Origin of the sequence: Caballeronia sp. BCC1704 (assembly GCF_902833455.1) — a bacterium.
Lineage (GTDB): Bacteria > Pseudomonadota > Gammaproteobacteria > Burkholderiales > Burkholderiaceae > Caballeronia.
The window spans coordinates 1647292-1877977 of record NZ_CADFFT010000001.1 but is presented as its reverse complement, the minus strand read 5'-3'; the positions used below and the strand labels follow the sequence as shown (position 1 = coordinate 1877977).

General features: G+C 64.2%; 211 protein-coding genes, 5 tRNA genes and 1 pseudogene (1 of these 217 cut by a window edge). 89 read left to right on the top strand and 128 right to left on the bottom strand.

The window, feature by feature from the left end; genetic code table 11:
• On the top strand, positions 1–924 hold the 3' portion of the coding sequence (locus HWX53_RS08780) for a hypothetical protein (protein ID WP_175940364.1). The gene continues 168 nt to the left of window position 1, outside the view; only the last 924 of its 1092 coding nucleotides appear in the window; its start codon lies off the left edge, out of view; it ends in the stop codon at positions 922–924.
• 881 nt (positions 925–1805) lie between these two features.
• On the opposite strand, the gene HWX53_RS08775 is transcribed toward HWX53_RS08780, so the two are convergent.
• From HWX53_RS08775 to HWX53_RS08765, 3 genes are all read right to left on the bottom strand, one after another.
• Positions 1806–2495 carry a methyltransferase domain-containing protein gene (locus tag HWX53_RS08775; RefSeq protein WP_244140017.1) on the bottom strand — a complete coding sequence of 230 codons (690 nt, stop codon included), beginning with the start codon at positions 2493–2495 and terminating at the stop codon, positions 1806–1808.
• Between the two features lie 196 nt (positions 2496–2691).
• Positions 2692–3342 carry a hypothetical protein gene (locus tag HWX53_RS08770; RefSeq protein ID WP_175940363.1) on the bottom strand — a complete coding sequence of 217 codons (651 nt, stop codon included), beginning with the start codon at positions 3340–3342 and terminating at the stop codon, positions 2692–2694.
• A 22-nt stretch (positions 3343–3364) separates the two neighbouring features.
• Positions 3365–4759: a selenium-binding family protein gene (locus HWX53_RS08765; protein ID WP_175940362.1), complete on the bottom strand. Its 1395-nt coding sequence runs from the start codon at positions 4757–4759 to the stop codon at positions 3365–3367.
• A 153-nt stretch (positions 4760–4912) separates the two neighbouring features.
• Between HWX53_RS08765 and HWX53_RS08760 the strand changes: the two genes are divergently transcribed.
• Both HWX53_RS08760 and HWX53_RS08755 read left to right on the top strand, forming a co-directional pair.
• Positions 4913–5740 (top strand): DMT family transporter, encoded by an 828-nt coding sequence (locus HWX53_RS08760; RefSeq protein WP_175940361.1) that lies wholly within the window; start codon positions 4913–4915, stop codon positions 5738–5740.
• Positions 5741–5812: 72 nt separating this feature from the next.
• Positions 5813–5971, top strand: coding sequence for a hypothetical protein (locus HWX53_RS08755; RefSeq protein ID WP_175940360.1), 159 nt, complete (start codon positions 5813–5815; stop codon positions 5969–5971).
• A gap of 62 nt (positions 5972–6033) precedes the next feature.
• Here HWX53_RS08755 and HWX53_RS08750 read toward each other — a convergent pair whose 3' ends face one another.
• Entirely contained in the window at positions 6034–6351 is a 318-nt protein-coding gene (locus tag HWX53_RS08750) for a hypothetical protein (protein WP_175940359.1), read from the bottom strand.
• Between the two features lie 166 nt (positions 6352–6517).
• On the opposite strand from HWX53_RS08750, the gene HWX53_RS08745 reads away from it, so the two are divergent.
• A complete protein-coding gene (locus HWX53_RS08745) occupies positions 6518–7429 on the top strand; it encodes a recombination-associated protein RdgC (protein ID WP_175940358.1) in 912 nt (303 codons plus the stop codon).
• Positions 7430–7456: 27 nt separating this feature from the next.
• Here the strand turns inward: HWX53_RS08745 and HWX53_RS08740 are convergent, their stop codons facing one another.
• The 5 genes from HWX53_RS08740 to HWX53_RS08720 form a co-directional block, all read right to left on the bottom strand.
• The gene (locus HWX53_RS08740) at positions 7457–8509 is read right to left on the bottom strand and encodes a GGDEF domain-containing protein (RefSeq protein WP_175940656.1); all 1053 of its coding nucleotides are present in this window, start codon (positions 8507–8509) and stop codon (positions 7457–7459) included.
• 79 nt (positions 8510–8588) lie between these two features.
• A complete protein-coding gene (locus HWX53_RS08735; protein WP_175940357.1) occupies positions 8589–9329 on the bottom strand; it encodes a hypothetical protein in 741 nt (246 codons plus the stop codon).
• Positions 9330–9812: 483 nt separating this feature from the next.
• Entirely contained in the window at positions 9813–10679 is an 867-nt protein-coding gene (locus HWX53_RS08730) for a DMT family transporter (protein ID WP_175940356.1), read from the bottom strand.
• A gap of 92 nt (positions 10680–10771) precedes the next feature.
• Entirely contained in the window at positions 10772–11683 is a 912-nt protein-coding gene (locus HWX53_RS08725) for a YihY/virulence factor BrkB family protein (RefSeq protein ID WP_175940355.1), read from the bottom strand.
• Positions 11684–11786: 103 nt separating this feature from the next.
• The gene (locus tag HWX53_RS08720) at positions 11787–11990 is read right to left on the bottom strand and encodes a hypothetical protein (protein ID WP_175940354.1); all 204 of its coding nucleotides are present in this window, start codon (positions 11988–11990) and stop codon (positions 11787–11789) included.
• Between the two features lie 207 nt (positions 11991–12197).
• Between HWX53_RS08720 and HWX53_RS08715 the strand changes: the two genes are divergently transcribed.
• Positions 12198–13676 carry an NCS1 family nucleobase:cation symporter-1 gene (locus HWX53_RS08715; protein ID WP_175940353.1) on the top strand — a complete coding sequence of 493 codons (1479 nt, stop codon included), beginning with the start codon at positions 12198–12200 and terminating at the stop codon, positions 13674–13676.
• Positions 13677–13690: 14 nt separating this feature from the next.
• On the opposite strand, the gene HWX53_RS08710 is transcribed toward HWX53_RS08715, so the two are convergent.
• The 3 genes from HWX53_RS08710 to HWX53_RS08700 form a co-directional block, all read right to left on the bottom strand.
• Positions 13691–13885, bottom strand: coding sequence for a hypothetical protein (locus HWX53_RS08710; protein ID WP_175940352.1), 195 nt, complete (start codon positions 13883–13885; stop codon positions 13691–13693).
• 77 nt (positions 13886–13962) lie between these two features.
• Positions 13963–14163, bottom strand: a complete 201-nt coding sequence (locus HWX53_RS08705; RefSeq protein ID WP_175940351.1) for a hypothetical protein — start codon at positions 14161–14163, stop codon at positions 13963–13965.
• A 134-nt stretch (positions 14164–14297) separates the two neighbouring features.
• Positions 14298–14726 carry a hypothetical protein gene (locus HWX53_RS08700; protein ID WP_241269861.1) on the bottom strand — a complete coding sequence of 143 codons (429 nt, stop codon included), beginning with the start codon at positions 14724–14726 and terminating at the stop codon, positions 14298–14300.
• A gap of 83 nt (positions 14727–14809) precedes the next feature.
• Here HWX53_RS08700 and tehA point away from each other — a divergent pair, with 83 nt between their 5' ends.
• Positions 14810–15817, top strand: a complete 1008-nt coding sequence (gene tehA, locus HWX53_RS08695; RefSeq protein WP_175940350.1) for a dicarboxylate transporter/tellurite-resistance protein TehA — start codon at positions 14810–14812, stop codon at positions 15815–15817.
• 1225 nt (positions 15818–17042) lie between these two features.
• Here tehA and HWX53_RS08690 read toward each other — a convergent pair.
• Positions 17043–17960: a LysR family transcriptional regulator gene (locus HWX53_RS08690; protein WP_175940349.1), complete on the bottom strand. Its 918-nt coding sequence runs from the start codon at positions 17958–17960 to the stop codon at positions 17043–17045.
• A gap of 201 nt (positions 17961–18161) precedes the next feature.
• Between HWX53_RS08690 and HWX53_RS08685 the strand changes: the two genes are divergently transcribed.
• The 3 genes from HWX53_RS08685 to HWX53_RS08675 all read left to right on the top strand — a co-directional run bounded on the left by HWX53_RS08685 (position 18162) and on the right by HWX53_RS08675 (position 19696).
• Positions 18162–18542 carry a hypothetical protein gene (locus HWX53_RS08685; RefSeq protein WP_175940348.1) on the top strand — a complete coding sequence of 127 codons (381 nt, stop codon included), beginning with the start codon at positions 18162–18164 and terminating at the stop codon, positions 18540–18542.
• A gap of 25 nt (positions 18543–18567) precedes the next feature.
• Positions 18568–18810, top strand: a complete 243-nt coding sequence (locus HWX53_RS08680) for a hypothetical protein (protein WP_175940347.1) — start codon at positions 18568–18570, stop codon at positions 18808–18810.
• A gap of 352 nt (positions 18811–19162) precedes the next feature.
• Entirely contained in the window at positions 19163–19696 is a 534-nt protein-coding gene (locus HWX53_RS08675) for a cupin domain-containing protein (RefSeq protein WP_175940346.1), read from the top strand.
• A 21-nt stretch (positions 19697–19717) separates the two neighbouring features.
• Here the strand turns inward: HWX53_RS08675 and HWX53_RS08670 are convergent, their stop codons facing one another.
• On the bottom strand, positions 19718–20659 hold the full coding sequence (locus tag HWX53_RS08670; protein ID WP_175940345.1) for a DMT family transporter: 942 nt from the start codon (positions 20657–20659) through the stop codon (positions 19718–19720).
• A 314-nt stretch (positions 20660–20973) separates the two neighbouring features.
• Between HWX53_RS08670 and HWX53_RS08665 the strand changes: the two genes are divergently transcribed.
• Positions 20974–21459, top strand: a complete 486-nt coding sequence (locus HWX53_RS08665; protein WP_175940344.1) for a DUF883 family protein — start codon at positions 20974–20976, stop codon at positions 21457–21459.
• Positions 21460–22107: 648 nt separating this feature from the next.
• Here HWX53_RS08665 and HWX53_RS08660 read toward each other — a convergent pair.
• Complete coding sequence (locus HWX53_RS08660) at positions 22108–22377, bottom strand: DUF1488 domain-containing protein (RefSeq protein WP_175940343.1); 270 nt, start codon at positions 22375–22377, stop codon at positions 22108–22110.
• A 202-nt stretch (positions 22378–22579) separates the two neighbouring features.
• The gene (locus HWX53_RS08655; RefSeq protein WP_175940342.1) at positions 22580–22804 is read right to left on the bottom strand and encodes a zinc ribbon domain-containing protein; all 225 of its coding nucleotides are present in this window, start codon (positions 22802–22804) and stop codon (positions 22580–22582) included.
• 154 nt (positions 22805–22958) lie between these two features.
• On the opposite strand from HWX53_RS08655, the gene HWX53_RS08650 reads away from it, so the two are divergent.
• The gene (locus HWX53_RS08650; RefSeq protein WP_175940341.1) at positions 22959–23504 is read left to right on the top strand and encodes a DUF4142 domain-containing protein; all 546 of its coding nucleotides are present in this window, start codon (positions 22959–22961) and stop codon (positions 23502–23504) included.
• A gap of 79 nt (positions 23505–23583) precedes the next feature.
• On the opposite strand, the gene HWX53_RS08645 is transcribed toward HWX53_RS08650, so the two are convergent.
• On the bottom strand, positions 23584–24285 hold the full coding sequence (locus tag HWX53_RS08645) for a carbonic anhydrase (RefSeq protein ID WP_175940340.1): 702 nt from the start codon (positions 24283–24285) through the stop codon (positions 23584–23586).
• 227 nt (positions 24286–24512) lie between these two features.
• Here HWX53_RS08645 and HWX53_RS08640 point away from each other — a divergent pair, with 227 nt between their 5' ends.
• The gene (locus tag HWX53_RS08640) at positions 24513–27110 is read left to right on the top strand and encodes a tetratricopeptide repeat protein (RefSeq protein WP_175940339.1); all 2598 of its coding nucleotides are present in this window, start codon (positions 24513–24515) and stop codon (positions 27108–27110) included.
• Between the two features lie 5 nt (positions 27111–27115).
• Here HWX53_RS08640 and HWX53_RS08635 read toward each other — a convergent pair whose 3' ends face one another.
• Positions 27116–27892 carry a hypothetical protein gene (locus HWX53_RS08635; RefSeq protein WP_175940338.1) on the bottom strand — a complete coding sequence of 259 codons (777 nt, stop codon included), beginning with the start codon at positions 27890–27892 and terminating at the stop codon, positions 27116–27118.
• Between the two features lie 656 nt (positions 27893–28548).
• Here HWX53_RS08635 and HWX53_RS08630 point away from each other — a divergent pair.
• From HWX53_RS08630 to HWX53_RS08620, 3 genes are all read left to right on the top strand, one after another.
• Positions 28549–29886, top strand: a complete 1338-nt coding sequence (locus HWX53_RS08630; RefSeq protein WP_244140016.1) for a hypothetical protein — start codon at positions 28549–28551, stop codon at positions 29884–29886.
• A gap of 67 nt (positions 29887–29953) precedes the next feature.
• A complete protein-coding gene (locus HWX53_RS08625) occupies positions 29954–31198 on the top strand; it encodes a cellulase family glycosylhydrolase (protein ID WP_244140057.1) in 1245 nt (414 codons plus the stop codon).
• A gap of 124 nt (positions 31199–31322) precedes the next feature.
• On the top strand, positions 31323–33665 hold the full coding sequence (locus HWX53_RS08620; protein WP_175940336.1) for a GNVR domain-containing protein: 2343 nt from the start codon (positions 31323–31325) through the stop codon (positions 33663–33665).
• A 6-nt stretch (positions 33666–33671) separates the two neighbouring features.
• Here the strand turns inward: HWX53_RS08620 and HWX53_RS08615 are convergent, their stop codons facing one another.
• The 3 genes from HWX53_RS08615 to HWX53_RS08605 all read right to left on the bottom strand — a co-directional run bounded on the left by HWX53_RS08615 (position 33672) and on the right by HWX53_RS08605 (position 36210).
• The gene (locus tag HWX53_RS08615) at positions 33672–35051 is read right to left on the bottom strand and encodes a glycosyltransferase family 9 protein (protein WP_175940335.1); all 1380 of its coding nucleotides are present in this window, start codon (positions 35049–35051) and stop codon (positions 33672–33674) included.
• Positions 35052–35266: 215 nt separating this feature from the next.
• Entirely contained in the window at positions 35267–35755 is a 489-nt protein-coding gene (locus tag HWX53_RS08610) for a response regulator transcription factor (RefSeq protein WP_175940334.1), read from the bottom strand.
• 281 nt (positions 35756–36036) lie between these two features.
• Positions 36037–36210, bottom strand: coding sequence for a hypothetical protein (locus HWX53_RS08605; protein ID WP_175940333.1), 174 nt, complete (start codon positions 36208–36210; stop codon positions 36037–36039).
• A gap of 107 nt (positions 36211–36317) precedes the next feature.
• Here HWX53_RS08605 and HWX53_RS08600 point away from each other — a divergent pair, with 107 nt between their 5' ends.
• Complete coding sequence (locus tag HWX53_RS08600) at positions 36318–36473, top strand: hypothetical protein (RefSeq protein WP_175940332.1); 156 nt, start codon at positions 36318–36320, stop codon at positions 36471–36473.
• A gap of 111 nt (positions 36474–36584) precedes the next feature.
• On the opposite strand, the gene HWX53_RS08595 is transcribed toward HWX53_RS08600, so the two are convergent.
• The 3 genes from HWX53_RS08595 to HWX53_RS08585 all read right to left on the bottom strand — a co-directional run bounded on the left by HWX53_RS08595 (position 36585) and on the right by HWX53_RS08585 (position 38692).
• A complete protein-coding gene (locus tag HWX53_RS08595) occupies positions 36585–37874 on the bottom strand; it encodes an RNA polymerase sigma factor (RefSeq protein ID WP_175940331.1) in 1290 nt (429 codons plus the stop codon).
• Positions 37871–38269 (bottom strand): VOC family protein, encoded by a 399-nt coding sequence (locus tag HWX53_RS08590; RefSeq protein WP_175940654.1) that lies wholly within the window; start codon positions 38267–38269, stop codon positions 37871–37873. The genes HWX53_RS08595 and HWX53_RS08590 overlap by 4 nt, the downstream gene beginning before the upstream one ends.
• 69 nt (positions 38270–38338) lie before the next feature.
• Positions 38339–38692, bottom strand: a complete 354-nt coding sequence (locus HWX53_RS08585) for a YciI family protein (RefSeq protein ID WP_175940330.1) — start codon at positions 38690–38692, stop codon at positions 38339–38341.
• A gap of 422 nt (positions 38693–39114) precedes the next feature.
• On the opposite strand from HWX53_RS08585, the gene HWX53_RS08580 reads away from it, so the two are divergent.
• Positions 39115–41043 carry a hypothetical protein gene (locus HWX53_RS08580; protein WP_175940653.1) on the top strand — a complete coding sequence of 643 codons (1929 nt, stop codon included), beginning with the start codon at positions 39115–39117 and terminating at the stop codon, positions 41041–41043.
• Between the two features lie 272 nt (positions 41044–41315).
• Positions 41316–41693 carry a DUF2917 domain-containing protein gene (locus HWX53_RS08575; protein ID WP_175940329.1) on the top strand — a complete coding sequence of 126 codons (378 nt, stop codon included), beginning with the start codon at positions 41316–41318 and terminating at the stop codon, positions 41691–41693.
• 10 nt (positions 41694–41703) lie between these two features.
• On the opposite strand, the gene HWX53_RS08570 is transcribed toward HWX53_RS08575, so the two are convergent.
• Both HWX53_RS08570 and HWX53_RS08565 read right to left on the bottom strand, forming a co-directional pair.
• Complete coding sequence (locus HWX53_RS08570; RefSeq protein WP_241269891.1) at positions 41704–43293, bottom strand: tannase/feruloyl esterase family alpha/beta hydrolase; 1590 nt, start codon at positions 43291–43293, stop codon at positions 41704–41706.
• Between the two features lie 204 nt (positions 43294–43497).
• The gene (locus tag HWX53_RS08565; RefSeq protein WP_175940327.1) at positions 43498–44358 is read right to left on the bottom strand and encodes a LysR family transcriptional regulator; all 861 of its coding nucleotides are present in this window, start codon (positions 44356–44358) and stop codon (positions 43498–43500) included.
• 132 nt (positions 44359–44490) lie between these two features.
• Here HWX53_RS08565 and HWX53_RS08560 point away from each other — a divergent pair, with 132 nt between their 5' ends.
• A complete protein-coding gene (locus HWX53_RS08560) occupies positions 44491–45876 on the top strand; it encodes a DHA2 family efflux MFS transporter permease subunit (protein ID WP_175940326.1) in 1386 nt (461 codons plus the stop codon).
• Positions 45877–45946: 70 nt separating this feature from the next.
• The gene (locus HWX53_RS08555; protein ID WP_175940325.1) at positions 45947–46942 is read left to right on the top strand and encodes an aldo/keto reductase; all 996 of its coding nucleotides are present in this window, start codon (positions 45947–45949) and stop codon (positions 46940–46942) included.
• Between the two features lie 25 nt (positions 46943–46967).
• On the opposite strand, the gene rarD is transcribed toward HWX53_RS08555, so the two are convergent.
• Positions 46968–47846 (bottom strand): EamA family transporter RarD, encoded by an 879-nt coding sequence (gene rarD, locus HWX53_RS08550; RefSeq protein WP_175940324.1) that lies wholly within the window; start codon positions 47844–47846, stop codon positions 46968–46970.
• A 227-nt stretch (positions 47847–48073) separates the two neighbouring features.
• Here rarD and HWX53_RS08545 point away from each other — a divergent pair, with 227 nt between their 5' ends.
• Positions 48074–49129 carry an AI-2E family transporter gene (locus HWX53_RS08545; protein WP_175940323.1) on the top strand — a complete coding sequence of 352 codons (1056 nt, stop codon included), beginning with the start codon at positions 48074–48076 and terminating at the stop codon, positions 49127–49129.
• 54 nt (positions 49130–49183) lie between these two features.
• Here HWX53_RS08545 and HWX53_RS08540 read toward each other — a convergent pair whose 3' ends face one another.
• The 11 genes from HWX53_RS08540 to HWX53_RS08490 form a co-directional block, all read right to left on the bottom strand.
• A complete protein-coding gene (locus HWX53_RS08540; protein ID WP_175940322.1) occupies positions 49184–50836 on the bottom strand; it encodes a SpoVR family protein in 1653 nt (550 codons plus the stop codon).
• Positions 50833–52098: a YeaH/YhbH family protein gene (locus HWX53_RS08535; RefSeq protein ID WP_175940321.1), complete on the bottom strand. Its 1266-nt coding sequence runs from the start codon at positions 52096–52098 to the stop codon at positions 50833–50835. The genes HWX53_RS08540 and HWX53_RS08535 overlap by 4 nt, the downstream gene beginning before the upstream one ends.
• 171 nt (positions 52099–52269) lie before the next feature.
• Complete coding sequence (locus tag HWX53_RS08530; RefSeq protein ID WP_159836168.1) at positions 52270–54192, bottom strand: PrkA family serine protein kinase; 1923 nt, start codon at positions 54190–54192, stop codon at positions 52270–52272.
• 325 nt (positions 54193–54517) lie between these two features.
• A complete protein-coding gene (locus HWX53_RS08525; RefSeq protein ID WP_175940320.1) occupies positions 54518–55279 on the bottom strand; it encodes a hydratase in 762 nt (253 codons plus the stop codon).
• Between the two features lie 128 nt (positions 55280–55407).
• On the bottom strand, positions 55408–57099 hold the full coding sequence (locus tag HWX53_RS08520) for a methyl-accepting chemotaxis protein (protein ID WP_175940319.1): 1692 nt from the start codon (positions 57097–57099) through the stop codon (positions 55408–55410).
• A gap of 189 nt (positions 57100–57288) precedes the next feature.
• Positions 57289–58233: a ribokinase gene (rbsK, locus tag HWX53_RS08515; protein ID WP_175940318.1), complete on the bottom strand. Its 945-nt coding sequence runs from the start codon at positions 58231–58233 to the stop codon at positions 57289–57291.
• A 43-nt stretch (positions 58234–58276) separates the two neighbouring features.
• The gene (locus tag HWX53_RS08510; protein WP_175940317.1) at positions 58277–59326 is read right to left on the bottom strand and encodes a LacI family DNA-binding transcriptional regulator; all 1050 of its coding nucleotides are present in this window, start codon (positions 59324–59326) and stop codon (positions 58277–58279) included.
• A gap of 223 nt (positions 59327–59549) precedes the next feature.
• Complete coding sequence (locus tag HWX53_RS08505) at positions 59550–60557, bottom strand: ABC transporter permease (RefSeq protein ID WP_175940316.1); 1008 nt, start codon at positions 60555–60557, stop codon at positions 59550–59552.
• A complete protein-coding gene (locus HWX53_RS08500) occupies positions 60558–62162 on the bottom strand; it encodes a sugar ABC transporter ATP-binding protein (RefSeq protein WP_175940652.1) in 1605 nt (534 codons plus the stop codon). It abuts the gene before it with no gap.
• Positions 62163–62339: 177 nt separating this feature from the next.
• Positions 62340–63302 carry a sugar ABC transporter substrate-binding protein gene (locus HWX53_RS08495; RefSeq protein WP_175940315.1) on the bottom strand — a complete coding sequence of 321 codons (963 nt, stop codon included), beginning with the start codon at positions 63300–63302 and terminating at the stop codon, positions 62340–62342.
• A 196-nt stretch (positions 63303–63498) separates the two neighbouring features.
• Positions 63499–63780: a hypothetical protein gene (locus HWX53_RS08490; protein WP_175940314.1), complete on the bottom strand. Its 282-nt coding sequence runs from the start codon at positions 63778–63780 to the stop codon at positions 63499–63501.
• A gap of 227 nt (positions 63781–64007) precedes the next feature.
• Here HWX53_RS08490 and HWX53_RS08485 point away from each other — a divergent pair, with 227 nt between their 5' ends.
• The 3 genes from HWX53_RS08485 (at position 64008) to HWX53_RS08475 (ending at position 65895) form a co-directional block, all read left to right on the top strand.
• Complete coding sequence (locus HWX53_RS08485; RefSeq protein WP_175940313.1) at positions 64008–64313, top strand: PsiF family protein; 306 nt, start codon at positions 64008–64010, stop codon at positions 64311–64313.
• 224 nt (positions 64314–64537) lie between these two features.
• Positions 64538–65008, top strand: a complete 471-nt coding sequence (locus HWX53_RS08480) for a hypothetical protein (RefSeq protein WP_175940312.1) — start codon at positions 64538–64540, stop codon at positions 65006–65008.
• 296 nt (positions 65009–65304) lie between these two features.
• Positions 65305–65895: a YSC84-related protein gene (locus tag HWX53_RS08475; RefSeq protein WP_175940651.1), complete on the top strand. Its 591-nt coding sequence runs from the start codon at positions 65305–65307 to the stop codon at positions 65893–65895.
• A 111-nt stretch (positions 65896–66006) separates the two neighbouring features.
• Here the strand turns inward: HWX53_RS08475 and HWX53_RS08470 are convergent, their stop codons facing one another.
• From HWX53_RS08470 to mltG, 9 genes are all read right to left on the bottom strand, one after another.
• Positions 66007–67074 (bottom strand): glycosyltransferase family 4 protein, encoded by a 1068-nt coding sequence (locus HWX53_RS08470; protein WP_175940311.1) that lies wholly within the window; start codon positions 67072–67074, stop codon positions 66007–66009.
• Between the two features lie 242 nt (positions 67075–67316).
• Positions 67317–68702, bottom strand: a complete 1386-nt coding sequence (gene otsA, locus HWX53_RS08465; protein ID WP_175940310.1) for an alpha,alpha-trehalose-phosphate synthase (UDP-forming) — start codon at positions 68700–68702, stop codon at positions 67317–67319.
• Positions 68703–68832: 130 nt separating this feature from the next.
• Positions 68833–69189 carry a Rap1a/Tai family immunity protein gene (locus HWX53_RS08460; protein WP_175940309.1) on the bottom strand — a complete coding sequence of 119 codons (357 nt, stop codon included), beginning with the start codon at positions 69187–69189 and terminating at the stop codon, positions 68833–68835.
• Positions 69190–69274: 85 nt separating this feature from the next.
• Positions 69275–70036 (bottom strand): ankyrin repeat domain-containing protein, encoded by a 762-nt coding sequence (locus tag HWX53_RS08455; RefSeq protein ID WP_175940308.1) that lies wholly within the window; start codon positions 70034–70036, stop codon positions 69275–69277.
• A 55-nt stretch (positions 70037–70091) separates the two neighbouring features.
• The gene (locus HWX53_RS08450; RefSeq protein WP_175940307.1) at positions 70092–70880 is read right to left on the bottom strand and encodes a TatD family hydrolase; all 789 of its coding nucleotides are present in this window, start codon (positions 70878–70880) and stop codon (positions 70092–70094) included.
• Positions 70881–70907: 27 nt separating this feature from the next.
• Entirely contained in the window at positions 70908–71435 is a 528-nt protein-coding gene (locus HWX53_RS08445) for a GNAT family N-acetyltransferase (RefSeq protein WP_175940306.1), read from the bottom strand.
• Positions 71436–71465: 30 nt separating this feature from the next.
• On the bottom strand, positions 71466–72503 hold the full coding sequence (locus HWX53_RS08440) for a DNA polymerase III subunit delta' (protein ID WP_175940305.1): 1038 nt from the start codon (positions 72501–72503) through the stop codon (positions 71466–71468).
• Between the two features lie 17 nt (positions 72504–72520).
• Positions 72521–73141, bottom strand: a complete 621-nt coding sequence (gene tmk, locus HWX53_RS08435) for a dTMP kinase (RefSeq protein WP_175940304.1) — start codon at positions 73139–73141, stop codon at positions 72521–72523.
• Positions 73141–74151: an endolytic transglycosylase MltG gene (mltG, locus tag HWX53_RS08430; RefSeq protein ID WP_175940303.1), complete on the bottom strand. Its 1011-nt coding sequence runs from the start codon at positions 74149–74151 to the stop codon at positions 73141–73143. The genes tmk and mltG overlap by 1 nt, the downstream gene beginning before the upstream one ends.
• Before the next feature lie 252 nt (positions 74152–74403).
• Between mltG and HWX53_RS08425 the strand changes: the two genes are divergently transcribed.
• From HWX53_RS08425 to HWX53_RS08415, 3 genes are all read left to right on the top strand, one after another.
• Entirely contained in the window at positions 74404–74736 is a 333-nt protein-coding gene (locus HWX53_RS08425; protein ID WP_175940302.1) for a hypothetical protein, read from the top strand.
• A 658-nt stretch (positions 74737–75394) separates the two neighbouring features.
• Positions 75395–76381, top strand: a complete 987-nt coding sequence (locus HWX53_RS08420; protein WP_175940301.1) for a folate-binding protein YgfZ — start codon at positions 75395–75397, stop codon at positions 76379–76381.
• A 6-nt stretch (positions 76382–76387) separates the two neighbouring features.
• Complete coding sequence (locus tag HWX53_RS08415) at positions 76388–77206, top strand: NRDE family protein (RefSeq protein ID WP_175940300.1); 819 nt, start codon at positions 76388–76390, stop codon at positions 77204–77206.
• A gap of 581 nt (positions 77207–77787) precedes the next feature.
• Here HWX53_RS08415 and HWX53_RS08410 read toward each other — a convergent pair.
• From HWX53_RS08410 to HWX53_RS08375, 8 genes are all read right to left on the bottom strand, one after another.
• A complete protein-coding gene (locus tag HWX53_RS08410) occupies positions 77788–78744 on the bottom strand; it encodes an alpha/beta hydrolase (protein WP_175940299.1) in 957 nt (318 codons plus the stop codon).
• 2 nt (positions 78745–78746) lie between these two features.
• Entirely contained in the window at positions 78747–79616 is an 870-nt protein-coding gene (locus HWX53_RS08405) for an SDR family oxidoreductase (RefSeq protein WP_175940298.1), read from the bottom strand.
• Between the two features lie 19 nt (positions 79617–79635).
• Entirely contained in the window at positions 79636–80640 is a 1005-nt protein-coding gene (locus tag HWX53_RS08400) for an NADP-dependent oxidoreductase (protein WP_175940297.1), read from the bottom strand.
• A 14-nt stretch (positions 80641–80654) separates the two neighbouring features.
• The gene (locus HWX53_RS08395; RefSeq protein ID WP_175940296.1) at positions 80655–81140 is read right to left on the bottom strand and encodes a PaaI family thioesterase; all 486 of its coding nucleotides are present in this window, start codon (positions 81138–81140) and stop codon (positions 80655–80657) included.
• Positions 81141–81145: 5 nt separating this feature from the next.
• On the bottom strand, positions 81146–81448 hold the full coding sequence (locus HWX53_RS08390; RefSeq protein ID WP_175940295.1) for a Dabb family protein: 303 nt from the start codon (positions 81446–81448) through the stop codon (positions 81146–81148).
• 57 nt (positions 81449–81505) lie between these two features.
• Positions 81506–82138 carry a bifunctional nicotinamidase/pyrazinamidase gene (gene pncA, locus HWX53_RS08385; protein WP_175940294.1) on the bottom strand — a complete coding sequence of 211 codons (633 nt, stop codon included), beginning with the start codon at positions 82136–82138 and terminating at the stop codon, positions 81506–81508.
• A 7-nt stretch (positions 82139–82145) separates the two neighbouring features.
• Positions 82146–84230, bottom strand: coding sequence for a 3-hydroxyacyl-CoA dehydrogenase NAD-binding domain-containing protein (locus HWX53_RS08380; protein WP_175940293.1), 2085 nt, complete (start codon positions 84228–84230; stop codon positions 82146–82148).
• A 126-nt stretch (positions 84231–84356) separates the two neighbouring features.
• A complete protein-coding gene (locus tag HWX53_RS08375) occupies positions 84357–86015 on the bottom strand; it encodes a 3-(methylthio)propionyl-CoA ligase (protein ID WP_175940292.1) in 1659 nt (552 codons plus the stop codon).
• 190 nt (positions 86016–86205) lie between these two features.
• On the opposite strand from HWX53_RS08375, the gene HWX53_RS08370 reads away from it, so the two are divergent.
• From HWX53_RS08370 to HWX53_RS08350, 5 genes are all read left to right on the top strand, one after another.
• Positions 86206–87729 carry a protein adenylyltransferase SelO gene (locus HWX53_RS08370; protein ID WP_244140056.1) on the top strand — a complete coding sequence of 508 codons (1524 nt, stop codon included), beginning with the start codon at positions 86206–86208 and terminating at the stop codon, positions 87727–87729.
• 43 nt (positions 87730–87772) lie between these two features.
• Entirely contained in the window at positions 87773–88195 is a 423-nt protein-coding gene (gene msrB, locus HWX53_RS08365; protein ID WP_175940290.1) for a peptide-methionine (R)-S-oxide reductase MsrB, read from the top strand.
• A gap of 140 nt (positions 88196–88335) precedes the next feature.
• On the top strand, positions 88336–88872 hold the full coding sequence (locus tag HWX53_RS08360; protein WP_175940289.1) for a septation protein A: 537 nt from the start codon (positions 88336–88338) through the stop codon (positions 88870–88872).
• Between the two features lie 17 nt (positions 88873–88889).
• Positions 88890–89183, top strand: a complete 294-nt coding sequence (locus HWX53_RS08355; RefSeq protein ID WP_175940650.1) for a BolA family protein — start codon at positions 88890–88892, stop codon at positions 89181–89183.
• An 82-nt stretch (positions 89184–89265) separates the two neighbouring features.
• Entirely contained in the window at positions 89266–90048 is a 783-nt protein-coding gene (locus HWX53_RS08350) for a peptidylprolyl isomerase (RefSeq protein ID WP_175940288.1), read from the top strand.
• A 138-nt stretch (positions 90049–90186) separates the two neighbouring features.
• Here HWX53_RS08350 and purL read toward each other — a convergent pair whose 3' ends face one another.
• Positions 90187–94224: a phosphoribosylformylglycinamidine synthase gene (gene purL, locus HWX53_RS08345; protein WP_175940287.1), complete on the bottom strand. Its 4038-nt coding sequence runs from the start codon at positions 94222–94224 to the stop codon at positions 90187–90189.
• A 390-nt stretch (positions 94225–94614) separates the two neighbouring features.
• Here purL and HWX53_RS08340 point away from each other — a divergent pair, with 390 nt between their 5' ends.
• The 3 genes from HWX53_RS08340 to pgi all read left to right on the top strand — a co-directional run bounded on the left by HWX53_RS08340 (position 94615) and on the right by pgi (position 99390).
• Positions 94615–95907, top strand: coding sequence for an FAD-dependent oxidoreductase (locus HWX53_RS08340; RefSeq protein WP_175940286.1), 1293 nt, complete (start codon positions 94615–94617; stop codon positions 95905–95907).
• A gap of 110 nt (positions 95908–96017) precedes the next feature.
• The gene (locus HWX53_RS08335) at positions 96018–97571 is read left to right on the top strand and encodes an NAD(P)H-hydrate dehydratase (RefSeq protein WP_175940285.1); all 1554 of its coding nucleotides are present in this window, start codon (positions 96018–96020) and stop codon (positions 97569–97571) included.
• Positions 97572–97767: 196 nt separating this feature from the next.
• Positions 97768–99390, top strand: coding sequence for a glucose-6-phosphate isomerase (pgi, locus tag HWX53_RS08330; protein WP_175940284.1), 1623 nt, complete (start codon positions 97768–97770; stop codon positions 99388–99390).
• A 52-nt stretch (positions 99391–99442) separates the two neighbouring features.
• Here the strand turns inward: pgi and HWX53_RS08325 are convergent, their stop codons facing one another.
• A complete protein-coding gene (locus HWX53_RS08325) occupies positions 99443–100144 on the bottom strand; it encodes an ABC transporter ATP-binding protein (protein ID WP_175940283.1) in 702 nt (233 codons plus the stop codon).
• 58 nt (positions 100145–100202) lie between these two features.
• Between HWX53_RS08325 and HWX53_RS08320 the strand changes: the two genes are divergently transcribed.
• On the top strand, positions 100203–100820 hold the full coding sequence (locus tag HWX53_RS08320; RefSeq protein WP_244140055.1) for an arylesterase: 618 nt from the start codon (positions 100203–100205) through the stop codon (positions 100818–100820).
• A gap of 116 nt (positions 100821–100936) precedes the next feature.
• Positions 100937–101278 (top strand): hypothetical protein, encoded by a 342-nt coding sequence (locus tag HWX53_RS08315; RefSeq protein WP_175940281.1) that lies wholly within the window; start codon positions 100937–100939, stop codon positions 101276–101278.
• 121 nt (positions 101279–101399) lie between these two features.
• On the opposite strand, the gene HWX53_RS08310 is transcribed toward HWX53_RS08315, so the two are convergent.
• The 8 genes from HWX53_RS08310 to tig all read right to left on the bottom strand — a co-directional run bounded on the left by HWX53_RS08310 (position 101400) and on the right by tig (position 110512).
• Positions 101400–103325: a SurA N-terminal domain-containing protein gene (locus HWX53_RS08310; protein WP_175940649.1), complete on the bottom strand. Its 1926-nt coding sequence runs from the start codon at positions 103323–103325 to the stop codon at positions 101400–101402.
• A gap of 243 nt (positions 103326–103568) precedes the next feature.
• Positions 103569–103645, bottom strand: a tRNA-Asp gene (locus tag HWX53_RS08305).
• A gap of 42 nt (positions 103646–103687) precedes the next feature.
• Positions 103688–103763, bottom strand: a tRNA-Val gene (locus HWX53_RS08300).
• Positions 103764–103822: 59 nt separating this feature from the next.
• On the bottom strand, positions 103823–104095 hold the full coding sequence (locus tag HWX53_RS08295; protein WP_175940280.1) for an HU family DNA-binding protein: 273 nt from the start codon (positions 104093–104095) through the stop codon (positions 103823–103825).
• A gap of 225 nt (positions 104096–104320) precedes the next feature.
• Positions 104321–106744 (bottom strand): endopeptidase La, encoded by a 2424-nt coding sequence (gene lon, locus HWX53_RS08290; RefSeq protein ID WP_175940279.1) that lies wholly within the window; start codon positions 106742–106744, stop codon positions 104321–104323.
• Between the two features lie 187 nt (positions 106745–106931).
• The gene (gene clpX, locus HWX53_RS08285; RefSeq protein WP_106855990.1) at positions 106932–108203 is read right to left on the bottom strand and encodes an ATP-dependent Clp protease ATP-binding subunit ClpX; all 1272 of its coding nucleotides are present in this window, start codon (positions 108201–108203) and stop codon (positions 106932–106934) included.
• A 170-nt stretch (positions 108204–108373) separates the two neighbouring features.
• Positions 108374–109027 carry an ATP-dependent Clp endopeptidase proteolytic subunit ClpP gene (gene clpP / locus HWX53_RS08280; RefSeq protein ID WP_014191278.1) on the bottom strand — a complete coding sequence of 218 codons (654 nt, stop codon included), beginning with the start codon at positions 109025–109027 and terminating at the stop codon, positions 108374–108376.
• 138 nt (positions 109028–109165) lie between these two features.
• Positions 109166–110512, bottom strand: coding sequence for a trigger factor (gene tig, locus HWX53_RS08275; RefSeq protein ID WP_175940278.1), 1347 nt, complete (start codon positions 110510–110512; stop codon positions 109166–109168).
• Between the two features lie 440 nt (positions 110513–110952).
• Here tig and HWX53_RS08270 point away from each other — a divergent pair, with 440 nt between their 5' ends.
• Positions 110953–112104: a glycerate kinase gene (locus tag HWX53_RS08270; protein WP_175940277.1), complete on the top strand. Its 1152-nt coding sequence runs from the start codon at positions 110953–110955 to the stop codon at positions 112102–112104.
• 886 nt (positions 112105–112990) lie between these two features.
• Here HWX53_RS08270 and HWX53_RS08265 read toward each other — a convergent pair.
• From HWX53_RS08265 to HWX53_RS08255, 3 genes are all read right to left on the bottom strand, one after another.
• Positions 112991–114406, bottom strand: a complete 1416-nt coding sequence (locus HWX53_RS08265; RefSeq protein WP_175940276.1) for a PepSY domain-containing protein — start codon at positions 114404–114406, stop codon at positions 112991–112993.
• Between the two features lie 41 nt (positions 114407–114447).
• Positions 114448–116790: a TonB-dependent receptor gene (locus HWX53_RS08260; protein ID WP_175940275.1), complete on the bottom strand. Its 2343-nt coding sequence runs from the start codon at positions 116788–116790 to the stop codon at positions 114448–114450.
• 98 nt (positions 116791–116888) lie between these two features.
• A complete protein-coding gene (locus HWX53_RS08255) occupies positions 116889–117314 on the bottom strand; it encodes a DUF2946 domain-containing protein (RefSeq protein WP_175940274.1) in 426 nt (141 codons plus the stop codon).
• 253 nt (positions 117315–117567) lie between these two features.
• On the opposite strand from HWX53_RS08255, the gene HWX53_RS08250 reads away from it, so the two are divergent.
• Positions 117568–117654: transfer RNA gene (locus HWX53_RS08250), tRNA-Leu, on the top strand.
• Positions 117655–117681: 27 nt separating this feature from the next.
• Here HWX53_RS08250 and HWX53_RS08245 read toward each other — a convergent pair.
• Entirely contained in the window at positions 117682–118068 is a 387-nt protein-coding gene (locus HWX53_RS08245; protein WP_175940273.1) for a hypothetical protein, read from the bottom strand.
• Between the two features lie 217 nt (positions 118069–118285).
• Here HWX53_RS08245 and HWX53_RS08240 point away from each other — a divergent pair, with 217 nt between their 5' ends.
• Complete coding sequence (locus HWX53_RS08240) at positions 118286–119128, top strand: squalene/phytoene synthase family protein (protein WP_175940272.1); 843 nt, start codon at positions 118286–118288, stop codon at positions 119126–119128.
• A gap of 148 nt (positions 119129–119276) precedes the next feature.
• Here the strand turns inward: HWX53_RS08240 and HWX53_RS08235 are convergent, their stop codons facing one another.
• Both HWX53_RS08235 and HWX53_RS08230 read right to left on the bottom strand, forming a co-directional pair.
• Positions 119277–120227: a DUF1501 domain-containing protein gene (locus HWX53_RS08235; protein WP_175940271.1), complete on the bottom strand. Its 951-nt coding sequence runs from the start codon at positions 120225–120227 to the stop codon at positions 119277–119279.
• A gap of 20 nt (positions 120228–120247) precedes the next feature.
• On the bottom strand, positions 120248–120676 hold the full coding sequence (locus HWX53_RS08230; RefSeq protein WP_244140015.1) for a hypothetical protein: 429 nt from the start codon (positions 120674–120676) through the stop codon (positions 120248–120250).
• A gap of 218 nt (positions 120677–120894) precedes the next feature.
• On the opposite strand from HWX53_RS08230, the gene ompR reads away from it, so the two are divergent.
• From ompR to HWX53_RS08210, 4 genes are all read left to right on the top strand, one after another.
• A complete protein-coding gene (gene ompR / locus HWX53_RS08225; protein WP_008349770.1) occupies positions 120895–121620 on the top strand; it encodes a two-component system response regulator OmpR in 726 nt (241 codons plus the stop codon).
• A gap of 84 nt (positions 121621–121704) precedes the next feature.
• Entirely contained in the window at positions 121705–123075 is a 1371-nt protein-coding gene (locus tag HWX53_RS08220; RefSeq protein WP_175940270.1) for an ATP-binding protein, read from the top strand.
• Positions 123076–123288: 213 nt separating this feature from the next.
• Positions 123289–123837 carry a peroxiredoxin gene (locus HWX53_RS08215; protein ID WP_175940269.1) on the top strand — a complete coding sequence of 183 codons (549 nt, stop codon included), beginning with the start codon at positions 123289–123291 and terminating at the stop codon, positions 123835–123837.
• A 97-nt stretch (positions 123838–123934) separates the two neighbouring features.
• A complete protein-coding gene (locus HWX53_RS08210) occupies positions 123935–124459 on the top strand; it encodes a carboxymuconolactone decarboxylase family protein (RefSeq protein ID WP_175940268.1) in 525 nt (174 codons plus the stop codon).
• Positions 124460–124502: 43 nt separating this feature from the next.
• On the opposite strand, the gene ispF is transcribed toward HWX53_RS08210, so the two are convergent.
• Positions 124503–124994 (bottom strand): 2-C-methyl-D-erythritol 2,4-cyclodiphosphate synthase, encoded by a 492-nt coding sequence (ispF, locus tag HWX53_RS08205; RefSeq protein ID WP_175940267.1) that lies wholly within the window; start codon positions 124992–124994, stop codon positions 124503–124505.
• 34 nt (positions 124995–125028) lie between these two features.
• Positions 125029–125688: a 2-C-methyl-D-erythritol 4-phosphate cytidylyltransferase gene (gene ispD, locus HWX53_RS08200; RefSeq protein ID WP_244140014.1), complete on the bottom strand. Its 660-nt coding sequence runs from the start codon at positions 125686–125688 to the stop codon at positions 125029–125031.
• Between the two features lie 203 nt (positions 125689–125891).
• Here ispD and mfd point away from each other — a divergent pair, with 203 nt between their 5' ends.
• From mfd to HWX53_RS08185, 3 genes are all read left to right on the top strand, one after another.
• The gene (gene mfd / locus HWX53_RS08195) at positions 125892–129368 is read left to right on the top strand and encodes a transcription-repair coupling factor (RefSeq protein ID WP_175940265.1); all 3477 of its coding nucleotides are present in this window, start codon (positions 125892–125894) and stop codon (positions 129366–129368) included.
• A gap of 137 nt (positions 129369–129505) precedes the next feature.
• On the top strand, positions 129506–130747 hold the full coding sequence (gene argE, locus HWX53_RS08190; RefSeq protein ID WP_175940264.1) for an acetylornithine deacetylase: 1242 nt from the start codon (positions 129506–129508) through the stop codon (positions 130745–130747).
• A gap of 28 nt (positions 130748–130775) precedes the next feature.
• Positions 130776–131780: a threonine/serine dehydratase gene (locus HWX53_RS08185; RefSeq protein WP_175940263.1), complete on the top strand. Its 1005-nt coding sequence runs from the start codon at positions 130776–130778 to the stop codon at positions 131778–131780.
• A gap of 52 nt (positions 131781–131832) precedes the next feature.
• Here HWX53_RS08185 and HWX53_RS08180 read toward each other — a convergent pair whose 3' ends face one another.
• From HWX53_RS08180 to HWX53_RS08165, 4 genes are all read right to left on the bottom strand, one after another.
• Positions 131833–132651 (bottom strand): ABC transporter permease subunit, encoded by an 819-nt coding sequence (locus tag HWX53_RS08180; protein ID WP_175940647.1) that lies wholly within the window; start codon positions 132649–132651, stop codon positions 131833–131835.
• Positions 132651–133559 carry an ABC transporter permease subunit gene (locus HWX53_RS08175; RefSeq protein ID WP_175940262.1) on the bottom strand — a complete coding sequence of 303 codons (909 nt, stop codon included), beginning with the start codon at positions 133557–133559 and terminating at the stop codon, positions 132651–132653. Before HWX53_RS08175 ends, HWX53_RS08180 begins: the two co-directional genes overlap by 1 nt.
• Positions 133556–134728 (bottom strand): polyamine ABC transporter ATP-binding protein, encoded by a 1173-nt coding sequence (potA, locus tag HWX53_RS08170; RefSeq protein WP_175940261.1) that lies wholly within the window; start codon positions 134726–134728, stop codon positions 133556–133558. The genes HWX53_RS08175 and potA overlap by 4 nt, the downstream gene beginning before the upstream one ends.
• A 121-nt stretch (positions 134729–134849) precedes the next feature.
• Positions 134850–135905, bottom strand: a complete 1056-nt coding sequence (locus HWX53_RS08165) for a polyamine ABC transporter substrate-binding protein (protein ID WP_175940646.1) — start codon at positions 135903–135905, stop codon at positions 134850–134852.
• A 574-nt stretch (positions 135906–136479) separates the two neighbouring features.
• Here HWX53_RS08165 and HWX53_RS08160 point away from each other — a divergent pair.
• The 3 genes from HWX53_RS08160 (at position 136480) to HWX53_RS08150 (ending at position 139472) form a co-directional block, all read left to right on the top strand.
• Complete coding sequence (locus HWX53_RS08160; protein WP_175940260.1) at positions 136480–137811, top strand: Nramp family divalent metal transporter; 1332 nt, start codon at positions 136480–136482, stop codon at positions 137809–137811.
• Between the two features lie 223 nt (positions 137812–138034).
• Positions 138035–139246 carry a phospholipase A gene (locus HWX53_RS08155; RefSeq protein WP_241269888.1) on the top strand — a complete coding sequence of 404 codons (1212 nt, stop codon included), beginning with the start codon at positions 138035–138037 and terminating at the stop codon, positions 139244–139246.
• 22 nt (positions 139247–139268) lie between these two features.
• Positions 139269–139472, top strand: a complete 204-nt coding sequence (locus tag HWX53_RS08150; protein ID WP_159836099.1) for a DUF1289 domain-containing protein — start codon at positions 139269–139271, stop codon at positions 139470–139472.
• A gap of 96 nt (positions 139473–139568) precedes the next feature.
• On the opposite strand, the gene HWX53_RS08145 is transcribed toward HWX53_RS08150, so the two are convergent.
• The 4 genes from HWX53_RS08145 to HWX53_RS08130 form a co-directional block, all read right to left on the bottom strand.
• On the bottom strand, positions 139569–141161 hold the full coding sequence (locus HWX53_RS08145) for an ABC-F family ATPase (RefSeq protein WP_175940258.1): 1593 nt from the start codon (positions 141159–141161) through the stop codon (positions 139569–139571).
• Between the two features lie 205 nt (positions 141162–141366).
• Positions 141367–142812: a threonine synthase gene (thrC, locus tag HWX53_RS08140; protein WP_175940257.1), complete on the bottom strand. Its 1446-nt coding sequence runs from the start codon at positions 142810–142812 to the stop codon at positions 141367–141369.
• Between the two features lie 15 nt (positions 142813–142827).
• The gene (locus tag HWX53_RS08135; RefSeq protein ID WP_175940256.1) at positions 142828–144144 is read right to left on the bottom strand and encodes a homoserine dehydrogenase; all 1317 of its coding nucleotides are present in this window, start codon (positions 144142–144144) and stop codon (positions 142828–142830) included.
• 26 nt (positions 144145–144170) lie between these two features.
• The gene (locus HWX53_RS08130; RefSeq protein ID WP_175940255.1) at positions 144171–145409 is read right to left on the bottom strand and encodes a pyridoxal phosphate-dependent aminotransferase; all 1239 of its coding nucleotides are present in this window, start codon (positions 145407–145409) and stop codon (positions 144171–144173) included.
• Between the two features lie 497 nt (positions 145410–145906).
• On the opposite strand from HWX53_RS08130, the gene HWX53_RS08125 reads away from it, so the two are divergent.
• The 12 genes and pseudogenes from HWX53_RS08125 (at position 145907) to HWX53_RS08070 (ending at position 159733) form a co-directional block, all read left to right on the top strand.
• Entirely contained in the window at positions 145907–146281 is a 375-nt protein-coding gene (locus tag HWX53_RS08125) for an Mth938-like domain-containing protein (RefSeq protein WP_175940254.1), read from the top strand.
• Positions 146282–146594: 313 nt separating this feature from the next.
• Positions 146595–148268, top strand: a complete 1674-nt coding sequence (locus HWX53_RS08120) for a glycosyltransferase family 39 protein (protein ID WP_175940253.1) — start codon at positions 146595–146597, stop codon at positions 148266–148268.
• Between the two features lie 85 nt (positions 148269–148353).
• The gene (locus HWX53_RS08115; protein ID WP_175940252.1) at positions 148354–148725 is read left to right on the top strand and encodes an SMR family transporter; all 372 of its coding nucleotides are present in this window, start codon (positions 148354–148356) and stop codon (positions 148723–148725) included.
• Positions 148726–148762: 37 nt separating this feature from the next.
• On the top strand, positions 148763–149920 hold the full coding sequence (locus HWX53_RS08110; RefSeq protein WP_175940251.1) for a DegT/DnrJ/EryC1/StrS aminotransferase family protein: 1158 nt from the start codon (positions 148763–148765) through the stop codon (positions 149918–149920).
• Between the two features lie 16 nt (positions 149921–149936).
• Positions 149937–150980 carry a glycosyltransferase gene (locus HWX53_RS08105; protein WP_175940250.1) on the top strand — a complete coding sequence of 348 codons (1044 nt, stop codon included), beginning with the start codon at positions 149937–149939 and terminating at the stop codon, positions 150978–150980.
• On the top strand, positions 150977–151963 hold the full coding sequence (locus tag HWX53_RS08100; protein ID WP_175940249.1) for a formyltransferase: 987 nt from the start codon (positions 150977–150979) through the stop codon (positions 151961–151963). Before HWX53_RS08105 ends, HWX53_RS08100 begins: the two co-directional genes overlap by 4 nt.
• Entirely contained in the window at positions 151960–153006 is a 1047-nt protein-coding gene (locus HWX53_RS08095; protein ID WP_175940248.1) for a bifunctional UDP-4-keto-pentose/UDP-xylose synthase, read from the top strand. Before HWX53_RS08100 ends, HWX53_RS08095 begins: the two co-directional genes overlap by 4 nt.
• Positions 153007–153015: 9 nt before the next feature.
• Positions 153016–153912 carry a polysaccharide deacetylase family protein gene (locus tag HWX53_RS08090; RefSeq protein ID WP_175940247.1) on the top strand — a complete coding sequence of 299 codons (897 nt, stop codon included), beginning with the start codon at positions 153016–153018 and terminating at the stop codon, positions 153910–153912.
• A 59-nt stretch (positions 153913–153971) separates the two neighbouring features.
• The gene (locus HWX53_RS08085; RefSeq protein WP_175940246.1) at positions 153972–154433 is read left to right on the top strand and encodes a peroxiredoxin; all 462 of its coding nucleotides are present in this window, start codon (positions 153972–153974) and stop codon (positions 154431–154433) included.
• A gap of 381 nt (positions 154434–154814) precedes the next feature.
• Entirely contained in the window at positions 154815–156689 is a 1875-nt protein-coding gene (locus HWX53_RS08080) for a PhoH family protein (RefSeq protein ID WP_175940245.1), read from the top strand.
• Positions 156690–156889: 200 nt separating this feature from the next.
• Positions 156890–158068, top strand: a pseudogene (locus HWX53_RS08075) (NlpC/P60 family protein); the annotation flags it as partial.
• Between the two features lie 858 nt (positions 158069–158926).
• Positions 158927–159733 carry an SDR family oxidoreductase gene (locus HWX53_RS08070; RefSeq protein WP_175940244.1) on the top strand — a complete coding sequence of 269 codons (807 nt, stop codon included), beginning with the start codon at positions 158927–158929 and terminating at the stop codon, positions 159731–159733.
• Between the two features lie 49 nt (positions 159734–159782).
• On the opposite strand, the gene HWX53_RS08065 is transcribed toward HWX53_RS08070, so the two are convergent.
• The 8 genes from HWX53_RS08065 to HWX53_RS08030 form a co-directional block, all read right to left on the bottom strand.
• Positions 159783–160793 carry an inorganic phosphate transporter gene (locus HWX53_RS08065; RefSeq protein ID WP_175940243.1) on the bottom strand — a complete coding sequence of 337 codons (1011 nt, stop codon included), beginning with the start codon at positions 160791–160793 and terminating at the stop codon, positions 159783–159785.
• A gap of 102 nt (positions 160794–160895) precedes the next feature.
• Complete coding sequence (locus HWX53_RS08060; RefSeq protein WP_175940242.1) at positions 160896–161522, bottom strand: DUF47 domain-containing protein; 627 nt, start codon at positions 161520–161522, stop codon at positions 160896–160898.
• Positions 161523–161660: 138 nt separating this feature from the next.
• Positions 161661–163049 carry a replicative DNA helicase gene (locus HWX53_RS08055; RefSeq protein ID WP_175940241.1) on the bottom strand — a complete coding sequence of 463 codons (1389 nt, stop codon included), beginning with the start codon at positions 163047–163049 and terminating at the stop codon, positions 161661–161663.
• Positions 163050–163171: 122 nt separating this feature from the next.
• A complete protein-coding gene (gene rplI / locus HWX53_RS08050) occupies positions 163172–163627 on the bottom strand; it encodes a 50S ribosomal protein L9 (protein WP_175940240.1) in 456 nt (151 codons plus the stop codon).
• Positions 163628–163655: 28 nt separating this feature from the next.
• Positions 163656–163931, bottom strand: a complete 276-nt coding sequence (gene rpsR, locus HWX53_RS08045; RefSeq protein WP_007000150.1) for a 30S ribosomal protein S18 — start codon at positions 163929–163931, stop codon at positions 163656–163658.
• 2 nt (positions 163932–163933) lie between these two features.
• Entirely contained in the window at positions 163934–164233 is a 300-nt protein-coding gene (gene priB / locus HWX53_RS08040; protein WP_159836079.1) for a primosomal replication protein N, read from the bottom strand.
• A gap of 45 nt (positions 164234–164278) precedes the next feature.
• Positions 164279–164650, bottom strand: a complete 372-nt coding sequence (rpsF, locus tag HWX53_RS08035) for a 30S ribosomal protein S6 (protein ID WP_061117413.1) — start codon at positions 164648–164650, stop codon at positions 164279–164281.
• Positions 164651–164792: 142 nt separating this feature from the next.
• Positions 164793–165755 carry a LysR family transcriptional regulator gene (locus HWX53_RS08030; RefSeq protein WP_175940239.1) on the bottom strand — a complete coding sequence of 321 codons (963 nt, stop codon included), beginning with the start codon at positions 165753–165755 and terminating at the stop codon, positions 164793–164795.
• 171 nt (positions 165756–165926) lie between these two features.
• Here HWX53_RS08030 and gcl point away from each other — a divergent pair, with 171 nt between their 5' ends.
• Genes gcl through HWX53_RS08015 form a run of 3 tightly spaced genes read left to right on the top strand, consistent with a single transcriptional unit; the run spans position 165927 to position 169484 of the window.
• Entirely contained in the window at positions 165927–167702 is a 1776-nt protein-coding gene (gene gcl / locus HWX53_RS08025; protein WP_175940238.1) for a glyoxylate carboligase, read from the top strand.
• A 44-nt stretch (positions 167703–167746) separates the two neighbouring features.
• Positions 167747–168547 (top strand): hydroxypyruvate isomerase, encoded by an 801-nt coding sequence (gene hyi, locus HWX53_RS08020; protein ID WP_175940237.1) that lies wholly within the window; start codon positions 167747–167749, stop codon positions 168545–168547.
• Between the two features lie 28 nt (positions 168548–168575).
• Positions 168576–169484, top strand: a complete 909-nt coding sequence (locus HWX53_RS08015) for a 2-hydroxy-3-oxopropionate reductase (RefSeq protein WP_175940236.1) — start codon at positions 168576–168578, stop codon at positions 169482–169484.
• 163 nt (positions 169485–169647) lie between these two features.
• Here HWX53_RS08015 and HWX53_RS08010 read toward each other — a convergent pair whose 3' ends face one another.
• The 6 genes from HWX53_RS08010 to HWX53_RS07985 form a co-directional block, all read right to left on the bottom strand.
• Positions 169648–170649, bottom strand: a complete 1002-nt coding sequence (locus HWX53_RS08010; RefSeq protein WP_175940235.1) for an asparaginase — start codon at positions 170647–170649, stop codon at positions 169648–169650.
• A 33-nt stretch (positions 170650–170682) separates the two neighbouring features.
• On the bottom strand, positions 170683–171609 hold the full coding sequence (locus HWX53_RS08005; protein WP_175940234.1) for a CysB family HTH-type transcriptional regulator: 927 nt from the start codon (positions 171607–171609) through the stop codon (positions 170683–170685).
• Positions 171610–171648: 39 nt separating this feature from the next.
• Positions 171649–172719 (bottom strand): sulfate ABC transporter ATP-binding protein, encoded by a 1071-nt coding sequence (locus HWX53_RS08000; protein WP_175940233.1) that lies wholly within the window; start codon positions 172717–172719, stop codon positions 171649–171651.
• Positions 172720–172734: 15 nt separating this feature from the next.
• Entirely contained in the window at positions 172735–173637 is a 903-nt protein-coding gene (gene cysW / locus HWX53_RS07995) for a sulfate ABC transporter permease subunit CysW (RefSeq protein ID WP_175940232.1), read from the bottom strand.
• On the bottom strand, positions 173634–174527 hold the full coding sequence (cysT, locus tag HWX53_RS07990; RefSeq protein WP_175940231.1) for a sulfate ABC transporter permease subunit CysT: 894 nt from the start codon (positions 174525–174527) through the stop codon (positions 173634–173636). The genes cysW and cysT overlap by 4 nt, the downstream gene beginning before the upstream one ends.
• A gap of 105 nt (positions 174528–174632) precedes the next feature.
• Positions 174633–175679, bottom strand: a complete 1047-nt coding sequence (locus tag HWX53_RS07985; protein ID WP_175940230.1) for a sulfate ABC transporter substrate-binding protein — start codon at positions 175677–175679, stop codon at positions 174633–174635.
• 248 nt (positions 175680–175927) lie between these two features.
• Between HWX53_RS07985 and lexA the strand changes: the two genes are divergently transcribed.
• From lexA to HWX53_RS07970, 3 genes are all read left to right on the top strand, one after another.
• Positions 175928–176596, top strand: a complete 669-nt coding sequence (lexA, locus tag HWX53_RS07980; protein WP_175940229.1) for a transcriptional repressor LexA — start codon at positions 175928–175930, stop codon at positions 176594–176596.
• 140 nt (positions 176597–176736) lie between these two features.
• Positions 176737–177072 (top strand): hypothetical protein, encoded by a 336-nt coding sequence (locus HWX53_RS07975; protein WP_175940645.1) that lies wholly within the window; start codon positions 176737–176739, stop codon positions 177070–177072.
• Positions 177073–177152: 80 nt separating this feature from the next.
• Positions 177153–177734 (top strand): DUF2939 domain-containing protein, encoded by a 582-nt coding sequence (locus HWX53_RS07970; protein ID WP_175940228.1) that lies wholly within the window; start codon positions 177153–177155, stop codon positions 177732–177734.
• Positions 177735–177758: 24 nt separating this feature from the next.
• On the opposite strand, the gene HWX53_RS07965 is transcribed toward HWX53_RS07970, so the two are convergent.
• On the bottom strand, positions 177759–178268 hold the full coding sequence (locus tag HWX53_RS07965; protein ID WP_175940227.1) for a universal stress protein: 510 nt from the start codon (positions 178266–178268) through the stop codon (positions 177759–177761).
• Positions 178269–178564: 296 nt separating this feature from the next.
• Between HWX53_RS07965 and nodI the strand changes: the two genes are divergently transcribed.
• Together nodI and HWX53_RS07955 are read left to right on the top strand one after the other, a co-directional pair.
• On the top strand, positions 178565–179518 hold the full coding sequence (nodI, locus tag HWX53_RS07960; protein WP_175940226.1) for a nodulation factor ABC transporter ATP-binding protein NodI: 954 nt from the start codon (positions 178565–178567) through the stop codon (positions 179516–179518).
• 5 nt (positions 179519–179523) lie between these two features.
• Positions 179524–180372: an ABC transporter permease gene (locus HWX53_RS07955; RefSeq protein ID WP_175940225.1), complete on the top strand. Its 849-nt coding sequence runs from the start codon at positions 179524–179526 to the stop codon at positions 180370–180372.
• A gap of 53 nt (positions 180373–180425) precedes the next feature.
• Here HWX53_RS07955 and gnd read toward each other — a convergent pair whose 3' ends face one another.
• From gnd to HWX53_RS07940, 3 genes are all read right to left on the bottom strand, one after another.
• Positions 180426–181427, bottom strand: coding sequence for a phosphogluconate dehydrogenase (NAD(+)-dependent, decarboxylating) (gnd, locus tag HWX53_RS07950; protein WP_241269886.1), 1002 nt, complete (start codon positions 181425–181427; stop codon positions 180426–180428).
• On the bottom strand, positions 181412–183502 hold the full coding sequence (gene tkt / locus HWX53_RS07945) for a transketolase (protein WP_175940223.1): 2091 nt from the start codon (positions 183500–183502) through the stop codon (positions 181412–181414). The genes gnd and tkt overlap by 16 nt, the downstream gene beginning before the upstream one ends.
• 337 nt (positions 183503–183839) lie before the next feature.
• Positions 183840–184892 (bottom strand): NADP(H)-dependent aldo-keto reductase, encoded by a 1053-nt coding sequence (locus HWX53_RS07940; protein ID WP_175940222.1) that lies wholly within the window; start codon positions 184890–184892, stop codon positions 183840–183842.
• A 202-nt stretch (positions 184893–185094) separates the two neighbouring features.
• On the opposite strand from HWX53_RS07940, the gene HWX53_RS07935 reads away from it, so the two are divergent.
• Together HWX53_RS07935 and HWX53_RS07930 are read left to right on the top strand one after the other, a co-directional pair.
• A complete protein-coding gene (locus tag HWX53_RS07935) occupies positions 185095–186543 on the top strand; it encodes an MFS transporter (RefSeq protein WP_175940221.1) in 1449 nt (482 codons plus the stop codon).
• 311 nt (positions 186544–186854) lie between these two features.
• Positions 186855–187052, top strand: a complete 198-nt coding sequence (locus HWX53_RS07930; RefSeq protein ID WP_175940220.1) for a hypothetical protein — start codon at positions 186855–186857, stop codon at positions 187050–187052.
• A 14-nt stretch (positions 187053–187066) separates the two neighbouring features.
• On the opposite strand, the gene HWX53_RS07925 is transcribed toward HWX53_RS07930, so the two are convergent.
• The 6 genes from HWX53_RS07925 to dusA form a co-directional block, all read right to left on the bottom strand.
• On the bottom strand, positions 187067–187426 hold the full coding sequence (locus HWX53_RS07925) for a hypothetical protein (protein WP_175940219.1): 360 nt from the start codon (positions 187424–187426) through the stop codon (positions 187067–187069).
• 28 nt (positions 187427–187454) lie between these two features.
• Positions 187455–187658 (bottom strand): hypothetical protein, encoded by a 204-nt coding sequence (locus HWX53_RS07920; protein WP_175940218.1) that lies wholly within the window; start codon positions 187656–187658, stop codon positions 187455–187457.
• A 33-nt stretch (positions 187659–187691) separates the two neighbouring features.
• The gene (locus tag HWX53_RS07915) at positions 187692–188081 is read right to left on the bottom strand and encodes a DUF5594 family protein (RefSeq protein WP_175940217.1); all 390 of its coding nucleotides are present in this window, start codon (positions 188079–188081) and stop codon (positions 187692–187694) included.
• Positions 188082–188102: 21 nt separating this feature from the next.
• Positions 188103–188405, bottom strand: a complete 303-nt coding sequence (locus HWX53_RS07910; protein ID WP_175940216.1) for a hypothetical protein — start codon at positions 188403–188405, stop codon at positions 188103–188105.
• Between the two features lie 151 nt (positions 188406–188556).
• A tRNA-His gene (locus HWX53_RS07905) sits at positions 188557–188632 on the bottom strand.
• A 127-nt stretch (positions 188633–188759) separates the two neighbouring features.
• Complete coding sequence (dusA, locus tag HWX53_RS07900; RefSeq protein ID WP_175940215.1) at positions 188760–189764, bottom strand: tRNA dihydrouridine(20/20a) synthase DusA; 1005 nt, start codon at positions 189762–189764, stop codon at positions 188760–188762.
• A 143-nt stretch (positions 189765–189907) separates the two neighbouring features.
• Here dusA and HWX53_RS07895 point away from each other — a divergent pair, with 143 nt between their 5' ends.
• Positions 189908–190165 (top strand): hypothetical protein, encoded by a 258-nt coding sequence (locus tag HWX53_RS07895; RefSeq protein ID WP_175940214.1) that lies wholly within the window; start codon positions 189908–189910, stop codon positions 190163–190165.
• A 93-nt stretch (positions 190166–190258) separates the two neighbouring features.
• Positions 190259–190684, top strand: a complete 426-nt coding sequence (locus HWX53_RS07890; protein WP_175940213.1) for a hypothetical protein — start codon at positions 190259–190261, stop codon at positions 190682–190684.
• A gap of 33 nt (positions 190685–190717) precedes the next feature.
• Here the strand turns inward: HWX53_RS07890 and HWX53_RS07885 are convergent, their stop codons facing one another.
• From HWX53_RS07885 to HWX53_RS07860, 6 genes are all read right to left on the bottom strand, one after another.
• The gene (locus HWX53_RS07885; protein WP_175940212.1) at positions 190718–191830 is read right to left on the bottom strand and encodes an enoyl-CoA hydratase/isomerase family protein; all 1113 of its coding nucleotides are present in this window, start codon (positions 191828–191830) and stop codon (positions 190718–190720) included.
• Between the two features lie 39 nt (positions 191831–191869).
• Positions 191870–192499 (bottom strand): TetR/AcrR family transcriptional regulator, encoded by a 630-nt coding sequence (locus HWX53_RS07880; RefSeq protein ID WP_241269855.1) that lies wholly within the window; start codon positions 192497–192499, stop codon positions 191870–191872.
• Between the two features lie 73 nt (positions 192500–192572).
• The gene (locus HWX53_RS07875) at positions 192573–192761 is read right to left on the bottom strand and encodes a hypothetical protein (protein WP_175940211.1); all 189 of its coding nucleotides are present in this window, start codon (positions 192759–192761) and stop codon (positions 192573–192575) included.
• A gap of 200 nt (positions 192762–192961) precedes the next feature.
• Positions 192962–193249 carry a DUF1488 domain-containing protein gene (locus HWX53_RS07870; protein WP_175940210.1) on the bottom strand — a complete coding sequence of 96 codons (288 nt, stop codon included), beginning with the start codon at positions 193247–193249 and terminating at the stop codon, positions 192962–192964.
• Positions 193250–193425: 176 nt separating this feature from the next.
• Positions 193426–193785: a hypothetical protein gene (locus HWX53_RS07865; protein WP_244140054.1), complete on the bottom strand. Its 360-nt coding sequence runs from the start codon at positions 193783–193785 to the stop codon at positions 193426–193428.
• A complete protein-coding gene (locus HWX53_RS07860) occupies positions 193785–194057 on the bottom strand; it encodes a hypothetical protein (protein ID WP_175940208.1) in 273 nt (90 codons plus the stop codon). The genes HWX53_RS07865 and HWX53_RS07860 overlap by 1 nt, the downstream gene beginning before the upstream one ends.
• 298 nt (positions 194058–194355) lie before the next feature.
• Between HWX53_RS07860 and HWX53_RS07855 the strand changes: the two genes are divergently transcribed.
• A complete protein-coding gene (locus HWX53_RS07855) occupies positions 194356–194703 on the top strand; it encodes a hypothetical protein (protein WP_241269854.1) in 348 nt (115 codons plus the stop codon).
• A gap of 46 nt (positions 194704–194749) precedes the next feature.
• Here the strand turns inward: HWX53_RS07855 and HWX53_RS07850 are convergent, their stop codons facing one another.
• A complete protein-coding gene (locus HWX53_RS07850; RefSeq protein ID WP_175940206.1) occupies positions 194750–195247 on the bottom strand; it encodes a heme-degrading domain-containing protein in 498 nt (165 codons plus the stop codon).
• 302 nt (positions 195248–195549) lie between these two features.
• On the opposite strand from HWX53_RS07850, the gene HWX53_RS07845 reads away from it, so the two are divergent.
• A complete protein-coding gene (locus HWX53_RS07845) occupies positions 195550–195798 on the top strand; it encodes a hypothetical protein (protein WP_175940205.1) in 249 nt (82 codons plus the stop codon).
• Here HWX53_RS07845 and tssF read toward each other — a convergent pair.
• The 9 genes from tssF to HWX53_RS27450 form a co-directional block, all read right to left on the bottom strand.
• Complete coding sequence (tssF, locus tag HWX53_RS07840) at positions 195770–197629, bottom strand: type VI secretion system baseplate subunit TssF (protein WP_175940204.1); 1860 nt, start codon at positions 197627–197629, stop codon at positions 195770–195772. The genes HWX53_RS07845 and tssF overlap by 29 nt on opposite strands.
• Positions 197626–201180, bottom strand: coding sequence for an ImcF-related family protein (locus HWX53_RS07835; protein WP_175940203.1), 3555 nt, complete (start codon positions 201178–201180; stop codon positions 197626–197628). Before HWX53_RS07835 ends, tssF begins: the two co-directional genes overlap by 4 nt.
• Positions 201146–202462 carry a hypothetical protein gene (locus HWX53_RS07830; RefSeq protein ID WP_175940202.1) on the bottom strand — a complete coding sequence of 439 codons (1317 nt, stop codon included), beginning with the start codon at positions 202460–202462 and terminating at the stop codon, positions 201146–201148. The genes HWX53_RS07835 and HWX53_RS07830 overlap by 35 nt, the downstream gene beginning before the upstream one ends.
• Before the next feature lie 3 nt (positions 202463–202465).
• The gene (locus HWX53_RS07825; protein WP_175940201.1) at positions 202466–202723 is read right to left on the bottom strand and encodes a PAAR domain-containing protein; all 258 of its coding nucleotides are present in this window, start codon (positions 202721–202723) and stop codon (positions 202466–202468) included.
• 17 nt (positions 202724–202740) lie between these two features.
• On the bottom strand, positions 202741–203289 hold the full coding sequence (locus HWX53_RS07820; RefSeq protein ID WP_175940200.1) for a hypothetical protein: 549 nt from the start codon (positions 203287–203289) through the stop codon (positions 202741–202743).
• Positions 203290–203550: 261 nt separating this feature from the next.
• On the bottom strand, positions 203551–203937 hold the full coding sequence (locus tag HWX53_RS07815) for a hypothetical protein (RefSeq protein ID WP_175940199.1): 387 nt from the start codon (positions 203935–203937) through the stop codon (positions 203551–203553).
• Positions 203938–204653: 716 nt separating this feature from the next.
• A complete protein-coding gene (locus HWX53_RS07810; RefSeq protein ID WP_175940198.1) occupies positions 204654–207053 on the bottom strand; it encodes a M23 family metallopeptidase in 2400 nt (799 codons plus the stop codon).
• Between the two features lie 3 nt (positions 207054–207056).
• Positions 207057–209426: a type VI secretion system tip protein VgrG gene (locus HWX53_RS07805; protein WP_175940197.1), complete on the bottom strand. Its 2370-nt coding sequence runs from the start codon at positions 209424–209426 to the stop codon at positions 207057–207059.
• A 98-nt stretch (positions 209427–209524) separates the two neighbouring features.
• Positions 209525–209809 (bottom strand): hypothetical protein, encoded by a 285-nt coding sequence (locus HWX53_RS27450; protein ID WP_208454778.1) that lies wholly within the window; start codon positions 209807–209809, stop codon positions 209525–209527.
• A 382-nt stretch (positions 209810–210191) separates the two neighbouring features.
• On the opposite strand from HWX53_RS27450, the gene HWX53_RS07795 reads away from it, so the two are divergent.
• Together HWX53_RS07795 and HWX53_RS07790 are read left to right on the top strand one after the other, a co-directional pair.
• Entirely contained in the window at positions 210192–210566 is a 375-nt protein-coding gene (locus tag HWX53_RS07795) for a recombinase family protein (protein ID WP_175940195.1), read from the top strand.
• A 46-nt stretch (positions 210567–210612) separates the two neighbouring features.
• Entirely contained in the window at positions 210613–210870 is a 258-nt protein-coding gene (locus HWX53_RS07790; protein ID WP_175940194.1) for a hypothetical protein, read from the top strand.
• A gap of 214 nt (positions 210871–211084) precedes the next feature.
• Here the strand turns inward: HWX53_RS07790 and HWX53_RS07785 are convergent.
• Positions 211085–211161 (bottom strand) — tRNA-Met (locus tag HWX53_RS07785).
• A 206-nt stretch (positions 211162–211367) separates the two neighbouring features.
• Here HWX53_RS07785 and HWX53_RS07780 point away from each other — a divergent pair.
• The 3 genes from HWX53_RS07780 to HWX53_RS07770 all read left to right on the top strand — a co-directional run bounded on the left by HWX53_RS07780 (position 211368) and on the right by HWX53_RS07770 (position 212658).
• Positions 211368–211754: a DUF2946 domain-containing protein gene (locus HWX53_RS07780; protein ID WP_208454777.1), complete on the top strand. Its 387-nt coding sequence runs from the start codon at positions 211368–211370 to the stop codon at positions 211752–211754.
• 84 nt (positions 211755–211838) lie between these two features.
• Positions 211839–212201: a copper resistance protein CopC gene (locus tag HWX53_RS07775; protein WP_175940192.1), complete on the top strand. Its 363-nt coding sequence runs from the start codon at positions 211839–211841 to the stop codon at positions 212199–212201.
• A 7-nt stretch (positions 212202–212208) separates the two neighbouring features.
• A complete protein-coding gene (locus tag HWX53_RS07770; protein WP_175940191.1) occupies positions 212209–212658 on the top strand; it encodes a copper chaperone PCu(A)C in 450 nt (149 codons plus the stop codon).
• A gap of 63 nt (positions 212659–212721) precedes the next feature.
• On the opposite strand, the gene HWX53_RS07765 is transcribed toward HWX53_RS07770, so the two are convergent.
• On the bottom strand, positions 212722–215265 hold the full coding sequence (locus HWX53_RS07765; protein ID WP_175940190.1) for a penicillin-binding protein 1A: 2544 nt from the start codon (positions 215263–215265) through the stop codon (positions 212722–212724).
• Between the two features lie 556 nt (positions 215266–215821).
• Here HWX53_RS07765 and HWX53_RS27590 point away from each other — a divergent pair.
• The 3 genes from HWX53_RS27590 to HWX53_RS07750 all read left to right on the top strand — a co-directional run bounded on the left by HWX53_RS27590 (position 215822) and on the right by HWX53_RS07750 (position 218509).
• Positions 215822–216241: a hypothetical protein gene (locus HWX53_RS27590; protein WP_241269853.1), complete on the top strand. Its 420-nt coding sequence runs from the start codon at positions 215822–215824 to the stop codon at positions 216239–216241.
• 225 nt (positions 216242–216466) lie between these two features.
• Positions 216467–217147 carry a PspA/IM30 family protein gene (locus HWX53_RS07755; RefSeq protein ID WP_175940189.1) on the top strand — a complete coding sequence of 227 codons (681 nt, stop codon included), beginning with the start codon at positions 216467–216469 and terminating at the stop codon, positions 217145–217147.
• A 123-nt stretch (positions 217148–217270) separates the two neighbouring features.
• Positions 217271–218509, top strand: a complete 1239-nt coding sequence (locus HWX53_RS07750) for a tetratricopeptide repeat protein (protein WP_175940188.1) — start codon at positions 217271–217273, stop codon at positions 218507–218509.
• A gap of 321 nt (positions 218510–218830) precedes the next feature.
• Here HWX53_RS07750 and glgX read toward each other — a convergent pair whose 3' ends face one another.
• Positions 218831–221044, bottom strand: a complete 2214-nt coding sequence (glgX, locus tag HWX53_RS07745) for a glycogen debranching protein GlgX (RefSeq protein ID WP_175940187.1) — start codon at positions 221042–221044, stop codon at positions 218831–218833.
• Between the two features lie 205 nt (positions 221045–221249).
• Between glgX and HWX53_RS07740 the strand changes: the two genes are divergently transcribed.
• The 4 genes from HWX53_RS07740 (at position 221250) to HWX53_RS07725 (ending at position 224403) form a co-directional block, all read left to right on the top strand.
• Positions 221250–222635, top strand: coding sequence for a DUF2252 domain-containing protein (locus tag HWX53_RS07740; RefSeq protein WP_175940186.1), 1386 nt, complete (start codon positions 221250–221252; stop codon positions 222633–222635).
• Positions 222636–222820: 185 nt separating this feature from the next.
• Positions 222821–223264 carry a large conductance mechanosensitive channel protein MscL gene (gene mscL, locus HWX53_RS07735; protein WP_175940185.1) on the top strand — a complete coding sequence of 148 codons (444 nt, stop codon included), beginning with the start codon at positions 222821–222823 and terminating at the stop codon, positions 223262–223264.
• Between the two features lie 330 nt (positions 223265–223594).
• A complete protein-coding gene (locus HWX53_RS07730) occupies positions 223595–224086 on the top strand; it encodes a hypothetical protein (protein ID WP_175940184.1) in 492 nt (163 codons plus the stop codon).
• Between the two features lie 107 nt (positions 224087–224193).
• On the top strand, positions 224194–224403 hold the full coding sequence (locus HWX53_RS07725; protein WP_175940183.1) for a dodecin: 210 nt from the start codon (positions 224194–224196) through the stop codon (positions 224401–224403).
• A gap of 81 nt (positions 224404–224484) precedes the next feature.
• Here the strand turns inward: HWX53_RS07725 and HWX53_RS07720 are convergent, their stop codons facing one another.
• The 4 genes from HWX53_RS07720 to HWX53_RS07705 all read right to left on the bottom strand — a co-directional run bounded on the left by HWX53_RS07720 (position 224485) and on the right by HWX53_RS07705 (position 229391).
• Positions 224485–225570 (bottom strand): BMP family ABC transporter substrate-binding protein, encoded by a 1086-nt coding sequence (locus HWX53_RS07720; protein WP_175940182.1) that lies wholly within the window; start codon positions 225568–225570, stop codon positions 224485–224487.
• A 188-nt stretch (positions 225571–225758) separates the two neighbouring features.
• Positions 225759–226688 (bottom strand): ABC transporter permease, encoded by a 930-nt coding sequence (locus HWX53_RS07715; RefSeq protein WP_175940181.1) that lies wholly within the window; start codon positions 226686–226688, stop codon positions 225759–225761.
• 22 nt (positions 226689–226710) lie between these two features.
• Positions 226711–227817, bottom strand: a complete 1107-nt coding sequence (locus tag HWX53_RS07710) for an ABC transporter permease (protein ID WP_175940180.1) — start codon at positions 227815–227817, stop codon at positions 226711–226713.
• Positions 227818–227819: 2 nt separating this feature from the next.
• The gene (locus HWX53_RS07705; protein ID WP_175940179.1) at positions 227820–229391 is read right to left on the bottom strand and encodes an ABC transporter ATP-binding protein; all 1572 of its coding nucleotides are present in this window, start codon (positions 229389–229391) and stop codon (positions 227820–227822) included.
• Between the two features lie 270 nt (positions 229392–229661).
• Here HWX53_RS07705 and HWX53_RS07700 point away from each other — a divergent pair, with 270 nt between their 5' ends.
• On the top strand, positions 229662–230594 hold the full coding sequence (locus HWX53_RS07700) for a LysR substrate-binding domain-containing protein (protein ID WP_175940178.1): 933 nt from the start codon (positions 229662–229664) through the stop codon (positions 230592–230594).
• Positions 230595–230686: the final 92 nt, after the last annotated feature.

Genomic DNA, 230686 nt, shown 5'->3' with positions numbered 1-230686 from the left:
GCTGCCATCGTCGGACTGCGTTTCGCCGATGCGCCATCGTTTCTCACGGTGAGCAGCATCATCGCCGCGTATACGTTCGATGCAACGGGCGGCGCAATTTTGAATGCCGGATCCGGCGCGCAGCCGAACTACGCGCAGGCCTCGGGCAGCGTGTCGTATTCCAATCACCCGACCTTCACCTTCACTCCGACGACCGGCGACGCGTACGCCAGTGCGTACATTCGCCCGCTCTCGCCGACGCTCGTGTTGCCGCTCGCGGAAAGCGGCATCCCTGTCGACCTGTTGCTGCGCATTACCGCGCAATCCATCGCGGGCCTGCAGAATGGCAATGCGCTCGGCGGTCCCAATGCGTCGGGCGCGCCGGAGTTCTTCCTGTTGCTTCAGGCGCTGCGCCGGCTGCAACTTGCCGGCGAATTGAATGTGGAAACGCGCGACCAAGATCATCAGCCGCGCATTTTCATGACGCTCGGCGCGACGCGCAGCGGCGCGAACAAGCAGACCGTCGACGACCTGGCGCTCGTGCGCAGGCTCTTGCATCTTTCGCCGAAGATGAAGACCTACGAGATCGTGTACGGGCAGTCGGCTGATCACGATCGCATTCCGATGGTCACGCGCTCGGTGCTCGGCATCCTCACCGATTTGGGCGCGCAGATTCCGGTGCCGGATGCGCAGGTCGGCAGCGGAGCGACGAAGCCGACGATCGGGCTCATCGGCGGCGAAACGCGTCCGACGATCGTCGTCAAAGTCGGCGAGAAAGCGCCGCCGGACGCCTATGTGAGCGTGCTTTACGACAAGTCGAACTACTGGATAGACCGCGCCGACTTCGACTCGAAATACGCATTCACCGTGGTACAGAACCTGATGGCGCTCGGAGAAGTGACGGATACGGCGAAGGCACCGGTCGTCACGATTCCGGCGAACTGATGCGCGGCATTTCGCATGCGACGTGTTGCATGCAGAATGCCGGCCGCAGTCTGTGCGCGGTTGCATAGCCTGTCGTTCGCATTCAGCCGCAGCGACGCGCGGGTCGAAGCGTTGCTTTTCGAAGGCGCCGCTAACCTTGAAGCGGACGCGGGCGGGAAAGCTCCGCGACGCGGGCGGCGGCTTACCTCAGCCTCACCCGCGCGCCCCGCATTTGGGTGCGGCGGGTTGCATGCAGGATGCCGGCCGCAGCCTTTCCGTATACGCAGACGCTGACGCTCGCGTTGAGCCGCAGCGACGCGCGTCGGCTGCATGCCTCTATCTAAATCGCGCGTCCCGCATTTTGCGTGCGTCGTGTTGCATGCAGAATGCCGGCCGCAGCCCTTCCGCACACGCATACACATACGCCCGCGTCTGGCCGCAGCGACGCGCGGGTCGAAGCGTTGCTTTCCTAAAGGCACCGCTATTCTGGAAGCGGAAGCGGAAGCGGAAGCGGAAGCGGAAGCGGAAGCAAAGCTCCGCGACGCGCGTTGGCCGCATGCCTTAACCTCGCCCGCACCCCGCATTTCGCATGCGGCGCGTTGCATGCAGAATGCCGGCCGCCTGTCCTCGCGCGCGTGTGAAGCCGCCGCTCCTCGAGCAGCGACCCGTGCCTGCACGCGTCGCTTTCTGAAAGGAGTCGTCAGCACCAACGCGCACGCGGGCAAAAAAAGCGCGTCGACGCGTGTTCCCCGCAACCTGAACCTTCGAAACGCGCGCGGCAGTTCGAGACATCGCAGTTCCAAAGTACTGCGCCCAGTGTGCATGACTGCCTTCCACTGACGCACACCCTTGTCGAACGCCCGGTCGGCCGCCGAACCAACGCAACCAGCAACCAACCACCCTCAACCCCGCCCACGCGCCCGGCAAACCATAAAGTACTGCGAACTAACCCACCAAGGCGCGTGCGGCACTGGACTCTTATGCACTGCATCCAAGACGAAGCGCTCGCTCACGAGCTTGCGAAGCTCGCGGAAATCGAACCCCTTATGCGTCGTCCGCGGGTTCGCCGGCCGGCTCACGCGCATGCCAATCATCGACTTGAGCAATTCGGCAGGCGTGTATTCGGACTTGAGCGTGCGGCTGCGGATCATCCAGTTCGACACTTTCGGCGCAATCGCGAGTCCGTACATGATCGGCACTGAAATGACGAGCGCGCCGTCCGGCTTCAGGATTCGCGCGGCGTCATCGAGCAGCGCGTCCACTTCGCGGGGATAAAGATGCTCGCAGACCTCGAAGGCCGTCAACACGTCCACGCTATGCGATGCAACCGTGTCCAGCGACTCCGCATACTTCACTTCGGCAAATGCGGGCGCCATGAACTTGTCATGGCCGATCAACGTGACGTCCCGTCGCGACTCGCCGAGCGTATGCAGAAAAAGGCCCGGTCCCGCGCCGAAGTCCACCACGGTTCCGCGTGCGGGGCATAGACCGGTGACGAGCTCGGTCGCCATGGTCATGCGCGCGCGATGGGCGAAGCGCGCGAGCGGATTGATCGAATTGACGGTTTGTTCTTCGTACGAGATTTCGCGCATGACAGAGTCCCCGTTGTTATGACTTTTATCGGACCGGCCAGGTCCGTATCTTGGCGCAGCACAGCGTTTTTTATTCGTCGTTTTCGGCGATATTGCCGGGACGCGCGTCCTCGTGCAATCGGCGGCGGTAGGCGTTAGACGCCGAACTTCTGCCGCCGCCCGCCATCGCGGTGGGCTGCGAAAATCGGCATCCACGCTACACCCAGAGCCAGATCCCGCATGCGATCAGCGCCACACTCCAGAGCCAGTCGACGTTGACCCAGCCCGTGCGCAGGAACGCGAGGCCAGTACGCTCGTGCAGCGACATGGCGGCCAGCGCAATGACCGCGATCACAACGAGCATCGCCACGGTATGCACCGACAGCGCGAGCGCTCCGGCTTCGAACGCAGCCGCCGAGGACGTGCCCGCCGCGCCTGCATTTGCACCCCCGCCCCCGCACAGCGGCAGCAGGGCGGGCACGAGCATCAAGCCCGCGCCATGCGCGCTGGACATCACGAATGACCATAGCGCGAGACCCGCGAGGCCGGTCCGCATGCCCACCGTCGGCCGTCCGCGATGTCCGCGCCACGCACGCCATGCGCCCCAGCCGATCAGACACACGCCAGAACCGCGCGCAAGCGTCTCATGATCCACCACCGAGCCGAGCGTCAGCACGCCCGCGAGCACGAGCGCAACCGACGCCGCATGCCCGAGCGCAATCGGCACGAGCGACACCAGCACCACGCGCCTGCTATGCGCATAGAGACCGAGTGCGAGCGCGAAGAGCCATCCCATCGCGGGATTCACGCCATGAAACGCGCCGAGGCCCGCCGCCGTGAGCCAGAGCGAGGGCGGGGCGGCATTCATGTGATGACGTCCGACGTGAGCATCAAGGATAACAATAGGAGTCCGAAGAACAATCGCCGCCTTGCAGCCGGATCTGATGCGGGCGGTGTCCCTTCGGCCAGTCGATGAAGAACTTTTCGTCGATGGAGAGGCCGCCGTTTGGATCGGCGTCGAGCTTGACCATCCATCCGTCGATGCCTTCGGGGTAGAACTGCGCATCGACCGCGCCGTAGAGCGAGTTGGTGAAATACACGCGTCGTCCGTCGCGGCTGACTTCGACCATCTGTGGCCCGCCGTTGAGCGAACCGTTCTTCGCGCCCGCATGCGTCGCGCGCGCGACCACGCCGCCGATGCGGACCTTGCCCGTGAGTTTCGGCGCGAAGGGGTCGGAGACATCGTATTGCAGCATGTCGCCCGTGCCCCAGCATGACACGTAGAGGAAGCGGTCATCCATCGAGAGATCGATATCGGACACGAGCGGCGGCACCGCGCCGAAGCCCTGCAAGAGCGGGGGCAGCACCGAGGCATCGGCGGGCTCAGCCGGAATATCGATCACTTTCTTCACCGCCCACTTGTCCTTGTCGCGATACCACGTCCAGATCGACGAAGACAGGTCCTTCAGGCTAATCACGCAATTGACGAAGCCATACGCCTTGGTCGGATCGTGGGCGGGCCGCAGTTCGAAGACGAGTTGATACTCGTCGCCGAAGTCGATCTCCTGTAGATGCTTTCGCTTCGTGAAGTCCCAGAAATGCAGCTTGCGCCCGTACTTCGCGCCGAGCAGCAGTTCCGGCACGAGGCCCTCTTCGAAGGTGTCGGGCGTGCCCCATTCGCTCGTGACCATCGTGTCGTAGCCGAGATGCCACCAGCCGTCGTAGGCCAGTTGCTGCGGTCCGCGATCCACTTCCCAGCGGCCCAGTGGATCGAAGCTCTGTTGATCGAGCAGCAGCACGCCGCCGGGCGCCTTGCCTTCGGCGTTGCCGAGCGCGGTGACATAGATGCCGCCCGGTCCGCAATGAACCGTATGCGGGCGCGTATAGCCCGTTTTCTCGGCAAGTTCTTCGGGCTCGATCGTCTTGACGATGACCGGCTTCGTCGGGTCAGGCTTCGTATCGACGATATGAATCCGCGACGAGCGCAGTCCCGGCACGACGAGATAGCGCCGCTCCATATGCGGATGCGGCGCGTTCGGGCACAGACACGACGAGCACGCGTTCCAGCCGAAGTGATGCAGTTCGTCGCCGGCGTCGGGCATCGCCAGTTCGCCGACGATCTGCGCATAGCTCGATGAATCCGGGTCCACATCGACGACGGCGAGCTTGTCCGGACTCTTGCGCTCGGGATCGAACGTCGCAACGTAGGCGAGCGTTTCGCGGGGCGCCTTCGCAGCAAGACGCGGGGAAGGGTAGAAGCTCGGGTCGGGTTTCCATGTCGCCATGTCGTGTCTCCCTCATGCGGTCCTCTGCACTATAGGACATGGTTAGAGCGCATGCGGCGGCTCGCATATAAGGGATTGCGCAATACAAAGCTGTCGCGTCGCAATCCCGTCTGGCTTAGACTGGGCACTTCTCAAAAGAGGACGGTTCCACGGATGTTCAGCTACGTAGGCGGCTGCGTGCTCTTCGCCGCACTTTTACACGCGACCTGGAACGCGATGCTGCACGGCAACGCGGACCGCTTCCTCTCCATGACGTGGATGAGCCTTTGCATCGGCATCGTGTCCGTCGTGGCCATTCCGTTCTTGCCGCTGCCCGCGAGCGGCGCATGGCCGTGCATCGTGGCGTCGGGGCTCGTGCATATCGGCTATAACATGGCGCTCGTGCGCGCCTATCAGGGCGGCGACCTCGGCGCGACGTATCCCATCGCGCGCGGTTCTTCGCCGATGCTCGTCGCACTCGGCGCGGCATTCTTCGCGCGCGAGCATCCGGGCGCGCTTCCCGTGGTGGGTATCGTGATGGTGTCGGCGGGCATCGTATGGCTCGCGTTGCAGCGCGGCAATCTGTCGGGAAAGGGCGCGTTGGCCGCGTTCGTCACGGGCGCGACCATTGCCGTCTACACCGTGATCGACGGCATCGGCGTGCGGGCTTCGGGGCACGCGCTCTCCTATACGGCGTGGATGTTCGCGTTCTATCTGCTGATGCTGCCGCTTTTCGTCGCGCTGCGAGGGCGGCATGCGTTGCGCGCGCCCGCCGCCGCCGTCGCGCAGAACGTGGCCGGCGGGCTCGTGTCGGTGGCCGCATACGGCATCGTCATCTGGGCGATGCAGTTCGGCGCGATGGGCGCCGTCTCCGCTCTGCGCGAAACCAGCGTCGTGTTCGCGGCGCTCATCGGGCGCATCTTCCTCGGCGAGCAACTGACCGCGCGACGCCTGCTGGCCTGTTGCGTGATCGCGGCGGGCGCGGTGTGCATCGGCGCATGAGATTCGCGTGTCTTGCAGCGACGCCAGCACCTACAATAAAAGCGTTGCCCCTCGAGCCCGAAGGAGGTTGCGATGACCGAGCCGATGATCAGCTTGATGGTGGGAGTCGTCGTGGTGTTATGCGCCATCGTGATTCTCGTGATGCATCACAAACATCCGAACATTCATCCGCCGAAAGCGCGCTGGCTGGACACGCATCCGCCGCGAGACTGGACGCATCGCAGGCACTGAACGAGCGTGCGGACGCGAACGGCGCCGGTCCACGCCGGCGCTTCTCGGGTCAACCATGCATATCAACGCCGCGGGCCTTTCATCGCTTCGGCTTCCATTGCCGCGTGCCATTCCTCGCTGCTTTCGATCGGGTCCATGACATCGTCGATGAAAGCCGAAGCCCGTTCGGCCACCGCGCGGGCGTCATCGTCCGCGACTTCATCCAGCGCGCTTTCTTCGTCGGGCGGCTCCAGCATGTCGCGCAGCATCGCGCGCAATTCGGGTGTATTCCACGGCTCGCCGCGCTGCTTTTTCTTCTTGATGTAGTGTCTGACTTCGGCGTCCTGCTCAGGCGTGAGCGGTAGGCCGCGGAACGTGCGGTTCGCGTCTAGATCGATCATTCCAACCTCCTCGCCCGATGCACGCGTGCGATCGAGCGCCCTCAGTGTAGCCCCGTTTCTGCCGATGGATGCGCCGCGTCGCTCTGCATGAAGCCGGCGGCTCGCGCCACGCCGCATGCGTCGTATAGAATGGCCCGCTTTTCCGAACAACATCGAAAGCGCCGCCATGTGGTTCAAGAATCTTCAGCTTCACCGTCTTCCCGTTCACTGGACCGTCACGCCCGATCAGATGCAGAAGTGGCTCGCGCCGCTTGCTTTCAGCGATGCATCGAGCATCGAAAACGAGCGGCGCGGCTGGGTCTCGCCACGCGGCGACGATGCGCTCGTCTACACCGTGAATCGCCAGATGCTGCTCACGTACCGCGCGGAGAAAAAGCTCTTGCCCGCGTCGGTAGTCACGCAATTCACGAAGGAACGCGCGCTGGAACTCGAAGAGCAGCAGGGCTTCAAGCCGGGCCGCAAGCAGATGCGCGAACTGAAGGAGCAGGTGACCGATGAACTGCTGCCGCGCGCGTTCAGCATTCGCCGCGATACGCGCGTGTGGATCGACCCGGTGCACGGCTGGCTCGCCATCGATGCGGCATCGGCCACGCTCGCCGACGACATCATCGGCTTGCTGGTGAAGTCGGTCACGGACTTGCCGCTCGCCAGCGTGCGCGTCGCGCGCTCGGCTGTTTCGGCGATGACGGAATGGCTGCTGACGGGCGACGCGCCCGTGGGCTTCACGCTCGATCGCGACACGGAACTGCGTTCGGCGGGCGAGGGCAATGCGACCGTGCGCTACGTCGGTCACGCGCTGGAAGCGGAGGACATGCGCCGCCATATCGAAGCCGGCAAGCAGTGCATGCGTCTTGCGATGACCTGGGACGACCGCGTGTCGTTCGTGCTCACGCCGTCGCTCACGCTCAAGCGCGTGAGCCCGCTCGACGTCATCAAGGAAGCAGCCGATCCCACCGCCGCGAACGACGACGAACGCTTCGAATCGGACTTCCTGCTGATGACGGGCGAGCTCGCGCGCCTTTTCGCGGCGCTGACCGAAGCGCTCGGCGGCGAAGAAGACTTGCGCGCGGCGGCCTGACGCGGGCGATCGCCCAGCAAAGCGGAGTTATGAGGCCGCCGACGCGAACGCGTAGCCGTTCTTGCCGTTGCGCTTGACGGCGTACATGGTTTCGTCGGCGGTCGCGACGAGCCGCCAGTAATCGGTCACGCGATCCGGAAAGCTCGCGATGCCGATGCTCGCGCGCACGAGCGACAAGCCCATGCGCGTGTCCGTTTCCGCGACGCAATGGATGATGCGTTGCGCAATGGCCGCCAGTTCCAGATCGCTCGAAAACTCTCTGACCAGCACCGCGAATTCGTCGCCGCCGATGCGCGCGACGATATCGCTGTTGCGCACGGTCTGCCGGAAACGCCGCGACACGGCGATCAGGAATTCATCGCCGATGCGGTGGCCGAGCGTGTCGTTGACGCGCTTGAAGCCGTCGAGATCGATATACAGCACGGCGATGCGCTTCGCCTGCGAACCGTCGGCGAGCGCTTCCGCCGATTCCTCCAGCGCCGCGAAGAGCTTGCGGCGATTGGGCAGATCGGTCATCGCGTCGTGCAGCGACGCATGCTCGAATTCGCTGGAGATGCCGACGAGCTGCCGATTGCGTTTTGCATACATGCCGAGCGCCGTGATGAGCACGCCGAACACGACCGCCGTTAATGCAATCAACGTGTGCGACACGCTGACGATGCGCGCGCGCACGTCGCTGCTCGCGCGATCGCGTTGCTCGCGCCAGTAGGCGTCGGCGGAATCGAGCGCGGCGCTCGCCTGATTGAAGTCCGCCGCCGCGGATAGCGCGGAGGGCGGCAACGCGGGCGCGGGCGTGGGACTCGACGCGATCAGCGCGTGCAGGCTCGCGAGCCGAGCCGCCCACTCGATGCGCGCCTCGCGGTATGCGGCACGATGCTGCGCGTCGGTGGCGGACGCGTCCTTCAGCGCGATCGACGAAGCGCGCGCCGCGTCCGCGCGCTCGACGGCCTGAAGCACGAGCCCGACGTATTCCTGCTCGAGCTGCGCGGAGAAGATGCCGCGCACCTGATACGCGAGAAACAGCAGGCCGATCAGAAGACACAGCAGCGCGGCGGCGGCCATCGGCGCCGGGCCAGGCATGCGCAGCCGCCCGGCCTGCGCGCGGGCTTCGTCGAACACACGCGCGGCGCGCGCCGCCAGCGCCTGCGTCGCGCCGTTCTCACGGACGGGAATATTCCTCTCGCTGGCCGGATGTGGCATTGCGTCGATAGCTCACTCGATGAAAGAACGCGCCCACGCGGGCAAAAAGTCCCGGCTCGGCCTTGGCGCGCGACGCTCGATGCCGGGCCTCTTTCGCCTGCGCCGTGCGCACCGCCTGGCCGCTTGCGCCGCGATTAGGGCGATTCGCCGCGACCGTCTGCGACGCAGGAGTCGCCGCCGTTCGCGATGGCGACGCCGCATCTTGCGCTGCGCCGGCGACGGTCGCGGCCGTGGCCACCGGCGCGACCGCGACGGGTCCGAGGCTCGTCGTGCCGGATGTGTCGGCGGGCGGGTTGTCGGCGAGTGCCGTGGTGTCCGCGTGCGCCGCGACGAGGCTCGTGGTGGGCGGTGGTGCCTGCACGACGCCCGACGACAGCGTTTGCGCGGGCGGTCCGGCCGCGATCACCGGCTGGTCGATGCCGAGCGTGCGGCGCGCGCTCGCCATCGCTTCCGTATAGACGCGCTGGTCGTGGTTGAACCACATGCTGTAGGCGACCGTGCCGAGCACGCCGATGCCGAGCGCGCTCGCCGACGCCATCCAGAGCGCGAGCCGCCCGAAGCGCAGGGGGGCGCGCGGCGCGTCGAGATCGTCGTCGAAGTCGGGCGCGGTCTCGGACGCGGCTAGCGGTACGGAAGGATCGTTCGCTGGCGTCGCGACGCCAGCGAACGGCTCTTCGGGTAGTTCAGCGTGGTGAGGCATGGCTGCGCTCTCCAGAACATGTACATCAGCGGCGGACACCGACCGCGCGCGTGCTCGTGCGCGGGTCGCCGCAGGAAGCCGGATGAGGCGCGTAAGCGAAGCGGACGTGAGCCCTTACGCTGCGCGCGTCATTCGAAATGAATAATCAAACTGAAAAAGCGTGCGGCCGATCTCGACGGCGTTGCCCCGAGCGTGGCTCATCGGGAAGCGGAGAACCGGCCGTTCCGCCTGCAACGATGTAAGGCTTGCCGCAGGCCGGCAAAATCTGCCAATCGCCAGTAGCCACTGTGTTGCGCGACGCGCGCTGCCGGCCGCAAGCCGCACTGCGCATGACGCTGCCGCACGTGACCGCGCGAATACCGAATACTACCGTAGCATCGAGTAGGCCAGCCGACCGCAATCGCCATTCCTCAGATCAGCGAGGCTTCGCTTGGTTGCCTTGCGCACAGACCGAAGCGGCGAATGCATGCAGCGCCGCTCATTCTAACGTTTTCGGCGACTGGCGATGACGAGCGCGATACCGCCGAGAATCGCCACCGAACTGACGACGAGGCGGACACTGAGCGCCTCGCCGAGCAGCGCGACGCCGCCTCCTGCCGCAAGCACCGGCACGCTCAGTTGCACGGTCGCGGCGGTCGCGGGTTCGAGCTTCTTCAGTGCCGCATACCAGATGATGTATCCGAGTCCCGACGTCAGCGCGCCCGAGGCCAGCGCATAGCCGAAGCCGGCGGCGTCGAACGTCGCGTGCCGGTAAGCGAGCGCGAAAACCGCCGCCGCGATGGGAAACGCGCGCAGGAAATTGCCGGCGGTCGCGGCGGTCGGATCAGCGAGACCGCGGCCTCTTAGCGAATACACGCCCCAGCCGACACCCGCGACGACCATCAGCGCCGATGACAAAGGCTGCGGTGCGGCCAGTCCCGGCAGCACGAGCCAGACAAGGCCGGCGAGCGCGAGCGTCAGGCCGAGCCATTGACGCGCGGTAAGCCGTTCGCCGCGAAAGAGACCGTAGCCGATCATCGTCGCCTGCACCGCGCCGAAGAGCAGCAGCGCGCCCGCGCCGGCCGACAGCGCGACATAGGCATAGGAGAAGGCGACCGCATAGAGCGTGAGCATCGCGGCCGACGCCCAGCTTCCGGCGCGCCGCGCATGGCCGCCGCGCGCCGCGAGAATCAGCCACAGCACGAGCGCCGCCGACGCGATGCGCACGAACGTGAACGTCGCGGCATCGATGCTGGTGCCCTTCAGCGCCAGGCGACACAGCAGCGAATTGCCGGCGAACGCGAGCATCGCGAGCGCGGCGAGCGTGGCGGTGCGCGCTGGCGACGACGCATCGGGATAGGCTTCGTCCATCGAAAGTCCCGGCGATGGCAACGCGCCCAATGTATTCCAACCGTGCCGCGCGGGCATCGCGCGGTGCGTCAGTCGGTGTGTCAGTCGGCGTGTCAGTCGGTGCGAAAGGCGGGCGGCTTCTCCGGCTGCGGCAAGCCGAAACGCTCGAACTCCGAGATCACCTGCGCGCCGAAGAGCAGCAGCGTCGCGAGCGCTTCGAGGCTGAAGAGCACGACGATCGACGTCGTGAGCGACCCGTACACCACGCTCACCTGCGAAAGCGTCGCGAAGTACCAGACGAGCACGTGGCGCGTGATTTCCCAGAGCAGGGCGGCGGTGATGCTGCCGAGCAGCGCGAGCCTGAACGAGGGCCGGCCCACCGGCATCACGAGATAGATGGACGTCAGCACGAACACCTCGCCCGCCACGCCGAGCAGATACAGCAGCAGCCGCGACGCGCCCTTGAGCGAGACTTCGAAGCCGAGCAGGGTGACGCTGTTATCGCCCATTGCCTGAAGGCCGTTCGACACCAGCGTGACGATCAGCATGCCCACGCCGAGAAAGAGGATGTAGCAGTACGGCAGCAGCGCGGACCAGAGAAAGTGGCGCCGTCGAATGGCGACGCGGTGCACGAAGATGACCGACATCGCGTTTTCCAGCACCGTGAAGGCGAGCGAGCTGAAGAAGATCATCGTGACGAGAAGCAGCCAGCCGATCACCGCGCGATGCGTCAGAAAATTGGCGAGCTCGCGCACGATGGCGCGCGCCTGTCCCGGCACGAGCCATTCCAGCAGATGCGCGAGCGTGTCCAGCAACTCCTGCTGACCGACGAACTTCGACAGCACGATCACGATGAGAATCAGGAGCGGCACGATGGAAAGCAGCGCGTAATACGCCACCGCGCCGGCGAGCAGCATGCCCTGATTCGCGCGGAACGCCTTCACCGTCCGCGTGAGAAATCCGAGCGGATGGCGCGCGACGCTTTTGATCTGTGGCCCGAGCACGGGGCCGAGAATCTTCGACATGGAACCTCCGCGGCGCGTGTGCGGCCCTCGCACGATGGCCAGCCCCATGTTCAGGGCGACGGGACGACAAGCCGCCAAGCAACTTGCACGCCCGAAGCGCGGTTTATCCCGCGCGATGCGCCTTCGTGCGGCGTGCGGCGGCTTGCTGCGCGGCTTCTTCGAACGCGATGTCGAGCAGCGCATCGACGTCCTGTGCCGGCAGATCGGCCGCGTCGATGCGGCGCAACCGGCAGATGAGCGCGAGGGCTTCGGCGGCGGCGGCGAAGGCGAGATTCACATCGCGGGCGGGAAGGCGTTTTTTTCTCATGCCCCGCATATCGGCAAGCGCGCCGTTTTACTTTAATCTCTCTGTAACGGCGGGCGCGCGCCCGTCGTGGCCGGGCCCGCGCGCTTTCTCCCCGGATCTGGCGATTCGCATCTCCATCGCAGTTTCATTTGTCGGCCGTTTGCGTGGCAGGCAACGCTACCCAACGTTGCTCAACGCGGCTCGACGCTTTGAACAGAGGGGACGATCATGCCAGCTTCGCACGTCGCGAATACCTCCGCTCTCGGTCCGGGCGCCGATGTCGACGTCGCCGACGCCGACGAGCGCCTCTACAACCACGACCTCGCGCCCGTGCCGCGAGCGCGGCGGACATGGACCGGCTACAGCATCTTCGCGATGTGGATGTCGGACGTGCACAGCGTCGGCGGCTACACCTTCGCGGCGAGCCTCTTTCTGCTCGGGCTCTCGGGCTGGCAGGTCCTGCTTGCGATGACCATCGGCATTCTGGTGGTCTATGTGCTGATGAACTGGGTCGGCAAGCCGAGCCTCGTGCACGGCATTCCATTCCCCGTGATGGCGCGCGTCTCGATGGGCGTGATGGGCGCGAACCTCGCCGCGCTGATTCGCGGCGTCGTGGGCATTGTCTGGTATGGCGTGCAGACGTACTTCGCGTCGAAGGCGGTGGCCACGCTGCTCTTGCTCTTCGTGCCGTCGGCCGTGGCGTTGCGCGATTCGAGCTTTCTGCGGCTCGACATGCTCGGCTGGGTCAGCTTTCTCTTCATGTGGCTGCTGCAACTCGTGATCTTTCAGCGTGGCATGGAGATCATCCGCAAGTTCATCGACTTTTGCGGGCCGGCGGTGTACGTCGTGATGTTCTTTCTGATGGGATGGATTCTGTATCGCGCGGGGCTCGGCAGCCTCAACCTCACGCTCTCGGGAAAGGTGCTGCCGGGCGACGAGCAACTGCACGCGATGGTGAACGCCATTCTGCTCGTCGTGAGCTATTTCGCCGCACTGCTGCTGAATTTCGGGGACTTCTCGCGCTTTGCGAAGAGCGAGCGACAGATGAAGATCGGCAATTTCCTGGGCCTGCCGTTCAACTTCATTGCGTTCGCCATCATCACCGTGATCGTCACGGCGGGCAGCGAGAAAGTATTCGGCGCGATGATCATGGACCCGGTCGAGATCGTCTCGCGCATCGACAACAAGCTCGCGGTGGCGGTCGGCAGCATTACGTTCGTGATCGCGACGATGGGCATCAATATCGTCGCGAACTTCGTATCGCCGGCCTACGACATCGCCAATCTGTTCCCGAAGCACGTGGACTTCAAGAAGGGCGGACTGATCGCGTCGGTGCTCGCGGTAGTCGTGTGTCCGTGGATCTTCGTCGATAGCCCGAAGGCGATCACGATTTTCGTGTCGGTGTTCGGCGCGGTCCTCGCGCCGCTCTATGGCGTGATGATCGCCGACTATTACCTCGTGAAGCGTCAGCACGTGAACGCCGCCGAGCTGTACACCATGCAGCCCGGCTCGCGCTTCTACTACGACGGCGGCTGGAACAAGGTCGGGCTCGCGGCGCTGATCGTGTCCGGCGTGATCTCGGTCGGCTGGGAACTGTCGACGCAACTGCTCAAGGCGCTGCCCGCGAACAACCTCGGCTGGCTGATCGGCGCGGTGGCGGGGGCGTTGCTTTATATCGTCTTCATGCGTGTTGCGCGGCGTACTTGATGCGAACGGCGCGCTTACTCGACATCGCCAAGGCGCTGCAGGCCGATGACGTGAATGTTGCCGTGCCGCTCATGTTTGCCGACAGAGTTCGAGTGCTTGCGCGCGGGCTGGAGGCAGCGTTGCTCGGCGTACTTGATGCGAACGGCGCGCTTACTCGACATCGCCAAGGCGCAGCAGGCCGATGACGTGAATGTTGCCGTGCCGCTCATGTTTGCCGACAGAGTTCGAGTGCTTGCGCGTGGGCTGGAGGCAGCGTTGCGCGGCGTACTTGATGCGAACGGCGAGTTCACTCGACATCACCAAGGCGCAGCAGGCCGATGACGTGAATGTTGCCGTGCCGCTCATGTTTGCCGAAAGAGTTCGAGTGCTTGCGCGTGAGCTGGAGGCAGCGTTGCTCGGCGTACTTGACGCGAACGGCGCGCTTACTCGACATCGCCAAGGCGCTGCAGGCCGACGACGTGAATGTCGCCGTGCTGCACATGTTCATCGACAGAGTTCGAGTGCTTGCGCGCGAGCCGGAGGCAGCGGCCCGCTGCCATCGTGAGTCCTTGCTCCAACGAGCCCCCGTCATGCCGGACGTCCTCATATGGCCGTCGTCGCTGCGGTGACTTTCGCCCTGAATCACTTTAGCCAGCGGCGGACATCCTGTTCCCAGTCGGGTTGTCCGCAATTCGGCGGATTCTCCGGACCCAGCACGGTGATGTAACCCTGCGTCTTCATGCACGCCTCATAGGCGCGAACCTGCGCGCACCGGCCGGGGCCCGCCTTGCGCGACGAGGCCTTGCAGGTGTCCATCGCGCGGTCCATGCCGCTGAAGTCCGCTTTGACGGATTCGCTGGCAGGCGGCGGATTCCCGCCTGCCGAGAATTCGACGGGACCGGTGCAGGCGGCAAGCGCGAGCGGGACCAGGGTGACGAGCGTGCGTGCAATGCGATATGCCATCGTGCCGTTTCCTCGCGAGAATGATGGGGTGAATGTTACGCGCAGTTTGGGGCCGCGCAGCATCGCGAGTCTGAGACGATCGAGCAGCCGAACGAGACGTTGCGACATTCGCGCCGCCGGCCCTCGCCACTAAGCTTTCCAACGACGAAGCACGCAACCGCGCGCTTCTGTCATCCGAAAAGGAGAAAGCAATGGACAAGAATCAACCGGCTACTCGTCCCGGCTCGATGCCGGTGGCGTTCTTCGGCATCGCAGTGGGCGCGCTGGCGCTGGCCGGTGCGTGGCGCGCGGCTGCTCGCGTGTGGCATGTTCCGCACGCCGTGCCGGACTTGCTGACGGCGGGCGCGCTCGTCGTATGGATCGCGCTTCTCGTCGCTTATGGCCGCAAGTGGCTGAGTCAGCGCGACGAGGCCGTCGCGGAAATGCGGCATCCGGTGCAGTCGTCGTTTGCGGCGCTCGTTCCCGTATCGACGATGCTCGCCGCCCAAGCGGTGCAAGCCGTATCGCGCGAACTCGCGGTCGGGCTGTTCGTCGTTGGCGTCGCGAGCCAGCTCGCGCTCGGGGCGTTCCTGCACGGGCGCTTCTGGCAAGGCGGCCGCAAGCCCGACCTGACGACTCCGGCGATGTATCTGCCGACTGTCGCGCCGAGCTTCGTCGCGGGCACGGGAGCCGCGGCTTTTGGCTGGACGCAGATCGGCGCGTTGTTCTTCGGCGCGGGCGTGTTTTCGTGGCTCGCGATCGAATCGATTTTGCTTCATCGCGCCGCCGTGCACGAGCCGCTCGCCGATGCGCTGCGCCCGACGCTCGGCATCCAGCTCGCGCCGCCGGTGGTGGGAGGCGTGTCGTATCTCACGATCACGCACGGGGTGCCGGATGTCTTCGCGTACATGCTGCTCGGCTACGGCCTCTATCAGGCTTTGATTTTGACGCGCCTCGTGCCGTGGATCCGTCAGCGCGCGTTTGCGCCTTCGTACTGGGCGTTCAGCTTCGGCGTGGCCGCGTTGCCGACGATGGCCATCCGCATGCTCGAGCGCGGCGCGCAGGGTCCGGTGGAATGGATCGCGCTGGCTTCGTTTATCGTGGCGAACGTGGTGATCGCGGGGCTGATTGCTGGAACGGTGCGGGCGGGTTTGCAAGGGCGGCTGGTGCCGGTGGTTCCGGTAGTGCCGGTGCAGGCGACGCAGGCGACGCAGGCGTGACGTGGGCGGGCGGCGGTTGTCGGCGGTGGGAAGTTGGTGGAGGGCTTCTTTGTGGGGAGTGAGTTGTTCGAAGTGGCGAGGGCGAACGCGAAACGGGAAAGGTCGAAGGCATGCTAAATGCCGAATGCAGAATTCCAAAAGCCAATCGCGAGAAGCAGAGCCGTTAAGCGCACCGATAAACGCCGCCCGCTACGCCCAGCCTCGCGCACCCTCAATCCATAGGCTCGGTCGCGGGTTGGCGCCGGCCGTTTCCGTTGGAGTGAACTGATCTAATAGGGGCGGCAAACCCCGGAAAGCGAAGGTCAATGGCATGCAGAATGCCGCATGCCGAATGCGAAAGGCTAAAGGCGAGAAGTCAGAACCCGTTAGAGGGCAAACAGCAATCGACGCCCGCTGAGTCCGGCTTTGTGCACCCCAACCCATAGGCGTCAGTGCAGGGGTAATGTCGGAACTCGGCGTTGCGAGCGAACTACCCAACAAGGGGCGATGGTCCCCAAGGGGCAAGGCAAAGGCAGGCGAAATGGCGATGATGAACGTCGATTGGTGGATGGCAGCAAACGCCGCCCGCCACGCCCATCTTCCTGCGCGCTGAAATACTTCATTGGCGGGCTGCTGTCGGAAGTCTGCGTTGGAGGGAACTGATCGAAGAGGGGCGGCAAACGCCAAAAGGCAAGGGTCGAAAGCACGCCGAATGGAATGCGAAATCCCGAATGCCAAACGCCACACGCGAGAAGCCAGACCGCTTCAGGGCAACTGGCAAGCGCCGCTCGCCACGCCCAGCTTCGCGCCGCCTCGAATCGTCGGGCTTCAGTGGTGAGATGACGTCGGCGGCCAGTGTTGGGACCGAACTGATCGAAGAGTGCGGCGAACGCCGAAGCGCAACGGTCAACGGCAGGCGGAAAGCAGAATTCAGAATGCCGAATGCAAACGCCCAACGTCCAACGTCCAACGCAAAACGCCGAACGCGAGAGGCAGACCCGTTATGGGCAACGAGCAACCGCCGCCCGCCACGGCGAGCTTCGCGCAGCCTCAACTCATCGGGCGTCAGTGGCGGGCTGACGTCGGCGGAATCCGTTGAGAGTGACCTGACCGAAAAGGGACAGCGAACGTCAAAGGGCAAAGCCACGCAGAATGCATAATTCCGAATGCAGAATGCCAAACGCCAACCACCAGACCAGTCGCACGCACGAACAAAGCCCCCCCATCACCCCCGACTCCCCGCACCTCACCCCATCTGCTCCGCCAGCGTCCCCTCGACGAATTCCTTCAAGAACGCCACCCATGTCTTGATCTTTGCATCGAGATACTGCCGCGACGCATACATCGCGTAAATCGTCATGGTTTGCAGTTCCCACTCGGGAAGCACGCGCACGAGTTCTCCGCTTCTAATGGACGGCAGCGCGGACAGCGCAGGGAGCGGCGCAATGCCGAAGCCATCCGCGACCGCGAAGGCGAGCGCATCGGCCGAATTCACCCGCAGGCGCCCCGGCGGAAGATCCACCTCGGCGCGTCCGCGCGGGCCCTCGAACGCCCAGCGATCGACCGGAAAAAACGTGGTGACGAGTTGCAGGCAAGCATGCTTCGCCAGATCGTCGATATCGCGCGGCACGCCCGCCCGCTCCAGATAACGCGGCGACGCGCACAGCACGCTCGGCATCGAGCAGATGCGGGTCGAGACGAGCGCCGAGTCCGGCAGCGCCGACGTCGTGACCTGCACGAAGACGTCGTAGCCTTCGTCGAGCATGTCGGGCACGTTCTGCGACAACGTCAGCTCCACGCGAACCTGCGGATGCGCTTCCAGATAGCGCGTGAGGGCGGGCACCACATAGTGATGCCCGAACGTGATCGGCGCATGCATGCGCAGCACGCCGCTCGGCAGCACGCGGGCGTCGCCGGCTTCGGCTTCGGACAGATCGACAAGCTCGATCACTTCCTTGCATCGCGCGAGATAGCGGTTGCCGGCATCCGTCAGCGCGACGCGCCGCGTCGTGCGATTCAGAAGCCGCGTGCGCAAGTGCGTCTCGAGATCGGTGATGGCCCGCGATGCCTGCGCCGTGGTGATGTCCAGCTGTTGTGCCGCCGCCGTGAAGCTCGACGCTTCCGCCACGCGCGCAAAAATCCGCATGCTTCGCAACAGGTCCATTCGCTCGCAACCCTTTTTGACGAAGCCCGCACTATCCCACCGGCCGCCCGAGCGCGCAACCGCTTGCGACGGTCGATACGGCGCAGACCGACCGTTCGTTTCACCGTTCACATCTGTTACAGGCGTTGTAACGCAAGGCCCGACGCGCCCGCCTAACATGCCGTCATGGCCGTGCTGCGGCCGTCAGAGGTAGAGGACAACATGAACGTCAAAACAACTATCGGACTGGGAATCGCCGTATGCGCCGCGCTCGCGTGCGAGGCGGCATTTGCGGGAGTGAGCATCGGGGTCAATCTGGGCGTGCCGGTCGCGCCGGTCTATGCCGCGCCCGCGCCGGTGTACGCCGAGCCGCAACCCGTGTACGCGCCGCCGCCGGTCTATGTCGAGCAGCCTGCGCCGCCGCCTGTCGCGTATCAGCCCGCGCCGCCGCCTGTCGTGTACCAGCCCGCGCCCGTGATGGTCGCGCCCGCGCCGGCTATCGTCGTCGGCTGGCACGGCGACCATTACTGGGACGGCTACCGCTATTGGGACCGGCGCGACTGGTACGCGCATCACGGCGGCTATGGTCATCGCCACTGGTGAGACCGGACGTCGGGGAGCCCACATCATGAAAAAACACACTAACACCACCCCGCGCAGGCGCGTGCCGCGTCTGGCGATCGTCTCCGCGACGCTCGCGCTCGCGGCGGCACTAAGCGGCTGCGTCTATGCGCCGCCCTATGCCTATGCGCCCACGCCGGCTTACGGCTATGCGCCCGCATACGGCTACGGTTATGCGCCGGCGTACTACGCGCCGTCGGTATCGGTCGGGGTTGGCTTCGGCGGATACGGACACTGGCACGGGCGCTAATTCCGGCGAGCCGGCGAGGCGTGGAATCGCGATGAGCATCGGTCGCCGTCGTCTTCGGTGGATACGGACACTGGCACGGCCGCTAATCTTAGCGAGCCGGCGACGCGTGGAAACGCGATGAATATCGCTCGGCGTCGTCTTCGGCGGATATGGACACTGGACGGCCGCTAATCTCCGCGAGCCGGCGACGTGTGGAAACGCGGTTAATACGGGCCGGCGTCGGCTTCGCCGATACGAGACTGGCACAGCCGCTAATCCCCACAAGCCGGCCATCCGTAGAAACGCGCTGAACCGCGCCTAGTGACAGGAACACCCGTTGCTGCGACGCTCCCGATTTCACGGAGAAACGCATATGGCCGAGCACACCGAAACCGAGCAGGCGGCCGACGCCCGCTGCGAGTCGTTCATGCTCGCGGCGAACGGCTGGGTGCCGAACAACGCGCGCCTGCCGGTACTCGTCTGGCACGGCGCGATCGATCCTCAGGACCGCGACTGCGGCAGCCGCTTCGAGGCGCTCTTCGCGCAAAACGGCTGGCCGCCGCAATGGCGCGACAGCGTCTTCGACTATCACCATTTCCATTCGACGGCGCATGAGGCGCTCGGCGTCGCCTCGGGGGAAGCCGAACTCATCATCGGCGGACCGAACGGACGCGTGATCCCCCTGCGCGCGGGCGATGCCCTGATTCTGCCCGCCGGCACCGGGCATTGCCTGCTGACGAGCGGAGGCCGCTTTCAGGTGATCGGCGCTTACCCGCCGGACCAGCAGTGGGACATTCGCCGCGACGCGCTATCCGACGACGAGCGGCGCGCGATGGAAGCCCTGCCGTTTCCGAGAAGCGATCCGGTCGGCGGAGAAGGCGGACCGCTCACACGCTTGTGGCGATAAGCGGCGCATGACGCGCGGCGTTCACTGTTTCGCGCACGCCGCGCGGCGCTCGCGCACGAGCGGCACGCGCTTGACGACGCCCGTCGCGAGCGCAGTGCCCGCCAGCACGACGGCGCAAGCCGCCGCCATGCCCGCCGACACGCGCTCGGCAAGAAAGAGCGCGCCCCACAGAATCCCGAAAATCGGAATCACGAAGGTGACGGTGATCGCCCGCGCGGGTCCTGCGACCGCGATCAGGTGGAAGAACACCATGTAAGCCACGCCCGTGCACGCGATGCCGAGGCCGAGCACCGCGCCCCACGCGCTGAGCGACACCGTGCCCGCCGGCCACGCGACGAGCGCGAACGGAAGCAGCACGAGCGTCGCTGCGCTCATCGTGCCGGCTGCCACGGTCAGCGAATCGACACCTGTCAGATACCGCTTCGTGTAACTGGCCGCGATGCCGTAGCAGAGCGTCGCGGCCAGCGCGGCGAGGGCCGCGAGCGCCGTCGTCATCGGCGCGATCGCGGGCGTCGTGGCGTCGTGAACGAACATCTGATCCCACACGAGCGCCATCACCCCGGCAAAGCCGATGGCCAGTCCCGCCACACGCAGGCGGCTCAACCGATCGCCGAGCCACAGATAGGCGACGAGCGCGCCCCAGAGCGGCGTCGTCGCGTTGATCACAGACGTGACGCCGGCGGTCAACGTCAATTCAGCATAGGCGAAGAGACAGAACGGCGCGGCGGAGTTGAAGACGCCGACCACGAAAAGCGGCCACGCGCGCTCGCGCATGGTCGCGAACGCCTCGCGCGGCGAGCCCCGCAGCATCAACACGATAAGGAGAAAGGCAGCGCCGATGCCCACGCGCAGCGCCATCAGCGGCGCGACGCCGAGATCGGTCACGCCCACGCGGATGAACAGAAAGGAGCCGCCCCACAGCGCGGCGAGCAGGAGCAACTGAGCTAGATTGACGGGATTCATGACGGGCTTCGCTGGAAAGTGGATGAAGCCATCGTAGCGGCGCGCAATCGCGCGATGCTTCGCTGCGGCCTGAAACGAAAGATGCGCGAGCCGACGGCTTCGTCCGATGGAGGAGCATCGTAGGCGCGCGGCCGGGCGTCGGCAAACGAGCATTTCTCACCGGTATGTGAAGTAAATTGCGATTCCTCGCGCGCATCGTGCGTCTCGCCTATGCCGTATGGACGAGTGGCGTGCGTCGGTCGTCGGTGCGACTCTTGCTGACAGGACGACGAACGGATCACGCAGTGCCTTCAACCACGCGAAAGGAGAGCGCCATGGAGAACGTCAACGCCAATGCCAACGCTAAACAGAATGCTGCGTCATCGACCGGCGAACCGGCTGTGTCGCGCAAGGCCGTGGAGCGCGCGATGGACGCCGCACTCGGGCCCGGCATGGAGCAGAGCGGCGAGAGCAACGCGTCGGCGCACGCACCCGGCGCCGCGCAACAGCCCGCGCGCAATGCCCCGTATCCCGCGCCCTATCATGCGCACGGCAGCGTGCTGGAAGGCGGCGACAGTCCCGCCGTGCTCGCGCAGCCCGCGTCGGCCTCGTCACAAGGGCAGGGCAGTCCGTTGCGGCCCGAGCGTCTGTCGGCGGGCCGCCGCGCGCAGCGCGTCATCTCGGGGGCGCAGGATGTCGCCGTGGCACGTTACCGGCTCGTCACGGAAGGCACCGACGACTTCGTGCACGACAACCCGTGGAAGTCCATCGCGATGGCGGCGATAGGCGGGCTGATCGTCGGGCTGCTGATCGCGCGATAGTGCGGCGCTGTGGCGGTGGGCTTCGTCTTGGCTCGAAGCGATGAACGGCGCGGCACTCACCGCCACGCCGGACGCGTATGGACGCAGCGACGAACGAAGTTTGCGCCAGCCGCGAACTGTGAACGCCACGGAAGGCGACTTCGCTAAGACAGTCGCTCCGCGTACTGATTGCGCATTCCAAAGCGAACTTAGCCGGTTGTCCCGCGCTGACGCTCGCCATGCGCGGTTTCGAAACGGCGCCGAGCGGCGATGCCGAGGCTGCTGTCGGGCTCGCGTCGTCTTGGCGGTCGCAGGCGCTTTTCGTGGACACGCGCATTGGCGCGACGGACGGCGGAGGCGGCAGGCGACGGAACGTCATCCGCAGCCGCTTGAGCGCTTTGCGCGGGAACCACAGCACGAGGGACATGCGGCACAGCACGAACCGCTGCTGATAGGCGCTCGCCACGGACGAAGGCATTGGTCCGCGCGACGCATTTCAGGAAGCCTGCTACGACGGAGTCTGTCGCAAGCCTTCGCCGGTCTATGAATCGTGGACGCGTTGTCGCGTTTCTCGCGCGCTGAAGCTCTGCCGCGAGCGACGGCGGCGCCGTAGCGTCGACGCTGCCGTCCATTGAATCAATCCGTCCGGCGGCGTCGATGTGTGAATGTTCAGGCCGTCTTCTTGAAGTCGTTGGTTTCGAGTTCCACCGACTGACCGCCATTGCGCTCGAGCGCCCGGCGCGCCGCTTCCTCGATCTGCAAACGTCCGCCTTCGAACGCGCTCAAGATTGCGTGCGACGAGGTTCCGCTGTTACCGAAGTGGTCGTTGAGCGCGTCGAGGGACACGCTGCACCAGACTTCGCGGCCGTCCACCGACGCCTCGAATGCGACACGCGCTGCCGCTACCACATGACGCCGCCCGCTGAACTCTATCGTCATCCTGATCACCTCCTGTTGTTCGTTTGAGTTAAACGTTGGGAAAAAAGGAAAAGTGGAAAGGCTTGATACACGCTGACCGTCGCGCTTCGGACGAAGTGGCCGGATGCCGGCGTGATGCCGGGGCCGCATTCATCATACGCCGCGCGGCGCGTTCGCAGCAGAATGCAACGCGTATGCCTGGCCGCGGTCGGCGAGGACCGTTTCAGCAGCAGAGGCAGCCGCCGCGATGCCGCATGCCGTAGCTGCCGACGTCGTCGCTTTGAGGCGCGGAACTGCCGCTGCTGCTCCCGACGGATGGCGCGCCTACGGTCACGCGAACGGCCGTCGCGCCGCACGTCGGGCAGGCGGCGGGGTCGTCGCGTTCGGAGATGCGGCGGACTGCTTCGAATGCGCCGCATTCGGAGCACGCGTAGTCGTAGACAGGCATGGCGTCTCGGTAAAGGGAACGGAAGAAGAGAAAGTGTAGCAAGACAGCATAAGAGAAACGCAGCAAGCGCTATTCCGGATGATCGAGCCGCGCCGGTCCGCGTGGCATCGCCATTGCTAACGAAGGGGAGCTATCACCGCCAAAGGAGGCATCAATGAAACGCAATGCAGTTCTGCTCACCGCGCTGGCATCGGCGCTATTCGCCGCCGCGCCGGCAGTCACGCTCGCGCAGACGCAGGCGGCCAGCACCACGATGGCCAACGACTTGCCTTCGCCTGACAAGGAATTCGTGCAGGCCGCGTCGAAGTCCAGTTCGACCGAGATCGACGCCAGCAAGCTCGCGACCAAGCAATCGCAAGACAAGGATGTGAAGAGCTTCGCCCATCACATGATGGTCGATCACACGAAGCTCACCATGCAATTGAAGATGGCCGCGCCGCACGGCATCGCCGTGCCCAAGGACAATTCGGACACGACCGTGCTCGACTCGCTGAAGGGGTTGAAGGGCAAGGAGTTCGACACCGCCTATATCCAGAAGGTCGGCGTGCAAGGGCACCAGGAAGCGGTCGAAGCCTTCAAGAAGGAAGCAGAAGGCGGGCAGAACGCGGATCTGAAGAAGGCCGCGCAAAAGGCATTGCCGACCATCGAGCAACACCTGAAGATGGCGCAGGACCTCGCATCGAAGAAGGGCGTGCAGTAAGCACCGCACCGACTGCACCGCAACGGCCGGCGCGGCGTCTCCGCCGCGCCGCCTTTCCTTGCGGCACTTCGTGCTCCTGTCAGCGCGAGCCGCTGTGCAGGAGCCGTTCGCGTGCCTGCGGAATCGACTCGAACGCGCCGGCGCTTTCATCGAACACGGACACTTCGCCCTGTCCGATGTCGTAGACCCAGCCCTGCACCTGTAGCTTGCCGAGCGCGAGCCGCCCGGCCACCGCCGGGTGCGTGCGCAGATGCGTGAGCTGGAGGCGGATGTTTTCTTCGACCATCGCCTGCACGACGCGATTTTCGTCCAGTTTCCTCGTCATCACGACACTGCGCGCAGCCTCCGCGTTGCGCAGCCACGCGTGGACCGTCGGCATTTCATCGGCAATGGTGGCGCCCGACGCGAGGCCCTTCATGGCGCCGCAATCCGAGTGGCCGCAGATGACGATCTGGCGCACGTTCAACGCCAGCACCGCGAATTCCACGACGGCCGAAACGCCTCCGAGCATTTCCCCATAAGCCGGCACGATATTGCCGATGTTGCGGCACACGAAAAGTTCGCCCGGGTGCGTCTGGGTAATCATCTCGGGCGACACGCGCGAATCGGCGCACGTGATGAAAAGCGTGTGCGGCGCCTGCTGATGCGCAAGGCTCTTGAAAAGCGCCTCGCGGTCGGGAAAGACGAAGCGGCTGAAATCTTCGGCGCCCTGCAGCAGGTAAAGCAGATCGGGGTTATCGGCGCCTTTGCGCTCTTCGTTCATCGTCAATTTGTCGGACATGGGACCTCTTTGTTTTACAGACCGGCGCGCATCACGCGCCGCAACCGAGAGCTTGCGGGGTTTTGAGATGATCTGCAAGCGGCACCGACATGCGCGCCCGTGCTGCGGCGTCTATGCGCCGCGTTTCGGTTTTTGCGCGACTTTATAGTTCTTGACGAATTCGTGCCGGACCTCTGTTAGTTTTACGCTCCAAAAATCCCCAAACAGTGGTTCCGCGCGTTTCGCTCATGGTTTTCGACCCGAATCTCTATCACACGGCAGCGGCACATTATTCGAACGGAGACTTCGAGGCGGCGCTGCATGTGCTGCAGCCCATGCTCCAGGATGCGGCAGCCGACGCGGAAGTCCTGAATCTGGCGGCGGTCTGCTGCTATCGACTCGACCGTCCGGACGACGCGGAAGCGCACTGGCGCCGCGTCATCGATGCACATCCGGAGCATGCCGGAAGCTACGGTAATCTCGCCAATCTGTTGATGGCGCAGGGCCGGCTCGCGGATGCCGAGTCGGTCTACCGCAAGGCCGTCGCCCTTCGCCCGGATTTCGCGCAAGCCCATTACAACCTCGGCAATCTGCTGCGCGCGTGCAATCGCGCCGGCGAAGCGGAAGCCTGTTTTCGTGAGGCGCTGCGCCTCTGCCCGGATTTGGCCGAAGCGCATTACAACCTCGCAAGCCTGCTGAAAGACGGTGGACGCCTGGCGGAAGCCGAAGCCGCTTACCGCCGCGCCGTCGCGGTGCGTCCCGACTACGCCGAAGCCTTCAATAATCTCGGCAATCTGCTGCGCGAGCAGGGCCGCCTCAGAGAGGCGCGGACCGCACTCAGGCGCGCGGTGGCGCTGCGTCCGACCTTCGACATTGCGTATCAGAATCTGGGGCTGGTGCTTCAGCAAATGGGTCAGTTCGCGTGGGCGCAGGCGTTCCACCGGCGCGCGACACAACTGACGCCTGATTATGTCGAGGCGCACTGCAGTCTCGGCGATGCGCTCTTCGCGACCCGGCGCGTGGCGGAAGCGACGGCCGCGTTCGAAGCGGCGCTCGCTATTCGGCCGGACTGCACGCAGGCGCTCATGGGTCTCGCGCGTGCGCGGCGTGAGACCGGCGGCATCGAGCAAGCCGAGCGCATCTATCGCGAGGTGCTCGCCATGCAGCCGGACCACGGGGACGCTCGCGCGGGCCTCGCTCAAATGCTGCACGAAGCGGGCCGCGTGAAAGAAGCGGAAGCGGCGTATCGCGTGGTCATCGCGCAAAATCCCGGCAACTTGGACCTGCACTACAACCTCGGCGTGCTGCTTGCGGGCGAGCATCGCCTGCCTGAAGCTGAAGCCGCCTATCGCCGCGCGATCGCGCTGCGTCCGGACTGCTCAGATGCCTACACGAACCTGGGCCGCGTCGTGCGGGACATGAACCGGCTGCCGGAGGCGGAGGCCATTCTGAGGCAATCGATCGCGATCGCGCCGCATTCCGCCGAGGCTCATAACAACCTCGCGACCGTGCTCAAGGACATGAGCCGGATGGATGACGCCATCGAAGCCTTTCGCCGCGCCGTTGCCTGCGCGCCCGGCAACGAATGCGTGCATCGCAACCTCAACTACGCGCTGACCTATTACGCCGAAGACTCCAGGACCATCCTCGACGAATGCCTGCGCTTCGCTGCCCAGCACGAAGCCCCATTGCTTGAACGCGCCGTGACGTATGCGAATGACCGGTCGGCGTCGCGGCGGCTCAGAATCGGCTATGTCGCGCCGGACTTCCGTATGCATTGCCAGTCGATGTTCACGGCGCCCGTTTTCGCAGAGCACGACCATGCATCGTTCGAGATTTTCATCTACGCGAGCGTGGAGCATCCGGACGCGGTGACCGATCTGTTTCGCGGCATGGCCGATGTCTGGCGCGACGTCCATGCGCTCGACGACGAAGCGCTCGCGCAACTCATCCGCGATGACCGCATCGACGTGCTCGTGGATCTCACCATGCACATGGCGGGCGGGCGTCCGCTTCTGTTCGCGCGGCGGTCCGCGCCGGTGCAGGCGCAGTGGCTCGCGTATCCGGGCACGACGGGCAGCCGCGCGATCGGCTACCGACTCACCGACCCGTGGATCGATCCGCCCGGTCAGCCGGGCGTCGCCGAGCGCTACAGCGAGCGCTCGCTCTGGCTGCCGGAGACCTTCTGGTGCTTCGATCCGCGCGTCGCGATGGACGATGGGGCCGCCACGCCCGAGGTCGGCCCGTTGCCCGCCGAACGCAACGGCTATATAACATTCGGATGCCTAAATAATCCGTTCAAGGCGTCGGAGCGCACGCTTCGCATGTGGGCCGCCGTGCTGGCGGCGACGCCCGGCGCGCGTTTCGTTCTGCTCGCGGAGCGGGGCGCGCGCGAACGCTTCACCGCGCGTCTGAGCGCGTTGGGCGTGGACATGTCGCGCGTGGCGTACGTCGGCTATCAGAAGCGCAGCGCGTACCTCGACACCTACAATGCCATCGACATCGGCCTGGACACCTTCCCGTACAACGGTCACACGACCACGCTCGACGCGCTGTGGATGGGCGTGCCGGTGCCGTCGCGCGCGGGCGAGACCGCTTGCAGCCGCGCGGGACTGAGTCTGCTCATGAACCTCGGCTTGTCCGAACTGGTTGCGCATGACGACGCGGCGTACGTCGATATCGTCACGCGCCTTGCCGGCGATATCGCGCGTCTCGCCGGACTGCGCGCATCGCTGCGTCCTCGCCTAGAACAGGCGCCGATGATGAACCCCCCGCGATTCACGCGCAATCTGGAAGACGCCTATCGCACGATGTGGCGCGAGTGGTGCGCCACGAGCGCCGACTGAACCGCTTAGAAGGCGTCGAGTCCGGTGGCGGTTTCCACGGGACGCACCGCGTCCGTCGGCACGGCTGTCGCATGGCGGCGCAGGCGGTTGATCGCTGACAGTCCCAGCGACAAGCCCGGATCGAGATAGTGAATGATGAGGCTGCGGCGCTCGCCCGCGAGCACATCGAGATTGCAGTGCTGCATCAGGAATCCGTTGAACACGTACACATCGCCCGCGAAGCCTCGAATGCGCGAGCACAGGCCGCGCTCGAGATGCCGCTCCGTGCGCGCCGCGCGAAGCGGGAAGGGCAGGCCGCGCTCGCCCCACTGCACGCTCTTGCGCAAGAGGTTGTCGCGGCGTCGCGGAATGCCGCGCGTTCTCGGATAGACGACGAGGTCGCCGCTCTTTTGCGGATCGCTCGCCGTCTTCAAGACGATCACGAGCGTGAGCACGTGCGAGTCGAAGTGGCGGCAATGGCTGCCCGCCGTCGTCGTGCTGCTTCCGATGCGAAGACCGAACCACGGTCCGACCGTCGCATTGACCTGCATGTTCGACTGAAGCCAGTCGGATGCGGCGCGCACGGCTTCGTTCTCCAGCGCCTTGAAGGCGGGAAGGTCGCGCAAGGTGTGCACGACGTCCTTCGCGCTGCCGAAAAACTGCTCGTGATGTCGCGTGGCTTCATAGGCCACATCCAGCTTGCGGTTGATGGCGGCGAGCGTCGCCTCAGGCACGACGGATTCGAACACCGCAATGCTGCCCTTCGATGCCTGCGTCAACGCGGCACGGTCTTGTGCGTTCATATGCGCTCTCGGAGATGACGTGAAAAGACGGCGATTCGTTGCGGGCGCGAGATTCATCGGGGGCCGCGTGGCGCGGGCCGTGTAGGCAAGAGCGTGGCGTTGCCGATGACGCGTGCGGCATTGCGGGCGTGCGTGTTGGTCTGACTCATGGCGAGCCTCTTTGAATTATTCGATGCGTTCGATACCGCGACCCCGCGCGTCCGGCCCCGACCGCCTTCCGGCGCGCATTTCTTTCCGGCTGTTTGGTACGCAATCCTACGCGTCACCATTCGTACCGATATGACTCAAATGTACGACGTCACGCGCGTTTGCGACACAGCGCGATGACAAGGACAAACCCGTAGCGGTACGACAATAAGCCGGCTTATGTTCGGTAACGATCTCAGAGAACGTTTCGGGATCCGCTATCCGCGCCTGTGGATTGCAACTTATGAGCGCAAGCCGACATAGCAAACGTGAGCGTCGGCTAGCGCCCGGATCGAGCGTGCGTAGGCGCACGGAGGGGCGGCGGCGGCGCCGGTAAGTTTGCGACAACGGGGGCGGGCCTGGCCGGGTCCGTCGCGCTGGAAGCACAGCGCATACAACAAGAGGCGATCGGCGGCGACATGAGCAACATGGGCGACCAACGATCCCCGGCGACATGCGACGGTGAAACAATGGAAAGGGCATCGCTCGAAGACAAACTGTGGGTCGCGACGTTTCTCGCCGCCGTGGGAAGCGACGTGCTCTCGGGCGTCGTGCGCTATTACACGTCGATGGCCGGCGTGCCTCAGGCCGCGTATCTTCCCAAAGTCGTCATGGTCGCGTGGGTGTTGTTCACGCTCATCAAGCGCCCGAAGGCGAGCCACGCGCTCATTGCGCTCTATATGCTCGCGCAGTCGTGCGTATCGCTCTCGCATGGCGTCGTGCCGCAAGCCGTCGCGTTCTGGGTGTGGACGGTGACGCCGATGCTCTTCGCCCTCACGGCGCCGCGCGGCGCGCTGGCGCTGCTCAACGCGCGCGCCGCGACGACGGGCTTCGTCGTGCTCGCCGCGCTTTGCGGCATCGGCATTCTCGCGAACACGTTCATGACGCTGCCGTGGGTCGGCACGAGCGTGTCGGTGGGCGGCCATAATGTGCGTGTCGCGGTGTCCTCCTATGTCGGGATTGCGTCGCGGCTGTCGGGCTTCGGCCGCGACAGCGCGTCGACGGGGCTCATGGCCGGTCTGCTCACCACGTGGCTTCTTATGCGGACCGACAATCGCTGGTTGCAGTGCGCGTTGCTCGCGGCAGCGGGCGCGGCCATTCACGCCACCACCAACAAGACGGCGCCCGTGGCGCTCGCGCTTGTCGTCGGTGCGCACTGCCTTTTATCCACGATAACGATGAAGCGCGCCTGTCTGTGGGCGGCTGCCTTCGCCATCGGCTTTCCGCTCGCGTCGTTCATCGCGGCCTCGGCATTCAATCTCTCCGGCACGGGCTACATGACGCTCGCATCGTTTCAGGACCGCATGTTCAATACATGGCCGATCCTGATAGAAGGACTCCTGAAGAATAATCGGATATGGCTCGGGCTGGGTCCGGGAGGCTTCGGCTCGGCGTCCACCTACTATGAGAGCGCGTTCGGCTTCAATGTGGCCTATGCGGACAACACGGTGCTGTATGCGCTCGCGAGCTTCGGCATGTTCGGCGCAGTGGCGCTCATCGGCTTTTTCGTGCGCGTGATGTTGAGGGCACAGCCCGACGACAGACCGTCCTGGGCGATGCTTCTTTATCTGCTGTTCGCGTGCGCGACGACCGATATCTGCGAATCGATCGGCTGTCTGTTGTTCCTCGGCATCACGCTCGCGTATCTGCGTCAGAGCGGGCTCGTTACGCAGCCGCGCGTGTGGCGCATGCCGGTGCCGTCGTCCGCGATGCAATGGCGCGCCCGCATGCCGGCGATGCATGCGATGCCGTCGGTCAAGAGCGAGCCGATGCTCGAATCGGCGCGCGACGGACTGCGGAGCCTCTGACATGATCCGCAAGAAAAGCATCGCCCGGCACATCGCGGTAGCGTGCGTCGTGGCCGCCTGCATCACGATGCTGCCCGCATCCGCCACGCCCGATGTGGCGCTCGACGGCTCGGCGGTGTCGCTCGAGCGCGCTTATGTCGCGTTGCCGTCGTTTGCCGCTTCGCGGGCAAATACGGGCGTCGCCATTCATCAGATCGGCGATACGCAACTCCTCGACGCCGTGAAGGACGTCGGCTTTTCGTTCGTGCGCACCGACCTCTTCTGGGAGGCGGTGCAGGCGCCGGACGGCTGGCACTTCGGCGAATTCGACGGTCTCGTGAACAACCTGAAGGCGCGCGGTCTCGGCGCGCTTTTCATCCTCGGCTACAAGCATTACGCGTATAGCCCGGACCAGCCGCCGACGTCCGCGCCGCAACTGGCCGCGTTTCAGACGTACACGCATCAGGCGGCATACCGCTATCGCAATGCGCCGGTACGCTTCGAGGTATGGAACGAAGAGGATCATAAGGACTACTGGTTAGCCACGCCATCGCCGACCGCGTATCGGGCGTTGCTTCAGACCGCGGTGAAAGCGGCACGAGCCGCGAATCCCAGCGTGGTCATTGCGACCGGTGGCGTGCAGCAGGTCGATCGCGACTTTATACGCGCGGTGGGCGATATCAGCGCGACGCAAACGGGGCCGGACGCCGTGAGCGTCCATCCGTACCGGCAGCAAGAACCGGAGACCGTGCTCGGCGATTATCGCGCGTTGCGCGAGGACCTCTCGACGTATGCAAGGCGTCCGCAAGTGTGGGCCACCGAATGGTCATACCCGAGCGTCGGCTATCACTATGTAGCCGATATCGGCAATGGTCATGCGAGCGAAGCGCGCGCGAGACAGGCCAACTATGCGGTGCGATTGCTGTTGATGAACTGGATCGCGCAAGTGGGACTGACGTCCTACTACGACATGCGCAACGACGGCAACGATCCGAAGGAGATGGAACATAACTTCGGCCTGCTGGATGCGCAGAACGGAAAGCTCCCGGCGTATCGAGCGGTGAAGCATCTGTTCGCGTTCACGGCGGATGCGAAGAACGCGCGGTATTTCATCGACGAGAAGGAGCAGTACATCGTGCTCAAGTTCGACGATGCGCTGGCAACGAAATACGTGGTCTGGTGCTACGGCGCCGGCAACGTGGTAAATCTGGATGTCTCGCGTCTGCCTGCGGGCGCGCGGATCACGGATCTGTATGGCGTCGCGCGAGGCGGGCAGAAGGTGCTCGCCGTGACGGAAGCGCAAGGGCCGGTCTTCGTGACTGTGCCTTCATAGCGGTTCGCTGTACGTATCAGCAGGCACATGCGAGGGAATGCGCCTGCGTGGAAATGCACTGACGTCCTGGGTCTTTTACTTTTCTTAGGGATATAACATGCTTTCATATAATATGCGCCCGGCCATGACGCCAGTTCCGCAACGCGGCGACGGTCTCGTCGACCTATGGCGCAGCGTGGTGCGCCATAAGACCTTGCTGGGCGCAGTCACCGGCACATGCTGCGCGGCCGGTGTGCTGTATGTGCTGCTCGCCACGCCGCAATATCGCGCCGAAGCGCTGTTGCGCGTGCAAAGCAAGGCGGGCACGTCGATCAGCGCGCTCTCCGACGTCTCCGGCTCGATGGCCGCCGACGCCTCCGCGAACGACGAGAGCGACGTCCTCACGTCGCGCTCCGTGGTGAGCGCGGCTATCGCGCAGACGGGCGCGGAAACCGTCGTCGAGACGAAGAGCCACTTTCCTTTGATCGGTAGCTATCTGGCGTCGCGCCACGCGAGCGACAACGAACTCGCGCCATCGCTCTTCGGCCTCGATGACTATGCATGGGGGGGCGAGCGCCTGAAGCCCGGCGTGTTCACGGTTCCCGAGTCCGCTTACAAGGCGAAGTTCCGCGTGGTCGCGGGACCAGCGGGACGATGGACGCTCTACGACAAGGACGACAGGCAGCTCGCGCAAGGGCGCGTCGGCGAGACGGTGCCGTTTCAGGTCAGTACGCCGGAAGGGCAGGCGCCCGGCGAACTGCGCATCGACACGTTGCGCGCGCGCCCGGGCATCAGCTTCGAACTGCGCAAGTACTCGCAGCAGATGACGTTCGACAACGTGATTGCGCGGCTGCGCACGTCGATTCCGCCGCGCGAATCGTCGTTGCGCGACCCGTCGCTCATTCACTTGAGCTATCAGGCGGAATCGCCGCTGCTCGCGCAGGCCATGGTCAACGCGATCATCAAGACGTATCAGCAGCGCGACGTCGAACGCCGTGCCGCGCAGGCGCAGACGAGCCTCGACTTCCTGAAGCAGCGCCTGCCCGCGCTGAAGCAGGATCTCGAAACGGCCGAGCGACGCCTCAATGCGTTCCGCACGCAAACGGGCACGGTCGACATGGCGCAGCAGAACACGGCGCTCATCACGCGCATGAGCCGGCTGGAAGAGCAGCAGACCACGCTGCAACTCGCCCTCGATGCCGCGCAGCATCGCTACAAGCCCGACAACGAGAACTATCAGAGCGCGCTCACGCAGTTGAATCAGGTGAAGCGCGAGATTGCCGATACGTCGAAGATCGCGGCGAATCTGCCGACCGTGCAGCGGCAATACGTCGAACTCGCGCGAGATGTCGCCGTCACGACGCAGCTTTACACGAGCGTGCTGACCAATGCGCAACAACTGGAAGTGGCGGCAGCGAGCACGCCGCCCGGTGTCGCGGTGGTGGATTGGGCCGTCGCGCCCGAGAAGCAGTCGTGGCCGCGCGCGTGGATCGTGCTGCTCGGCTCCATCTTCGGCGGCCTCTTTATCAGCACCGTTTCGATCTATCTGATCGCGTTGAATCGACGGGAACTTCGTAGTCCAGAAGAAATCGACCAGTTTTCGCAGTTGCCGCGTCTTGCCGTGATCGCGCGTTCGACGGCGCAACTGCGCCAGGACGTGCGCGCGCTGACGCACAACGCCGCGCCCGCGAAGCTGCTCGCCATGACCAGTCCGACTGACCCAAGCATCGAGGCGTTGCGCTCGTTGCGCAACAGCGTCCGCGCGATGCTGAGCGGCGCGCCGGTGCCGATGGTTCATGCGGGACTCGGCGGCGGACTCAACTCGCTGAACCCGATGAACGGGATGCCTTTCGGCACGACCACGACGATGATGAATTCGCGCTACGTCGCCAGCGCCGACGATCGTCACGGCAAGGTGATCCTCTTCACCGGCCCGACGCAGGGCGTGGGCAAGAGCTTCGTTTCGTCGAACTTCGCGTATCTGCTGGCGGAAACGCGTGCGTCCGTGTTGCTGATCGACGCGGACATGCGGCAGGGCCGTCTGCGTCATCTCGTCGATGGACGCACCGGGCCCGGTCTCGCTGAAGTACTGGAAGGCTCCGCGCACGTGGATGAAGCGATCGTCTCGCTCGGCGGCGGTCTCTCGATGATGGACGCGGGCGCGTTCTATCCCGAGAATCCCGCGGAACTGCTGGGGCGTCCGGCGTTCCAGGAGACGCTGTCGATGCTGCGCGACATCTACGATTACGTCGTCATCGACTCGCCGCCGGTGCTTCCGGTCAGCGACGCGCTCTCCATCGCCATGCACGATTGCGATCTCGTGCTGCTGGTGTCGCGGGCGGACCGGACGGGCGCGCGGCAACTGGAAGAGACCTTGCGCCGCCTTGAAAACGTCGGCGCGAAAGTGGGCGGCCACGTGTTCAACGGCTTCGCGCCCGGTCGCTACGGCGCGCGCGAGGAGTACGGCTTCAGGGCAGTCGCGCGCTGAGCGCGGCTAGCGTGCGTCGGCATTGAGCAGTCGCTGCAACGTGCCGACCACGTCGCCCCACGCGCCCAGCTCCCGCGCCCGGACGAGCCGCACGTTCGGGTACCAGGCCGTCGTGGCGCCTTCGCGCTCGTAGCGCCATTCGGCGACGTGGTTCAGAAAGAGATAGGTGCGCTTGCCGAGCGCGCCGGCGAAATGCGTGAGTCCGCCGTCATTGCCGATGAACGCATCCAGCCGATCGATCAGCGCCGCACACTGACCGAGCGTCATGTCGAGATCGAGCGTCGTGAAGCGGTCGAGATCATTGGAGCGCGGGTCGTTCAGCCAGCGGCGGCGTTCGAAGCCGCGCTGCATGACAACCCAGTAGACGTCGCTCTGCGTATCGAACAGGGGGTCGAGGTCGGGCAGGGTGAGGCTGCGGCTCGCGAAGTTGTTCGCCGATTCGCACGATGACCAGAACACGCCGACGCAGCGCCGGCCGCGCGCGCGATGCCAGATGCGGTCGATGACGGCATCGACGCTCGCGGGGTTCGCCGGTTCGACGTACCGGTGCGACGGCGCGTGGCCGAGCACCGGGAAAAGGGCGGTGAACAGCGTGAACGGGTCCGTCCACATCGCGCCGTCGCCCGTTGGCCTCGTGAAGCCGGCGGCTTCCATCGCCCGGACGTAGTCGGCGCGATCGGCTTCCGGCGTCGCCACGCGGAAGAGGTCGGCGTCGTAGTCGACGGCGACGCCCATCGCCTGCAATGCGCCGATATAACGCGCCCAGTTCACCAGATCGCCGAAGCCCGACGCGATGAGGCGCACGGACATGCGCGCGGGCAGGGCGCGCTGACCGGTCCAGTAGCCTTCGCGGTTGACATGCGGGAAAAGCACGCGCCGCGCGTCGTCGGACGACCAGTACTGATGCATCGCCTCGACGCCATGCTCGATGCCGTGAAGCCGCATGCGGCTGCGCGCCTGATGATGACCGAGCACGAAGGCGGAATGCTCGTCGATGCCGTCAGGCCTCAGTTCCAGTACGCGGTTGTCTTCGCCGAGATAATGCCATCCGTACACGCGCCATAGAAAAGCGGCGATTTCCGGCGTCGACGCTTTCTGCGCGAACGATTCGATTCCCGCGAGCGCGACTTCTTTCAGGCCGAGATGTGCGGCGACGTCGCACATGCAATGGACGTGAAAAGCGAAAGAATCGGACAGACGCGTAAGCATGAAACAAATATCGAGCGCCTGAAGAAACTGTCCCGCGCGAAGATGCACGATTGCGCGCCAATGCCAATATTCGGCCGTGTTGCCGTCCACCGCGCGCCGTTCGTCGAGAAAGCGCGCGCATGACTCGACATCGCCGGCGTAGAGTTTCGGATAAAGGTCATCGTATTGTTCGAGCATGCTGTCGTGTCGTGGGTGGTGCGCGAAAGTGGGCTTGAGCCCGGACGCAAGCGCTAATTACGCGACTATGGCACGATGCCCCTGAAGGTTTCGCTGGATGAACGAATCGTCGAAGAAATTTGACGATTAAGCGCGCGTGCTTGTCAGTATAGGTCGCGGTTTCGGTGTCGGCGAGTAGGGCGCAGACTGTATTAATGCTGGGCGCCATGCCGACGCTAAAACGCGTAAAGCTCCGGCACGCGTTCGCCCAGTTTGCGCGCCTGGTACATCAGGCGGTGAGTTCTCGGCGATAATACGTTGACTTCTCCTTTCAGCAGGCGGCTCACGATCTGCACCACATCCTGTAATTCGTCGGCTTTATGGGCGACGCTCAGCCGGTCCAGATGCGACATTTTCTCCAGGATCTGCGGATCCGTTACGGTGGTATGAAGAAGAATGGAAACGTGAGAATACCGATTACTGAAATTCGCGAGTGAATCGATATTGCCGAAGTCGACATCGTGCTGAACGAATGTTGGATCGAGAATAAGAAGATCGACTTCGCTGCAATGGAGCCGGTCCATTAACTCTATCTTGCACGACGCTATTCCAACGAGTACCGAAAGAGCGCTTTCATCCAGAAGCAGTTGCAGGCCTGCCGCGATCATTGGAGTGCTGTCCGCGATAAGCACCCGACGCAAAGCCTTTCCTCGTTTCATCCTCATGCCCCAAATCGATCAAAGGTGTGCCGCATAAGAACGAGGATAACGCGGAAACGCCGTTTCCAGGATTGATTTTCATGCATGTTGCTGCGAATGTTTTTACTGAGGATTTTCTGATTAGATTCTGATGCCTTCGGGAAATGCTCTCGGACGTGAAGCAGGCAGTTCCCCCCAAACATTGAGGGCGGTTTCAACCGTCGCACCGCAGTCAATATCGCGCGCAACATGAAACCCGGCCGCGCCGATTATCGGCGCGTACCGTTCACGCGGTATAGAAAGCGGCATCAGCGGTCGTCCGGACGCGGAACACCTGCGGGACTCGGCGGGTCGCGCAAATCAGCATCGGCTTGCGGCGGTGCCGGCGGATTTTCGGGCTGCGCGGGTCCCAGATCGGTCAGGCCCTTCGAATCGACAGGGTTTTGCGGCGGGTTATCGCTTGAGTGGTTGGGCGCGGACATGTTGGGCTCCGTTTGTCGAACACGTCGACACGCGCAGCAACGCGCATTCCGCGATCAGGCACTGCCGATGCTTGATCTCGACAGCAACCTCAACAACGGAGACGATCATGAGCATTCCGCAAAACGAACCGGGAACGGATGTCGTCGATACGGACAAAGCGGCGCAGCCGGCGCCGCAGTCCGATAATCAGCCCGCCGATATGCCGCTGACCGAAGCCGACGACGGCAATACGCGCACGCCGGCGGCTCCTACGCAGGAGTGACAAGCAGTTGAGCATAGAGCGACGGCTCGGGTGCGTTGCCGAGCCGTTTCTAAGCAGTTACGAAACGTCGCTAATTTATCTTATGTCAAATGTGATAGACGCCGCGACGACTTAACCGATCTCCCGACTCCGCTTCAACAAAAACTCCCGCTCCCGCGCGTTCTTCGCCAGCCCCGCCGCCCGCATGAACTCGTCGCGCGCCTCATCCACGCGACCGAGCCGCGCCAGCAAATCTGCGCGCACGCCGGGCAGCCAGTGATAATTCTTCAACGCGGCAGCATCCCGTAACCGGTCGACGATTACGAGCGCCGCCTCCGGCCCCGACGCCATGCTCACCGCGACCGCGCGGTTGAGCTCGACCACCGGCGTCGGCGCCACCTCCATCAGCGCATCGTAAAGCGCGACGATCATCGCCCAGTCGGTCTCGGCGGCGCTCGGCGCGCGCGCGTGGCATGCCGCCAACTCCGCCTGCAACGCATACACGCCGCGCGCGCCGCCCAACGCCGCCGCGCGCCGCAGCGCCGCCAGACCGCGCTGGATCAGCAACGGATCCCAGCGGCTGCGATCCTGATCCGGCAGCAGCACCGGGCGGCCGTCGCGGTCCACCCGCGCCTTCGTCCGCGATGCCTGAATCTCCATCAGCGCGACGAGCCCATGCACCTCGCTCTCATGCGGCATCAATTCCGCGAGAATGCGGCCGAGCCGCAGCGCTTCGTCGCAGAGCGCGGGCCGCATCCAGTCATCACCGGCTGTGGCCGAGTAACCTTCGTTGAAGATGAGATAGATGACTTCTAGCACCGATGCCAGCCGCGCCGCGCGCTCGCCGGCCTTCGGCACCTCGAACGGCACGCGCGCCGCCGACAGCGTGCGCTTCGCCCGCACGATGCGCTGCGCGATGGTCGGCTCCGGCGCAAGAAACGCCCGCGCGATTTCGTCCGTCGTGAGGCCGCCCAGCAGCCGCAGCGTCAGCGCGACGCGCGCATCCAGCGACAGCACCGGATGGCACGCCGTGAACACGAGCCGCAGCAGATCGTCGCCGATGTCGTCGTTGCGGGCGGCATCGAGGGACTCGACGAAATCGGGCGTGATGTGCCGCTCCTGCGCATCCAGATCGCGGCCGAGTTCCTCGTGCTTGCGCGCGTGCAGCGCGTGCTGACGCAGACGGTCGAGCGCCCGGTTCTTCGCTGTCGTCATGAGCCACGCTCCCGGTTTCTCGGGCACGCCTTCGCGGCTCCAGTGCTCGAGCGCCGCGACGAACGCGTCCTGCGCCAGCTCTTCCGCGAGCGCGACGTCATGCACGACGCGCGCCACGCTCGCAATCACTTTCGCCGATTCGATGCGCCACACCGCCTCGATGGTTCGCCGCGTCGCTGCTTCGTGTTCGTCCGACGACGCGCTCACGCTGCTTCCGGCTCCATATGCACCAGTTCCCAGGTATGGCCGTCGAGGTCCTCGAACGCGTGACCGTACATGGACCCGTGGTCCTGCGGCGCGCGCGGCGTGCGCCCGCCCGCAACCACGGCCTTGGCGATGAGTTCGTCCACTTCCGCCCTGCTCTCGCACGACAGGCACAGGAGCGCCTCGACGCTTTCACGCGCATCGACGAGCGTCTTGTCGGTGAACGTCTTGAAAAACGTTTCGGTGAGCAGCATCGCGTAGATGTTCTCGCCGATGACGAGGCACGCGGCGGCGTCGTTCGTGAATGCCGGGTTGAAGTGAAAGCCGAGCGCCTTGAAAAACGTCATCGATTGCTGAAGGTCGCGAACCGCCAGGTTCACGAAGATCTGCTTGTGCATGGCGTGATGCTCCGTTTTCATGGGATGTCCTTCGAACGACGATCGAAGCACGCGGAAATCGACACCGCGTCACAGATAGCACGGCCCGAGCTTGCGGACCTCCACCGTGCACCATGCCGCCGCCGGGCACTCGGCGGCAATCGCCACCGCTTCGGCGTGCGTCTCGCAATCGAGCAGGAAGAAGCCGCCGATCATTTCCTTCGCTTCCGCGAACGGCCCGTCGATGACCCGCGCGTCGCCTTTTACCGTGGAGACGCGCGACGCGTCCGCGAGCGACGTCAGCGATTCGCACGCGCGCAAGACGCCGCGCGCCTTCAGTGTGTCGGCGAATTCGACCATCTGCCGATACGCCTCCCGCCCTTCCTCGGCCGTGCGCTGCGCGCGCTGTCCGACGGGTTCCACGATGAGCAACAGAAAAGCCACGGCGGTCTCCTTTCGTGAAGTCATGTGCCGACAAAGTTAAACCGGCATCGCGCGGACGGCAACCGTCCAGCGCCTCAGCAATTCATCTGAGGATACAAGTTAATTGTCGTACGTTACAAGACGTTACGAGCTGTTACGTGCCATTGTCTGAATTATCCCGTAGTATTTGCCTCCGTCGGACGGTAAGCGGATTGCCCAGAAGCAATTTATACCGCCGGTGTCGCATGCCCTCAGTAGAGCGTCGCGCGGCGGTGGCCACCGCTGTACGTCCGCTCATCCATCACGACGGCGCATTCGTTCGCTTCTTCGACATCCGGCCCGAAGCCGGGAGAGGCGAATACGTCGGTTCCCTGCCCGTCCCGAACCCGATGCCGAAGGCGTCGCCGGTCGCCTGCGCGCGTCCGGTCCATGCATATGAATCCATGAAGAAGAATACTTTCCTGCTTTCGACGCTCGTTCTCGCTCTCGCCGGTTGTGGCGGCAGCGACGACGCCTCCTCGCCCGCCTCCGTCGCGAACGCGGCCAACGCAACGGCCGACGGCTCCACGGCGGCCGACCCGACTGCGGTCGCCAAGGCGGCGAGCGCGCAATCGATGACCTGCGGCGCGCCCTCGGCATCGGCGGCATCGGGCGGCAGCGGACAGATCACGGCGGACACGCCGAGCAGCGACGGCTCGCGCATGTTCCCCGCCGGCACGAAATTCCAGGTGGCGATCACGACGCGCGCGGCTTCAGCCGACACGCTCAAATGGACCATCGCCGACGCGCTCGGCAAGACGGTCGCGAGCGGCAGCTTCCCGGCGCCCGCCGCGGCCACGAAGATGACGCTCACGTGCTCCTCGACGCTCGCCGGCTATTTCGCAGTCTCCGCGACGCTCGCCAATCACGGCGGACAGGTTCAGACGGCCGGCACGCGCCCGAACGGCATCGCCACCTTCGGCGTGATTCCGGATCTCGGCGGCGTGATTCCCGCCGTCACGTACGCGAAGCAGGAACAGCATCGCTTCGGCATGCAGGGCTTCAACGGCAACGGCACGATGCTTGCCGCGCTCGGCATCTCATCGACCATCGACGACCGCCAGATGTCCGTGATGGAGCCGAACGGCCGCTTTGCCTTCAACCCGAACGCGAACAATCTCGACCCGTTCTATACGTCCGGCAAGATCATGCGCCTCGTCCGTCTTGACGGCATTCCCGGCGGCGCGAGCATGCACGGCCTGAGCCCCGACTACAGCTACATCCCGAACGACCTGAACTACTACGCGAACTACATGGGCCGCGTCGGACAGGAAACCGAGGCGATCCGCGCGCGCTACTACCCGACCATGTCGGCGAACTACTATCAGGTGACGTGGGAGCCGTACATCCTGTGGAAGGACACGGACGTGAACTTCGTCGCACTCTACAAGGCGGCGTATCAGGGCCTGCATTCAAAGGACCCGCACGCGGTCGTCATGGGTCCGGCCGAGCCGTTCCCGTCGCTTACCACCGACCGCCTGAAGCGCCTCGCACCGCTCGGCCTCGCGCAGTATCTCGACGGCATCGCGACGCACGGTTACTACGATGCGGGCACGTCGCCGTCGCATCCGCCGGAGCGCCATCACACGGACGCGAATGCCGCCGATGCCGCGAACTCGCTGCTCAACGAGATGCGCAACCTGCGCGCGGAAATGGCGAAGGACTACAAGCCGAACATGAAGCTCTTCGTGACCGAGACGGGCATCAGCTATGACATCGGCGCGAACTACGGTCCGAATTATCCGACGCCGAACATTCTGTTCGCGCATGGCGCGGTCGTCGCGCGCGCGCACATCATCCTGCTCGGCGAAGGCGCGGATCAGACCTACGTGTTCTTCGGGCCGGACTTCCCCGGCGAGCCGGGCTACGGCACGTTCTTCGATCTGGATCATGCGCAGGCCGCGTTCGGCACGACGAACATCAGCCCGAAGCCGGCCGCGATGGAAGTCGCCGCGATGACGCGCGTGCTCGACGGCACCACCACGCTCGGCCCCGTGAACAACCTGCCCTCCGGCGTGTACGCCTACGCGTTCCAGCAACTCGGCAACGGCAAGGTCATCACCGCGCTCTGGACGCACAACAACGCGGTGTGGCCGGCTTCGAACGGCGCATTCAGCACGACCTACAGCACTGCCTACAAGCTCAATGTCGATGCCGCCGGCACGAGCGGCACGGTGAAACTGATCGACGCGATGGGCAACGTGTCGAGCGCGCCGTACACGAACGGCGTGGTGACGCTCACGCTCACCGAGTCGCCGCAGTACGTCGTTTCGACCAACGCGGATGTCGCGAAGAAGAACGCGACGAAGCCGCAGGGTTACACGGGCATGTGACCTCAGCGCCGTAGAAACGCGAACGCGCCGCTATCTCGATATTGACAGCGCCGCGCGTTCGCGTCGATACTGCGTTCATGCACGCAATCCTTTCCCTCGCCATCGCCGCGATTAAAAACCCAGTGAACGCCATCATCGGCGGGTCATCGGGAGAACGCGTGCGCTAGCGAGACAGGCAAGCAAGTCGATTCCGAAGGCCCCGCCGCAAGACGGGGCCTTTTTGTTTGATGCGTGCCTGGCCTTCCGTCTTCGGCTCAAATAAGGAGAGCAAGATGGAAGAGCTGTCGCAAGTGCTGGAAGGACGTGGCGCGCGCCACGGTGTCGCCTCGGGCAAGCTGCATGCGTCGGGCGCGCGCGTGGTCGTGTATGTCGAAGTGCTGCCGCATCAGACGGTCTCGTGGCGGCTTGCGCGCGATGCCGAATTGCGCGCGGATGCCTCGATATGGCTCACGCGTCATGAGGACCCCTACGATTACTGGCTCAAGCCGGGCGATGTCGTGCGGCTTGCGCGCGGCGAACGCGTGTGGCTGTCGTCGGAGTCGGAGCGCGCGGTTGAGGTGTCGCTGACATCGTATCGCGCGAAGCACGTTCGGCCCGCGTGGGCGCGCATTCTTGCCCGCTTCGTGCCGCGCGCCGTGAACGCGCTCTGATGGCGGCCGCCTACGGTGCCGTGCAGCGGAAGCTCGCGGCCACGTTCACTCGTCCCTTGCCGAGATAGCGCGGATAGCCGGGGTATCGGCAGATGGGACGCGTGCGTCCGTTGGTGGCCGGCGCTATATCCGTGCCGATGAGCGTCTCCGGCGCGACGCCGTTCGTCACCCACTCGTCGAGCGCGCCGAGTTCGTCCCATGCGGGAATGAACACGCCGTTGCCGTGCTGGAAGCCGGGCACCATGTAAAGCCGCATGAACGAATCGACGGTTTCCTGCCCATATCGCTCGACGAGCCCGCGATAGAACGCGATGGTCTGGTTCGGGCTGATCACTTCGTCGGCGAGGCCGTGCATGGCGACGAGCTTGCCGCCGTGCGCGATGAACGCCGAGAAATCCGGGTTCATCGCGCCGACCGTATAGGCGAGCGTGACGAGCCGCTGCCGGTAGCGGCCGGGGTTGTCGATATCGAACGAGAGTCCGCTCACCGCCGCGTCGCGCGTGACGAAGTGGCGGATATACGCGTCGCCCTGCGCGAAGAGATAGCCGTTCGCGGCGAACGTCGGCGGGTTCACGAGCGTGGGCGAATCGCCGAGGCCGAGCATGCCGGAGAAGTCCACGCCCTGAAACACGTTGTAGCCGGGATAGGTCGCGACGCCATAAGCGAGGGGATAGCGCATCGAAAGACCGTCGCGCAGCAGTTCCAGCGTGTCGAGTTGCGCATCGGAGAGACAACTGTCACGCAGCGAAGGACGCTGGCCGTTCGCGCAGCGCAATGACGCGATGATCTGCGGTTCCAGTTGCCGGCACCCTTCGACATTGCCGACGATGCCGTCCGCGAGACCGTCGAGCCGGTCGCATTCGTGGATCACCGTCTCGTACACGCGCCGTTGCTGCGCGAGCCCGACGAAGCCGCCCGGCTTCGCGTACGACGCCTGCCCCACTTTCACGCCGAGCAACCGCACGCCCGAGAAGTTGATGGCGGGCGCGTTGGCGATCACGCCGTCATAGTCGTTCGGGAACCGCTCGATGACCGTGAAGCCTTCGCGCCCGCCCGTCGAGCCGCCCGCGAAGTAGATCTTGTCGGGCAAGCGCCCGTAGCCCATTTCGATCAGCGCGAGCGCGACATCGCGCGTTTTCTTCAGATGCGCGAAGCCGAAGTTGACGATGGCTTCGTCGTTGACCGCGAAATCCGCGCGTCCCGAATTGCCGACGTGCCCCGAGTCCGAGCCGAAGGTCGCGTAGCCGCGCGCGAGCGGCGTCGAATCGGGCGCGAAGGGCATCGGCTCGGTGCCGGACACGAGCACGCCGTTGTAGCCGCCGCCGCCCATCTGCAGCGCGCGACCGTTCCAGTGGCTCGGCAGGTTCACTTCGAAGCGGATGTCCGGCGTCGTCTCCTGAATCGCGCGGATGATGCCCGTCACGCGGCAATACTCGCCGTTGCGATTGCCCGGCGCGGCCGCCTTGACCGCCGACGCCGTGACGATCAGCGCGCCGCGCGTCGGCAAGCCGATGATCGACGCGAGCACCGTCTTGCCGGCGAGGTCGTCGCAGTGCTTGGTGACGTACGCGGCGGCGTGCGCGCACGAAAGCGGCAGCAGCGCGAGCGCGGCGGCGAGCAATGCCCAGCACGCGCGGCGCGAGGCATCGGCGAGAAAAAGACGGCGGAGAGAAAGCACGGGCTGGAGTGGATACTTCAATGGCCGCTCAATATATAAGAAGCGTTTCGGGTTAGCCATTCGGGGCCGCCGCCCGGCGTTGCGGCGGCACGACGTGATTGATCCGCCCAAAGCACGCCGCATTCCCTACTCCCCGTCCCACTCCCCGCGCAGATCGCTCGTCTCCAGAAGCTGGAGCAGCGTCTCCGCCGGCCGGCTCAGATGCTTCGCGCCGAACGCGATGAACTCCACTTCGGGCAACTCCGGCAACTCCGCCCGATTGACCGGCGGCGCGAGCCCGCGGCCCGCCAGAAAGTGCGAGCGCACCGTGAGGCCTAGCCCGCCGCGCGCCGCCGCGATGCAGCCCGCGTGGCTGCTGCTCGTGCAGACCATTTGCCAGCGCGCACCGGTCATCGCGAGGGAATCGAGCACCACGGCGCGCGTGACGCTCGGCTCGGCGACGAGAATCAGCGGCAACGGCAGCGTCGTATCGACGACGGTCCCCGGCTTCGCGAGCCATTCCAGCCGCCCGCTGAAAAGCCGCGTGCCGCGCGCATCGCCGAGACGCCGCTTGCCGACGGCAAGATCCAGTTCGCCCGCGTCGAGCAGTTGATACAGCCGCCCGGTCATGCCGATGGTGATTTCCAGTTCCACGTCCGGATGCGTGTCGCGAAACGCGGCGAGCACGCTCGGCAGCGGTCCGAGCGCGAGATCGTCGGATGAGCCGAGCCGCACCCGTCCGCGCAGTCGAGGCGAGCGGAACTGCGATTCGGCGTGCGACATCGCTTCCAGAATGACGCGGGCGTGGACGAGCATCGCTTCACCGTCGGCGGTCAGCGCGAGCGAGTGCGTGTCGCGCAGGAAAAGCCGCCGGCCCACGCTCTCCTCCAGGCGCCGGATATGCTCCGATACGCTGGATTGGCGCAAGCCGAGTTGCCGCCCGGCTTCGGTGAAACTGTGCGACGCGGCCACCGTCGCGAAGGTGTTCAGCCAGAGCGGATTGAGCATGCGAGATTGTCATCGCCAAAGCCGATTACAGTCAATGCGGTTAGCGGTCTTCCCGATAACGCCCGCAGTCACTAAGATTTCACAGATGCGCTGAAAACGGTTCCAGCGCGACGCCCAGCTCTCCTCTCCCTCATGACCAGACAGTCCTCGCACACGGCGCTTTTGTGGATCGTCGCCGTGGGCTTCTTCATGCAGGCGCTCGACACGACGATCGTCAACACGGCGCTGCCTTCCATCGCGCGGGACTTGCACGCCGCGCCGCTCGCCATGCAGTCGATCGTCGTCGCCTACACGCTCACGATGGCGCTCCTCACGCCCGCCTCCGGCTGGCTCGCTGACCGCTTCGGCACGCGGCGCGTGTACTTCGTGTCGATCAGCGTGTTCGTCGTCGGATCGCTCGCCTGCGCGGGCGCGCATTCGCTCAATCAGCTCGTCTTTGCGCGCGTGCTGCAAGGCATCGGCGGCTCGATGCTGCTGCCGATCGGCCGCCTCGCGGTGTTGCGCGCCGTCAGCGGCGAAGCCTACGTCTCCGCGCTCGCGATGATTTCCGTCGCCGGACAAGTCGGCCCGATTCTCGGCCCGACGCTCGGCGGATGGTTCGTCCAGTCGTTCACATGGCACTGGATCTTTCTGATCAACGTGCCGATCGGCGCGGCTGGCCTCTATGCGGTCCAGCGTTTCCTGCCCCACGACACGCTGCACGACGCGCCGCCCTTCGACTTCATCGGCTGCGGCTTGCTCTCGCTGTGCATGGTCGCGTTTTCGCTCGCGCTCGATCCTCCGGTGCAGACGCATCGCGGCGCGCTGTCGGCGGCCCTCTTCACGCTCGCGGCGATATCCGCGTTCGCCTACATTCCGTATGCGCGCCACCGGCGCAATCCGCTCTTCAAGCTCGCGCTTTTTCGTGAACCGAACTTCAGCGTCGGCCTGATCGGCAATCTGCTGTGCCGCATCGGGTCGAGCGCGGTGCCGTTTCTGCTGCCGCTCATGATGCAACTGGAACTCGGCTATAGCCCGCTGCATTCCGGGCTCATGATGCTGCCCATCGCGATTGCGGGCACCGTCTCGAAGCGCTGGATCGCGCGGCTCGTCAAGCGGTACGGCTACGACACGTTCCTGTTGGTGAACACGGCGCTGGTCGGCGCGTCGATCGTCGCCTTCGCGGCTTTTTCGCCGTCATTGCCGCTTTTCGCCGAAATCGTGATTCTCGCGATCTTCGGCGCATGCAACTCGATGCAGTTCGCCGCGATGAACAGCGTCACGCTCAAGGGTTTGTCGAAGCAGGACGCGGGCAGCGGCAACAGCCTGTTCTCGATGGTGCAGATGCTCGCCATCGGGCTCGGCGTGTCGATCGGTGGCTCGCTCGTGCAGGTCTTCGAGGGACACTTCGGGTCGGCGTCGCTCGGCTTCAAACTGAGCTTCGCGTGCATGGGCGTGGTCACGTTGCTCTCGGGCGCGGTGTTCCGCCGGCTCGATTCCGCGCCGCGCACGTCCGCGCCGACGCCCGCCGCACGATAAGCAGGCGCGCACGGTACGGGCTATCCTGCCCGTTGCCGCACGCCTTCTTCCCTTCTTCTGGAGCGCAACCGTGCAATACCGCAAATTCGGCAGCACCGGACTCACCGTTTCGCGTCTCACCCTCGGCACGATGACTTTTGGTCTGCAGACCGACGAGAACGTGTCGCGCAGCATCATGGATCGCGCGAGCGAGGCAGGCGTCAATTTCATCGATACCGCCGATGTGTATCCGCTCGGCGGCACGCACGATATCGTCGGCCGCACGGAAGAGATCGTCGGGCGATGGCTTGCGGGCAAGCGCGACCAGTTCATCCTCGCGACGAAGGCCGTCGGCGTGATGGGTCCGCTCGACTGGAACAAGGGCGCGTCGCGCAAGCACCTGCTCGATGCCATCGACGCGTCGCTCAGGCGCCTGAACACCGATTACGTCGATCTGTATCAGCTGCATATGGACGACCGCGACACGCCGCTCGACGAAACGCTCGAGGCGCTCGACGTGATCGTGCGGCACGGCAAGGCGCGTTATATCGGTGTGTCGAATTTTCTGGCGTACCGGCTCGCGCGGGCGCTCGGCCGCGCCGACGTGCTGCGGACCGCCCGCTTCGTCTCGGTGCAGCCGCGCTACAACCTGCTCTTCCGGCAGATCGAGCGCGAGTTGCTGCCGCTTTCGACCGAAGAAGGGCTCGCCGTGATTCCGTACAACCCGCTCGCGGGCGGCCTGCTGACGGGTAAGCACAAGCACGGCGCGGCGCCTTCCGAGGGCCGCTTCACCGCGACCGTCGGAAAGGCGGGCGAGATGTATCAGGAGCGTTACTGGCACGAGCGCGAGTTTCAGACCATCGAGAAGCTGAAAGAAATCGTCGCGCCGACCGGGCGTTCTCTTGCGAGCACGTCGCTCGCGTGGGTGCTGGAAAATCCCGCGGTGACGTCGGCGATCATCGGCGCGAGCCGCCCGGAGCAACTCGACGATACGCTCGCTGCCGTCGATCAACCGCTCGATCCGGACATCAAGGCGAAGCTCGACGATGCGACCGTCGAATACCGTTGGGGCGATGCATCGCGCTGAACGGCGCTGACCGGCATCGGTCGGCTCAGGCTGCCCGCGCTCGCCGCGCGGAATAGACGCCTTCGAGCGAATACAGCGCGAGCGCGGCCCAGATGGCGCCGTAGCCGATCAGCTGATCGTGCCCGAACGCCTCCTGATAAATCGCCACGCCGATCAGCAGTTGCAGCGACGGCGTGATGTATTGAATGAGCCCGAGCATGGACAGCGGAATGCGCCGCGCGCCGGCGGCAAACAGCAGAAGCGGCACGGCGGTCACCGGTCCGGCCGCCGCGAGCAGCAGCTTCACGCTGATGGTCGCGTGCGCGAAGCCGCTTCCTCCGTGCGAGCCGAGCACGAAGAGATAGAGCAGCGCGACCGGACACAGCAGCATGGTTTCGAGCGTCAGGCCTTCGAGCGCGCCGAGCGAGGCGGTCTTGCGCAGCAGGCCATAGCCGCCGAACGTGAGCGCAAGCGCGAAGCTGATCCAGGGCGGCGCGCCGTTCACCCATGTAAGCCACGCGACGCCCAGCGCCGCCACGATAACGGCAAGCCACTGCACCGGCCGCAGGCGTTCGTGCAGGAACGCCATGCCGAACAGCACGTTGACGAGCGGATTGATGAAATAGCCGAGACTCGCCTCAACGATGCGCCCCGCGTTCACCGCCCAGATATAGATGCCCCAGTTCGCGGAGAGCAGCACCGCGCTCGCCGCGAAGCGCGCGAGCAGCCGCTTGTCGCGCAGCACGGGCACGAGCCATTGCCATTGACGGCGCGCGGTCAGCACGATCAGCAGGAAGAGCATCGACCACGCCATGCGGTGCGCGAGCATTTCGATCGCGCCGATCGAATGCAGTGCCTTGAAGTAGATCGGGAAAAGACCCCAGATGGCAAAAGCCGCGAATGCGTAGACGACGCCTGGATTCATGGTTCGATGCGTGACGCAGATGTAAGCCGTTCCGGACGTGGCCGGAAGCCGTCTGCAAGAAATGGAAGCCGGATTTTAGTCGATGCGGACCACCGAACCGCGCATCTCGCGAACGTCAGGCGAGCTTCGTGCTCGTAGCGTGCGTGAAAGCTCGCCGACAGCGCGTGCTAGCATGGCCCGCTAACCCTCGCCCTGCCCGCTTTTTTTGCCTTTTCCCGTCCCCGCTAATGAACAACAACCAGTCCGTTCACCAGAACTTTTTCCATATCCTGCTGTTCGTCGTGACCGTCGCGCTCGGCTGGGTGCTGCTGCCGTTCTTCGGCGCGATCTTCTGGGGCGCGATACTCGCGCTGCTTTTTCAGCCCATGCAGCGCTGGCTCACGGTGCGCTTCGGCAAGCGCCGCAACCTCGCCGCGTTGACGACGCTCGCGGCCGCGATTCTCATCGTCATCATTCCGGTGTCGGTGGTGGCGGTGACGCTCGTGCAGGAAGTCGCGCTCGTCTATACGCGCATCAAGAGCGGCGATCTGAACTTCGGCATGTACTTTCAGCATGTGCTTCATGCGCTGCCGGCGTCGGTGCAGCAACTGCTCGGGCGTTACGGCCTCGACGACATCGGCGGCGTGCAAAGCAAGCTGATGGAAGGCGCCTCGCGCATCAGCCAGTTCGCGGCGGCGCAGGCGCTGCTCATCGGTCAGAACACGTTCCAGTTCATCGTGAGCTTCGGCGTGATGCTCTATCTCGTGTTTTTCCTGCTGCGCGATGGCGGCGAGATCGGGCGACGCATCCGCCGCGCGCTTCCACTCGATCCGGCGCCGAAGCAGCATCTGATCGCGAAGTTCACGACCGTCGTGCGCGCGACGGTCAAGGGCAACATCGCGGTGGCCGCCGTGCAGGGCTTTCTCGGTGGGCTGATCTTCTGGATTCTCGGCATCAACGGCTCCTTGCTCTGGGGCGTGCTGATGGCGTTTCTGTCCCTCTTGCCGGCGGTGGGCGCGGCGCTCGTCTGGGCGCCGGCCGCGCTCTACTTTTTCATGACCGGCGAGATCTGGCGCGGGCTGGTGCTGGTGGCGTTCTGCGTCGTCGTGATCGGGCTCGTGGATAACGTGCTGCGCCCGATTCTCGTCGGCAAGGACACGAAGATGCCCGACTGGGTCGTGCTCATCTCGACGCTCGGCGGCATGGCGTTGTTCGGTATCAACGGCTTCGTGATCGGGCCGCTCGTGGCCGCATTGTTCATGGCGAGCTGGGATATCTTTTCGCAGGATGAGGACGGGCAGTAGGCAAGAAAAATGGCTCCGCGAAGGAGCCATTTTTTCATTGCACACTAGTCTCGATCAGCGCGAATTCGGCGCCGTATACCGGCAGTCGAAGCGCTTCCTCACCGTGCCGTTTTCATCGACGCTTTCCAGATACACATCGAACTGCCACAAGCGCGCCATGTGCTTGAGCACTTCGTCGCTGTCGTTCGACAGATGGCGATTGTCGGTCATGAAGTGACGCAGCGTGAGACTGCGGTCGCCGCGCGTGTTCACCGAATACACCTGAATGTTCGGCTCGCGATGATGAATGTCGTACTGCCGCGACAGCGCCTGCCGCACATAGCGATAGCCGCTTTCATCGTGAATGGCCGAGACTTCGAGCGCGTCGCGCATGTCGTCGTCGAGGATCGAGAAAAGGCGCATCTCGCGGATCAAATGCGGCGACAGATACTGCGCGATAAAGCTCTCGTCCTTGAAGTTGCGCATCGCGTAGTGCAGCGATTCCAGCCAGTCGCTGCCCGCGAGGTCGGGGAACCACTCGCGGTCTTCGTCCGTCGGGTTCTCGCAGATGCGGCGAATGTCGCTCATCATCGAAAAGCCGAGCGCATACGGGTTGATGCCGCTGTAATACGGCTTCGTCACCGGCGGCTGATAGACCACGTTCGAATGCGAGTGCAGGAACTCCATCATGAAGCCGTCTTCTAGCCGGCCTTCGTTGTAGAGCGTGTTCAGCAGCGTGTAGTGCCAGAACGTGGCCCAGCCTTCGTTCATGACCTGCGTCTGCCGCTGCGGATAGAAATACTGTCCGACCTTGCGCACGATGCGAATGACTTCGCGCTCCCAAGGTTCCAGGAGCGGCGCGTTCTTTTCAGCGAAATACAGCAGGTTCTCCTGCGGCTCCGGCGGATAGCGGCTTTCGATTTCCTCGGCCGACGGCGCCTTTTTGTTCGGCAGCGTGCGCCACAGTTCATTCACCTGCGATTGCAGATACGCCTCGCGCTCGCGGCGCATCGCGGCTTCTTTCGCGAGCGACAGCTTTTGCGGACGCTTGTAGCGGTCCACGCCGTAGTTCATCAGCGCGTGGCACGAGTCGAGCAGTTCCTCGACGCGATCCAGCCCGTGACGCTCCTCGCATTCCGCGATGTAATTCTTCGCGTACACGAGGTAATCGATGATCGCGTGCGCGTCCGTCCACAGCCGGAACAGATAGTTGCCCTTGAAGAAGGAGTTATGCCCGTAAGCGGCATGCGCGATGACGAGCGCCTGCATCGTCATCGTGTTCTCTTCCATCAGATACGCGATGCACGGATTCGAGTTGATGACGATCTCATACGCGAGGCCCATCTGCCCGCGCCGGTAGCTCTTTTCCGTCGAGAGAAAGTGCTTGCCGAACGACCAGTGCCGATAGTTCACCGGCATACCGACGGACGCATACGCATCCATCATCTGCTCGGCGCTGATGATTTCGAGCTGGATCGGATACACGTCGAGCCCGTAGCGATTCGCGACGCGCGATATTTCGGCGTCGTACTCCTCGATCAGCTCGACGCTCCAGTCCGATGGGCATGGCAGCGGCCGCCGTTTTTCTGCAACGTTCATGCTTACCTCGTGCGTCGTGGCGGACGCATTGCGTTGCCCCGCTTCCGGTCCGAGTTTCGACGGCGCACGATCGTCCGTGCCGTCGAGATGATATCCACGCGTTTCGTTGTTCACGTGCCTCGTCGTCATGCGGCCGCCTGTTGTTTTTCGAAGAGTTCGCGGAACACCGGATAAATGTCCGAGGCCGAATCGACCTTCTTCATCGCCAGTTCAGGCGCGCCGGCCGCAAGTTGAGCATACTCCAACCACAGGTTCTGCTCTTCTGGCGCGACTTGAATATACGCAAAATACCGCACCTTCGGCAGGATGTCCTCCGCGAGGAGCTTGCGGCACTTCGGGGAATCGTCGGTCCAGTTGTCGCCGTCCGATGCCTGTGCGCCGTAAATGTTCCATTCAGTCGGCGAGTAGCGCTCGTCCATGATCTTCTTCATGAGTTCGAGCGCGCTCGACACCACCGTGCCGCCGCTTTCCGTCGAATGAAAGAACGTGTCTTCATCGACTTCTTCGGCGCGCGTATGATGACGGATGAACACGACCTCGATCTTCTCGTAGTTCCGCTGGAGGAAGAGATACAGCAGGATGAAGAAACGCTTCGAGAGATCCTTGCGCTGCTCGTCCATGGAACCGGACACGTCCATCAGGCAGAACATCACCGCCTTGCTGGAAGGCGTGGGCTGCTTGACGCGATTGATGTAGCGCAGATCGAACGGATCGATGAACGGAATGCGTGTGATCCGTCCCTGCATGATGACGATATCCGCTTCCAGCCGCGCGATGTCGTCCGGATTGCCGTCCTCTTCCTTCAGTTGTTCGAGCTGGCGTTCCATCTCGCGCAATTGCGCCGACAGCGGCCAGCCGAGCGCGATGCGCCGGCCGAGCGCGCTGCGCAGCGAGCGCACCACGTCGATGTTATTCGGCGTGCCTTCCGCCGCCCAGCCCGCGCGCACGTTCTTCCACGTCGGCACGGCCAGCAACTGCGTCTTGACGAGGCGCGGCAGTTCGAGATCGTCGAAGAAGTACTGCATGAATTCTTCGCGCGACAGTTCGAAAACGAAATCGTCCTGGCCTTCGCCCTCGTTGCTCGCGCTCTTGCCGCCGCCGCCCGAGCCGCCTTGCGGACGCGGAATCTTGTCGCCGCGCACGTAATCGGCGTTGCCCGGATGCACGTATTCACGCTTGCCGCCCGGACCATGCCGGAACGACGGCTCCGCGATGTCCTTCTTCGGAATCGTGATGCTCTGCGTGCTTTGAATGTCTTTGATGCTGCGATCGCGCACCGCGTCGGAAACGGCGCGGCGAATATAGTTCTTGACGCGTCGCAGGAAGCGTTCGCGGTTCGCGATGCTCTTGTTCTTGCCGGCTAACCTGCGGTCGATGATTTGGTGCAGCACATCCAGTCTCCCGCAAAAATGGCGAGTGTGCGAGGCGCCGCATGTTTGCGCCGCAAGCCGGCGCCTCTCGCTCGCAATCTGCCCGCTTGGCCATCCGGATGCAAGCATCGAACCCGGACGGCGCGGACCTGCACTGCTTTTACTGCTACTCGACTACGCCGCGGCGTGTGCTTAAGACGACTTGCGCACGCGCAGATACCAGTCGCACAACAAGCGCACCTGCTTCGGCGTATAACCCTTCGCGACCATGCGATTCACGAAGTCCTCGTGCTTGCGCTGCTCTTCGGCCGATCCCTTCGCATTGAAGGAGATGACCGGCAACAGTTCCTCCGTGTTCGAGAACATCTTCTTCTCGATCACGACGCGCAGCTTCTCGTAGCTGATCCACGCGGGATTCTTGCCGCCGTTGTTCGCACGCGCGCGCAGCACGAAATTCACGATCTCGTTGCGGAAGTCCTTCGGGTTGCTGATGCCCGCGGGCTTCTCGATCTTCTCCAGCTCCGCGTTGAGCGCGGCGCGGTCGAAGCTCTCGCCGGTGTCGTGATCGCGGAACTCCTGATCCTGAATCCAGAAGTCCGCATACGTCACATAGCGATCGAAGATGTTTTGTCCATACTCCGAATACGATTCCAGATAAGCCGTCTGAATCTCCTTCCCGATGAACTCGGCGTAGCGCGAAGCCAGTACGTCCTTGATGAACGACAGGTACTTCTGCTCCGTCTCCGGCGGGAACTGCTCGCGCTCGATCTGCTGTTCGAGCACGTACATGAGATGCACCGGGTTAGCCGCGACCTCGGTCGAATCGAAGTTGAACACGCGCGACAAAATCTTGAACGCGAAACGCGTGGACACGCCCGTCATGCCTTCGTCGACACCCGCGAAATCGCGATACTCCTGATACGACTTCGCTTTGGGATCGGTGTCCTTCAGGTTCTCGCCGTCGTAGACCTGCATCTTCGAGAAGAGGCTCGAATTCTCCGGCTCGTGCAAACGCGTGAGCACGGCCATCTGCGCCATCATCTTGAGCGTGCCGGGCGCGCACACCGCTTCCGCAAGCGAAGAATTGCGCAAGAGCTTCTCGTAGATCTTCACCTCTTCGCTATAGCGCAGGCAGTACGGCACCTTCACCACGAAGATACGATCGAGCAGCGCCTCGTTGTTCTTGTTGTTGCGGAAAGCCTTCCATTCCGATTCGTTCGAGTGCGCGAGAATCACGCCGTCGAATGGAATGGCGCCGAACCCTTCCGTGCCTTTGAAGTTGCCTTCCTGCGTGGCGGTCAAGAGCGGATGCAGCACCTTGATCGGCGCCTTGAACATTTCGACGAATTCGAGCAAGCCCTGATTCGCAAGGCACAGGCCGCCGGAATAGCTGTAAGCATCGGCGTCATCCTGCGAGTACGTTTCAAGCTTGCGAATGTCCACCTTGCCGACGAGCGAGGAGATGTCCTGATTGTTCTCGTCGCCCGGCTCCGTCTTCGCGATGCCGATTTGCCGAAGGATCGACGGATAGCGGCGCACGACGCGGAACTTGCGGATATCGCCGTTGTATTCGTGCAGGCGCTTCACAGCCCACGGCGAAAGAATGCTCTTCAGGTAACGGCGCGGAATGCCGTACTGTTCCTCGAGCACGGGACCGTCTTCGTCGTAATCGAAAAGACCGAGCGGCGATTCGTTCACGGGCGAGCCCTTGAGCGAATAGAACGGTACGCGCTCCATGAGTTGCTTGAGCCGTTCTGCAATGGACGACTTGCCGCCGCCCACCGGACCGAGCAGATACAGGATCTGCTTTTTCTCTTCAAGACCCTGCGCGGCGTGCCTGAAATACGACACGACGTTCTCGATCACTTCCTCCATTCCGTAGAACTCGCGGAACGCCGGATACACCTTGATGACCTTGTTTGCAAACACACGCGATAAACGCGGATCGAGGCGAGTGTCGACCATTTCGGGTTCCCCGATGGCCGTCAGCATGCGTTCGCCCGCTGTTGCATATGTGGCAGGATCTTCCTTGCAGAGCGCGAGATACTCTTCGAGCGAGAATTCCTCCTCGCGCGTTTTTTCGAAGCGGGTCGCGAAACTGCTGTAGATATCCATGCTACCTCCTCGCCGAAGTCAGAAAGCCTTGGTCGTCTCAACGCGCGTTATCGAAACGACATCGCTTGAATTCATCCTAAACCCTTTCGAATTTTTTTTCACGCACTAGCTTGGATGATTTGCTTAGAAGCTGCTCGGAACAATCACTAGCTTGGTAGGTTATTTTCGTTCACCTACAATCCTCAGTCCCAAGATGTTCTTCGTATCTGCGCTCGCCTGTCATGCAGCGTGCGCTCTGCGTGCGCTTCGGCATGTTCGCTGCGCCGCGCACGCTTCATCGCTACACCGCGACCTTCCGCCAAAGCATTCTTGCGAGCGCATGTCGTCACGTCAGCACGAGTTCCAGTTCCCCGATGCGATCAATCGAGCCGTGCACCATGGCCGGTCCTTCCACGCGATAAGCGCCTGTGTATGAGCCCGTCGTGATAGTCCAGAAAGGCTCGACCGTTAAACCCATGCGCGAACAATGGTTGACGAGCCAGGGCAGCAATTCGCGAGGATCGCCCGCCGGATTGCCGAGGGTAGCCGGAGCAATCCCCACGCCATCGAGCGTGAGTTCGAGCCGTGGCGCAAGAAAATCGAAGCCCGGCGCGACGACCCCGTAAGGTTCCATGCCGCTCGTGATGAGCGCGCCGTTGTTCTGCGAGTCCGCAAGCTGCGCGAGCGGATCGAGATTGGGCCACTGCGCGAAACGGCTATCGACCACTTCGAGCGCGACTGCAATGCCGCCGATCGCGGCGAGCACTTCGGCGCGCGTGTAAGGATCGTTCTTCGGGGGCAACGCATACGCGAAGCGAAAGGCAATCTCCAGTTCCACGAGCACGCGAAAGAAGCCTTCGAAAGGAAGGCGCGCGGGCGAGACATAGACACATTCGGCATCGATAGGCGCGCCCGCCGCGAGCGCATCGGGCGCGCGCGCGCCGATCTTCCATGCGCCAATGCGCGCGTGGCTGTCGCGCAGGACTTCGTGCTGGATGGCGTAAGCGGTAGGCGCGTCGGCGGGGAGATCGGGCGGCTCCAGCGTGTCAATCAGTCGATGCTGACGCCGGGCCGCGACGAGCTTGGCGGCAAGTGTCGATCCGGTCATGTCGATCCCCTCGTGTGAATGGACGCGCAGTGTCGTCAGTGTACGGGTTACCGGACCGGAGGTGCTTCACGTTGCCCGCTTGATGCGATGTCCTGCGTACGCGCACTCCGGGCGACGGCATCAAAACGTCAGAACGTCTCCCAGTCGCCGCCCGCCGTCGACAGCGCGGCGGGCTTCGCGCTCGCCGCAGGCTTCACAGCGGGCGCGGGCGGCGCGACGCGCTTCGGCTTCGTGGATACGGTCGCCGGCACTTGCAAGGAAGCAGCAGCAAGCCCCGCGCCTTCAGTCACTTGAAACACTGCGACCGCCTGACGCAGGCGCGCGGCCTGATCTTCGAGCGACTGCGCGGCCGCCGCCGCTTCTTCCACGAGCGCCGCGTTTTGCTGCGTGACTTCGTCCATCTGCGTGACGGCGCGCGACACCTGCTCGATGCCGGTCGTCTGCTCGGCCGATGCCGCCGCGATCTCGCCCATGATGTCGGTCACGCGTTGCACCGCGCCGATGATCTCGTTCATCGTGCGGCCCGCTTCGTCCACGAGCGTGGTGCCCGACTGCACGCGCGCGACCGAAGTGTCGATCAACTCCTTGATTTCCTTGGCCGCCGTCGACGAACGCTGCGCGAGATTGCGCACTTCGCCTGCCACGACTGCGAAGCCGCGCCCTTCTTCGCCCGCGCGCGCCGCTTCGACGGCCGCGTTGAGCGCGAGGATGTTGGTCTGGAACGCAATGCCTTCGATGATCGTGATGATGTCCGCTATCTTGGCCGAGCTGCGGCTGATTTCGCCCATCGTATCGACCACTTGCGTGACGACGGCGCTGCCCTTGCCCGCGATCTCGGACGCGTTGGCGGCGAGCGTGCTGGCCTGACGCGCGTTATCCGCGTTCTGGCGCACCGTGCTCGTCAGTTCCTCCATGCTCGACGCCGTTTCCTGCAACGCGGACGCCTGTTCCTCCGTGCGCGACGAGAGATCGGTATTGCCTGCCGCGATCTGCTGCGTGGCCGACGCGATCGATTCGCTGCCCGAGCGGACCGTGCGAACCGTCGTCAGCAGGCTCGCGCGCATCTTCGCGAGGCCTTCGAGCAGCAGGCCCATTTCGTCGCGCGAGGTCACGACCACGTCGCGGCGCAGATCGCCGGCGGCGATGGCTTCGAAATGCGTGAGCGCGGCTTCGAGCGGCCGCGCGATGGCGCGCCGCAACGCGACCCACGCGAACGCCGCCGCCGCGAGGCCGAGCGCGATGGCCGAAAGACTCAGCGCGCGGAACCACGTATAGCGGCTCTGCGCGTCTTCGTAGCTCTTCTTCGAGGCGTCGGTGAGAAACGCGCGCAGCGCGTCGTTCGCGTTGGCGAGTTCGTTGTAGGCGGCCTGCATCGCCTTGGCCGCCTCGATCATGCCCGCGCGGTCGTCCGCCGTGACGGCCGCGAGTCCCTTGTCGACGGCGCGTTGAAGCGCGAGCCGCTTGTCCTGCGACGCATCCGCCAGACGCCGCTCGTCGGGCGTCTGCGGCAGCGACATGTAGTTCTTCCAGAAGGCGTCGGCGCGCTCGCGCATCATGCGCGAACGCTCGATGGTCGCGCTCACCTCGGACGTGCCGGCGAGCAGCGCCGCGCGGTCGAACACGAGCCGTTCGCGCGCCGCATACATTTCGCTGTTGCCGACCGCGATGGCGCCCGGCATCTGCACCGAGTACGTGTCGAGGAAAGCCTCGTTCGTGCGGCCCATGCCCGCGAGTCCCAGTGCGCCGATGCCGATGAGCAGCGCGCCGAGAAACGCCATCGACATGCCGATGCGTGCCTTGATCGTCAAAGCCTTTTTCATGGATGTGTCCCTGATGCCGGTTCGAATGTGCGCGGGCGTCGTGACGCATAGAGCCGCGATCGGGCGGCGCGCGTTTGCGCAGCCGCTTTCGATATAAACGGCATGAGGGCAGCGGGACTTGAGAAGGTTCTTTCCCTGATAGGGAAAACGACGCGTTGCGCGCGCCGTTATTCAGCGCATGTTGAAAACTTATGCTGCGATTTCGCTGCGGCGCGGAATGGACGGCTGCGCGCCCTCGCGCGTGACGGCGAGCGCGGCGGCGCGCTGACCGAAGGCGATCGCGTCTGCGACGGCGCTGCCGCGCGCCAGTTCCGCCGCGAATCCGCCGATGAACGTATCGCCCGCGGCGGTCGTGTCGACGGCCTCGACTTTCGGCGACGGCAGATGCTGGCCGTCGCTGTCGTCGCCGAGCAGCGCGAACACGCCCTGCGCGCCGAGCGTGATGATCACGTTGCGCGCGCCCTTCTCCTTGAGCATGCGGGCGGCGCGGCGCGCATCGTCGGGCGTCGCGATGGCGATACCCGAAAGCGTCGCGGCTTCCAGTTCGTTCGGAATCAGATAGTCGATAAGCGCAAACCAGTCGGCGGGCAGCGTGCTCGCCGCGGGCGCGGGATTGAGAATCGTCGTGCGGCCGAGCCGGCGGCCCGCGGCCAGCGCCGCGCGCACGGTCTCCGGCGGCGTTTCGAGCTGGCAGACGATGACATCGGCGCGTGCGAGCAGTGCTTCTTGTTCGTCGATGACCGCGGGCGTGACCTGCGCGTTGCTCCCCGCGACGATGACGATCGCATTCTGGCTCGCGTCGTCCACGATGATGAGCGCGACGCCCGTCGGCGCGTGGGCGCTCGTCGCAAGCGCCGCGCAGTCGATCCCTTCCGCTTCGAGGCCCGCGCGCAGCGTCGCGCCGTTCGCGTCGCCGCCGACGCAGCCGATCATCGCGACCTGCGCGCCGAGACGCGCGGCCGCCACCGCCTGATTCGCGCCCTTGCCGCCCGGCGCCTGCACGAAAGCGGAGCCGGCGAGCGTTTCGCCGGGCTTCGGCAGGCGCGGCGCGCGCGCGACGAGGTCCATGTTGAGACTGCCGACCACCACCACGCGCCCGCGCGCGCCTGCTTCACTTGTTGCGTTGTCGCTCATCGCGATGAAATCCTGCTCCGTTGTTGTCCTGCGTTAATCCGCGTTATTCCGATCTGGCGTCTGCCACGGCGCCGCTCTCGGCGCCATGCGACTCGGGCACGACCGCCGTGGATTCGCGCAGCACGAGACGCGGCGGGACGACGCGGCGGCGCGTCGTGCCGCCGAGCTTGCCGACGATGCGCTCGATCAGCGTCTGCGCGGCCATCTCGCCGAGCGCGCGCACCGAATGGCCGACCGTCGAGAGCGCAGGATACGTGTAGCGCGACAACTCGACATCGTCGAAGCCGATGATCGAGCAATCGTCCGGCACGCGAATCTTGCGCTCGGCCGCCGCCCGCAGCGCGCCGATGCCCATCATGTCGTTGCACGCGAAGATCGCGGTCGGCTTCATCGCGTCGAAGAGTTGCGAGGCCGCCGCATAGCCGCCCGTCGCGGAAAAGTCGCTCTGGACGATCGCGTTCGGCTCGATCTCGACGCCGCGCTCGGCCATCGCGCGGATAAAGCCGTGCAGGCGCATGGCGCTCACCGCCGTCGCGACCGGGCCGGTAATGCAGCCGATCTCCGAATGCCCCGTTTGCAGCAAATGCTTCGTCGCGATATACGCGCCTTTTTCGTGGTCGATCTGGACGAGGTCCGCCGAGACGCCCTCGATGTTGCGGTCCACGATGACGAGCGGCTCACGCGCGCCCGCGAGACATTGCGCGAGCACCGCGTCCTCGCCCGCCGATGCGATCACGAGGCCGTCGATGCGCTTTTCCTGCAAGACGCGCAGATAGTTGCGCTGCTTGGCGGGATCGTCGTCCGAGTTGCAGAAGAAGACGCAGTAGCCGTTTTTCGCGCAGCCGTCCTCGACCCCGCGCGCCAGTTCGGCGAAGTACGGATTCGTCGCGTTCGGCACAAGCAGCCCGATGGTCGCCGTGGACTTCGCCTTGAGCGAGCGCGCCACGGCCGACGGCACGTAGTCCAGCTCGCGGATCGCGCGCTCGACCTTCGCCCGCACATCGGCCGATACCGGCCTCGAATTGTTCACTACGTGGGACACCGTCGTAAACGACACCCCAGCAATGGCTGCCACGTCCTTGATCGTCGCCATACATCGTCCTTCGCTTATGCTTTGGTCCAACTTCTTTTATTGACCGGAAACGTCCTCTCGCGCGGCCCTCCCGCGCCCGGCCGTTTTCCTTCCGCTCACCGCTCTTGACGTTGTCTAGACGTTGAACGGACTGCCCGGTCATCTCTATTTGACTGCACTTACGTTTAACGTCGCCGCCCACCCCGTTGCGAAGCGCCGACGTGCTGCCTGCTGCCCTGCTACATCATCCGCGCCTGCGCCGGCTCCGGTACGTATCCAGCACCACCGCGACCACGATCACCGCGCCCGTGATGATGCGCTTGGTCGGCTCGTTCGCGCCGATCTGCGCGAGCCCCGCCGCCAGCACCGAGATGATGAGAACGCCGAAAAACGTGCTGATGACCGAGCCGCGCCCGCCCATCAGACTCGTTCCGCCGATCACCACCGCCGCGATCACCTGAAGCTCCACGCCCGCGCCCGCGTTCGGATCCGCGGCTTCGAGACGAGAAATCTGGAACAGCGCGGCCAGTCCGGACAGCGCGCCCATCAGCGCGAACACGATGACCTTGTACGGCCGCGGATCGACACCCGCGAGCCGCACCGCTTCCTCGTTCGTGCCGATGCCTACCAGATAACGGCCGAAAATCGTCCGGGTCAAGACCCAATGCGCAAGAATCATCACCGCGACCGCAATCAGGAACGCCGGCGAGATGCCGAACGCGATCGGATTCGACAGAAAATCGAACGCATCGCCGATATACGCGGTGCGCGAGTTCGTCATCTGATACGCGAGCCCGCGCGCCGCTTCCAGCACGCCGAGCGACACGATGAACGACGGAATGCGCCACGCCACCGTGACGAGTCCCGTGACCGTGCCCGTCAGCGCGGCGGCGGCGAGCCCGATGAGCGCCGCCGGAAGCGCGGGCCAGTGCCACTTCAGCGCGGCCACGCTCACCACCGACGCGCCGAGCGCAAGGACCGAGCCCACCGACAAGTCGATGCCCGCGATGATCAGCACGAACGTCATGCCGACCGACATCACGACGAGATCCGGTATCTGGTTCGCGATCGTGCTGAACGTGTCGTACGTCAGAAAGTGGGAACTCAGCACGGAGAAAAGCGCGATCATCGCGGCGAGCGCGCCGGCCAGCCCCAGATAATTGGAGAAGCCCAGGCGCGTGCCCGCGCCCTTCGCGTTCTTGCCGCTTTTAGGCGCATCGGCTGGCAGATTCGCTTCGGTCTGTCCGGTCATTCAATGCTCCAGCAAATTGTCTTGTTCGGGCGGCTTCGCGTCGGGCGCGAGCGGCTCGTGGAGAATCGCCTCGCGCTTCGCGTAGCCCGCGAAAGCCGCCGCGAGCAACGCATCCTGCGTCCAGTTCGCGCGCTCGAACACGCCGGTCATGCGCCCGGCCGACATCACGCCGATCCGGTCGCAGATCAGCATCAGTTCGCGCAGATCGCTCGACACGACCACGAGCGCGCGGCCTTCGCGGGCGAGCGCGCCCATGAGCCCGTATATGTCGAACTTCGCGCCGACGTCGATGCCGCGCGTCGGTTCGTCGAAAAGCAGCACGGTGCAGTCGCGGGCGAGCCAGCGGCCGATCACCACTTTCTGCTGATTGCCGCCCGAAAGCTCGGACACCGCCTGCGCCGGCCCCGACGTGCGGATGCGCATGGCGTCGATCTGGCGCTCGGCGAGCGCGGCTTCGCGGCGCGTGTCGATCACGCCGTGACGCGCCACCGCGCCGACGTTGCCGAGTGAAACGTTCGCGGCGATGGGCAGGCCGAGCAGCAGGCCCTCGCCCTTGCGGTCCTCCGTGATGAGCGCGATGCCGTTTTTCACCGCGTCCGACGGCGACTGGATGTTCACCGGGCGCAGTGATTCGCCGCCGCGCGAGACGGACACCGTGCCGGCGTCCGCGCGATCCGCGCCGTAGATCAGGCGCATGAGTTCCGTGCGCCCCGCGCCGATCAGCCCGCTGATGCCGAAAATCTCGCCCGCGCGCACTTCGAAGGACACGTCGCGCACGGCCGGGGCGCGCGTCATGCCGTCTACTTTCAGCGCGACGCCGCCCAGCTTGCGCTCGCCGAGATCGATGCGTTCGCCCAGTTCACGGCCCACCATCAGCGTGACGAGCTGGTCGCTCTTCAGCGCGCTCATCGGCCCGACGTGCACGAGGCGGCCGTCGCGCAGCACGGCCGCGCGCTCCGCGATGCGCCTCAGTTCTTCCAGCCGATGCGAGATATAGACGAGCGCCACGCCGCGCGCCTTGAGCCGCGCGATCTGCTCGAAAAGGAGATCGACTTCGCGTGCGGTGAGCATCGCGGTGGGTTCGTCGAGAATCAGCACGCGGCAATCGCCGATCAGATTGCGCGCGATTTCGACCATCTGCTGATGCCCGATGCCGAGATGGCCCACGGGCGTCTCCGGGTCGATCGCATCGAGCCCGACTTGCGCCATCGCGTGCCGCGCGTCCTCGGCGAGCCGCTTGCGGTCGATCCAGCCGATTTTCAGGCGCCCTTTCTGCGGCAGGCGGTTGAGGAACAGGTTCTCCGCGACCGAAAGCGTCGGCAGCAGGTTCAGCTCCTGCATGACCATGCGCACGCCGAGCGATTCGGCTTCGGTGCGGCTTTGCGGCGCGTACGGCTGGCCCGCGAGCGTCATGGTGCCCGTGCTCGGATTCGTAAGCCCGCCGATGATCTTCGACAGCGTGCTCTTGCCCGCGCCGTTCTCGCCGGTCAACGCGAGCACCTCGCCCGGCGAGAGTCCGAGCGATACGTCGGCCAGCACCGGCTCGACATAGGTCTTGCCGATTCCCGTGACGGTCAGCACGCTCGCGTCGTGCGCGTCTTTCATCATGGCGTAAGGTCGCTCAAGGCGGTCGGTGCATCCTCGGCAAAGTTGTGCATGCGTTGCGGCGGGACGGCGGCCGGCGCGCTCCGCCGCCATCCGTCCACCGCGCTCGTCCGTCTTAACGGCATGATGGCCGCGAACTTGAGGACGAACGGTTCGCGGCGCAACGCTGGCTGCGCTTTACTTCATCACGAGATCGACGGGCGTTTCCACCACGGTCGAGAGCTCCGACTGCTTCTTGTGCCCGGCAATGGCCTTGAGCGCCACGTCGATGCCGAACACGGCCTGCTTCGCCGCGTATTGATCCGCGGTGGCGAGCACGCGGCCGTCCTTCAGCATCGGCTTGATGGCGTTGATGTTGTCGTACCCGACCACCTGCACCTTGCCGGCCTTGCCCGCCGCGCGCACCGCCGACACCGCGCCGATGGCCATGTTGTCGTTGCCGCATAAGAGCGCCTTGACGTTCGGGTTCGCGTTGAGAATCTGCGACGCGACGGCGTTGCCCTTGTCGATTTCCCAGTCGCCCGACTGGAGCGCGACCACCTTCATGCCGGCCGCGTCCATCGCGTCCTTGAAACCGGCCGTGCGCTGCTGCGCGTTGGTGGTCGTCGAGACGCCTTCGATGATGCCGACTTCGTCGCCCTTCTTCAGGTGCTTGGCGAGATAGTCGCCGACCTGGCGCGCGCCCTTGCGGTTGTCCGGGCCGACGAACGGCACGTTCAGGTCCTTCGACTTGAGCACGTCCTGGTCGAGCCGGTTGTCGATATTCACCACGATGATGCCCGCGTCCGCCGCCTTCTTGATGACCGGCACGAGCGCCTTCGAATCCGCCGGCGCGATGACGAGCGCATCGACCTTCGAGACGATCATCTGCTCGACGATGCGGATCTGCGCGGCCGTATCGGTTTCGTCCTTGATGCCGTTGGTGATGAGCTCGAACTTGTCGGCGTTGTGCTGCTGGTAGTCTTTCGCGCCGTTTTCCATCGTGAGGAAGAACTCGTTGGCGAGCGACTTCATCACGAGCGCGACCTTCGGCTTGCCGGCGCTCTGCGCGAACGCGGGCGATGCGGCGAAAGGCAGCGCGCTGCACGCAACGAGCGCGACGGCGGCTGACAGGACGCGACGGCGAATGGCTGACTTCATGCGGTTCTCCTCCGGTGTTTTGATTGGTGTTGTTTGCAGTTGTCTTGCATGTCACGCGAAACGTGGGCGGTTCAACGTTTGCCGCCGTCGATTCTCGTTCGTGGGAGGCGCGCGGTCAATCGGGCTAACGTGCACTGGGCGCTTCGGACGCACGCGCAATGTGGTCTCGCGCGCGTTCGAAGCCAGCCGCAGCCGCTCAGAGATCGGCGACGGACTGGCCCTCGATCTCGTTGTCGATGATCTTGCGGCCATAGTCGATGCCGGCGCGCGTCGCATCGATCGGGCTCTCGAACGGCTCCTGCTCCGGCACGCCGAACATGGCGGAGCGGCCGCTCTCCCCGGCCGCGTCGCGTGAAATGGTCACGAAGATGTCGAAGTGGCGCGGGCCGTCGTCCGGCTCGTCACGCTCTTTCGCGCGTCGCATGGCCTGCACGTGGATGGCGAAGCCCTTGTAGTGATCGGCGAGCGGTGTGGACATGAAGCGGCTCCTGTCGTGGATCGCGAGAACGCGTCGTTGCGTGAAGGATCACTGCGTCCGCTCGCCGGCGAAAGCGCGTTGCAAGGCGCGGCGCGCGGTCAAAAGAATCAACCTCGAGACTTAACCTTATCGCACACTCAGTTGAAACCTGCTTTGCCATAATGCGCGGGCGAGACGTCGAAACTCGCTTATTCAAGAAGAATCGTCAATTACTCAGGGAGCGTTACATGACCATCCGAGCTACTGCCCTTATCGTTGTTTTGAGTCTTACGCTGGGCACGCATACGGCTTTCGCGGCCAATAGCCAGCAGTCGAAGATGAGCGACTGCAACAAGCAGGCAGGCAACAAAAAGGGCGACGACCGCAAGGCATTCATGAAGAGTTGCCTGTCCGCGACGCCCGCCGCGGCCTCCGCCGCCTCCGCGCCGATGACCCAGCAGCAGCGCATGACTGCGTGCAACAGCCAGGCATCCGGCAAGAAGGGCGACGACCGCAAGGCGTTCATGAAGAGTTGTCTCAGCACCAAGGGCTGATCGCGGCGCGGGCCGCATCGTCTGATTCGCGCCGCGTCGATCGCGTGCGGCGCGGGCTGCCTCCCCTTGCCGTCCGTAGATATTGCACTGCACCCAAGCAAGTGTTTCGCACCGCCGTCTTTTTCTCATAAGATGGCGCGAAGGCGGCCCCTCACGAATACAAGAAACACGCCATCGGCCGCCGCTCGTCTAGCGTGGCGACAAGCCTCGCATGGAGGCAACGGATGGCATGGAAATACAAGAACCGCTGGTTCCGCCGGTGGCTCGTGACGATCACCTTCTGGGCTGTGCCCGTGATGATCGTCGCGGTCAACGAGGTGCGCGAGGAAATGGCCTACAACACGGTCGATCTTCAAAAGGCGCTCTCGACCTGGGAACTCACCGATGCCCAGCGGTCCGCCGGTGCCGCCGCCCGTTGTCACGGCGCGCCGGACGAAGCGCGCGCAGCCGGCTGCCCCGCCGACGTTCTCCAAGCCAACGCCCGCCGCCATCAGGAAGCGCTCGATGAATACGCGCATCGCAAGGCCACCCTCGCCGACTATCTGTGGCATGCCTTCATCGGCTATTGGGTCGTGCCAGCGGCTTTTCTTCTTGCCGTCGGCATCGTGATCGGCGGAATCAAGCGCGCATTGCGGCGACCGTCGCGCGCGCCGGAGCCCGTTCCTCCGACCAAAGTAAAAACGACGAGCCACTGACGCAGGCGACCCGGGTACGGTCGTTGCTACTCGCTACGCGGCGTTGCCGCCGTCACCGTGACCGGTGCGGTGAAATTAATGCAGGGCTTCAGGCAGCGGGGCGGGCGAAATAGCCGGCCATTCGCCGTCGTCAAATCGACGACGCGCGGATGCGACGCAGGGCTTGCGCGGCATGCGCGGAACGCGGTATCTGTGTCCGGTGCGAGCGTCGCGTTGTTGCGTCGCTGTGCTATAACTTGGCGTGCCTCACCCTCCCGCACTATGGGGTTTCCTAAATTCCACGATGGAGAACAATGATGCAAAGACGAAACTTCATGCTCAAGACGACGGCCGTGTTGGCGCTGGGAGGCCTCGCGCTTGCCGGTTGCACGACGAATTCGAATACCGGCGCTGAAAAGGCCGCCGGCAGCGCGGACGATCGCCGCAGCATCGACGCGGACGTCGACAGCACCATCCAGCGGCTCTATGCGACGGTTCCCGGCTCGCGCGAACTGGTCGCGAAGTCGCGCGGCGTGCTCGTGTTCCCGTCCGTGATTCAGGCAGGCTTCATCGTCGGCGCGCAGTACGGCAAGGGCTCGCTGCGCGTGGGTGGCAGCACGGTCGGCTACTACAGCACGACGTCCGGCTCCTTCGGCTTGCAAGCGGGCGCGCAGTCGAAGTCGATCATCTTCCTCTTCATGACGCAGGACGCGCTCGACAAATTCCGCAATTCGGACGGCTGGTCGGCAGGCGCCGATGCATCCGTGGCGCTCGTCAAGATGGGCGCGAACGGCGCGGTCGACACGACCACCGCCACCAACCCGGTCGAAGCGTTCGTGCTGACGAACGCGGGCCTGATGGCCGACGTGTCGCTCCAGGGCACGAAGGTGACGCGCCTAAAGATGTAAGGCGGCGCGCGCCGTCTCACGGTCCCGGCGGAAAGCATGACCGCCGTGCGGCGCGACTCGAGGTCGCGTCGCACGGCGGTTTTTTCGTTTTCGTTCTGGCGGTTCGAGGACTCAGGTCGCCGCGCGATCGATCAGCTTGAAGCGCGAGCGCTTTTGCGCGCGCACCACGGCCTGATACGCGTCGAGATATTGCCGCGCCATGCGGTGCGACGTGAAGCGCTCCTCGAAGCGCCTGCGCACGCCCGCCCGCGAGAGCGTATGCAGCCGGTTCACCGCCGCCACCGCGCCGATCTCGTCTTCCACGATAAAGCCCGACACGCCCTCGTCCACCACTTCCGGCACCGCGCCGCGATTGAACGCGATAACGGGCGTGCCGCAGGCCATCGCCTCGATCATCGCGAGTCCGAACGGCTCGGGCCAGTCGACCGGGAAAACCAGCGCGTGCGCGCCCGAAAGGAAGTCCGCCTTCTGCGCATCGTTGATCTCGCCGATGAATTCGACGTAGGGCAACTCCAGCAGCGGCGCGATTTCGCGCTCGAAGTATTCGTGATCGGCTGCATCGACTTTGGCCGCGATCTTAATCGGCAAGCCGCAGCGCCCCGCGATGCGAATGGCCGTATCGACGCGCTTTTCCGGCGAGATGCGCCCGAGGAACGCCAGATACTTCTGCTCGACGGGCTGCGGCACATAACGCGTCTCCGGCAGGCCGTGATAGACCGTCGAGACCCACTTCGCCTGCGGCAACGGATGGCGCTGCGAATCGGAGATCGAGATCACGGGCGCGGTGTTGAACGTGTCGAAAACCGGCTGCTGCTCGGGCAAGTCGAGCCGCCCGTGCAAGGTCGTGACGAACGGCGTGTCCTGCCGGTTGAAGAGCGAGAAGGAGTAATAGTCCATGTGGAAATGCAGGACGTCGAACTCCTCGGCGCGGCGGCGCACCAGTTCCATCAGCAGCATGTGCGGCGCGATGCGGTCGCGAATCGCCGGGTCGAGGCGCAGCGCGCGCGGCCAGACGGCTTCGAGCTTCGCCGTGGTTTGCGAGTCGCCGGTGGCGAACAGCGTCACATCGTGGCCAAGCTCGACGAGCGCCTCCGTGAGATACGACACGACGCGCTCCGTGCCGCCGTAGAGCTTGGGCGGGACCGACTCGGTCAACGGGGCAATTTGGGCAATCCTCATCGTTCTCGTCTCCATGCGAACTTCGACGTGCGAGCGTGTGCTCGTGTTCTCAATGCGTCGCGCGAGACTGAGTATGACAGCAGACTGTCAGCCGGCTAACGAGGGTTTCCCTCGATCGTTGGATGCGGCAAGCCGGCCCGCCGCGCGACGATTCATTATCGACGGCGACGCGGCGCGAACCGGCGTTCTCTTGCACTTTCATCGCTCTGTTACAGGCCGGAAACAACCGTTTCGCGCGCCTGTTACTTGCGTCGCACGCCGCGAAGGTCGGCCAGGAAATCGTCGCGCCAGACGCCGAGATTGTGCTTGCGCAGCGCCGCCATGTTGGTCTGGTAACGCTGCTGGCGCTCGGCGAGCGGCATGGCGAGCGAACGGGCGAGCGCGTCGCTCATGCCGACGACATCGTGCGGATTCACCATCACCGCGCCCGTCATTTCGCCCGCCGCGCCCGCGAATTGCGAGAGCACGAGCACGCCGGGATCGTCCGGATTCTGCGCGGCGACGTATTCCTTCGCGACGAGATTCATGCCGTCGCGCAGCGGAGTCACGAGCCCGATCTGCGATTCGCGGAACAGCGACATCAGCTTCCAGCGGTCATAGCGCTGGTTCAAATAGCGGATCGGCGTGTAATCGAGGCCGGAATAGCGCCCGTTGATGCGCCCTGCTTCGTATTCGAGGTTCTGGCGGATCTGCTGATACGTTTCGACGTCCGAGCGCGTGGGCGGCGCGATCTGCACGAGCGTGACGTTGCCGCGCCATTCGGGCGATTTCTCCAGAAAATGCTCGAACGCGCGAAACCGTTCGACGAGCCCTTTCGAATAATCCAGCCGGTCGACGCTCATGATGAGCTTGCGGCCTTCGAGACTCTGCTTCAGGTCCATCACGTCCTGCCGCGCCTCGCCGCGCTGCGCCTGTTCCGCGATCTCGTCGGGGAATACGCCGATGCGGTACACGCCCGTCTTCAGCTTGCGCCCGAACGCCTCGACGTGGCCGTCCTCCGTCGCGGTGCCGTGCGCGTGCCGCACGATGTAGTCGTGAAAGGCGGTCTGATCGCCTTCGGTCTGGAAGCCGACCACGTCGTAGCAGCACAACGACCGCACCAGTTCCTCATGCGGCGGAATGTTGAGCAGAATCTGCGGCGATGGAAACGGAATATGCAGAAAGAAGCCGATGCGGTTCGTGATGCCCGCGCTGCGCAGCGCCTCGGCGAACGGAATCAGGTGATAGTCGTGGACCCAGATGACGTCGTCCGGCTCCAGCAGCTTGATGAGCTTGTGGGCGAGCCACGAATTCACGCGGCGATAGCCGGCATATTCGTCGCGGTCGTAGACGGCGAGATCGTTGCGATAGTGGAAAACGGGCCACAGCATCGCGTTCGAGAAGCCGCGGTAGTACTGGTCGTAGTCCTTCTTCGGCAGGCCGACGGTGGCGAACGTCACGGCGCCGTCCTGCACGAGCGTCGGCCCCTGATTCGCGACGCTCTCGCTCACGACGTCCCCGCTCCAGCCGAACCAGACGCCGCCGCTGTCCTTCAGCGCGCCGAACACGCCGACGGCGAGGCCGCCGGCAGAGCCCTTGGTTTCGGTCGGCGTGGCGACCCGGTTGGATACGACGACGAGACGGCTCATAGGCTTTCCTCTTGCGTTTTTTGTGTGATGTGCGGAAATCGCTGTCCGACGTTCGACCAGCAAACGGCGTGCGGGTTTCCGCGCCGCGTCCGATCACCCGAGCCGCTGCAAGAGGCGCGTCGGCGCGCGTTCAGCGTTCCGCCTTGCAGGGAAACGCCTTGCCGAGGCCGAGCGAAACCATCGTCGTGGCGTTGAAGTTCGCCTTGTCGGGGTTGTCCGCGATGTACTTGCGCACCGCGTCCGTCAGTTGCTGCGGCTTCACGTCGGCCGGCAGGCAGAAGTACTGGCCGACTTGCGGCCCCGTGGTGCCGCCGATAGCTTCGATCGTGTTGTACACGCCGTCGGCCGCGCCTTCGATATAGGCGGCACACGCGGTACGCGAGTTCGGGTCGGTCTTGATGCAGAGCTTGTTGAGATCGTTGCCGGTGAATGCGAACGCGCACACGGGCGTCGCAAGAACACAGGCGATGGCGAATTCCCGCAGCATGGTCTTCCTTGTCTGTTGAGCGGCGGCGTATTGGGGCGAGGCGGCCGCGCCTGACCGCGCTCGCCCGGTTTCGAGCGTAGCAGTGTTATTTTGACCCATTTGCGCCGCTTTGAGCAGCGCCGCCTTGCATGGCGTCGAGGCGCGCCTGCAAACCTTCCGCGACGTCCTTCTCGTTGTACTTGCGGGCGAAATCCACCGCCGTCATGCCGATCTGGTTCTTCACGCGCAAATCGGCGCCCTGATCGAGCAGCAGTTTGCACGTCGACAGATGGCCGCCGCGCGCCGCCATCATCAGCGGCGTCGTGCCGTTCGGCGATCCGGCGTCGATGTAGGCGGAGTGGTCGAGCAGAATCTTCACGATGTCGTCGTGGCCGTTGGTCGCCGCGTAATGCAGCGGCGTCCAGCCCTTCTTGTTCACTTCGGCGTCCTTCGCGATCAGCAGATTTACGAACGTCGCGTCGCCGTTGAGCGCGGCGAGCATCATCGCGTTCTCGCCGGCGGAATCGAGCTTTTCGAGGTCCGTGTTCGGGTTGTCGGCGAGCAGCTGGCCGACCTTGTCCGACTTCTCGCGCGCGGCGATGACGAGCAGCGGCGCGCCGGTGTTGTCGACCGTATTCGGGTCGGCGCCCTGCGCGAGCTGCTTCTTGACCTCGGACACGTCGTCGAACTTCACTGCCTTGATGAGCGAGTCCACGGAAGCGGCCCAGACCGGTTGCGCGAACGCACACGCGGCGATGAGCGCGCCCGCGAAAAGCCCGCGCACCGCCGCGCGCCTGCCGCCGCGCGTGGCGGGCTGCGAGCGTGCATTCGTGGCGGACTGAGTGGAAACCATCGGGGAATTGTTCATAGTGGACCTTCGAATTGCCATGAAACGATGAATCGCGCCGCTTGCCTGACCATGCTCAGGCAGCCGCGCGCGCGATCTTGAAAAGCCGGAAGAAGTTGTCGGTGGTCGCTTGCGCCACCGCTTCGTCCGTCTGCTCGCGCAGCTGCGCGATGAAACGTCCGACATAACTCACGTACGCAGGTTCATTCGGCTTGCCGCGATACGGCACCGGCGCCAGATACGGCGAGTCGGTTTCGATCAGCAGCCGGTCAAGCGGCACGCGCCGCGCGACGTCCTGCACGTCCGTCGCCTTCTTGAACGTGACGATGCCGGAGAGCGAGATAAAGAAGTTCTGCGCGAGCGCCGCTTCCGCTACGTCCCACGGCTCGGTGAAGCAGTGCATCACGCCGCCCGGCACGCTCGCGCGCTCCTCTTCCATGATGCGCAGCGTGTCTTCCGACGACGACCGCGTGTGGATGATGAGCGGCTTGCCCGTCGCGTGCGCGGCGCGGATGTGCGTGCGAAACCGCTCGCGCTGCCATTCCATGTCGGCGATGCTGCGGCCTTCCAGCCGATAGTAGTCGAGTCCCGTCTCGCCGATCGCGCAGACTTTCGGGTGCGCCGCCAGTTCGACCAGTTCCGCGACGCTCGGCTCTTTCGCGTCCTCGTGGTCTGGATGAACGCCGACCGACGCATAGACGTTCTCGCATCTCTCGGCGATATCGAGCACCGAGGGCAGCGTCTCCAGATCCACCGACACGCACAGCGCATGCGTGACCGCATGCGCGCGCATCTTGTCGAGCACGTCCGGCAGCCGGTCGGCCAAGCCTTCGAAATTGATGTGACAGTGCGAATCGACGAACATCCCGTGCTCCTTGCTACTGTTTTTGATTCAGGCCGCAGCCGTCGTGGCTTTGCGCGCGTCGTCCAGCCGCAAGCCGAGAATGACGAGATCGCGTTCCACGCCGTCCAGCACCGCGACGCGCGGCAGCGTGCCCCACGCTTCGAAGCCGAAGCTCGCGAAAAGCCTCATGCTCGGCTCGTTATGGCCGAAGACGAAGCCGAGCACCGTATCGACTTGTAGCGACGGCGCCTTATCCAGTGCTTCGCGCAGCAGTTGCTTGCCGAGCCCCTTGCCGCGCGCGCGCTCGTCCAGATAGATGCTCACTTCGACGGTGCGCACATACGCCGGCCGGCCGTAGAAATCCGAGAAACTCAGCCACGCGATCACGGCGCCGCCCTCTTCGACCACCCACAGCGGCCGCGCGTTCGGGCCGTGCGAATGGAACCACGCGAGACGGCTTTCGACGCTGACCGGATCGAGGTCCGCGGTCACTTGCCGCGAGGCGATCGTCGAATTGTAGATGGCGACGATGGCGGGCAGGTCGTCGAGGGTGGCGTCGCGATACGTGAGACTCATGAGCGATGGCGTTGGAAACGAAGCAAGAATTCAGGCGGTGAAAATCCCGCGATACGCGAGAAACAGTTCTTCGAAGACGAGCCGCGCGTTCAGCGGATGGTTCTCCACGGCGCGCTGACGTGTGACGGCCTTGATGCAGCGGGCGAGCGCGGCAGGATCGGCGGCTTGCGCGCAGCGCGCGAGCGCCTTGCCCGCGCCCGGGAAATAACGCGGCCGGCCGGCGGTGCGCTGCGCGAGCACGTCGTAGAGCCAGCGTTGCAGCCAGCCGAGGACCATCGGCACGGGCAGCTTCTGCAGGTTTTCGCCGCACGCGAACGCATCGCAGTTCGGGCCTGCGGCGAGTTGCGCGAGCGTGAAATCGCGTAGCGCGCGGTTTTCGTCGTGCGCGAGCGACAGCGCGGCGAGCGGCGCGCCGCCCGCTTCGGCGAGCAGGCTCGCGGCATCCTCCACGCCTTGCGAGGCGAGCCACGCGCGCGCGGCGTTGGCGTCGGGCAGGCTCATCGGCCATTGCCGGCAGCGGCTGATGATCGTCGGCAACAGCCGGTCGATCCTCGCCGACACGAGCAGAAACACGACGCCCGAAGGCGGCTCTTCGAGCGTTTTAAGAAGCGCATTCGACGCCGCCACATTGAGCGCCTCGGCCGGATACAGCAGCACCACGCGCAAGCCTCCGCGATGCGAGCCGAGGCTGCAAAAGTCCAGCAGCGCGCGCACCTGCTCGATCTTGATTTCCTTGCTGGGCGCGCGCGTTTTTTTGCCTTCGCCGTCGTCGGCTTTGTCGGCGGATGCGTCATCTGCGCCCGACGGTCCGGCGAGCGCGGCAAGCGCCTCGGGCAGCACGGCGCGGTAGTCCGGGTGATTGCCTTGCGAGAACCACAGGCACGCGGGACACGTGCCGCACGGCTCGCCGTTGGGGACGGGCGTCTCGCACAAGAGCCCCTGCGCGAGATGCTGCGCGAACGCGAGCTTGCCGATGCCCGCCTCTCCGTGCAGCAACAGCGCATGCGGCCAGTGCGCGCGCAGTTGCTGGAGGCGTTGCCAGTCGTCGGTTTGCCAGGGGTAGATCATCTTTTTGTGTCGTAGTCTCAAAGGCCCGCGATCACGTCTTTCAGACGCTCGCGGATCGCGTCGATCGGCTGAGTCGAATCGACGATGACGAAACGCTCCGGCGATTCCGCCGCGCGACGCAGATATTCGGCGCGCGTGCGCTCGAAGAACGCGTCCGACTCGCTTTCGAACTTGTCCGGCGCGCGCGCGGCCGAGCGGCGGTCGCTCGCGGTCTCGGTCGGGACGTCGAAAAGCACCGTCAGATCCGGATGGAAACCGCCCTGCACCCACCGCTCCAGCGCCTCCAGCTTGTCGCGCGGCAGGCCGCGCCCGCCGCCCTGATACGCGTAGGTCGCGTCCGAGAAGCGGTCGGACAGCACCCAGTCGCCGCGCGCGAGCGCCGGCTCGATGACCTGCGCGAGATGCTCGCGGCGCGCGGCGAACATGAGGAGCGCCTCGGTTTCGAGGTCCATCGGCTGATTCAGCAGAATGCCGCGCAGCGTTTCGCCGAGCGCGGTGCCGCCGGGTTCCCGCGTCATGACGACATGGTGGCCGCCCGCCGCGATTTTCTCTTCGAGTTGCTGGCGAAACCAGTCGAGATGCGTGGTCTTGCCCGCGCCGTCGATGCCTTCGAACGTGATGAAAGTGCCGCGCGCCATCATTGACCCCGGATGTACTTGTCGACGGCCCTGTTGTGGTCGCCCAGATTGTCGGAAAAGATGCTGCTGCCGTCGCCGCGCGCCACGAAATACAGCGCGCTGCTCGGGGCGGGGTTCAGCGTGGCGCTGAGCGCGGCCACGCCCGGCAGCGCGATCGGCGTCGGCGGCAGGCCCATGCGGGTGTAGGTATTGTACGGAGTGTCCGTCTGCAGATCCTTTTTCTTCAGATGGCCCTCATAGGTCGAGCCGAGCCCGTAGATCACGCTCGGGTCCGTCTGGAGCGGCATGCCGATGCGCAGCCGGTTCGCGAACACCGCCGCCACGAGCGGCCGGTCGGAGGCGCGCCCCGTCTCCTTCTCGACGATCGACGCCATGATGAGCGCCTCGTACGGCGTCTTGTACGGCAGGTTCGGCGCGCGCGTCGCCCACGCTTCGGCGAGGCGCTTTTGCATCGTGCGATACGCCCGCTTGTAGACGGCGAGATCGCTCGTGCCCTTGTCGAAGAGATAGGTGTCCGGGAAGAACAGGCCCTCGGCGGAGGCTTTGTCCACTTCCGTTGCGCCGATGGCTTTCAGCAAGTCGATGTCGCTCATGCCGGCCGTGTCGTGCGTGAGCGCGGGATTGCCGTCCAACTCACTCCGCATTTTCTGCAGCGTCCATCCTTCGATGACGGTCGCAACGTATTCGTTCACGTCGCCGCGCGCGATTTTCTGCAGCACCTCATACGGCGTGATGCCGCTCTTGAACGCGTAGTTGCCGGATTTGAGCTGCGCGGACAGGCCGAGCACGCGCGTCATCAGCACGAACAGCTCGGGCTCGACAGGCACGCCGCCGCGATTGAGCTGGGCGCTCACGCTGCGCAGACTGCTGTGCGGCTTGATGGTGACATCGAGTTCGGCGGGCGAAAGCGCCATCGGCCGATTGGCCCAGTAATAGACGCCGCCCGCGACGGCCGCTGCGAGTATCGCGACGAGCAGCGCGGCCACGACGCATTTCTTCAGGAAAGACACGACGAATAGAGGCAGTAATGGAGTGATGACGGAGAGGTGCGCGCCGATCGGGTCAGCGTGCGACTCCCCTTTTGCAGCCGTTCGGCCGATTTCGACCCGTATTGTATAGATGCGGCCACGCTTCGGTCAGAGCGGAGGGGTGGCTGGATGCGAACGACCGGGCGAACGCGGCACGGCACTTGCGACTCATTCAATTAAGCAGGCGATGAGCGTCTGCCTCGATTTTGGAGAACGACCAAGGAGGAAGAGATCATGAGCAAGGCAATGAGCACATTGATCGCGGCTGTCGCCGCGCTGACGCTGTCGGGCGGCGCGTTCGCGCAGGCGGGCGGCGGCGGCTCGGCGGGCGGTTCCAACGGCGGTTCGACGGGCAGCACGGCGAGCCCGGCGAATCAGGTCAACCAAGGCAACGGCGCGACGGGCGGCTACGGCTCGCCGGGCGCGACCGGCTCCGCCAGCGGCATGTCTGGGGGCGCGCCGAACTCGGGTCTGCCGAGCGCCACGAACGGCACTACCACTACGGCACCTGCGACGAGCAATAACACGCTTGCGACGCCTAGTGTGAGGTCGCCGGCTGGGCAGTGAGGGCTTCACCTGGGCGGACGAAGACGGCAGTGTGGCGCGGATGACCGCGCCACGTCTAAGCAAGCGGAAGCCTGAGAGTCGCTTGAGCCGCTGCTGCCGCTTCCCGCACTTTCGACGCTACGGCGGGTGAACGCCCGCCGTAGCGTCTGATTCAGCAGCTGAACATAACGAACAACCGCGAGCAAGCGCATGCGAACGGGCAGGCGGCCGTCGCGGCACGGGCGCAGTCGGCCGTCTCAACTAGCGGCCCCAATCCGCGACGGCACGCGCGGTCGATTGCCACGAAACGCACGGACTGCGAAGCGTGTTCGGCGCATCTTTGCGCCCGCCCCGCCTGCCCGCTCACTCAACGCGAAGGAAGCGCGACGGTCTCCGCAGAGGCTCAACGCATCGGCCGATTCCACGAGGCCCCGACTGGCCGCGCATCCGAGGCGACTCTCGTGCCACTCAGCAGACATGCGTCTGCCAACGCGAACGCGATAGCCGTGCGCCGTGATGCCACGGCAGCTTGGGCCATCAGACCCTGACCGCGAAGCCTGAAGTTACGCCGCGCCGCCAGCGCGCGAAAACACGCCCCGCCCAACCCCCATATAATGACTTGCCACCTGCGCGGGGCCGGATCGACCGGCCGCGCCTTTCGCATCGACACATCGTCCCTATGAATTCCCAGACCAGTTCCCTCGCCGCCGCCGATTTCGAAGCCGTCAGGACCGCGGGCGTCCACATGCCGCTCACGCAGTTCGGCGTGATCGACGTGAAAGGCGATGACGCCGTCGCGTTCCTGCATAACCAGTTGACCAACGACGTCCAGCATCTCGACGCCTCCACCGCGCGCCTCGCGGGCTATTGCTCGGCCAAGGGCCGCCTGCTCGGCTCGTTCCTCATGTGGCGCACAGCCGACGCCGTGCGTCTCCTGATCTCGCACGACATTCAGGCGCCCGTGCAAAAGCGCCTCTCCATGTTCGTGCTGCGCGCGAAAGCCAAGCTCTCCGACGCGACGCCCGAAGTCGCGGCCGTCGGTTTCGCGGGCGATGTGCGCGCGGCGCTCTCCGGCATCTTCGACGCGCTGCCCGATGGCATCCACGTCAAGGTGGAAGGTCCGCACGGCGCGCTGATCCGCGTGCCGGATGCCGCGGGCCGTCCGCGCTTTCTGTGGGTCGGCACGAAAGCCGATATCGAGGCGCACTTGCCGGAACTCGACGAAAAGCTGCGGCGCGGGCCCGCCGAACTGTGGGACTGGCTCGACATTCACGCGGGCGAGCCGCGCATCACGCAGCCGACCGTCGAGCAATTCGTCCCGCAGATGGTCAACTTCGACGTGCTGGGTGGCGTCAACTTCAAGAAAGGCTGTTATCCGGGTCAGGAAGTGGTGGCGCGCAGTCAGTATCGCGGGACCATCAAGCGGCGCACGGCGCTCGCGCACGGCGAAACGGCCGCGCCCGGCGCGGCGCTCTTTCATTCGGACGATCCCGGTCAGCCGTGCGGCATGGTCGTGAATGCCGCGCCAGCCGAAGGCGGCGGCGTCGATTGTCTCGTCGAAATCAAGCTCGCGGCGCTCGATAACGGCTCGGTGCACGTCGGTGCCGTCGATGGCCCGCGCCTCGACTTTCTGCCGCTGCCGTATGCGTTTCCGTCCGACGTCTGATCAGCCATGTGCCTGATCGTATTCGACTGGCAGCCCGACGCGCGTTCCAACGACGGTCGCCCGCTGCTGACGCTCGCCGCGAACCGCGACGAGTTCTTCCGCCGCGAGGCCGAGCCGATGCACTGGTGGACCGATGCGCCCGGCGTGTTGGCCGGCCGCGATCTGACGGGCGGCGGCACGTGGCTCGGCGTGAGCCGCGACGGCCGCTTCGCCGCGCTGACGAACTATCGCGCGCCGAGCGAAATGCGCCCGGATGCGCCCACCCGCGGCACGCTTGTGAGCGCGTTCCTCGCGGGCGAGCGCGAAGCGCCGCTCGATTATCTGCGGCGCGTGGCCGAGCAAGGTCATCGCTATAACGGCTTCAATCTGCTATGCGGCGATTTTGCGCGACGCGAGCTCGGCTGGTACGGCAATCGCGCCGACGCGCCGCCCGCGCTGCTCGAAGCCGGCGTGCACGGTCTCTCGAACAGCCTTCTGAATACGCCATGGCCGAAGCTCGTCGCGCAGCGGCAGGCGCTCGCCGATCTGATTCATGCCGGCGAGCATCCGGCGCTCGACGTTCTTATCGACACGCTGCGCGACCCGCGTATCGCTGATGACGAACATTTGCCGTCCACCGGAATTTCGATCGAGCGGGAGCGCGTGCTGTCGGCGGCGTTCATCGAGACGCCCGAATACGGCACGCGCAGCACGACCGCGCTGCGGGTGCTGCCTCGCTTGGGTGGCCTTTCGCTCACGATCAAAGAGCGAAGCGATGATGATGGTTCGCATCGGGTCGTCAGACCGGGGAATGTCGAGCGGGCGTTTTCGTTCGACGTTGCGTGAGTGTGGCTTTCGGGGTCCGCAGCGTGTCTGCGTTCGCCGCTTCCGATACCGAACGCCTCATCGCGGCGCTGACGGACGGCTCGCATCGTCGAGTTGGGGGGACGCGCAAAAGTGCTGCGCCTGAGCTGTCGAACGCGCCTCTCACCGCCGCTACCGCATACGCGTGCGCCTGCGCCTGCGCCTGCGCCACTTACGGCACGAAGCCGGCCATTTTGATGAACTCGTGGACCATGCGCGGCGCTGACGGACGGCTCGAGTGCCGCGCCTCAGCTCTCAAACGCGCCCTTCAGCGCCGCTACCGCATCCGCATGCGCCGGCGCTACTTCCGGCACGAAGCCGTCATCTTGAAGACGCGTGGATCAGGCGCGGCGCTGACGGACGGCCCGCATGGTCGAGTTGGGGGACGTTCGAAAGTGCCCCGCCTCAGCTCTCGCACGCACTCTTCAGCGCCACTACCGCATCCGCGTGCGCCTGCGCCGCTTCCGGCACTAAGCCGCCATCTTCAAGAACCCGTGGATCACGCGCGGCGCTGACGCACGCCCCGCATCATCGAGTTGGCAAGAGTTCGAAAGCGCCGCGCTTTAGCTCTCGAACGCCCCCTTCAACGCCGCCACCGCATCCACATGCGCCTGCGCCACTTCCGGCACGAAGCCGCCCATCTTGAAGAACTCGTGGATCATGCCTTCGTAGCGCGCGAGCGTCACCGGCACGCCCGCGGCCGCGAGCTTCGCCGCATACGCGATGTCTTCGTCGTAGAGCGGATCATGGTCCGCCGCCGCGATCCACGCCGGCGCCACGCCCACGAAATCCGGCTGGCCGCCCGCTGCATCGAGCGGGGCGAAGCGCCAGTCGTCGCGGTCGCGGTCGTCGCGCAGATAGTGGGCGAAAAACCATTGAATCGTCTCGCCCGACAGCAGATAGCCCTCGGCCAGCCGCGCATGCGATTCGCTTTGCTGCCGCGCGCTCGTGCCCGGATAGATCAGCAGTTGCAGCCGCAACGCGATGCCCGCGTCGCGCGCGAGCACCGCGCAGACGGTGGCGAGCGTGCCGCCCGCGCTGTCGCCGCCGATGGCGAGCCGCGCCGGATCGATGCCGAGCATCGGCGCTTCGCGCGCGAGCCATTGCAGCGCGTCGAACGCGTCGTTCACGGCGACCGGGAATTTGTGCTCCGGCGCGAGCCGGTAATCGACCGATACCACCGCGCAGCGCGCGTCGTGCGCGAACTTGCGGCAGAGCGCGTCGTGCGTCGCGATGCTGCCTACCGTAAAGCCGCCGCCATGCAGATACAGCAGCGCGGGCGCGGGCTCGGCCCAACTCGGCGCGGCGGGATGATAAACGCGTACGCCGATCTCGGCGCCATCGCGCATGGCGATGCGCATGTCTTCGACGCTATAAAGCGGCAAGGGCGCGATATCGAGAATCGGCGCGCTCATTGCATACGCGGCGCGCGCCTCGTCGGGCGTAAGCGTGTGATACGGCGGACGGTTCGCGCGCGCGACCATGTCGAGAATCTGCGCGATCTTGGGATTGAGCGGCATCGTCACGCGTCCCGCTTCGTTTCGCCCCTGACCGACATCGGATCGCTCGGGTTGCGCAGTTGCGCGATATCGTCGAGCCGCAGGCGAATCGACGCCATGATGCCCGGATGCGTGATCACGTAGAAACGGCCATCGCGGACCGCATCGAACGTCATCTCGGCGATGTCGCGCGCCGAGAGCCGCCCGCTTTCCACCGCGCGCGCCAATTGCCGCGCGGCCATTTTCTGCGATGCGGTGAGCGGCGCGTCGTTGGCCAGCGCGTCGGGCCGGGAGCGCTCGGCGTTTGCAATGCCGGTCGGCACGAACGCTGGGCACAAGAGCGACACGCCGATGGACGCGCCCGCGAGCCGCAGATCGTGATACAGCGTCTCGGTAAGCGCCACGACCGCGTGCTTCGATGCGTTGTAGACGCCCATCGCGGGTGCGGCGAGCATGCCCGCCACCGACGCCGTGTTCACGATATGCGCCGGCTCCGCCTGCTTCAGCATGATCGACGTGAACGCGCGCACGCCGTTCGCCACGCCCATCACGTTCACGCCGAAGACCCACTGCCAGTCTTTCGCGCTGTTCTCCCAGACGAAGCCGCCCGCGCCCACGCCTGCGTTGTTGAAGAGCAAATGCACGCCGCCGTATGCGTCGAGCGCGGCCTGAGCGAGCGCATCGACTTGAGCCGCATCGGAGACGTCCGTGCGCACGCCGAGCGCATCGCCGCCTTGCGCGCGCACGGCGTCGACGGTGGCGGCGAGCGCGGCGTCGTCGATATCGGCGAGCACGAGCTTCATGCCGAGCGACGCCGCCTTGTACGCGAACTCGCGGCCGAACCCGCTGCCCGCGCCGGTGATGACGGCGACCTTGCCTTCGAAACGATCCACGCGGATTCCTCTGCTGTCGTTAAATCAGCTTGACGAGTTGCTTGCCGAAGTTCTTGCCGCGCAACAGGCCAAGGAACGCTTCCGGCGCGCTTTCGATGCCTTCTGCAATCGTCTCGCGATACTTGAGCTTTCCGCTCGCGACCGCAGCGCCCAGTTCGTTCAACGCCTGCGGCCACACGTCCATGTGCTCGCTGACGATGAACCCTTGCAGCTTCAGCCGCTGCGTGAGCAAAAGCGCGGGCGCTTTCATCGGCAAGGGCTTGCCGTCGTAGCCGGAAATCATGCCGCACAGCGCGATGCGTCCGAACGCGTTCATGCGCGCGAGCACCGCGTCGAGCACTTCGCCGCCGACGTTTTCGAAGTAGCCGTCGACGCCGTTCGGCGCGGCCGCCTTCAGATCGTCGCGCAGATTGCCTGCTTTGTAGTCGACGCAGGCGTCGAAGCCGAGCGTCTCCACCACATAGCGGCACTTCTCCTCGCCGCCCGCGATGCCGACCGCGCGGCAGCCCGCCGCTTTCGCGAGTTGCCCGACCACGCTGCCGACCGCCCCGCTCGCCGCCGATACGACGACCGTCTCGCCCGCCTTCGGCTCGATGATGCGGTTCAGGCCGTACCACGCCGTCACGCCCGGCATGCCGACCGGCCCGAGATAAGCTGAAAGCGGCACGTGCGTCGTATCGACGATTTGCATGCCTTTGCCATCGGACGTGCCGTGTTCCTGCCAGCCGAACATGCCGACGACCTTGTCGCCCGGCTTGAACGCCGGATTGCGCGATTCGATCACTTCGCCCACTGTTCCGCCGATCATCACTTCGTTGAGCGGTTGCGGCGGCGCGTACGACTTCGTGTCGTTCATCCGTCCGCGCATGTACGGATCGAGCGAGAGATAGTGATTGCGCACGCGCACCTGACCCTCGCCGAGCGGCGCGAGCGGCGTTTCGACCAGCCGAAAGTTGTCCGCCGACGCTTCGCCTTGCGGACGCGAAACGAGCAGTATCTGACGATTGATGTTGGCGTTTGCCATAAGGAGTCTCCTGATCAGGCGTCGCTCGGTCCGGGCGTGGCCGCCGGGTCCGAACGCAGTTTCTGACGCACGACGTCGCGGCCCACCGCGAGCCGCTTCATGTACTTGAACGTGCCGAGCGCCTTCGCGACGAAGTGCCCTTCGCTGTCGCGGATTTCGCCTTCGCAGTAGGCCATCGTCGTGGAGCGATGCAGCACGCGGCCGTAGCCGCGCAACTCGCCGCGTCCTGGCTGCATGAAGTTCACCTTCATCTCGACGGTGACGACGCCGACGCCATCGCCCGCGACACTGCGCGCCGCAATGGCGAGCGCCGCGTCGAGCAAGGTCATCGTGACGCCGCCATGCGCGATGCCCCACGTGTTCAGATGCGCTTCGCTGAGCGGCAGGCGCACTTCGCCTTCGCCATCGACGGCTTTCACGAGCTGCACGCCGAGCGCGTCGATGAACGGGCTTTCGATTGCGATGGCCTGGTTCGCGGGCTGTTTTTGCGTATCGGTCATCGCGATCACACTTCGTAGTCGAGGCATTGACGCGCTTCGCGAACCGCCGCCACGAAGTCCTTCACCGCGAGATGCTTCGGGTGAACCTGGTACGCGTGCAGCGAGGCCGTGTCGTCGAAGTCCGAGACGAGCACCACGTCATACGTGCAGTCGAAGCCCGGCTGCGCGATGCCGACCTCGAAGTGTCCCTGCCCTTTTACGAGGCTGCGACAGGTTTCGAGCTTGGTCTTCAGCTTCTGCGCGTTCTCCGCGCGATTCGCGCCCTCGGCGAACTCCTTCAGCTTCCACATGACGATGTGACGTAGCACGGCGGCTCCTGTAATGCGAATGAACGAACGAAGCGCCAAGCGTAGCAAAAATCGCGATCAGTCTTGTCGCAGCAAATCGTCCGACCGTACCCGCGCGACGCCCGCCGCGCGCATGTCGGACCACGCGCGGTCGAGCGAGCCGTTCAGGTCGATGGCGCGGCACGCGTCTTCTATCACGCTCGCTTCGAAGCCCGCGGCGCGCGCATCGAGCGCGGACCACGCGACGCAGTAATCGGTGGCGAGTCCCGCGAGCCATACGCGCTTCGCGCCAACTTCGCGCAGATAGCCGGCGAGTCCGGTCGGCGTCGTGCGATCCGCCTCGACGAAGGCCGAATAGCTGTCGACGCGCTCGTGATGTCCCTTGCGCACGATCAGCCGCGCATGCGGCACATCGAGGTCGCGATGCAGCGCCGCGCCCTGCGTGCCCTGCACGCAATGCGGCGTCCAGAGCACCTGTTCGCCATAAGGCATCGCGATGGTTTCGAACGGCGCGCGTCCCGCGTGATTCGCCGCGAACGACACATGCGACGCCGGATGCCAGTCCTGCGTCAGCACCACATGCGAGAACGCCTTCGCGAGCCGGTTGATGACGGGCACCACTTCATCGCCCCGCGCGACCGCGAGCGCGCCGCCGGGCATGAAGTCGTACTGCGCGTCGACGACAAGGAGCACTTCTTCCGCTGATTTCATTCGGCACTCATGCATTGAAGCGGCCGTTGCTCGCCGCCAGTTCGATGATGCGCGCAGCCGGCTGCCACGCTTCGCCGTTGCGTTGCGCGGCGTACTTGCGCATGGCGCGCTCGACGTTCGGCAGGCCGAGCGTGTCGGCATAAAACATCGGCCCGCCGCGCCATAGCGGAAAGCCGTAACCCGTCAGATACACGATGTCGATATCCGATGCCTTCGCCGCGATGCCTTCTTCGAGAATCTTCGCGCCCTCGTTAACGAGCGACAGCACGAGCCGCTCGACGATCTCGTCGTCGCTTATGTCCCGCCGCGCGATGCCCTGTTCCTTCGAATACGCGACGATCATCTCAATCACTGCCTGCGACGGCTTCGCCTCGCGGGAGCCGGCTTCGTAGTCGTACCAGCCCGCGCCGGTCTTCTGTCCGAAGCGGCCCGTCTCGCACAGCCTGTCCGCGACGCCGGAATAGCGCATCTCCGGCTGCTCGCGATAGCGCCGTTTGCGAATCGCCCAGCCGATGTCGTTGCCCGCCAGATCGCTCATGCGAAACGGACCCATAGCAAAGCCGAAGGTTTCGATGGCGCGGTCGATTTGCGCCGGCAGCGCGCCTTCTTCGAGCATGAAAAGCGCCTGCCGCAGATATTGCTCGACCATGCGATTGCCGATAAAGCCGTCGCACACGCGCGCCACGACCGCCGTCTTGCCGATCTTTCGCCCGAGCTGCATGACGGTCGCGAGCACGTCTTTGTCGGTCTTTGCGCCGCGCACCACTTCGAGCAGCTTCATGACGTTGGCCGGACTGAAGAAGTGCATGCCGATCACATCGCCGGGACGCTGCGTGAATGCGGCGATCTTGTCGAGATCGAGTGTCGACGTATTCGACGCGAGGATCGCGCCCGGCTTCGCAATCACGTCCAGTTGGCGGAAGACTTGCGCCTTCACGTCGAAGTCTTCGAACACGGCTTCGACGATCAGATCGGCTTGCGCGAGATCGGCGTAGTCGAGCGTCGGATGCACGAGTTGCATGCGCGCTTCGAGCTGTTCTTGCGTGAGCTTGCCCTTCTTCACCTGCGCTTCGTAGTTGCGCCGCACGGTGGCGAGGCCGCGATCGAGCGCGTCCTGTTTCGTTTCCAGCAGCACGACCGGCAAGCCCGCGTTGATGAAGTTCATCGCGATGCCGCCGCCCATCGTTCCCGCGCCGATCACGCCGATGCGTTCGATTTTCCGGACCGGCGTGTTCGAGGGCACGTCGGCGATCTTGCTCGCCGCGCGCTCCGCGAAGAACGCATGCCGCAGCGCGCGGCTCTCAGGCGTCTGCACGAGAAAGAGAAAGCACTCGCGCTCGAAGGCGAGCCCGCGATCGAAGCCTTCCTTCGCGCCCATCTCGATGGCATCGATGCACTTGTGAGGCGCGGGAAAGTGCCTGGCTTTCTCAGCAATCGCATGACGCGCGGACTCGAAGCAGCGCGCGGCGTCAGCATGTGCGATCGGGCGATCGCGCACTTTCGGATGCGGACCGCCTCGTTCGGCCATGCGCCGCGCGAAGCCGACGGCGGCATCGAGCAAATCGCCTTGCGCCATGTCGTCGAAGAGCGCCGTGTCGGCGAGCTTTTCGGAGCGCACCGGCGTGCCGGACACGATCATGTCGAGCGCCCGTTCGAGTCCGACGACGCGCGGCAGACGCTGCGTGCCGCCCGCGCCCGGCAACAGGCCGAGCTTCACTTCGGGCAGCGCGATCTGCGCGCCCGGCAATGCGACTCGGTAGTGCGCCCCGAGCGCGAGTTCCAGCCCGCCGCCCATCGCGACCGCGTGGATCGCCGCGACGACCGGCTTCTCGCTGCCTTCGACGGCCCTGATGACGGTCGCGAGCGTCGGCTCCTGCGTTGCCTTCGGCGTATTGAATTCGATGATGTCCGCGCCGCCCGAGAACGCCTTGCCCGCGCCGATCAGCACGATCGCGCACACCGACGCATCGCTGCGTGCCCGCTCGATGCCCTCGACGATGCCAAGCCGCGTCGAATGTCCGAGCCCGTTGACCGGCGGGTTGTCGAGCGTGATGACGGCGACACCTTCGCGGATCGTATAGTCGACTGCCATGGATGCTCCCTCTCGCGTGATGGCTCATTGTGGGCGATCGGGCAAGAATATACAAAGGCGAACGACCGTGCAATTCGGCTGTGCCCGCATGCGATTCAAGCGGGCACGCGCTGCGGCGCAGGCGTATCAGACCGCCTTTTCTTCCGCGACCGGCAGCACATGCTCGCGGTACTGCTCGCGCAGCCGCACCTTCTGCAGCTTGCCCGTGGCGGTATGCGGCAACTCGTCGGCGAACACGACGTCGTCCGGGATCCACCACTTCGCGACCTTGCCTTCGTAGTACGCGAGCAATTCGTCGCGCGTGAGCGTCGCGCCCGGGCGCAGCACGGCGACGATCATCGGCCGCTCGGTCCACTTTGGATGCGAACACGCGATGCACGCGGCCTCCGCCACTTGCGGATGCGACATCGCGATGTTCTCCAGATCGATCGAACTGATCCATTCGCCGCCCGACTTGATCACGTCCTTGCTGCGGTCGGTGATGTGCATGAAGCCGTCGGCGTCGATGGTCGCGACGTCGCCGGTCGGGAACCAGCCGTCGACGAGCGGGGATTCGTCGCGGCGGTAATAGCGGTCGATGACCCACGGCCCGCGCACGTAGAGATCGCCGAACGACTGGCCGTCCCACGGCAGTTCGCGGCCGTCGTCGCCGACCACTTTCATGTCCACGCCGAAAAGCGCATGGCCCTGCTTCTCGCGCGATGCGCGCTGCTCCTCCGGCGAGCGCTGCTTCTGGCGGAACGACAGGCGCGCGAGCGTGCCGAGCGGCGACATCTCCGTCATGCCCCATGCGTGAATCACTTCGACGCCGTATTCTTCTTCGAACGTGCGCAGCATCGCGGGCGGACACGCAGAGCCGCCTATCACGGTGCGCTTGAGCGTCGTGAAGCGCTTGTCCGCCTGCTTCATATAATTCAGGAGTCCGAGCCAAACCGTCGGCACGCCCGCCGAATACGTGACGCCTTCCGCTTCCATCAGTTCATAGAGCGACTTGCCGTCGAGGTCTTTGCCCGGAAACACGAGCTTCGCGCCGACGAGCGGCCCGGCGTGCGGAATGCCCCAGGCATTGACGTGAAACATCGGCACGACGGGAAGAATGGCATCGCTCGACGAAGCGCCCATCGCATCGGGCAGCGCGGCGGCGTACGCATGCAGCACGGTCGAGCGATGCGAATACAGCGCGCCCTTCGGATTGCCTGTCGTGCCCGACGTGTAGCAGAGAAACGAGGCCTGCCGTTCGTCCAGCACCGGCCACTCGAAGACGCCGTCCTGTGGCGCGATGAGGCTTTCATAGCTCATCACCGGCACGCTCATGTCGCCGAGATGTTCGGCGATGCACGACGCATCGCCGAGCGCGATCCAGCCCTTCACATTCGGACAATACGGCGCGATGCGTTCGACGAGCGGCCCGAACGTCATGTCGAAGAAGACGTATGAATCGTCGGCGTGATCGATGATGAACGCGATCTGATCCGGAAAGAGCCGCGGATTGATGGTGTGGCACACGGCGCCCATGCCGCTCACGCCGTAATAGCACTCCAGATGCCGATAGCCGTTCCACGCGAGCGTGCCGATGCGCTCGCCCTGCCCGACGCCGAGCGCGGCGAGCGCCTGAGCGAGTTGCTTCGCGCGCTTCTCGCAATCGCGATACGTGTAGCGATGAATGTCGCCCTCGATGCGCTTCGACACGATCTCCGTATCGCCGAAGTGGCGCGCCGCATGCGAGAGCAATGACGACGCGAGCAGCGGAATGTCCATCATCTGACCGTAAAGCGGCGACGCCATGTGTGAAGTCCTCGACGAGTGGATGGTCCGAAGATGGTCCGACAGCTGCCCGAGTGCCGCCCTGCAGGCCCGCGGGCGCGGAATTACAATATCGTTTAACTCAGAGGCGCTCAACATGTCGTTTTCCCCAAGCAATGCCGTGCGCGCAACGACCGGCGCAGCCGATGAACGCGATTTCTACGCGCAGTCGATGCAAGAAGTTGCCGAGTCGATCCAGAGCAACCGTCCCGGCTCGTTCGCCTCGCTCGGTCCCGCGTTTCTCACCCGCCTTCCCGCCACACCTGTTCCCGATCCGTACGTCGTCGCCGTGTCGCGCGAGGCGGCCGAACTGCTCGGCTTCGACGCGCGCATCGCAGAGGAAGAACCGGCGGCGTTCGCCGCGTACTTCGCGGGCAATCCCACGCGTGAATGGCCGCCCGAGGCGCTGCCCTATGCCGCGGTCTACTCGGGGCATCAGTTCGGCGTGTGGGCCGGTCAATTGGGCGATGGCCGCGCGCTCACGCTCGGCGAAGTCGAGCGCGCCGGCGCGCGTCTCGAAGTGCAGCTGAAAGGCGCGGGCCGCACGCCGTATTCGCGCATGGGCGATGGCCGCGCGGTGCTGCGCTCGTCCATTCGCGAATTTCTGTGCTCGGAGGCGATGCATCATCTCGGCATTCCGACGACGCGCGCGCTCGGCGTCATCGGTTCGGACTTGCCGGTGCGCCGGGAGACCATCGAGACGGCGGCGATCGCCACGCGCATCGCGCCGAGCTTCGTGCGCTTCGGCAACTTCGAGCACTTCTATGCGAACGAGCGCGTGGACGATCTGAAGACGCTGGCCGATCACGTCATCGAGCGCTTTTATCCGCAGTGCCGCGACGCCGACGATCCGTATCTCGCGCTGCTCGATGAAGTCGTGCGACGCACGGCGGAACTCATGGCGCAATGGCAAGGCGTGGGCTTCTGCCACGGCGTGATGAATACCGACAACATGTCGATTCTCGGCCTTACCATCGACTATGGTCCGTTCGGCTTCATGGACGGCTTCAACGCGCATCACATCTGCAATCACTCGGACACGCAAGGCCGCTATTCGTATAGCCGGCAGCCGCAAGTCGGGTACTGGAACCTGTTCTGTCTCGCGCAGGCGCTTGTGCCACTCTTCGGCGCGAAGCTGCCGGAAGAAGGCCGCGCGGAACGCGTGGTCGAGGAAGCGCAGAAGGTGCTCGAGCGCTACAAGACGTACTTCGCGCCCGCGCTGGAAGACAAGATGCGCGCAAAGCTGGGTCTGGAAACCGCGCGCGAAGGCGACGACAAGCTCGCCAACGGCCTGCTGGAAATCATGCATTCGAATCGCGCGGACTTCACGCTGACGTTCCGCAATCTGTCGAAGCTCGCAAAAGCGGATGCATCCGGCGACGCGCCCGTGCGCGATCTCTTTCTCGATCGCGCGGCCTTCGACGCCTGGGCGGTGCAGTATCGCGAGCGGCTCGCGCACGAATCGCGCGACGACGCGGCCCGCGCCGCGGCGATGAATCGCGTGAATCCGAAGTTCGTGCTGCGCAATCATCTCGCCGAGCAAGCCATCCGGCAGGCGAGCGAGAAAGATTTCTCGGAAGTCGCGCGCCTGCTCGACGTGCTGCGCCGCCCGTTCGACGAGCAATCCGAAAACGAGGCTTACGCCGGCCTGCCGCCGGACTGGGCGAGCGATCTGGAAGTGAGTTGTTCTTCCTGAGCCCGCCCCCAACTACACAGCCCAGAGCAACGAAAGGAAGACCATGAACCGAGACGACACCCCCGGCGCCACCGAGCATCCGCTGCAGAAGGACGACGCGGTCTATCGCCGTGAACTCAACGAGATGCAATATCAGGTCACGCGCCACGCGGCGACCGAACGCCCGTTCACCGGCGAGTACTGGGATCACTTCGAGCGCGGCGTGTATGACTGCGTGTGTTGCGGCACGCCGCTCTTCGAATCCGACACCAAGTTCGACGCCGGCTGCGGCTGGCCGAGCTACTTCAAGCCGATCAACGGCGAAGTGATCCAGGAAAAGACCGACCGCTCGCACGGCATGCTGCGCATCGAAGTGCAGTGCAAGAACTGCGGCGCGCATCTCGGCCATGTGTTCGAGGACGGCCCCGCGCCCACCGGCCTGCGGTATTGCATCAATTCGGCTGCGCTACAATTCGAACCCAAGTAACCGGGCTCAGCCTTGAACGGACACGGGCCTAGCACACTCGCTCGTGGCCGACGCCCGACCCGCGCCCGCTCTTTCGAGCGGGCGTTCGTTTAGCGTCATCGCGCCCCGCATCGCACCATTCGCCTCATTTCCGGACGCCAATGAAATTCCTGTTCGATCTGTTTCCGATCATCCTCTTTTTCGTCGCTTTCAAGATATGGGGCATCTATACGGCGACGGCCGTGGCGATCGCGGCGACGCTCGTGCAGATCGCGTGGGTCGCGTTCCGGCACCGCAAGGTCGATCCGATGTTGTGGGTGAGCCTCGGCGTCGTCGTCGTGTTCGGCGGCGCGACGCTCGTGCTGCATAACGACACGTTCATCAAGTGGAAGCCCACTGCCCTTTACTGGCTGTTCGCGTTCGCGCTGATCGTCGCGCAAGTCGGCTTCAGGAAGAACCTGATCGAAGCGATGATGGGCAAGCAGATCGTGCTGCCGCATCGCGTATGGGGACAGCTGAATATCGCGTGGGCGGTGTTCTTCGCGCTGCTCGGCATCGTGAATCTCTTCGTCGCCTATCACTTCACCACCGACCAGTGGGTCAACTTCAAGCTCTTCGGCGCGACCGGCTGTCTCGTGCTGTTCATCGTCGCGCAGAGTTTCTGGCTTGCGAAGTATATGAAGGAGGACAACCAGTGACCGCTCCGTTCGATTTCATGGCCGCAAGCGCGCAGGACAAGATCGCGCATCTCGAAGCGCGCCTGAACGCCGCGCTCGATCCGCAGTCCGTCCATATCGAGGACGACAGCGCCGCGCACGCGGGCCACACCGGCGCGGCGTCGGGCAGTCACTACACGGTGACGATCGTCGCGGAACGCTTTGCCGGCAAGGCGCGCGTGGCGCGGCACCGGCTGGTGTATGATGCGCTGGCCGAAGAAATGCGGCGCGGCGTGCACGCGCTCGCCATCCGGGCTTATACGCCGCAAGAGTTCGCAGAACAATTCGAATAAATCGCGGTTCGGCCCGATCTCGCTAAGCCCGCCTTTGAAGGCGTCTGTTTGTTCAGTCTGTTCGTTCAGTTAGGAACCTCCGATGACTTTGAAAAAAACCCGTGTCTGGGTGTTGCTGGCTGCGTTCGCGGCGGCTCCCGCGTTCGCGCAGAACATCGCCGTCGTGAACGGCACGCCGATTCCCACGGCGCGCGCCGATGCGCTCGTGAAGCAACTCGTCCAGCAGGGTCAGCAGGATTCGCCGCAACTGCAACAGGCCGTGCGCGAAGAACTGATCAACCGTGAAATCCTGATGCAGGAAGCCGCCCGCGAAGGCGTGGCCAACCGCCCGGACGTGAAGGCGCAACTGGCCGTCGCGCAGCAGACCGTCGTGCTGCGCGCGATGATCGAAGACTACCTCGCGAAGAACAAGCCGACCGACGCCGAGATCAAGGCGCGTTACGACCAGCTCGTGAAGCAGCAAGGCGGCGGCAAGGAACTGCATCTGCATCACATCCTCGTCGAGAACGAAGCGCAGGCCAAAGACCTGATCGCGAAGATCAAGGGCGGCGCGAGCTTCGAAGACCTCGCAAAGCAGTATTCGAAGGATCCGGGATCGGGCAAGAACGGCGGTGATCTCGACTGGTCGTCGCCGTCGGCGTACGTGCCGGAATTCGGCGCAGCGGCCGAAAAGCTGAAGAAGGGCGAAGTCACGGCCGCGCCGGTCAAGACGCAGTTCGGCTGGCACATCATCCGTTTGGACGACAGCCGCGACATCGCGCCGCCGCCGTTCGATCAGGTCAAGGCGCAGATCGCGCAGCAGATGCAGCAGGAGAAGCTGCAGGCGTTCGAAGAGGATCTGCGCAAGAAGGCGGTCATCAAGTAATCGCCCTTCTCACGCGAATCCGCGCATTAGACAACAAAGCCGCCCTCGGGCGGCTTTGTTTCTTCTGAAACGGCGGAACCCAAAAGAAAACGCCCCGGCAGCCGAAGCTCCGGGGCGTTGCTTTACGCTTACGCGCGATCAGCCGAGGAAGCGCCGCGCGTTCTGGAACGCGCGCAGCCACGGGCTCGCGTCGGTGGTCCATTCGGCGGGCGTCCAGCTCATCTGCACATTGCGATGCACGCGCTCCATGTGCGGCATCAGCACCGTGAAGCGGCCGTCGGGCGTCGTGACGGATGTGATGCCCTGCGGCGATCCGTTCGGGTTGAACGGATACTGCTCCGTCGCGTTGCCGCGATGATCGACGTAACGCATCGCGACGAGCGCGCTCGCGGCATCGCCGTGTTGCGAGAAGTCCGCGAAGCCTTCGCCGTGCGCGACCGCCACCGGAATGCGCGAGCCTTCCATGCCGGCGAAGAAGATGGACGGCGAGCTCTGCACTTCCACCAGCGAGAAGCGCGCCTCGAACTGCTCGGACTTGTTGCGCGTGAACTTCGGCCAGCTTTCCGCGCCCGGGATGATCGACGCGAGGCTCGACATCATCTGGCAGCCATTGCAGATGCCGAGCGCGAACGTGTCCTGACGCGCGAAGAATGCCGCGAACATGTCCGCGAGGCGCGGATTGAAGCGGATGGTCTTCGCCCAGCCCTCGCCCGCGCCGAGCACGTCGCCATACGAGAAGCCGCCGCACGCCACCGCGCCCGCGAAATCGGCGAGCGTCGCGCGGCCTTCGAGCAGGTCGCTCATGTGCACGTCGTGCGCGTCGAAGCCGGCGCGGTCGAACGCGTAAGCCGTCTCCAGATGCGAGTTCACGCCCTGCTCGCGCAGAATCGCCACGCGCGGGCGCTTGTTCGTCGCGATAAACGGCGCGGCCACGTCTTCCGCCGGATCGAACGTGAGCACCGGCGAAAGGCCCGGATCGCTCGCGTCGAGCAGCGCGTCGTATTCGGCGTCCGCGCAGGCCGGGTTGTCACGCAGACGCGCGATGCGCCAGCTCACCTCGCTCCATGCGCGATGCAGTTCGACGCGCGGCGCATCGAAGATCTTCTTCGCGTCGCGATAAATCTCGACGGCATCGCGCTCGTTCGGCTTGCCGATCACATGCGAGCACGCCGACAAACCGTGTTCGCGCAGCGCGGCGAGCACCGCGTCGCGGTCCGCTGCGCGCACCTGCACGACCGCGCCCAGTTCCTCGGCGAAGAGTGCGCGAACGGTGCGGTCGTCGCGGCGGCCGCTCGTCTGCTTCGCCCAGTCCTTGGCGTCGCCGTAGTCGGATTCGTGCTCGGCGTCGAGCGTCAGCATGTCCACGTTCAGCGACACGCCCACGTGCCCGGCGAATGCCATCTCGCAGACCGTCGCCCAGAGACCGCCGTCGGAGCGGTCGTGGTACGCGAGCAGCTTGCCGTCTGCATTGAGCGACTGAATGGCGGCGAAGAAGCGCTTCAGGTCTTCGGCGTCGTCCACGTCGGGCACGGCGTCGCCGACCTGCTGCGTGACTTGCGCGAGAATGCTGCCGCCGAGGCGATTGCGCCCGCGCCCGAGATCGATCGCGATGAGCACGGTGTTCGTATCGGCGACGAGCTGCGGCGTCAGATGCCGGCGCACGTCTTGGACCGGCGCGAACGCCGAGATGATGAGCGACACCGGCGACACCACTTCCTTCTGAGCGCCGCGCGCGTCCTGCCATTTGGTGCGCATCGACAGCGAATCCTTGCCGACCGGAATGCTGATGCCGAGCGCCGGACACAGTTCCATGCCGATGGCCTTCACCGTCGCATAGAGCGCGGCGTCTTCGCCCGGACTGCCGCACGCGGCCATCCAGTTGGCGGAGAGCTTCAGTTTGTTCAACGATTCGATCGGCGCGGACGCGATGTTGGTCACCGCTTCGCCGACGGCCATGCGGCCGGAAGCCGGCGCGTCGATGACGGCGAGCGGCGTGCGCTCGGCCATCGTCATGGCTTCGCCGCGAAAGCCCGCGTAGTCCATCGTCGTGATCGCGCAGTCGGCGACGGGCACCTGCCACGGACCCACGAACTGGTCGCGCGCGGTCGTGCCGCCCACCGAGCGGTCGCCGATGGTGATCAGGAACGACTTGCTCGCCACCGTCGGATGCTTCAGCACGTCGAGCGCGACTTCCGATAGCGCGAGGCCGGTGACATCGACCGGCTCGAACTGCGCGCGCTCGCGCTTCACGTCGCGATGCATCTTCGGCGGCTTGCCGAGCAGCACGTCCATCGGCATGTCGACGGGCTGCTGGCCTTCATTCTCGTCGTCGATCAGCTTCAGTTGACGCTCCTCCGTCGCGACGCCGACGACCGCGACCGGGCAACGCTCGCGCGCGCAGATGGCTTCGAACGCGGGCAGATCGGCGGGCGCGATGGCCAGCACGTAACGCTCTTGCGCCTCGTTTGACCAGATTTCGCGCGGCGACAGGCCGCTTTCTTCGAGTTGCACCTTGCGCAGTTCAAAGCGCGCGCCCTTGCCCGCGCCGTCGACGAGTTCGGGGAACGCATTCGAGATGCCGCCCGCGCCGACGTCGTGAATCGACAGAATCGGGTTGCGCTCGCCCATCTGCCAGCACGCATTGATGACTTCCTGCGCCCGGCGCTGGATTTCGGGATTGCCGCGCTGCACGGAATCGAAGTCGAGCTCGGCGGTGTTCGCGCCCGTGGCCATCGACGAAGCCGCGCCGCCGCCCATGCCGATGCGCATGCCCGGTCCGCCGATCTGGATCAGGAGCGTGCCGGCCGGCAAGTCGTGCTTGTGCGTGTGCTGGTCCGAGATATTGCCGATGCCGCCCGCGATCATGATCGGCTTGTGATAGCCGCGCACCCGGCCGCCGACGTTCTGCTCGTAGGCGCGGAAGTAGCCGCCGAGATTCGGCCGGCCGAATTCGTTGTTGAACGCAGCCGCGCCGATCGGGCCGTCGATCATGATCTGCAACGGCGAAGCGATGCGGTTCGGGCGGCCATACGGCTCGTGCGTGTCGGCGGGATTGCGCGCGGACGGCGGCGTGGCGCTGTCGCGGGCGTTTTCCCACTTTTGACGGGCATCGGGCAAGTCCAGATTCGACACCGTGAAGCCCGCAAGACCTGCTTTCGGACGCGCGCCGCGGCCGGTCGCGCCCTCGTCGCGGATTTCGCCGCCCGAGCCCGTCGCCGCGCCCGCGAACGGGGAGATGGCGGTCGGGTGATTGTGCGTCTCGACCTTCATCAGCGTGTGCGTCAGCTCGACGTGGCGCTCGTAATGCTCGCTCTCGCCGCGCGGGAACCAGCGTTCCGCCACGCCGCCCCGCATGATCGCCGAGTTGTCCGAATACGCGACGACTGTCCCTTCGTGATTCAGCTTCTCGGTGTTGCGGATCATCTGGAAGAGCGACATGTCCTGCTTCTCGCCGTCGATGGTCCACTCACCGTTGAAAATCTTGTGGCGGCAGTGCTCGCTGTTGGCCTGCGCGAACATCATCAATTCGACATCGGTCGGATTGCGCCCGAGGCTCTGGAACGCGTTCACCAGATAATCGATCTCGTCATCCGCCAGCGCGAGGCCCAGTTCGACGTTCGCCGCTTCCAGCGCCGAGCGCCCGGTGCCGATGATATCGACCGTCTGCAGCGGCTTCGCGGGCAGTTCATCGAAGAGATGCAGCGCCTGATCGCGCGATGCCGCGACGCTTTCCGTCATGCGATCGTGCAGCGCGGCCGCGACCTGCGCGCGCGCCTCGTCCGACAACGCCTTCTTGCCGCCGAGCAGCCCGCTTTTCATGACGACCGAATACTCGACGCCGCGCTCGATGCGCCGCACCTGCGCCAGACCGCAGTGATGCGCGATGTCGGTCGCCTTGCTCGCCCACGGCGACACCGTGCCGAAGCGCGGCACGACGAGGAACGTCTCGACATGGCCGCGCTCTTTCTGGTCCGCGAACGGCGTGCCGTAGTGCATCAGCGCGTGGATGCGGTTCGTGTCCTCGTCGCTGAGCGGCTCGGACGCGTTGACGAAATGCAGGAATTGTCCGCGCACGCCGACGATGTTGGCGTCGATGCGGGCGAGCGTTTCGAGAAGACGAGCCTGACGGAAATCGGAGAGGGCCGAAGCGCCGGGGAAACACGAGAAATGGGCCATTGTGACGGTGCGTCGATGACGTCTGTGAGCCGCTCGATGGCACTCGGCGCGCCGAGTGCGGGAAAGCGGCGTGAGGCGGAGTGAAGACCGCGATTATAACCCGGATACATCTCGAAATCGGCCGCGCCCGGCCGGGCAGTGCCGTCGCGGTGGCGCCTGTCGTCCTGAAATTCTGAGGCTCGGTCGCGCGGCTGAGTGACACGCTTTTTGACACAGTAGCGGTTCCCGAACGGCCGTCCCTGGACGGCGCATTTGGCGCTATCATGGCGCGCTTTCTTCGGGCGCGGCATGCCGCCGCGCCTGCCGTCTTACCGTCAGGACACGCGGCTCGCCGGGCGCTCGATGCGCCGCGCCGCGCGTGCGTTCTCCCGCCCTCGGGCACAAAAAATCATGGATGTCATCGTCATCGGCGGAGGAATCGCCGGCATCGCCACCGCTTATCAGTTGCACGCGGCCGGGCATCGCGTCTCTGTGATCGAGCGCCACGCGACCGTCGCGCAAGGCGCGACGTACGGCCAGGGCGGCGCGCTTCTGCCCTCGCCGCTCGACGTCTGGTTCGGGCCGACATTCATGGCGTCGAGCCGCGCGAAGCAGAGCGGCATGATCGTGAAAACCGGCTTCGACGGCGCCGCGCGCGATTTTCTCAAGCGACTCGGCGAGTTGCGCGATCCACAGGCGTTCGCGGCGCAGTACGCGCGCTTGCAGCCGCTCGTCGAACTGTCGCGGCGCGCGCTTGCCGATATCGAAACGCGCTTCGAGCTCGACTACGAGCAGCGCGTCGGCATGCTGCACGTTTTCCGGCACGCCCGCGAACTCGACGACGCGCAACCGGCCATCGAACTTCTGAAGAGCTTCGGCGTGCCGCACCGGCCGCTCGCGCCGGACGAATGCGTGCGGGCGGAGCCCTCCGTGCCGGACGATCCCGCGTTCGCAGGCGGCGTTCTGCTTCCCGAAGAACGCACCGCCAACTGCCCGCTTTTCACGAAGCAACTCAAGCAATTGCTGGAAGAAGCCGGCGTCGAGTTCCGCATGAATTGCGAAGTGGCGTCGCTGCGGCTCGAGGACCGGCGCGCTGCGGTCGAACTTGCTCGCTCGAAGGACGACAAGAGGCGCCATGCCGACGCCGAAGTCATATCCGCCGATGCGGTCGTCGTCGCGGCGGGCGCGGATACGCCCGCGCTCGTCGGCGGCTTTCGCTCCACGCCTTCGCTGTATCCGCTGCGCGTGCATACGCTGACCGCGCCCGTCGCCTACGAGGAACGCGCGCCGCATATCACGGTGATCGATTCGGTGAAGCGCATCACGATGTCGCGGGTGCATCAGCGGCTGCGCGTCGGCGGCGCGGGCGTTTTCCAGAGCTTCGCGAAGGCCGACAAACCCGCGCGCGCCGGGCTCGCGCGCCGCGCCTTCGACGTGCTCGGCCAAGGCACGCACGACTGGATTCCGGGCGCCGCGCGGGTATCGGCTGCGCGTTCGTGGGACGGCTTGCGGCTGCTTTCGGCGGACGGGCTGCCGGTCGTCGGCGCGACGCGGCATCCGCGTCTTTTCGTCAACGCGGCGCACGGCCCAGCGGGCTGGGGCCTCGCGTGCGGGTCTGCTAAAGTGGTCGCGGATCTCGTCTCCGGTGTCGCGACCGATCTTCCCGCCGAGACGCTCGCGGCCATCGGCGTCGAACGCTTTTGACGCGCTTCTGATGTGCTTCGAGGCGCAAGTCGCCCGCCCGCGCGGCGTGGCATGAAGGGTGCGAGCCGGAACGCTTCTGCCTTCTTTGCCGACCCTTGGTTCGCGCCACCATGATTGCATCCGCTTCCTACTTCACGCCCGACGACGACGCGCTCCCGCTCTTCACGCTCGCGGAGCTGCGCAGTCTCGAAGCGCGAGCCGGCGCCGCGCTGCCGCCGCACACGCTGATGGCCCGCGCGGGCGCGGCCGCCGCGCAGTATCTGCTCGATGCCCTCTCCCGCGATCCCGACGCCCGCGCGTTGCCCGTGTGGATCGCGGCCGGCCCCGGCAACAACGGCGGCGATGCGCTCGTTGTCGCCGAGCATCTGCGCCGCGCGGGCGTGGCCGTCGAGGTTTGCATGCCGGTCGCGGTCAAGCCCGACGACGCCCGCTGGGCACTCGGTGCCGCGCAGGCGGCCGGCGTGCCGATCAAGAGCGACCCGCCCGCTTCCTTCGACGGTTTCGGCTGGCTCGTCGACGGCATGTTCGGCATCGGACTCACGCGCCCGCTCGATGGCGTCTTCGCGACGCTGGCCGCGCGCATGTCGCGTCGCGCTCAGCAATCCGGCCGCGTGCTCGCGCTCGATGTGCCGAGCGGCCTCGACAGCGATACCGGCGCGCCCGTCGGCGGCGGCGAGGCGCTCTGCGCGAACACGACGATCACCTTCATCGGCGCGAAGCCGGGTCTCATCACCGCGCTCGGCCGCGATCTCTGCGGCACGCTGCACGTCGCGACGCTGGACGTGGAGCCGCCCGCCGCGCCCGCGATCGTGCTCAACGCGACGTCGCTTTTCCGGGCGAGCCTGCCGCCGCGCGACTTCGCGACCAACAAGGGCACGTTCGGCACGCTGGCCGTCGTGGGCGGCGACACGGGCATGTGCGGCGCGCCGATTCTCGCGGCGCGCATGGCGCTCTACGCGGGCGCGGGCAAGGTCCACGTCGCGTTTCTGGGCGAAGGCGGCCCGCCCTACGACCCGCCGCATCCCGAGCTGATGCTGCATCACGTCGACGGCTTCGCGCTCGACAAGACGGATGCGCTCGCCATCGGCTGCGGCATGGGCAAGACGGATCGCGCGAAGCGCGTGCTCGCCGATGTCCTCAAGCTAGACATGCCCAAGCTCCTCGATGCGGACGCGCTCAATCTCGTCGCGACTGACGACGCGCTCGCGGGCGAAGTCGCGGCGCGCGGCCGCGCGGGCGATCCGTGCGTGCTGACGCCTCATCCGCTGGAGGCCGCGCGGCTTCTGCAATCCGACGCGAAAGCCGTGCAGGCGGATCGCATTGCCGCAGCGCGCCAGCTTTCGGCGCGCTACGCAGCTGTCGTCGTGCTGAAAGGATCGGGCACCGTGATCGCGTCGCCGGATGGCCGCGTCGCCGTGAATCCGACCGGCAACGCGGGACTCGCCACAGGCGGCACCGGCGACGTGCTCGGCGGCCTGATCGGCGCATTGCTCGCGCAAAAGCTGCCGCAGTACGAAGCGGCGCTCGCGGGCGTCTATCTGCACGGACTGGCCGCGCAGTCGCTGACCGGTCGCGGCATCGGACCGGCCGGGCTCACGGCGGGCGAACTCGCGCCCGAGGTACGCAGTCTCATCAACCGCCTGTTTTATCCGCCGAACGGCTAACGCCGCGGCGCGTGTGACGGCTTGCAAGCATCCATTCACGCATCGTCGCTATACTCCCTTTGATTCGTTGCTTCGATTCGGGCATCCGCGGCGGCACGCACCGCGTTCACGAACCTTCGATGGTCGCAGTACGCAGCCTCGGCAAACCGCATCCGCACGGACGTTTCCCACTGTCACTCTGGACTATCAGACCGCTATGACGCTCAAATCGCACCCTGCCTGGTCGGCGCTCCAATCGCACTACGATGCCATCTCCGGCGAGCGCCTGCGCGACTGGTTCGCGCCGCAAAACGACACGGCGCCGACGCGCGCCGAGCGCCTGACGTTCGAAGGCGGCGGCCTCACGATCGATTTCTCGAAGAACCGCATCACCGACGCCACGCTCGAACTGCTCGTCCAGCTCGCCGAAGAAGCCGGCGTCACGAAGCGCCGCGACGCGATGTTCGCCGGCGAAACCGTGAACGTCACCGAAGGCCGCGCCGCGCTGCACACGGCGCTGCGCGCGCAGTCGCCCGATGCGCCGTTCCACGAACAGGTGCAGAAAGAAAAAGCGAAGATGGCCGCGTTCGCCGACAAAGTCCGCGGCGGTTCGTGGACCGGCTATACCGGCAAGCGCATTCGCCATGTGGTGAACATCGGCATCGGCGGCTCGGACCTCGGGCCGAAGATGGTCGTGCACGCGCTGCATCATCTCGCGTCGAAGGAACTGGACACGCACTTCGTCTCCAACGTCGACGGCGCCGATCTCTATAGCGTGCTGCAACAGATCGACGCGGAAGAGACGCTCGCCATCGTCGTCTCGAAGACCTTCACCACGCTCGAAACCATGACCAACGCGCACTCCATGCGCGACTGGTTCCTGAAACAAGGCTGTCCGGAAGACCAGCTGTCGAAGCACTTCGTCGGCGTGTCGGCGAATACGGCCGAGGTCGTGAAGTTCGGCATCGCGAAGGAGAACGTCTTCGAGATGTGGGACTGGGTCGGCGGGCGCTATTCGCTGTGGTCGGCGGTCGGACTGTCGATCATGCTGTCGGTCGGCCCGCAGAACTTCGAAGCGCTGCTGCAAGGCGCCGACGCGATGGATCAGCATTTCCGCACCGCGCCGCTCGCGCAGAACCTGCCAGTGCTGATGGGCATGATCGGCATCTGGTATCGCAACTTCTTCGGCTCGCAAAGCGATCTCGTCGCGCCGTATTCACAGGCGCTGGAGTATTTGCCGTCGTATCTTCAGCAACTGGAGATGGAAAGCAACGGCAAGTCCGCGACGCTCGACGGCGGCATGGTCGACTACCCGACCGCCGCGGTGATCTGGGGCGAGCCCGGCACGAACGGCCAGCACGCGTTCTTCCAGATGCTGCATCAAGGGCCGACCATCATCCCGATCGACTTCATCGCGCTGCTGACGCCGGAACACCCGCTCGTCGATCATCACGCGAAGCTGCTTGCGAACTGTTTTGCGCAGAGCGAAGCGCTGATGCTCGGCCGCACGCTCGAAGAAGCGAAGAAGGTCGCCGGTCCGGGCAAGGAAGAACTCGCGACGCACCTGAGCTTCCCCGGCAACCGGCCGACGACGACCATCCTGCTCGACGCGCTCACCCCGCAGTCGCTCGGCGCGCTGATCGCGCTTTACGAGCACAAGGTGCTGGTGCAGGGAACCGTGTGGGACATCAATTCGTTCGACCAGTGGGGCGTCGAATTGGGCAAGATTCTGGGCAAGGTCGTCGAGGCGGATATCACGGCAGCGAGCGTGGACCCGGCCAAGCACGATTCGTCGACGTCCGCGTTGATCGAACGCGCGCGCAAGGCGCTCAAGCGCTAAATTGCCGTTTGTGCAGACGCCCGCATCTTCGCCGATGCGGGCGTTTTCGTGTCTAGACGGCGAGCCCGTTGACGAGCCGCCCCGCTTCGATCGTCACCGTCGCGTCGCAGCGTTGCGCGAGTTCCGTGTCGTGCGTGACGAGCACGAGCGTCGCGCCGTTGCGCGCATTCATCTCGAACATCAGGTCGATGATTGCGTAGCCGGTCGCGGCGTCGAGGCTGCCCGTGGGTTCGTCGGCGAAAAGAATGGCGGGATGCGTGACGAAGGCGCGCGCGAGCGCAACCCGCTGTTGTTCGCCGCCCGAAAGCAGCTTTGGGTAATGCCCGGTCCGTTGCGAGAGACCGACCTGATCGAGCAGCGAGCGCGCGCGCTGCGCGATCTGGTCATGCGGCATCTCGGCGCGCAGTTCGAGCGGCAGCATGACGTTTTCGAGCGCGGTCAGATGCGGCATCAACTGGAACGACTGGAACACGAAACCGACCGCGCCGCTTCTGAGCGCGGCGCGCTCGTCTTCGTTCAGTGCCGACAGGTCCTTGCCGAGCAGGCGAACCGAGCCGTCGCTCGCGCTGTCCAATCCCGCGAGCAAGCCGAGCAACGTCGACTTGCCCGATCCCGATGCGCCGACGATCGCCACGCTGCTACCCTTCGCGATGGACAGGTCGATGTTGTCCAGAATCGTCAGCTCGCCCGTGGCGTCCTTCACCCGTTTGCTCAATCCCCGAACTTCGATGACCGGCTCAGTATTGTTTTGCATGGACACCTTGAATAAGAACTGGAGCGCGCGCGGCTTCGTGAAGGCTGCGATCGCGAGCATGATGTTGTCAGCGGCCGCTTTCTCGAATGCTGAAGCTGCCGACGCGCAAATGAAGCCCGCCATCGTCGTGCTGGGCGACAGTCTTTCGGCGGAATATGGCCTGCCGCGCGATACCGGCTGGGTCGCGCTGCTGCGCGAGCGGCTGGTTAAAGAGCGTCTCGATTATAGCGTCGCCAATTCGAGCATCAGCGGCGACACGACGAGCGGCGGACGCGCCCGGCTCACTGCCGTGCTCACGCGCATCAAGCCGTCGGTCGTCATCGTCGAACTCGGCGCCAACGATGCGCTGCGCGGCGTGCCACTCGCGACCACGGAGGCGAACCTTCGCGGCATCGTCGACGCGTCGCAGGCGGCGCACGCGAAAGTGCTGCTCATCGGCATGTACGTGCCGCCCAACTACGGCCCGGACTATTCGCAAAAGTTCCACGCGGTGTATGAGCGCATCGCCAAGGACAAGCACGTCGCGCTCGTGCCGTTCCTGCTCGCCGGCATCGAAGACAAGCCATCGATGTTTCAGTCCGACCAGATTCATCCGACGGCTCAGGCGCAACCCTTGCTATTGAACAACGTCTGGCCGACGTTGAAACCCTTGCTGGGCGCGAGCGCTTCGCAGTAGCGGAACACAAGCGCAGTAGCGGCGGGAATAACGCGGAACGCGGCCAGGATTCAATCATCAGACTCGCGTCACTCTTATAACCCGCTCGACATCGAGCGACTCTACAAGGAGGTCACGTGAAACATATCCCCTTGCTCGCATTGACCGTTGCGATCTCTGCCTGTGCCGCACAGCCGCCTGCCGGCGTGCAGCAAGTCGGTACGAGCCAGAAGGCGCCGAAGGTGGTCGCGCAATGCATCTCCCAGCAGTGGGCGACGAAGTCGCAGCAGCAAGTGATTTCGCAAGACACGCTCGCGAACGATCAGGCCGTCGACGTGTTCGTTCCGGGCCAGCAGCCGCCTAACGGCGCGGCGGCCGTGGTGCGTCCGTCGTGGTCCGGCTCGGGTACGTGGGTCGGCTTCCGCGCCTCGGGCGCAGCCGGCAGCGACGCGACCGGCGACATTCAAGGCTGCCTGTAAGTCCGCGTTCGCTCTGTGATGTGCCGAGACATCGCAGGCGGCTGATTCGCGGATGACGGCCAAGACAAAGCCCCCGCTCCTTCCGGACGCGGGGGCTTTTTCGTTAGCGACGCTTGAGATGCTACTCGTTCGCGGACGGCGCAGGCGCCGCGCTGAGCTTGACCTTCGAGCGCGCCTTCAGTGAGTCGATATAGGCTTCCATTTCGGCCTGCCCGTACACCTGCGCGATCTGCTGCTGCGCGCCCGCGAGTCGGTCCGCTGCGACCGGAGCGGCCTTCTCGATCCCGTTCACGCGATAAATGGCGTAGCCGTCCGCGCCCAGATCGACGCCCACATACGCCGGCAGTTTCGAGGCGTCCGCCTTGAAAATCGCCGCGAGCGCGGCAGGCGGCAAGCCTTGCGCGTCGTTGCGCGAGACCGTGACGGCCGACGTGAAGCCCTCCGCCGACTTCGACTTCTGCAGTTCCGCGAGCTTCGCCTCGCCTTCCTTGTGCGCGAGCGCCGCAGCCTGTTCCGCGACGACCCTCGTGCGCACGGCGTCCTTGACGGCGTCGAACGCGGGCACCGTCGGCGCCTTGTAGTCGGTCACGCGCGCCGCGATCAGCGTGTTGTTGCCCACGTCGATCGCCTGCGTGTTGTAGTGCTGCTTCACCGAATCCGGCGCGAACACGGCCGCGAGGAACTTCGCGTTGTTGAGCGGATTGTCCGGCGGCAACTGCGGATTCGGCTTCGGTCCGACCGTGGCGGTCTGGATCGTCAGCTTGTACTTGTCGGCGGCGGGCTGAAGCGACTTCTCTTTCTCGTAGACGAGGTCCGTGAAGCCCTGCGCACTGTCCGCGAAGCCCTTCGAGCCCTGCTGCGCGGCGTAGTCCTTCGCGACGGCGTCCTTTACTTCCTCGAACGGCTTCGTCGCGGCGGGCTTCACATCCGTCGCCTGAATGATGTGATAGCCGAAGTCCGATTCGACGATGTTGCTGACCTCGCCCTTTTTCAGGCTGAATGCGGCGTCGTCGAATGCCTTGCCGCCCGCGATCTGGCCGGGCGCGAAGTAACCGAGATCGCCGCCCTTTTCGGCCGAGCCCTGGTCATCCGAATTCTTCTTGGCGATATCCGCGAACTGGTCCGGATGCGCCTTCACTTGTGCGAGCAGCGCTTCGGCCTTCTGCTTCGCCTTGGCTTTGTCGGCGGCGCTGGCGTCCTTCGGCGCGTTGATCAGAATGTGGCTCGCGCGCACTTCGCCCTGCGTGCGGTAACGCTGGATGTTGTCGTCGTAGAACTTCTTGAGGTCGGCGTCGCTCGGCTTCGATGCCGCCGCGAGCGCGGCCGGCGACAGCACGAGATACTGGATCGTCGCGGTCTCGGGCGTCGCGAATGCGTTGCGATGTGCGTCGTAGTAAGCATGCAGTTGCGCGTCGGTCGGCTGGACCTTCGCGGTGTAGTCCGCGCTGCGCAGCGACAGCCCTTGCACCGATCGGCGCTGTTCGGCCAGTTCCGTCAGGTTCTGCGCAAGCGACTTCGACGTGAACGCGCTCTGCTGAATGCTCGACGGAATCTGATCGTTCGCTATCGTGTAGCGCATGCGTTCGTCGTATTGCGCGGGCGTCATGCCCTGCATGGCGAGAAGCTGCTTGTAACGGTCGAGGTCGATGGTGCCGTCCGGCTTGCGCAACGACGCAATGCCCGGATCGGACAGCAGCGCGCGGCGCACGGCGTCGTCCGAAGCCGTGAGATGCAAGCGCTGAGTTTCGTCGGCCATGACGCGTTGCTGCACGAGGCTGTTCACCATCGCGCTGCGCGTCTCGGGCGAATCGAACATTTTGGGATCGAACTGCGCGCCGAGCATGGCGCGGGCGCGGTCGACCTGCTGCCGGAAGGCGCTTTCGTATTCGGCGCGGGTGATCTTGTGACCGTTCACGCTGGCGACGTAAGCGCTTTCGTCGAAGAAGTTGCTGAAGCCCTGAATCCCGACGATACCCAGTCCGGGCACGATGATGAGAATCAGCAGGGCCATCATCAGGCGCTGGTGGTTGCGGAAGAAGTCGAGCATGCGTTGCGCTGCGAGGTTAGACAAAACGCTCGATATTACAACAGCGGGAGGGGAAAAGGCGAAAGCCGGCGGCGTTTTCCGCTTTTTGATGCTGTGATCTTTCGTTTGATCGACGCGTGATGTCCCATCCTCGCCCGAATCGTTGCGCCAACTGCAACTTGAGAATAATTAGGATACTTAACGAGACGCGGCCAAAATAAAAATCCCGCAAGCCGTGAAGCTTGCGGGATTTCCGGTCGTTCTTGGCGGAGCGGACGGGACTCGAACCCGCGACCCCCGGCGTGACAGGCCGGTATTCTAACCGACTGAACTACCGCTCCTGGGTGCTGCTACTGCATCAATGTACTGCGTGCCGCTGGAAGTGGTGGGTGCTGAGAGGCTCGAACTCCCGACCTACGCCTTGTAAGGGCGCCGCTCTACCAACTGAGCTAAGCACCCGGATTTCTGTTCGCCTGGAACAGAAGAACCGGTGAATTGCACCGTTCCCAGCGAGTCAGCTAGTTTAGCGCATCCTTCAGGGCTTTACCAGCGCGGAACTTGGGAATTTTTGCCGCTTCGATGGTGATCGCCGCGCCCGTGCGCGGATCGCGACCGGTGCGGGCGACGCGCTCGCCTACCGCGAAGGTGCCGAAGCCGACGAGCGTCACTGAATCGCCCTTTTCCAGCGTCGCCCGCACGCCGTCGATGACCGCTTCGAGCGCTCGCCCGGCCGTTGCCTTGGATATATCGGCTTGCTGCGCGATATGGTCGATCAGTTCCGTCTTGTTCATTGTTTCCCCAAATCTGTAATGGCACGTTGTAATCGATTTTTCGGTCCGCCGTCATTCGCGAACCGCATCGCGCCTGAGCCGATGCGCGGCCATTAAACGCAGCCGAAACTGCCGTGTCAACGAGGGTTGCGCCCGATTGGAACGCGTGCTCGGGCGACTTAGAAGCGGCAGCCGAAAAAAAACCCGCGGACGAAGCCGCGGGTTTCGATTGATGCCTTGAGACGCTCAGTGTTTCACGACGTCGCCCGTAGCGGGCTGGTCTTTCTGCGCTTCCGCTGCCACCGGGGTCGCTTTCGCTTCCTCCTCCGGCAACGGTTCGGGCAGACGTTCCAGCGCCAGTTCCAGCACGCGGTCGATCCAGCGAACCGGCACGATCTCGATGGCGTTCTTCACGTTGTCGGGGATGTCGGCCAGATCCTTCGTGTTCTCTTCCGGGATCAGCACGAGCTTGATGCCGCCGCGATGCGCCGCGAGCAGCTTCTCCTTCAACCCGCCGATCGGCAGCACTTCGCCGCGCAGCGTGATTTCGCCGGTCATCGCCACGTCCGCGCGCACCGGAATGCCGGTCAGCACGGACACGAGCGCCGTCGTCATCGCGATACCGGCGGACGGACCGTCCTTCGGCGTCGCGCCTTCCGGCACGTGGATGTGGATGTCCTTCTTCTCGAACGACTCATCCGTGATGCCGAGACGCCGCGAGCGCGAGCGCACGACCGAGCGCGCCGCCTCGACGGATTCCTTCATCACGTCGCCGAGCGAACCGGTGCGGATCACGCCGCCCTTGCCCGGCATGACCGCCGCTTCGATCGTGAGCAGATCGCCGCCCACTTCCGTCCACGCGAGACCCGTCACCTGACCGATCTGGTTTTCCTTCGCGGCCAGACCGAAGTCGTACTTGCGCACGCCGAGGAACGTGTCGAGGTTCGAACCGTCCACCTTCACCGCGCCTTCCGCCTTCTTCAGGAGCAGCATCTTCACGACCTTGCGGCAGATCTTCGACACTTCACGCTCGAGCGAACGCACGCCCGCTTCACGCGTGTAGTAGCGAATGATGTCGCGGATGGCTTGTTCCGCTACCTCGATCTCGCCTTCCTTCAGGCCGTTGTTGCGCTTTTGCTTCGGCAGCAGGTAACGCTGCGCGATGCTGACCTTCTCGTCCTCGGTGTAACCCGAGAGGCGAATCACTTCCATCCGGTCGAGCAGCGGCGGCGGAATGTTCAGCGAGTTCGACGTCGCGACGAACATCACGTCCGACAGGTCGAAGTCCACTTCGATGTAGTGGTCCGCGAACGTATGGTTCTGTTCCGGATCCAGCACTTCGAGCAGCGCGGAAGCCGGATCGCCGCGGAAATCCATGCCCATCTTGTCGACTTCGTCGAGCAGGAAAAGCGGATTGCGCACGCCGACCTTCGCCAGACTTTGCAAAATCTTGCCCGGCATCGAGCCGATGTACGTGCGACGGTGGCCGCGAATCTCGGACTCGTCATGCACGCCGCCGAGCGCCATGCGCACGAACTTGCGATTCGTCGCGCGGGCGATGGACTGCCCAAGCGAGGTCTTGCCGACGCCCGGAGGCCCGACGAGGCACAGGATCGGCGCTTTCACCTTCTCGACGCGTTGCTGAACCGCGAGATATTCGAGAATGCGTTCCTTGACCTTTTCGAGGCCGAAGTGGTCTTCGTCGAGCACGCGTTCCGCGTTCGAGAGGTCGTTGTTGACCTTGCTCTTCTTGCGCCACGGCAAGCCGATCAGCGTGTCGATGTAGTTGCGCACGACGGTCGCTTCAGCGGACATCGGCGACATCAGCTTCAGCTTCTTGAGCTCGGCGTCGGCCTTCTTCTTGGCTTCCTTCGGCATGCGCGCGGCGGCGATGCGCTTCTCGAGTTCTTCGAGATCCGCGCCTTCTTCGCCTTCGCCCAGTTCCTTCTGGATGGCCTTGACCTGTTCGTTCAGGTAGTACTCGCGCTGGCTCTTTTCCATCTGACGCTTCACGCGCCCACGGATGCGCTTCTCGACCTGCAGAATGTCGATTTCAGCTTCGAGCTGCGCAAGCAGGTGCTCCAGCCGCTCGATGACCGGGAACATCTCGAGGATGTGCTGCTTCTGGTCGAGCTTGAGCGGCAGATGCGCGGCGATGGTGTCAGCGAGACGACCCGCCTCGTCGATACCCGACAGCGAGGTCAGGATCTCCGGCGGAATCTTCTTGTTGAGCTTCACGTACTGATCGAACTGCGAGACGATCGCGCGGCGCAGGGCTTCAGTCTCGGCGCTGTCGGCGTGGTCCGGTTCGAGCGGCATCACGTCGCAGGAGAACTGGGTTTCCTGCTCTTCGATCGAGAGCGTCTTCGCGCGCTGCAAGCCTTCGACGAGCACTTTCACGGTGCCGTCCGGCAGCTTCAGCATTTGCAGGATGTTGGCGACACATCCCACTTCGTACATGTCTTTTTCGGTCGGCTCATCTTTCGCCGCCGTTTTCTGGGCGACGAGCATGATGTGCTTGCCGCCTTCCATCGCGGCTTCGAGTGCCTTGATCGACTTGGGCCGCCCAACGAAGAGCGGAATCACCATGTGCGGGAACACGACTACGTCGCGCAGCGGGAGCAGCGGCAACGTGATGCGTTCCTGCGGGAGGAGTTGGGTTCCTGACATTTCATTTCCCCATTAATGGAATCGGTTCGTTCGTAAGTAAGGCCGTTAAGAGCTATTGCAAGCCTTTATCGGAAGGGAAAAGTCGGTAGTCCAAGTTCGTCAGTAACGTCCACAAGATAAACCGAAAAATAAAAACAAAGGCCGTTCACGTCGCCATGAACGGCCTCTCGCCGACACACAGCCCGATTTAGTTCGACCCTGCTACTTTCGGTGCGTCTTCGTAGATGAGCAACGGTTTGCCGTCGCCGTCGATGGTGTTGTCATCGACGATCACCTTCGACACGCCCTTCATCGTCGGCAGTTCGTACATCACGTCGAGCAACGCCTGTTCCAGAATCGAGCGCAGCCCGCGCGCGCCGGTCTTGCGGCGAATCGCCTTTTGCGCGATGGCCTGCAGCGCGGCCGGACGAATCTCCAGTTCCACGCGTTCCATGGCGAAGAGCTTGTGATACTGCTTCACCAGCGCGTTCTTCGGCTCGATGAGAATCTTCACGAGCGCGGCTTCGTCCAGCTTGCCGAGCGTCGCCACGACGGGCAGACGGCCGATCAGCTCAGGAATCAGGCCGAACTTGATCAGATCTTCCGGTTCGACTTCGCGCAGCACTTCGCCCGCGTCGCGATCCTGCTTGCTCTTCACGCTCGCGCCAAAACCGATGCCGGTCTTTTCCGTGCGGTCCGTGATGACCTTCTCCAGACCGTCGAACGCGCCGCCACAGATGAACAGAATGTTCGTCGTATCGACCTGGATGAAGTCCTGGTTCGGATGCTTGCGCCCGCCCTGCGGCGGCACCGATGCCATGGTGCCTTCCACGAGCTTCAGCAGCGCCTGCTGCACGCCCTCGCCCGACACGTCGCGCGTGATGGACGGGTTGTCCGACTTGCGGCTGATCTTGTCGATTTCATCGATATAGACGATGCCGCGCTGCGCCTTGTCGACTTCGTAGTTGCAGTTCTGCAGCAGCTTCTGAATGATGTTCTCGACGTCTTCGCCGACGTAACCCGCTTCGGTGAGCGTGGTGGCGTCCGCGATCACGAACGGCACGTTCAGCATGCGCGCGAGCGTCTGCGCGAGCAGCGTCTTGCCGGAGCCGGTCGGCCCGATCAGCAGGATGTTGCTCTTCGACAGCTCGATGTCGTCCTTCTTGTCGAGGTGCTTGAGCCGCTTGTAATGGTTGTACACGGCCACCGCGAGAATCTTCTTCGCGCGTTCCTGGCCGATCACGTACTGATTCAGGATGTCGCTGATTTCCTGCGGGCTCGGCAGGTCGGACTTGGTCAGCCCGGCCTCTTCCGCCGCGCCGGCCGCTTCATCGCGAATGATCTCGTTGCACAGGTCGATACATTCATCGCAGATGAACACCGACGGGCCGGCAATGAGCTTCTTCACCTCATGCTGGCTCTTTCCGCAGAACGAGCAGTACAGCAGCTTTTCGCTGCTGGAACCTTTTTTGTCCGCCATAAATGTGTAAGCCTCCGGACACTCTTGTTACATGATACGCCCTTCGATCCGGCCACGCAGATTCGACTCCGCGCGCCTGCCACGAAGGGCGTTTTGGCGTTGCGCCGCATGCGCCATCCGCATTGCCCAGCCCTGTTTCCGGGGCCGGCGCGGCGCCGCTCCGGACGCCTTCAGGGACGCTTGTGCAGCACCTGGTCGACGATGCCGTAGGCTTGCGCGTCGTCGCCCGACATGAAATTGTCGCGATCCGTGTCGCGCGCGATGCGCTCGACCGGCTGACCCGTGTGATGCGACAGCAACTGGTTCAGACGCTCCTTCAGGTACAGGATTTCCCGCGCCTGAATTTCGATGTCCGACGCCTGGCCGCGCGCGCCGCCGAGCGGCTGGTGAATCATCACGCGGGCGTTGGGCAGCGCGACGCGCTTGCCCTTCGCGCCCGACGCCAGCAGGAACGCGCCCATGCTGGCAGCAAGCCCCATGCACAGCGTGGAGACGTCCGGCTTCACGAACTGCATGGTGTCGTAGATCGCCATGCCGGCCGAAACCGAACCGCCCGGGCTGTTGATGTACAGGCTGATGTCCTTGTCGGGATTCTCGCTTTCGAGGAACAGCAGCTGGGCGACGACGAGATTCGCCGACTGGTCGTTGACCTCGCCGACGAGGAACACCACGCGCTCCTTGAGGAGCCGGGAATAGATGTCGTAGGCACGTTCGCCACGGCCGCTCGTTTCCACGACCATCGGGACGAGGCCGAGCGCCTGGGCTTCGAAGTCCCGCGGAGCGTGGGACGCCAACGTATCGAGCAATTCAGCGCGAAAGGTCATGCAATTTCCTTGTTCGGAATAGGGATACTGATCGACGAAGGAACATCCAAAAGAACGGCACGTGCATGCACAACTTTAATGCAAAAAAGGCGTGCGGGCCGCCCTCCGACGACCCCGCACGCCCCTTGGCTTTCCGCGTCAGGCTTGCGCCGTTGCGCTGGCCAGTTCCTCGAAGCTAACTTCCTTGTCGGTCACCTTGGCCTTGCCGAGCACGAATTCGACGACGTTGCTTTCCACGACGTACGCTTCCATTTCGGCGAGGCGCTGCTGGTTCGAATAATACCAGCGGACGACTTCCTTCGGGTCTTCGTAGCTTTTCGCGAATTCGTCCACTTCAGCGCGGATCTGTTCGGGCTTCGCCTGCAGGTCGTTCGCCTTCACCAGCTCGGCCAGCACGAGGCCCAGCTTGACGCGGCGCTCGGCCTGCTCGGCGAACATTTCCGCCGGAATCGGCGCGTCCGCTGCGTTCGGCACGCCGCGCTGCTGTAGGTCCTGACGGGCCATTTCCACCAGACGCTGCTGGTCCTGCTCGATCAGCGCCTTCGGCACGTCCAGCTCCGAAATCTTCAGGAGCGCGTCCATGACCTGGTTCTTCACGATCTGCTGCGTGCGGCGCTTGGCTTCGCGTTCCAAGTTGTCCTTGATCTCGGCGCGCATCTTCGTGAGATCGCCGTCTTCGATGCCCAGCGACTTCGCGAATTCCGCGTCCACTGCGGGCATATGGGGCCATTCGACCTTTTTCACAGTGATCGTGAATTGCGCCGTCTTGCCCGCCACTTCCTTGCCGTGGTAGTCCTCGGGGAACTTCAGGTCGAATTCGCGCGTTTCGCCGACCTTCAGGCCGGTCGCCGCTTGTTCGAACTCGGGCAGCATGCGGCCTTCGCCGAGCACGAACGCGAAGTCCTGTGCGCTGCCGCCTTCGAATTCCACGCCGTCCAGCTTGCCGACGAAGTCGAGCGTCACGCGGTCGCCGTTCTGCGCCGCCGTGTCCGCGCCGCCGTCGCCGTGCTCGCCGCCTTCGCCGCGCGGGTGGAAATGCACGCGCTGCTTGCGCAGGATTTCCAGCGTGCGGTCGACTTCGGCTTCCGAAATGGTGGTGACGGTGCGCTCGATTTCAGCGGTGGCGACATCGCCCAGCTTCACTTCCGGGTAGACCTCGAAGGTCGCGTCGAACGCGTACGCGTCGGCGGCCGGCTCGGCCTTCGGCGCGAAGCTCGGCTGGCCCGCGACGCGCAGGTTTTCCGCGCGCGTGACATCGAAGAACTCTTTGCCGACCTTGTCGCTCAGCACTTCGGCCTCGACCTGGCCGCCGTACTGCTGCGTCACCATCTTGAGCGGCACCTTGCCCGGGCGGAAGCCCGGCATGCGCACGTTCTTGGCCAACTGACGGATGCGCGAATCCACTTCCCTCTGCACCGAGTCTTTCGGCAGGGAAATGGTCAGGCGGCGTTCGAGCTTGCCGAGGTTTTCAACTACGTTAGCCATGGCTTCAATCGTCCTAGAGTAATTCGGTGTTCGTTCGGTGGTCGGTTCTTCCGCGGTTCTAAAGGCGCGGGTCCGGTGAGCTTGCCGGCGCTCGCCACTTCGACGCCCGATTCGCGAAAGCGCACGTCATGCGCGTTTCGAAGACGCCCGGACCGTCGCCGAGCGAGTCAGCCAACAGAGCCCAGCATTTTAGCAAACAAATCAGGCCGGCCTGCTTGCGCGAACGCGCATGAAGCGTTTCGCGGGGTTTTTGGCGGATTTAGGGCGCGGATACGGCGTAAATCCCCGTTTTCCGGACGGTCGCGGCCGCGCACAATTCCCGCTATCGCAGCCGCGCTATTTTGCCGGACAAAGCGCGCTGCTAAGCTTGCCGCGCGTCGTTGACCCAATCTGCGCGCAGTTGTTCGACGCCGCGCCTCAAACAGAACATTCGAGACACCATGCCTACTACGTCCGCCACGCCCGCTCCCGTTGTCGTCATCGCGCCCGATTCGTTCAAGGGATCGCTCTCCGCGCAAGGCGTCGCGAACGCGATCGCGGAAGGCATCAGGCGGGCGCGGCCCGACGCGCAAATCCGCATTCGCCCGATGGCCGATGGCGGCGAAGGCACCCTCGACGCGATGCTCGCGGCCGGCGGCGAGCGCCGCATGCTCAACGTGCGCGGCGCGGCGGCGGCACGCCGCGACGCCGCGACGGGCCTGCTCGCCGACGGCAGCGCGATGATCGAGACGGCGGAGGTCGTCGGCATCACGGACCCGGACGGCATGGCCGTGCCCGTTACCGAACGCAGCACGCTCGGCATGGGCGAGGCGATCCGCGCGCTCTTCGACTCCGGCGCGCGCCGGTTCTTCGTCGCGCTCGGCGGCAGCAGCACGAACGACGGCGGCGCCGGGCTGCTCGTCGGCCTCGGCGTGAAGCTCTTCGACGCCGACGGCAACGAACTCGCGCCGGTGCCGTCGTCGCTGGCGAGAATCGCGCGGGTCGACGCATCGGGGCTCGACCCGCGCGTGAAGGAAGCGGAGTTCGTCGGCATGTCGGACGTCGATAATCCGCTCACCGGCGAGCACGGCGCGACCGCCGTCTTCGGGCCGCAGAAGGGCGTGACGCCCGAGCAGATCGCTACCATCGACGCCGCCCTCGCCCATTTCGCGGACCGGCTCGAACCGGCTATGGGTCTCGTGAAACGAAATGAGCCGGGCGCCGGCGCGGCGGGCGGTCTCGGCTTCGCGCTGCACATGCTGGGCGCGCGCTTCGAGACCGGCGCGGAAGTCGTCGCGCGTGAAATCGGTCTCGACGCGGCGCTGGAAGGCGCGAACTGGCTGATCACGGGCGAAGGCCGCTCCGACGTGCAGACCCTGCATGGCAAAGCGCCCTTCATCGCGTGCAAGCATGCGCGGGCGTCGGGGGTGCCGGCGTCGCTGCTCTCCGGCGCGATCGATCCGGCCGCGCTGCCGCGCCTCTCGGAATTCTTCAGCGGATGCTTCTCGCCCGCGCCCGGCCCGATCACGCTCGATGTCGCCATTCGCGACGCCGCGCGTCTGCTCGCCAATGAAGCGGAGCAACTGACGCGCTTGAAATTCGGCGTCGCGTGAGAAAGGGGCGGCGCTAGATTTGCGCCTGTGACCGCGCCGGGTTCTCGCCCGCGCCCGGCCCGATCACGCTCGGTGTCGCCACTCGCGACGCCGCGCGTCTGCTCGCCAACGAAGCGGAGCAACTGACGCGCTTGATGTTCGGCGTCGCATCAGAAAGGGGCGGCGCTAGATTTGCGCCTGTGACCGCTCCCCGATTCTCGCCCGCACCCCGGCCCAATCACGCTGGATGTCGCGATTCGCGACGCCGCGCCTCTGCTCGCCAACGAAGCGGAGCAACTGACGCGCTTGAAGTTCGGCGTCGCATCAGAAAGGGGCGGCGCTAGATCTGCGCCTACGAGACCGCGCCCCGATTCTCGTCCACGCCCGGGCCTATCACGCTCGGTGTCGCCACTCGCGACGCCGCGCGTCTGCTCGCCAACGAAGCGGAGCAACTGACGCGCTTGATGTTCGGCGTCGCATCAGAAAGGGGCGGCGCTAGATTTGCGCCTGTGACTGCGCCGGGTTCTCGCCCGCGCCCGGCCCGATCACGCTCGATGTCGCCATTCGCGACGCCGCGCGTCTGCTCGCTAACGAAGCGGAGCAACTGACGCGCTTGATGTTCGGCGTCGCATGAGAATGGGGCGGCGCTAGATCTGCGCTTACGACCGCGCCCCGATTCTCGCCCGCGCCCGGGCCTATCACGCTCGATGTCGCCATTCGCGACGCCGCGCGTCTGCTCGCTAACGAAGCGGAGCAACTGACGCGCTTGAAGTTCGGCGGCGCATGAGAAAAGGCCGCCGTCTGGTTTGCGCTGACCCCGCCCCGACTCGCGCTTGATGTCGCCATTCGCGACGCCAAACGAAGCGGAGCAACTGACGCGCTCGAGCTTCGGCGTCGCCTAATAGCGTCAGCCCTGCGCTCGTGCCCGCGCGCCGAACGCGAGGCGGTCGAGACACCAGACGGCGAGCATCGTCAGACCCATCAACGGGAAAACCGCGCCGACGAGCGCGAGGCCGGCTCTCCACGCGTGCATCGGCGGACGTTTTGCCGGCCGCGACGGCGCGCCGAGCGTGCGCGACGGACGGCGCTTGAACCACATCACGAAGCCGGTGACGGACAGCGCGGCCAGCCCGAGCGAGATCGCCGCACACACGATCTGATTGGCAAAGCCGAAATAGCGCCCCATGTGCAAGGACGTGCCATACGAGATGTACCGCGCGACCGTGCCATAGGTGCCGTACGAGATGTCGGACAGCACGCGGCCGCTGTATTGGTCGATGTGCAGCGTGCGTTCCGAGCGTGGATCGGCGGGGAAATACGACACCGTGTAGACGCCCGTCGGCGACGTGGGCAGCGCGATCCCGTAGTCGCTCGTCACGCCCTGTTTCGCGGCGAGCGCAATCACATCGTCGAGAGAGAGGCTCGCCGCCGCCGACGCCTTCGCGGTCTGCGGCACGTCCGTCGCGCCGACGGCCCACGGCGTCTGATGCAGCGGGAGATCGTCCATTTTCATCGGCATGGCGTGCATCGCGTGATCGGCGGGCACGCTCGAATGCACATGCGCCTCGCCCCACGCCCCTTTCGGATAGCCGAGCGATGCGGACGTCGCCAGAGCCTTGAACTGCTTGCCCCACGATCCGGACCACGGCAGTCCGCTGAGCACGAAGAAAAGCGCGCCGATAGCGAGCCACACGCCGCCCACCGCGTGCAGATCGCGCCACCACGCGCGGCCCTCGAGCGTAAGACGCGGCAGCCACACGCCGCCCGCGCGACGGCCCGCGCCGCTCCAAGGCCACCACAGCGCGACGCCCGTGCCTATCATCACGAGCGTCCAGCATCCCGCGAGTTCCATCGCGAGTTCACCGGTCTTGCCGAGCATGAGCCCGCGATGCAGATTGCGAATCTGCTTCATCAGCCGATGCTCGACGGAGAGCGTGCCGAGCAACGCGCCGTCGTACGGATTCACGTACACGCTTTCGCTCTCGCCCGAAGGCAGGCGGAACACGAATTCGGCGCTGCGCGTGCGACGCGTGTCGATCTGGGCGAGCGTCGGCACCGCGCCGCGCGGCTCGTGAGCGACGGCTTTGGCGAGCAGCGCATCGGTGGAAAGACGCGGGCCGTGGGTATCGGCGACGATCATGCGGTCGCGATACAGCATCGGCTCGATCTGCGGCTGGAAGCAGTACAGCGTGCCCGTGATGGCGAGCACGACGAGAAGCGGCATCACGAAGAGGCCGGCGTAGAAGTGCCAGCGCCACAGCGTGCGGCGCTCGGCGACGGCGTCGCTCTGAGTCGAAGCGGGCGTGAAGGAAGGTGCGTGCATGACGTGTCCTTTGGGATCGAACGAATGCGAATGAATGGAGATCAGATGCCGATGCGTCCTTCGACATAGAACGTGCGTCCCGCATACGGGTGGAAGACGTAGTAGCGACGGTCGAAAAGGTTGTCGACGCCGATGCCCAGCTCCGTGCGCTTCGTGGGCTTGTAGGAGAACTTGGCATCGACGACGGCGTACGTGCTCGTGCCGCCATACGTGTCCGGATTGACGTCCGTGTTGGTGAGCGTGTTGTACTGGCGTCCCGAATAACGCACCGCGAGCGTCGCGGCGGTTTTCGCGTTCGCGCGATACGTCGCCACCGCGTTCGCCCGCCACAGCGGAATGCGATAGAAGTACTTGCCGACGGACGCCGGATTGCCGCTGTTGGCGAGAATCTTCGACTGCGTGTACGCGACGTTGGCCGCGAGATCGAGTCCGCGCAGCCACACGTCCTGCCCTTCGTAGCTCGCTTCGGCGCCGCGCGAACGCACCTTGTCGATGTTCTGGAAGTTGGTGACGTTCGGAATGACGGTCGTGTTCGTCTGACTCAGGATGGTGTTCTTTACGTCATCCTGAAAGAGCGTGAAGCGGTACAAGCCGTTGCCGTGCGTCCATTCCGCGGTCAGTTCTTTCGAAAGATCGTCCTCGGGCTGGAGGTTAGGGTTGCTGTTGACGATCGACACGCCGTTGATCTGCCCCTGGAACAGCTCGCCGACAGTCGGAAAGCGGTACGCCCGCCCGATGGATGCGCGCAGCGTCAAGTCGTTGGTGGCGTCGAACGAAAGCGACGCCTTGGGCGACCAGTGGCTCTGGCTCGCATCGGCGTAATCGAGCGATGTCGCGCCGACGGCCCGCGTGCCGGCATAAGCGTTCCAGTTCTCGTAACGCACGCCGTAGGTGAACGCCCAGCGCGGCAGGAAGCGCCACGCGTCCTGCGCATAGACCGCTTGCGTGCGCGTGCGCCCGCCGAACGCGTTGGCGAACGAGATGCCCGCGCCATCGCGCCATGCGGCCGTGTTCGAGCTCACGTTGTCGAGAAAGTAATTGTCGTAGTGGTAGCCGAACGAGAGCGCATGCGCGGCCAGTCCCGAGCGCACGGTCGGCGTCCAGCTCGTGCGCAAATCGAGCGACTTCCATCCCGATCCGGAGCCGTCCGTGAGCGTGCCGGGGCCGTCGCCGGGCACGCCGGAACTCGCCGTACGCGCGATGCTCTGCGTGATGTCGAAGTACGACGCGATGGCTTCCGCGTTCCAGCCGGTGTCGTGGTGCGTGCGCAGCGTGAGGCCGTAGAGGAAGTTTTCGCTCGATCCCATGCTCGGCGCGAACGTCGCGGCGGGAATCGTGTATCCGAACCCGCCGATGTTGACGCGCCCGCTATACACCGGGTTGCCGGCCGCGTCGCGCAGAAAGGTCGTCGTATCGCTGTTGTATTTCTGATGCCAGTAACCGAGCGTGAAGCCGGCTTGCAGCGTGTTCGTGATGTCGTAGGCGAGCTTCACGCGCAACTGGTCCTGAAACGTGCGCTCGATGCCTTCGGACGACGTGCCGAGCACCGCCGTGCGCGCGCCGTTCTGATCGTTGTAGAACGTCGCGCCGGTCACGGGCCGGTCGGCGGCGGTGGCAGGCGTCTTCGACTGCGCGAGCGTCGCGAATTGCAGCGGCTGCCCGGTGTTTTCCAGATGATCGACGCCGATCAGAAACGACAGCTTGCCGATGCGGTCGCCGATGGTCGCGGTTGTGTTCGTGCCGTTGAAGCTGCGGTTGACGCCGAAGAGATCGAAGTGCTGCGTGAAGGCCTGCACTTTCGCGTCGGCTTCGAACTGCGTCGGCATGCGCGTCGTGATCGCGACGGTCGCGCCGATCGAGTTGCCCGGATAGAGCGCCGAGTAAGGACCGTAGATGACGTCCGTGCGCGCGATGTCGTCGGCGAAGACCATCGACCAGCGCGGCGCGAAGGTGAACGTGTTACCGAGGAAATTGCTGAGCAGAAGGCCGTCGGCATACACGAGGCCGCGCGCCGTTTGTGCGTTGCTCGTGCCGCGCACGGCGATCGGCGCGTTCACGTCGCCGATGAAGCGCTTGCGCACCGCCATGTTCGGCGCGTACTTGAGCATGTCTTCGGGCGTGACGACGTTCCAGTACTGTGACTCGTCCGCCGTGACGGTCGCGACGCTCGCGGGCAGGTTCGGATCGAGCGGCGATTTCAGGGACGCTGACTGCGCGCTCACCATTACCGGCGCGAGCGTGGTCTCGGTATCGGAAGCGGCTGCTGCTGCCGGCGTGGCCGGCCATGCGGCATGAGCGAAGAGGGACAGCGGCAGTGCGGCGTGCAAGGACGCGACGGTGCGACGGCGCGCGTGTCGGCGCGCTCGCGGGAGGAGCGTGAACATGGCGAAATAATTTCCTGAATGAGCTGACGAGCGAGCGCGCGCGTCGCCGGGCGCTCAGGCGCCTGACGAACAACAAAGCGATCGGACGGAGAACGGCTTCAGGAAACGATGGGCGGCGCGCGCGCAGACGCGGCGTTGAACGACTTCGAGCAGGCGGCGTCGACCGCCGCGACGGGCACCGCGCGCGTGACGCGCTCGGCAGGCGTGACCGCATGCGCCGCGGCCGACGCGACCGGCAGATGATGCGCGAGCAGCCCGCAATACGCGCAGGCGTCGAAGTGGCTTGCGGCGTCGTGATGGCCCGCGTGCTCGTCGGCGTCTACATGCGCGGCATGGTGATCAGCGTGCTCGCCGCCTTGCGCGAACCAGCTTGCTAGTGTACTGACGGTACAAAGCGGCGCCTCGGGATCGAGTGCCGCGTTGCGCGCGGCGATGCTCTGGCTGATGACCGGCGCGACAATGGCGAGCCACATGGCGGCGATGCCGAGCCATGCGACGAAGCGATTGCGCGCGTTGCGGGTCATTGGGAGCGAGAAAGCGAAACGGAAGGATTGAGCGAGATTCTAGGCAGACGTCTGCCTCGCCGCAATGCTTGCGCCCATATCGCCAGCATCGCGCGCTGCATGGCGCAGCGAGCCATGCAATCGTCACGCAAATTCTCAGACATCGCCTGACGAATGCGTTAGAATGCCCGGCTTGGCACAGTGGACCGGTGCCGGACACGGGGTGTGTCAAGTGCGGCAGGATAAAATCCGCTGCCTCGCAAAGCCCCGTGCTGCGAGGATGGCGAAATTGGTAGACGCACCAGGTTTAGGTCCTGACGCCCGCAAGGGTGTGGGGGTTCGAGTCCCCCTCCTCGCACCACTCCCCTCACCGCTCGTTCCGGAGCGACTACAGCGCGATGTCGCTCAGCTCGACCATCATCACTTCGCCCTTCTCCTGCGATCGTCCCGCGAAGTCCACGCCCGTCTGATTCATCAGCTTCCTGATTTCTTCCGGCACGCGCTCGCTGGCACGCGCGGCGGCAATCGGCCGGTCCAGGTTCGATAGAAACTGGCGCACGCTCGACGGCGGCAAGTACACGAACACGTTGAGCGGATACGACGCTTTCGCGTCCGCCCGACGCGCCGCCGTGATGTGCAGCCCGGGCGTCGGCGAGACGCTCATCTGACGCGGGCATACCCGAAAATCGAACCCGAGGCCCGTTGCCACGCTCCTCACGATGAGCGGCAGGCACTTGTCGCCGAATTGTTTGGTTTCCGTTTTGCTGAGCGGCATGGCGGCTGTCTCCGTTGGTCTCGCGCTTGGCGTGTTTCACGCAGTGTTGCGCGGGCCGTTCGGCGCGTCGGTGGGTCGGCGCACACGCGCAGGCAGCGCGGCGCGGGCGGCTGCGAATGCCGCGCCGGGATAAAATGAGCGCCCGTCTCGCTCGACGCGCGGCGAACCGCGAGCAAAGAACAACCTATTCGCCTTCCCCACCACAAGCTCCCCGTCCGTGAATTTCGACGACTATTGCCAGCAAAAGGCCGCTCCCGAAGGCTCAGGCACGTACTACGCGCTGCGCCGGGCCCCGGCCGCGCGTCAGCCGCTTCTCACCGCCCTCTATGCGCTCTATCGCGAACTGGAGGAAACGGTGAAGGAGACGAGCGATCCGACCATCGGCCGCACCAAGCATGTGTGGTGGCAGAGCGAACTCGAGCGCCTCTATCTCGGCGAGCCGACGCATCCGGTCACCAAGGCGCTGCAGGCTCACGCCGACGAAAGCGGCGTACTCGACGAAGAAGGCCGCGCGTCGCTGTCGATGCTCGTCGACGGTTTCTCGATGGACCTCGACCAGGCGCGCTATCTGGACTGGCCCGGCCTGCGGCGCTATCTGGACCAGACGGGTGGCGCATTCGCGACCGCCGTCGCGCGTGCGACCGCGAGTCCGCCCGCGCGCGGCGACGTGTCGTCGTGGGCCGCGCCGCTCGGCTCGGCGCTGCTGCTCGCCGAACGCGTGCAGGAAATCGGCGACGATGCGCGCAACGGCCGCGTCTACGTGCCGATCGATGAATTGCAGCGGTTCAATGTCACGGCGGCGGATATCATCAACCGCAAGTACAGCGACGCGTTCACCGAACTCATGCGTTTTCAGACAGAGCGCGCGCGCCGCTCGCTCGACGAGGCGCTTGCCGCCATCCCGCCCGCCGAGCGCGCCTCGCAGCGCGTGTTGCGGGCACAGGCGGCGTTGTCGCTGGCCCGCTTCGATGAAATCGAGCGCGAAGGTTTCAAGGTGTTGCACCAGCGCATTACGCTCACTCCGATCCGCAAGCTGTGGATCACTTGGCGCACGCGCTAAGCGCGATGCTCATGCGTGTGATCGGCAGCGCGGCGAACGGCCGCCTGCCAAACGTGACGTACGCGGTGAGCTTGGATTTAGCACGCAGATAATCGGCAGCGGCGCGAACAGCCGCTCAAAGAACTAGCGCACGGGCTAAGCCCGAACCTCACGCCCGCGTGACCGGCAGCGGCGCAAACGGCCGCCCGAGCACATCGGCGGCGTTCGCGTTCCAACATGCATCGAGCGCCGTGGCGCACAGCCGCCTGAAGTCGACGGCGGCCGTCAACCCGCCTTCCGCATCCAGCGCGTCGAGTCTCGGCGCTTCGCCGAAAAGACCGCCGCGCACGGCGCCGCCCAGCACGAACTGCGGCGCGGCCGCGCCATGATCGGTGCCGCGCGTCTCGTTCTCGCGCGCCGATCTTCCGAACTCCGAACGAGTCATCACGAGCGTGCCGAGCCAGTCGCCTGTCGCGAGCAACGCGGCCCGCAGCAAAGCGATGCCGTCCGCGAACTGCGCGAGCAGCGCGGCATGTCGCGCGGCCTGATGCTGGTGCGTGTCGAAGCCATCGAGCGTGAGTCGAATCAGCGTGACGCCGCTCTGCGCGCGATTCGCTGCGATGACGCGCGCAGCCGCCTCGCAGGATGCGGTGAACGATCGCGTATCGAACGGCGCGCTTGCCGGATGAACCATCGCGCTTTGCGGCGCCTGCACGCGCGCGAGCCACGCGTCGCGACGATATTCGTCCGCCTCGGATGCCGTATGCCAGATCTGCTGCGCGCGATAGTGCGAGCGGTTCGGCCGCGCATACCCGACGCCCTGCACGATGGCGCATTCGCCGGTATTCCACGCGGGCATCAGAGCACGCAGCGACGGATGCAGACCGGTGCGCTCGTCGATTCGCAATGCGTGATCCCGCGAAATGGCGAGCGTCGGCCGCAGCGCGTAGTAGCGCGGATCGGCAATGGGAATGACCGTATTGAGTCCGTCGTTGCCGCCGTTGAAGTCGACGAGAACGAGCGCCCTCGTCATCGGGCGACGCCCTTCGGAGGCGCGGCAGAGCGCGACCGGTTGTACTGCGGCGACGCTTGCGATCGACAGGAACTCACGTCTGTTCATCGCGTTCGTCCCTGTGTGAATCAGCGTTTGTAGAGGTCCCGCACGGCCTCTTCGATGTGCTGACGCAAGAGGCGTCGCTCGTCGGCCGTCATGACGGTGTGGCGCGGCGGGCGCGCGGGCGGTGTGTCGTCGACTTGCTGCACCGGTTGCAGCGCGGCGGGCTTGGTGTCGCGCTCGCGCTTGTTCGAGCCTCGGCCCGTGCGATCCTGCGCGCGGATCATGCGGCCGTCGTAGCGACCGGCGGGCGTGTGGACGGAGCGGTCGAACTCGTTAGATGGTGCAGACGAGGACGGGAACGCAGGGAGTCGGGAAGATTGCGCATAGGCATGCTGTGCGCTCAGTACAGCGTACAGCGCACTAGCCACTAACGTCTTTCTGAAAATGCGCTCGGTGCGCACAGGTCCGCGCCGCCGCGCTCCCTTCATGTTGTTCCCTTCGTTGCTCGACAACCGGACAGCCTCATTCTTTTCATGCGTCTCACGCGGCCTGGTCGCGCCGCTTGGGGCCGCTGGTCTAATGGAGTATCTACCGAATGGCGGGCTTAGGTAAAGCAGTGTACGCAGAGAAGTCAGGGGCCGTGCCACAGGCCCCGTAAATTTTGTAACTAACTGTTACACTCGCTTTTGTTACAAACTCGGCGCTTGAACAAACGCGCTAAGATGCCGCCATGGAAACCAAAAATCCTTCGAAAATTCTGGTAGTCGATGACGATCCGCGCCTGCGCGATCTGCTTCGGCGTTATCTCGGCGAGCAGGGCTTCAACGTGTATGTCGCGGAAAACGCCCCGTCGATGAATAAGCTTTGGGTGCGCGAGCGTTTCGACCTGCTCGTGCTGGACCTCATGCTGCCCGGCGAAGACGGCCTTTCCATCTGCCGCCGTCTGCGCGGCAGCAACGACCGCACGCCCATCATCATGCTGACGGCGAAGGGCGAAGACGTGGACCGCATCGTCGGTCTGGAAATGGGCGCGGACGACTATCTGCCGAAGCCCTTCAATCCGCGTGAACTCGTCGCGCGCATTCATGCGGTGCTGCGACGTCAGACGCCGTCGGAGTTGCCCGGCGCGCCGTCCGAGACGACGGAAGTGTTCGAGTTCGGCGAATTCGCGCTGAATCTCGCCACGCGCACGCTGACGAAGAACGGCCAGGAAATTCCGCTGACCACCGGCGAATTCTCGGTGCTCAAGGTGTTCGCGCGTCATCCGCGCCAGCCGCTCTCGCGCGAAAAGCTGATGGAACTCGCGCGCGGCCGTGAATACGAAGTGTTCGATCGCAGTCTCGACGTGCAGATTTCCCGTCTGCGCAAGCTGATCGAGCCGGATCCGAGCAGCCCGCGCTTCATTCAGACGGTGTGGGGTCTCGGCTACGTCTTCATTCCCGACGGCGCAGCCTAAAGCGCGTCGCGCCGCCTAGTCCCACGCACTTCCAGCGAGTCCGATACGCTTTATCCCCTTCACCGAGCGGAACCCGATAGACCCATGCGCATCGACAGGCGGCTTCTGGCGCTTGCGTTCGGCGGCCTGTTCTGGCGAACTTTCGCGCTGATCGCGCTGCTCATCGCGGTCAGCCTCACCGCCTGGTTTCAGAGCTTTCGCGTGATCGAACGCGAGCCGCGCGCGCAGCGCGTGGCGCTTCAGCTCGTCGCCGTCGTGAAGCTCACGCGCACCGCCCTTCTCTACTCCGATCCCGATCTGCGCCGCGCGCTGCTTCAGGATCTGGAAAGCAACGAAGGCGTGCGCGTATATCCGCGCGAGACCACGGACAAATACAAGCTCCAGCCGGACGAATCGCTCAACCGGCTGATCGAGCGCGACGTGCGCGGGCGGCTCGGCAACGACACGATCATCGCGCAGTCGGTCAACGACATTCCGGGCGTGTGGATCAGCTTCAAGATCGACGATGACGACTACTGGGTGGCGCTCGACCGCGATCAGCTCGACACTGTCACGGGCCTGCAATGGGCCGGCTGGGGCGTGTTCGCGCTCGCGCTGTCGCTCTTCGGCGCGGCGTTCATCACGAGTCTCGTGAACCGGCCGTTCGCGCGGCTCGCGCTCGCGGCGCGCAAGGTCGGTTCCGGACAGTCGCCTGAGCCGTTGCCGGAACGCGGCATGGGCGTCGCGGCCGAGACCAACCGCAGCTTCAACCAGATGGTGCAGGACCTCGAACAGCTCGAAGCGGACCGCGCGCTCATGCTCGCCGGCATCTCGCACGACCTGCGCACGCCGCTCGCCCGCCTGCGGCTCGAAACGGAAATGAGTCCGTCGGACGAAGCGACCAAGCTCGCGATGATCGACGACATCGAGCAGATGGACATGATCATCGGGCGCTTCCTGGACTACGCGCGGCCGATGCAGCGCATGCCCGAAGCCGTCGATCTCTCGATGATCGCGAGCGAACTCGCCGCGCGCTTCCAGGCGGACGAAGGCGTCGTGATGCGCACGGACCTCGCGCCGGGCGCGGTCATCGAGGGCGATCCGACAGATGCAAGGCGCGTCGTCGGCAATCTGCTCGAAAACGCGCGTAAGTATGGCCGCAGCGAACGCGACGATATCGCGCGCATCACGCTGCAAACGCGCGTGGCGCACGGGCGCGTCGAGCTGTCCGTGATGGACGAAGGTCTCGGCATCCCCGACGATCAGGTGGCGCTCATCACGCGGCCCTTCTACCGCGTGGACGCGGCGCGCACGCAGGCCAACGGCACCGGCCTCGGCATGGCAATCGTGCAGCGGCTCGTCACGCGGCAGCGCGGCGCGCTCCGGCTGCGCAATCGCACGCCGCTGCCGGGCTTCGAAGTGACCATCGACTTCCCCCAGATGAAGGGCGCGCGCTTCGACGGCCCGCGCGACTAGCTCGCGTATTCACCCGCGCGTTCACCCGCGACTCGCTGGCACGTTCGAAAAAAGCTATCCGCGTCATTGGGCAAACCTTTTGAACCAGTTCTGCCGTGGGGTTATGATGATCCGTTACGACGCGCGGCATTCACGGCAATACTGTCATGCGCGCGTTACCGCTTTCCGGTAGTTTGGCTTGAGTTGTCCTTTCAACGAACACAGGAGCGTTGCATGAAGACCGTTGGCGATAAAGTCGAAGCATTCACCGTCACCGCTGCAAAACCCGGCTTCAACAACCACGAGGAAAACGGCCAGTCCGCTTTTGAGGAAATCACCGAGCAGTCGTTTCCGGGCAAGTGGAAGATCATCTACTTCTATCCGAAGGACTTCACGTTCGTGTGCCCGACCGAAATCGTCGAGTTCGGCAAGCTCGCGAAGGACTTCGAAGACCGCGACGCCGTGCTGATGGGCGGCAGCGTCGACAACGAATTCGTGAAGCTCGCATGGCGCCGCGAGCATAAGGACCTGAACAAGCTGAACCACTATTCGTTCGGCGACGTGAAGGGCGAACTGATCGATCAACTCGGCGTGCGCGACAAGGAAGCGGGCGTCGCGTTGCGCGCCACGTTCATCGTCGATCCGGACAACGTCATTCAGCACGTGTCGGTCAATAACCTGAACGTGGGCCGCAATCCGGAAGAAGTGCTACGCATTCTGGACGGCCTGCAAACCGACGAGCTGTGCCCGTGCAACCGCGCGGTCGGCGGCGCGACGCTCTAAAGCGAAGGCACACGAGCGCATGCGTGAGCCCGCCTTCTTTCGAGTGCAAGCTCGGGAGCCGGCGGGCTTTTTTAACGCCATCGAATAGGAGAAATCAATGGAATTCCTGTCGTCGATCAAGGAGCTGGTCCCCGATTACGCGAAAGACATTCGCCTGAACGTCGACGGCACGATCGCCCGTTCGTCGCTCGAAGGCAATGACGCGGTGGGCGTCGCGCTCGCTGCGGCTTACGCGGCCAAGGCGACGAAGCTCGTGTCGATCATCCGCAATGCCGGCGTGCTCTCGCCCGAGGAAACCAACGCGGCGCTCACGGCCGCCGCGCTGATGGGCATGAACAACGTCTGGTATCCGTATCTGGAGATGGCCGACAACGCCGACCTGAAGACGCAGCCCGCCGGGCTACGCATGAACGCGTACGCTTCGCATGGCGGCGTGGACAAGCGGCGCTTCGAGATGTACGCGCTCGCGGCGTCGATCATCGGTAAGTGCCATTTCTGCGTGAAATCGCACTACGAGAATCTCGTGACCGAGGGCATGTCGACGACGCAATTGCGCGATGTCGGCCGCATCGCCGCGGTGATCGGCGCGGTCGCGCTCGCGATCGAAGCCGAGGGAAAGTAACGCGCTGATAGACGCCACGTCGTTCGAGCGTGGCGTCGCTCGCTCATTGGTCGATCGACGTGCGCCGCAACAGCACGGCCGCCTGCGCCTCGATGCCTTCCTTGCGGCCGAGATAGCCGAGCTTCTCGTTGGTCTTCGCCTTGACGTTGACGCGATCGACCGGTAGATCGAGGTCGGCGGCGATGTTCTCGCGCATCGCCTGGATATGCGGACTCAGCTTCGGCGCTTGCGCGATCACGGTGCTGTCCACGTTCGCAATCGCGAAGCCCGCCTCCGACACGCGCTTGGCCGCCTCGCGCAGCAGCACGCGGCTATTCGCGCCGGCGAACTCGGTGGCCGTATCCGGAAAATGCCGGCCGATATCGCCGAGCGCCGCCGCGCCGAACAGCGCGTCGGTGATCGCGTGCAGCAGCACGTCGGCATCCGAATGGCCGAGCAGGCCGCGTTCGTACGGAATCGTCACGCCGCCGATGATGAGCTCGCGCCCCTCGACGAGCTGATGCACGTCGTATCCCTGTCCGATTCTGAAATCCATCGATGCCACCTAGCAGTAGAGAGTGAGCGGTCCGTCAGGCGCGCGCCGAGAGGATCGCGCTGGCGAGACCGAAGTCTTCCGGATAAGTCACCTTGAAGTTTCGCAGGCTGCCTTGCACGAGCTTCGGCGAGTGGCCGAGCCATTCGATGGCGCTGGCTTCGTCCGTGAGATCGTGGCCGTCGCGACGCGCACGGTCGATCGCTTCGCGCAACATGCCGAGCCGGAACATCTGCGGCGTCTGCGCCTGCCACAAGCCGTCGCGCGATTCGGTTCGCGCGATGCGCGCGCCGCCTGCCGGCGCATCGGGCATGGTCGGTGCGACGCGCTTCAACGTATCCGCGACCGGCAGCGCGAGAATGCCGCCGACGGGATCGTCGCGCACTTCGGTGACGAGCTTGCGAATCAGCTCGGGCGTGATGCCGGGGCGCGCGGCGTCGTGCACGAGCACCCAGTCGTCGTCGCGCGCGCCGAATTCCGCCAGCGCGACGAGGCCGTTATAAACCGACGCCTGCCGCGACGCCCCGCCCCGACGCTGCACCACGAAGCGCAGGCCGGCGAACCGGCGCGCGTCGAAGTGATGATCGTCCGGTGCGAGCACGACGAGTGTCTGCGAGAATTCGGGGCACGCGTCGAATGCGGCGAGCGTGTAGCCGAGCATCGGCCGTCCCGCGACCGTCTGGTATTGCTTGGGCATCGGCGCGCCGGAGCGGCTGCCGGTTCCGGCGCAGGGAATGAGCGCGAAAAGACGCGCAGTGGTAGACGGGGCGGCGGGCGAAGTCACGAGAAAATCATGTGGCCAAGTCAAAGTGAAGCCCGGATTTTATAATAGGTCTTTCGCGACCACGTCCGGCGCGCGGCTATTCAGTGGCAGCGCGCGGGCGGTTCAATGCACACCTTATGTCTTCGAAAGCCGTCAACGCGCAGTCCATTTCCCCCATCGCGCTCGTCAAGGCAGGTCAGCGTTTCGTCTTCGGCGGCGCTTCCGGCTCCGCCGATGCGCTCGCCATCGCGCGTTACCTCGCGGCGCATCGCGAGGCGGTGCCGCTTCTGACGGTGGTGTGCGCAAGCGCCGTCGATGCGCAGCGCCTCGCGGCCGAGTTGCCCTACTTCGCGCCGGACGCCCGCGTGCGCCTGTTGCCCGACTGGGAAACGCTGCCCTACGACACGTTCTCGCCGCACCAGGATCTCGTCTCCGAGCGGCTTGCGACGCTGCACGACCTCGGCGAAGGACGCTGCGACATTCTCATCGTGCCGGCGACCACCGCGCTGTATCGCATGCCGCCCGCGTCCTTTCTCGCGGCGTACACGTTCTCGTTCACGCAAGGCGAGCGTCTCGACGAAGCCAAGCTCAAGGCGCAATTGACGCTCGCCGGTTACGAGCACGTGAGCCAGGTCGTGCGGCCGGGCGAATACTGCGTGCGCGGCTCGCTGATCGACCTCTACCCGATGGGCTCGCCGCTGCCCTATCGCATCGACCTGTTTGACGATCAGGTGGATTCCATTCGCGCGTTCGATCCCGACACGCAGCGCAGTCTCTATCCGGTGCGCGACGTGCGCCTCTTGCCGGGTCGCGAGTTTCCGTTCGACGAAGCCGCGCGCACCGCGTTTCGCAGCCGCTGGCGTGAAGTGTTCGAGGGCGATCCGAGCCGCTCGCAGATCTACAAGGACATCGGCAACGGCGTGCCGTCGGCGGGCATCGAATACTATCTGCCGCTCTTCTTCGATGACACCGCGACGCTCTTTCACTACTTGCCGCAAGGCTCGCAGCTCGCGTTCATCGGCGATCTCGACGCCGCGATCAAGCGCTTCACGCACGACACGAAGCAGCGCTACGAATTCCTCTCGCACGACCGCGAGCGTCCGCTCTTGGAGCCGCGCCGACTCTTTCTCACGGACGACGACTTCTTCACGTTCGCCAAACCGTTCGCGCAACTGAAGTTTCCGCCGACGCCCGAAGGCGGCTGGGCCGTGCCGCTGCCGGGCCTTGCCATCGACCGTCACGCGGACGAGCCGCTGCTCGCGCTGCGTCACTATCTGGAGCAGACGCCGAACCGCGTGATGCTCGTCGCGGAATCGGCGGGCCGGCGCGAGACCATTCAGCAATTGCTCGCGGACAACGGCTTGCGCGGCGAGTTGCACGACACGTTCCAGGAATGGCTCACGACCGACGCGAAGTTCACGCTCGGCATCGCGCCGCTCGCGAACGGCTTCGCGCTGCCAGCCGAAGAGCTTGCGATCATCACGGAGACCGAACTGTACGGCCCGCTCGCGCGCCGCGCCGGGCGGCGGCGTCAGGAACAGGCGAGCAACGTCGATTCGATGGTGCGCGACCTCGCCGAATTGAAGGTGGGCGATCCGGTCGTGCATGCGCAGCATGGCATCGGCCGATACATGGGCCTCGTGTCGATGGACCTCGGCGAAGGCGAGACCGAGTTTCTGCACCTCGAATACCAGAACGAATCGAAGTTGTACGTGCCGGTCGCGCAGTTGCATGTGATCTCGCGCTATAGCGGCGCGGACCCGGAAAGCGCGCCGCTTCACACGCTCGGCTCCGGCCAGTGGGAGAAGGCCAAGCGCAAAGCCGCGCAGCAGATTCGCGATACCGCCGCCGAGTTGCTGAACCTGTACGCCCGCCGCGCCGCGCGCGAAGGCTTCGCTTTCAAGCTCGATCCGCGCGACTACACGAAGTTCGCGGAGAGCTTCGGCTTCGAGGAAACGCCGGATCAGGCGGCGGCGATCGCATCGGTCATTGCGGACATGACGAGCGGCAAGCCGATGGACCGCCTCGTGTGCGGCGATGTCGGCTTCGGCAAGACGGAAGTCGCGCTGCGCGCCGCGTTCATCGCGGTGATGGCGGGCAAGCAAGTGGCGATTCTTTCGCCGACGACGCTGCTCGCCGAACAGCACACGCAGACCTTCACGGACCGCTTCGCGGACTGGCCGGTGCGCATCGCGGAGTTGTCGCGCTTCAAGAGCACGAAGGAAGTGTCGCAGTCGGTGCAGCAGATCAACGAAGGCTCGGTCGATATCGTGATCGGCACGCACAAGCTCCTGTCGAGCGATGTGAAATTCAAGCGGCTCGGGCTCGTCATCATCGACGAGGAGCACCGTTTCGGCGTGCGGCAGAAAGAGGCGCTCAAAGCGCTGCGCGCAGAAGTCGACGTGCTTACGCTGACGGCCACGCCGATTCCGCGCACGCTCGGCATGGCGCTCGAAGGCCTGCGCGATTTCTCGGTGATCGCGACCGCGCCGCAGAAGCGGCTCGCGATCAAGACCTTCGTGCGTCGCGAGGAAGACGGCGTGATCCGCGAGGCGATGTTGCGCGAACTCAAGCGCGGCGGCCAGGTGTACTTCCTGCACAACGAAGTGGAGACGATCGACAACCGCCGCGCGATGCTGGAGGCGCTCGTGCCCGAAGCGCGCATCGCGGTTGCGCACGGGCAGATGCACGAGCGCGAGCTCGAACGCGTGATGCGCGATTTTGTCGGCCAGCGCGCGAACGTTTTGCTGTGCACGACGATCATCGAAACCGGCATCGACGTGCCGAGCGCGAACACGATCATCATGCATCGCGCGGACAAGTTCGGGCTCGCGCAGTTGCATCAGTTGCGCGGGCGCGTCGGGCGCTCGCATCATCAGGCGTACGCGTATTTGCTCGTGCACGATCCGCAGTCGCTGACGAAGCAGGCGCAGCGCCGGCTCGAAGCCATTCAGCAGATGGAGGAACTCGGCTCCGGCTTCTATCTCGCGATGCACGACCTCGAGATTCGCGGTACCGGCGAAGTGCTCGGCGACAAGCAATCGGGCGAGATCCACGAGATCGGCTTCCAGCTTTACACCGACATGCTCAACGACGCGGTGCGCGCGCTGAAGGACGGTCGCGAGCCGGACTTGAACGCCCCGCTCGCCGCGACGACCGAAATCAATCTGCATGCGCCGGCCATTCTGCCCGCCGAGTACTGCGGCGACGTGCAGGAGCGTCTGTCGCTCTACAAGCGTCTTGCGAACTGCGAATCGAGCGATGCGATTGACGGCATCCTCGAGGAGCTGGTTGACCGCTTCGGCAAGCTGCCGCCGCAGGCGCATGCGCTTGTGGAGACGCATCGGCTGCGTTTGGCCGCGAAGCCGCTCGGCATTTCGAAGATCGACGCGGCCGAGATGTCCATCGCGCTGCAGTTCGTGCCGAATCCGCCCGTCGATGCGATGAAGATCATCGAGATGGTGCAGAAGAACAAGCACATCAAGCTCGCGGGACAGGACAAGTTGCGGATCGAGACGCGTAGTCCGGATTTGGCGGTGCGGATTGCTACTGTTAAGGAGACGTTGCGGGCGTTGGGGGGACCGGTGAGGAAGCCTGTTGCGGCGGCGCGGTAAAGGCTTCGCGGGTTTTTGAACGCCTGCGGGAAGGCGGCTATCCGAGGTATGATCGAAGCCTACCCGCCGCATCCCAACTGCATGCGATCAGAGCAAAGACGCTCTGCGTCCGCACACTGGTCGACAGGAGTCGAAAAATGTCATACGTCGCTGATCCGGCGCATTCCGAAGCTTCTTCACCGTCCAGCAAGGGGCAAGCGTCGTCGCCCCAATCCCTGCCGTGGATCGAACGGCTCATTTCCTTCGATACGGTAAGTCGCAATCCCAACCTCGGCCTGATCGAAACCGTCCGCGACGACTTGCGCAAATCGGGCATCGAAGCCGTCATCACGACCGACCCGCGCGGCCAGTGGGCGAATCTCTTCGCGACCGTGCCCGCGCACGACGGCGAGACCAACGGCGGCATCGTGCTGTCGGGTCATACGGATGTCGTGCCGGTCGACGGCCAGGACTGGACAAGCGATCCGTTCAAGCCGGAAGTCCGCGACGGCCTGCTCTACGGCCGCGGCGCGTGCGACATGAAAGGCTTCATCGGCGCGGCGCTCGCGATGCTGCCCGTCATGCAGTCGACGAAGCTCGCCAAGCCCATTCACTTCGCGCTTTCCTACGACGAAGAAATCGGCTGCGCAGGCGCGCCGCTGATGATCGAGGATCTCAAGAAGCGCGGCGTGCGTCCGGACGGCTGCATCGTCGGCGAACCGACGTCCATGCGCCCGATCATCGCGCACAAGGGCATCAACGCGTTTCGCTGCTGCGTGCGCGGCGCGGCGGCGCATTCGTCGCTGACGCCGAAGGGCCTCAACGCCATCGAATATGCGGCGCGCCTCATCTGCTTCATCCGCGATGTCGCCGACGAATTCCGCGCGAAAGGCCCGTTCGACGAACTGTACGACGTGCCCTTCACCACCGCGCAGACGAGCACCATCAAAGGCGGCAACGCGCTCAACACCGTGCCCGCCGAATGCAGCTTCGACTTCGAATTCCGCAATCTCCCGACGATGGACCCGGAAGCCATCTTCGCGCGCATCGAGTCGTACACGCGCGAGACGCTCGTGCCGAAGATGCAGAAGGAGCACGCGAACGGCGCGATCGAGTTCTCGAAGATCGCGTCGGCGCCGGGGCTCGATGCCACCGAACAGGCCGCCATCACGCAACTCGTGCGCGCGCTCACCGGCAACCAGGAAAAGCGCAAGGTCGCGTACGGCACCGAGGCGGGTCTCTTCGCGCTCGCGGGCGTGCCGAGCATCGTGTGCGGGCCCGGCAACATCGAGCAGGCGCACAAGGCGAACGAGTACGTGTCGCTCGAACAGCTGGCCGCCTGCGAAGCGTTCCTCGGCAAGTTCATTCACAGCATGTCGGTCGACGCGCAGGCGCGCTGATCGGTCCAACGAGAACGCATTGCACGCCATGTCCAGCGCGATACAGCCTACCGACAACACGATCGACGGCACGCCGATCCCGACGCTCGACGAGATCGCCGAACAGCATATGGCGCTCGCGCCGTGGGTCGCGCGCACGCCGGTTTTCGAGCGGCACGACTTTCCGAAGCTGGAAGGCACGCCCGTCACGTTCAAGTTTGAGCTGTTGCAGGCGAGCGGCACGTTCAAGGCGCGCGGCGCGTTCTCGAACATCCTTGCGCTGACCGAGAGCGAGCGTGCCGCGGGCGTCACCTGCGTGTCGGCGGGCAATCACGCGGTCGCGGTCGCGTACGCGGCGCAGCGCATGGGCGTCGGCGCAAAGGTCGTCATCATCAAGACGGCGAACCCGGCGCGCGTGGAGTTGTGCCGGCGCTTCGGCGCGGAGATCGTGTTCGCGGAAAACGTCGCTGAAGCATTCGAAGTCGTGCGGCGCGTCGAAGCGGAAGAAGGACGCGTGTTCATCCATCCGTTTAACGGCTACCGCACGGTGCTCGGCACCGCGACGCTCGGCTATGAGTGGACGTCGCAGGCGCCCGATCTGGATGCGGTCATCGTGCCGATCGGCGGCGGCGGGCTCGCGGCGGGCGTCTCGACCGCGATGCGCCTCGCGAATCCCGCGCTGCACGTGTACGGCGTGGAGCCGGAAGGATCGGATGCGATGAGCCGCAGTTTCGCGGCCAACCATACGGTGAAGATGGGCGCGATGCACAGCATCGCCGATTCGCTGATGGCCCCGCATACCGAGCAGTACAGCTACGAGCTGTGCCGCCGTCATATCGACGCCGTCGTGACCGTGTCGGACAGCGAGTTGCGCAACGGCATGCGCCAGTTGTTCAGCGAACTCAAGCTGGCGGTCGAGCCGGCGTGCGCGGCGTCCACCGCCGCCCTGCTCGGCCCGTTGCGCGAGACGCTGCAAGGCAAGCGCGTCGGCCTCCTGCTCTGCGGGACCAACACCGACGCCGACACGTTCGCGAAGCATATCGCCACGCCCTGATGTGCAAACGGCCCCTTCCGGGGCCGTTTTTACGCTTGCACGCGTGAACGCATCAACTCACCGCCGCGAGCCGCCGCCGCTCGCTGCGCTGCATGAAGACATTCGCCGCGATCACGCCCACCGTCACCAGCGCGATAAAGAGCGTCGCCAACGCATTCATCTCCGGATTCAGGCCGAGACGCACGCGCGAAAACACGACGAGCGGCAGCGTCGTCGATCCCGGTCCGGAGAGGAACGCCGACAGCACGAGGTCGTCGATGGACAGCGTGAACGACAGCAGCCAGCCGGCGACGAGCGCCTGCGAGATGAGCGGCAGCGTGATGGAGAAGAACACGCGCAGCGGCGTCGCGCCGAGATCGAGCGCGGCTTCCTCGAGCGACGGATTCAGTTCCCGCACGCGCGATTCCACGATAATCGCGACATACGAGATGCACAGCATCACATGCCCGATCCAGATGGTGAAGATCCCGCGCCCCGCCGGCCAGCCGATCAGCTTCGCCATTTCGACGAAAAGCAGCAGCAGCGAGATGCCCTGAATCACTTCGGGAATCACGAGCGGCGCGTTGATCATGCCGGTGTACAGCGTGAAGCCGCGAAAGCGCCCCATGCGAGCCAGCACGAAGCCCGCCCATGTGCCGATGACGACCGACGCGCACGCCGTCAGAAACGCGATGCGCAGCGACAGCCACGCGGCGTTGATGAGTTCGTCGTCGGACCACAGCGCGCGGTACCACTTCAGCGAGAACTCGGTCCACACGGTGACGAGCGGCGAGTCGTTGAACGAGTACACGACGAGGCTGATGATCGGGATATACAGAAACGCGAACCCGATTCCCAACGCCGTGATTTGCAGCGAACGGCTCGGCTTGATCATCGGTTTTCCTCCAGTTGCTTCGCCTGGAAGTGCTGGAAAAGCGCCATCGGCACGAGCAGCAGCAGGACCATCGCGCAGGTGACGGCCGAAGCCATCGGCCAGTCGGCGTTATCGAAGAACTCGTTCCACATGACGCGGCCGATCATCAGCGTATCCGCGCCGCCGAGCAGTTCCGGAATCACGTACTCGCCCACCGCCGGAATGAACACGAGCAGGCATCCCGCGATGATGCCGTTCTTCGACAGCGGCAGCGTGATCTGCACGAACGCCTTCCACGGCTTCGCGCCGAGGTCGTAGGCGGCTTCGAGCAAGGTCAGGTCCATTTTCACGAGATGCGCGTAGAGCGGCATGACGAGAAACGGCAGATACGAATACACCATGCCGATATAGACCGCGATATTCGTGTGGTATAGCTCGATCGGCGTATGAATCAGGCCGATCGACATCAGGAAGTTATTCAGGAGTCCGTTGTTCTTCAGGATGCCGATCCACGCGTACACGCGAATCAGGAACGACGTCCAGAACGGCAGCATCACAGCCATCATCAGCACGTTGCGCGTGGCCGGATTCGAACGCGCGATGTAATACGCCATCGGATAGCCGATCAGGAGACACAGCACCGTCGACACAGCCGCGACCAGCAGCGAATTCATGTAGGTCGCGAAGTACAGGCTGTCCGTCAACAGGAACGCGTAGTGCGAGAAATCCAGCGCGATGTTCATCACGCCGTCTTTCATCGCGACGAGTTGCGTGTACGGGGGAATGCCGAGTTCGCTGTCCGCGAAGCTGATCTTCACGACCAGCAGGAACGGCACGAAGAACAGCAGCAGAAGCCACAGATACGGTCCGGCGATGACCGCGGTGCGCCCGCTCACGCCGATGCGCTTGAGCACGTTCATCATCATGACGTCAGCACCACGCCCGCCGACGCGCTCCAGCGCACGTAGACTTCGTCGTCGAACGTCGGCGATTCGATTTCGCCGATCGCGAGGCTCGACAGATTCGCGACCACGGTTTTGCCGCTTTCCAGCGTCACGTGATAGAGCGTGTAGCCGCCCATGTACGCGATGTTGCTGATCTTGCCGCGGCCCCAGTTGAATGTGCCTTCGGGCGGCTTGCGCGTGAGCGCGATGCGCTCGGGGCGCACGGAAATGGTCACCGGCATGCCGAGCGGCCCGGTGATGCCGTGGCTCACGTACAGGCGCACCGGCAGTTCCGCCGATTCGACGAAAATGTGGTCCGGCTCGTCTTCGACCACGGTGCCGTCGAAGAGATTCGTCGAGCCGATGAACTGCGCCGAGAAACGCGTGTTCGGATACTCGTAGACATCGTGCGGCGTGCCGAGCTGCACGATGCGGCCTTCGCTCATCACGGCGAGGCGGTTCGCCATGGTCATCGCTTCTTCCTGATCGTGCGTGACCATGATGCAGGTGACGCCGACCTTGTCGAGAATGTTCACGAGCTCCATCTGCGTGCGCTGGCGAATCTGCTTGTCGAGCGCGGACATCGGCTCGTCGAGCAGCAGCAGCTTCGGACGCTTGACGAGACTGCGCGCGAGCGCCACGCGCTGCTGCTGGCCGCCGGAAAGCTGATGCGGCTTGCGCTTTGCGAACTGCGCCATCTGCACGAGTTGCAGCGCGTTCTCCACGCGGTCTTTCAGCTCGCCGCCCTTCACGCCTTCCTGCTTCAGCCCGAACGCGACGTTCGACTCCACGCTCATGTGCGGAAAGAGCGCGTACGACTGGAACATCATGTTGACCGGCCGGCGATACGGCGGCATCTTCGCGAGGTCCTCGCCGTCGATCAGGATCTGCCCTTCCGTCACGGATTCGAGGCCCGCCAGCATGCGCAGCAGCGTCGACTTTCCGCATCCGGAACTGCCGAGCAGCGCGAAAAGCTCGCCCTTCTTCACCGACAGATCGACGCCCCGAACGGCCACCGTCTCGCCGAATTTCTTGACGACGTTCACGACCTGCACGAAGTTGTCGTCCGTGCCCGGACCGGACGCCGCACTGCCCGGCTGCGGCCGGCCCGATTGTGGCGCTGCCTTCAACGCGCTCGACTGCTCACTCATGATTGCCTGTTCGACTCCTGCGTCTGTGGTTCGCCGCTTTCACTTTCGCCGACGAATCACGAACAAAGCCCCCGGAGGTCCGAGGGCTTCGTCATTTCAATGAATAACCGGTTCTCTCGACTTAGCGGCCGGACTTGAATTCCGTCCAGAGCCGCGTCTGCAGACGCTGGATCTCGGGCGGCAGCGGCTTCAGCAGGAACAGGGTCTTGATGACGTCCTGCGGCGGATACACCGCCGGGTCGTTCGCCACGTCCTTGTCCACGTATTTGCGCGCTTCCAGATTCGCGCTCGGGTAGTACACAGCGTTCGTAATCGCGGCATGGACCTGCGGCGTCTCGATGTAGTTGATCCACTCGTGCGCGGCTTCCTTGTTCTTCGCGTCCTTCGGAATCGCCATCACGTCGAACCAGATCGGCGCGCCGCCCTTCGGGATGTAGTAATCGATCTTGAACGGCTTCTTCGCCTCGATGGCGCGGTGCTTCGCGATCACCACGTCGCCGGACCAGCCGTACGTGAAGCAGATGTCGCCGCCGACCATGTCGTTGATATAGCCCGACGAATTGAACTGCGTGATGTAGGGGCGAATCTTCTTCAGCATCGCGAGTGCTTCGCGATAGTCGGCGGGATTCGTGCTCATCGGATCCTTGCCGATGTAGTGCAGCGCGGCCGCGAACATCTGGTCCGGCGCGTCGAGCACGGACACGCCGCAGGCCTTCAGCTTCGAGATGTTCTCCGGCTTGAAGAGGATGTCCCAGTTGTTCAGTTCAGCGTTCGGGCCGAGGATCTGCTTCGCCTTGTCGACGTTATAGCCGAGGCCGGTCGTGCCGTACGCCCAAGGCACCGCGAATTTGTTGCCGGGGTCCGCGCCCGCGACGAGTTGCATCAACGTGGGGTCGAGATACTTCAGGTTCGGCAGCTTCGACTTGTCGAGCGGCGAGAAGATGTTCGCGGCAATCTGCTTGCCGGCGTAATTGCTCGTCGGCACGACGATGTCGTAGCCCGAGTTGCCCGTGAGCAGCTTGGCCTGCAGGGTGTCGTCGCTGTCGTAGTTGTCGTACTTCACCTTGATGCCCGTCTGCTTGGTGAAGTTCGGGATCGTGTCCTTGGCGATGTAGTCGGACCAGTTGTACACGTTGAGTTGCGTGTCTTTCGCCGATGCCCCGAGCGGAAGCAGCATCGCCGCGCACCCGAGCGCGCCCGCGAGCTTCGCCAGTTTGTTGTTCATCTCGATTCTCCCTTGTTCCGACTTCTCGATGGCATCGCGCACGCGGTACGCCTCTTCTGGTCGAGCGGCCCGCGACAGCCTGTAAAACCCCGAAAACTACCACTAAACCGAAGTGCGACAAAAAATAATGCGCCGCTTGTCGCGCAAAGCACACGGGCGATGGCGCCAACACCCTTCGCCCGCAAAAGTGGGCGCATTTTAGCCCCTAATCGCCCCGCGCGACACCGGATAAAACCAAGCGCTTCGGCTCGGCCGCGCCGAAAGGCCGCAGTAATGTCATCACATGTGACGTTCGCCCGTCCGCCGGTCGCGTGCCCTTCTCAATCCGCCGCGAAAAGGGGTGCGCGGCGCTTTCGGACGCGAATAACGATCAGCGGAACAGTCGTTGCTTAATCAACCAGCGTGCGTCGCGGGAAAGCGTCGCCGTCGTGGCATCCGTCACGCTTATCCGTCACGCACGCTGCTGCGGCGGCCTCGGGAACCGCCCGAGCGCGCCGTCGCACCGCACCTCGAGGCCACCGTCTGCATGAACACCAACCCGTCCGCGCTTGCTCAACTCTCCGCCTCGAAGTCCGGCGCACCGTCCCGCCCCGGCACGCGCGATCTCCCGCCCCGGCGGCCGCGCGGCCGCTGGTATTCGTTCGCCGGAGCCGGCGCGCTCGTCGCCGTCGGCTACATGGACCCCGGCAACTGGGCGACGGCGCTTTCCAGCGGCGCGCGTTACGGCTATCAGCTGCTCTTCGTCGTGCTGCTCGCGAGCCTGATGGGCATGCTGCTCCAGTGGGTCGCCTCGCGCGTCGGCGTCGTGACCGGGCGCGATCTCGCGCAGCTTTGCCGCGAACGCTACAGCCGCCGCACCACCATCGTGCTGTGGCTCGCGTGCGAAGTCGCGATCATCGCGTGCGACGTCGCCGAAGTAGTCGGCAGCGCCGTCGCCTTGCAGATGCTGCTCGGCGTCTCGCTCACGGTGGGCGTGCTGATGTCGGCGGTCGGCACGTTTGCGATGCTCGCGCTGCAAAGCCGCGGCAAGCGGCCGTTGCAGCGCGCCGTGACCGCGCTGATCTTGTTCGTGAGCTTCTGCTTCGTAATCCAGCTCGCGCTCGCGCATCCGGCGTGGCATGAGGCGCTGGCGGGCTTCGCGCCGCCGCGCGCCCTGATTCGCGACGCCGGCATGCTCTGGCTCGCGGCCGGCGTGCTCGGCGCCACCGTGATGCCGCACAACCTCTATCTGCATTCGTCGCTCGTTCGGGACCATGCGGCGGACCGCGACGACGAAGCTATCGGCGACGCGCTCAAGGGCGTGAACATCGACACGTTCGCGTCGCTTGGCATTGCGTTCGTCGTCAACGCGTCGCTGCTGATCGTGGCCGCCGCCGTCTTCCACGCGGGCGGCCACGCCGAAGTCGACGATCTGGCGGACGCGCATCGGCTGATCGCGCCGCTCGTCGGCAGTCACTGGGCGGGCATTGCGTTCGCGTCGGCGCTGCTCGCGTGCGGACTCAACGCGACGGTGACCGGCACGCTCGCCGGCCAGGCCGTGATGGAAGGCTTCCTGAACCTGAAAGTGGCGCGGTGGGCGCGGGCGCTGCTCACGCGCGGCCTCGCGATCGGCCCGGCGCTCGCGGCGGTCGCAAGCTTCGGCCAACACGGCTCGAACTCGCTGCTCGTCGCCACGCAGGTCGTGTTGAGCGTGCAATTGCCGCTCGCGGTAATCCCGCTCGTGCGCTTCGCTTCGGATGCCGGGCTCATGGGCCGCTGGCGCGTCGCGCGCGTGCCGCTCGTGCTGTCGTGGGGCTGCGCGGGCGTGATCGTCGCGCTCAATGCCGCGATGCTCTGGCAAGCGGCGACGGGCCACTGAACGTTCCCTGTCGCGGGACAGCGAGCGCCGGCGTCTGGGCAAGGTCGGCGTGATCCGGTTAGGATCGAAAGTTCGTGCTCTTCGTCGGACTCAATGAGACCGCAGTGACACCGCAGTCCGACGATCTCCCCTTTGCCAACAGGATGCCGACTACATGGCCTCAGGCCCCCGTTTGCTTGCGATTCCGTCCCTCAACCTCCGAACCCGCCGCGCGCTGCGGTGCATGTGCCTTGCGTCGGGTCTTTCCATCGGCACCGCCGCGCACGCGACCGTCGCCGTGCTGCAACCGGCGCGCGAAGCGGCGGCCACGCAGCCGCTCGAACTGACGCTGCTCTACACCGACGACGACGCGAAGCCGCTCACCGTGGACGTGCCGAAGCAGCTCACCGTGCGCCTGACCAACGGCGATCTGCCGCCCGCGCCGCTCCTCCTCGCGCGCGATCCGAAGACGCCCGATCGACTGCGGCTCGTGCCGGGACAGTATCGGCGCGTGCGGTATTCCGCGCCGTGGCCGGACTCGGCGCGCGGCACCATCAAGATCGATCCGGTGGGCTTCGATGCCTCGCCGATGCTCGTCACGCTGAATCGGGGCGAGGATCAGACGCAGGTGGTCGCCGCGGAGAAGCGCGAGACGCAAGCGGCGACGCCGACGCAACTCGCCAGCGCGGCCGCCGTTGCGAACACGTCGGACGTGCCGACCACGACGACCGACACCATGCTCTCCGGCCGCTTCTCGACCTTCGAGCCGATCTACTTCGCCGACGGCCGCAACGGCGACAATCTCGCCAAGTTCCAGTTCAGCTTCAAATACCGGCTGCATCTGCCGGACGACCCGCGCTCGCGCGGCTTTCTGGACAACTTGTATTTCGCGTACACGCAGACGTCGATCTGGAATCTGTCGGCGCCGTCCGCGCCCTTCCGCGACACGAGCTATCAGCCGCAGCTGTTCTACTACGTGCAGGACACCGGCTGGAAGAGCCCGCTTTTTACGCGCATGGGCGTGGCGGCGGGTATCGGACATGAGTCGAACGGGCGAAGCGGCCCCGAGTCGCGCGCGATTAACATCGCGTTCGTGCGACCGACCTGGGACTTCGGCGACCTCAACAGCAATCACCTGACGCTGTCGCCGAAGTTCTATTACTACCTGTCGAAGAGCGGCAACGAAGATATCGCGGATTATCGCGGCTACGTGGATCTCCTCGTGAAATACGGCAGCCCGGATAGCTGGCAACTCGCGACCACGCTGCGCAAGGGCACGAAGCACTGGTACGGCAGCGTCGATTCGCAACTGACCTATCCGCTTGCGAAGCTGATCGGCAGCGCGTGGGGCGGCTATGTCTTCGTGAGCTATTTCAACGGCTACGGCGAGGACATTCTGGACTACAACCAGCGGCATCACTGGATCGCGCGGATAGGCTACAGTATTGCCCGCTGATTCTTTTCCGACGATCCCGCTCATGTCCTCGATTCTCCACGACCTACCCGACAGCCCTTGCATCGGCGTGTGCTCCACGCTTTTCGACGAAGTCTGCAAAGGCTGCGGCCGCACGGCGGGCGAAGTCTCGAACTGGGTGTTTCTGAGCGACGAGGAAAAGCGCGCGATCTGGGAGCGGATCACGCGCGAGGGAACGGCCATGCGGTTTCGCAACGACAAGCTGTGAGCGTTGGGCGGTCGCCCGACACAACAAAACCGGCGTCTGCAAACGAAAAAAGCCGCGAACGCGGCTTTTTTCTCTTCTGCGGCCGAACTTGCCGGCTTACTGAATCCCCTGGCTCGCCAGAAAATCCTCGTAATTGCCGCCGAAGTCGCGCAGCGTGCCGTCCGTCTTCACCTCGATGATCCGGTTCGCAAGCCCGCTCACGAATTCGCGGTCGTGCGACACGAAAATGAGCGTGCCTTCGTACTTGTCCAGCGCGATCTGCAGCGACTCGATCGACTCCATGTCCATGTGGTTGGTCGGCTCGTCCATCAGGAGCACGTTGTGGCGGCCGAGCATCAGCTTGCCCCAGATCATGCGGCCCTTCTCGCCGCCCGACAGCACTTTCACGTTCTTCTTGATGTCGTCCGCGTTGAAGAGCAGCCGGCCGAGCGTGCCGCGCACCATCTGGTCGTCGTCGCCTTCTTGACGGTATTGGTCGACCCATTCGGTCAGCGTCTCGTCCTTCGGGAACTCTTCGTACGTGTCCTGCGGCATGTAGCCGACGTTCGCGTTTTCCGCCCACTTGACCGTGCCGCCGTCCAGTTCCAGCGCGCCCTTCAGCGCCTTGAGCAGCGTGGTCTTGCCCGCGCCGTTCTCGCCGATGATCGCAATGCGTTCGCCCGGCTGCACGCTAAGGTTGAAGTTCTGGAAGATGGTGCGGTCGTACTTCTTCGTGATGCTGTCGGCCACCACCGCGATGTTATGCAGCTTCTTCTCGAAGTCGAAGCGGATGAACGGGTTCTGCCGCGACGACGGCTTGAATTCCTCGATCTTGATCTTGTCGATCATCTTCAGGCGGCTGGTGGCCTGGCGCGCCTTCGACTTGTTGGCCGAGAAGCGGCGCACGAAGTCCTGAAGATCCGCCACGCGTTCCTTGGCCTTGGCGTTCGCGGCCTGCTGACGCTCGCGCGCCTGCGTGCTGGCGAGCATGTAGTCGTCGTAGTTGCCCGGCCAGATTTTCAGCGTGCCGTAGTCCATGTCCGCCATGTGCGTGCAGACCTGGTTCAGAAAGTGCCGATCGTGCGAGATGATGATCATCGTCGAGTTGTACTGGTTGAGCACGTCTTCCAGCCAACGGATCGAGTTGATGTCGAGGTTGTTGGTCGGCTCGTCCAGCAGCAGCACGTCGGGCTTCGAGAACAGCGCCTGCGCGAGCAGCACGCGTAGCTTCCAGCCCGGCGCGATGTTGCTCATCGGGCCGTTGTGATCGGCAATGTTGATGCCGATGCCGAGCAGCAGTTCGCCCGCGCGCGCTTCCGCCATGTAGCCGTCGTATTCCGCGAACTTCGCTTCGAGTTCGGCGGCGCGCATGTAGTCGTCGTCGGTGGCGTCCGGGTTTGCGTAGATCGCGTCGCGCTCGGTCATCGCGGCCCACATCTCGGTGTGGCCCATCATGACGACGTCGAGCACGCGCATGTCTTCGTACGCGAACTGATCCTGACGCAGTTTGCCGAGACGCACGTTCGGCTCCAGCATGACGTTGCCGGAAGACGGTTCGAGATCGCCGCCCAGAATCTTCATGAACGTCGACTTGCCGCAGCCGTTCGCCCCGATCAGGCCATAGCGATTGCCTTCGCCGAACTTGACCGAGATGTTCTCGAAGAGGGGCTTGGGCCCGAATTGCATGGTGATATTGGCGGTAGACAGCACGGCGCGTCCTTTCGAATGGAGTACGGCGAAAAACCTGAGATTTTAGCAGCTTTTGACGGCTTTTTCGCCGTCTGCGGCGGTTCTGCGAGCGGTTGTCCGGCGCGACGTCCGGCAAAAATGCCCGCGATGATGCGTCGCTGAAAGCACTGCGGGGGCGCGGCCCTCGCTCGGACCGCGCCCCCGCGCGTCGTGTGGCTCCCGAAACTCAGGTCCGCTCGGCGATATATGCCTTCACGACAGCCGCATCGGCAGGAACGATATCGAACCTTTGTGGCAGTTTTTCAAGTCCCACGAATGCCGCCGGCCGCTCTGGCTCGCGTTCGAGCGCCTCGCGGATGGTTTCGCCGAATTTGATCGGCTGCGCCGTCTCCAGCACGATCATCGGCACGCCGGGCTTGAGATTCTCGCGCGCGACCTTCACGCCGTCCGCCGTGTGCGTGTCGATCATCGTGTCGTAACGCTCGAAGACGTCGCGGATGGTCCGCACGCGGTCGTCGTGGCCGCTCTTGCCCGACACGAAGCCGAACTGCTTCACGCGCGCGTAATCGCCGCTCGCCGCGAGATCGAACCCGCCCTTCTCTTCGACATCGCGGAAAAGCTGCACGACGCGCGCCGGATCGCGGCCGAGCAGGTCGTACACGAAGCGCTCGAAGTTCGACGCCTTCGAGATGTCCATGCTCGGCGATGTCGTGTGATACGTTTCCGCCGCGCCGCGCACGCGATACACGCCCGTCCTGAAGAACTCGTCGAGCACGTCGTTCTCGTTCGTCGCGACGACGAGCTGGTCGATCGGCAGGCCCATCATCCGCGCGATATGCCCCGCGCACACGTTGCCGAAATTGCCGGACGGCACGGTGAACGACACACGCTCATCATTGCTCTTCGTCGCGGCGAAATAGCCCTTGAAGTAGTAGACGACCTGCGCCACGACGCGCGCCCAGTTGATCGAATTGACCGTGCCGATCTTGTGCTTTGCCTTGAACGCGTGATCGTTCGACACCGCTTTCACGATGTCCTGGCAGTGGTCGAAGTTGCCTTCCACGGCCAGATTGAAGATGTTCGGGTCCTGCAGCGAAAACATCTGCGCGGTCTGGAACGCGCTCATCTTCTTGTGCGGCGACAGCATGAAGACGCGCACGCCCGTCTTGCCGCGCATCGCGTATTCGGCGGCGCTGCCCGTATCGCCCGACGTCGCGCCGAGGATGTTCAGTTCCTCGCCGTGCTTGGCCAATGCGTACTCGAACAGATTGCCGAGCAGTTGCATGGCCATGTCCTTGAACGCGAGCGTCGGACCGTTCGAGAGTTCCAGCAGCGAAAGCGGCGCGCCGTTTTCCACGCCGAGCGTCTTGAGCGGCGTGATCTGCGACGCGCTTTCCTCGTGGCGCACGTTGCTGTAGACCTGCGCCGTGTACGTCTTGCGCGTGAGTGAGCGCAGGTCGTCGGCGGGAATGTCGTCGCTGAATTTCGAGAGCACTTCGAACGCGAGATCCGCGTACGACAGCGTGCGCCAGCGCTCGAGTTCATCGGCCGATACGCGCGGATACTCCGCCGGCAAGTACAAGCCGCCGTCCTTCGCGAGACCGCCGAGCAGGATGTCGGAAAACGTGTGGCGCTCGCCGGTGCCGGCGCCGCGCGTCGAAATGTAGTTCATGTCACTGTCCTGCGCTTAATTGAGGGCTGCGATGCGCAGCTTCGTCACCTTCGAGACCACCGTCGCGAGCGCCTCGATCTCGGCGATCGCCGCGTTCGCGTTCTTTTCCACGGTCTCGTGCGTGATGAGGATGATGTCCGTTTCGCCCTCGTGGGCGCCATCGACTTGTTGCGATTCCTTTTGCAAGAGCGCGTCGATGGAAATGCCCTTGTCCGCCAGAATGCGCGTGATGTCGGCGAGCACGCCCGTGACGTCCGCCACGCGCAGCCGCAGGTAATAGCCGCTCGTGATCTCGTCGATCGGCAGAATCGGCGTGTTCGAAAGACTATCGGGCTGGAAAGCCAGATGCGGCACGCGATGCTCCGGATCGGCGGTATGCAGCCGCGTGACGTCCACCAGATCGGCGACCACGGCCGATGCCGTCGGCTCCGCGCCCGCGCCCTTGCCGTAGTAGAGCGTCATGCCGACCGCGTCGCCGTGCACGACGACCGCGTTCATCGCGCCTTCGACATTCGCGAGCAGGCGCTTTTCCGGCACGAGCGTCGGATGCGTGCGCAGCTCGATGCCCTTCTCCGTGCGCCGCGCGATGCCGAGCAGCTTGATGCGATAGCCGAGATCCTCGGCGTAGCGAATGTCGATCGCCGCGAGCTTGCTGATGCCTTCCACGTACGCGCGGTCGAACTGCACCGGCACGCCGAACGCAATCGCGCTCATGATCGTGATCTTGTGCGCGGCGTCGACGCCTTCGATGTCGAAGGTCGGATCGGCTTCCGCGTAGCCCAGCTCCTGCGCGGCCGAAAGCGCCGTCGCGAAGTCGATGCCGCGGTCGCGCATCTCCGAAAGAATGTAGTTCGTGGTGCCGTTGATGATGCCCGCGATGGCCTCGATGCGGTTCGCGGTCAGACCCTCGCGCAGCGCCTTGATGATCGGAATACCGCCCGCCACCGCCGCCTCGAACGCGACCATCACGCCTTTCGCGCGCGCCGCTTCGAAGATCTCCGTGCCGTGGACCGCGAGCAGCGCCTTGTTCGCGGTCACGACGTGCTTGCCGTTGGCGATCGCGCGCAGCACCAGTTCCCGCGCGAAGCCCGTTCCGCCGATCATTTCGCACACGATATCGATGGCAGGATCGTCGACGACCGAGTGGAAGTCGTCGGTAATGGCAACGCCCTCCGCAGCCTTCGCCTTGGCCGGCGTGCGCACCGCGATGCGCGCGATCTCGATGCCGCGGCCCGCGCGTCGTTTGATTTCTTCCTGATTGCGCCGCAGCACCGTGAAGGTGCCGCTGCCCACCGTGCCGAAGCCCAAGAGTCCTACTTTGATCGGTTCCATACTGCGCGAGTCTTATAAAGGGAGATTTAAGCGGAGTGCCGTTTGCGATAGCCGTCGAGAAAGCGCGCGATGCGGTTGATCGAATCGGCCAGATCGTCGATGTTCGGCAGGAAGACCACGCGGAAATGATCCGGCGTCGGCCAGTTGAAGCCGGTGCCTTGCACGAGCAGAACACGTTCTTCGAGCAGCAGATCGGTGATGAACTGCTGGTCGTCGGCGATCGGGTACATCTTCGGATCGAGCTTCGGGAACATGTAGAGCGCGGCCTGCGGCTTCACGCAGCTTACGCCCGGAATGGCCGTGAGCATGTCGTAGGCGAGATCGCGCTGCTTGAAAAGCCGTCCGCCCGGCACGATCAGGTCGTTGATGCTCTGATAGCCGCCGAGCGCCGTCTGAATGGCGTACTGGCCGGGAACGTTCGGGCACAGGCGCATCGACGCGAGAATGCCGAGCCCTTCGAGATAGTCTTTCGCGCGGCGACGGTTCTCCTCGATCAGCCCCGAAATCGCCATCCAGCCCGCGCGATACCCGCACGAGCGATAGCTCTTCGAGAGGCTATTGAACGTGACCGTGATGACGTCCTCTGACAGGGCGGCCATCGACGTATGCGTCTTGCCGTCGTAGACGATCTTGTCGTACACCTCGTCCGCGAAAATGATGAGACCGTGCTCGCGCGCGATGCCGATCAGTTCCAGCAGCAGTTCGTCCGAATACAGCGCGCCCGTCGGGTTGTTCGGATTGATGACGACGAGCGCCTTCGTGTTCGGCGTGATTTTCGCGCGAATATCGTCGAGATTGGGCATCCAGCCGTTGCCTTCCTCGCACATGTAGTGGCGCGGCGTGCCCGCCGAGAGGCTCACGGCCGCGGTCCACAGCGGATAGTCGGGCGCGGGCAGCAGCACTTCGTCGCCGTCGTTCAGAAGCGCCTGCATGGCCATCACGATCAGCTCGGACGCGCCATTGCCGATGAAGATGTCGTCCAGTTCGACGCCCGCCACGCCCTTTTGCTGCGTGTAGTGCATGATCGCCTTGCGCGCCGCGAACACGCCCTTCGAGTCCGAATAGCCCGACGAGCCGGGCAGATTGCGGATCATGTCCTGAATGATCTCGTCCGGCGCCTCGAAGCCGAACGGCGCCAGATTCCCGATATTCAGCTTGATGATGCGATGCCCTTCCTCTTCGAGGCGCTTCGCGTGTTCGAGCACGGGACCGCGGATGTCGTAGCAGACGTTTTGCAGCTTGTTGGATTTAAGGATCGGTTTCACGGCTAGCGGCTCTTTTGTTGAACGGGCTGTCGGGTTCGCTTGTTGTGCGGCTGCTGAAGCGGGCGATTTCGGCGGCCACCGCGCCGTCCGGACGCGCGGCGCCGCTCGAAGTATCGCCGAAGTGTCGACGAGTATCGACGAAACAGCGCCGGACAGGCAAAGCGGGATGTTACGGAGTTGTGCGGCCGACCCAGCCGTTTGACTTTGCGCAATGGCCGGCGCCGCGATTGACGCCGGGCCAGATAGGGCAAGGGCGCTGCCGGCCGGATTGCGTGTCGATGGCGGCTTGTGGCGGCACGCGAGCGCAACGGGCGCCGCAAGCGAACCCGGCGGCCGGAAAGTTATAATTTACTGATTATGGCTCAGTTCCGCAATGCACCATCGTGCACCATCGGCGGGAGCGTTTCGCCCCGTTGACGCGGTGCGCCGCGCCGGATCGGGCGCCGCGCGTCAGCCGGAACCGGGCCCGCCCCCTCTTTCCTTGCCGGATCATCGTTTTGAAACTTCATCAGGAATCCAGCGGCGCGCTCAACACCATCACGAGCTACGGCGAAGGCTTCGTGGCCGTCAATCTCCAGCGCCACGAAGGCAGCGTGATCATCGTGCCGGACGCGCCCGTGCAGGACTGGCCCGTCACCGCGTTCGACGCCCTCACCCCCGCCGACTTCGACGCGCTCATCGAAGCCGCGCCCGAAGTGGTGATCTTCGGCAGCGGCTCGAAGCTGCGCTTTCCGCATCCGCGCCTCGTCGCGAATCTGGCGAAGCATCGCATCGGCGTCGAGACAATGGACTTCGGCGCGGCCTGCCGCACCTACAACATTTTGATGTCAGAGGGGCGGCGCGTCGCCGCTGCGCTTTTGATCGAAGGGTGATGTCACCCCGAGATTCAATAAGCGTCCGATAAGCCGGGGTCAGGCACACTCGCGGGTCGCGGGCTGCGCGTGCCCTATCCGCGTGCGCCAAATTGACGAATCGCGGCCGCGCGTGCGATACACTCCCGCCCGGCGCGCACGCCACCGCGTCCCGCACGTCATGGCCGTTGCGAGCGAACTTCGGCGGCGCATGCGTGCCTGAAGATGCGGCGCGCGCCGGAAGCACCGGGCGCATGAAAGCGCCGGCATCGCGCCTCGCCAAGCCATTTCGAATCACTAGCGCCGCAATTGCGGCATCGGACAGGTCGACTTCATGAACGATACGCCTTCGCGGCTACCGCTCACACGTCTTTCGCTCATTCTTCTGGTACTCGTGCTCGCGATCGTCTGGTTCGCGCCGCTCGGCCTGCGTCATCTGGTGCCGAGCGACGAAGGCCGCTACGCCGAAATGGCGCGCGAGATGTTCACGACCGGCGACTGGATCACGCCGCGCTACAACGGCTACAAGTATTTCGAGAAGCCGCCGCTGCAAACCTGGGCAAACGCGCTGACGTTCGCGTGGTTCGGCATCGGCGAATGGCAGGCGCGGCTCTATACCGCGCTCACCGGCTTCGCGGGCGTGCTGCTCGTCGGCTACACCGGCACGCGCGTGTTCAACGCGATGACCGGTTTCGCCGCCGCCGTGATCCTCGCGACCTGCCCGTACTGGAACCTGATGGGCCACTTCAACACGCTGGACATGGGCCTGTCGTTCTGGATGGAGGTGACGCTCTGCGCGCTGCTGCTCGCGCAGCGGCCCGGCCTGCCGACGCGGCAGGTGCGGCTGTGGATGTGGCTCTGCTGGGCCGCGATGGCCGCCGCCGTGCTCTCGAAGGGCCTCGTCGGGCTGATTCTGCCGGGCGCGGTGCTCGTGCTCTATTCGCTGGTTTCGCGCGACTGGGCGCTGTGGAAGCGGCTTTATATCGGCAGCGGGCTGATCGTGTTCCTCCTCGTCGCCGCGCCGTGGTTCGTGCTCGTGCAGATGAAGAATCCCGAGTTCTTCGATTTCTTCTTCCTCGTCCAGCAGTTCAAGCGCTATCTGACGCCCGAGCAGAACCGCCCCGGCGCGTTCTATTACTTCGTGCCGGTGCTGATCGTCGGGTTCCTGCCGTGGCTGTCCATCGCGTTCCAGAGCGTGCGCCACGGCATCAAGACGCCGCGCCAGCCGAACGGCTTCGCGCCGGTGACGATGCTGCTCATCTGGTCCGCCTTCATCTTCCTGTTCTTCAGCGCCTCGCACTCGAAGCTGATTTCGTACGTGTTGCCTATCGCGCCAGCCATCGCGCTCGTGTTGGGGCTCTATTTGCCGTCGCTCACGCGCAGCCAGTACCGCAGGCACCTGATCGGATATGCGGTGTTCCTGATCGCCGCGGCGTTCGGCGCAATTTTCATCGGCCGGGCTGGCAGCGCGAATACGCCGAACGCGCTGTATCGCGAGTTCCAGGTGTGGGTCTATGCGGCACTCGCGGTGGCCTTCGTCGTGACGATCTTCGCGCTGTGGCTGAACCGTCGCAGCGTGCTCGCGGGCGCGGCGGGACTCGGCGCGGCGTGGCTGCTGCTCGGGACCATCGCGGGCACGGGCCACGATGTGTTCGGCACCGACAGCTCGGGCGTGAAGCTCGTGCCCGCCGTGAAGGCCGCGATGGCGGAGCTGCCGCCGGACGCGCCGTTCTATTCGGTGGCGAAGCTCGATCACACGATGCCCTTCTACCTCGGCCATACGATGATCATGGTGCAGGAAGCCGACGAGCTGAACTTCGGCGTGCATGCTGAGCCGCAGAAGTGGCTGCCGACGCTCGACGACTGGGTGAAACAATGGGACGCCGACCGCTACGCGCTTGCGCTGCTGCCGCCGTCGCGCTATGACGAGATGCTCGCGCGCCATGTGCCGATGCAGGTCATCGCCCGGGACGCGCGCCGCGTGATCGTCGAAAAGCCGCAGCCCTGATGGCGCGGCGCCGCCCCGCCACGGTGCCGCCAGCGCACGAGCGTTCGGCATCCGGCGGCGAACCGAGTATCCTTATTCTTCATCGATGAACCCGATATCCTTCACTTGCATCGTCATCGGCGTATTGTTGAACGCGTGCGCCCAACTGTTGCTCAAAGCAGGCGTGAATGCCGTCGGCCATTTCGACATGACGCCGGCGAACATTCTGCCGGTCGGCTTCAAGATCGCGACGCAGTGGCCTATCATCGGCGGCCTCGCGTGCTACGTCGTGAGCGTGGTCGTGTGGATTGTCGGGCTGTCGCGCGTGGACGTGTCGCTTGCCTACCCGATGCTCTCGCTCGGCTACGTCGTCAACGCGTTCGCGGCATGGTATTTGTTCGGCGAAGTGCTGTCGGTGCAGCGGCTCGTCGGCATCGGCATCATTCTCGTCGGCGTGGCCGTGCTCGCGCGCGGCTGACCCCGGATTCTCTCCACACTCTTTAAGCACACACTCCATGACTCAGACCTCGCGGCCGTTCCTGCCCTTCGTCAAGCCCGAGATCGACGAAGAGACCATCCAGGGCGTCGTCGACGTGCTGCGCTCCGGCTGGATCACCACCGGCCCGCAGAATCAGCAGTTCGAAGCGGAGTTGTCGGCGTACTTCGGCGGCCGTCCGGTGCGCGCGTTCAATTCCGGCACCTGCACGATGGAGATCGCACTGCGGATCGCGGGCGTCGGCGCGGGCGACGAGGTCATCACCACGCCGATGACCTGGGTCTCGACCGCGAACGTGATTCTGGAAGTGGGCGCCACGCCGGTTTTCGTCGATATCGACCCGGTCACGCGCAACATGGACCTGAACTTGCTGGAACGCGCGATCACGCCGCGCACGAAGGCGCTGATGCCGGTGTATCTCGCGGGCTTGCCGGTGGACATGGATCGGCTCTACGAGATCGCGCGCGCCCACAAGCTGCGCGTGATCGAAGACGCCGCGCAGGCGGTCGGCGCAAGCTGGCGCGGCAAGCGCATCGGTTCGTTCGGCGATCTGGTGTCGATCAGCTTTCACGCGAACAAGAACGTGACGTCGATCGAAGGCGGCGCGCTCGTGATGAACAACGAGGACGAAGCGGAACTCGCGCGCAAGTACCGGCTGCAAGGCATCACGCGCACGGGCTTCGACGGCATGGACTGCGACGTGCTGGGCGGCAAATACAATCTCACGGATGTCGCGGCGCGCGTCGGGCTAGGATCGCTCCGCCGGATCGAGTCGATCACCGAACGCCGCCGCGAACTGGCGCGTCTCTACTTCGACGCGTTCGAAGGCGGCGCGGCGGCGCGGCTCGGCGTCGGGCTGCCGGTGAAGAACTTCGCCGACAGCAACTGGCATATGTTTCAGATCGCGCTGCCGCTGGACAACCTGAACCTCACGCGTGCGGAATTCATGGCGCAACTGAAGGAGCGCAACGTCGGCAGCGGCGTGCATTATCCGGCGCTGCATCTGTTCACGCTGTACCGTGAGCGCGGGTTCAAGGAAGGCATGTTCCCGCATGCGGAGCGCTTCGGCGCGAGCACCGTGACCTTGCCGCTCTTTCCCGGCATGAGCGAGGACGATGTCGCGCATGTCGTGAAGTCCGTCGACGAAATCTGCGAGCAGTATGGACACAATCGTTAAGGAAACGCACAGCCACATGAGTCATACCGATTTTCCGGCGAGTTCGCCCGAGGTCTCGGTCATCATCCCGGTGTACAACGAGGAGGACGGTCTCGCCGCCCTCTTCAATCGTCTGTATCCGGCACTGGATGCGCTTGGCGCGTCGTATGAAGTCATCTTCATCAACGACGGCAGCCGCGACAAATCGGCTGCGCTTCTCGCGCAGCAGTTCCACGCGCGCCCCGATACCACGCGCGTCATTCTGCTCAACGGCAACTACGGCCAGCACATGGCGATTCTCGCGGGCTTCGAGCAGTCGCGCGGCGAGATCGTCGTGACGCTCGACGCGGATTTGCAGAATCCGCCGGAAGAAATCGGCAAGCTCGTCGCCAAGATGCGCGAGGGCTACGACTACGTCGGCACCATCCGCCAGCAGCGGCAGGACAGCCTGTGGCGCAAGAAGGCGTCGCGCGCGATGAACCGCCTGCGCGAGCGCATTACGAAGATTCGCATGACCGATCAGGGCTGCATGCTGCGCGCGTACAGCCGCCACATCATCGACACGATCAACCGCTGCGGCGAGATCAACACGTTCATTCCGGCGCTCGCGTACACGTTCGCGCAGAATCCGATCGAAGTGGACGTCGCGCACGAGGAACGCTTCGCGGGCGAATCGAAGTACTCGCTCTATAGCCTGATCCGCCTGAACTTCGACCTCGTCACCGGCTTTTCGGTGGTGCCGCTGCAATGGCTGTCGTTCATCGGGGTGATTCTGTCGGTCGGCTCCGCGGGCCTCTTCGTGCTGCTCTTGATTCGCCGCTTCATGTTCGGCGCGGAAGTTCAGGGTGTGTTCACGCTCTTCGCCATCACGTTCTTCATGCTCGGCGTGATCATCTTCGCGCTCGGGCTGCTCGGCGAATACATCGGCCGCATCTATCAGCAGGTGCGCGCGCGTCCACGTTATCTCGTGCAGACGATTCTCGAACAACGCGACGGGCTCTCCATCGCGAGCAAGCCGATGCAGGAACCCGTGCAGCCGGTCGCCGCTGCCGTCATCGGCCGCGAGGAACCGGGCCGATGAAGCCGCGCGCCGTCGTCTTCGCGTATCACAACGTCGGCGTGCGTTGTCTGCAAGTGCTGCTCGCGCGCGGCGTGGATGTCGCGCTCGTCGTCACGCACGAAGACAGCGCGAGCGAGAACATCTGGTTCGGCAGCGTCGCGCAGGTCGCGGCGGAACGCGGGATAGAAGTCATCACGCCCGCCGATCCCAAAGCCGCGGAAGTGCACGAAGCCGTGGCGAAAGCCGCGCCCGATTTCATCTTTTCGTTCTATTACCGGCACATGCTGCCCGTCGCGCTGCTCGCGCTTGCGAAGCGCGGCGCGTACAACGTGCACGGCTCGCTGTTGCCGAAGTATCGCGGCCGCGTGCCGACCAACTGGGCGGTGCTCAACGGCGAGACCGAAACCGGCGCGACGCTGCACGAAATGGCCGAAAAGCCCGACGCCGGCGCGATCCTCGCCCAGACGCCCGTGCCGATCCTGCCGGACGACACCGCCGCGCAGGTCTTCGATAAGACCGTGGTCGCCGCCGAACAGACGCTCTGGCGCGTGCTGCCCGCCCTGCTCGCGGGCGAAGCGCCGCATCTGCCGAACGATCTCGCCGCCGGCAGCTATTACGGCGGTCGCAAGCCGGAAGACGGCCGCATCGACTGGACGCAGCCGGGAGAGCGCGTCTACAACCTGATTCGCGCGGTCGCGCCACCTTATCCGGGCGCCTTCACCGATATCGGCGAGCATCGCTTCATCGTCGCGCGCGCGCGGCTCGTGCCGCCGACCGGCGCGCCCGGCATCCCGCCCGCGCGGCTCGCGGCAATGGCCAGTTTGCCGCCGGGCCTGACGGTGACGGATAATGCGCTGTTTGGCGTCTGCGGCGATGGCCGCGTGATCGCCGTGTACGAGCTGCGTCACCGGCTGCTCGATAGCGCGTCGCAACCTGTGGGCGAAGAACGCGCCGTCGATTCCGCCGAATTCGGCCGACTCATTCAATCCTCTCGTCATTCATGAAAAAAGTTCTCATCCTGGGCGTCAACGGCTTCATCGGCCATCACCTGTCCAAGCGCATCCTCGAAACCACCGACTGGGAAGTCTTCGGGATGGACATGCAAACCGATCGTCTGGGCGACCTCGCGAATCACGAGCGGATGCATTTCTTCGAAGGCGACATCACCATCAACAAGGAGTGGGTCGAATATCACGTGAAGAAGTGCGACGTGATCCTGCCGCTGGTTGCCATCGCCACGCCCGCGACCTACGTGAAGCAGCCGCTGCGCGTGTTCGAACTGGACTTTGAGGCGAATCTGCCGATCGTGCGTTCGGCCGTGAAGTACGGCAAGCATCTGGTGTTTCCGTCGACGTCCGAGGTGTACGGCATGTGCACCGACGAGCAGTTCGACCCGGAAAATTCCGTACTCTCATACGGTCCCATCAACAAGCCGCGCTGGATCTACGCGTGCTCGAAGCAGCTGATGGACCGCGTGATCTGGGGCTACGGCATGGAGGGGCTCAACTTCACCCTCTTCCGCCCGTTCAACTGGATCGGCCCGGGCCTCGACTCCATCTACACGCCGAAGGAAGGTTCGTCGCGCGTCGTGACGCAGTTCCTCGGGCATATCGTGCGCGGCGAGAACATCAGCCTCGTGGATGGCGGCGCGCAGAAACGCGCGTTCACGGATATCGACGACGGCATCGGCGCGCTGATGAAGATCATCGAGAACAAGGGCGGCGTGGCGACGGGCAAGATCTATAACATCGGCAATCCGAAGAACAACTTCTCGGTGCGCGAACTGGCGAACAAGATGCTCGCGCTCGCGGGCGAGTTTCCGGAATACGCGGACACGGCCAAGCAAGTGCAACTCGTGGAAACGTCGTCGGGCGCGTACTACGGCACGGGCTATCAGGACGTGCAGAACCGCGTGCCGAAGATCGACAACACCATGCAGGAACTCGGCTGGGCGCCGCAAGCCACGATGGACGACGCGCTGCGCAAGATTTTCGAGGCGTATCGAGGACACGTGGGCGAAGCCCGCAAGCTCGTCGAACAGGCGTAAGACCGCAGCGTGGCCCGCATCGTCCTCAAGATCGACGTCGATACGCTGCGCGGCACGCGCGAAGGCGTGCCGAACCTCGGGCGCCTGCTCGACAAGTACAACGCGCGCGCGACGTTCCTCTTCAGCCTCGGCCCAGATCACACGGGCTGGGCGCTGCGCCGCGTGTTCCGGCCCGGCTTTCTGCAAAAGGTGTCGCGCACGTCGGTGGTCGAGCACTACGGCATCAAAACGCTGATGTACGGCGTGCTGCTGCCGGGGCCGGATATCGGCCGGCGCGCGGTGTCGGAGATGCGCGCGATTCACGAAGCCGGCTTCGAGTGCGGCATCCATACGTGGGACCACGTCTACTGGCAGGACAACGTGCGCTCGCGCGACCGCGCGTGGACCGTCGCGCAGATGCAGCAAAGTCACGCGCGCTTCGTCGAGATTTTCGGCGCGCCGCCCGTCACCCACGGCGCGGCCGGCTGGCAGATGAACGGCTACGCGTTCGAGCAGATCGACGCCTGGGGCATGCGCTACGCCTCCGACGGCCGTGGACACACGCCGTACATTCCGGTGCTCGACGGCCGCACGCTCGCGCACATCCAGATGCCGACCACCCTGCCCACGCTCGACGAAGTGCTCGGCGTGAACGGCGTCGACGAGAGCAACGTCGCGGCGCACGTCTTGCGTCATACCGCGAATAATCCGCACGATCAGGTGTTCACGCTGCACGCCGAACTCGAAGGCCAGAAGCTCGCGCCGGTATTCGAGCAACTGCTCGCGGGCTGGCGCGCGCAGGGACACAGCTTCGCCACGATGGGCGACTATCATGCGACGCTCGACCGCGCGAGCTTGCCGTCTTATCCCGTGACGTGGGGCGAGATCCCGGGCCGCGCGGGCGAGCTGATCGTGCAGCCGGGCTGAGACGCCGTTTTGCCTCGGCGATACACAGCGAACACAAGACAACAACAGGAGAAACCTTCGTGCCAGTCGCAGTCGACCAGCCCGTTCCCGACTTCACCGCGCCCGCCACGGGCGGCGAGTTCACGCTTTCGAGCCTGCGCGGCCAGAAAGTCGTGCTCTTCTTCTATCCGAAGGACAACACGCCGGGCTGCACCACGGAGAGTCTGCAATTTCGCGACCACTACGACCAGTTCAAGGCGGCCGGCGCGGAAATCGTCGGCATCTCGCGTGACAGCGTGAAGTCGCACGACAACTTCAAGGCCAAGCTGGAACTGCCCTACACGCTCGTCTCCGACGCCGACGAAGCCATCTGCTCGCTGTTCGACGTCATCAAGATGAAGAAGATGTACGGCAAGGAAGTGCGCGGCATCGAGCGCTCGACGTTCCTGCTCGACGCCCAGGGCGTGCTGCGGCGCGAGTTTCGCGGCATCAAGGTGCCGGGGCACGTGGAGGCCATCGTCGAGGCTGTACAAGCCATTTGAGGCACGCTATATTGATTCGCAATGAGCGCCTGTCCACCCCATTCCTCAAGCCTTTGCGCGAGCCGCCGCATGCCCTTTGGCGCGGTCGGCAGGGACCCGGGCTATGTGGAACGGGCATGGCGCAGGCGCTCTGAAAGAGAAGTCAGCCGCTGGTTCCGGTAGCCGGAACGGCGGCTTTTTTATTGGCGTCGCGCGCTTCCTCGCTTTTGTCGTGGGCGCGACGCAACCTCAAGGAGCAGATCGAAACCTAGGCGAACCGGCGTTTTCGACAACGAAGCGCGCCACCGGGCGCAAACTGCGGCACACGTAGCTTACGGGCGGACGAGCAGGATGCGACAGGCGGCGCACGATACACGACCCGATTCCTTTCGAGGGAACACCATGCCTTTGCCTACCGCCCCGGCCAAGCTCGGCCATCTCCTTCCGGCCGAAGAGTACAAGGCCAAAGCCCGGCCTTCGAAGCAGCCGAAAAAAACGGCTGCGGCGAGCGACGACGACGCCATCGGCTCGGTCGAGACCGTCGCCGCCGAGCGTCCCGCAGCTGCGAACGCGGCCACCACGCTGCGCTCCATCGCCAGTGACGTGCTCGCGCAGGCGCCGCAAGACGCATCCGCCGAGACGCCCGCCGCTGCCGCGCCGGTTGCACCCGTTGCGCGCGGCCGTCGCACGAAGCAGACTGCCGCTCTCTTGCAGCCGGTGCCCGCTGCGCGCCAGAAAGACGAAGAGACGAGCGAGGAAGCCCGTCCCGTCAAGCGCGAGGCCCGCGCGGACGCGCCCGCCGCGACGCCGGCTCCGAGCGCCGCGCCCGCCAAGGACGCGCGCACGCAGAACAAGCGCCGCCAGCGCGGCGCGGTCGAGGAAGAACTGCGCAAGCTCTTCGTGCTCGACACCAACGTGCTGATGCACGACCCGAGCTCGCTTTTCCGCTTCGAGGAACACGACGTCTATCTGCCGATGATGACGTTGGAAGAGCTCGACAACCACAAGAAGGGCATGTCGGAAGTGGCGCGCAATGCGCGTCAGGTGAGCCGCACGCTCGACGCGCTCGTCGCGCACGCGGGCCAGATGTCGGAGGGCATTCCGCTTGCCGCCCAGGGCAACCGCGACGCGCTCGGCCGCCTCTACTTCCAGACGACGCTGACCGATATCGAGCCGGTCGAAGGCTTGCCTATCGGCAAGGCGGACAACCAGATACTCGGCGTCGTCCGCGCGCTTCAGAAGGAGCGGCCGGACCGGCAGGTCGTGCTGGTGTCGAAAGACATCAACATGCGCATCAAGGCCCACGCGCTCGGCCTGCCCGCCGAGGACTACTTCAACGATCAGGTGCTGGAAGACAAGGACCTGCTCTATTCCGGCGTGCGCGCGCTGCCCCAGGATTTCTGGACCAAGCACGCGAAGGGCATGGAAAGCTGGCAGGACACCAAGACCGGCACCACGTATTACCGCGTGACCGGGCCGCTCTGCCCGTCCATGCTCGTCAACGAGTTCGTCTATCTCGAGCCGCAGAACGGCGAGCCGTCGTTCCACGCGGTCGTGCGCGAACTCAACGGCAAGACGGCGCTCTTGCAGACGCTGCGCGACTACGGGCATCACAAGAACAACGTGTGGGGCATCACGGCGCGCAATCGCGAGCAAAACTTCGCGCTGAATCTCTTGATGAATCCGGAAGTCGATTTCGTCACGCTGCTCGGTCAGGCGGGCACCGGCAAGACGCTGATGGCGCTCGCCGCCGGCCTCGCGCAAGTGCTCGACGACAAGCGCTACAACGAAATCATCGTGACGCGCGCGACGGTGCCGGTCGGCGAGGACATCGGCTTTTTGCCGGGCACCGAGGAAGAGAAGATGCAGCCGTGGATGGGCGCCTTCGACGACAACCTCGAAGTCCTCCAGAAAACCGACGATGCCGCCGGCGAATGGGGCCGCGCAGCCACGCAGGAATTGATCCGCTCGCGGCTCAAGGTCAAGAGCATGAACTTCATGCGCGGGCGGACGTTCGTCGATAAATACGTGATCATCGACGAGGCGCAGAACCTGACGCCCAAGCAGATGAAAACGCTCGTCACGCGCGCCGGTCCGGGTACGAAGATCGTGTGCCTCGGCAACATCGCGCAGATCGACACGCCGTATCTGACCGAAGGGAGTTCGGGGCTGACTTACGTCGTCGACCGCTTCAAGGGCTGGACGCACAGCGGCCATGTGACGCTGGCGCGCGGCGAGCGTTCGCGACTGGCGGACTACGCTTCGGACATTCTGTAAAGCACGCGCAGAACGCGCAGCTCAATGCGACGGCCCGGCGGAGCGATCCGCCGGGCTTTTCTTTGTCCGCGCGTTCCGCTCTCGCAACACTTATCGCACAAAGTTAGAGTGGAACCTCACGATGTCTTGCCGCACGGCCGTGCGGCGGGCTAGTATCGGCGGACTGTCTTCTCTTCGGCGAGCGCGCTCGCTCGGCCTCAATGCGTCGAATCTGGCTACCGCTTTTCGTGTCCGTCCTGCTTGCCGCGTGCGGAAGCGCGCCGCAACAGGCGGCTCGCAAGCCCACGGTCTCGGCGAGCACGACGCCGCGCGCGTACAAGCCGCCGTCGGGTTTCCCGAATTTCGTCGATCACAGCGTCGGGCGCGAGGAGATTTCCATTCAGGCGATGTCGCTCGTCGGCGTGCCGTACCGCTGGGGCGGCAATACGCCGGAGGCGGGCTTCGATTGCAGCGGGCTCGTGCGCTATGTCGTTGATCGCTCCGCGTCCGTGAATCTGCCGCGCACGACCGCCGAAATGAGCGGGCGCGGAGAATCCATCGAGCCGGACGAAGTCGCGCCCGGCGACCTGATCTTCTTCAACACGACCGGGCGACCGCACTCGCACGTCGGCATTTATGTCGGCAAGCTGCGTTTTGTGAATGCGCCGTCGACGGGCGGCACCGTGCGGCTCGATTACCTGACGAATCCTTATTGGGCGAAGCGGTTCGACGGCATTCGCCGCGTCGCGCCGCCGAAGACGGCGCCGACGCCGTTCGATGCGCCGACGTATGTGGCGTCGCGCGGGGCGGATTCTGGGGAGCCGGCGTATCCGCGTCAGCCGATGCCGGCAACGGCCAGTGTCGCTGCCGTCGAGCGACCGTCGACGTCGATCGGCGCGGCGCAGCTGCAAACGTCTATGGCTTCGGCTTATGCGAGCCGGGCGCCTGTCTCAGCGACGACGGCTGGTGCTTCCGTCGCCTCGGCCAATGTCCGCCAGAAGCCGGCCGCAATCACCGGCGCGGACTCTTTCGAGCCGCCGCCGGCGTCGGTGAACGCTGCGCAGCGGCAGTGGTCGGCTGGGGCTTCGGCTTACGCCCGCCAGACGCCCGCAGCACCCGCTGGCGCCGATGCCTTTGAGCCGCCGCCTACATCGTTGAGCGCTGCGCGACGGCAATCGTCTACTGGGGCTTCGACTTACGCCCGCCGAACGCCCGCAGCACTCGCTAGCGCGGATGCGTTCGAACCGCCGCCTGCATCGTTGAGCGCCGAGCAGAGGCAATCGTCGGCGACGGCTTCGGCCTACGCGCAGAAAGCGCCCGCAGTGGCCACTAGCGGCGACGCCTTCGAACCACTGCCCGCATCGTTGACCGCCGCGCAGAGGCAGGCGTCTGCTGCGCCTTCGGCCTACACGCGGCAAGCGCCTACCGCAGCCGCCAGCGCGGACGCCTTCGAGCCGCCGCCTGCATCATTGACCGCCGCGCAACGGCAATCGTCCGCTGCGGCTTCGGCCTACGCGCGTCAAACGCCCGCAGCATCAGCCAATGCCGATTCCTTCGAACCGCCACCCGCTTCGTCGAGCGCGGCGCAGCGGCAATCGTCTGCAGCGGCTTCGGCCTACGCACGTCAAGCGCCTGCGGCATCGGCCAATGCCGATGCCTTCGAACCGCCGCCCGCTTCGTTGAGCGCTGGGCAGCGGCAATCGTCCGCTGCGGCTTCGGCTTACGCGCGTCGAACGCCTGGCGCAGCCGCCAGCGCGGACGCTTTCGAACCGCCGCCCGCTTCGTCGAGCGCGGCGCAGCGGCAATCGTCTGCAGCGGCTTCGGCCTTCGCCCGTCAAACATCTGCCGCCGGCGCTGACCCATACGAACCACCGCCCGCATCGTTGAGCGCCGCACAGCGCCAGTCGCAGACAGCCAGCAGAAGAACAACCGCGCCCGCGAGCCAGGCACCCGATCCGATCCAGGCCGCCGCCGATGCCTACGAGCCTCCACCGCCACTCTCACGCGCCGCGCGGCAGCAAGCGCAAGCGGCCATGGCGTCGCAGCCCGCCGAACCGCCCGTGCGCGCGATGCGGGCGTCGACGGGCTCGCTTACTCCGCCGCGCGCCGCATCGAACGACGACCCCATCGCCCGGTTCGCAACAGGCGCCGACTGACGCGACGCCAAGCCGCGCAATGCGACACTCACGCCGTCCTCTGCTATCGTGTCCGATACTTCCTCGACAGCGGCATCAAAGAACCGATAGGAGCGCAAGATCATGGATCTGGGACTGGCCGGCAAGGTCGTGTTGATCACGGGCGGCAGCAAGGGAATCGGCTTTGCGTGCGCGAAGGCGTTTGCGAGCGAAGGCGCGAAAGTCGCCATCGTGTCGCGCGATGCCGCGAATCTCGCCCGTGCGCGCGAACAACTGGCGGCCGACGGTCATCACGTCCACCTCGCGCGCGCCGATCTGCACGAGGCGCATAGCGCGGAAGACGTGGTCGAAGAAGCGAGCGCGGCGCTCGGTCCCATCGATATTCTGATCAACAGCGCAGGCGCCGCCCGCCGCTACGACCCCGATACGCTCGACGCCGCCGCCTACAAGGCCGCGATGGACGCGAAGTACTTCTCGTACGTCTATCCGCAACAGGTCGTGCTCAAGCGCATGGCCGAGCGCCTGCGCAGCGATCCCGGCGCGGAACCGGGCGCGATCGTCAATATCGTGGGCATGGGCGGCAAGATCGCGACGGACATTCATATCGCGGGCGGCGCGGCCAACGCGGCGCTGATGCTCAACACCGTCGGACTCGCGCATCACTACGCGAAGCTCGGCATTCGCATCAACGCGATCAATCCGGGCGCGACGCTCACCGAGCGCGTCGAGGAAGCGCTGCAACTGGAGGCGCAACGACAAGGCGTCACGCGCGATCAGGTGCTCGCCGAGAGTCAGGCCAAGGTGCCGCTCGGGCGTTACGCGAAACCGGAGGAAATCGCCGACGTCGCCCTCTTTCTGGCGAGCCGCCGCGCGAGTTATGTGTCGGGCGCGATCATCCCGATGGACGGAGTGTCGTCGCCGATCATCTGATGCGCCGCGGCCCGCTTTCTAACGCGGGCCGCAGGCCAAAGTTGACTGCTTACAGGAAGCGGTGCCCGAGCCACCAGCCGGCCGCGGCGAGCGCCGAGGAAGCTGGGATCGTCAAAATCCACGCCCACACGATATTGCCCGCGACGCCCCAGCGCACCGCGCTGAACTTCTGCGTCGCGCCGACGCCGACGATCGCGCCGGTAATGGTGTGCGTCGTGGAAACGGGAATGCCGAGGAACGACGCGACGAAGAGCGTGATCGCCCCGCCCGTCTCCGCGCAGAAGCCGCCGACGGGCTTGAGCTTCGTGATCTTCTGGCCCATCGTGCGCACGATGCGCCATCCGCCGAACAACGTGCCGAGCCCCATCGACAGATAACAGAGCCCGATCACCCAGATCGGCGGCGCGTCCGAGCCCACGGAGGCGTAGCCCGTCGCGATCAGCAGCATCCAGATGATGCCGATGGTCTTCTGCGCGTCGTTGCCGCCGTGCCCGAGCGAATACAGCCCGGCCGAAAGCAATTGCAGACGCCGGAAACGCCGGTCCACTTTCGACGGCGGCGTGCGGAAATACAGCCACGACACCAGCAGCATGAAGAACGAGCCGAGCACGAAGCCGAGCAGCGGCGAGATGAAGATGAACGCGACCGTCTTTAGAAGGCCGTCCCAGTTGAGCGAGCCCCAGCCCGACTTCGCGAGCGCGGCGCCGACAAGCCCGCCGATCAGCGCATGCGACGAGCTCGACGGAATGCCGTACACCCACGTGACGATGTTCCAGCCGATCGCGCCCACGAGCGCGCCGAAGATGACGTAGTGATCGACGATGTCCGGGTCGATCGTGCCCCTGCCGACCGTCGCGGCCACCTTAAGGTGGAAGATGAAATACGCGATGACGTTGAACGCGGCCGCGAACGCGACGGCTTGCTGCGGCTTCAGCACGCCGGTCGAAACGACCGTCGCGATGGAGTTGGCGGCGTCGTGAAAGCCGTTCATGAAGTCGAACACGAGTGCGACCATGACGAGCGTAGCGACTGCCCAGATAGCGAGTTGAATCGAATGCATCAGTTGGTGTGGTATTGACCGGCGCTGTACTGACGGCCGGTCTGTGTCGTCATCGCCCGCCGCATCCGATGAGTCCTGCGCGAACGGGCTCGGGCGGCATGATCAGGCGTTTTCCAGCACGATGCCTTCGATGATGTTCGCGACATCCTCGCACTTGTCGGTGATCGTCTCCAGAAGCTCGTAGATCGCCTTGAGCTTGATGAGCGTCTTCACGTCGTCTTCCTCGCGGAAGAGCTTCGACATGGCCGAGCGCAGGACGCGGTCCGCGTCCGACTCCAGGCGGTCGATTTCTTCGCAGATCTTGAGAATTTCACTTGCGCGTTTCATGTCTTCGAGCAGACTCACGGCCTGCTGCACGCGCAGACACGTGGCCGTGCAGATATGCGCGAGCTGGCTCGCTTCCGACGTCACCGCGCGCACGTCGTACAGCGAAATGGCTGTGGCGACGTCCTCCATCAGGTCGAGGATGTCGTCCATCGTCGTGATGAGCTTGTGGATTTCGTCGCGATCGAGCGGCGTGATGAACGTCTTGTGCAGCAGATCGATGGTTTCGTGCGTGAGCTTGTCGGCACGCTTTTCGTTGGTCTGGACGTTCTGCTTGTGAACCTCGGCTTCGTCGAGGTTGTCGATCAGCAGTTCGAGCTCGCGGCTTGCATCGACCATGCATTTCGCGTGCGCGTTAAAAATCTCGAAGAATTTGCCCTCTGTGGGCATGAAACGACCGAACATGAAAGTCCCGATAGATGGGTCAATGAGGCTGACATCAAACCGACATATTGTACCTGCGCCCAGCACCCCGCGCACCGCGCTCGGACGCCGCGTGCATGGGGCTCTGATCGAAGGCTTGACAGTCTTGCGTGAACGAGGCTATTCGCCGCCGTAGAAGCTCTGAACGCCGGCGAAGTTGTCGAACTTCGTGTATTGGCCGTGGAACGTCAGGCGAACCGGTCCGATGGGACCGTTACGCTGCTTGCCGATGATGATTTCCGCGGTGCCTTTGTCCGGACTGTCAGGGTTATACACCTCGTCGCGGTAGATGAAGAGGATCACGTCCGCGTCCTGCTCGATAGCGCCGGACTCGCGCAGGTCGGACATGATCGGCCGCTTGTTCGGACGCTGCTCGAGACCGCGATTGAGCTGCGACAGCGCGATTACCGGCACGTCGAGTTCCTTCGCGAGCCCCTTCAGCGAACGCGAGATCTCGGAGATCTCGGTTGCGCGGTTCTCGCCGCCGCCGGAGCCTGACATCAGCTGCAAATAGTCGACGATGATCAGCCCGAGCTTGCCGCACTGGCGCGACAGGCGCCGCGCCCGCGAGCGCAATTCCATCGGATTGAGGCCACCGGTTTCGTCGATGAAAAGCTGCGCCTCGCTCATTTTCTGCACGGCATGCGTGAGCTTCGGCCAGTCTTCGTCGGTGAGACGGCCCGTGCGCATGCGGTGCTGATCGAGCCGGCCGACCGAGCCGAGCATACGCATGGTCAACTGCGTGCCGGGCATTTCCATCGAGAACACGGCAACGGGTAAGCCGTACTCGACGGCCACGTATTCGCCGATGTTCATCGAGAACGCCGTCTTACCCATCGACGGGCGCCCCGCCACGATAATCAGTTCGCCGCCGTGCATGCCCGAGGTCATACGGTCGAGATCGACGAAGCCGGTCGGCGTGCCCGTCACGTCGCTCGGGTTGGCGGTGTGGTAAAGCGTGTCGATGCGCTCGACGACCTGCGTCAGCAGCGGTCCGATTTCGAGGAAGCCTTGCGTGCCGCGCGCGCCGTCCTCGGCGATCGAAAACACCCGCGCTTCGGCTTCGTCCAGAATCTGCCGGACTTCCTTGCCTTGCGGATTGAACGCGTCAGCGGAGATTTCATCCGCCACGGACACGAGACGGCGCAGCACCGCTCGGTCGCGCACGATTTCCGCATAGCGGCGGATATTCGCCGCGCTCGGCGTGTTCTGCGCGAGCGCGTTCAGATACGCGAGGCCGCCCACTTCCTCGGCCTTGCCGGCCATCGTCAGCGATTCGTAGACGGTGATCACGTCAGCCGGCCGCGTCGCGGCGATCAGCTTGCCGATGTGTTCGTAGATGATGCGATGGTCGTAGCGATAGAAGTCGCTCTGCGACATCACGTCGGCGATGCGGTCCCATGCCGCGTTATCCAGCAGCAAGCCGCCGATCACCGATTGCTCGGCTTCGATCGAGTGCGGCGGAACCTTCAGCGCGTCGAGTTGCGGATCTTTGGACGGTGCGTTCATGGGGTGGAATTATCGACGAAATCGGCCATGCGGTGTATTGATCGGACAAACAAAAAAGGCAGGAACCCGCGAAGGTTCCTGCCTTTTCTTACTGCTCGCGAAGCCGAAGCCTCGCGTGAAACTTAGGCGTGTTCGCCGAGCACCGACACCGTGACGTCGACCACGACGTCCGTGTGCAGCGCTACTTGAACCGGATGGTCGCCGACCATCTTCAGCGGGCCTTGCGGCAGACGCACTTGCGCCTTTTCCACTTCCGCGAAGCCTTGCGACTTCAGTGCTTCGGCGATGTCCGCGTTCGTGACCGAACCGAACAGACGGCCGTCGACGCCAGCCTTCTGCGAGATCTGAACCGTGAAGCCGTTCAGCTTGTCGCCTTGAGCTTGCGCTGCAGCCAGCTTTTCAGCGGCGTTCTTTTCGAGTTCGGCGCGGCGAACTTCGAATTCGGCGATCGCGTCCTTGGTCGCGCGGCGAGCCTTCTTGCCGGGGATCAGGAAGTTACGTGCGTAGCCGTCCTTGACCTTGACGATGTCGCCCAGGTTGCCCAGGTTGACGACCTTTTCCAAAAGAATGATTTGCATTTTTGGCTATTCCTTATGCGTCGTCTGATTAGGCCTTGTGCAGGTCGGTGTACGGCAGGAGCGCGAGGAAACGCGCGCGCTTGATTGCCGTGTCGAGCTGGCGCTGATAGTGCGCCTTCGTGCCAGTCAGACGAGCCGGCGTGATCTTGCCGTTTTCGCCGATGAAGTCCTTCAGCGTTTCCGTGTCCTTGTAGTCGATGTACTCGACGCCGGCTGCCGTGAAGCGGCAGAACTTCTTGCGCTTGAAGAGCGGGTTTTGTTGCTGACGACGCTTGTCGAATTTCTTACCAGTCGGGCGGGGCATGTTCAGTCCTTTCCAATGTCCTGCAATTCTGTGATGTGAAACACCAGGGTTCGGGAGTTACGGCCTTTCTTCGCCAGAAAGCCCGTGAAGCGCGTTTCGACGCCCATCGGACAGCTCTCCAGCCTGCCGCTCGCTTCTCCGGCAGCGACCGCGGGCAGTGTCAGTTCGATCTTCCGGGCGATGCCCGCTTCGACGACTTCCGCCGCGTGTTGCAACGTGCAGCTTGCGATCGGAATGCCAGCGGGCGTGTATCGCACCGGTTCGCGTTCCACGACGCTCGCTGTCAGTTGCAGCCGATTCACGAGTGAGTTTCGGTTCCCTGGTGGCTTGACAGTGTTGAACTGTCCTTAAGCCTGCGCTTCGGACGGCTGGCTGGCCGCCTTCTTGGCTTCTTCGCGCTGCACTTCCTTCATCATCGGCGACGGGCCGGTTTCGGCCTTCTTCATCTTGACGATGAGGTGGCGCAGAACGGCGTCGTTGAACTTGAACGCGTGCTCCAGTTCTTCGAGCGTCGCCTGGTCGCATTCGATGTTCATGCAGACGTAGTGAGCCTTCGCGAGTTTCTCGATCATGTAGGCCAGTTGGCGGCGGCCCCAGTCCTCGATACGGTGGATCTGGCCACCGTGCGACGTGATCGTGCTCTTGTAACGCTCGATCATCGCGGGCACTTGCTCGCTTTGATCGGGATGCACGATAAAGACGATTTCGTAATGACGCATATTCACTCCTTTTGGCTACTTGTGGATTGAAGCCGCCCGGGCGTCGGACCGGTGCGGCAAGTGAGAAGCCAGAGAGTATATACCGTTTGGCGGTCGGACGGCAAGCCAAACCGGAGTTTTCCGACTGACTTTCGTCGCTTTTTCAATCATTTAGCGCGCGTGCGTCCGTCTGCCGATGCGTTTCGCCGGGTGGCTCGAGCGCGCGGCTCCAATAACCGGGCTGCGCGTAGATTTCCTTCAGATAATCAATGAAGTAGCGCACGCGCGCCGGCACGTAACGTTGTTGCGGGTAGACGGCGAGGATGTCGTAGTCCGGCAGCTCGTACTCGTCCAGCACGGTTTCCAGTTCGCCCGCCGCCAGTTGCCGCTGAATCTCCCACGTCGAGCGCCAGCCGAGCCCGAGTCCCTCCGACACCCAGCGATGCAGCAGTTCGCCGTCGTTGCAGTCGAGGTTGCCGCTCACGCGCACGGTCGCGAGTTTGCCGTTGCGCCGGAAGTACCAGCCGCGGTTCTGCCCGCCTTGCAGGTTGAACGCGAGGCAGTTGTGATTCGGCAGATCGTCGAGCGATTTCGGCTTGCCGTGCTTGCGGAAATACGCGGGCGTGCCGCACACCACGCGCCGGTTGCTCGCCAGCTTCACCGCGACGAAGTTCGGATCGACCGTGCCGCCGATGCGAATCGACAGATCGTAGCCTTCGCGCACCAGATCCACGACGCGGTCGGTCAGATTGAACGACATCTGCAATTCGGGCTTGTCGGCAAGGAACGCCGGCGCGTGCGGCGCGACGTGCATGCGCCCGAACGCCGCCGGCGCCGACACGATCAAATGCCCGCCGACCGCGCGCCGTCCCGCCGCGAGTTCGTTTTCCGCCTGGTCCCATTCGGCGAGCAGATTCTTGCAGCGGTCGAGAAACGCCGCGCCCTCTTCGCTGACGACGAGCCGCCGCGTCGAGCGGTACATCAGCTTGACGCCGAGACGCTTCTCGAGCGCGTCGATGCGCCGCCCGAGAATGACCGGCGACACGCCCTCTTCGAGCGCGGCCGCCGCGAGGCTGCCGGCTTCCGCGACGCGCACGAACGTCTCGATCTGCTTGAAGCGGTCCATTTCCTTGTCTCCTGTGCCGAGCCGCGCCGCTGCGTCATTCGAAACTTTTTGTTTGGGAAAAAGCGACTCAGACTGATCTTATCAAACCTTTTTCACAATCTTAAAGTGCAACGGAACCCTGCTTCGATGCAGACAGCGATAACGGAAAGAGACTGAAGGAAGGAGACATTCATGGCCAAGATGAGAGCCGTCGACGCAGCCGTCCTCGTGCTGGAAAAGGAAGGTATCGATACCGCGTTCGGCGTGCCGGGCGCCGCGATCAACCCGTTCTACTCGGCGATGAAAAAGTCGGGCAGCATCAGCCACGTGCTCGCGCGCCACGTCGAAGGCGCGTCGCACATGGCCGAAGGTTATACGCGCGCCGCGCCCGGCAACATCGGGGTATGCATCGGCACGTCGGGGCCGGCGGGCACGGACATGATCACGGGCCTCTATTCCGCTTCCGCCGATTCCATCCCGATTCTCGCGATCACCGGGCAGGCGCCGCGCGCGCGTCTCTACAAGGAAGACTTTCAGGCGGTCGATATCGAATCCATCGCCAAGCCGGTCACGAAGTGGGCGGTGACCGTGCGCGAGCCGGCGCTCGTGCCGCGCGTGTTCCAGCAGGCGTTCCATCTGATGCGCTCGGGCCGCCCGGGTCCGGTGCTGGTTGATCTGCCGATCGACGTGCAGCTCGCCGAAATCGAATTCGACATCGACACCTACGAGCCGCTCCCGGTCTATAAGCCGAAAGCGACGCGCGCGCAGATCGAGAAGGCGCTCGCGATGCTCAACGACGCCGAGAAGCCGCTCATCGTCTCGGGCGGCGGCGTGCTGAACGCGGCGGCCGAAGACCTGCTCGTGCAATTCGCCGAAACGCTGGGCGTGCCCGTCATCCCGACGCTGATGTCGTGGGGCGCCATCCCCGATGATCACCCGCTCATGGCCGGCATGGTCGGCTTGCAGACGTCGCATCGCTACGGCAACGCGACGATGCTCGCATCGGACTTCGTGCTCGGCATCGGCAATCGCTGGGCGAATCGGCATACGGGCAGCGTCGAGGTCTACACGAAGGGCCGCAAGTTCGTTCACGTCGATATCGAGCCGACGCAAATCGGCCGCGTGTTCGGGCCGGACCTCGGCATCGTCTCGGATGCGAAGGCGGCGCTGGAACTCTTCGTCGAAGTGGCGAAGGAATGGAAAGCCGCGGGCAAGCTGAAGGACCGTAGCGCGTGGGTCGCGGACTGCCAGCAGCGCAAGCGCACGATGCTGCGCAAGACGCACTTCGACAACGTGCCGATGAAGCCGCAGCGCGTCTATGAAGAGATGAATCTGGCGTTCGACCGCGACACGTGCTTCGTGACGACGATCGGTCTTTCGCAGATCGCCGGTGCGCAGTTTCTGCACGTGTTCAAGGCGCGCAACTGGATCAACTGCGGTCAGGCCGGCCCGCTCGGCTGGACGATTCCCGCTGCGCTCGGCGTGCGTGCGGCGGACCCGCAGCGCAAGATCGTCGCGCTTTCCGGTGACTACGACTTCCAGTTCATGATCGAAGAGCTCGCGGTCGGCGCGCAGTTCAAGCTGCCGTACGTGCATGTCGTCGTGAACAACTCGTACCTCGGTCTCATTCGTCAGGCGCAGCGCGGCTTCGACATGGACTACTGCGTGCAGCTCGCGTTCGACAACATCAACGCGCCGGAACTCGAAGGCTACGGCGTGGATCACGTTGCGGTCGCCGAAGGCCTCGGCTGCAAGGCGCTGCGCGTGTTCAAGCCCGAGGACATCGCCGGTGCGCTGAAGCAGGCACAGGCGCTCGCGGCGGAGCATCAGGTGCCGGTCGTCGTCGAGATGATTCTCGAACGCGTGACCAACATCGCGATGGGCACCGAGATCGACGCCATCAACGAGTTCGAAGAGCTCGCCGAGAGCCGCGCCGACGCGCCGACGGCCGTCACGCCGCTCGACTGAAGCATCAACTGACGACCCACTGACCGACCATCAGGAAAAGAACAATGCCGAAATTCGCCGCAAATCTGACGATGCTCTTCAACGAAGTCCCGTTCCTCGACCGCTTTGCGGCGGCGTCGAACGCGGGCTTCGAGGCAGTCGAATTCCTGTTTCCGTATCCATATTCGATCAGCGATCTCAAAGCGCGCGTGCAGGACAGCGGCTTGCAGATCGTCCTGCACAACCTGCCTGCCGGTAACTGGGAAGCAGGCGAGCGCGGGATTGCGTGTTTGCCGGATCGCGTCGCCGAGTTTCGCGACGGCGTGCCGCGCGCGATCGAATACGCGAAGGCGCTGAACGTGCCGCAACTGAACTGCCTCGTCGGCATTCCGACAGCGGGCGTCTCGGCGCAACAGGCACGCGAAACGATCATCGAGAACCTTCGTTTCGCCGCCGATGCGCTGAAGCAGGAAGGCATCCGTCTGCTCGTCGAGCCGTGCAATTCATACGACATTCCGGGCTTCGCGCTGAACCGTTCGCACGAAGGACTCGACGTGATACGCGCGGTCGGCTCCGACAATCTCTTCCTGCAATACGACATCTATCACATGCAGCGCATGGAAGGCGAGCTGGCCGCGACGATCAAGAAGAACCTGTCGTCGATCGCGCATATTCAGCTTGCCGACAACCCCGGCCGCAACGAACCCGGCACCGGCGAAATCAACTACGCGTTCCTGTTCGATCTGCTCGATTCGATCGGCTATGACGGCTGGATCGGCTGCGAATACAAGCCGCTCACGGGCACCGAAGCGGGCCTCGGCTGGCTGCGCTCGATCGCGACGGACAAGGCGCGCGCCGCTGCCTGAACCACGACACAAAGGAGGAGCACACAGTATGGCAACGATCGGTTTCATCGGCCTCGGCATCATGGGCGCGCACATGGCGCGCAACCTCATCAAGGGCGGCCACGCGCTCGTCGTGAACGGCAAGTATCCGGTGCCCGACGATATCCGCGCGCAAACGAAAGTCGTCGCCGACTCGACGGCCGTCGCGCAGGCAAGCGAGATCGTCATCACGATGGTGCCCGACACGCCCGATGTCGCCAACGTCTTGTTCGCCGATGACGGCGTGGCCAACGGCTTGAGCCAGGGCAAGCTAGTGATCGACATGAGCTCGATCAACCCGCTCGACACGCAGGAGTTCGCCAAGAAGATCAACGCGCTCGGCTGCGACTATCTCGATGCGCCCGTGTCCGGCGGCGAAGTCGGCGCGCGCGAAGCGACGCTCACGATCATGGTGGGCGGCCCGGAGAAGTCGTTCAACATCGCGAAGCCGCTCTTCGAACTGATGGGCAAAAACATCTCGCTCATCGGCGACAACGGCGCGGGTCAGACCTGCAAGGTGGCGAATCAGATCATCGTCGCGCTGAACATCGAAGCGGTCGCAGAGGCATTGCTTTTCGCGTCGCGCTCGGGCGCCGATCCGGAACGCGTGCGCAAGGCGCTCATGGGCGGGTTTGCATCGTCGCGCATTCTCGAAGTGCACGGCGAGCGCATGACGAAGCGCACGTTCAATCCCGGCTTCAGGATCGAACTGCATCAGAAGGACCTGAACCTCGCGCTCGACGGCGCGCGCAAGATGGGCCTCGCGCTGCCTCACACCGCGAGCGCACAGCAGTTGTTCAGCGTGTGCGCAGCCAATGGCGGCAAAGCGTGGGATCACTCGGCGCTCGTGCGCGCGCTCGAAATAATGTCGAACTTTCAGGTAGCGGAAGAACCGCAGCAAGCGAAGGCCGCTGCGTAGGCTCGCGCCTGAACCGTGGGGCGTCCCGCGTATGGGCACGCGGGACAAATGCCGCTCTGGGCTGAGGGCGGCAAGTGGGGTCCGAGAGCGGCATCCGGCGGCGCGCCGGGTTAGCCTTGGTCGGTCAGACGGTTTGCCGTCGGGTGTCCGCGTCGGATTGCGTTCAGTAAGTATCGAAGAGGCGTTGCAGCGCCGCGGCGTCCTTCATGCCGGCCGATAGCACCAGCAGCAACAGCACGCGCGCCTTGTAGGGATTCAGCGTTCCCGCGCTGACCGTGCCGAGCGCATCGTCGCTGGCTGCGCCATTGCGCATCACATGTCCCGAGCCGACGCGCGATGCCCGCACGACCGCGACGCCCGCCTTCACCGCATCGCTCACGGCTTCTGCGATGCTCTCGTGCATCGAACCGTTGCCGGTTCCCGCGACGACGATTCCCTTCACGCCCGCCGCGACGAGTGCATCGATCGCGACGCGCGAAACGCCCGCATAGCTCCCGACGATGTCGACCATCGGCCAGTCCTCCGGCACGGTGAATTCGCTTGCCGTCGTATGCGGCTTCGTCACCGTACGCTGGGATTCCACGCGGCCGTCCTGCACGAAACCGAGCACGCCGGTTTCGGGCGAGCGAAAGGCATCGACGGCATAGGTGCTCGTCTTCGTCACATCGCGGGCGCTGTGAATCTGGTTGTTAAACGCGACGAGCACGCCCTGCCCTGCGGCATGCTTCGACGCCGCGACTGTCACCGCATTGAGCAGATTGAGCGGGCCATCGGCGGATAGCGCGGTCGATGGCCGCATCGCGGCCGTCAGCACAACAGGCTTCGAAGTCTTCACGGTCAAGTGCAACAGATACGCCGTTTCTTCGAGCGTGTCGGTGCCATGCGTGATGACGATGCCGTCGATATCGTCCTGCGCGGCGAGTTCATTGATGCGCGCGGCGAGCGTCGTCCAGAGCGCAAGGCTCATGTCCTTGCTGTCGATGCTCGCGATCTGCTCGGCATGAATTCGCGCGACGCAAGCGAGCGCAGGCACGGCGTCGAGCAGCTTGTCGACGCCTACGACGCCTGCCTTATAACCGGCCGTGGACGCGGCATTTCCGGCCTGTCCGGCAATCGTGCCGCCCGTTGCAAGGACGGCGATCCGGGGGAGAGTCTGTGTGTTCATGCCGGCGATTGTAAATCAGCCGGCATGCGTGTTTCAGGCCGCTTCGCGCAGTTGCGCGGCGATCTGCGCTTCGTCGAGTTGCGGCGCGAACATTTCGATCAGCCGGTACGCATACGCGCGCAGGAACGCGCCCTTGCGCAAGCCCACGCGCGTGGTGCTGGCTTCGAACAAGTGCTGCGTATCGAGCGCGACGAGTTCGGTGTCGCGCTTGGCGTCATAAGCCATCGCCGCGACAATGCCGATGCCCATGCCCAGTTCCACATAGGTCTTGATCACGTCCGCGTCGATGGCGGTGAGCACGATGTCGGGCATCGCGCCCGCGCTCGCGAACGCCTGATCGACGTGCGAACGCCCCGTGAAATCCTGATCGTAAGTGACGATCGGATATTCCGCGATCTGCTCCAGCGTGATGTCTTTCCGCCCGACGAGCGGATGATCCTTCGGCACCACAACTGTGTGATGCCACGAATAGCACGGAAAGGTGACGATGTCCGGATAGCGGTCCAGTGCCTCGGTCGAGATGCCGATATCCGCCTCGCCGTTCACGATCATCTGCGCGATCTGTTGCGGACTGCCCTGCCGCAGCGCCAGATGCACTTTCGGAAATACTTCGGTGAACTGACGGATCACTTTAGGCAGCGCGTAGCGGGCCTGCGTGTGCGTCGTGGCGACCACGAGATGCCCGTTGTCCTGATCCGCAAACTGGCGCGCCACGCGCCGCAGGTTCTCCGCATCGAGCAACATGCGTTCGATCAGCTGATGCACCTGCTTGCCCGGCTCGGTCAGCCCCGTGAGCCGCTTGCCGCGCCGGATGAAGATATCGACGCCCAGTTCGTCTTCGAGATCCTTGATCTGCTTGGACACGCCCGACTGCGACGTGTACAGCACGTTCGCGACTTCCGTCAGATTCATGTTCTGACGCACGGCCTCGCGCACGAAGCGCAGTTGCTGGAAGTTCATGGTTCGCCTCTCTTGTCTTGCTGCCGTTTTATGGATGTCTCACTGCGCCGGAAAGACGCGCAGCGCGCGCGGCACGGCGCGCACGCCATCGCCGATATCGAGCTTCAGCGCGCGCCACGCTTCCCGATCCAGTTCCGCTTCGAGCACGCCGCCCGCGTCGCCTTCGAGTTCAACACGCACCGAGCCGCCGAGCGTCACCACGCGCCGCACGCCGACCACGATACCGTCGCGATGCGCGAGACCCGCGGCATCGTCGGCGCGGTACAGCGCGAGGTCGTGCGGCCGGACGTAAGCGAGCGCGCGTCCGCTGAAGTGCGCTTGCGCGGCGATGGCTTGCGCCGCGCCATCCGCGACGAAGCCGCCCGCATCGACATGACCCTGAAGGCGATTCGCCGCGCCTAGAAACTCATACACGAACGATGTCTGCGGATGATCGTACACATCCTGCGGGCTGCCGACCTGCTCCACGCGGCCATGATTCATCACGACGATGCGATCCGCCACTTCGAGCGCCTCTTCCTGATCGTGCGTGACGAAGAGCGTGGAGATATGCAGATCGTCGTGCAGGCGGCGCAGCCAGCTTCGCAGCTCCTTGCGCACCTTCGCATCCAGCGCGCCGAACGGCTCGTCGAGCAGCAGCACTTTCGGTTCGACAGCGAGCGCGCGAGCAAGCGCGATGCGTTGCCGCTGCCCGCCCGAGAGCTCCGAAGGAAACCGCTGCGCGAGCCAGTCCAGTTGCACGAGCTTCAGCAATTCGTGCACTTTCTCGCGGATCACGGCTTCCGACGGACGCTCGCGGCGCGGCTTCACGCGCAGACCGAACGCCACGTTTTCGAATACCGTCATGTGCCGGAAGAGCGCGTAATGCTGGAAGACGAAGCCCACTTGCCGGTCGCGCGCGCCCACCTGCGCGACGTCTTCGCCGTTAAGCACGACCTGACCGGCATCGGCATATTCGAGGCCTGCGATCACGCGCAGCAGCGTGGTCTTGCCGCATCCCGACGGCCCGAGTAGCGCGACGAGCTCGCCTGCGGGAAAGTCGAGCGTGACGTTGTCGAGCGCGGTGAAATCGCCGAAGCGCTTTTGCAGATTGCGAACGATGATGCTCATGATGTGTCCTTTGCCTTAGTTCTTGGCGCCTGCATCGGCGAGCGATTGCGACATGCGGCGTTCCGCGACGAGCTTGAGTCCGAGCGTCACGAGCGCAAGCAACGCGAGCAGCGAGGCGACGGCGAATGCGGCCGAGAAGTTGTATTCGTTATAGAGGATCTCGACGTGCAGCGGCATGGTGTCCGTCTGTCCGCGAATGTGGCCCGATACCACCGAAACCGCGCCGAACTCGCCCATCGCGCGTGCATTGCAGAGAATCACGCCATACAGCAGGCCCCACTTCACGTTCGGCAGCGTCACGCGGCGAAAAATCTGCCAGCCCGAAGCGCCCAGCACATGCGCGGCTTCTTCCTCGTCGTTGCCTTGCGCCTGCATCAGCGGAATCAGTTCGCGCGCGACGAACGGAAAGGTCACGAAGATCGTCGCGAGCACGATGCCCGGCACCGCGAAGATGATCTGCACGTCGTGCGCCGCGAGCCACGGACCGAACCAGCCCTGCGCGCCGAACATCAGCACGTAGATCAGGCCGGAAATGACGGGCGAAACCGAGAACGGCAAGTCGATGAGCGTGGTCAAGAGCGCCTTGCCGCGAAAGTCGAACTTCGCGATCGCCCACGATGCCGCGAGGCCGAACACGACGTTGAGCGGCACCGCAATCGCCGCCGTCGTCAACGTGAGCTTGATGGCGGACCACGCGTCCGGGTCTTTGAGCGACTCGAAGTAATAGTCGATGCCCTTCGCGAACGCTTGCGCGAACACGGCGACGAGCGGCACCACGAGAAAGAGCGCGAGGAACAGCAGCGCGATGCCCGTGAGCAGCCAGCGCACCGCGCGCGATTCGGTGACGGGATCGAGCGTGCGGGCATCGCGCGGCGCAGCGGTGTTCATCGCGATGGCTTTGGTATCGGGCGTGCTCATGCGTGGCTCCCTTGAGCGGACCCGGCATGCGCGGCGTGCGCAGGGATCGCGCCCGTGCGGCTCGTGCGCCGTTGCAGGAACCATTGCAGCGTGTTGATGAGGAGAAGCATCAGGAACGACACGCACAACATGACGACGGCGAGCGCGGTGGCGCCCGCATAGTCGTATTGTTCGAGCTTCGTGATGATGAGAAGCGACGTGATTTCCGACTTCATCGGCACGTTGCCAGCGATGAAAATCACCGAGCCGTATTCGCCGAGCGCGCGCGCGAACGCCAGCGCGAAGCCCGTCAGCAGCGCCGGGAAAAGCGACGGCAAGACGACGCGGCGAAACGTCAGCCAGCGCGTCGCGCCGAGGCACGCGGCGGCTTCTTCCTGCTCGCGCTCGAAGTCCTCCAGCACCGGCTGCACGGTACGCACGACAAACGGCAAGCCGATGAACGTCAGCGCGACCAGCACGCCGAGCGGCGTGAACGCGACCTTGACGCCGAGCGGCGCGAGATACTGCCCGATCCAGCCGTTGCCCGCATACACGGCCGCGAGCGAGATGCCCGCGACGGAAGTCGGCAGCGCGAACGGCAAATCGACGATGGCATCCACGATGCGCTTCATCGGAAACGTGTAGCGCACGAGCACCCACGCGACGAGAAAGCCGAACACCGCGTTGATGAGCGCTCCGCCGAGCGCCGCGCCGAAGGTCAGCCGATACGACGCCAGCACGCGCGGCGATGTCACCGCGCGGACGAACTGCGCCCAGTCGAGCGTCGCCGTCTTCGCGAACGTGGCGGCGAGCGGTATCAACACCACGAGGCTCAGATACGCGAGCGTGATGCCGAGCGTCAGGCCGAAGCCCGGTAGCGCGCTCGGCTTGCGCAAAGTGAAAGTCGTCATCCTTGCTTTCGTCCTGTTCCAGTGCGCCGGGGAGCGCGTGTCATCGAATGCTTGTGTGACCGGCGGCGTCATGGCGCGCCGCTTCGGTTTGCTTACGTTTTGCGCTTACTGCGGCTGATAGATGGAGTCGAACACGCCGCCATCAGCGAAATGCGTCTTCTGCGCCTTGGTCCAGCCGCCGAAGGTGTCGTCGATGGTGTAGAGCTTGATCTTCGGGAACTGCTTCGTGAGGTCGGCCGGCACCTTGTCCGAGCGCGGACGATAGAAGTTGCGCGCCGCGATCTGCTGGCCTTCGTCGCTATACAGATACTTCAGATACGCCTCGGCGAGCTTGCGCGTGCCGTGCTTGTCGACGACCTTGTCCACCACCGCGACCGGCGGCTCGGCCAGAATGCTCACCGAAGGCACCACGATCTCGAACTTCTTCGGACCGAACTCCTTCAGCGACAGAAATGCCTCGTTCTCCCACGCGATCAGCACGTCGCCCTGGCCGCGCTGCACGAAGCTCGTCGTCGCGCCGCGCGCGCCGGAGTCCAGCACGCCCGCGTTCTTGTACAGCTTCGCGACGAAGTCCTTCGCGGTTTGCTCGTTGCCGCCCGGCTTGTGCTGCGCGTAGGCCCAGGCGGCGAGATAGTTCCAGCGCGCCCCGCCCGACGTTTTCGGGTTCGGCGTGACGATGGAGACGCCGGGCTTAGTGAGGTCGTCCCAGTCCTTGATGTGCTTCGAGTTGCCCTTGCGCACGAGGAACACGATCGTCGACGTGTACGGCGAGGCGTTATCCGGCAGCCGCTTCTGCCAGTCCGCGGCGACGAGTCCCTTGCCCGCGAGCGCGTCGATGTCGTAGGCGAGCGCGAGCGTGACGACGTCCGCCTGCAGGCCGTCGATGACCGCGCGCGCCTGTCCGCCTGAGCCGCCGTGCGATTGCTTGAACGTGACGGTCTCGCCTGTTTCGGCTTTCCACTTCTTGGCGAATGCCTGATTGAAGTCCTGATATAGCTCGCGCGTCGGGTCGTACGACACATTTAGAAACGACGTCTGCGCGTGGGCTTGCGTGCTCGCCGCGACCATCGCGCCGATGCCCGCCGCCGTCAGCGCCAGCGCGGTCAGCGCTTTGCGTGCCCTGGTCCCCAATCCCGCTTTCGTGCTTTGCATTCCCCGTTCTCCGTCTTATCCAATTGACGGAATCAGTCTATCGGCGGGCCTATATGAACAGAAATAATCGTTTTTCAGTCTTTTATATCCAAAGCTGCTAAAGCGGGTCCCCGGCGTTTGTGCGTGGCCGAACGTCGGAGCGTGTTGCGGTTTCGAGCCGAACTTAAAGTAATGCTTGAAAAGCGCCGAATACTGTATAAAAATACAGTCATCTGTTGATCCATACAGTGCACGAGAGGCCCGAGCCAGTGACCAGAACCTCAAAACTTACCGCGCGTCAGCAGCAGGTCTTCGAACTGCTCCAGCGTGCAATCGAGCGCACCGGCTTTCCGCCGACCCGCGCGGAGATTGCCGCTGAGCTTGGCTTCAGCTCCGCTAACTCTGCGGAAGAGCATCTGCGGGCACTGGCGCGCAAGGGCGTCATCGAACTGGCGGCGGGTTCGTCGCGCGGCATCCGGCTGATCGGGGACGCTGGCCGTTCGGAAGACGTTCCGCACCAGTTCACCTTGCCGCACGCGAGCATCATGCAGCTCTCGTTGCCGCTCGTAGGCCGGGTGGCGGCGGGCAGTCCTATCCTCGCGCAGGAGCATATTTCGCAGCACTACGCGTGCGACCCCGCGCTCTTTTCCAGCAAGCCGGACTACCTGCTGAAGGTGCGCGGCTTGTCGATGCGCGACGCCGGCATTCTGGACGGCGACCTGCTCGCCGTTCAGAAGCGCACCGAGGCGAAGGACGGACAAATCGTCGTTGCGCGGCTCGGCGACGACGTCACGGTCAAGCGTTGGAAGCGCCGCCCCGACGGCGTCGAGCTCATCGCGGAGAACCCGGACTACGAGAACATTTTCGTGCGGTCGGGCAGCGGAGACTTCGCGCTGGAAGGCATTGCAGTGGGCCTGATCCGCTCGGGCGAGTTCTAGTCAGCGGCGGCAGCGCCCGTTCAAGCATCGCTGCCCGCCTCTTCACGCCACGCACGACGCGGCGCGTTTCGAGTACATCAAGCACGGACGGCAGCCGCTCGCGGCATGCCGCGGTGCGTCCTATCGTCTGGAGAGTCATGATGGAACGTTTTGCCCGTTTGCTGCCCTTTCGCCAGTTCGGCCGTCTGCGTCATCTGCGTGCGTTGATTCCTTGCGGCGCCGCGGCGCCTTCGCGAGCTGAAGCTGCACCGGATCTCTTCGATTCCATGCCCGCGCTGCCGTCTCGTCAGCCAGCGTTTGCGCGCGTGTCGCTGACGCAGACGGTCCACGCGGAGCCGCCGCGAAGTACTCCCGTGCGCGTGTACCGAAGCGAGTCGCGGCTGATCCTCGTCGGCAAGATCAGCGAAGTGTCGCGCATGATCGACCGCTGCATCGACGAAGAGCGCGCCGGTCTGACGGGCGGAACGGTGGCGTGAAGTGGCGGCGAGTTGGGGAATCTGTCGTGCGGCGGCGTGGTCAATCCGGCATTGACCTTCGCTAGAGGCTTGACTGTCGCATGTCCCGCACCGCTCGTTTCATTGTCGCCACGCTCGCCGCCCTATTGCTCGTCGCGGCGCTCGGCTTCGTCTACGCGTCGCCGTATATCGTGCTGGACCGCGTCAAGCGCGCCGCCGACGCGCGAGACGCCCAAACGGTCAACCAATACGTCGATTTCCCCGCGTTGCGCGCGAGCTTGAAGGATCAGATCGCCGCGCTGCTCACGCGGCGCATCGATGTGCAGAAGAGCGGCAACCCGCTCGCGATCATCGGCGCGATGATCGGCGCGGCGCTGGTCGGCCCGCTCGTGGATTCATACGCGACGCCGGACGGAGTCGCCGCCATCTTGAACGGCATACCGCCGCGCGGCAATCCCGGCGAACGTCCTCCCTCAGCCGGCAAAGCCGATGCAAATGCGTCGGCGTCCGTGAGCCCATCCAATCCGGCTCCGCAACCGCCGCAGACGACGGCCGGCTATCGCGGCATCAACACGTTCGTCGTGACGTACCAGCACGGCGCAGGCGACGCCCGCTATTCCGCCATCTTTCACCGCAGCGGCCTGGTGTCATGGAAGCTCGTCGCCGTCGATCTCAACGGCTGACGTGCGATCACCAGCCATCCACGCTCACGCGCCCGCTTCGGCCTTTGCAGGCTTCGCGGCATACGCAGCGGCATCTTCCGCTTCCGCTGATTCGCCTGCCTGACAGACGGCAACGAGAATGCTACACGACACGCGATCCAGCAAAGGCGTGTTGCCCGCGCCCATCCACCAACGAGCGAGTCCGCTCCGGCAGCGGTGCCCGACGACGACGAGATCGACCTTGAGGCTGTCGGCCAGCGCCGCGATTTCGTCGATCGGATGGCCGAACGCGAAATGCCCCTGCGCCGACAGGCCACGTTCGCGCAGCCACTCGACGCCTTCCTGCAAGATATCGCGCGCCGCGTCTTCGAAGCGCCCGCAGGCCATATCGGTCAGCAATCCGGCGCTCTGCGCGATGCTCGACCGCATGTCCACCACCGCGAGCACGTGCGTCTCCGCGTTGAGGTCGAGCGCGAGGTTCGCGCCCTGGCGCAGCGCTTTGCGGCCCTCTCTGGAGCCGTCGTAGCACAGCAGAATCTTTCTATAGCTTGTCATGATGCCTCCCTGCCGCATCGCGGATTGACTGCGGCGTAACTTCATGATCCTGTGCCGCGCCGGACGTGGCAACGATGGAAAACGCTAACTTCACGCAATAGCGCGCCGAATCCGCGCCACGTTGGACTCATGACAAGCTGGCCGCGTGCCAGATTGCGACGAAGCCCGTCGCACAAGGCTTCGCGGCTTTCGGCATGCACGCACGACTCGCCAGGCGCACCGCTTCTGCCCGCGCAAGCGCCGCCCCGGTGCATTCGATTACACTAGCTCGCTGAACTTTCCCCGGCACAAAACGCATGACACAGCGCACCACGCGCGAGCACGCCCCCGAAGCGGCCGTCGCGCCCGCCATCGAATTCAGCGAAGTCATAAAAAGCTACGGCGCGAAAAACGTCGTCGACGGCCTCTCGTTCGACGTGCGTCCCGGCGAATGCTTCGGCCTGCTCGGGCCGAACGGCGCGGGCAAGACGACGACGCTCAGGATGCTGCTCGGCATGACGTCGCCCGATCACGGAAACATTCGTCTCGTCGGCGAACCGGTGCCGTCGCGCGCGCGTTTCGCCCGCGAACGCGTCGGCGTCGTGCCGCAGTTCGACAATCTCGATCCCGACTTCAGCGTACGCGAGAACCTCGTCGTCTTCGGCCGCTACTTCGGCATTGCGGGCGCGCGCATGGACGCGCTCGTGCCGTCGCTGCTCGAATTCGCGCGGCTCGAAAACAAGGCAGATGCGCGCGTCGGCGAATTGTCCGGCGGCATGAAGCGGCGGCTGACCTTGGCGCGCGCCCTCGTCAACGATCCCGACGTGCTGATCATGGACGAACCGACCACCGGTCTCGATCCTCAGGCCCGCCATCTCATCTGGGAACGTCTGCGCTCGCTGCTGGCGCGCGGAAAGACCATGCTGCTCACGACGCATTTCATGGAAGAAGCCGAGCGCCTGTGCGACCGCGTCTGCGTCATCGAAGAAGGCCGCAAGATTGCCGAAGGCCGTCCGCGCGACCTGATCGCGTCGGTGATCGGCTCGGACGTAATCGAGATCTACGGCCCCGACCCGCAGGCGCTGGCCGCCGAACTGCAACCGCTCGTCGAGCGCATGGAAGTGAGCGGCGAGACGCTTTTTTGCTACGTCGACGATCCGCAAGCCGTTCACGCGCGCGTCAAGGGGCGCGAGGGCGTGCGCTATCTGCATCGTCCGGCGAATCTGGAAGATGTTTTCTTACGCCTGACCGGGCGTGAAATGGTGGATTAATGGCGATGGAAACCTTCGATCAACCGCACGTCGCCAGCAAAAACCCCAACCAGACGCACCCGCGCGACGCCGCGCCGCTCACCAACGCCCTGCCCGCGAATGCAACACATTGGATGTCGGTCTGGCGACGCAATTACCTCGTCTGGAAAAAGCTCGCGGTCGCCTCGATGATCGGCAACCTCGCCGACCCGATGATCTATCTGTTCGGCCTCGGACTCGGTCTCGGGCTGATGGTCGGTCATGTCGAGGGCGTGTCGTATATTGCGTTTCTCGCCGCGGGCACGGTGGCCTCCAGCGTGATGATGTCCGCGAGCTTCGAGGCGATGTACTCCGGCTTCTCCCGCATGCATGTGCAGCGCACGTGGGAAGCGATCATGCACACGCCGCTCACGCTCGGCGATATCGTGCTCGGCGAAGTGGTCTGGGCCGCGAGCAAGTCGGTGCTCTCGGGCGTCGCGATCATGCTGGTCGCGGGCGCGCTCGGCTACGCGAGTTTTCCGTCGATGCTGCTGGCGCTGCCCGTTATCGTGTTGACCGGGCTGGCGTTCGCGAGCACCGCGATGATCGTCACGGCCATCGCGCCGAGCTACGACTTCTTCATGTTCTATCAGACGCTCGCGCTCACGCCGATGCTGCTGCTCTCCGGCGTGTTCTTTCCGGTCGCGCAACTGCCCGCGCTCGCGCAACATGTGACGCAGGCGCTGCCGCTCGTGCACTCCGTCGAACTGATTCGCCCCGCGATGCTCGGCCGCCCGCTCGACGGTTTCGCGCTGCACGCAGGCGTGCTGGCCGCTTATGCCGTGCTGCCGTTCTTCGTCTGCGCGTGGCTTTTCCGCCGTCGCATGATGAAATGAAAAACGGCGATGGACCGTCGCGGTCCATCGCCGTCTAACGAGCGCTCAGCGCGTCACTTCGCCGGAAACTCCTTGTGGCCGCCGAAGCCGAAGCGCATCGCGGAGAGCATGCGCTCGGGGAACAGATCGGCGTCGCGCGACCGGAAGCGCGTGTACAACGCCGCCGAGAGCACCTGCGCGGGCACAGCTTCCTCGATGGCCGCCTCGATCGTCCAGCGCCCTTCGCCGCTGTCCGCCACGATGGTCGAGAAGTGTTCCAGCCCGCCGTCGCTCGCGAGCGCGCCCGCCGTCAGGTCCAGCAGCCACGACGACACGACGCTGCCGCGCCGCCACACTTCCGCGATATCCGCGAGGTCGAGCGAATAGCGCTCGTTCTCCGGAAGGTCCGTCGATTCCTTGTGCTTCAGAATGTGGAAGCCTTCCGCATACGCCTGCATTAGCCCGTACTCGATGCCGTTGTGCACCATCTTCACGAAGTGCCCCGACCCGACCGGCCCGCAATACATGTAGCCGTTCTCGACGCGCGGATCGCGTCCTTCGCGGCCCGGCGTCGCGGGAATGTCGCCGCGTCCCGGCGCGAGCGTCGCGAAGATCGGATCGAGCCGGCTCACGACGGCCTCGTCGCCGCCGATCATCATGCAGTAGCCGCGCTCCAGTCCCCAGATGCCGCCCGACGTGCCGACATCGACATAATGCACGCCCTGCTCCCTGAACTGCGCGGCGCGTCGAATGTCGTCCTTGTAGAAGCTGTTGCCGCCGTCGATCACCACATCGTCCGCTTGCAGGATCCTGTGCAGGTCCGAAAGCGTGTCCTCGGTGATCTTGCCGGCCGGCAGCATCAGCCAGATCACGCGCGGCGCGGCGAGCTTCGCCACGAGATCGCCGAGATCGTTCGAGCCGGTCGCGCCTTCGCTCGCGAGCGCGTCGGTGGCTTGCGGATTGTGGTCGTACACGACGCATTCGTGTCCGTCGCGCATCAGGCGGCGGCCGATGTTGCCGCCCATGCGCCCTAGCCCTACGATGCCGATCTGCATGTCGATCACTCCCCGGCCGATTTGACGCGCTCGATCTGCTTCTTCGCCGCTTCGTAGACGCCTTCGAGCGTGAAGCCGAACTTCGTCTTCAGCGCCTTCAGCGGCGCGGACGCGCCGAACGTGTGCATCACGATCGTCGCGCCGAAGCGCCCCACGTAGCGATCCCAGCCGAGCGTCGCGGCCTGCTCGACGGCCACGCGCGCGTGCACGTCCGGCGGCAGCACCGAGTCCTTGTATTCGTCGTCCTGCTTCTCGAAGATGTCCCACGACGGCATGGACACGACACGCGCCGCGATCCCCTCGCTCGTGAGCTTCTCCCATGCTTCGACGCACAGCGACACTTCACTGCCGGTCGCGAGCAGCAGCACTTCGGGCTTCTTGCCGCCCTCGGCATCGGCGAGCACGTAGGCTCCGCGCCGCACGCCTTCAGCCGACCCGAACTTCGTGCGGTCGAATGTCGGCAGCGGCTGGCGCGTGACGACGATGCACGACGGCTCCTTCGAGAACGACAGCGCCACGCGCCACGCCTCGCTCACTTCGTTGGCATCAGCCGGACGCAGCGTGCAGAGTCCCGGCACGCCGCGCAGCGAAGCCAGTTGCTCGATCGGCTGATGCGTCGGGCCGTCCTCGCCCACGCCGATGGAATCGTGCGTGAACACGTAGATCACCGGCACTTCCATGATCGCGGAGAGCCGGATCGGCGGCTTCATGTAGTCGCTGAAAATCAGGAACGTGGACGCGAACGGCCGCATGTTCGAGAGCGCGAGCCCGTTGGCGACCGAGCCCATGCCGTGCTCGCGAATGCCGAAGTGCAGGTTGCGCCCGGCGTAGTTGTCATGCTCGAAACTGCCCGCGCCTTCGAACTTGAGATTCGTCTTCGTCGATGGCGCGAGGTCCGCCGCGCCGCCGATCATCCACGGGATGCGCTTCGCGATGGCGTTGAGCACCTTGCCCGACGATTCGCGCGTCGCCATGCCCTTCGCGTCCGCCTCGAACGTCGGGATGTCGGCGTCCCAGTCATCGGGCAGCTTGGATTCGAGCATCTGCCACAGTTGTTTCGCCAGATCCGGGTTCTGCTTCTCGTAGTCGTCGAAGCGTTGCTTCCACTGGGCATGCGCCGCCTTGCCGCGCGCGCCCATGCCTTCGGCGAAGTGCTGCATGACGCCATCGGGCACGAGGAACTGCGCGTCTTCCGGCCAGCCGTAGAACTTCTTCGCGAGCTTGATTTCCTCGTCGCCGAGCGCCTCGCCGTGCGCCGCCGCCGTGTCCTGCTTGTTCGGCGCGCCCCAGCCGATGATGCTCTTCACGACGATAAGCGTCGGTTTGTCGGTCGTCGCCTTGGCTTCCTTGAGCGCGGCTTCGAGCGCGTTGGCGTCGTTGGCGTCGTCGACGTGCAGCGTGTTCCAGTTGTAGCCGCGAAAGCGCGATTCCACGTCGTCGCTGTATGCGAGGTCGGTGTGGCCTTCGATCGTCACGCGATTGCTGTCGTAAATCCAGATGAGGTTGGACAGCTTCAGATGCCCGGCGAGCGATGCCGCTTCGTGCGAGATGCCTTCCATCATGTCGCCGTCGCCGCACAGCGCGTAGACGCGGTAATCGAAAAGCGGCGCGCCCGACTTGTTGAAGTGCGCCTCCTTCCAGCGCGCGGCCATCGCCATGCCGACGCTGTTGCCGAGACCCTGGCCGAGCGGCCCGGTCGTGGTTTCGACGCCGGCCGTCATCCGGAACTCCGGGTGGCCGGGCGTCTTGCTGTCGAGCTGGCGGAACTGCTTGATATCGTCGAGCGACACGGCCGGGTTGCCGGTAGGCTCGCCGCTTTCGTCCACTTCCTTGACGCCTGCGAGGTGCAGCAGCGAATACAGCAGCATCGACGCGTGCCCGACCGACAGCACGAAGCGGTCGCGGTTCGGCCAGAGCGGCGCGTCGGGGTCGTAGCGCAGATGGTATTGCCAGAGATGGAACGCGACGGGGGCGAGCGCCATCGGCGTGCCGGGGTGGCCGGAATTGGCCTTCTGCACGGCGTCCATCGACAGCGTGCGGATCGTGTCGATCGTGAGGCGATCCAGATCTTGGGACTGCGGCGTTGCTTGAGACATGAGCGACGACTCCTTTCGCGAAGAGCGCGCTGAGGCACGACGGGCGCCTCAGCGGCAACCAGGACCATCGAGCAAGCGCAGTGCCTTGCTAAAAGGCACCGCGCCCGGGTGCGGGCGGCCGCGCGCAGCCGTTTCATGCTGGCGCGGCGGCTTTCGGCAGGACGCGAACGCGCGGTGTTCGAATGCGCGTTCGGTGTTTCAGCCGGGCGACGCGATGCAACGAAGGCGCACCGCCCGGATAGTGCATGCGGCTTCTAAGCCGCGAAAGTGCTTGAACATCAATGCTGACACATTCGCGGCGCGGCGGCCCGAATCATGTCATGAGTCATAACATGACTCAGGGCGCCGGATTCGGCTGGCGCTCGTGCAGCGCCTCGATCTCGGCCAGAATCTCGTCGGACAGTTCGATGTCCACGCTCGCGATATTCTCCTGCAACTGCGCCATCGACGTCGCGCCGATGAGCGTGCTCGTCGTGAAAGGCCGCGTGTTGACGAACGCGAGCGCGAGTTGCGTCGGGCTCAGGCCGTGGCGGTTCGCCAGTTCGACGTAAGACGACGTCGCGGCGATCGCTTGCGGCTTGCTGTAACGCTGGAACCGCTCGAAGAGCGTGATGCGCGCGCCGGCCGGACGCGCCCCGCCCTCGTACTTGCCCGACAGCCAGCCGAATGCGAGCGGCGAATACGCGAGCAGACCGATGCCTTCCTTATGCGTGAATTCGGACAAGCCCAACTCGTAGGTACGATTCACGAGACTGTACGGATTCTGAATGCTGACGATGCGCGGCAGCCCGGCCTTCTCCGCTGCGCGCAGGAATTGGGACACGCCCCACGGCGTTTCGTTCGACACGCCGACATAGCGAATCTTTCCTGCCTTGACGAGATCGCCGAGCGCGGCGAGCGTTTCCTCGATCGGCACCGTGTATTCGTCGTCGATGTACGGATACGCCGAACGGCCGAAGGTCATCGTGCTGCGGTCCGGCCAGTGCAGTTGATACAGATCGACGTAATCCGTCTGCAGGCGCTTGAGGCTGCTGTCGATCGCCTCGTTGATGTTCTTGCGGTCGAACTGGTTGCCCGCGCCGCGAATGTGACGCGGATTATGCGGCTGGCGCGCGGGCCCGGCAATTTTGGTCGCGAGCACGATATCGCCGCGTTTGCCCGCGTTCTTCGCGAGCCACGTGCCGATGTATTCCTCGGTGCGGCCCTGCGTCTCGGGGCGCGGCGGGACCGGGTACATTTCGGCGGCGTCGATCAGGTTCACGCCTTGCGCAAGCGCATAGTCGATTTGCTCGTGCGCCTCGCTCTCGGTGTTCTGCTCGCCCCAGGTCATGGTGCCGAGCCCGATGAGGCTCACGTCTACGCCCGAATCGCCCAGTTTCCGATACTTCATCGCTTCGTTCCTTTTTGTTGACGCCTGCTGGCGCGGTTCCACGGCGGCATTGCCGACAAGCGCAGAAACTACCATAGGCGCGCGAGGTCTGCTCCGCCGATAGAATGCAAGGCTTAGCGATGCAGCGAAACCGGTTCCGGAGCTTGCAGTTCGCTTGATGTGGCTTACCGACAACGTCTTCCAACGACAAACCACGCAGCCGATGTCATCCTCCACGACGCCCAGCCAGTCCGACGAAGCGAAGCCCGGTTCGTCGCTGATCGTTTCTCTCGTCGCCGCGACTTTCTTCATGGAGAACCTGGACGGCACGATCATCGCGACCGCCATGCCGCAGATGGCGCACTCGTTCGGCGTGCATCCGGCCGACATGAGCCTCGGCATCACCGCGTATCTTCTGACGCTCGCCGTCTTCATTCCGATCAGCGGCTGGGCGGCCGACCGCTTCGGGCTGCGCACGGTGTTCGGCAGCGCGATCGCGGTGTTCACGGCGGCCTCCGTGCTGTGCGGCGCGACGTCCACGTTGCCGGCGTTCGCCGCGGCGCGCGTGCTGCAAGGCATCGGCGGCGCGATGATGGTGCCGGTCGGCCGCCTGGCCGTGCTGCGCGCCACGCCGAAGGACGGACTGATGCGCGCGATCGCCATCATCACGTGGCCGGGGCTCGTCGCGCCGGTGATCGGACCGCCGCTCGGCGGCTTCATCACGACGTATTCGTCGTGGCGCTGGATCTTCTATCTGAACGTGCCGCTCGGTCTGATCGGCTTGCTGCTGACGCTGCGCCATATCGACAACGTGCGCGAAGACGCGAACCGCCGCTTCGATTTCGCGGGCTTCGTGCTGTGCGGCATCGCCTGCACGACGCTTCTTTACGCGATGGAACTCATCGGCCGCAACGACACGTCGTGGAGCATGATCGGCGCGCTCGTCGCAGTGGGCGCGGCGGCGGGCATCGCGTCGTGGAGATATCTGATACTGGCGACGCAGCCGGTGGTCGATTTGTCGGCGCTGAAGGTGCACACCTTCGCCGTGGCGATGGGCGGCGGGTCGCTCTTTCGAATCGCGATCAGCGCCGCGCCGTTCCTTTTGCCGCTGATGTTTCAGGTCGGCTTCGGCATGAACGCGTTCATGTCGGGACTGCTCACGCTCTCCGTCTTCGCCGGCAATCTGGCGATGAAACTCGTCACCACGCCCGTCATGCGGCGCTTCGGCTTCAGGCCGGTGCTGGTGGTCAACGGGCTCATCGCCGCGCTTTCGCTTGCCGCGATGAGCCTGCTCGCGCCTTCGACGCCCACGCTCGTCATCGTCGTCGTCTTGTTCGTGAGCGGCCTGTCGCGCTCGCTCCAATTCACCGCGCTCAATACGCTCAGCTTCGCCGACGTGCCGAAGACGCAGATGAGCGGCGCCTCGGCACTATCCAGCACGCTGTTTCAGATGTCGATGGGCGTGGGCGTCGCGGCCGGCGCCATCGCGCTGCGCATCGGCGAATGGTTGCACGGGCATGACGCGCACTCCATCGGTCCGGAAGATTTCGGCGTGGCGTTCCTGATCGTGGCGTTGATCGGGGCGCTGGGTGTGATCGATCTGTGGCGTCTTCCCAAGGATGCAGGCGCGCTGGTTTCGGGGCATGTCAAAGGGAAGGCTACGGAGCGTTAGACGCGTGAGAGGCGCGCAATGCGAGCGTTGCCGAACTGGAAGCGTTGGTGGTGTCCTGCAAGGCTCGCACGGGCGGGGACGCTTACAAGACTCAGAACGGTTCAGAGGTTCGGAACGGCCGCTGGTTCGAAGCTCTAAAAAGGTCGCCAGGCACCAAAGGCTCGGAAGGTTTGAGACGCTTTCAAGACTGCCCACAGTTCCAGGGTTCGGAACGGCTGCTGGCTTGGCGCCTCGGAAAGGTCGCCCGGTTCCACAGGCTTGCAAGATCGGACCAGGTTAAAGGTTTGCGCGCTCGCGCCGTAAACCCGCGTATGAACCTGCAAAGTCTCGAATCTCTCGCCGCGTTGAGCGAAGCCGTCGCCGTGATCCGCCATGCGCGCGGGCTGAAGAATCCGGACGACCTGCCGACCGGCACGCCCGAATGGCAAGTCGCCAGCGACGCCTTCGCCGACGACTTCCTGCGCGCGCTCGACGGCGAGCCGACCGTCCGCGCGTGGTGGACGATCTAGGCTTCGCCTCACCCCTAGCGTCTGAGTGAATCCAACCAGCCGAGCGCAATCGCCGCATTGACGATTACGCCGGCCGTCGCCGCGAGCGCCGCGATCATCGTCCAGAACGCCGACCGGCGCGATGCCTCCGCGGATTCGCGAGCGAGTTGCGCCGCGTCGTTGGCCGACGACACCGACGCGAACATCGCCCGGAACTGTTCGTCCTGACGCGCGGTGTCCTTCGCGTGCAGCCATGCGCGCTTGTGCGCCGCTTCGGGGTCGGCGGAGGGCGCCGCGTCGAGTTGCGCGCGTATCGACGCTTCGCCGGCCGCTTCGTAGCTACGAAACCGCGCCTCTCTCGCTTCGTCCGCGCCTTCTTTCTGATGCTCGGCCATATCCGCTCGCGCGCCGCTTAAGAAGCGCCTAGCGGTCGCTTGACATCGCCTTCAGGCGATCGTTGCCGGCATCGCGCGCGGCGTCGGCCGTGGCGAAGTTGTCTTCGGACACCAACGCGCGCTTGACCTCGCCCGCCGCGAAATCGACGAGCGTGATGACCCACACGAACCCGCCGCCCTGTTCCGCCGTCTGCACGAATGCACGCAGCTTGCCTTCATTCGACGATGCCATCTGATCCTCCACGATCGTCCAAGCGATAGACACTCACGCCTCGAAGTCCAGCCCGCCGAGCAGCACCGACGGCTCCGCCTGCGAGCGCGTCGGTACATCCACTTCGCGGGCGTCCTGCCATGCGCGCAGCTTGTCGCCGAGCGCGTCGAGATAACGCTGCAAACGTGCTTCGCCGCCGGGACGCAGCAATCGCTCGATTTCTTCGTTGTCCCACGTCAGGAAGACGTTCATGTCGAACGGATAACGCCGCGAGCGCGCGCCATCGTCCGACGGCGGCGTGCTCACGCGCAGCCGCGCCGGCTCGCGCGGATTGCCGCCGGCTACGATTTCGACGCGCAATTTCGCATCGACCACGCGGGCCACGCCCTCGGCAATGCGCGGCATGATTTCGGTTTCGAACCTGTGCGCCTGTTCGCGATTCAACGCCTTCCTCTCAAGCCAGATTCAGACGTGCGGCAAGTCTTCGAGCGATTTCTCGATCTGCCCTTCCTGCACGCGCGCCTCGATGCCCACGTGGCCGTTCGAGTACGGCAATGCGGTGACTTTGGGTCCGAGAAACGTGCGGCCGCCTAGCCTGAAGAGCGTGCGCACTTCCTTGCCGCTTTTGATGGCGTCCACGACTTGATGGACGTCGACGATGGTGGTCGGCGCCGCCCAGTCGTTCGTGGCGGAATCAAAGCTGCCCCAGCGCACATTGGTCACGCGGTCGTTGACCCAACGCACGCCGTCGATCGCCAAAGTAGCCATAGCTGTCTCCGTGGTCGTTCGTTCGGGGTGGTGGTGCGTTGATGCTAGCACGGTGCGGGCGCGGTGCGGGGGCTGTGTTTAGCGGCGGAAAAGCAAAAAGCAGAAAGCAAAAAGCCCGGTCGCGATGACCGGGCTTTTCGTATGAATTCTTTGGGGTGGCTGATGGGACTCGAACCCACGACGACAGGAATCACAATCCTGGACTCTACCAACTGAGCTACAGCCACCGCTGACAACTGATTTGCTACGTCTCGTATAAGCAAGATTGCCTGCCAATCGAGAAGCGAGATTATACGAACAAAGTATTTGCTTGCCTAGTCCTCTTGAGCATTCTTTTACGATCGACGCGTGCGCTCATGACTCCACCGCTTCGGCCGCTTCGCGCAAGTACGCGCGCGCCTCGTCGAAGATGCTCAGATCGCCCTTCGCAAGCCGGCGGCTATCCGACAGCGTGCGCCGCCATCCACGCGCGCCCGCGACGCCGCGATATAGCCCCAGCGCATGGCGCGTCACCGCGCCGAGATACGTGCCGCGCGCGAGTTCGGCGCGCGCGTAGTCGATCAACTGGGCTTCGATTTCTTCGCGCGTCGGCACCGGCGTCGTCGCGCCGTAGAACTGGGTATCGACGCCCGCCAGCACATAAGGGTTGTGGTACGCCTCGCGGCCGAGCATCACGCCATCGACATGCTTCAGGTGCTCCTCCACTTCATCGAGCGTCGTGATGCCGCCGTTGATCGAGATCTCGAGATGCGGGAAGTCGCGCTTCAACCGGTACGCGTAGTCGTACTTGAGCGGCGGAATCTCGCGGTTCTCCTTCGGGCTCAGGCCCTTCAGAATCGCATTGCGCGCATGGACGATGAACACGTCGCAGCCCGCCTGCGCCACCGTGCCGACGAAATCGCGCACGAACGCGTAGTCCTCGACCGCATCGACGCCGATGCGATGTTTGACCGTCACCGGAATCGACACCGCGTCGCGCATCGCCTTCACGCAGTCCGCGACGAGCTCCGGCTCCTTCATCAGGCACGCGCCGAAAGCGCCCCGCTGCACGCGCTCAGACGGGCAGCCGCAGTTGAGGTTGATCTCGTCGTAGCCCCATTGTTCGCCGAGTTTCGCGCTCTTGGCGAGGTCGGCCGGTTCGCTGCCGCCCAGTTGCAGCGCGACGGGCGCTTCGGCCGGCGTGAACGCGAGATGACGCGCGACATCGCCGTACAGCAGCGCGCCCGTCGTGACCATTTCGGTGTAAAGCCACGCGTGATGCGACACCATACGATGCAGCGAGCGGCAATGGCGATCGGTCCAGTCCATCATGGGAGCGACGGACACGCGGCGGGGACTGGTTTTCGAAGCGGCGGACATGGCAGACGTCTGTTTCAGCTAATCCGCGATTTTACCGCAGCGCGCAACGGGCGGTTCTGGGCGCGCATCCCGAATCTTTCCCCGCGCCGGCTGTCACACCGAACATGCGACGCCCGCGTGCGTCGAGCCTCGCGGAGACTGACATGAAAAGCAAATCGATCGCGGCCGCTGCGCTGCTGTGCATGGCGTTCGCCGCACAGGCGCAAACCGCGCGACCGGGACCGGACGAAGGCGCGTCCATGGTCAAGCCGCCCAGCGCGCCAGGTTCGCCGGCAACGAGCGCCGCGCGCCCCGACAATCCCGATAATCCCGATAACATGCCGGTCAAGCGCCCCGCCCCACCGCCCAACAGCGACCGCATGCTGCATCACAGTCCCGCAAGCGACGCCATCGCGAAGTAGGCATCGGCTCCGGCTGGCGGGCGCGCGCCCCTATAATGGCGCTCGTCCCGATTTTCGCGCGAACCGCGTTCTCGCCTGCCAGCGGTCCAGCCAATGCAAAAACTCATTCTGCCGTTCGTTTCCGGTTTTCTCGCCGCACTCTTCTTTCGCGAATCGACGCTCGCGCTGCTGCATGCAGCCGGAATGATCGACGCCGCCGGCTTTTCGACGGCGCCGTTCCTGCCGCTCGGCATTCCGGAGTTCATCGCCAATGCGTTGTGGAGCGCCGTGTTCGGCGTATTGATGGCGTGGCTGTTGCGCGTCGCGCCGGAACACCGCGCGCCGTGGATCGGTGCGCTCGTGTTCGGCGGCATCGTGCTGACGGCGGTCAGCGCGTTCGTGATCGATCCGGCGCGCGGCATCTGGCCGAGCGGCAACATGCTGCCGCGCCTCGCGCCGGGCTTCATTGCGAACGCTATCTGGGGCTGGGGCGCGCTGGTTTTCATGCGCGCTTTCATGGCGGGTAGCGAGACCGCCTGAACGCAAGCACAAGCGGCCAAGCGGCCGCTTCCATCAGTCCTTCAACGACCGCAGCGGATGCGTCGCCGGCGTCCAGGCGCTGTCGAACATGCGCTCGACGTCATCGGGCCGCACGTCTTCTGCGCGCGCCACTTTCCATTGCGGCTGGTTGTCCTTGTCGACGATGCGCGCCCGGATGCCTTCCAGCACGTCGCCCCGCTCGAAGACCGAGCGTGTGAGATCGAGATCGCGGCGCAGCGTTTCGGCCATCGTCGAGAAGCGCGCGCGGTCGACCTGCTGAAGCGACACATCGACGGAGAGCGGCGAGCGCTCGCGCAATGCGGCCGCCGTGGCGTGCAGCCATTCGTTGCCGGATGCCTCCGCGTCCCGCTCCAGCGAAGCGAGAATGGCCGCGCCGTTGCCGGCCGCGAAATGCTTGTCGATGAGCGTACGCGCCTCGGCGAGCGCGCTCGTATCCGGAATCGGCGACACCTTGTACTTCGTAGTCTCGCTCTCGACAAAGCGCACGATCGCGACGCCATCCAGAAAACGCTGATGACGCAGCGATTCGATCAGGCCGGGCAGCGCGCCGTCGTCGAGATACGCGTCGGCCAGGCGGGCATAGAGCGCATCTGCCGGGCCGATGCTCGCGCCGGTGGCGGCGAGATAGCGGCCGATCGCGCCGGGCGCGCGGGCGAGGAACCAGCTCACGCCGACATCCGGAAAGAGACCGATGCGCGTTTCCGGCATGGCCATTTTCGTGGATTGCGTGACGATACGCAGTCCGCCGGTATGATGCGCGCCTTGCGAGATGCCCATTCCGCCGCCCATCACGACGCCGTTCACCACGGCGATATACGGCTTCGGGAACGTGAAAATGGCGTGATTGAGCTTGTATTCTTCCGTGAAAAAGGCGTCGATCGAATCGCGGTCGCCGGCCTTCGCCGCTTCATAGAGAAAACGGATGTCGCCGCCGGCGCAAAACGCGCGCACGTGCGGGCTGTAGACGATTACGGCGCGAATCGCCTGATCGTGACGCCAGGCGCGCAACGCCTCGCCGATGGCGTGCAGCATGGAGGGCGTCAGCGCGTTCAACGCTTTCGGGCGGTCGAGCGCAATGAAGCCGATGCCGTTAGCGGTGTCAATACGAATGTCTTCGGTGGTCATCGTGTCGAGAAGTCGAAACGGTTCGTACGGTCACTTCACTCAGCAGGCGGCGAGCCACGCATCGAGCGACAACTCGACGAGTTCTCTCGCCGCGACGTCGGCGCTTGCCGCGCCGTTCAATTGTAGCGCGGTGATGCCATGCAGGTTCGCCCAGAAAGCCTGCGCGCAGGCAGCCGCAGCCGCGCCGGACGGCAGTCTTACGAGCCGGTTCGCTGCCTGAAGTTCAAGGAACGCGTCCGCTATCAGCGAAAGCATGGCGGCGCTGTCGTCCGACACGTTTGCGCTGTTGGCGTTCGCATGGTCCATGAACATCAGGCGGTACGTTTCCGGCTCGTCGAGCCCGAACTGCACATAGGCGAGGCCCAACGCTCTCAGGCGCGCGGCGGCATCGGCGATGCTCGCGTGCGGCTCGAAAGCCGCCCGCAGTTGCGCATGCCCTTCTTCGCGCAACGCCCGCTCGATTTCCCCGCGATTCCGAAAATGCAGATACAGCGCGGCGGGCGAGTAATCGATCGCCTCCGCGAGCTTGCGCATCGAGAGCGACGCGAGCCCTTCCCTTTTGACAATGCCGCGCGAGACTTCGAGTATGCGCTCGCGCAGCGCGTCGCGCTGCTGCTTCTTATGTCGTGACTGGCGCGTGGGCGCGTCGTCAACACTCATACGAGGCATGGTCGGCTCCGCCCGTTTTGATGCCGCTTTCGAAGACGAGCCGCGTACTGGCGGACTCGCGGACCGGAAACGGTCAGACGATCATCGGACCGTCGTCGTCGCGGCGAGATCCCGATGCCGCGCGATACAGCGGCTCCTCCGAGTCGCCGAGCACGACCGACGAAAACACGATGCAAAAGCCCAGAATCAGGACACCGACCGCCGCCCAGATGAGCCACAGTGCATTGGACTCGACGAGCGCGTGAAGAAAGGAATGAAACATGACGACCCCGCGCGATTTTTATAATGGCTGCTCAACTCATGCAAAGGCTGATGAGCAAGTGACATGCCGAGCGAATCGCATCGCAAGCGGCAGAATGACAGGATCTTACTCCGTTGCTGCGCCGCGGGAAAGCGTGCGCGGCCCTTTCAGGCGCGGCTAAATGGTCGATCAGACGCTTCAAGCCGTTACACGTGCAGCCGCTAGTCGACGATCACGCGCCCCGGCGGAAAGTGGCCGCTTTTCAGCAGCACCGGCATGCCCTGAGTGACCTGCAAATGTTCGCGCGCCACCGCTTCGATGCGGGCGCGGCCGGCATCGAATGCATCGATCCAGCCGGCGCTGTCGAAAGTCTTTGCGCCGAAGTGGTCTTCGAGCGCTTCGACGGAAATCGCGCATGGCACGCGTCGGCCATCGACGAGCGCAGCGAATTCGATCGTGAGATTGGAATCGCGATAATCGGGCGCGTCGGAAAGAAAACGAATGTTCATGAGACTCTCGTGGATCGGGCGGCGGACGGCAGGTGGTGCTCGTACCAGCACGCGGTGAGGTTGACGCACTCGGTTCGGCACGCGGCACCGTTTCGCTGGCGTGCGCGTGAATCGATTCGCGGTCTATGGTACTCGCGCTCGCGCCGCGGGGTCCAGCGGCGCGGCGCGCAGGCACCTCACGGATCGAGCACGTCTTCGTTCACGTCGACGACGAGCAGCGAGCTCGCGAGCGGGTCGGCGTAGTTAAAGTCCAGCGAGCGCGTCATGTCGCGCACGCGCTCGCAGACGCGCTGCCGCGCTTCATCCGACAAAGGCGGATAGTCGCGCAGCACTCGCGCGTCGAAGCGGTAATGCACGCCCCAGCCGATATTGCCCGCATGATTCGCCACCCCGCCCGTGCGCCAGCTTACGAACAGCGCGGGCGCAACGTCGGCTCCGCCCCCGATCTCGATGATGTCCGCGCCGATCGGAAACAGGTCGACGAGGCAGTTCGCGATATCGTAGAGCACCGCATGGCGAAGATGGATCGGGCGCATCACGTCGGTTGCAGCAGTCGGTCGATGTAATCGCGCGCCGCCTTCTCGACGCTTGCGAGCGCTTCGTCTTCGGTGGCGAAGCGTTGCTCGGGACCGAGATCGACGAGCGCCTCGAAGTGACGCGGTTCGTCCGGTCCGTTCTGCGCAAGGCTCACGGACCCGACATAGATCGCCGTGCCGGGCTCACCCGGCTTCGCGTCGTGTGTCGGAACGAGCCGCGCCGATGCGCTGATGTAATAGCCTCGATACGGGCCCGTCACTCTATCGACCATTCCATTGCCTCCGTATGTGTTCCGGGATATGCGTTCGGTCGCGCTCCATCATGCGTTCGACGGCAAATCCAACCGATGCCCCAGTAGCATAAGGCGCGCGACCCGGAAAATAGTTCACGGCTCATCGGGCCGTGATCGATGACGCAAGTTCGTCGATTCAGGCATCGCAAGCATTGCGCCCGCACTGCTTCGCGCCCGCGCGCTCGGCGTCATGCAAGCGGCCTATGGGACAATGCTCATCCGAAAATACGGCGGCTCCCAACACAACGAGGAAAAGATGAATCGAAACGATCGGCCGATGCGCCGACTTCCGGCGTGCGCAAGCACGATGCCGAAAGCAGTGCGCGCGGCGAGCATTAGCGCGGCCATCGTACTGGTCGCGAGCCTCGGCGCATGCGCGTCGTCGAACGAAGCGTCGCTGATCAATTTGCCGGATGGCCAGACGGGCTATGCCGTCAATTGCAGCGGCGCGGACGCGGGCTCAAGCTGGGCGAGCTGCTATGTGCTCGCGGGCAAGGCGTGCGGCGCGACGGGCTATGACATCGTCTCGAAGGACAATGAGGAAGGCGGGCCGAGCGGCGGCGGAATTAGCAACGTGATCTCGGCGAACGTGAAGAACCGTTCGATGATCGTGAGGTGCAAGTAGAGGCAACCGGCAACGACAAGGCGCGCTCGCCCGCGTGGCCGGACCCTCAGCTATGGTCCAGCGACAGTGCCGCGAAGCTATGGCCGAGCACGGCGCAGAGCGCTTCGACGACCATCTGGTGATCGCCGCGCTGCGGCAAGCCCGACACCGTCACGGATCCGATGACGCCGGCACTCGCGACGCGGATCGGGAAGCTGCCGCCGTGCGATGCAAAATGCGCGGGATCGAGGCCGAACTTGTCGGCGAGCGTGGTGCCCGCCTGTTGCAACGTGAGACCGATGGCATACGAGCTGCGTCGAAAGTGCTCGACCGTCTTCGATTTGCGCTCGGCCCAGCGCGCGTTGTCCGGGCTCGTGCCATCGAGCGCGGCGAAGAAGAGCCGCTGACCGAAGGTGCGCACGTCGATCACCACGGCAGCATCGCGTGCCAGCGCCACCTCGCGCAATTGCGTGCCGAGTTGCCACGCCTGATCGGCGTGAAACTGCGGAAAGACGAGCGTGTTTTCCTGATGCGCGATGGTTTGCAGGTCGTGCGGAATGTCCATGAGCGGCGCCTCTTCGTTAGCGTGGTGGCTGTTGTCGAATGGGGGATTTTGACACGGGCGCGCCGTGGTGAGCGATTCGATAGAATCTTGAGGCGAGCGCAATGTGGGAACCAACTGCCTATTGAATTCGCTCGGGAATGGCTTCCCACTCATGACCGGCATTACAGCGCCATAGCATCTTCGCCTCCATGCCACGGTAATCCTGTGTCAGGCACTGCCCCCTCCTCTGCGTGCAGCGAGTGCCTGCATGTCCGCGATGGTCTTGCGATAAACCATGGTCTACAAGTCCCTACCGAGTCTTCTTGAGCTCACGTCTGGTTGTATCTGCCGCTGCGGTGACGATCGATCCCGCAGCGGTGTTCGCGCTCTTCGAAGGCATTAGCGCGAACATGGTAGGCCAACCACTTTTCCGGATAACGGGATTCGCCGTGTCGAATGCTTCAGGTATTGCCTTGGCAACCGCATGTGATCGCGCGGTGGCGCGCTACAACATCAAGTATTTTCGCGGGCTCGAACGCTTCATCAGAAGGGCACACCCTCAAATTCCATGAGCGGATAAAGCGTCTGCTCACCGCCCACGTGCAGCACCAAGCGCGTCGCATGATGGAAGCTCGAATAGCGGCCCACGAAACGACTCAGCACATCGCCGAAGAGCGCGACGTCTCCCGGCCCGGCGAAGGCGGACGCGTCGAGTCGAACATGCACTCGAATCTCGAAGCGCATGTGACCTTTGCCGACTGTCTGATGCTTGGCCAGTCGGACGTCCTCGATTGCGTCGATGCGCCGTTCGGTCCCAGGGTCAGGCGACCAGTCGTAGAGTTCGAGCGCTTCACGTAACGCCGGCGCCCCCGCCATACCGATCATGTTGAGTTCGTTCGCGCCGCCCGCCGTGTAGTGTTCCAGCACGCGCCAGTCATACTCCGGGTGATGGCGCGGCGGATACACCGGCAGGGTCGGCGCAGTCAAATTGCGCACCGATGCAATACCGGTAAAGCCCGACACCGTCTCGGTGATCGTCGCCTCGGCCAGCGCCATACGTGGCAGGCGACCGTTGTTCGCCAGCGCGCGCACCGTCAGGTACCGATCCGGCTCTGGGCGGTTTTCCTCGCGCTGGGCGTCCGACTGAAAGCGCTCCCAGAGCTGGCCCGAGAGTGTCAGCCAAAGCTCGCGTCCCGTTACACCAAATCGCTTCGCAGTATGGAAGTACCGCTCTGGCTTCTCGTAACGCAGCATCCAGCCGCGGGGCTGGAAACTCGTGAACGCGCCGTAAGCGTGACGGGCGCTATCCTCAGGATCGGCAGCGGTCACCGCGAGCACCTCGTACGGTTCAATGTAGTCGGCCGCGCCCGGTTGCACGAGAACGCGGTGTTCGCGGTCATGCCAGTCCGTGGGCCGCAGCGGCAATGCGTCCACTTCGAACAGGTTGATCACCGGCGTGCAGAAGAGGCGAAAACTCTCGCGACTAATCGGATAGTCGCCGGGCACGCGACCACCCAGTTCGATCTCGAAGCTCATGTGTGACTCGCCCGCCGGCAGCATCGAGGCATCGAAGCCGCACAGATCGACGAAGTGGAATTTCTGCGGAAACGCGAAGTACTCGAGCAGCGTCTGTTCGCGGTCCAGACTGCGGTCGCGCTCGCGCTCCGTGACGGGCCACAGCCGTGTGGCGGGTCCAAATCCCGCGGCCTCGAAGCGCACGGCATGGAGCGCCTGTAACTCACCATTGCGTACCGAGGGCAGGCGCAGGCCAATCGAGGCAACCTGCCGTGTCAGCGCTGCATACAGCGCGGCGGCGGCAGGCCGATCGCCGTGCAGATACAGACGGATGCGGGACAGGTCGGTGGCCTCGCGCTGTTCGCCTAGCCATAGCCTGAACGTAAGGCGGATAACCGTGCGCCCGCCATCGCGGGTAGCGACCTGCGCATCGTCCACCGACACCGGCAGCAGTTGCACGGGCTGCGTCGTCCGATAGTGACATCGCACCCGATCGGGACCGACCGGCGCCGAGCGCACGACGGCGCCCGCCGGGATCTGCGCCACGCTCGCGGCTCCGTGTCCAAGCGGCGTGCATTCGATGATCGACAGCGAGGGAACCGCGCGCGCCGCATGTTCGTACAGATTGTCGATCAGCGCTTCGGTGAACTCGGGGTTGCCGTCATCGAGTTTCATACGCAGCCGCGCCATGAGCAGCGCGAAGCCCTCGAACGTCGCACGCACGCTCTCGCTCAGTTCTCCGTAGCGCATGCCCATGCGACGGGCGGCCTCGGGCTGGGCTGTGGCGAACTCGGCGCATGCCGCGCGTAGATAGCGCATCTCCGCGTCGAAGTACTTGAGGAACGGATTCTCGTGTTCGAGGGCGGAGTGCTTCCACGGGGCGGTCATGGCTGCAACTCCGGTGGCAACGGCGGTAAAGACTGCGGCCCGGCGAGTGTGCCTCCCTTGCCGACGAGGAAGACCCGTTGCGGCATCTTGAAGCCGCGTAGCTTGAGAAGATCAAGCGGTCCTGCGCCGACCTGCGCTTTGAGGTCATAGTGCAGCCCAAAGCCGTTAGCTTGATTGAACGTCAGCGCATAGGTCGTGCTGTCCAGCGGCTTGACCTGAGCGGTGCCGAGCAAGCGCAGCCATGCCCACTCCCCGTTTGCGGCGAACGCCAGGCGCGTCCCTGCGTCGATGGATTCCCAGGTCAACTGCACGTGTCCGTTTTGCCCGTTCCCCGGCCACACGATCGGCGTGTACGTCTCCGACTGATTGAAGTATTCGATCTTCGTACCGTCGATGGTCAGGATGCTTCGTGTGACGTCTGGATTCGGATGCGGCATGATCTGGAAGCGATAGCCGGCTTCTCCTTGCGCATAGAGTTGCGCGCCGAGCGTCGACAACTGACGCAGCGCGGCCAGGAACTCGGGATCGAATTGCAATGTCTGTGGCGCGAGTTCGCTCGGTGCCCAAGCGTTGCCCTGAGGCTGGAGCGTGCCCGCAAGTTGCGTTGTCACGAAGCGCGAGATCAGGCCCGTGTCCGGTTTGATAAATCGGCCCAGCTCGACGAACGAGGCATCGGAACTGGTGTCCGAGAACGGGTAATGGCCATCGAAAGTATTGGCGAAAGGCGCGGCAACCGACACGCGCCACGCTTCATTCAGGCTTGCCGCTGCAGGTTGCAGGATGGTTTGCCACGCGACGTCGAGCGGACGGGCGAACAGCGCGTCGCCAAATCCCGACCACTGCGAGCCGAGGCTCGCGGCGGTGAGCGCTGCATCGTCGCGCGCCTGCGTGAGTTCGGACAGCTTGCCTTGGAACACCGCTTGTGCCATCTGCCGCGCCATCGCCTGCGCGTCGGCGCTAGTGGCGATCTGCTGTAGCTTCAGACGCATGGTGGTGGCCACCGTCAAAAAGTGCGCGAGGCTCACGCCGCTGAAGTCGCCTACATTCTTGCTCGCTCTATCGTTGGTTTTACCATTCCCGTTGCCGCTGCCGGTGACCACGTCGTCACCCATCAGCGCCAGCAACGGGCCGAAGGGCTTGTCCAGCGGATTAATTTCCGGCGCGGCTGTCATGTCGGCTTTGCTGCCGATCAAATCCTGGGCCTTGCGCACTAGCGTGTCGGACAGAGCCTGCGAAGGACGGCCTGCCTGTGCCTGATATTGAACTGATTTCATCAGCGCGATCAGCGGCGAAGTCTGAGCGTCCGTCAGACGGGTGAGCTGCGTGATCGCGTCGCTCAGGTTCGACGCATTGCGCCACTGGATGCTATTGAGCATCGCCTGCCAGGCGGCGGCGTATTCGGCGAAGTACCGAGCACGCAGGCGCTGCTTCACTTCCGCGATGTCCTGCTGCGCTTGCAGCGCCGCGCCCGGCACACGAGCCGCGCGCTCGTCGGCAAGCACCCAATCCGAGGTGACGCGCCCTTCCTTGGCAGCCTTGTCGATTGCCTCGCTGATCATGCCGTCCCACGCGGCGCGCGTGTAGACGCCCGGTACCGTCTGACTCGTCGTGAAGAGACCGCGCGCATCCGCGCCATTGATGAGCGTGGCCAGCGACATGTCCGCGTACTTGCCCTTCGCCTGTTCGAGGACCGATTGATAGAGCGTGTCGTCGGAATTCTGCAAACCGACTTGATTAACGAGCATGTTACGCGCGGCTTGGGTCAGATCGTTCGAGGCAGCAAGCGCCCATTCCGGATGCAAACGCAGATGCGATGCGTAAAACGACGTAAGACGTTGGGAGGTGTCCAACCATTCACCGGCGCTCATGTCGGCGACGGCTAGCCACGCGGCGGGCAGTTGTTTGGCGAGATGCGCGGCGTCTGCATGTTGCGGTTGCGCCAGCATCAAATAGGTCTTGAGCGCCTGATAGTCGCGCTGCTGCTCAGCGGTGCTGGGAAGCGCGTCGGCGCGGGACTGTGCAAGTTGCGTGAGCGTCGCTTCGAGCTGACGGGCGGCCGGATCGCGTAGATTGCGCCCCGCCACTGTGGCATACGAGGGCCATAGCGCCGCGAGGACTTGATCGTTGTGGTTCAGAGCCGCGCGCAGATACCACGGTGCGCCGTGTTGCCGGCGATATTCCAGCGTGTCGATTTCTTGTTGCAGTGCGAGCTGCGTGCGCAAGGCTGTAGGCGTGCCCGGCTTCGCGGCAAGCGCGGTTTCGGCTACCGCTTGCGCATTCACCATGACAGAACGGTTGCCGATGAACGAGACGATCAGCGCAGCGCACCAGCTCATGGCTGCCATCGTCACCAAGGCCGCGAGCGCGTTGGGCCAGTAGAAACCGACGCGGCGTCCATCGTGCGGCTTCACACGGGCGCCAATCTCAAGCCAGATAGATTGCAATGCGCGAGGCTGCTCACGCACCACACGAGCGTGCTTTGAAAGGCGCTCGGCCACATCCTTCGCGATGTCTTCCTGATCAGCGGGCACCGGTGTCGGTACGGTAGGTGCGGCAAAGACGGGCGCGAACATCACGCCCCCTAGCGGTGCGCACCGCCATTTCGACACGCAATGCGTCTGCCACATGTTCATGACGCGCTCGCGCTGCGCGGTGATGTACTGCGACACCTGAGCAAGCCAGACACTCGGCGCGGGCCGCGCGCACAATTCGACGCTTGCATCGGCTGTCACCAAGTCGAGCACGCTCAGTTGATGGTTCAGCGACGCTTGTGCAGCTTGTGCATCGGTGTTCAGCCGCACTCTCGTCAATGCGCCGACCGGAGAAAATTCGTCCCGATGCTCACCGCTCGCGGGGAGCGCATGAAGAAAGATGATCGGTGCGCCCCAGCCGAGATCGCGAGACAGATTCGAGAGCGCGCGCGGCAGTTCGTCGTCGGGCAGCAATGCCTGACCGGTCCGCACCACGGGGATCACCGCATCGACCGGATATCGGCGACGCAAGCGGCGAAGCTGGCGGCGCCAGGTTTGTGCATCGATGCCATTGGGTGCGGCATGGACGAGGACGATATCGCTCGTGCGCATCACGCCGGTTTGTTTGAGGTCCGGCGCCACCGCCTCGATCAGCGCATCGTCGCCCGCGAGCATAAGCCAGGGCATTGCGCCCCGCCAGCGCCAGCCGAACGAATTGCGCAACTCCTCATGAAGATATTCCAGGCGGGCGTCATATTTGAGCTGCGTCTCGCGCTTCTGCTTGTCTCCCAGACGGTCGATGCGATTCGCCAGTTTCTCGTAGATACCCGCCCAGAGTGCTGCGGCGTGCATCAGCAGCACAATGCCGAGCGCGCCCAAAATCTTGAGAAGCGCCGAGATACGCATTTCGAGCGTGTTCAGCTTCGTGATGCCGGGATAGCCCCACCACGCCAGCGCAGCAAGAACCGCGGCGATCAGCATGGCGGCCAGCGGCACCCCCCAGAGTTTGAGAAAGCCGGAGGATGTGCCTTCGACCTGTTGAGAATCAAGCGACTTCAAATTGCTGCTCGGGGTGGTCATGCGGAACTTGTTGCTGTACGTGGAGAACGACGGCCTGTGTCCGGTTCAGGATCAGGTGCGGACCTGTCGATCCAGATTCGATGGCCGCTGCAATTGAAAGCCACGGCGTGACCGCGCCTGCATCACCCACGACACGATCGAGTCGGCGGTGCGTTTCGTGTGTGATGATGCCGGCAAAGGTGGCTTGTTTGAGTCCGTCGAGCAGCGTGCGGTCATGCTCGGCGTCAAGGCGCGTGATCCACGCGAGGGTGATGTCGCGCGGCTCGGCCTTGCCCCAAAGCGCTGCGTTCAGCGCGAGATCACGCAGTGTTTCAACTTCAGGTCGATCTTCGATCGGGCGATGCACAGACGCGACCGCTCGCACCGACTCCGGTAGCTGATAAAAGCCCGCGTTCAGCAACACGGCGACGGCAGCCTCGCCGCTTCGTTCAGGCGGCTGCGTGTCGTGCCACGCGTAGGCCAAAACGAGTAGCGCGCGTCGCTCGCGTGCGTCAAGCCAGCCGTCAGCGATCAGCAGGCTGTGCGCTTCGGCTACGGCGGCGCAGTCGAGCGCAGGAAGGCCCGCCAGACGCAGGGCGTCGCGTGCGTGCTGCTGCGCCTGATCAGCTCGATCAGTCGGCGCCAATATGCGCACGAGCGGCGCGTATTCGGGCCCATACTGGGACAAGGCTTGCAGCGCGGGCACGAGCGGTTCGATAGCACCGGCCAGTTTCAGGACGACCGTGGCGATGCGGGGTGGCGGCTGAAGCGTTAGGAGAGGCGCGTCACTGTCGGGACCGCCGTCGTCCCAGTCCGGCGCAAGCATAGGCTCTTCGGACCACGAACCGTCCTCGAAGCGGTTGTGAACGACTCTGCCCACGCCATTGCGCAGCCCTTGTGATTTGAACAACGGCGTCTTCGCCGCGACGACAGCCGAAAGATTCGATGTCACCGACGCCACGTCATAGCCCACGCCCAGCACTTGCAAAGGCTTTTGTGCGACACGCAGACGTTCGGCGAGGCGCTTGGCTCGGGCCCGGTTGCGATTGTGCGCGTGAGTCCACATCGCCTCGTAACCGAGGCGGGCGATACAGAGCAGTACGAGGAATGCGAAATTCGGCACGCCGATGACGACGCACCAGAATGACGGCCCGCTCGCGGGTGCATTCGCCGACCAGGCAAGCAGCATCAGCGGTACGCCCAACGCGCAGCACGCGAGCCATATTGCCAGCCACGGCAGCAGGCGCGGGCCGTGGGTAGGATACGGATAAGGCATGCCAACAGCGGACAGATCAACCGGCATGCGTCAGGCGAAGCTCACGTTTGGCAGCGATGAAATCAGGCATCCGCACACACAGCGATGATGATGCATCGCGTAGGGCTGGCCGTCCCGGTCGGGAAAGCGCGTGTCGCCTTCGGCAATTGCCGTGTTGCCGTGCAGGTCGCATTGCGCCGTGTCGCCAACGCGAGCGAGTCTGCGGCCCATGAAGGTCGTGAATGGCGAGCCGCTCGTCACTTCGCCGCCGTGTTCGAGTTTGTCGTGTTCGCGGATGGGAGAACGCATGTTGGTTTGCCCTTTACCTAGAAGATCAACCGATCGGCATCACTGATGTTGCCAACATTCGATTTTACCTTTTTGACATCCTCGATCTCAGCACTGTTCAGAGTCTTTTGCCCCAATTCGACGAAATTCCCATCCGGTGCCACTTCCATTGACACCGCTGCGCCAGTGGCATCATCATTCCATTTAAAGCCAATTGCGCGACCCAAAACCAATCGATTGTCTGAAATTGTGTAGAAATATCTGTAGGCCTGGTATTGACCGCTACCTGAAATCAACGTGGAAAAATAACCCTTCATAAATCTGTCGTTTGACAACGCTGGAGCATCACCAAGATCAAGCATCGTTCGCCCGTTAGCTAATATCTTCCAGTAGTGCATTCCGTTCGCATCTCGTCCCTCACCAGTACTTACGCCAACCCCTTGACTCTTGCCGTTATCGAAGTCGATCGACGTATCAATTGACAACTCGTATGCCGGATTCCTATAAATGATTTGCGCGGAGCGCGCTTCTCGGCGCCCACCAATGTTTCTACGAAAATCTTCCCGCCGCCGTCCTGCTCGGAACATGCGATAGCCGTCACGCGACCATTATTAATTTTTGGAAGCGGTACGTTTACTCGTTGTTCACGGTCACATACAGCATAGGCATGCCCGGAAACCAATGAGAACATGAAAAGAAAACTACCTTATCAATTTGCGTCGCATAGCCTTTTTTTGCCTCCTCGGAGCGTTGCTTCCTTGCGGAAAACGTTGCTTGATCGTATAAGTTAATCATCTTCGAAAACATTAAGAGAATTAATAACGAATCCGAGCAGGCATTGCGAGTTGCTACTTGTACGCTTTCGTGCAGTTAATGGCTTCTTTTCTTCCGCTTGACTTCAAATAGCATTGAGATGGCTTATAAATTTTTTCCTCACCACTCCAAACGTAAATAACTTGAATCTCTGGATAACCAGGTGATGCTTGCGTAGATGTTCTCCACCGCATTGGTTTCAATGTCACACGTTTTCCACTGGCTGGCGCAAGACTAGCAACAGGAGGAGATGTCAGTACGACACACCAGCTTTCGTTCGTACGTTTTTCGAAAATTGTCCGAGGTGCGTTTGTACCAGATGTGCGATCCTCAGTAAGCAACATTTCGTCTTTACCATATGCAACTTCGTGCTGAACAATATTCTCGTCTGATGCATAGTCAGGTCCGTACACATCTTTCATACCACTTTCAATCGATCTATAACACGTTCCTTAGTGCGAGTCCGCCCATGCGTCCGGCAAACTCAATATGCTTCCAGCTGCAGCAGGACTAGCAGCAAATATAAAGAGTAGGCTAAGGAATCTGCAGTGCATGAAAATGAAATGTCCGGTGGACGGCGAACCGCTTTACTATTCTCCGCCGTGAAGTTATTCGTCTCGTAGGTGGAGGAGCTCCTGGAAATTGCGCAACATGTATTAGCATCTGTCAACCGCGCATAGTTGCGACGAAACTTAAATTACCATTGACATCCTTTGTCCTGCGTGCCGATTACATTTCGATCTAGTAGGAAGCTGGTCTTTCTATGAGTTGAATAGTTGGTATACACCATCGATTCGATATTCGTGCCTTGGCTAATCATCTCATACTCACCGGAAAGTCTGCCGTTCGCCACTTCGAGCCAAACTTCCGTAACCTGAAACGGTGAGTCTTTGCTCAATTCCTCCTCTTGCCTTGCCCTCCACACTAACGGTAAAGCAGACGTCGCCTTCACATATTTCACAAAGCCACTTGAGAATTTCGTCGACCGGTCGAAAAATGAGCGAAATTCGAAGCTCTTCGATTCTCCGCTATTCGATGAAAAGCAATAGACTTCGACCGACACATCGCACCTTGCGGTCAAAGGGATGAATAGAAAAATCGTCGCGAGAATATTAAAAATCAATTTTTTCATGGCACCTTACTCAGCTTTCTGCCGCAAGAGAGATGCTTCAATGCTGTGTGTGGTTTTGTAGAATTTCATTTTCTTCTTTCCCGCTATTGGGTTGCCATCAGCGCTTATGACTGGCTCTTTTTGGCTATTTCGTCGCCAATCGAACGAAATCCGCACCCTATCAGCATCGAACAGATCGTCAAGCAAGATATTTCGTAGATACACCACTGATTGAAGGCGCACGTCTAGACCGTTTAGATTTTCAATTGCGACATAGCCATTTACGTCCTTGCTTGCAATTATTGCGGCGTCTTGGCTAGCACCCGCATCTAGATGCATCAACATATTATGACGTTGCACTATGTAGTAGCAAGCGCTGTCGACGCAATTATCGTAATTGTGGTTCCCATTGTTATCCTTCGCGATGAGGTCGTCGGGATTCCATCCAAGTTTCGCATAGATTGCACCAGCGTTTTCATGGACAAAATTGCGGAATTTCCCGTATTGCTCGTAGTTACCGAAGTGGGTAAGCTGAATCAATCCGCGACCGTAGTACGGACTATATGATGCTCTTTCTCCGCCTATCTCTTTCACAAGCCCCAAGTTCCCCGTTTCCGGAATCACATGAGAGAACAGGTGCAATAAGCGAATGTTTGAGCGTGAGATTCCGTATTTCCGTGTGCCTTTATTAAAAGACTGGACCCAACGACCGGCGCGCTCATACGCCGTATTCCACGACGTGTTACTCACGCGAAATTGAGTTGCTTGAAGATGTTTCAATTCGCGTGGAAAGCATTGCGCCATTTCTCTCGCGCTGATCCAGCCACATTTCCTAAAGTGACGAATAAACGCCATTGGATGGAAGAACCACAACTTTTTTCCCTCACCTAATGGCGTCTGCCCCATGAACTGAAACTTCTTCACATAATTGATGAAATTTTCATAGCCATGTGGATCCGTACCCTTGCGTTTTCCGAAGAACCCGGTCGGTTCATTCAACTCGCCAAAGCGCTCGTCGTTATCACTCGAATCCCATTCACTTTTAGCGTGGCAGATGAATCCCCTGAGCTTCGCCCGCACGTCGGTATGGCCTTGCACATACGAAGCCACTTGTTGCTCGTGATCGAATTGAGTAGGTATCGTGTCTTGCGAGGAAGCGCGCGTATCTGTCACGCCCACGATTTGACAAAGTGCATCGTATCCGCATAAGCCGTCCCGACCGAAGGGCGTATTGCCATCTTCGATCTTCTGCCAGTTCATGAAGAACGGAAAGTTTGCGTCCGACAGCTTTTGGATGCTGTCGTTGTTTATATCGATATAACCTATCTTGTCGTTCGCGAATGGCATCGCTACCCAAGTAGCGCGCGCCTGAGCCTGCAGCTTAGGCGTGTCCGTGCTCAGAATACGTCCAAAGCGCAGCAGTTCATAGCCATCGCTCGGACAGGTTTCGTACAGGGTGGTGGCTCGCTCGTATAGTTTGTATTCGTATTCGGCGAACGGATCCTGCACGGGAACAGGAGTGAGCGAAACGAGCTTACCGTCGCCATGGTCGATCCACGCCAACATAAACCGCTCGCCGCGATTGAAATACGTTTGAACGTAGAGCGTGCTCTGCGCATCCAACGTCCCCTCATTCAGTGGCGGAAAGAAGGGCTTGGGGTCGTGTCCCTTGGTTTTCAGACCGCCAAGACCCGCCGGCACGCGGACAAATGTCGAGCCTCCCGGGATCACGAAATACGACTGTCCCCAGTAGTCCTTCGATTGTGGCGTTTTAGGCTGCGTCTCACCCAACTCGACCTTGTGCCCCTCCTGCTCGAAATACGCGGTGAAGTCCGCCTCGGTCATAAAAATTTCGAAGTGCAGATGCGGCTCACCGTGGCTTTGACCTCTAAATCCCAACTGATCCTTGCGATATACCTTTTTACCGCCACCTGCTTGCACGCCGCTGGTTTCACTGAGCAGCCACGCGGGCAACGCATTGGGTGAGCTATCCGGCGCAGGATGGTTCGGCTGCGGCACCAGCGCGTTCGTACTCACGAGATCGAGCAAGTGCATGTAGAGCGAGTAAAACGTGATAGTGCGACCCTCGCCCGTGTCCGTTACATGCTTGAGCAGCACAAAGCCGGTGTTGCTGTTGAGCGCATCGGTACCATCGCGATTCTTCTGTCCGTCTGAGATCGCTTTCATGGCCACGCGATAAGCGACGACCTCTCCGTCCGCGATCGCACGCACTGGTTCGAGTTGGCCTGCGCCGCCGGACGGTACCAGATGCATGCCGCAATGCCAGCGGCGATCGAAGGCGATCGGGAACACACCGCTATGCGACAACTCAAACGTGTCAACCACATCCATCATTGGATCGGTCTTCCACTTCTCGGCGGGCATGTTGAGGCCTTCCGCCGGAAGGAATGGGGGGCTGATAATCATGAATTAGCGTGACTGAATGTATTGTTCTACGATTTTTAGTTCGCTCTGAGGCAAGTCCGGCAAGGTTGGATTCAAGCTGTCCGCCCCCTCAAACGTGAACGATCCCGCCTTGATCTTGAAATCCCCCGGACAGATCACCTGGACGCTCCCGTTCTCGATCTTGATTGCCGCGCCGCCGCTTGCGAGCACCGCCTTCGTCTTGCCGTTCACCAGCACGTTGGCATTCGCACTGGACACATGCAGTTGCTGATCGGCGAACAGATCCATAGGCGCGTCCTGCGCCTGAACTTCGATCTTCCCCTTCGAAAACATCCGGATGCCCAGTTTGTGCGCGCACAACGAAATCAACTCTCCCGCCACCATACGCAGCCGCCTCGTGATGCTCGCATCCATGTCTCGGCCCGCCGTGACGATCACGTTCTCCCCTGCGGAGTGTTGAGCCGACTTTGGGGTGGTAAAGGCCATGCCGCCCGGCGCACTGGCCAATAGTCCCGCGTCGCGAAGCTGATCAAGGCCATCAAGCAGCGCCGCCTGTGCGCCCTTGTCAGCCGGATCGCCCTTGGCTTGCATGGTCGCATCCGCCAGTTCCGTCACGCGCTGCAACGCGGCCTTCAACTGCTGAACGGCTGCTGGCATGTCAAGGTGGGGAGTGTCCACGCCCGCTGCAGCATCGGCCGAGACGAACAACCCTTTCGCCCCGCGCATCGTGCCCCACCCCTGCGAAGTGATTTCAAATCCTTCCCCTCGAGGGCGCTTCCTACTGTCGAGCAGATAACCTTGATTGAACGCCGTCTGGCCGTACACCGTGGCAATGCGTGCGCTTTCCTTGCCCTGCAGATCGTTGAAGACGGTCTCCGCACCGCGCAACGGCGAGCGCCAGATCGCGTAGCTGAACATCGCATCGGCGCCGTGCACCACGTCCGGATGCGAATAGTCATGCAGTGCGCCGATGATGTGCTGACGGTCGACGTCGGCATGTGCCGCCCCCAGCAAAACTTCCGTCGTGGGTAGCAACGGCGAATGAAAGCCTCCCTGATACGACGAGGACGGACGCAGCAGGCGCAGCTTGAGAAGTTGTTTGTCGCTATTGGCCGTGCCCTGCAAAAACTTCGGCAGCACAGGATATCGACCATGTTCATCCATACAGCCGTAAGGCGACGAGTCAAACGTTGTAACAACGCCGACGATGGGTCCCTTCAGAAATCTCCAGTCCCGCTCGTAGACGAATTCGGGCCGGTAGGCCAGATGCGCGGGCATCGCCTTGAAGCGGACAAACGCCGGCTTGGTGCGGCTGCCCTTCATCGTCATCGACACCACCACGAATCCGTACGGGGCGCTCGTCAACTTCGTGTTGGTCAGCTTCACCACCACGCCCGGCGCCACGCCCTTGGCGTTCGTCGTACCCGAGACCGTTGTCTGCTTGGCGATCTGCTCGTCGCGCCGCGTCTGCGCCAGCGCCTGACCCTGCCGCGGCGTCAGATGAAATTCCGCGCTGCGGTTGATCTGCCCGAACACCGAACGGTCGTCGGCCTCATCCGAGACATGCGCCGTGGCCCGCAGTGCGTCTTCCGGCGTGCGGTAATTGCGCTCCCACAGTTCGATCGTGGCCGGCACCAGCGTGCGCGTTTCGCTGACCGATAAGGTCGCTTCGTGCCAGTTGCTGTTCAGACCGGAATCGGAGAGCAAGGGCACGTCGATCGAGCGCACGTAGGCCCGCGGATTGTCGGTGAATACAAGGACGTCGAGTTGGCCATCCTTGCCGCGCCCCTGTTTATAGAACCAGCAGATGCCCTTACGTTTCGCGTGACGGGTGATGAAGTTCCAGACGGACTCCTCGTACATCACCACCTGTTCCATCTTCTCCTGCGCGCCTTCCAGATGAAACTCGATATCGAACGCATCAAAGTTCTTCCGGTCTACGAGCAGTTGCGTGACCAGGTCCTGGAAGGTCACGTCCTTGAAAACGTCAGAACCTTGTATTCGCTTGCCAAGCGCGGCAAATCTCGGCTCGATGCGCAGTTGATAAGTCGCCTCGTCGCGGTTCGCGCCGACACGTTTGCAACGCGTGACGATCCCATTGAAGGTTGCGGCCGCATGATCGACCGGCTCGATGTAATCGACCGAAGGCACCGCCACCCGCTCGTCGATCTGCAGGCCCGCGCGCCGACCGACCAAGAGCTTGCCGTCGATATCGAGTTGCGGTGAGGTCACGGTCACTTCGACTCGATAGTCATCACAGAGCCCCGCTTTGATCTTGAACTTGAACACATCAAGATCAAGGTCGAGCGTCCCAATCCATATGCTCAGATGCTGAGTGAGGCGCGCACTCGGATGGCGTAGCGCGTCTACCAAGTCTTTCGTTACTGCGTTCATTCGCATCCCTATTCAATAGGACGGAACGATAAGAAAAAGTCTCGTCCGGAGCGTCCCGACAAGGAATTTAGGGTTCGAAGATAAGGATGTCAATTCAATCAACTGACTTTTTTGATGAATCGGAATATTCGTAGTTTTCGATGATCCATCCAAGCGGTAACGGCCCGTCCCGCTGATGAAAGCGGTGCACTGACTAGGTGTCTTACTTTTTCTCGCCTATCGGCAGCAATACCTGACGCATTGGATCCACGCACGTCAGGCACGGTAAGGCGACCACTGTCATTGCCGCTGTCGGCGATACTATTCGAATCGCCTACGATCTCGATGATCGTGCAGTTGGGCAGAAACAGCAGCGCCGCACTCGTGCGCACGATCCTGAACATGATCCCCTCCGCCTTGATGTCGCTCGCCCGTCATCTGAGGCCGACGAGCGGCGCGACACGACCGTTCTGCAGCCCGATCCGCGAAGCCACGCCCGCTGCGGTGCGTCGCCACTCGCTGTGCTGTCAGCGCCTTGTTGTGAAGGGCCACTTCACCGATCACGGCAACGAACGCGCCAAAGGTCGGACGCGGTTTCATTACGGGCGGCAAGAGCTATGGTTGCGACATTGTGAAGACGGAGCGCGGCAGCGACTATCAGGTCAGCGCGAAGGAAGCTGAAACCATCGTTTCATTTTCAAGAAATTCGCCGCTGGCTGATCTACCCTGCAAATCTGTGACGACCTAAACGGCCGCGGCATTCCCTCACGGCGCGGCGGCACCTGAATGCGTTCGGCGCTCTTCGGCAGTCCCAACAAAGGCTCCGGCGTTCTCAACAACTCGTCGTACATCGGCGTCTATAACTGGAATAGGTCGCAACGGCTGAAGAATCCAGACAGCGGCAAGCGGGTGCGTGAGAACCGACCCGAGCACGAGTGGAAAACGGAGCACCGCGCGCACTATCGCATCGTGTCGGACGAGCTTTGGGAAGCCGTGCGTGCGCGCATGGTGAGCGACCGTCTGAACTCCGGCACAATAGGCAAAAGCGCGCCGCTGAAGACATTATTCTCTGCGCTGCGTGCATTGCGGCGCACTCACGGCGATCAACCCGCGCTACTACGGCTGCGTCACGCGCAAGGAGCGCGGCGAGCATCCCTGTGAAGGCATTTCCGTATTCCGCAAGCAGACCGACGAACGACTGCTTGGCGTGTTGCGCGACGAACTCTGTTCCGAAGCGGCTCAGGCCGATATCGACGCAGTCGTTCGGCGCTATCTAGGACACGATGACGGCGACCGCGACGCAGCCAAGCACGCGAAGGCGCAGTTCGACGCGCTGACGATGGAGATGGACAACCTGAGTCAAGCCATCGCCGAACTTGGCATCGCCCCCGCGCTCATCGAGCGGTCAAGCGCACGCAAGCCGAACGCGAGGCGTTACAACGAAGTTTGGCAAACAGGAGAATAGGCAGCGAACACTACGCAAAAACTGCGCAGCGTGCGTCGGAGAACCGCTGAACTGAAGGAGCTACTAGCTGGGAAAACAGGTGAAGCCCGGCAAATTGATGCCACCCTGTTCGGGCGGATCACGGTAGAACGACGTGACGGGGCTTACTACGCTAGTTTCGACGACATTTCTGAGCGACTTATTGCGACCACAGTCAGAAACGTGTCTATGAGAATGGTTGCGGGGGTAGGATTTGAACCTACGACCTTCGGGTTATGAGCCCGACGAGCTGCCAGACTGCTCCACCCCGCGTCCGTCGAAGAAAAGATTATAGAGCATCGTTTATGGAAAAGCAACGGTCCATGACGATCAATACTCGAAACGATGCCCGCGCGCTGCGTCGCTTCGACTCGTTACGCACCCAGCGCATCAGTAAAGCCGCACTTTCGTGCATGGCATAATCGCCCGTTCAGCGGCATCGGTTATTGCGGTTATCGGTTATCGGCTCGGGAACAGGCATGCATTCCTTGCGGCGCGGCATCATGGGAAAGATCGGCGGCATCGCGGCGGTGTGGGCGATGCTGCTTCTCTCGCTCGCGCCCGTCGTATCGCAGACGCTGAAGGCCGAGCCGTTCGAAGCGCTGCTCGCATCGATATGCGCGTCGCGTATCGATACGCCCGACATCCACTCGGCGCACCATGCCGGACACAGCGCGGTCGGCACGCTCGACGCCTGCGGCTATTGCGGCTTCGTCGGACACGCGCCGGCGCCGCCGAGCTTCGTTCGCGCGAGTATCTTCGCGCACTTCCCTCGCGACGCTTTCTCGGTAGCTAACGCCGACAGCGCGTCACCTCTTTCGCGCTTCGCTAACGCGCAACCTCGCGCGCCGCCTGCATTCGGCTGAATCGCCCATCATCCGCACGCGTGATCCGCTTCTCTGCGAAGCGATAAGGCGCGTCGCAACACCATGTTTTCGACAGGACACACCATGACGTTCCAATCCGCATTGCGGAGCGTGCTCGCGTTCGCGCTGGCCGCTTCCACGCAACTGGCGCTCGCTCACGCGCTGCCGAAGCTCCAGCAGCCCGGCCCCGGGGCGACGGTCAGCGCGCCGCACGAAGTCTCCATCGAGTTCGGTGAGCGCATCGAGCCGACTTTCAGCTCGCTTCTCGTCACCGACGCGCACGGCACGCAAGTCAACACCGCGAAGTCGGCCGTCGATGCGAACGATAAGAAGCACATGAGCGTCGCCCTCGGCGATCTCGCGCCGGGCGTCTATACGGTGCAATGGACCGCGGTCGCAGCCGACGGTCATCGCACGCAAGGTCACTACAACTTCACGGTCAAGTGAGGCCGCTTTGAACAAGAACACATTCCTCTCGGGCGCGCTCGCATGCGCGTCGTTCGCCGTCTTCGCCAGCGCCGCGCACGCGGCGACGCTCGAAGCGCATGATTGCTGGGTCCGCGCGATGCCGCCGAGTCTGCCGTCATCGGGCTACTTCGTCGTGTCGAACAACGGCGATGCGCCCGCGACGCTCACCGCCGCGACGAGTCCCGCGTTCGCCATGACGATGATGCACAAGTCGGAGAACAAGGGCGGCACGGCAACGATGGCGCCCGTCGATACCGTCGAGGTGCCCGCGCACGGCTCGCTGGAATTCGCGCCGAAGGGCTATCACCTGATGATGGAACAGCCCGCCAAGCCGCTCAAGATCGGCTCGACGATTCCGCTCGCCCTCACCTTCGCCGACAAAAGCACGCTCAACGTAGAGTGCGCGGTGAAATCGGCGGCGACAGTCGGCAAGTAACTCGCCGCCGAACGCAAAAAAAACGCGCCAGCCACGGCGCGTTTTTTTTTTGAAGCAAGCTGATCAGGGCCGGTTGAACATATCCATGATCTGCTTGCGCTCGTCGGTGGTGACCTGCGGGACCGGCGGCGCCTGCATGCCCGCGGGGCCGACGCCGCCCGCGGTCGTCGAATCGCCCGCCATCGGGTTCGTATTGTCGAGACCGATGCTCGCGACGAAGCCCGCGCCCGGCGTGCGGTCCGCATAGAACAGTTCGCCGTCGACGGTCGTCACGCCGTCGGGCATCGCCATCTGCTGTTGCGGGATGCCGCGCAGCGCTCGTCCCATGTACTCGACCCAGATCGGCAACGCGAGCTGCGCGCCGAACTCTTTCGTGCCGAGTGACTTCGGCTGGTCGTAACCCATCCACGCCACCGCGACGAGCTGATGCTGATAGCCCGCGAACCAGCCGTCCTTCGCGTCGTTGGTCGTGCCGGTCTTGCCCTGCAAGTCGTTGCGCTTGAGCACGTTGGTGCCCGAGCCCGTACCCGAAGTCGCGACCGTGTGCAGCAGGCTGTTCATCACGTACGCGTTGCGCGGTTCGAGCGTCTGCGGCGCGTTCGCGCCCGCGGTCAGCGGATCGGCGCGCGAAATCACGGTGCCGCGCGCATCGGCGACTTGCGCGATCAGATACGGATTGATGCGATAGCCGCCGTTCGCGAACACCGAATACGCGCCGCTCAGCTGCAACGGCGTGACGAGCCCGGCCCCCAGCGCGAGCGGCAGATACGGCGGCGTCTTGTCCTTGTCGAAGCCGAACTTCTGCGTGACGAAGTCCTGCGCGTAGCCCGTGCCGATATACGACAGGATGCGGATCGACACGAGGTTCTTCGACTTCTGCAAGCCGGTGCGCATGGACATCGGGCCGTCGGGCTGATCGTCGTCCTTCGGCTCCCACGGCTCGCCGCCCGCGGGCGCCGGAAAGTACAGTGGCGCGTCGTTGATGATGGTCGCCGGTCCCAGACCCTTGTCGAGCGCCGCCGAGTAGATGAACGGCTTGAAGCTCGAACCCGGCTGACGCCACGCCTGCGTGACGTGATTGAACTTGTTCTTGTTGAAGTCGAAGCCGCCCACGAGCGCGCGGATCGCGCCGTCCTGCGGCACCATCGAAACGAGCGCGCCTTCCACCTGCGGCAACTGCGTGACCTGCCAGTTGTCCTTCGCGTCCTTCGTCAGGCGGATGATCGACCCCGGCCGGATGGCGAGCGCCTTCGACGCATTGCTGCGCAACGCCGCTGCCACGAAGCGCAAGCCTTCGCCAGAGATCGTCGCCGTTTCACCGCCAACGAACTGCACGCTCACCTGCTTCGGGCTCGCCGCCGTCACCACGGCCGCGACGAGATCGCCATTGTCCGGGTGATCGACGAGCGCGTCTTCGATGGCTTCGGCGCGGTCATCCGCCGCCGACGGCAGCGCGATGTTGCCCTCCGGCCCGCGATAGCCGTGACGCCGCTCGTAGTCCATCACGCCTTTGCGAACTGCGCGGTAAGCGGCGTCCTGATCGGCCGAATCGATGGTCGTCGTCACCGTCAGGCCGCGCGTGTAGGTCTCTTCCTTGTACTGCGCGTACATCATCTGTCGCACCATTTCCGCGACGTATTCCGCATGCACGCCGTACTCGGTGCCCGCCGACTTCGTGTGGATTTCCTCGGCGACGGCCTGATCGTACTGTTCGCGCGTGATGAAGTTGAGGTCCAGCATGCGCTTCAGGATGTACTGCTGGCGCACTTTCGCGCGCTTCGGATTCACGACCGGGTTATACGCGGACGGCGCCTTGGGCAGACCCGCGAGCATCGCGGCTTCGGCGAGCGTGATGTCCTTCAGGTCCTTGCCGAAGTACACGCGCGCCGCGGCAGAGAAACCGTATGCGCGCTCGCCCAGATAGATCTGGTTCATGTACAGCTCGAGAATCTGGTCCTTCGTGAGCGCGCGCTCGATCTTGTACGCGAGCAGCATCTCGTAGACTTTGCGCGTGTACGTCTTCTCGCTGGAGAGGAAGAAGTTCCGCGCCACCTGCATCGTGATCGTGCTCGCGCCCTGCGATGCGCCGCCGTGCATCAGGTCGGTCACGCCCGCGCGCAGGATGCCGACGAAATCGACGCCGCCGTGATCGTAGAAACGGTAGTCTTCGATCGCGAGGACCGCTTTTTTCATCTGGTCCGGAATGTCCTGAAAGCGCACGAGGCTGCGCCGCTCTTCGCCGAATTCGCCGATCAGCACGTGATCCGCCGTGTAGACGCGCAGCGGCACCTTCGGCCGATAGTCGATGAGCGCATTGAGCGACGGCAGGTTCGGCTCCATCACGACGAGCGCATAGCCCACGATGAGCGCGCCGACCACCGCCGCCACCGCCGCGAGACCCGCGAACCACAGCGCGATGCGCCCGGCCACCGAACGCCCGCCATCGCGGCCGCTCCGGTCATTGCCATTGTTCCGGCCGTTGCGGCCGTTTCCACCGCTACCGCCGCCGTCGCGGCCCGCCCCCGAGTCGTTGCGTGAGTCGTTCCAGCGCGGCTCGCGATCGTGTCGCGATGAATTCGAAGAGTCGGGGCGTTTGATGATAGGCATGACTGGGATGGTTCGGCGCGCCTTATAGCACGCTTGGTAGCGCGCACTGCGCGGCGTATCGAAAGAAGCGGATCAGGCGGCGGATCAAAGCGCGCGTGGAAGAACGCAAGCGCGGCAAAGACCGGCGAGCGAATGCATGAGCCGGTCCGACCGAAGAGTAACGGCACATTTTAAAGAATTCGGACGGGCCGCTACAGAATGAGCGGGCATTTTTTGTAAGCAAATGCCGCCAGTCGACGCGAAGAGGCTGGCCGAAAGCAACGTGCGCTTACCCACAGAAATTGTTGAGAGCCTTGTGGACAACCCTATGAGAAAATAGCCAAGCCGTTGATCGGACGCGGTTTTTCGTGCACGCTCATACGATGATCCAGGACGCGCATTCGGTGGACGCTGCAAAACAGCGAGCACGCACAGCCGCCTCGCGAACCGATATGATGGATACATGTATAGCCGGGGCTTTTCGCCGGCGAACGACCTGCGGTAACGAAGTGAGCGATCCCGGCGCCGGGACCGCGCATGCGATGTTTGCAATCGCCTTACTGTCTGCGAGCCGCTCATGACGACCAAGCCTACCGAACGCATCGTTGTATTCGTGACCCCCGCGCAGAAGCTCGCCATCAGCAAGACCGCGGACGACCTCGGCATCAGCGTGAGCGAACTCATGCGGCGGGCGGTGCTCAACTTCAACGCGACGAGCGAGCAGATCAAGGTGGCGGGCATCGTCGACCGTCTGCGCGCGCCGAAAGCCCCCGATCCGCTCGATGTCGCGCTACGCAGCGTGGCCGCTAAAGCAGCGGCCCGCGAAGCGCGCGAAGCTGCCGCGGGCGCGGCCAAGATCGCGCGATCGCAGGCTGCGGCGGCGGCTGCATCGACGGTGGCGACAGTGGCGACGACAAGCGTTCCCGTCAGCCGCGACGACACCGAAAGCGCCGGCGAGGACGCGTCGCTGACCGGCGACGAACGGCTCGGCGGCTAGGCTCGTCGCACGCCTCCCTCTTCACGGCGCGCGTCTGCGCAGCCGTTACATTCCTTCACCTTGCTTAAGTCCATATTAAGTCGCGACGTGCTCTAATGAACGGGTAAACCCGCGCGTGAATGCCGCGCGCTTGCGCTTGCATTCCGGGCGCGGCGCCTCACATTCGATGCGCGGCGCGCCAGCCGCGGTCTAGTGGTCCGTGGTTTTCATCCAGGAGATACATACATGTCGCTTTTCGATTCCATCTCGCGCACCGTCAAAGGTCTGCTGAACGATGCCGCCGACACCATGCAGGATCCCTCGCGCGACGCCCGCCAGATCGTGCGCGAACTGGACGACAGCATCGCGAAGGCGGAGAACTCGCTGATCAAGATCGAGGCGCAGGTCGCCACGCAGCAAAGCAAGCGCGACGCCGCCGCCGAGAAAGCGAAGAAGTACGAAGACGGCGCCAAACGCGCGCTGCAAAGCGGCGACGAAGGTCTCGCGCGCGAAGCGCTCGCGGCGCAAGCCAATGCCGAAACGGAGCGCGACGCGCTCGCGGCCGAACTGCAAACACTCGTGCCTTCGGTCGATCACCTGAAGCAGCAGATCGCCGACATGCGCCAGCGCCGCAACGATCTCAACGCGCGCTCGAACATCCTTCAGGCGAAGCAGCAGATCGCGCAGGCGAAGGACACGGCCGCCACGGCGCTGGGCGGCATCGGCGGAAGAAACCTGTCGGAAGATTTTCAGAAGCTTGAGGACAAGGTCCAGCTCGCGAACGCCCGCTCCGACGCGCGCCTGAATTCGGCGGACCAGAAGTCCGGCAAGGCGCTCGACGACAAGCTCGCGGCGCTCAATCGCGGCCCTTCGGTGGAAGACCGTCTGGAAGCCCTGAAAAAGCAGCTGAATACGCCGGCGCAGTAACCCCGGCGGCTGCCGCCGTCGCTTCGTGGACTTTTGCGCTTTCGGGTATCCGCCTTGCGATGTCTTGGCAATCACCGATCGCAGCTTCGAATGGAGACGGGCGTCGCAACGCCCGGCCCGCACATGAAAAAGACTTTGACGGCTCTCGCCTTATCGATGTCCCTCGCGCTGTCGGTCGCCTCGCCGCTCGCGTTGGCCGCCGTGCCGACCGCGCAGCAGGTCGAACAATCGATGACGCAGGGCAACTGGCAGAAAGCCGACGCGCAGTTGAGCGAAGTGCTCGACGCGCATCCGAACAACGCGCACGCCCACTATCTCTACGCGCAGGTGCTGGACCGCGAAGGCCGCGCGAGCGACGCGCTCTCGCATTTGCAGCAGGCGAAGACGCTCGATCCGTCGCTGAGCTTCACGGACCCGTCGCGATTCGCGTCCACCGAAGCCCGCATCCGCAACGACGCGAACCGCGCCAACGCGACGACCAATCGCGGCTCCAACGGCTCAGTCGCGCTGAATCCGTTCAACCCGGCGCAAGCCGCCGCGCCGCAGAAGCATGGGCCGTCGATGGGCATGTGGATCGGCCTCGCGGTGCTGATCGCGGCGATTGCGCTGGTGCTGCGCTGGGGCCTGCGACGCGCTCGCGCCCGTGACGACGGCCGCACCGAAGACGACCGCCGCGCCCAGCTCAAACGCGCGACCGAGTTGCTCAACGATGTGCGCACGCTGAAGCTGGACGTGAGGCTCTCGACCGCGCCCGGTCACGAGGCGCTTCTGCGCGACGTCGAGGGCGTGGAGACGCAGTTGCGCGAGATGGTGGAGTCGCTATCTAACGCGAAGAACCCGGTGCCGCCCTATGCCATCGAGGATCTCGAGAATCAGGTGGCGAGCCTGAAGGCGCGCGCCGAAGGCCGGCCCGATCCAACTGCGGCGAATGCGGCGAATGCGGCGAATTCCAGTGCGCAAGGGCAGTCGCCTTTCGCGCAGGAAGCCGAGCGCTTTGGGCGCGGCCAGCAGCCCTATGGTCCGCAGGCGCCGTATCCGCAACAGGGACCGTATCCGCCGCAACCAGGGCAGCAGCCGCCCGTCATCATCCAGCAAGGCGGCGGCTTCGGTGGCGGCATGGGCGGCCTCCTGACCGGCGTGCTGCTCGGCGAAGCCATGTCGCACGGACGCGACCGCGTGATCGAGCGCGAAGTGCCGGTCGAACGCCGCGACGTCGGCAACGACAATGGCGGGCTGGACTTCGGCAACAACAACGGCGGCGGCCTGGACTTCGGCAACGGGTCGAACGACTGGGATGACGGCAGCGGCGGCGGAGGCGGTCTCGATCTCGGCAGCAACGACGACAACTGGCGCGACACTTGAAGCGCTTCGTCGAGCCACAAGCAAGGCCCCGCTCGCGGGGCCTTCTTTTTTTCGTATGCGCGCTTCAGCCGCCGCCCAGAAAGCGCAGCAGCGCCCACAGAAACTTGAAGAAGCCGACGACGAATTCCCAGATGCGTTCGAGCTGATCCCACGTCGCCACGCGCAACAACGTGTGCAGGATCATGCGAGGGAGCGTCGGAGGGAACGTGAAGAAGGCATCGTGGAAAGAAAAAAGGCGGCTTGCGCCGCCTTTTGCGATTGCAAAGATCGCATGATAACCAATCGACACGGGCTCCCGCGTTATCGGCGGGAGCCCATGCGTCAACTGGCGGACGGCGTGTCGCCCTGCTCCGGCGGCACGTCGTCGGTCAGCGCTTCTTCCAGCCGCTCGAACACGCGTTTCGTGGCCCCGCGCGCCTGAAGCGCGAAAAGCAGCAGCGACCGGCCCGTGACCTGATAGACATCGCCCGAATCGAACTGCGGCAGTTCCTCGCGAACCGGCGCGTTCGTGTCGATCAGACAGCTCCATTGATCGGGGCCGGGAATGTCCGGCAGCGTGAAATCGACGACATCGTGGTACGCGTTCACGATCAACAGAAGCGTCGCGTCCGATGCCGGCTTGCGGATGCCGGTGGCCTGCGCGCGGCCGTCTATCACGAGACCGAAGCAGCGCATGCCGGGGTCGCCCCACTGCTCGGGCGTGAGCTCGTCCCCGCTCGGACTCAGCCATTTCACGTCGGCCACGCCCATATCCTCACGGACTTCGCCCGTCAGGAAGCGCTGGCGTCGCAGCACCGGCAGCGTGTGGCGCAGCGTCGTCAGCTTGCGCACGAACTCGGTGAGCGCGCGGCCGTCGTCGTCGATGCCCTCCCAGTCCACCCAGCTGATCTCGTTGTCCTGACAATACGCGTTGTTATTGCCCTGCTGCGTGCGGCCGAACTCGTCGCCCGCGAGGACCATCGGCGTGCCTTGCGAGAACAGCAGCGTCGCGAGCAGATTGCGCTTCTGGCGCTCGCGCAGCGCGCGGATCTCCGGGTCGTCGGTCGGGCCTTCGACGCCGCAGTTCCACGATTTGTTGTCCGAATGACCGTCCTTGTTGTCCTCGCCGTTCGCCTCGTTGTGCTTGTCGTTGTAGGACACGAGATCGTTGAGCGTGAAGCCGTCGTGCGCCGTGATGAAGTTCACGCTCGCCCACGGACGACGCCCGCGCTTGTTGAACTTGTCGCCCGAAGCGGTGATGCGCGTCGCCAGTTCCGCGGATTCGCCCTCGTCGCCCTTCCAGAACGCGCGCACGGTATCGCGATAGCGGTCGTTCCATTCGGCCCAGCCCGGCGGGAAGCCGCCGACCTGATAGCCGCCGGGACCGCAATCCCACGGTTCGGCGATCAGCTTGACGCTGGAGAGAATCGGGTCTTGCCGGCAACTGTCGAGGAAGCCGCCGCCTTCGTCGAAGCCATACGGCTCGCGGCCGAGAATCGTCGCGAGATCGAAACGGAAGCCGTCGACGTTCATCTCCGTTACCCAGTAGCGCAGGCTGTCGGTGACCATCTGCAAGACGCGCGGATGCGAAAGATTGAGCGTGTTGCCCGTGCCCGTGTCGTTGATGTAGTAGCGCGTCTGGTCCGGCATCAGCCGGTAGTACGACGCGTTGTCGATGCCGCGGAACGACAGCGTCGGCCCGCGCTCGTTGCCTTCGGCGGTGTGGTTATAGACCACGTCGAGAATCACTTCGAGGCCGGCTTCGTGCAAGCGGTCGACCATCTCCTTGAACTCCGCGACGACGCCGGCTCCGCGCGAGAAATAGCGCGGATCGGCCGCGAAAAAGCCGATGGTGTTATAGCCCCAGTAGTTCGTGAGGCCCTTGTCGAGCAGATAGCTATCGTTCACGAACGCGTGAATCGGCAGCAGCTCGACGGAGGTCACGCCGAGGCTCTTGATGTAATCGACCACTTCCTTCTGTCCGAGCCCTTCGAACGTCCCGCGCATGTTTTCCGGAATCGCCGGGTGCCGCTTGGTGAAGCCGCGCACGTGCGTCTCGTAGAAGATCGTGTGTTCCCATGGCACGCGCACGCGCGTCGCATGAGTCCACGTGAAGTTCTGGTCGATCACCTGGCATTTCTGCATGAACGGCGCGCTGTCGCGTTCGTCGAAGGTCAGATCGTCGCCTTCCGCGTTGAGCGTATAGCCGAAGAGCGCCGGGTCGAACTTCATCTCGCCGACGTGCGCCTTCGCGTACGGGTCGAGCAGCAGCTTGTTCGGATTGAAGCGATGCCCGTTCTCCGGCTCGTAGGGCCCGTGCACGCGGTAGCCGTACACGGCGCCCGGCGCCAGGCCATGCAGATAGACGTGCCAGACTTCGTCGGTGTATTCGGGCAGCTCGATGCGCTGCGTTTCCTTTTCGCCTTTCTCGTCGAAGAGGCACAGTTCGACTTTCGTCGCGTTCGCTGAAAACAGGGCGAAGTTGACGCCGTTTCCGTCCCACGTGGCGCCAAGCGGAAACGGGGACCCTTCGGCAATGCGGAATTGATTCGGCATGAGATGATCGGCAGAGAATGACGCGCGATGCGTCGGGATAAGGGTGCCGCATTGCACGGCATTAAGCGGATTGGGTAAGAGCAAGGCATGTGCCCGGCATCGGCGAAGCAGCGCTTTCCGAGTTGCGCCCCGTTACCGCGCGCGATCTGCGGTATGCTGGCCTGTCCATCGCACATGCAGCATTCGCTCGCCGAAGGAGGCACGTTTGTCCACGCGCTTCAGCTCCATCCCGACGACATCGCAAGCCAGCGGCACCGCCGACGAAAGCCGTGCCGCCGGCCGCGCGCTGCGCGACGCCATCCCTTTCGAAGCCCACGCGAACTGGCAGCCCGAGCCGGACCGCCCCGATCCCGTCGAGCGCGTGCTCGCCGTCAACGCCGGACGACAGGAGCGGCTCGTGCCGCTGCGCATGTCGCGCATGGCCGAATCGCCGTTCGCGTTTCTGCGCGGCGCGGCGACCGTCATGGCGTGGGATCTGTCGAGATCGCCGTCGATCGGCCACAACGTGATGATCGACGGCGACGCGCACATCAATAACTTCGGACTCTTTCGCACGCCGCGTCAGGACGTCGTATTCGATCTGAACGATTTCGACGAAACGATCGTCGCTCCGTGGGAATGGGACGTGAAGCGCCTGACCGCGAGCATCAACGTCGCGGCCCGCGAAAACAACGTGGACATGCAAGGTCGCGAGCGCGCCGTGCGTTCCGCGTGCGAGGCGTACCGCACGACGATGAACGAACTGCGCCAGGTGAGCCCGTACGATTTGTGGCAGATGCGCTCTTACGCGAGCGCACTGCACATCGACGCGCCCACGCATCTCGACGCCGACGAAAAAGCCACCATCGAGCGCACCGTCGAGCGCGCGATGAAACGCTCGCACGCGACGATGCTCGCGAAGGTCGCTGAGCCGGCCGGCAAAAGCTGGCGCTTCAAGGTCGATCCGCCGATCCTAACGCAACTCGACGCCGCCGAGAAAAATCACGTCATCGATGGCTTCAGGACCTATCTGCGGACCATCGCGGGCGAGTGGCGGATGATGCTCGAACGATACGATGTCGTGGATGTCGCGCATCGGGTGGTCGGCGTCGGAAGCGTCGGCACGCGTGCGTATCTCGTGCTGCTGATCGGCCGCGCGCTCGGCGACCCGATCTTCATGCAGGTGAAGGAAGGCATCGTGCCGGCCGCCGCGCCGTTCGTGCCGCCGCTGGAAGAGCCGTTCCGGCATCAAGGAAGGCGCGTCGTGCATGGTCAGCGGCTCCTGCAAAGCTCATCCGATGCGCTGCTCGGCTGGACGACCATCGCCGGGCGCGATTTCTACGTACGCCAGATGAAGCAGATTCGCGGCTCCGTTCCCGTCGACTGGCTGCATGGCGCCACGTTCGACTTCTACGCGTGGTGTCTCGGACTGCTGCTCGCCCGCGCTCATGCGCGCACCGGCGACCCGGCGCTCATCGCGGGTTACTGCGGCGCATCAGACAAGCTCGACGCCGCCTACGCGGTCTGGGCCGAGCGATACGGCGCTCAGACCGTCGCGGATCACGCGGCCTTTTGCGCGGCGATCAGCGTGGGGCGCGTTAAGGCTGCATAGCCGTACGTGTCGCCCACGCAGTCACTCGCCGCGCGACGCGCCACCGGATTGACTATCATTGCCTTGCCTGCGAGCAAAACGCACGGCTTGCGCAGTAAGGCTCGCGCTCGATGCAGCGGCGCGCGCTCCCGGCCCGCCGCACCCTCACAACAATCGTTTAGCACCTGAAAAGGAGGAATCCCCGCATGAGCATGATCGAGGAATTCAAGAATTTCGCCCTCAAGGGCAACGTCATGGACCTCGCAGTCGGCGTCATCATCGGGGGCGCGTTCTCGACTATCGTGAACTCCGTCGTCAAGGATTTGATCATGCCGGTCGTCGGCCTCGCGACAGGCGGGCTCGATTTCTCGAATCTCTTCGTCCGGCTCGGGCACATACCGCCGACCTTCAAAGGCAATCCCGATTCGTACAAGGATCTGCAAACCGCGGGCGTCGCGGTGTTCGGCTACGGCTCGTTCATCACCGTGCTGATCAACTTCATCATCCTCGCATTCATCATCTTTCTGATGGTCAAGTTCATCAACAATCTGCGCAAGCCCACCGAAACGCCGGCGCCCGCCGCGCCGCCCGAAGACGTGCTGCTTTTGCGCGAAATCCGCGATGAACTCAAAAGGACGCCGCGCGTCTAGGCAAAGGGGCGTACCGAGCGGGCGGTGAGAGCCCCGGTTTAGGGCACGCCATCCGCCTTTCGTTAGCATGGACGCTTTTTTTCTTCGCGAAGGCTGTTCGCGCGGCTCGCAGCAGGACTATTATTGAGACAGATGTCAGATAGATACCCATAGGAAATGCCGAGGGGATGCCAGCGGGCCGCCAACGGGTCATCGGCACGATTCGTGCGCTTCTGACGCCTGTCGGCGATTTTGCCGATCGCGCGTTCCGGAGGCCCGAATCACCGTGACCCGATCACATCGATGCGCTATAAAAGATCGACGTGCGGCACGCAAGACGGGAGTGGCCGCATGAGGACGCTGCGTTTCTTGCAATTCTTTTTCAGGCGAGTTTTTATGTCCTTCCCGAAAAAGCGTAGACGCGTGAAGGCTGTTGGCGATGAGTCGTTTCTCGCCGTGCTGCGGCATTTCAAGCCGTTCGGCCAGCTGGATACCAAGATTGCACGCGCTCGCGCGCAGGACGAACCGGTGCTGTATGCCCATGCGCTGCCAGGACTCGATGTCCTGCTGTGCAGCGTGCGCGGCGCCCAGCCGCCCTACCCGGCCATCGACGAGCTGCACCGGCGCTGCGTCGAATCCATCACGAATGCTCTGGAGCAGCCGCTCGACGGACTCGAGAACGGCGGCTACTGGTATGAGGCGAACGGCTTCGGCTTTCTTGTCTTTGCTAGTCGCGCCCGCACGCAGATTCTGAGCGAATTCGGCGCGACCGCTTCGGCTCGCAGACGCCGCGGCACGCGCCGTCAGGATGCAGGCGACGCCGCTTCGCGTCCGCTGCGTTGAGCGCCGGCATTTTGCATTCGATATCTTCTGCGTGACACGGCGGCCTCGATGCGCCGTGGCGCGCGCCTTGCTGGATCGAAGTCCGAGCAAACCACAAGGAGAACAGCATGTCGGATCACGTCTATAAGCAGATCGAACTCACCGGCTCCTCGACTCAATCGAGCGACGACGCCGTGCGCGTCGCGCTGGCGAAGGCCTCGAAGACCTTGCGCAATATGCACTGGTTCGAAGTGACCGAGACGCGCGGGCATATCGAGAACGGCGAAGTCCTGCACTGGCAGGTGACGATCAAGGTGGGGCTGCGGATCGATGACTGAGCGTCGAGTGTTGGCGTTTTGCATGCCATAAGTGAAAACCGCGCCCTCGGGCGCGGTTTTCGTTTCGGCTGACGACCCGCCTTACTTCGGCAGGGACCCGTCCACGCCTTCCACATACCAGTTGATACGCTGCAGTTCCGGATCCGTCAGCGTCTTACCCGTCGGCACCTTTTCCGCGCCCGACTGATCCTTGATCGGGCCGCTGAAGACATCCCACTTGCCCGAGTGCAGTTCGTCGCGCTTCGCTGCAACGGCCTGCACCGCCTTCGCCGGAATCGCGCCGGTGTTCAGATCCTCCAGGTCCACGGCCTTCTGCGGAATGCCGAGCCAGACCGGATCGTTCTTCCACTTGCCGTCGAGCACCTTCTGGATCACGTCGTTGTAGTACACGCCCCAGTGCGCGACCACCGAGCCGAGATGCGCGTCCGGGCCGAACTTCTTCATGTTCGAATCCCAGCCGAACGCATGCACATGCTTTTCGTTGGCGGTGTTGAGCGTCGCGTTCGAATCGGTGTTCTGCAGCAGCACGTCCGCGCCCTGTCCGATCAGCGTCTCGGCCGCCTGCTTTTCCTTGCCCGGATCGAACCAGCTATTGATCCAGATGACCTTCGTATGGATCTTCGGATTCACCGAACGCGCGCCCAACGTGTAAGCGTTGATGTTGCGGACCACTTCGGGAATCGGCACCGACGCGACGAAGCCCAGCGTATTCGTCTTCGTCACATAGGCCGCCGCAATGCCCGCGAGATACGCGCCCTGATACATACGAACATCGTACGTGCCGAAGTTCTTTGCTTTCTTGAAGCCCGTCGCGGTCAGGAAGATCGTGTCCGGAAAGTCCTTCGCGACCTTCAGCTGGAAGTCCTGATAGCCGAAGCTCGTGCCGAAGATGACCTTGTTGCCCTTGTTGGCCAGATCGCGGAACACGCGTTCCGAGTCCGCGGATTCCGGCACGTTCTCGACGCGCGTGATCTTGATCTTGTTGCCGAACTTCGCTTCGGCTTCCTTGCTGCCGGCGTCGTGCGCGAAGGTCCAGCCGGCATCGCCCGGGTTGCCGAGATAGACGAAGGCGACGCCCGGGGCGTCGGCGGCTCGCGCACTCGCGGCGGCGAGCGTCGCGGAGAGCGCGACAGTGGCCGTGATCGCCTTCAGCCAGGTTTTTTGCATCGTGATGCTCCTCTTTGGATGTTGTATGCAAAACGGAAAACGGTTCGCCTAAAGTTTCGTCGGTCAAAAAACGCGGCGGAACCTCAGGCGCGCGCGGTGCGGTGGCGGAACAACACAGCGACCGCGCAATTGAATGCGGCACTTTGCATGCGGTACCGCGAATCCAAAATGCCGGCGCGCCACGCGCTTCAACTCGCTGCGAAAAACGGCTTGCCGAGCGATGCAGGCGCGTTGAGCTTGATCGTGTTCGGGTTGCGCGAGATCAGCACGAGCACGACGATGGTCGCGATATACGGCAGCATCGCGAGAAACTGCGTCGGCACCGGCACGCCGATGGCCTGCGCGTAGAACTGCAGCGCCATCACCGCGCCGAAGAGCAGCGCGCCGATCAGGAGACGCCCCGGCCGCCACGTCGCGAAGACGACGAGCGCGAGCGCAATCCAGCCGCGTCCTGAGGTCAGTTGCTCCTGCCAGACGTGCAGATAGACGATCGAGTAGTAGCCGCCCGCGATGCCCGCCATGCCGCCGCCGAAAAGGGTCGCGCCGTAGCGCACGCCGACCACCGGAAAACCGACCGAATGCGCCACCGCCGGCGATTCGCCGACCGAGCGCAGCACAAGCCCCGCGCGGGTCTTGAAAAGGAACCAGCCGATCACCGCGAACATGACGAACGCAAGATAGCCGAGCGGCGTCAGCGAGAAGATCGCCGGGCCGAGAACCGGAATCGACGAGAGGCCAGGAATCGGCAGCACGTCGATGGTCGCGCGCACCGCGGCCGACGTGTACGGCTTGCCGACGTACGCCGAGAATCCGATGCCGAAGATCGTCAGCGACAGGCCCGTGGCGACCTGATTCGCAAGCATGGTGATGGTGAGGAAGCCGAAGAGCAGCGCCATCGCGAGCCCGGCGAATACCGACGCGACGATGCCGAGCCACGGACTGCCGGTGATCGACGTGACCGCGTAGCCCGTGACCGCGCCCATCAGCATCATGCCTTCGACGCCCAGGTTGAGCACGCCCGACTTCTCCGCGACGAGTTCGCCCGCGCCCGCGTACATCAGCGGAATGGCCGCGATGACCGCGCTCGATGCGAGATTGCTGGCTTGATTGATATCCATCTTCGAGTTCTCTTATGCGGTCTCAAGCAGCGCGGTGCGCGGGGGTCCTGCGCCTGATGCGGTAATTCACGAACAGATCGCAGCCGAGCAGACAAAACAGCAGCAACCCCTGAAATACGCCCGCGAGCGCCTGCGGCAATTGCAGCGATGTCTGCACCGCTTCGCCACCGAGGTACAGCAGCGCCATCAACAGACTCGCGAGCACGATTCCCACCGGATGCAGCCGCCCGACGAACACGACGATGATCGCGGTGAAGCCGTAGCCCGGCGACCAGCCGGCCTGAAGCTGCCCGATTGGTCCCGCGACTTCCCCCACGCCCGCGAGACCCGCGAGTCCGCCGGAAAGCAGCAGTGAAGTCCAGATGGTCTTCTTGTCCGAGAAGCCCGCGTAGCGCGCGGCGAGCGGCGCGAGGCCGCCGACGTTCATCCGGAAGCCCGCGAAACTCTTGCGCATAAAAAGCCAGACGAGCGGAATGGCGATCACCGTCAGAAACACCGACGCGTTGATGCGCGTGCCCTTCAGGAAGCTCCAGTGCCAGTCGCCATAGAGACGCGGGAACAAGGCGTCGTCGACGAACATCGCGGAAATCGGGAAGTTCATGCCTTCCGGGTCGCGCCACGGGCCGCTCACGAGATAGATCAGCAGCTGCGTCGCGACGTACGTGAGCATCAGGCTCGTGAGAATCTCGTTGGTGTTGAAGCGGCTTTTGAGCAGCGCCGGAATGGCGGCCCACAGCATGCCGCCCGCGATGCCGCCGATCACCATGAGCGGCAGCGTCCACCAGCCGGACGCATCGCCGACGTGTATCGCAATGCCGCCCGCGACGATGCCGCCGAGCAGCATCTGCCCTTCCGCGCCGATATTCCACACATTCGCGCGATAGCCGACCGCGAGCCCGAGTCCGATCAGGCACAACGGCGACGCCTTCAGCACGAGCTCGGACCAGCCATTCACGGTCGAGAGCGGCTCGATGAAGAACGCGTGCATCGCGCGCAGCGGGTCCTGGCCGACGACGCTGAAAATCAGGAAGCCGATGACCAGCGTCGCCACGGCCGCCACGACCGGAACCGCAAGCTGCATGGCGCGCGAGGGCGTCGGGCGCGCTTCGAGTCGATAGGGAAAGATCATGCTTATTTGCTCAAAGAATCCAGTTCGGCCGCGGCCGCGCGCTTGCCTTCGAACAGCCCCGCCATGAAGAGGCCGATCTCCTCGGCGTTCGTCTCGCCCGTCGCGCGCACCGGCGAGAGCTTGCCGCGCGCGAGCACCGCGAGCCGGTCGCAGATGTCGAACAGTTCTTCGAGTTCTTCCGAGATCACGAGAATGGCGACGCCGCGCGACGCGAGATCCAGCAATTGCTGGCGGATGAAACCGGCCGCGCCGACATCGACGCCCCAGGTCGGCTGCGCGACGACGAGCACCTTCGGCGCCTGCAGAATCTCGCGTCCGACGATGAACTTCTGCAAGTTGCCGCCGGACAAGCTCTGCGCGAGCGCGCCGCTGCCGCCGCAGCGCACGTCGAACGCCTGGATGCAGCGATCAGCGAAGCTGCGCACCACGCCCGCGCGAATCCAGCCGCCGCGCACCATCTGTTGCCGATGCGCGGTCAGTAGACCGTTTTCCGCGAGCGACATCGCCGGGACCGCGCCGCGCCCGAGCCGTTCTTCCGGCACGAACGCAAAGCCGAGCCGCCGCCGCGCGCCCGCCGTGAGCCGCGCCGCGGGCGTGCCGCAGATCGACACGGCATCGGCCGCGACGTGGCGATCGCGAATCTCGCCCGAGAGCGCCGCGAGCAGTTCCGCCTGGCCATTGCCCGAGACGCCCGCGATGCCGAAGATTTCGCCCGCGCGCACCTCGAACGACACGTTCTGGAGCGAAGTGCCAAACGGGTCCGGACTGGCCACCGAAAGATTCCTGACCGCGAGCAGCGCATCGCCCGGCGTGTGGGCGCGGCGCGTGTAGTCGGGCAGCGAATGACCTACCATCAGCTGCGCGAGCGACGCATGCGTTTCCTTACGCGGATCGACATTGCCGGTCACCTGGCCGCCGCGCATCACCGTGGCGCTCTCGCACAGCGCCTGGATTTCGTCGAGCTTGTGGCTGATATAGAGAATGCTGCACCCTTCGGCCGCGAGCCGGCGCAGCACCGTAAAGAGCTTCTGGACGGCCTGCGGCGTGAGCACGGAAGTCGGCTCGTCCATGATGAGCAGCCGCGGGTTCTGCAAGAGGCATCGCACGATCTCCACGCGCTGCCGTTCGCCCACCGTCAGACTATGAACATGCCGCTGCGGATCGACATCGAGCCCGTAGTCCTTCGATACGTCGCGGATGCGCTTCGAAAGCGCCTTCATGTCGAACTTGTCGTCGAGCGCGAGCGCGATGTTTTCGGCGACCGTCAGCGTTTCGAACAGCGAGAAGTGCTGAAACACCATGCCGATGCCGAGCTTGCGCGCCGCAGCCGGACTGCCGATGTCGACGGTCTCGCCCTGCCAGCGGATCTCGCCTTCGTCCGGGCGCACGGCGCCGTAGATGATCTTCATCAGCGTGGACTTGCCGGCGCCGTTTTCGCCGAGCACCGCGTGGATCTCGCCGGGCATGACGACGAGATTCACGCCGTCGTTCGCCTTGACGGACGGGTACTGCTTGCTGATGCCGGACAACGCCAGGCGCGGTGGCGTTGTCGACTTTTGAATGGCGTCGCCCATTGAGCTCTGAATAAGCGCCCGGCCACCGAGCAGGCCGGACTGGAAAGGATTACCGCGAGAGCGAGCGCAGGACACCGTTGTCGCACGAACTCATATCGCGGGCAGAATTTACAGAATTCGAGACGCTAAGTCGATAACTCAAAATTAGCGCAACTCCCCGCCGAGCCAGTATTTGCGGGTTAGCCACACCTTGACGCAAAGTCTATGTCATATTAAAAATGATATGTTGTACCCCGCCGTCGATCAGCCAGAACATATAGTGGAGATAACATGAGTCAGCAACGCGAGGCGATCGATACGTACTTATTGCGCGTCTTGCATACCTTGCTGATGGAACGCAGCGTCACCCGCGCGGCCGTCAAGCTCAATCAGTCCCAACCCGCCATCAGCGCCGCGCTGCGCCGCCTGCGCGACATCACCGGCGATCCGCTGCTCGTGCGCGGCAAATCCGGCATGGTGCCGACCGAATACGGCCTGCGCCTGCTCGAACCGACGCAGAACGCGCTGCGCGAGATCGAGCGGATCAAGGTCCAGCAGCACAACTTCGACCCTTCGACGTCCGTGCGGTGCTATCGCATCGGCTGTCCCGACTATCTGAACGTGCTGTTCGTGCCGACGGTCGTCGAGCGTTTCCGGCAGGCCGCGCCGAACGCGACGCTCGAGTTCCATTCGCTCGGGCCCGCGTTCGATTACGAACTGGCGCTCGAAGACGGCAAGCTCGATATCGTCGTCGGCAACTGGCCGGAACCGCCCGAGCAACTGCATCTGTCGAATCTCTTCGTCGACAAGATCGTGTGTCTCGTCAGCAACACGCATCCGTTCGCGAAGCGCGGCGGGCTCACGCTCGATCAGTATCTCAACGCGCCGCACCTCGCGCCGACGCCCTATTCCGTCGGTCAGCGCGGAGCAATCGACGTGCATCTGGCGCGCGAGCGCCTGAAGCGCCATGTCGTCGTCACGCTGCCGTACTTCAATCTTGCGCCTTACGTGCTCATCAAGTCGGACCTCGTCTTCACGACCACGCGCCTGTTCGCCGCGCATTACGCGAAGTTCCTGCCGCTCGCGGTGGTGCCCGCGCCGCTCGACTTCCCGCCCATGCAGTATTACCAGCTCTGGCATGAGCGGTGTCACTACTCCGACGAAGTCCGCTGGCTGCGCAGTCTCGTCGCTGAGGCGACGCGGTCGCTGATCGATCAGCCTTGACCTCGCAAGAGGCGCGGCGCACCTTCAGCGCGCCGCGTTCGCCAGTTCACGTGGCAGCGTTTTGTGCGGCGCTATGACCGCACTCTTTCACG

Coding starts and splice junctions, on each gene's coding strand:
- HWX53_RS08775 (WP_244140017.1), bottom strand. CDS start 2,495: ATGCGCGAAATCTCGTACGAAGAACAAACCGTCAATTCGATCAATCCG.
- HWX53_RS08770 (WP_175940363.1), bottom strand. CDS start 3,342: ATGAATGCCGCCCCGCCCTCGCTCTGGCTCACGGCGGCGGGCCTCGGC.
- HWX53_RS08765 (WP_175940362.1), bottom strand. CDS start 4,759: ATGGCGACATGGAAACCCGACCCGAGCTTCTACCCTTCCCCGCGTCTT.
- HWX53_RS08760 (WP_175940361.1), top strand. CDS start 4,913: ATGTTCAGCTACGTAGGCGGCTGCGTGCTCTTCGCCGCACTTTTACAC.
- HWX53_RS08755 (WP_175940360.1), top strand. CDS start 5,813: ATGACCGAGCCGATGATCAGCTTGATGGTGGGAGTCGTCGTGGTGTTA.
- HWX53_RS08750 (WP_175940359.1), bottom strand. CDS start 6,351: ATGATCGATCTAGACGCGAACCGCACGTTCCGCGGCCTACCGCTCACG.
- HWX53_RS08745 (WP_175940358.1), top strand. CDS start 6,518: ATGTGGTTCAAGAATCTTCAGCTTCACCGTCTTCCCGTTCACTGGACC.
- HWX53_RS08740 (WP_175940656.1), bottom strand. CDS start 8,509: ATGCCTGGCCCGGCGCCGATGGCCGCCGCCGCGCTGCTGTGTCTTCTG.
- HWX53_RS08735 (WP_175940357.1), bottom strand. CDS start 9,329: ATGCCTCACCACGCTGAACTACCCGAAGAGCCGTTCGCTGGCGTCGCG.
- HWX53_RS08730 (WP_175940356.1), bottom strand. CDS start 10,679: ATGGACGAAGCCTATCCCGATGCGTCGTCGCCAGCGCGCACCGCCACG.
- HWX53_RS08725 (WP_175940355.1), bottom strand. CDS start 11,683: ATGTCGAAGATTCTCGGCCCCGTGCTCGGGCCACAGATCAAAAGCGTC.
- HWX53_RS08720 (WP_175940354.1), bottom strand. CDS start 11,990: ATGAGAAAAAAACGCCTTCCCGCCCGCGATGTGAATCTCGCCTTCGCC.
- HWX53_RS08715 (WP_175940353.1), top strand. CDS start 12,198: ATGCCAGCTTCGCACGTCGCGAATACCTCCGCTCTCGGTCCGGGCGCC.
- HWX53_RS08710 (WP_175940352.1), bottom strand. CDS start 13,885: ATGAGCGGCACGGCAACATTCACGTCATCGGCCTGCTGCGCCTTGGCG.
- HWX53_RS08705 (WP_175940351.1), bottom strand. CDS start 14,163: ATGAACATGTGCAGCACGGCGACATTCACGTCGTCGGCCTGCAGCGCC.
- HWX53_RS08700 (WP_241269861.1), bottom strand. CDS start 14,726: ATGTCGCAACGTCTCGTTCGGCTGCTCGATCGTCTCAGACTCGCGATG.
- tehA (WP_175940350.1), top strand. CDS start 14,810: ATGGACAAGAATCAACCGGCTACTCGTCCCGGCTCGATGCCGGTGGCG.
- HWX53_RS08690 (WP_175940349.1), bottom strand. CDS start 17,960: ATGGACCTGTTGCGAAGCATGCGGATTTTTGCGCGCGTGGCGGAAGCG.
- HWX53_RS08685 (WP_175940348.1), top strand. CDS start 18,162: ATGAACGTCAAAACAACTATCGGACTGGGAATCGCCGTATGCGCCGCG.
- HWX53_RS08680 (WP_175940347.1), top strand. CDS start 18,568: ATGAAAAAACACACTAACACCACCCCGCGCAGGCGCGTGCCGCGTCTG.
- HWX53_RS08675 (WP_175940346.1), top strand. CDS start 19,163: ATGGCCGAGCACACCGAAACCGAGCAGGCGGCCGACGCCCGCTGCGAG.
- HWX53_RS08670 (WP_175940345.1), bottom strand. CDS start 20,659: ATGAATCCCGTCAATCTAGCTCAGTTGCTCCTGCTCGCCGCGCTGTGG.
- HWX53_RS08665 (WP_175940344.1), top strand. CDS start 20,974: ATGGAGAACGTCAACGCCAATGCCAACGCTAAACAGAATGCTGCGTCA.
- HWX53_RS08660 (WP_175940343.1), bottom strand. CDS start 22,377: ATGACGATAGAGTTCAGCGGGCGGCGTCATGTGGTAGCGGCAGCGCGT.
- HWX53_RS08655 (WP_175940342.1), bottom strand. CDS start 22,804: ATGCCTGTCTACGACTACGCGTGCTCCGAATGCGGCGCATTCGAAGCA.
- HWX53_RS08650 (WP_175940341.1), top strand. CDS start 22,959: ATGAAACGCAATGCAGTTCTGCTCACCGCGCTGGCATCGGCGCTATTC.
- HWX53_RS08645 (WP_175940340.1), bottom strand. CDS start 24,285: ATGTCCGACAAATTGACGATGAACGAAGAGCGCAAAGGCGCCGATAAC.
- HWX53_RS08640 (WP_175940339.1), top strand. CDS start 24,513: ATGGTTTTCGACCCGAATCTCTATCACACGGCAGCGGCACATTATTCG.
- HWX53_RS08635 (WP_175940338.1), bottom strand. CDS start 27,892: ATGAACGCACAAGACCGTGCCGCGTTGACGCAGGCATCGAAGGGCAGC.
- HWX53_RS08630 (WP_244140016.1), top strand. CDS start 28,549: ATGGAAAGGGCATCGCTCGAAGACAAACTGTGGGTCGCGACGTTTCTC.
- HWX53_RS08625 (WP_244140057.1), top strand. CDS start 29,954: ATGCTGCCCGCATCCGCCACGCCCGATGTGGCGCTCGACGGCTCGGCG.
- HWX53_RS08620 (WP_175940336.1), top strand. CDS start 31,323: ATGACGCCAGTTCCGCAACGCGGCGACGGTCTCGTCGACCTATGGCGC.
- HWX53_RS08615 (WP_175940335.1), bottom strand. CDS start 35,051: ATGCTCGAACAATACGATGACCTTTATCCGAAACTCTACGCCGGCGAT.
- HWX53_RS08610 (WP_175940334.1), bottom strand. CDS start 35,755: ATGAGGATGAAACGAGGAAAGGCTTTGCGTCGGGTGCTTATCGCGGAC.
- HWX53_RS08605 (WP_175940333.1), bottom strand. CDS start 36,210: ATGTCCGCGCCCAACCACTCAAGCGATAACCCGCCGCAAAACCCTGTC.
- HWX53_RS08600 (WP_175940332.1), top strand. CDS start 36,318: ATGAGCATTCCGCAAAACGAACCGGGAACGGATGTCGTCGATACGGAC.
- HWX53_RS08590 (WP_175940654.1), bottom strand. CDS start 38,269: ATGCACAAGCAGATCTTCGTGAACCTGGCGGTTCGCGACCTTCAGCAA.
- HWX53_RS08580 (WP_175940653.1), top strand. CDS start 39,115: ATGAAGAAGAATACTTTCCTGCTTTCGACGCTCGTTCTCGCTCTCGCC.
- HWX53_RS08575 (WP_175940329.1), top strand. CDS start 41,316: ATGGAAGAGCTGTCGCAAGTGCTGGAAGGACGTGGCGCGCGCCACGGT.
- HWX53_RS08565 (WP_175940327.1), bottom strand. CDS start 44,358: ATGCTCAATCCGCTCTGGCTGAACACCTTCGCGACGGTGGCCGCGTCG.
- HWX53_RS08560 (WP_175940326.1), top strand. CDS start 44,491: ATGACCAGACAGTCCTCGCACACGGCGCTTTTGTGGATCGTCGCCGTG.
- rarD (WP_175940324.1), bottom strand. CDS start 47,846: ATGAATCCAGGCGTCGTCTACGCATTCGCGGCTTTTGCCATCTGGGGT.
- HWX53_RS08545 (WP_175940323.1), top strand. CDS start 48,074: ATGAACAACAACCAGTCCGTTCACCAGAACTTTTTCCATATCCTGCTG.
- HWX53_RS08540 (WP_175940322.1), bottom strand. CDS start 50,836: ATGACGACGAGGCACGTGAACAACGAAACGCGTGGATATCATCTCGAC.
- HWX53_RS08530 (WP_159836168.1), bottom strand. CDS start 54,192: ATGGATATCTACAGCAGTTTCGCGACCCGCTTCGAAAAAACGCGCGAG.
- HWX53_RS08525 (WP_175940320.1), bottom strand. CDS start 55,279: ATGACCGGATCGACACTTGCCGCCAAGCTCGTCGCGGCCCGGCGTCAG.
- HWX53_RS08520 (WP_175940319.1), bottom strand. CDS start 57,099: ATGAAAAAGGCTTTGACGATCAAGGCACGCATCGGCATGTCGATGGCG.
- rbsK (WP_175940318.1), bottom strand. CDS start 58,233: ATGAGCGACAACGCAACAAGTGAAGCAGGCGCGCGCGGGCGCGTGGTG.
- HWX53_RS08510 (WP_175940317.1), bottom strand. CDS start 59,326: ATGGCGACGATCAAGGACGTGGCAGCCATTGCTGGGGTGTCGTTTACG.
- HWX53_RS08505 (WP_175940316.1), bottom strand. CDS start 60,557: ATGACCGGACAGACCGAAGCGAATCTGCCAGCCGATGCGCCTAAAAGC.
- HWX53_RS08500 (WP_175940652.1), bottom strand. CDS start 62,162: ATGAAAGACGCGCACGACGCGAGCGTGCTGACCGTCACGGGAATCGGC.
- HWX53_RS08495 (WP_175940315.1), bottom strand. CDS start 63,302: ATGAAGTCAGCCATTCGCCGTCGCGTCCTGTCAGCCGCCGTCGCGCTC.
- HWX53_RS08490 (WP_175940314.1), bottom strand. CDS start 63,780: ATGTCCACACCGCTCGCCGATCACTACAAGGGCTTCGCCATCCACGTG.
- HWX53_RS08485 (WP_175940313.1), top strand. CDS start 64,008: ATGACCATCCGAGCTACTGCCCTTATCGTTGTTTTGAGTCTTACGCTG.
- HWX53_RS08480 (WP_175940312.1), top strand. CDS start 64,538: ATGGCATGGAAATACAAGAACCGCTGGTTCCGCCGGTGGCTCGTGACG.
- HWX53_RS08475 (WP_175940651.1), top strand. CDS start 65,305: ATGCAAAGACGAAACTTCATGCTCAAGACGACGGCCGTGTTGGCGCTG.
- HWX53_RS08470 (WP_175940311.1), bottom strand. CDS start 67,074: ATGAGGATTGCCCAAATTGCCCCGTTGACCGAGTCGGTCCCGCCCAAG.
- otsA (WP_175940310.1), bottom strand. CDS start 68,702: ATGAGCCGTCTCGTCGTCGTATCCAACCGGGTCGCCACGCCGACCGAA.
- HWX53_RS08460 (WP_175940309.1), bottom strand. CDS start 69,189: ATGCTGCGGGAATTCGCCATCGCCTGTGTTCTTGCGACGCCCGTGTGC.
- HWX53_RS08455 (WP_175940308.1), bottom strand. CDS start 70,036: ATGAACAATTCCCCGATGGTTTCCACTCAGTCCGCCACGAATGCACGC.
- HWX53_RS08450 (WP_175940307.1), bottom strand. CDS start 70,880: ATGTTCGTCGATTCGCACTGTCACATCAATTTCGAAGGCTTGGCCGAC.
- HWX53_RS08445 (WP_175940306.1), bottom strand. CDS start 71,435: ATGAGTCTCACGTATCGCGACGCCACCCTCGACGACCTGCCCGCCATC.
- HWX53_RS08440 (WP_175940305.1), bottom strand. CDS start 72,503: ATGATCTACCCCTGGCAAACCGACGACTGGCAACGCCTCCAGCAACTG.
- tmk (WP_175940304.1), bottom strand. CDS start 73,141: ATGGCGCGCGGCACTTTCATCACGTTCGAAGGCATCGACGGCGCGGGC.
- HWX53_RS08425 (WP_175940302.1), top strand. CDS start 74,404: ATGAGCAAGGCAATGAGCACATTGATCGCGGCTGTCGCCGCGCTGACG.
- HWX53_RS08420 (WP_175940301.1), top strand. CDS start 75,395: ATGAATTCCCAGACCAGTTCCCTCGCCGCCGCCGATTTCGAAGCCGTC.
- HWX53_RS08415 (WP_175940300.1), top strand. CDS start 76,388: ATGTGCCTGATCGTATTCGACTGGCAGCCCGACGCGCGTTCCAACGAC.
- HWX53_RS08410 (WP_175940299.1), bottom strand. CDS start 78,744: ATGCCGCTCAATCCCAAGATCGCGCAGATTCTCGACATGGTCGCGCGC.
- HWX53_RS08400 (WP_175940297.1), bottom strand. CDS start 80,640: ATGGCAAACGCCAACATCAATCGTCAGATACTGCTCGTTTCGCGTCCG.
- HWX53_RS08395 (WP_175940296.1), bottom strand. CDS start 81,140: ATGACCGATACGCAAAAACAGCCCGCGAACCAGGCCATCGCAATCGAA.
- pncA (WP_175940294.1), bottom strand. CDS start 82,138: ATGAAATCAGCGGAAGAAGTGCTCCTTGTCGTCGACGCGCAGTACGAC.
- HWX53_RS08380 (WP_175940293.1), bottom strand. CDS start 84,230: ATGGCAGTCGACTATACGATCCGCGAAGGTGTCGCCGTCATCACGCTC.
- HWX53_RS08375 (WP_175940292.1), bottom strand. CDS start 86,015: ATGGCGTCGCCGCTTTACGGTCAGATGATGGACATTCCGCTGCTCGCG.
- HWX53_RS08370 (WP_244140056.1), top strand. CDS start 86,206: ATGCAAGAAGTTGCCGAGTCGATCCAGAGCAACCGTCCCGGCTCGTTC.
- msrB (WP_175940290.1), top strand. CDS start 87,773: ATGAACCGAGACGACACCCCCGGCGCCACCGAGCATCCGCTGCAGAAG.
- HWX53_RS08360 (WP_175940289.1), top strand. CDS start 88,336: ATGAAATTCCTGTTCGATCTGTTTCCGATCATCCTCTTTTTCGTCGCT.
- HWX53_RS08355 (WP_175940650.1), top strand. CDS start 88,890: ATGGCCGCAAGCGCGCAGGACAAGATCGCGCATCTCGAAGCGCGCCTG.
- HWX53_RS08350 (WP_175940288.1), top strand. CDS start 89,266: ATGACTTTGAAAAAAACCCGTGTCTGGGTGTTGCTGGCTGCGTTCGCG.
- purL (WP_175940287.1), bottom strand. CDS start 94,224: ATGGCCCATTTCTCGTGTTTCCCCGGCGCTTCGGCCCTCTCCGATTTC.
- HWX53_RS08340 (WP_175940286.1), top strand. CDS start 94,615: ATGGATGTCATCGTCATCGGCGGAGGAATCGCCGGCATCGCCACCGCT.
- HWX53_RS08335 (WP_175940285.1), top strand. CDS start 96,018: ATGATTGCATCCGCTTCCTACTTCACGCCCGACGACGACGCGCTCCCG.
- pgi (WP_175940284.1), top strand. CDS start 97,768: ATGACGCTCAAATCGCACCCTGCCTGGTCGGCGCTCCAATCGCACTAC.
- HWX53_RS08325 (WP_175940283.1), bottom strand. CDS start 100,144: ATGCAAAACAATACTGAGCCGGTCATCGAAGTTCGGGGATTGAGCAAA.
- HWX53_RS08320 (WP_244140055.1), top strand. CDS start 100,203: ATGATGTTGTCAGCGGCCGCTTTCTCGAATGCTGAAGCTGCCGACGCG.
- HWX53_RS08310 (WP_175940649.1), bottom strand. CDS start 103,325: ATGCTCGACTTCTTCCGCAACCACCAGCGCCTGATGATGGCCCTGCTG.
- HWX53_RS08295 (WP_175940280.1), bottom strand. CDS start 104,095: ATGAACAAGACGGAACTGATCGACCATATCGCGCAGCAAGCCGATATA.
- lon (WP_175940279.1), bottom strand. CDS start 106,744: ATGTCAGGAACCCAACTCCTCCCGCAGGAACGCATCACGTTGCCGCTG.
- clpX (WP_106855990.1), bottom strand. CDS start 108,203: ATGGCGGACAAAAAAGGTTCCAGCAGCGAAAAGCTGCTGTACTGCTCG.
- clpP (WP_014191278.1), bottom strand. CDS start 109,027: ATGACCTTTCGCGCTGAATTGCTCGATACGTTGGCGTCCCACGCTCCG.
- tig (WP_175940278.1), bottom strand. CDS start 110,512: ATGGCTAACGTAGTTGAAAACCTCGGCAAGCTCGAACGCCGCCTGACC.
- HWX53_RS08270 (WP_175940277.1), top strand. CDS start 110,953: ATGCCTACTACGTCCGCCACGCCCGCTCCCGTTGTCGTCATCGCGCCC.
- HWX53_RS08265 (WP_175940276.1), bottom strand. CDS start 114,406: ATGCACGCACCTTCCTTCACGCCCGCTTCGACTCAGAGCGACGCCGTC.
- HWX53_RS08260 (WP_175940275.1), bottom strand. CDS start 116,790: ATGTTCACGCTCCTCCCGCGAGCGCGCCGACACGCGCGCCGTCGCACC.
- HWX53_RS08255 (WP_175940274.1), bottom strand. CDS start 117,314: ATGACCCGCAACGCGCGCAATCGCTTCGTCGCATGGCTCGGCATCGCC.
- HWX53_RS08245 (WP_175940273.1), bottom strand. CDS start 118,068: ATGCCGCTCAGCAAAACGGAAACCAAACAATTCGGCGACAAGTGCCTG.
- HWX53_RS08235 (WP_175940271.1), bottom strand. CDS start 120,227: ATGAACAGACGTGAGTTCCTGTCGATCGCAAGCGTCGCCGCAGTACAA.
- ompR (WP_008349770.1), top strand. CDS start 120,895: ATGGAAACCAAAAATCCTTCGAAAATTCTGGTAGTCGATGACGATCCG.
- HWX53_RS08220 (WP_175940270.1), top strand. CDS start 121,705: ATGCGCATCGACAGGCGGCTTCTGGCGCTTGCGTTCGGCGGCCTGTTC.
- HWX53_RS08215 (WP_175940269.1), top strand. CDS start 123,289: ATGAAGACCGTTGGCGATAAAGTCGAAGCATTCACCGTCACCGCTGCA.
- HWX53_RS08210 (WP_175940268.1), top strand. CDS start 123,935: ATGGAATTCCTGTCGTCGATCAAGGAGCTGGTCCCCGATTACGCGAAA.
- ispF (WP_175940267.1), bottom strand. CDS start 124,994: ATGGATTTCAGAATCGGACAGGGATACGACGTGCATCAGCTCGTCGAG.
- ispD (WP_244140014.1), bottom strand. CDS start 125,688: ATGCCCAAGCAATACCAGACGGTCGCGGGACGGCCGATGCTCGGCTAC.
- mfd (WP_175940265.1), top strand. CDS start 125,892: ATGTCTTCGAAAGCCGTCAACGCGCAGTCCATTTCCCCCATCGCGCTC.
- argE (WP_175940264.1), top strand. CDS start 129,506: ATGTCATACGTCGCTGATCCGGCGCATTCCGAAGCTTCTTCACCGTCC.
- HWX53_RS08185 (WP_175940263.1), top strand. CDS start 130,776: ATGTCCAGCGCGATACAGCCTACCGACAACACGATCGACGGCACGCCG.
- HWX53_RS08175 (WP_175940262.1), bottom strand. CDS start 133,559: ATGATGATGAACGTGCTCAAGCGCATCGGCGTGAGCGGGCGCACCGCG.
- potA (WP_175940261.1), bottom strand. CDS start 134,728: ATGAGTGAGCAGTCGAGCGCGTTGAAGGCAGCGCCACAATCGGGCCGG.
- HWX53_RS08165 (WP_175940646.1), bottom strand. CDS start 135,905: ATGCTGCTTCCGCTCGGGGCATCGGCGAAAGACACGCAACTCAACGTG.
- HWX53_RS08160 (WP_175940260.1), top strand. CDS start 136,480: ATGAACACCAACCCGTCCGCGCTTGCTCAACTCTCCGCCTCGAAGTCC.
- HWX53_RS08155 (WP_241269888.1), top strand. CDS start 138,035: ATGTGCCTTGCGTCGGGTCTTTCCATCGGCACCGCCGCGCACGCGACC.
- HWX53_RS08150 (WP_159836099.1), top strand. CDS start 139,269: ATGTCCTCGATTCTCCACGACCTACCCGACAGCCCTTGCATCGGCGTG.
- thrC (WP_175940257.1), bottom strand. CDS start 142,812: ATGAACTACATTTCGACGCGCGGCGCCGGCACCGGCGAGCGCCACACG.
- HWX53_RS08135 (WP_175940256.1), bottom strand. CDS start 144,144: ATGGAACCGATCAAAGTAGGACTCTTGGGCTTCGGCACGGTGGGCAGC.
- HWX53_RS08120 (WP_175940253.1), top strand. CDS start 146,595: ATGAACGATACGCCTTCGCGGCTACCGCTCACACGTCTTTCGCTCATT.
- HWX53_RS08115 (WP_175940252.1), top strand. CDS start 148,354: ATGAACCCGATATCCTTCACTTGCATCGTCATCGGCGTATTGTTGAAC.
- HWX53_RS08110 (WP_175940251.1), top strand. CDS start 148,763: ATGACTCAGACCTCGCGGCCGTTCCTGCCCTTCGTCAAGCCCGAGATC.
- HWX53_RS08105 (WP_175940250.1), top strand. CDS start 149,937: ATGAGTCATACCGATTTTCCGGCGAGTTCGCCCGAGGTCTCGGTCATC.
- HWX53_RS08100 (WP_175940249.1), top strand. CDS start 150,977: ATGAAGCCGCGCGCCGTCGTCTTCGCGTATCACAACGTCGGCGTGCGT.
- HWX53_RS08095 (WP_175940248.1), top strand. CDS start 151,960: ATGAAAAAAGTTCTCATCCTGGGCGTCAACGGCTTCATCGGCCATCAC.
- HWX53_RS08080 (WP_175940245.1), top strand. CDS start 154,815: ATGCCTTTGCCTACCGCCCCGGCCAAGCTCGGCCATCTCCTTCCGGCC.
- HWX53_RS08070 (WP_175940244.1), top strand. CDS start 158,927: ATGGATCTGGGACTGGCCGGCAAGGTCGTGTTGATCACGGGCGGCAGC.
- HWX53_RS08065 (WP_175940243.1), bottom strand. CDS start 160,793: ATGCATTCGATTCAACTCGCTATCTGGGCAGTCGCTACGCTCGTCATG.
- HWX53_RS08060 (WP_175940242.1), bottom strand. CDS start 161,522: ATGTTCGGTCGTTTCATGCCCACAGAGGGCAAATTCTTCGAGATTTTT.
- HWX53_RS08055 (WP_175940241.1), bottom strand. CDS start 163,049: ATGAACGCACCGTCCAAAGATCCGCAACTCGACGCGCTGAAGGTTCCG.
- rplI (WP_175940240.1), bottom strand. CDS start 163,627: ATGCAAATCATTCTTTTGGAAAAGGTCGTCAACCTGGGCAACCTGGGC.
- rpsR (WP_007000150.1), bottom strand. CDS start 163,931: ATGCCCCGCCCGACTGGTAAGAAATTCGACAAGCGTCGTCAGCAACAA.
- rpsF (WP_061117413.1), bottom strand. CDS start 164,650: ATGCGTCATTACGAAATCGTCTTTATCGTGCATCCCGATCAAAGCGAG.
- HWX53_RS08030 (WP_175940239.1), bottom strand. CDS start 165,755: ATGGACCGCTTCAAGCAGATCGAGACGTTCGTGCGCGTCGCGGAAGCC.
- gcl (WP_175940238.1), top strand. CDS start 165,927: ATGGCCAAGATGAGAGCCGTCGACGCAGCCGTCCTCGTGCTGGAAAAG.
- hyi (WP_175940237.1), top strand. CDS start 167,747: ATGCCGAAATTCGCCGCAAATCTGACGATGCTCTTCAACGAAGTCCCG.
- HWX53_RS08015 (WP_175940236.1), top strand. CDS start 168,576: ATGGCAACGATCGGTTTCATCGGCCTCGGCATCATGGGCGCGCACATG.
- HWX53_RS08010 (WP_175940235.1), bottom strand. CDS start 170,649: ATGAACACACAGACTCTCCCCCGGATCGCCGTCCTTGCAACGGGCGGC.
- HWX53_RS08005 (WP_175940234.1), bottom strand. CDS start 171,609: ATGAACTTCCAGCAACTGCGCTTCGTGCGCGAGGCCGTGCGTCAGAAC.
- HWX53_RS08000 (WP_175940233.1), bottom strand. CDS start 172,719: ATGAGCATCATCGTTCGCAATCTGCAAAAGCGCTTCGGCGATTTCACC.
- cysW (WP_175940232.1), bottom strand. CDS start 173,637: ATGAGCACGCCCGATACCAAAGCCATCGCGATGAACACCGCTGCGCCG.
- cysT (WP_175940231.1), bottom strand. CDS start 174,527: ATGACGACTTTCACTTTGCGCAAGCCGAGCGCGCTACCGGGCTTCGGC.
- HWX53_RS07985 (WP_175940230.1), bottom strand. CDS start 175,679: ATGCAAAGCACGAAAGCGGGATTGGGGACCAGGGCACGCAAAGCGCTG.
- HWX53_RS07975 (WP_175940645.1), top strand. CDS start 176,737: ATGGAACGTTTTGCCCGTTTGCTGCCCTTTCGCCAGTTCGGCCGTCTG.
- HWX53_RS07970 (WP_175940228.1), top strand. CDS start 177,153: ATGTCCCGCACCGCTCGTTTCATTGTCGCCACGCTCGCCGCCCTATTG.
- HWX53_RS07965 (WP_175940227.1), bottom strand. CDS start 178,268: ATGACAAGCTATAGAAAGATTCTGCTGTGCTACGACGGCTCCAGAGAG.
- nodI (WP_175940226.1), top strand. CDS start 178,565: ATGACACAGCGCACCACGCGCGAGCACGCCCCCGAAGCGGCCGTCGCG.
- HWX53_RS07955 (WP_175940225.1), top strand. CDS start 179,524: ATGGAAACCTTCGATCAACCGCACGTCGCCAGCAAAAACCCCAACCAG.
- tkt (WP_175940223.1), bottom strand. CDS start 183,502: ATGTCTCAAGCAACGCCGCAGTCCCAAGATCTGGATCGCCTCACGATC.
- HWX53_RS07940 (WP_175940222.1), bottom strand. CDS start 184,892: ATGAAGTATCGGAAACTGGGCGATTCGGGCGTAGACGTGAGCCTCATC.
- HWX53_RS07935 (WP_175940221.1), top strand. CDS start 185,095: ATGTCATCCTCCACGACGCCCAGCCAGTCCGACGAAGCGAAGCCCGGT.
- HWX53_RS07930 (WP_175940220.1), top strand. CDS start 186,855: ATGAACCTGCAAAGTCTCGAATCTCTCGCCGCGTTGAGCGAAGCCGTC.
- HWX53_RS07925 (WP_175940219.1), bottom strand. CDS start 187,426: ATGGCCGAGCATCAGAAAGAAGGCGCGGACGAAGCGAGAGAGGCGCGG.
- HWX53_RS07920 (WP_175940218.1), bottom strand. CDS start 187,658: ATGGCATCGTCGAATGAAGGCAAGCTGCGTGCATTCGTGCAGACGGCG.
- HWX53_RS07910 (WP_175940216.1), bottom strand. CDS start 188,405: ATGGCTACTTTGGCGATCGACGGCGTGCGTTGGGTCAACGACCGCGTG.
- dusA (WP_175940215.1), bottom strand. CDS start 189,764: ATGTCCGCCGCTTCGAAAACCAGTCCCCGCCGCGTGTCCGTCGCTCCC.
- HWX53_RS07895 (WP_175940214.1), top strand. CDS start 189,908: ATGAAAAGCAAATCGATCGCGGCCGCTGCGCTGCTGTGCATGGCGTTC.
- HWX53_RS07890 (WP_175940213.1), top strand. CDS start 190,259: ATGCAAAAACTCATTCTGCCGTTCGTTTCCGGTTTTCTCGCCGCACTC.
- HWX53_RS07885 (WP_175940212.1), bottom strand. CDS start 191,830: ATGACCACCGAAGACATTCGTATTGACACCGCTAACGGCATCGGCTTC.
- HWX53_RS07880 (WP_241269855.1), bottom strand. CDS start 192,499: ATGCCTCGTATGAGTGTTGACGACGCGCCCACGCGCCAGTCACGACAT.
- HWX53_RS07875 (WP_175940211.1), bottom strand. CDS start 192,761: ATGTTTCATTCCTTTCTTCACGCGCTCGTCGAGTCCAATGCACTGTGG.
- HWX53_RS07870 (WP_175940210.1), bottom strand. CDS start 193,249: ATGAACATTCGTTTTCTTTCCGACGCGCCCGATTATCGCGATTCCAAT.
- HWX53_RS07865 (WP_244140054.1), bottom strand. CDS start 193,785: ATGCGCCCGATCCATCTTCGCCATGCGGTGCTCTACGATATCGCGAAC.
- HWX53_RS07860 (WP_175940208.1), bottom strand. CDS start 194,057: ATGGTCGATAGAGTGACGGGCCCGTATCGAGGCTATTACATCAGCGCA.
- HWX53_RS07855 (WP_241269854.1), top strand. CDS start 194,356: ATGCGCCGACTTCCGGCGTGCGCAAGCACGATGCCGAAAGCAGTGCGC.
- HWX53_RS07850 (WP_175940206.1), bottom strand. CDS start 195,247: ATGGACATTCCGCACGACCTGCAAACCATCGCGCATCAGGAAAACACG.
- tssF (WP_175940204.1), bottom strand. CDS start 197,629: ATGACCGCCCCGTGGAAGCACTCCGCCCTCGAACACGAGAATCCGTTC.
- HWX53_RS07835 (WP_175940203.1), bottom strand. CDS start 201,180: ATGACCACCCCGAGCAGCAATTTGAAGTCGCTTGATTCTCAACAGGTC.
- HWX53_RS07830 (WP_175940202.1), bottom strand. CDS start 202,462: ATGCCGGTTGATCTGTCCGCTGTTGGCATGCCTTATCCGTATCCTACC.
- HWX53_RS07825 (WP_175940201.1), bottom strand. CDS start 202,723: ATGCGTTCTCCCATCCGCGAACACGACAAACTCGAACACGGCGGCGAA.
- HWX53_RS07820 (WP_175940200.1), bottom strand. CDS start 203,289: ATGTTCCGAGCAGGACGGCGGCGGGAAGATTTTCGTAGAAACATTGGT.
- HWX53_RS07815 (WP_175940199.1), bottom strand. CDS start 203,937: ATGAAAGATGTGTACGGACCTGACTATGCATCAGACGAGAATATTGTT.
- HWX53_RS07810 (WP_175940198.1), bottom strand. CDS start 207,053: ATGATTATCAGCCCCCCATTCCTTCCGGCGGAAGGCCTCAACATGCCC.
- HWX53_RS07805 (WP_175940197.1), bottom strand. CDS start 209,426: ATGAACGCAGTAACGAAAGACTTGGTAGACGCGCTACGCCATCCGAGT.
- HWX53_RS27450 (WP_208454778.1), bottom strand. CDS start 209,809: ATGTTCAGGATCGTGCGCACGAGTGCGGCGCTGCTGTTTCTGCCCAAC.
- HWX53_RS07795 (WP_175940195.1), top strand. CDS start 210,192: ATGCGTTCGGCGCTCTTCGGCAGTCCCAACAAAGGCTCCGGCGTTCTC.
- HWX53_RS07780 (WP_208454777.1), top strand. CDS start 211,368: ATGCATTCCTTGCGGCGCGGCATCATGGGAAAGATCGGCGGCATCGCG.
- HWX53_RS07775 (WP_175940192.1), top strand. CDS start 211,839: ATGACGTTCCAATCCGCATTGCGGAGCGTGCTCGCGTTCGCGCTGGCC.
- HWX53_RS07765 (WP_175940190.1), bottom strand. CDS start 215,265: ATGCCTATCATCAAACGCCCCGACTCTTCGAATTCATCGCGACACGAT.
- HWX53_RS27590 (WP_241269853.1), top strand. CDS start 215,822: ATGACGACCAAGCCTACCGAACGCATCGTTGTATTCGTGACCCCCGCG.
- HWX53_RS07755 (WP_175940189.1), top strand. CDS start 216,467: ATGTCGCTTTTCGATTCCATCTCGCGCACCGTCAAAGGTCTGCTGAAC.
- HWX53_RS07750 (WP_175940188.1), top strand. CDS start 217,271: ATGAAAAAGACTTTGACGGCTCTCGCCTTATCGATGTCCCTCGCGCTG.
- glgX (WP_175940187.1), bottom strand. CDS start 221,044: ATGCCGAATCAATTCCGCATTGCCGAAGGGTCCCCGTTTCCGCTTGGC.
- mscL (WP_175940185.1), top strand. CDS start 222,821: ATGAGCATGATCGAGGAATTCAAGAATTTCGCCCTCAAGGGCAACGTC.
- HWX53_RS07730 (WP_175940184.1), top strand. CDS start 223,595: ATGAGGACGCTGCGTTTCTTGCAATTCTTTTTCAGGCGAGTTTTTATG.
- HWX53_RS07725 (WP_175940183.1), top strand. CDS start 224,194: ATGTCGGATCACGTCTATAAGCAGATCGAACTCACCGGCTCCTCGACT.
- HWX53_RS07720 (WP_175940182.1), bottom strand. CDS start 225,570: ATGCAAAAAACCTGGCTGAAGGCGATCACGGCCACTGTCGCGCTCTCC.
- HWX53_RS07715 (WP_175940181.1), bottom strand. CDS start 226,688: ATGGATATCAATCAAGCCAGCAATCTCGCATCGAGCGCGGTCATCGCG.
- HWX53_RS07710 (WP_175940180.1), bottom strand. CDS start 227,817: ATGATCTTTCCCTATCGACTCGAAGCGCGCCCGACGCCCTCGCGCGCC.
- HWX53_RS07705 (WP_175940179.1), bottom strand. CDS start 229,391: ATGGGCGACGCCATTCAAAAGTCGACAACGCCACCGCGCCTGGCGTTG.
- HWX53_RS07700 (WP_175940178.1), top strand. CDS start 229,662: ATGAGTCAGCAACGCGAGGCGATCGATACGTACTTATTGCGCGTCTTG.